Annotated in this window: 189 protein-coding genes and 2 tRNA genes (1 of these 191 running past the window's edge); 103 read left to right on the top strand and 88 right to left on the bottom strand. The window is 35.6% G+C overall.

Annotated features, from left to right (window positions below):
* The 3 genes in view from ACZZZI_RS20670 to ACZZZI_RS20660 are tightly spaced (at most 53 nt apart) and all read right to left on the bottom strand, a layout consistent with a single transcriptional unit that may run on beyond the window.
* Positions 1–1,654 carry the 5' portion of a xanthine dehydrogenase family protein molybdopterin-binding subunit gene (locus tag ACZZZI_RS20670; protein ID WP_463491156.1) on the bottom strand. It extends 554 nt beyond the left edge of the window, so only the first 1,654 of its 2,208 coding nucleotides appear in the window; the start codon lies at positions 1,652–1,654; its stop codon lies off the left edge, out of view.
* 53 nt (positions 1,655–1,707) lie between these two features.
* Entirely contained in the window at positions 1,708–2,727 is a 1,020-nt protein-coding gene (locus ACZZZI_RS20665) for an FAD binding domain-containing protein (RefSeq protein ID WP_463491154.1), read from the bottom strand.
* Positions 2,720–3,235, bottom strand: coding sequence for a (2Fe-2S)-binding protein (locus ACZZZI_RS20660; RefSeq protein ID WP_463491152.1), 516 nt, complete (start codon positions 3,233–3,235; stop codon positions 2,720–2,722). Before ACZZZI_RS20660 ends, ACZZZI_RS20665 begins: the two co-directional genes overlap by 8 nt.
* Before the next feature lie 230 nt (positions 3,236–3,465).
* Here ACZZZI_RS20660 and ACZZZI_RS20655 point away from each other — a divergent pair, with 230 nt between their 5' ends.
* The 5 genes from ACZZZI_RS20655 (at position 3,466) to ACZZZI_RS20635 (ending at position 8,161) form a co-directional block, all read left to right on the top strand.
* Positions 3,466–3,672, top strand: coding sequence for a hypothetical protein (locus ACZZZI_RS20655; RefSeq protein ID WP_463491150.1), 207 nt, complete (start codon positions 3,466–3,468; stop codon positions 3,670–3,672).
* Positions 3,669–4,466 (top strand): SDR family oxidoreductase, encoded by a 798-nt coding sequence (locus ACZZZI_RS20650; protein ID WP_463491148.1) that lies wholly within the window; start codon positions 3,669–3,671, stop codon positions 4,464–4,466. The genes ACZZZI_RS20655 and ACZZZI_RS20650 overlap by 4 nt, the downstream gene beginning before the upstream one ends.
* A 266-nt stretch (positions 4,467–4,732) precedes the next feature.
* Positions 4,733–5,287: a YciE/YciF ferroxidase family protein gene (locus tag ACZZZI_RS20645; protein WP_316757807.1), complete on the top strand. Its 555-nt coding sequence runs from the start codon at positions 4,733–4,735 to the stop codon at positions 5,285–5,287.
* Positions 5,288–5,300: 13 nt separating this feature from the next.
* Positions 5,301–7,493, top strand: a complete 2,193-nt coding sequence (locus ACZZZI_RS20640) for a catalase (protein ID WP_463491145.1) — start codon at positions 5,301–5,303, stop codon at positions 7,491–7,493.
* 59 nt (positions 7,494–7,552) lie between these two features.
* Entirely contained in the window at positions 7,553–8,161 is a 609-nt protein-coding gene (locus ACZZZI_RS20635) for a hypothetical protein (RefSeq protein WP_463491143.1), read from the top strand.
* On the opposite strand, the gene ACZZZI_RS20630 is transcribed toward ACZZZI_RS20635, so the two are convergent.
* Both ACZZZI_RS20630 and ACZZZI_RS20625 read right to left on the bottom strand, forming a co-directional pair.
* Positions 8,158–8,643 carry an ankyrin repeat domain-containing protein gene (locus ACZZZI_RS20630; RefSeq protein WP_463491141.1) on the bottom strand — a complete coding sequence of 162 codons (486 nt, stop codon included), beginning with the start codon at positions 8,641–8,643 and terminating at the stop codon, positions 8,158–8,160. The two genes, ACZZZI_RS20635 and ACZZZI_RS20630, sit on opposite strands and share 4 nt — an antisense overlap.
* A 120-nt stretch (positions 8,644–8,763) precedes the next feature.
* Positions 8,764–9,051 carry a hypothetical protein gene (locus ACZZZI_RS20625; RefSeq protein ID WP_344768674.1) on the bottom strand — a complete coding sequence of 96 codons (288 nt, stop codon included), beginning with the start codon at positions 9,049–9,051 and terminating at the stop codon, positions 8,764–8,766.
* Between the two features lie 239 nt (positions 9,052–9,290).
* Here ACZZZI_RS20625 and ACZZZI_RS20620 point away from each other — a divergent pair, with 239 nt between their 5' ends.
* Both ACZZZI_RS20620 and ACZZZI_RS20615 read left to right on the top strand, forming a co-directional pair.
* The gene (locus tag ACZZZI_RS20620; RefSeq protein WP_463491139.1) at positions 9,291–9,875 is read left to right on the top strand and encodes a hypothetical protein; all 585 of its coding nucleotides are present in this window, start codon (positions 9,291–9,293) and stop codon (positions 9,873–9,875) included.
* 319 nt (positions 9,876–10,194) lie between these two features.
* Complete coding sequence (locus tag ACZZZI_RS20615) at positions 10,195–12,564, top strand: PAS domain-containing sensor histidine kinase (protein ID WP_463491137.1); 2,370 nt, start codon at positions 10,195–10,197, stop codon at positions 12,562–12,564.
* Between the two features lie 144 nt (positions 12,565–12,708).
* On the opposite strand, the gene ACZZZI_RS20610 is transcribed toward ACZZZI_RS20615, so the two are convergent.
* A complete protein-coding gene (locus tag ACZZZI_RS20610; protein WP_463491135.1) occupies positions 12,709–13,197 on the bottom strand; it encodes a DUF4385 domain-containing protein in 489 nt (162 codons plus the stop codon).
* A gap of 97 nt (positions 13,198–13,294) precedes the next feature.
* Between ACZZZI_RS20610 and ACZZZI_RS20605 the strand changes: the two genes are divergently transcribed.
* Both ACZZZI_RS20605 and ACZZZI_RS20600 read left to right on the top strand, forming a co-directional pair.
* A complete protein-coding gene (locus ACZZZI_RS20605) occupies positions 13,295–13,753 on the top strand; it encodes a PA2169 family four-helix-bundle protein (RefSeq protein WP_316757821.1) in 459 nt (152 codons plus the stop codon).
* A gap of 273 nt (positions 13,754–14,026) precedes the next feature.
* Entirely contained in the window at positions 14,027–15,049 is a 1,023-nt protein-coding gene (locus ACZZZI_RS20600; protein WP_463491132.1) for an LLM class flavin-dependent oxidoreductase, read from the top strand.
* Positions 15,050–15,249: 200 nt separating this feature from the next.
* On the opposite strand, the gene ACZZZI_RS20595 is transcribed toward ACZZZI_RS20600, so the two are convergent.
* Complete coding sequence (locus ACZZZI_RS20595) at positions 15,250–15,804, bottom strand: hypothetical protein (RefSeq protein WP_463491130.1); 555 nt, start codon at positions 15,802–15,804, stop codon at positions 15,250–15,252.
* 311 nt (positions 15,805–16,115) lie between these two features.
* Here ACZZZI_RS20595 and ACZZZI_RS20590 point away from each other — a divergent pair, with 311 nt between their 5' ends.
* Together ACZZZI_RS20590 and ACZZZI_RS20585 are read left to right on the top strand one after the other, a co-directional pair.
* Positions 16,116–16,883 (top strand): SDR family NAD(P)-dependent oxidoreductase, encoded by a 768-nt coding sequence (locus ACZZZI_RS20590; RefSeq protein WP_463491128.1) that lies wholly within the window; start codon positions 16,116–16,118, stop codon positions 16,881–16,883.
* Positions 16,884–16,980: 97 nt separating this feature from the next.
* The gene (locus ACZZZI_RS20585; protein WP_463491126.1) at positions 16,981–17,370 is read left to right on the top strand and encodes a LytR/AlgR family response regulator transcription factor; all 390 of its coding nucleotides are present in this window, start codon (positions 16,981–16,983) and stop codon (positions 17,368–17,370) included.
* 36 nt (positions 17,371–17,406) lie between these two features.
* On the opposite strand, the gene ACZZZI_RS20580 is transcribed toward ACZZZI_RS20585, so the two are convergent.
* The 6 genes from ACZZZI_RS20580 to ACZZZI_RS20555 form a co-directional block, all read right to left on the bottom strand.
* Positions 17,407–18,714 carry an HlyD family secretion protein gene (locus tag ACZZZI_RS20580; protein ID WP_463491124.1) on the bottom strand — a complete coding sequence of 436 codons (1,308 nt, stop codon included), beginning with the start codon at positions 18,712–18,714 and terminating at the stop codon, positions 17,407–17,409.
* Positions 18,704–20,896 carry a peptidase domain-containing ABC transporter gene (locus tag ACZZZI_RS20575; protein ID WP_463491122.1) on the bottom strand — a complete coding sequence of 731 codons (2,193 nt, stop codon included), beginning with the start codon at positions 20,894–20,896 and terminating at the stop codon, positions 18,704–18,706. The genes ACZZZI_RS20580 and ACZZZI_RS20575 overlap by 11 nt, the downstream gene beginning before the upstream one ends.
* Position 20,897: 1 nt before the next feature.
* A complete protein-coding gene (locus ACZZZI_RS20570; RefSeq protein WP_463491120.1) occupies positions 20,898–21,986 on the bottom strand; it encodes a hypothetical protein in 1,089 nt (362 codons plus the stop codon).
* Positions 21,987–22,145: 159 nt separating this feature from the next.
* Positions 22,146–23,078, bottom strand: a complete 933-nt coding sequence (gwsG, locus tag ACZZZI_RS20565; RefSeq protein ID WP_463491118.1) for a grasp-with-spasm system ATP-grasp peptide maturase — start codon at positions 23,076–23,078, stop codon at positions 22,146–22,148.
* Between the two features lie 82 nt (positions 23,079–23,160).
* The gene (locus tag ACZZZI_RS20560; protein ID WP_463491116.1) at positions 23,161–23,364 is read right to left on the bottom strand and encodes a hypothetical protein; all 204 of its coding nucleotides are present in this window, start codon (positions 23,362–23,364) and stop codon (positions 23,161–23,163) included.
* Between the two features lie 44 nt (positions 23,365–23,408).
* Positions 23,409–23,612 (bottom strand): hypothetical protein, encoded by a 204-nt coding sequence (locus ACZZZI_RS20555; RefSeq protein WP_463491114.1) that lies wholly within the window; start codon positions 23,610–23,612, stop codon positions 23,409–23,411.
* 353 nt (positions 23,613–23,965) lie between these two features.
* On the opposite strand from ACZZZI_RS20555, the gene ACZZZI_RS20550 reads away from it, so the two are divergent.
* The 15 genes from ACZZZI_RS20550 to ACZZZI_RS20480 all read left to right on the top strand — a co-directional run bounded on the left by ACZZZI_RS20550 (position 23,966) and on the right by ACZZZI_RS20480 (position 39,550).
* Positions 23,966–25,888, top strand: a complete 1,923-nt coding sequence (locus ACZZZI_RS20550; RefSeq protein WP_463491112.1) for a histidine kinase — start codon at positions 23,966–23,968, stop codon at positions 25,886–25,888.
* Positions 25,889–25,898: 10 nt separating this feature from the next.
* Positions 25,899–26,645, top strand: a complete 747-nt coding sequence (locus ACZZZI_RS20545) for a LytR/AlgR family response regulator transcription factor (RefSeq protein WP_344768700.1) — start codon at positions 25,899–25,901, stop codon at positions 26,643–26,645.
* 339 nt (positions 26,646–26,984) lie between these two features.
* Positions 26,985–28,724: a circadian clock protein KaiC gene (kaiC, locus tag ACZZZI_RS20540; RefSeq protein WP_463491109.1), complete on the top strand. Its 1,740-nt coding sequence runs from the start codon at positions 26,985–26,987 to the stop codon at positions 28,722–28,724.
* A gap of 3 nt (positions 28,725–28,727) precedes the next feature.
* Entirely contained in the window at positions 28,728–29,015 is a 288-nt protein-coding gene (gene kaiB, locus ACZZZI_RS20535; protein ID WP_344768704.1) for a circadian clock protein KaiB, read from the top strand.
* Positions 29,015–29,329, top strand: coding sequence for a circadian clock KaiB family protein (locus ACZZZI_RS20530; protein WP_316757856.1), 315 nt, complete (start codon positions 29,015–29,017; stop codon positions 29,327–29,329). The genes kaiB and ACZZZI_RS20530 overlap by 1 nt, the downstream gene beginning before the upstream one ends.
* A gap of 3 nt (positions 29,330–29,332) precedes the next feature.
* On the top strand, positions 29,333–31,048 hold the full coding sequence (locus ACZZZI_RS20525; protein WP_463491106.1) for an ATP-binding protein: 1,716 nt from the start codon (positions 29,333–29,335) through the stop codon (positions 31,046–31,048).
* Positions 31,049–31,214: 166 nt separating this feature from the next.
* Positions 31,215–31,688 (top strand): Dps family protein, encoded by a 474-nt coding sequence (locus ACZZZI_RS20520; protein WP_463491104.1) that lies wholly within the window; start codon positions 31,215–31,217, stop codon positions 31,686–31,688.
* Positions 31,689–31,756: 68 nt separating this feature from the next.
* Positions 31,757–32,452, top strand: coding sequence for a LytR/AlgR family response regulator transcription factor (locus ACZZZI_RS20515; protein WP_344768711.1), 696 nt, complete (start codon positions 31,757–31,759; stop codon positions 32,450–32,452).
* Between the two features lie 63 nt (positions 32,453–32,515).
* The gene (locus ACZZZI_RS20510; protein ID WP_463491101.1) at positions 32,516–34,723 is read left to right on the top strand and encodes an ATP-binding protein; all 2,208 of its coding nucleotides are present in this window, start codon (positions 32,516–32,518) and stop codon (positions 34,721–34,723) included.
* Positions 34,724–35,042: 319 nt separating this feature from the next.
* Positions 35,043–35,594: a hypothetical protein gene (locus ACZZZI_RS20505; RefSeq protein ID WP_463491099.1), complete on the top strand. Its 552-nt coding sequence runs from the start codon at positions 35,043–35,045 to the stop codon at positions 35,592–35,594.
* A gap of 244 nt (positions 35,595–35,838) precedes the next feature.
* The gene (locus tag ACZZZI_RS20500) at positions 35,839–36,885 is read left to right on the top strand and encodes a cupin domain-containing protein (RefSeq protein WP_463491097.1); all 1,047 of its coding nucleotides are present in this window, start codon (positions 35,839–35,841) and stop codon (positions 36,883–36,885) included.
* A 17-nt stretch (positions 36,886–36,902) separates the two neighbouring features.
* Positions 36,903–37,589, top strand: coding sequence for a YoaK family protein (locus ACZZZI_RS20495; protein ID WP_463491095.1), 687 nt, complete (start codon positions 36,903–36,905; stop codon positions 37,587–37,589).
* Positions 37,590–37,599: 10 nt separating this feature from the next.
* Positions 37,600–38,061 carry a redoxin domain-containing protein gene (locus tag ACZZZI_RS20490; RefSeq protein WP_463491093.1) on the top strand — a complete coding sequence of 154 codons (462 nt, stop codon included), beginning with the start codon at positions 37,600–37,602 and terminating at the stop codon, positions 38,059–38,061.
* Between the two features lie 2 nt (positions 38,062–38,063).
* The gene (locus ACZZZI_RS20485) at positions 38,064–38,579 is read left to right on the top strand and encodes a DsbA family protein (RefSeq protein ID WP_463491091.1); all 516 of its coding nucleotides are present in this window, start codon (positions 38,064–38,066) and stop codon (positions 38,577–38,579) included.
* Positions 38,580–38,728: 149 nt separating this feature from the next.
* Positions 38,729–39,550 (top strand): alpha/beta fold hydrolase, encoded by an 822-nt coding sequence (locus ACZZZI_RS20480; RefSeq protein WP_463491089.1) that lies wholly within the window; start codon positions 38,729–38,731, stop codon positions 39,548–39,550.
* An 89-nt stretch (positions 39,551–39,639) separates the two neighbouring features.
* Here ACZZZI_RS20480 and ACZZZI_RS20475 read toward each other — a convergent pair whose 3' ends face one another.
* The 4 genes from ACZZZI_RS20475 to ACZZZI_RS20460 all read right to left on the bottom strand — a co-directional run bounded on the left by ACZZZI_RS20475 (position 39,640) and on the right by ACZZZI_RS20460 (position 42,603).
* Positions 39,640–40,131, bottom strand: a complete 492-nt coding sequence (locus ACZZZI_RS20475) for a DUF6691 family protein (protein ID WP_316757863.1) — start codon at positions 40,129–40,131, stop codon at positions 39,640–39,642.
* A gap of 5 nt (positions 40,132–40,136) precedes the next feature.
* Entirely contained in the window at positions 40,137–40,700 is a 564-nt protein-coding gene (locus ACZZZI_RS20470; protein ID WP_463491087.1) for a YeeE/YedE family protein, read from the bottom strand.
* A gap of 241 nt (positions 40,701–40,941) precedes the next feature.
* Positions 40,942–42,141 carry a pyridoxal phosphate-dependent aminotransferase gene (locus ACZZZI_RS20465; RefSeq protein ID WP_463491085.1) on the bottom strand — a complete coding sequence of 400 codons (1,200 nt, stop codon included), beginning with the start codon at positions 42,139–42,141 and terminating at the stop codon, positions 40,942–40,944.
* 63 nt (positions 42,142–42,204) lie between these two features.
* On the bottom strand, positions 42,205–42,603 hold the full coding sequence (locus ACZZZI_RS20460; RefSeq protein ID WP_316757868.1) for a DUF1573 domain-containing protein: 399 nt from the start codon (positions 42,601–42,603) through the stop codon (positions 42,205–42,207).
* A gap of 172 nt (positions 42,604–42,775) precedes the next feature.
* Here ACZZZI_RS20460 and ACZZZI_RS20455 point away from each other — a divergent pair, with 172 nt between their 5' ends.
* Positions 42,776–45,196: an alpha-ketoacid dehydrogenase subunit alpha/beta gene (locus tag ACZZZI_RS20455; RefSeq protein ID WP_463491082.1), complete on the top strand. Its 2,421-nt coding sequence runs from the start codon at positions 42,776–42,778 to the stop codon at positions 45,194–45,196.
* A gap of 324 nt (positions 45,197–45,520) precedes the next feature.
* Entirely contained in the window at positions 45,521–47,815 is a 2,295-nt protein-coding gene (locus ACZZZI_RS20450; protein WP_463491080.1) for a tetratricopeptide repeat protein, read from the top strand.
* Positions 47,816–47,819: 4 nt separating this feature from the next.
* Here the strand turns inward: ACZZZI_RS20450 and ACZZZI_RS20445 are convergent, their stop codons facing one another.
* The 6 genes from ACZZZI_RS20445 to ACZZZI_RS20420 form a co-directional block, all read right to left on the bottom strand.
* Complete coding sequence (locus ACZZZI_RS20445) at positions 47,820–48,569, bottom strand: LytR/AlgR family response regulator transcription factor (RefSeq protein WP_344768737.1); 750 nt, start codon at positions 48,567–48,569, stop codon at positions 47,820–47,822.
* Between the two features lie 90 nt (positions 48,570–48,659).
* Positions 48,660–49,271: a DUF1684 domain-containing protein gene (locus tag ACZZZI_RS20440; RefSeq protein WP_463491078.1), complete on the bottom strand. Its 612-nt coding sequence runs from the start codon at positions 49,269–49,271 to the stop codon at positions 48,660–48,662.
* Between the two features lie 145 nt (positions 49,272–49,416).
* Complete coding sequence (gene aroC / locus ACZZZI_RS20435; protein ID WP_463491076.1) at positions 49,417–50,514, bottom strand: chorismate synthase; 1,098 nt, start codon at positions 50,512–50,514, stop codon at positions 49,417–49,419.
* Between the two features lie 73 nt (positions 50,515–50,587).
* The gene (aroA, locus tag ACZZZI_RS20430) at positions 50,588–51,856 is read right to left on the bottom strand and encodes a 3-phosphoshikimate 1-carboxyvinyltransferase (RefSeq protein WP_463491074.1); all 1,269 of its coding nucleotides are present in this window, start codon (positions 51,854–51,856) and stop codon (positions 50,588–50,590) included.
* Between the two features lie 253 nt (positions 51,857–52,109).
* The gene (locus tag ACZZZI_RS20425) at positions 52,110–53,249 is read right to left on the bottom strand and encodes a chorismate mutase (protein WP_463491072.1); all 1,140 of its coding nucleotides are present in this window, start codon (positions 53,247–53,249) and stop codon (positions 52,110–52,112) included.
* A gap of 77 nt (positions 53,250–53,326) precedes the next feature.
* On the bottom strand, positions 53,327–54,160 hold the full coding sequence (locus ACZZZI_RS20420; RefSeq protein ID WP_316757882.1) for a prephenate dehydratase: 834 nt from the start codon (positions 54,158–54,160) through the stop codon (positions 53,327–53,329).
* 459 nt (positions 54,161–54,619) lie between these two features.
* Between ACZZZI_RS20420 and ACZZZI_RS20415 the strand changes: the two genes are divergently transcribed.
* The 3 genes from ACZZZI_RS20415 (at position 54,620) to ACZZZI_RS20405 (ending at position 56,953) form a co-directional block, all read left to right on the top strand.
* Complete coding sequence (locus ACZZZI_RS20415) at positions 54,620–55,030, top strand: Rrf2 family transcriptional regulator (protein ID WP_463491070.1); 411 nt, start codon at positions 54,620–54,622, stop codon at positions 55,028–55,030.
* Between the two features lie 83 nt (positions 55,031–55,113).
* Positions 55,114–55,764 carry an NAD(P)-dependent oxidoreductase gene (locus tag ACZZZI_RS20410; protein WP_463491068.1) on the top strand — a complete coding sequence of 217 codons (651 nt, stop codon included), beginning with the start codon at positions 55,114–55,116 and terminating at the stop codon, positions 55,762–55,764.
* Positions 55,765–55,921: 157 nt separating this feature from the next.
* Positions 55,922–56,953: a quinone-dependent dihydroorotate dehydrogenase gene (locus ACZZZI_RS20405; RefSeq protein WP_463491066.1), complete on the top strand. Its 1,032-nt coding sequence runs from the start codon at positions 55,922–55,924 to the stop codon at positions 56,951–56,953.
* Between the two features lie 97 nt (positions 56,954–57,050).
* Here ACZZZI_RS20405 and ACZZZI_RS20400 read toward each other — a convergent pair whose 3' ends face one another.
* The 6 genes from ACZZZI_RS20400 to ACZZZI_RS20375 all read right to left on the bottom strand — a co-directional run bounded on the left by ACZZZI_RS20400 (position 57,051) and on the right by ACZZZI_RS20375 (position 62,936).
* A complete protein-coding gene (locus ACZZZI_RS20400; RefSeq protein WP_344768746.1) occupies positions 57,051–57,716 on the bottom strand; it encodes a DNA alkylation repair protein in 666 nt (221 codons plus the stop codon).
* Between the two features lie 281 nt (positions 57,717–57,997).
* Complete coding sequence (nudK, locus tag ACZZZI_RS20395) at positions 57,998–58,576, bottom strand: GDP-mannose pyrophosphatase NudK (protein WP_463491064.1); 579 nt, start codon at positions 58,574–58,576, stop codon at positions 57,998–58,000.
* A gap of 137 nt (positions 58,577–58,713) precedes the next feature.
* Positions 58,714–59,565, bottom strand: a complete 852-nt coding sequence (locus tag ACZZZI_RS20390) for a GNAT family N-acetyltransferase (protein ID WP_463491062.1) — start codon at positions 59,563–59,565, stop codon at positions 58,714–58,716.
* Positions 59,566–59,726: 161 nt separating this feature from the next.
* On the bottom strand, positions 59,727–60,704 hold the full coding sequence (locus ACZZZI_RS20385; RefSeq protein WP_463491060.1) for an XAC2610-related protein: 978 nt from the start codon (positions 60,702–60,704) through the stop codon (positions 59,727–59,729).
* Between the two features lie 176 nt (positions 60,705–60,880).
* Entirely contained in the window at positions 60,881–61,819 is a 939-nt protein-coding gene (locus ACZZZI_RS20380) for a DUF6985 domain-containing protein (RefSeq protein WP_463491058.1), read from the bottom strand.
* Between the two features lie 184 nt (positions 61,820–62,003).
* Complete coding sequence (locus ACZZZI_RS20375; RefSeq protein ID WP_463491056.1) at positions 62,004–62,936, bottom strand: hypothetical protein; 933 nt, start codon at positions 62,934–62,936, stop codon at positions 62,004–62,006.
* Between the two features lie 229 nt (positions 62,937–63,165).
* On the opposite strand from ACZZZI_RS20375, the gene xerA reads away from it, so the two are divergent.
* Positions 63,166–63,990, top strand: a complete 825-nt coding sequence (gene xerA, locus ACZZZI_RS20370; protein WP_463491054.1) for a site-specific tyrosine recombinase/integron integrase — start codon at positions 63,166–63,168, stop codon at positions 63,988–63,990.
* A gap of 79 nt (positions 63,991–64,069) precedes the next feature.
* Here xerA and ACZZZI_RS20365 read toward each other — a convergent pair whose 3' ends face one another.
* The 3 genes from ACZZZI_RS20365 to ACZZZI_RS20355 form a co-directional block, all read right to left on the bottom strand.
* Positions 64,070–64,240, bottom strand: coding sequence for a spore protein (locus ACZZZI_RS20365; protein ID WP_123205146.1), 171 nt, complete (start codon positions 64,238–64,240; stop codon positions 64,070–64,072).
* 34 nt (positions 64,241–64,274) lie between these two features.
* Positions 64,275–64,348: transfer RNA gene (locus tag ACZZZI_RS20360), tRNA-Cys, on the bottom strand.
* Positions 64,349–64,417: 69 nt separating this feature from the next.
* The gene (locus tag ACZZZI_RS20355) at positions 64,418–65,164 is read right to left on the bottom strand and encodes a TrmH family RNA methyltransferase (RefSeq protein WP_463491052.1); all 747 of its coding nucleotides are present in this window, start codon (positions 65,162–65,164) and stop codon (positions 64,418–64,420) included.
* Between ACZZZI_RS20355 and tamL the strand changes: the two genes are divergently transcribed.
* Entirely contained in the window at positions 65,155–67,560 is a 2,406-nt protein-coding gene (gene tamL / locus ACZZZI_RS20350) for a translocation and assembly module lipoprotein TamL (protein ID WP_463491050.1), read from the top strand. The genes ACZZZI_RS20355 and tamL overlap by 10 nt on opposite strands.
* 1 nt (position 67,561) lies before the next feature.
* Here the strand turns inward: tamL and ACZZZI_RS20345 are convergent, their stop codons facing one another.
* From ACZZZI_RS20345 to ACZZZI_RS20325, 5 genes are read right to left on the bottom strand one after another with little or no spacing between them, the layout of a single operon-like run.
* The gene (locus ACZZZI_RS20345; RefSeq protein WP_463491048.1) at positions 67,562–68,137 is read right to left on the bottom strand and encodes a 2'-5' RNA ligase family protein; all 576 of its coding nucleotides are present in this window, start codon (positions 68,135–68,137) and stop codon (positions 67,562–67,564) included.
* Between the two features lie 48 nt (positions 68,138–68,185).
* Entirely contained in the window at positions 68,186–68,716 is a 531-nt protein-coding gene (locus ACZZZI_RS20340) for a hypothetical protein (RefSeq protein ID WP_344768765.1), read from the bottom strand.
* Positions 68,713–71,004, bottom strand: coding sequence for a patatin-like phospholipase family protein (locus ACZZZI_RS20335; RefSeq protein WP_463491046.1), 2,292 nt, complete (start codon positions 71,002–71,004; stop codon positions 68,713–68,715). The genes ACZZZI_RS20340 and ACZZZI_RS20335 overlap by 4 nt, the downstream gene beginning before the upstream one ends.
* Positions 71,005–71,060: 56 nt before the next feature.
* Entirely contained in the window at positions 71,061–71,534 is a 474-nt protein-coding gene (locus ACZZZI_RS20330) for a TspO/MBR family protein (RefSeq protein ID WP_463491044.1), read from the bottom strand.
* Positions 71,535–71,578: 44 nt separating this feature from the next.
* Positions 71,579–72,928, bottom strand: coding sequence for a M20/M25/M40 family metallo-hydrolase (locus ACZZZI_RS20325; protein ID WP_463491042.1), 1,350 nt, complete (start codon positions 72,926–72,928; stop codon positions 71,579–71,581).
* Between the two features lie 199 nt (positions 72,929–73,127).
* Between ACZZZI_RS20325 and ACZZZI_RS20320 the strand changes: the two genes are divergently transcribed.
* From ACZZZI_RS20320 to ACZZZI_RS20305, 4 genes are all read left to right on the top strand, one after another.
* A complete protein-coding gene (locus ACZZZI_RS20320; RefSeq protein ID WP_344768772.1) occupies positions 73,128–74,375 on the top strand; it encodes a Na+/H+ antiporter in 1,248 nt (415 codons plus the stop codon).
* A gap of 50 nt (positions 74,376–74,425) precedes the next feature.
* Complete coding sequence (locus ACZZZI_RS20315; protein WP_316757920.1) at positions 74,426–74,830, top strand: hypothetical protein; 405 nt, start codon at positions 74,426–74,428, stop codon at positions 74,828–74,830.
* A 198-nt stretch (positions 74,831–75,028) separates the two neighbouring features.
* Positions 75,029–75,490: a hypothetical protein gene (locus ACZZZI_RS20310; RefSeq protein ID WP_316757922.1), complete on the top strand. Its 462-nt coding sequence runs from the start codon at positions 75,029–75,031 to the stop codon at positions 75,488–75,490.
* A gap of 49 nt (positions 75,491–75,539) precedes the next feature.
* Positions 75,540–75,992, top strand: a complete 453-nt coding sequence (locus tag ACZZZI_RS20305) for a hypothetical protein (protein ID WP_463491039.1) — start codon at positions 75,540–75,542, stop codon at positions 75,990–75,992.
* A 58-nt stretch (positions 75,993–76,050) separates the two neighbouring features.
* Here the strand turns inward: ACZZZI_RS20305 and ACZZZI_RS20300 are convergent, their stop codons facing one another.
* Both ACZZZI_RS20300 and ACZZZI_RS20295 read right to left on the bottom strand, forming a co-directional pair.
* Positions 76,051–76,584 carry an OmpA family protein gene (locus ACZZZI_RS20300; RefSeq protein ID WP_463491037.1) on the bottom strand — a complete coding sequence of 178 codons (534 nt, stop codon included), beginning with the start codon at positions 76,582–76,584 and terminating at the stop codon, positions 76,051–76,053.
* Positions 76,585–76,764: 180 nt separating this feature from the next.
* Positions 76,765–77,727, bottom strand: a complete 963-nt coding sequence (locus ACZZZI_RS20295; RefSeq protein WP_463491035.1) for a helix-turn-helix domain-containing protein — start codon at positions 77,725–77,727, stop codon at positions 76,765–76,767.
* 101 nt (positions 77,728–77,828) lie between these two features.
* Between ACZZZI_RS20295 and ACZZZI_RS20290 the strand changes: the two genes are divergently transcribed.
* The 5 genes from ACZZZI_RS20290 (at position 77,829) to ACZZZI_RS20270 (ending at position 86,756) form a co-directional block, all read left to right on the top strand.
* Positions 77,829–80,855 carry a SusC/RagA family TonB-linked outer membrane protein gene (locus tag ACZZZI_RS20290; RefSeq protein WP_463491033.1) on the top strand — a complete coding sequence of 1,009 codons (3,027 nt, stop codon included), beginning with the start codon at positions 77,829–77,831 and terminating at the stop codon, positions 80,853–80,855.
* A 10-nt stretch (positions 80,856–80,865) separates the two neighbouring features.
* Positions 80,866–82,380 carry a SusD/RagB family nutrient-binding outer membrane lipoprotein gene (locus ACZZZI_RS20285; protein WP_463491031.1) on the top strand — a complete coding sequence of 505 codons (1,515 nt, stop codon included), beginning with the start codon at positions 80,866–80,868 and terminating at the stop codon, positions 82,378–82,380.
* A 211-nt stretch (positions 82,381–82,591) separates the two neighbouring features.
* On the top strand, positions 82,592–84,064 hold the full coding sequence (locus ACZZZI_RS20280; protein ID WP_463491029.1) for an ankyrin repeat domain-containing protein: 1,473 nt from the start codon (positions 82,592–82,594) through the stop codon (positions 84,062–84,064).
* A 4-nt stretch (positions 84,065–84,068) separates the two neighbouring features.
* On the top strand, positions 84,069–84,554 hold the full coding sequence (locus ACZZZI_RS20275; RefSeq protein ID WP_316757935.1) for a DUF2271 domain-containing protein: 486 nt from the start codon (positions 84,069–84,071) through the stop codon (positions 84,552–84,554).
* Between the two features lie 12 nt (positions 84,555–84,566).
* Positions 84,567–86,756 (top strand): PepSY domain-containing protein, encoded by a 2,190-nt coding sequence (locus ACZZZI_RS20270; RefSeq protein WP_463491027.1) that lies wholly within the window; start codon positions 84,567–84,569, stop codon positions 86,754–86,756.
* 128 nt (positions 86,757–86,884) lie between these two features.
* Here ACZZZI_RS20270 and ACZZZI_RS20265 read toward each other — a convergent pair whose 3' ends face one another.
* Positions 86,885–87,901, bottom strand: coding sequence for an FAD:protein FMN transferase (locus ACZZZI_RS20265; protein ID WP_463491025.1), 1,017 nt, complete (start codon positions 87,899–87,901; stop codon positions 86,885–86,887).
* Positions 87,902–88,044: 143 nt separating this feature from the next.
* Between ACZZZI_RS20265 and ACZZZI_RS20260 the strand changes: the two genes are divergently transcribed.
* Positions 88,045–90,543 (top strand): TonB-dependent siderophore receptor, encoded by a 2,499-nt coding sequence (locus ACZZZI_RS20260; RefSeq protein WP_463491023.1) that lies wholly within the window; start codon positions 88,045–88,047, stop codon positions 90,541–90,543.
* 260 nt (positions 90,544–90,803) lie between these two features.
* Here the strand turns inward: ACZZZI_RS20260 and ACZZZI_RS20255 are convergent, their stop codons facing one another.
* The 5 genes from ACZZZI_RS20255 to ACZZZI_RS20235 all read right to left on the bottom strand — a co-directional run bounded on the left by ACZZZI_RS20255 (position 90,804) and on the right by ACZZZI_RS20235 (position 97,298).
* Positions 90,804–92,171, bottom strand: a complete 1,368-nt coding sequence (locus ACZZZI_RS20255; protein ID WP_463491021.1) for a DUF3526 domain-containing protein — start codon at positions 92,169–92,171, stop codon at positions 90,804–90,806.
* 4 nt (positions 92,172–92,175) lie between these two features.
* Entirely contained in the window at positions 92,176–93,621 is a 1,446-nt protein-coding gene (locus tag ACZZZI_RS20250; protein WP_463491019.1) for an ABC transporter permease, read from the bottom strand.
* Complete coding sequence (locus tag ACZZZI_RS20245) at positions 93,621–96,131, bottom strand: TonB-dependent siderophore receptor (RefSeq protein ID WP_463491017.1); 2,511 nt, start codon at positions 96,129–96,131, stop codon at positions 93,621–93,623. Before ACZZZI_RS20245 ends, ACZZZI_RS20250 begins: the two co-directional genes overlap by 1 nt.
* Positions 96,132–96,140: 9 nt before the next feature.
* Positions 96,141–96,836, bottom strand: coding sequence for an ABC transporter ATP-binding protein (locus ACZZZI_RS20240; protein WP_463491015.1), 696 nt, complete (start codon positions 96,834–96,836; stop codon positions 96,141–96,143).
* 93 nt (positions 96,837–96,929) lie between these two features.
* A complete protein-coding gene (locus ACZZZI_RS20235; RefSeq protein ID WP_316757951.1) occupies positions 96,930–97,298 on the bottom strand; it encodes a hypothetical protein in 369 nt (122 codons plus the stop codon).
* A gap of 177 nt (positions 97,299–97,475) precedes the next feature.
* Between ACZZZI_RS20235 and ACZZZI_RS20230 the strand changes: the two genes are divergently transcribed.
* On the top strand, positions 97,476–98,342 hold the full coding sequence (locus ACZZZI_RS20230; RefSeq protein ID WP_463491013.1) for a DUF808 domain-containing protein: 867 nt from the start codon (positions 97,476–97,478) through the stop codon (positions 98,340–98,342).
* A 19-nt stretch (positions 98,343–98,361) separates the two neighbouring features.
* On the opposite strand, the gene ACZZZI_RS20225 is transcribed toward ACZZZI_RS20230, so the two are convergent.
* From ACZZZI_RS20225 to ACZZZI_RS20200, 6 genes are all read right to left on the bottom strand, one after another.
* Positions 98,362–100,377 carry an FUSC family membrane protein gene (locus ACZZZI_RS20225; RefSeq protein WP_463491011.1) on the bottom strand — a complete coding sequence of 672 codons (2,016 nt, stop codon included), beginning with the start codon at positions 100,375–100,377 and terminating at the stop codon, positions 98,362–98,364.
* Positions 100,378–100,747: 370 nt separating this feature from the next.
* Complete coding sequence (locus tag ACZZZI_RS20220; protein ID WP_463491009.1) at positions 100,748–102,208, bottom strand: TolC family protein; 1,461 nt, start codon at positions 102,206–102,208, stop codon at positions 100,748–100,750.
* Between the two features lie 15 nt (positions 102,209–102,223).
* Positions 102,224–103,588, bottom strand: coding sequence for an HlyD family secretion protein (locus tag ACZZZI_RS20215; protein WP_463491007.1), 1,365 nt, complete (start codon positions 103,586–103,588; stop codon positions 102,224–102,226).
* Positions 103,581–104,531 (bottom strand): ABC transporter transmembrane domain-containing protein, encoded by a 951-nt coding sequence (locus ACZZZI_RS20210; RefSeq protein WP_463491005.1) that lies wholly within the window; start codon positions 104,529–104,531, stop codon positions 103,581–103,583. Before ACZZZI_RS20210 ends, ACZZZI_RS20215 begins: the two co-directional genes overlap by 8 nt.
* A 124-nt stretch (positions 104,532–104,655) precedes the next feature.
* Positions 104,656–104,937: a hypothetical protein gene (locus tag ACZZZI_RS20205; RefSeq protein ID WP_344764526.1), complete on the bottom strand. Its 282-nt coding sequence runs from the start codon at positions 104,935–104,937 to the stop codon at positions 104,656–104,658.
* Between the two features lie 350 nt (positions 104,938–105,287).
* Positions 105,288–105,359: transfer RNA gene (locus ACZZZI_RS20200), tRNA-Arg, on the bottom strand.
* Positions 105,360–105,689: 330 nt separating this feature from the next.
* Here ACZZZI_RS20200 and mgtE point away from each other — a divergent pair.
* Both mgtE and ACZZZI_RS20190 read left to right on the top strand, forming a co-directional pair.
* Complete coding sequence (gene mgtE, locus ACZZZI_RS20195; protein ID WP_316757963.1) at positions 105,690–107,066, top strand: magnesium transporter; 1,377 nt, start codon at positions 105,690–105,692, stop codon at positions 107,064–107,066.
* A gap of 10 nt (positions 107,067–107,076) precedes the next feature.
* Complete coding sequence (locus ACZZZI_RS20190) at positions 107,077–107,688, top strand: HAD hydrolase-like protein (RefSeq protein ID WP_316757965.1); 612 nt, start codon at positions 107,077–107,079, stop codon at positions 107,686–107,688.
* Here ACZZZI_RS20190 and ACZZZI_RS20185 read toward each other — a convergent pair.
* From ACZZZI_RS20185 to ychF, 3 genes are all read right to left on the bottom strand, one after another.
* Positions 107,685–108,173, bottom strand: coding sequence for a MarR family winged helix-turn-helix transcriptional regulator (locus ACZZZI_RS20185; protein ID WP_316757968.1), 489 nt, complete (start codon positions 108,171–108,173; stop codon positions 107,685–107,687). The genes ACZZZI_RS20190 and ACZZZI_RS20185 overlap by 4 nt on opposite strands.
* Positions 108,170–108,661, bottom strand: a complete 492-nt coding sequence (locus tag ACZZZI_RS20180) for a GNAT family N-acetyltransferase (RefSeq protein WP_316757970.1) — start codon at positions 108,659–108,661, stop codon at positions 108,170–108,172. The genes ACZZZI_RS20185 and ACZZZI_RS20180 overlap by 4 nt, the downstream gene beginning before the upstream one ends.
* Positions 108,662–109,046: 385 nt before the next feature.
* Complete coding sequence (ychF, locus tag ACZZZI_RS20175; RefSeq protein ID WP_463491001.1) at positions 109,047–110,147, bottom strand: redox-regulated ATPase YchF; 1,101 nt, start codon at positions 110,145–110,147, stop codon at positions 109,047–109,049.
* A gap of 137 nt (positions 110,148–110,284) precedes the next feature.
* Between ychF and ACZZZI_RS20170 the strand changes: the two genes are divergently transcribed.
* On the top strand, positions 110,285–110,746 hold the full coding sequence (locus tag ACZZZI_RS20170) for a DUF5362 family protein (protein WP_344764518.1): 462 nt from the start codon (positions 110,285–110,287) through the stop codon (positions 110,744–110,746).
* On the opposite strand, the gene ACZZZI_RS20165 is transcribed toward ACZZZI_RS20170, so the two are convergent.
* The 3 genes from ACZZZI_RS20165 to glmM all read right to left on the bottom strand — a co-directional run bounded on the left by ACZZZI_RS20165 (position 110,747) and on the right by glmM (position 114,340).
* Positions 110,747–111,661, bottom strand: a complete 915-nt coding sequence (locus tag ACZZZI_RS20165) for a serine hydrolase (protein ID WP_344764516.1) — start codon at positions 111,659–111,661, stop codon at positions 110,747–110,749.
* An 84-nt stretch (positions 111,662–111,745) separates the two neighbouring features.
* Positions 111,746–112,894, bottom strand: a complete 1,149-nt coding sequence (locus tag ACZZZI_RS20160; RefSeq protein WP_344764514.1) for a cysteine desulfurase family protein — start codon at positions 112,892–112,894, stop codon at positions 111,746–111,748.
* A 60-nt stretch (positions 112,895–112,954) separates the two neighbouring features.
* Entirely contained in the window at positions 112,955–114,340 is a 1,386-nt protein-coding gene (gene glmM / locus ACZZZI_RS20155) for a phosphoglucosamine mutase (protein WP_463490998.1), read from the bottom strand.
* Positions 114,341–114,747: 407 nt separating this feature from the next.
* Here glmM and ACZZZI_RS20150 point away from each other — a divergent pair, with 407 nt between their 5' ends.
* Genes ACZZZI_RS20150 through ACZZZI_RS20140 form a run of 3 tightly spaced genes read left to right on the top strand, consistent with a single transcriptional unit; the run spans position 114,748 to position 116,759 of the window.
* Positions 114,748–115,479, top strand: a complete 732-nt coding sequence (locus ACZZZI_RS20150) for a class I SAM-dependent methyltransferase (protein ID WP_344764511.1) — start codon at positions 114,748–114,750, stop codon at positions 115,477–115,479.
* Positions 115,476–116,039, top strand: a complete 564-nt coding sequence (locus ACZZZI_RS20145) for a phosphatase PAP2 family protein (RefSeq protein WP_344764510.1) — start codon at positions 115,476–115,478, stop codon at positions 116,037–116,039. Before ACZZZI_RS20150 ends, ACZZZI_RS20145 begins: the two co-directional genes overlap by 4 nt.
* A gap of 3 nt (positions 116,040–116,042) precedes the next feature.
* Positions 116,043–116,759: a ZIP family metal transporter gene (locus ACZZZI_RS20140; protein WP_316757985.1), complete on the top strand. Its 717-nt coding sequence runs from the start codon at positions 116,043–116,045 to the stop codon at positions 116,757–116,759.
* A 33-nt stretch (positions 116,760–116,792) separates the two neighbouring features.
* Here ACZZZI_RS20140 and ACZZZI_RS20135 read toward each other — a convergent pair whose 3' ends face one another.
* From ACZZZI_RS20135 to ACZZZI_RS20100, 8 genes are all read right to left on the bottom strand, one after another.
* Entirely contained in the window at positions 116,793–116,936 is a 144-nt protein-coding gene (locus tag ACZZZI_RS20135; RefSeq protein WP_344764507.1) for a DUF5522 domain-containing protein, read from the bottom strand.
* Between the two features lie 73 nt (positions 116,937–117,009).
* Positions 117,010–117,951, bottom strand: coding sequence for an MBL fold metallo-hydrolase (locus ACZZZI_RS20130; protein ID WP_463490994.1), 942 nt, complete (start codon positions 117,949–117,951; stop codon positions 117,010–117,012).
* A 79-nt stretch (positions 117,952–118,030) separates the two neighbouring features.
* Positions 118,031–118,636: a dephospho-CoA kinase gene (gene coaE / locus ACZZZI_RS20125; RefSeq protein ID WP_316757989.1), complete on the bottom strand. Its 606-nt coding sequence runs from the start codon at positions 118,634–118,636 to the stop codon at positions 118,031–118,033.
* Positions 118,636–119,583 carry a YbbR-like domain-containing protein gene (locus ACZZZI_RS20120; protein ID WP_316757991.1) on the bottom strand — a complete coding sequence of 316 codons (948 nt, stop codon included), beginning with the start codon at positions 119,581–119,583 and terminating at the stop codon, positions 118,636–118,638. Before ACZZZI_RS20120 ends, coaE begins: the two co-directional genes overlap by 1 nt.
* 118 nt (positions 119,584–119,701) lie before the next feature.
* Positions 119,702–120,019, bottom strand: coding sequence for a preprotein translocase subunit YajC (gene yajC / locus ACZZZI_RS20115; protein ID WP_463490991.1), 318 nt, complete (start codon positions 120,017–120,019; stop codon positions 119,702–119,704).
* A gap of 30 nt (positions 120,020–120,049) precedes the next feature.
* Entirely contained in the window at positions 120,050–120,496 is a 447-nt protein-coding gene (locus tag ACZZZI_RS20110) for a DUF1573 domain-containing protein (RefSeq protein WP_344764502.1), read from the bottom strand.
* Position 120,497: 1 nt separating this feature from the next.
* Positions 120,498–121,448, bottom strand: coding sequence for a transcription antitermination factor NusB (gene nusB, locus ACZZZI_RS20105; RefSeq protein ID WP_316757994.1), 951 nt, complete (start codon positions 121,446–121,448; stop codon positions 120,498–120,500).
* 44 nt (positions 121,449–121,492) lie between these two features.
* Positions 121,493–122,581 carry a Glu/Leu/Phe/Val family dehydrogenase gene (locus tag ACZZZI_RS20100; RefSeq protein ID WP_344764500.1) on the bottom strand — a complete coding sequence of 363 codons (1,089 nt, stop codon included), beginning with the start codon at positions 122,579–122,581 and terminating at the stop codon, positions 121,493–121,495.
* Between the two features lie 108 nt (positions 122,582–122,689).
* Between ACZZZI_RS20100 and ACZZZI_RS20095 the strand changes: the two genes are divergently transcribed.
* From ACZZZI_RS20095 to ACZZZI_RS20085, 3 genes are all read left to right on the top strand, one after another.
* On the top strand, positions 122,690–124,480 hold the full coding sequence (locus ACZZZI_RS20095) for an ABC transporter ATP-binding protein (protein ID WP_463490988.1): 1,791 nt from the start codon (positions 122,690–122,692) through the stop codon (positions 124,478–124,480).
* A 78-nt stretch (positions 124,481–124,558) separates the two neighbouring features.
* Entirely contained in the window at positions 124,559–124,882 is a 324-nt protein-coding gene (locus ACZZZI_RS20090; RefSeq protein WP_316757997.1) for a DUF3276 family protein, read from the top strand.
* A 289-nt stretch (positions 124,883–125,171) separates the two neighbouring features.
* On the top strand, positions 125,172–126,716 hold the full coding sequence (locus tag ACZZZI_RS20085; protein ID WP_463490985.1) for a M20/M25/M40 family metallo-hydrolase: 1,545 nt from the start codon (positions 125,172–125,174) through the stop codon (positions 126,714–126,716).
* A gap of 322 nt (positions 126,717–127,038) precedes the next feature.
* Here the strand turns inward: ACZZZI_RS20085 and ACZZZI_RS20080 are convergent, their stop codons facing one another.
* The 8 genes from ACZZZI_RS20080 to ACZZZI_RS20045 all read right to left on the bottom strand — a co-directional run bounded on the left by ACZZZI_RS20080 (position 127,039) and on the right by ACZZZI_RS20045 (position 133,709).
* The gene (locus tag ACZZZI_RS20080; protein WP_316758001.1) at positions 127,039–128,043 is read right to left on the bottom strand and encodes a cytochrome d ubiquinol oxidase subunit II; all 1,005 of its coding nucleotides are present in this window, start codon (positions 128,041–128,043) and stop codon (positions 127,039–127,041) included.
* A gap of 81 nt (positions 128,044–128,124) precedes the next feature.
* A complete protein-coding gene (locus ACZZZI_RS20075; protein WP_463490982.1) occupies positions 128,125–129,447 on the bottom strand; it encodes a cytochrome ubiquinol oxidase subunit I in 1,323 nt (440 codons plus the stop codon).
* A gap of 216 nt (positions 129,448–129,663) precedes the next feature.
* On the bottom strand, positions 129,664–130,563 hold the full coding sequence (locus ACZZZI_RS20070; RefSeq protein ID WP_463490980.1) for an MBL fold metallo-hydrolase: 900 nt from the start codon (positions 130,561–130,563) through the stop codon (positions 129,664–129,666).
* Positions 130,564–130,642: 79 nt separating this feature from the next.
* Positions 130,643–130,846, bottom strand: a complete 204-nt coding sequence (locus tag ACZZZI_RS20065; protein ID WP_344764494.1) for a hypothetical protein — start codon at positions 130,844–130,846, stop codon at positions 130,643–130,645.
* Positions 130,847–130,999: 153 nt separating this feature from the next.
* Complete coding sequence (locus ACZZZI_RS20060) at positions 131,000–131,203, bottom strand: hypothetical protein (RefSeq protein WP_463490978.1); 204 nt, start codon at positions 131,201–131,203, stop codon at positions 131,000–131,002.
* 277 nt (positions 131,204–131,480) lie between these two features.
* Positions 131,481–132,443, bottom strand: a complete 963-nt coding sequence (locus ACZZZI_RS20055; protein ID WP_463490976.1) for a sterol desaturase family protein — start codon at positions 132,441–132,443, stop codon at positions 131,481–131,483.
* A gap of 1 nt (position 132,444) precedes the next feature.
* Positions 132,445–133,503, bottom strand: coding sequence for a 3-dehydroquinate synthase (gene aroB, locus ACZZZI_RS20050; protein ID WP_463490974.1), 1,059 nt, complete (start codon positions 133,501–133,503; stop codon positions 132,445–132,447).
* Positions 133,503–133,709, bottom strand: a complete 207-nt coding sequence (locus tag ACZZZI_RS20045) for an RNA-binding S4 domain-containing protein (protein ID WP_219075251.1) — start codon at positions 133,707–133,709, stop codon at positions 133,503–133,505. The genes aroB and ACZZZI_RS20045 overlap by 1 nt, the downstream gene beginning before the upstream one ends.
* 96 nt (positions 133,710–133,805) lie before the next feature.
* On the opposite strand from ACZZZI_RS20045, the gene ACZZZI_RS20040 reads away from it, so the two are divergent.
* From ACZZZI_RS20040 to ACZZZI_RS20005, 8 genes are all read left to right on the top strand, one after another.
* Positions 133,806–134,990: a proline dehydrogenase family protein gene (locus tag ACZZZI_RS20040; RefSeq protein ID WP_463490972.1), complete on the top strand. Its 1,185-nt coding sequence runs from the start codon at positions 133,806–133,808 to the stop codon at positions 134,988–134,990.
* Positions 134,991–135,592: 602 nt separating this feature from the next.
* Entirely contained in the window at positions 135,593–136,483 is an 891-nt protein-coding gene (locus tag ACZZZI_RS20035; protein WP_316758020.1) for an AraC family transcriptional regulator, read from the top strand.
* A gap of 213 nt (positions 136,484–136,696) precedes the next feature.
* On the top strand, positions 136,697–139,825 hold the full coding sequence (locus ACZZZI_RS20030) for a SusC/RagA family TonB-linked outer membrane protein (RefSeq protein WP_463490969.1): 3,129 nt from the start codon (positions 136,697–136,699) through the stop codon (positions 139,823–139,825).
* Positions 139,826–139,858: 33 nt separating this feature from the next.
* Positions 139,859–141,382 (top strand): SusD/RagB family nutrient-binding outer membrane lipoprotein, encoded by a 1,524-nt coding sequence (locus ACZZZI_RS20025; RefSeq protein WP_316758025.1) that lies wholly within the window; start codon positions 139,859–139,861, stop codon positions 141,380–141,382.
* Between the two features lie 29 nt (positions 141,383–141,411).
* On the top strand, positions 141,412–142,938 hold the full coding sequence (locus ACZZZI_RS20020; protein ID WP_316758027.1) for a S10 family peptidase: 1,527 nt from the start codon (positions 141,412–141,414) through the stop codon (positions 142,936–142,938).
* Positions 142,939–142,946: 8 nt separating this feature from the next.
* Positions 142,947–144,584 (top strand): S10 family peptidase, encoded by a 1,638-nt coding sequence (locus tag ACZZZI_RS20015; RefSeq protein WP_316758030.1) that lies wholly within the window; start codon positions 142,947–142,949, stop codon positions 144,582–144,584.
* 3 nt (positions 144,585–144,587) lie between these two features.
* Positions 144,588–147,479: a tetratricopeptide repeat protein gene (locus ACZZZI_RS20010; RefSeq protein ID WP_463490967.1), complete on the top strand. Its 2,892-nt coding sequence runs from the start codon at positions 144,588–144,590 to the stop codon at positions 147,477–147,479.
* 39 nt (positions 147,480–147,518) lie between these two features.
* Positions 147,519–149,111: an amidohydrolase family protein gene (locus ACZZZI_RS20005; RefSeq protein WP_463490965.1), complete on the top strand. Its 1,593-nt coding sequence runs from the start codon at positions 147,519–147,521 to the stop codon at positions 149,109–149,111.
* A 206-nt stretch (positions 149,112–149,317) separates the two neighbouring features.
* On the opposite strand, the gene ACZZZI_RS20000 is transcribed toward ACZZZI_RS20005, so the two are convergent.
* From ACZZZI_RS20000 to ACZZZI_RS19990, 3 genes are all read right to left on the bottom strand, one after another.
* Positions 149,318–149,641, bottom strand: coding sequence for an Mpo1-like protein (locus ACZZZI_RS20000; RefSeq protein WP_344764476.1), 324 nt, complete (start codon positions 149,639–149,641; stop codon positions 149,318–149,320).
* Between the two features lie 8 nt (positions 149,642–149,649).
* Complete coding sequence (locus ACZZZI_RS19995) at positions 149,650–150,285, bottom strand: HAD family hydrolase (protein WP_344764474.1); 636 nt, start codon at positions 150,283–150,285, stop codon at positions 149,650–149,652.
* A gap of 291 nt (positions 150,286–150,576) precedes the next feature.
* Positions 150,577–150,774 (bottom strand): hypothetical protein, encoded by a 198-nt coding sequence (locus tag ACZZZI_RS19990; protein ID WP_463490962.1) that lies wholly within the window; start codon positions 150,772–150,774, stop codon positions 150,577–150,579.
* Positions 150,775–150,904: 130 nt separating this feature from the next.
* Here ACZZZI_RS19990 and ACZZZI_RS19985 point away from each other — a divergent pair, with 130 nt between their 5' ends.
* Positions 150,905–151,672, top strand: a complete 768-nt coding sequence (locus ACZZZI_RS19985) for a response regulator transcription factor (RefSeq protein WP_463490960.1) — start codon at positions 150,905–150,907, stop codon at positions 151,670–151,672.
* 229 nt (positions 151,673–151,901) lie between these two features.
* Here the strand turns inward: ACZZZI_RS19985 and ACZZZI_RS19980 are convergent, their stop codons facing one another.
* Together ACZZZI_RS19980 and ACZZZI_RS19975 are read right to left on the bottom strand one after the other, a co-directional pair.
* Entirely contained in the window at positions 151,902–152,084 is a 183-nt protein-coding gene (locus ACZZZI_RS19980; RefSeq protein ID WP_316758044.1) for a hypothetical protein, read from the bottom strand.
* A 92-nt stretch (positions 152,085–152,176) separates the two neighbouring features.
* The gene (locus ACZZZI_RS19975) at positions 152,177–152,815 is read right to left on the bottom strand and encodes an NAD(P)-dependent oxidoreductase (protein WP_463490958.1); all 639 of its coding nucleotides are present in this window, start codon (positions 152,813–152,815) and stop codon (positions 152,177–152,179) included.
* A 313-nt stretch (positions 152,816–153,128) separates the two neighbouring features.
* On the opposite strand from ACZZZI_RS19975, the gene ACZZZI_RS19970 reads away from it, so the two are divergent.
* The 8 genes from ACZZZI_RS19970 (at position 153,129) to ACZZZI_RS19935 (ending at position 163,084) form a co-directional block, all read left to right on the top strand.
* A complete protein-coding gene (locus tag ACZZZI_RS19970) occupies positions 153,129–154,376 on the top strand; it encodes an efflux RND transporter periplasmic adaptor subunit (RefSeq protein WP_463490956.1) in 1,248 nt (415 codons plus the stop codon).
* A 1-nt stretch (position 154,377) separates the two neighbouring features.
* Positions 154,378–155,841 (top strand): TolC family protein, encoded by a 1,464-nt coding sequence (locus tag ACZZZI_RS19965; RefSeq protein WP_463490954.1) that lies wholly within the window; start codon positions 154,378–154,380, stop codon positions 155,839–155,841.
* A gap of 180 nt (positions 155,842–156,021) precedes the next feature.
* The gene (locus ACZZZI_RS19960; protein WP_463490952.1) at positions 156,022–156,687 is read left to right on the top strand and encodes an ABC transporter ATP-binding protein; all 666 of its coding nucleotides are present in this window, start codon (positions 156,022–156,024) and stop codon (positions 156,685–156,687) included.
* Positions 156,688–156,696: 9 nt separating this feature from the next.
* On the top strand, positions 156,697–157,929 hold the full coding sequence (locus tag ACZZZI_RS19955; RefSeq protein ID WP_463490950.1) for an ABC transporter permease: 1,233 nt from the start codon (positions 156,697–156,699) through the stop codon (positions 157,927–157,929).
* Between the two features lie 25 nt (positions 157,930–157,954).
* On the top strand, positions 157,955–159,136 hold the full coding sequence (locus tag ACZZZI_RS19950; protein WP_463490948.1) for an ABC transporter permease: 1,182 nt from the start codon (positions 157,955–157,957) through the stop codon (positions 159,134–159,136).
* Positions 159,137–159,156: 20 nt separating this feature from the next.
* Positions 159,157–160,530, top strand: a complete 1,374-nt coding sequence (locus ACZZZI_RS19945; protein ID WP_463490947.1) for a sigma-54-dependent transcriptional regulator — start codon at positions 159,157–159,159, stop codon at positions 160,528–160,530.
* Positions 160,514–161,776, top strand: a complete 1,263-nt coding sequence (locus tag ACZZZI_RS19940; RefSeq protein WP_463490946.1) for a sensor histidine kinase — start codon at positions 160,514–160,516, stop codon at positions 161,774–161,776. Before ACZZZI_RS19945 ends, ACZZZI_RS19940 begins: the two co-directional genes overlap by 17 nt.
* A 126-nt stretch (positions 161,777–161,902) precedes the next feature.
* Complete coding sequence (locus ACZZZI_RS19935; RefSeq protein WP_463490945.1) at positions 161,903–163,084, top strand: GAF domain-containing sensor histidine kinase; 1,182 nt, start codon at positions 161,903–161,905, stop codon at positions 163,082–163,084.
* A gap of 2 nt (positions 163,085–163,086) precedes the next feature.
* Here the strand turns inward: ACZZZI_RS19935 and ACZZZI_RS19930 are convergent, their stop codons facing one another.
* A complete protein-coding gene (locus ACZZZI_RS19930; protein WP_316758064.1) occupies positions 163,087–163,548 on the bottom strand; it encodes a lipocalin-like domain-containing protein in 462 nt (153 codons plus the stop codon).
* Positions 163,549–164,066: 518 nt separating this feature from the next.
* Between ACZZZI_RS19930 and ACZZZI_RS19925 the strand changes: the two genes are divergently transcribed.
* A complete protein-coding gene (locus tag ACZZZI_RS19925; protein ID WP_463490943.1) occupies positions 164,067–164,960 on the top strand; it encodes a helix-turn-helix domain-containing protein in 894 nt (297 codons plus the stop codon).
* A gap of 109 nt (positions 164,961–165,069) precedes the next feature.
* Positions 165,070–166,071, top strand: a complete 1,002-nt coding sequence (locus tag ACZZZI_RS19920; RefSeq protein ID WP_344764450.1) for an aldo/keto reductase — start codon at positions 165,070–165,072, stop codon at positions 166,069–166,071.
* 66 nt (positions 166,072–166,137) lie between these two features.
* Here ACZZZI_RS19920 and ACZZZI_RS19915 read toward each other — a convergent pair whose 3' ends face one another.
* A complete protein-coding gene (locus ACZZZI_RS19915) occupies positions 166,138–167,406 on the bottom strand; it encodes an Hsp70 family protein (RefSeq protein ID WP_463490942.1) in 1,269 nt (422 codons plus the stop codon).
* 75 nt (positions 167,407–167,481) lie between these two features.
* The gene (locus ACZZZI_RS19910; RefSeq protein WP_316758073.1) at positions 167,482–167,847 is read right to left on the bottom strand and encodes a hypothetical protein; all 366 of its coding nucleotides are present in this window, start codon (positions 167,845–167,847) and stop codon (positions 167,482–167,484) included.
* 327 nt (positions 167,848–168,174) lie between these two features.
* Between ACZZZI_RS19910 and ACZZZI_RS19905 the strand changes: the two genes are divergently transcribed.
* A complete protein-coding gene (locus tag ACZZZI_RS19905; protein ID WP_316758075.1) occupies positions 168,175–168,951 on the top strand; it encodes a helix-turn-helix domain-containing protein in 777 nt (258 codons plus the stop codon).
* Here ACZZZI_RS19905 and ACZZZI_RS19900 read toward each other — a convergent pair whose 3' ends face one another.
* Positions 168,952–169,650, bottom strand: coding sequence for an NUDIX hydrolase (locus tag ACZZZI_RS19900; protein WP_463490941.1), 699 nt, complete (start codon positions 169,648–169,650; stop codon positions 168,952–168,954).
* Between the two features lie 167 nt (positions 169,651–169,817).
* On the opposite strand from ACZZZI_RS19900, the gene ACZZZI_RS19895 reads away from it, so the two are divergent.
* Complete coding sequence (locus tag ACZZZI_RS19895; RefSeq protein ID WP_463490940.1) at positions 169,818–170,963, top strand: aldose epimerase family protein; 1,146 nt, start codon at positions 169,818–169,820, stop codon at positions 170,961–170,963.
* Here ACZZZI_RS19895 and ACZZZI_RS19890 read toward each other — a convergent pair.
* From ACZZZI_RS19890 to ACZZZI_RS19875, 4 genes are read right to left on the bottom strand one after another with little or no spacing between them, the layout of a single operon-like run.
* Positions 170,955–171,794 (bottom strand): amidohydrolase family protein, encoded by an 840-nt coding sequence (locus tag ACZZZI_RS19890; protein WP_463490939.1) that lies wholly within the window; start codon positions 171,792–171,794, stop codon positions 170,955–170,957. The genes ACZZZI_RS19895 and ACZZZI_RS19890 overlap by 9 nt on opposite strands.
* 11 nt (positions 171,795–171,805) lie before the next feature.
* Positions 171,806–172,135 (bottom strand): L-rhamnose mutarotase, encoded by a 330-nt coding sequence (locus tag ACZZZI_RS19885; RefSeq protein ID WP_344764444.1) that lies wholly within the window; start codon positions 172,133–172,135, stop codon positions 171,806–171,808.
* Positions 172,135–172,992 carry a fumarylacetoacetate hydrolase family protein gene (locus tag ACZZZI_RS19880; RefSeq protein ID WP_316758087.1) on the bottom strand — a complete coding sequence of 286 codons (858 nt, stop codon included), beginning with the start codon at positions 172,990–172,992 and terminating at the stop codon, positions 172,135–172,137. The genes ACZZZI_RS19885 and ACZZZI_RS19880 overlap by 1 nt, the downstream gene beginning before the upstream one ends.
* Positions 172,993–173,016: 24 nt before the next feature.
* Positions 173,017–173,781: an SDR family NAD(P)-dependent oxidoreductase gene (locus ACZZZI_RS19875; protein WP_463490937.1), complete on the bottom strand. Its 765-nt coding sequence runs from the start codon at positions 173,779–173,781 to the stop codon at positions 173,017–173,019.
* A gap of 342 nt (positions 173,782–174,123) precedes the next feature.
* Between ACZZZI_RS19875 and ACZZZI_RS19870 the strand changes: the two genes are divergently transcribed.
* From ACZZZI_RS19870 to ACZZZI_RS19835, 8 genes are all read left to right on the top strand, one after another.
* The gene (locus ACZZZI_RS19870; RefSeq protein WP_463490935.1) at positions 174,124–176,880 is read left to right on the top strand and encodes an alpha-d-galacturonidase; all 2,757 of its coding nucleotides are present in this window, start codon (positions 174,124–174,126) and stop codon (positions 176,878–176,880) included.
* Entirely contained in the window at positions 176,880–178,430 is a 1,551-nt protein-coding gene (locus ACZZZI_RS19865) for an MGH1-like glycoside hydrolase domain-containing protein (RefSeq protein ID WP_463490933.1), read from the top strand. The genes ACZZZI_RS19870 and ACZZZI_RS19865 overlap by 1 nt, the downstream gene beginning before the upstream one ends.
* A gap of 15 nt (positions 178,431–178,445) precedes the next feature.
* Positions 178,446–180,026, top strand: coding sequence for a glycoside hydrolase family 28 protein (locus ACZZZI_RS19860; RefSeq protein ID WP_316758095.1), 1,581 nt, complete (start codon positions 178,446–178,448; stop codon positions 180,024–180,026).
* 205 nt (positions 180,027–180,231) lie between these two features.
* The gene (locus ACZZZI_RS19855; protein WP_463490931.1) at positions 180,232–183,051 is read left to right on the top strand and encodes a glycoside hydrolase family 95 protein; all 2,820 of its coding nucleotides are present in this window, start codon (positions 180,232–180,234) and stop codon (positions 183,049–183,051) included.
* A gap of 8 nt (positions 183,052–183,059) precedes the next feature.
* A complete protein-coding gene (locus ACZZZI_RS19850; protein WP_463490930.1) occupies positions 183,060–184,769 on the top strand; it encodes a glycoside hydrolase family 2 protein in 1,710 nt (569 codons plus the stop codon).
* 29 nt (positions 184,770–184,798) lie between these two features.
* The gene (locus ACZZZI_RS19845) at positions 184,799–186,553 is read left to right on the top strand and encodes a malectin domain-containing carbohydrate-binding protein (protein ID WP_463490928.1); all 1,755 of its coding nucleotides are present in this window, start codon (positions 184,799–184,801) and stop codon (positions 186,551–186,553) included.
* A 152-nt stretch (positions 186,554–186,705) separates the two neighbouring features.
* A complete protein-coding gene (locus tag ACZZZI_RS19840) occupies positions 186,706–188,220 on the top strand; it encodes a sodium:solute symporter family protein (RefSeq protein WP_463490926.1) in 1,515 nt (504 codons plus the stop codon).
* Positions 188,221–188,278: 58 nt separating this feature from the next.
* Complete coding sequence (locus ACZZZI_RS19835) at positions 188,279–189,211, top strand: dihydrodipicolinate synthase family protein (RefSeq protein ID WP_316758103.1); 933 nt, start codon at positions 188,279–188,281, stop codon at positions 189,209–189,211.
* A 65-nt stretch (positions 189,212–189,276) separates the two neighbouring features.
* On the opposite strand, the gene ACZZZI_RS19830 is transcribed toward ACZZZI_RS19835, so the two are convergent.
* The gene (locus tag ACZZZI_RS19830; protein ID WP_463490923.1) at positions 189,277–190,017 is read right to left on the bottom strand and encodes a hypothetical protein; all 741 of its coding nucleotides are present in this window, start codon (positions 190,015–190,017) and stop codon (positions 189,277–189,279) included.
* A gap of 420 nt (positions 190,018–190,437) precedes the next feature.
* Positions 190,438–191,307: an AraC family transcriptional regulator gene (locus tag ACZZZI_RS19825; protein ID WP_316758108.1), complete on the bottom strand. Its 870-nt coding sequence runs from the start codon at positions 191,305–191,307 to the stop codon at positions 190,438–190,440.
* Between the two features lie 228 nt (positions 191,308–191,535).
* Here ACZZZI_RS19825 and ACZZZI_RS19820 point away from each other — a divergent pair, with 228 nt between their 5' ends.
* The 21 genes from ACZZZI_RS19820 to ACZZZI_RS19720 all read left to right on the top strand — a co-directional run bounded on the left by ACZZZI_RS19820 (position 191,536) and on the right by ACZZZI_RS19720 (position 230,651).
* Positions 191,536–193,167, top strand: coding sequence for a fucose isomerase (locus ACZZZI_RS19820; RefSeq protein WP_463490920.1), 1,632 nt, complete (start codon positions 191,536–191,538; stop codon positions 193,165–193,167).
* A gap of 15 nt (positions 193,168–193,182) precedes the next feature.
* The gene (locus ACZZZI_RS19815; RefSeq protein ID WP_316758112.1) at positions 193,183–193,851 is read left to right on the top strand and encodes a DUF3826 domain-containing protein; all 669 of its coding nucleotides are present in this window, start codon (positions 193,183–193,185) and stop codon (positions 193,849–193,851) included.
* Positions 193,852–193,882: 31 nt separating this feature from the next.
* A complete protein-coding gene (locus tag ACZZZI_RS19810; protein ID WP_316758114.1) occupies positions 193,883–197,080 on the top strand; it encodes a SusC/RagA family TonB-linked outer membrane protein in 3,198 nt (1,065 codons plus the stop codon).
* A gap of 40 nt (positions 197,081–197,120) precedes the next feature.
* A complete protein-coding gene (locus ACZZZI_RS19805; protein ID WP_344764425.1) occupies positions 197,121–199,130 on the top strand; it encodes a RagB/SusD family nutrient uptake outer membrane protein in 2,010 nt (669 codons plus the stop codon).
* Between the two features lie 373 nt (positions 199,131–199,503).
* Positions 199,504–201,159: a pectate lyase family protein gene (locus tag ACZZZI_RS19800; RefSeq protein WP_316758118.1), complete on the top strand. Its 1,656-nt coding sequence runs from the start codon at positions 199,504–199,506 to the stop codon at positions 201,157–201,159.
* A 1-nt stretch (position 201,160) separates the two neighbouring features.
* Entirely contained in the window at positions 201,161–202,792 is a 1,632-nt protein-coding gene (locus tag ACZZZI_RS19795) for a pectate lyase family protein (protein WP_463490916.1), read from the top strand.
* 255 nt (positions 202,793–203,047) lie between these two features.
* Positions 203,048–206,197 (top strand): DUF6298 domain-containing protein, encoded by a 3,150-nt coding sequence (locus tag ACZZZI_RS19790; protein WP_463490914.1) that lies wholly within the window; start codon positions 203,048–203,050, stop codon positions 206,195–206,197.
* A 3-nt stretch (positions 206,198–206,200) separates the two neighbouring features.
* Complete coding sequence (locus ACZZZI_RS19785) at positions 206,201–207,601, top strand: glycoside hydrolase family 140 protein (RefSeq protein ID WP_463490912.1); 1,401 nt, start codon at positions 206,201–206,203, stop codon at positions 207,599–207,601.
* A 144-nt stretch (positions 207,602–207,745) separates the two neighbouring features.
* Positions 207,746–208,678: a glycoside hydrolase family 43 protein gene (locus tag ACZZZI_RS19780; RefSeq protein ID WP_463490910.1), complete on the top strand. Its 933-nt coding sequence runs from the start codon at positions 207,746–207,748 to the stop codon at positions 208,676–208,678.
* Between the two features lie 152 nt (positions 208,679–208,830).
* Positions 208,831–210,663, top strand: a complete 1,833-nt coding sequence (locus ACZZZI_RS19775) for a sialidase family protein (protein ID WP_316758128.1) — start codon at positions 208,831–208,833, stop codon at positions 210,661–210,663.
* A 73-nt stretch (positions 210,664–210,736) separates the two neighbouring features.
* Positions 210,737–212,293, top strand: a complete 1,557-nt coding sequence (locus tag ACZZZI_RS19770) for a sialate O-acetylesterase (protein WP_463490907.1) — start codon at positions 210,737–210,739, stop codon at positions 212,291–212,293.
* A complete protein-coding gene (locus tag ACZZZI_RS19765; protein WP_463490905.1) occupies positions 212,293–215,058 on the top strand; it encodes a glycoside hydrolase family 2 protein in 2,766 nt (921 codons plus the stop codon). Before ACZZZI_RS19770 ends, ACZZZI_RS19765 begins: the two co-directional genes overlap by 1 nt.
* A 115-nt stretch (positions 215,059–215,173) precedes the next feature.
* Positions 215,174–217,912: an alpha-L-rhamnosidase gene (locus tag ACZZZI_RS19760; protein ID WP_463490903.1), complete on the top strand. Its 2,739-nt coding sequence runs from the start codon at positions 215,174–215,176 to the stop codon at positions 217,910–217,912.
* A gap of 324 nt (positions 217,913–218,236) precedes the next feature.
* Entirely contained in the window at positions 218,237–218,902 is a 666-nt protein-coding gene (locus ACZZZI_RS19755) for a DUF3826 domain-containing protein (RefSeq protein WP_316758136.1), read from the top strand.
* A gap of 131 nt (positions 218,903–219,033) precedes the next feature.
* The gene (locus ACZZZI_RS19750; RefSeq protein WP_463490901.1) at positions 219,034–220,170 is read left to right on the top strand and encodes a sialidase family protein; all 1,137 of its coding nucleotides are present in this window, start codon (positions 219,034–219,036) and stop codon (positions 220,168–220,170) included.
* A complete protein-coding gene (locus tag ACZZZI_RS19745; RefSeq protein ID WP_463490899.1) occupies positions 220,167–221,780 on the top strand; it encodes an acetylxylan esterase in 1,614 nt (537 codons plus the stop codon). Before ACZZZI_RS19750 ends, ACZZZI_RS19745 begins: the two co-directional genes overlap by 4 nt.
* Before the next feature lies 1 nt (position 221,781).
* Positions 221,782–222,684, top strand: coding sequence for a sugar phosphate isomerase/epimerase family protein (locus ACZZZI_RS19740; protein WP_463490897.1), 903 nt, complete (start codon positions 221,782–221,784; stop codon positions 222,682–222,684).
* 113 nt (positions 222,685–222,797) lie between these two features.
* A complete protein-coding gene (locus ACZZZI_RS19735) occupies positions 222,798–225,437 on the top strand; it encodes an L-rhamnose mutarotase (RefSeq protein ID WP_463490895.1) in 2,640 nt (879 codons plus the stop codon).
* 115 nt (positions 225,438–225,552) lie between these two features.
* Positions 225,553–226,638, top strand: coding sequence for a Gfo/Idh/MocA family protein (locus tag ACZZZI_RS19730; RefSeq protein ID WP_316758146.1), 1,086 nt, complete (start codon positions 225,553–225,555; stop codon positions 226,636–226,638).
* Between the two features lie 149 nt (positions 226,639–226,787).
* The gene (locus tag ACZZZI_RS19725) at positions 226,788–228,377 is read left to right on the top strand and encodes a sodium:solute symporter family transporter (RefSeq protein WP_463490892.1); all 1,590 of its coding nucleotides are present in this window, start codon (positions 226,788–226,790) and stop codon (positions 228,375–228,377) included.
* A gap of 108 nt (positions 228,378–228,485) precedes the next feature.
* Complete coding sequence (locus tag ACZZZI_RS19720) at positions 228,486–230,651, top strand: alpha-L-rhamnosidase-related protein (protein ID WP_463490890.1); 2,166 nt, start codon at positions 228,486–228,488, stop codon at positions 230,649–230,651.
* The last annotated feature ends 35 nt before the right edge of the window (positions 230,652–230,686 follow it).

The following is a 230,686-nucleotide window of genomic DNA, read 5'->3' as shown; positions in this document are numbered from 1 at the left end:
GCAAAGAGCCATTGCTGAAATATACCATCTCATCATCCGCTTTTCTGAATGGAGAGTCGGGCATTTGAGCGGCTTTTTTAAGTAGTTTTTTGCGCAACGATTTGGCTGCCATAAGGATCGCTACTCCTGTTGAAGAGGTAATGGCTGACCCACCCTGGAACATAGAAAATGGCTTTTTGCTGTCGCCATATTGAAAATCCACATCTTCCATGGCAAGGCCAAGTTCATCTGCAGCAATTTGAGTCATAACGGTTAAGGTTCCTGTACCAATATCCGTAGTAGCGTTGTGAAGGATTAGCTTTCCTTCTCTATTTATTATAGCCTGCACCCTTGCTGGAAACTGAAAAGCATCCCAGATTCCTGTAGCCATTCCATAACCGATGAGTTTGTTGCCACGGGTCATGCTTCGCGGTTCGGGGCTCCTGTTGCTCCACCCGAACTTTTCAGCAGCCTCCAGGTAACATGCCCGAAGTGCTTTACTGGTATATGGCTCTTTAGCAGAGGGATCCATTTCCGAATAATTAAGCAAACGCAGCTCCAGGGGATCGATGTTAAGCTTGTAGGATAGTTCATCCATGGTGCATTCTATTGCATGCAAGGCCGTGCTACCTCCAGGTGCCCGCATATCCATAGGGGTATATACATCAAGTGGCACAATCTGATGCTCAAACAGCGTATTTGGAGCAGCATAGAGCCTGTGGCTCCAGCCAGCAGTCGGCTCTGTATAATCCTCGAAATTTGATGTTTCTGCAAAGGCACTGTGGCCTAAAGCCGTTAGGCGACCGTTTATATCTGATGCAAACCTAAGTAATTGTATTGATGGCGGCCGATGTACAAATGAAAACATTTGCTTTCTGTCTAGCACCACGCGCACATTTCTTTTTAAATGGAGTGCAGCCATAACACAAAGAAAAAGCTGATACTGGGGTCTTAATCCAGAACCAAAAGCACCGCCAACGAATGGTGCCAAAACCTGCACGTCTTTATATTTCAGGCCAAAAATATTTGCCACATACAGCTGATTATTAATGGTGCCCTGGGTTTTATCATAGATCTTCAGCTTCCCGTTTCCTTCATATATTGTTGTGGTAGCGAACAGTTCTATGGGGTTGTGATGTTCAGTCCCATGCCGATATTCAGATGCTACCTTTACGGCTGCGTTTTCGAAAGCCTCTTCGAAATTTCCTGTTGGTGGAGGTGGGGGTGGTTTCAATGCGGTTGCCAAACCTTTCTTGGGTGCCCGCGCTTCGGTCAGATTTCGCTCAAGAATGGTTTGATGAACCTGTTCCTGGAACTCAAAATTAATTTGGCTGGATGCATATCTGGCGGTTTCAAAACTTTCGGCTACAACAAGGGCAATGGGCTGACCATTGTATAGTATGTTTTCGTCGAGCAGCGGTTTAAACACGGTGCCGGGCGGGGCATCCATGTCGGTATATTGAATATCAAGCCAGGCCAGTTTGGGGCGGTTGAGGTGTGAGATCACTTCAATTACACCAGGAATTGCCAGGGCCTTACTGATGTCGATATTAAGGATTTTTCCTTTAGTGATCGGACTGCTAACCACATAGCCAAATAGCAGGTTTTCCGCAGGATACTCTGCCGCATACTTAGCTGTTCCAGTAACTTTCGCCGTACCTTCGAGTCTGCTCACTGGTTTGCCAACCATCTTATTAAGTTCCATCTTTAAAATTTTTAGGTGAGTTTTTAAGCCGAGGGAGCCGCTCCTGGAAGTTGCGAGGAGGGATTCAATGCCATTAATCCATTTCTGATAATGGCATTTTTGGCCAGCTTGATTTTAAAGTCATTATGTCCGTAACCTTGAGCGCCCTGAAGAATAATATCTGCTGCAGCGGAAAAATTTTCTTCGGTGGCTTCCTTGTTGCAAAGGAATTGTTCAGCCTCTATTGAACGCCATGGTTTGTGTGCTACGCCTCCAAGTGCAATTCTAGCCTCTTTTATAGTGTTACCTTCAAGCTCGAGCGCTGTTGCGACAGATACCAGTGCGAAGGCATAGGAATGTCGGTCACGCAGTTTAAGATAAGCGTAGTTTTTCGAGAAACCTTTTTCTGGCAAATCAATTGAGGTAATTACCTCATCACTTTTTAAAACATTATCTATTTCAGGCGTATTTCCAGGAAGTCTGTGAAAATCACCAATGGGAACCACCCTGTTTGAGGCGGAACCCTGAATATTTACTGTTGCATTAAGTGCAGACAGTGCCACGCACATATCGGAAGGAAAGACCGCTATACAGTCTTCACTTGTACCTAAAATTGCGTGCATTCGGTTATAGCCATTTTTTGCAGGGCATCCAGAACCAGGAACACGTTTGTTGCATGGCACATCGCTATCGTAAAAATAATAACACCGTGTGCGTTGCAAAAGATTACCACCATTGCTGGCCATATTTCTGATTTGAGCAGACGCTCCTGCCAGAATCGCTTTTGATAAGAGCGGGTATTTATCTTCAATAATCGGATGATAGGCGGTATCTGCATTTTTAACTGTTGCACCTAATCTTATACCATTATTTTCGAGTAAGGTAATTTCTGAAAGCTCCCCAAGTAAACTGGTATCTATGAGCGAATTTGGATGAACAAGGTTGTATTTCCATAAGTCGATCAGGTTAGTGCCACCAGCAATAAACATGTTGCCTGCATGATCATTTTTTGATTTAATTGCTTCAGCAACATCGGCAGGTTGTTTGTAATTGAAATTATTCATTTCTACCTCCGTCTTTTACCTCCATGATGGCATCGATAATTCCAACGTTTGCGCCGCAACGGCAAAGATTTCCGCTCATCAGCTCTTTAACTTCTTCGCGGTTAGTTGCTTTCCCTTCCGAAATTAACCCGATTGCACTGCAGATCTGTCCAGGTGTACAATAACCGCATTGAAAAGCATCGTGATCTATGAAGGCTTGCTGCAGTGGATGAAGACCATTATCCTGTGCAATGCCCTCAATTGTTGTAACGGCACTACCATTTTTCATTACGGCAAGCGTAAGACAACTTAAAATGCGTTTTCCATCGACAATAACGGTACAGGCTCCACACTGGCCATGATCACATCCTTTTTTTGTGCCAGTTAGGTCAAGATGGTCCCTCAAACAGTCTAAAAGACTAACCCAGGGTTCAATTTCGATCCTTTTTAGTTCACCGTTTATCGTAATGGAGATTGTACTGCGATTACCACGGTCTTCACCGTGTATTGGGTAAGCATGTTGCACCATATCTTGTTAGTTTTATGTAATGCTTAACACGCTAAGTTATCGTTAAGTTTTTTTTGTTTGATTTTTATCCATCAGGAGATCAGTATAAGTCGATACATTGAAATCAGGCATTATGCTTCCACTCCTTTTTGGAATGCAAATCCGTGTTCGTGGGCAAAACATTTTCTGAATTTGCTGTGTAGTAAAAATAGATAAGTATTTAGGCAACAATGCCTGCAAAAACATCACCTATGGAAAACAAAGAAACAATTACCAGGCGCCAGGCGGTAGCTGGTCTTGGTCTGGGCATTGCTGGCTTAGCCATAACGCCCACTTTTGCTGCGGAAAATTTATCTGCTCAGGGCAAAGCCGCTGCACTGATTGATCCGACCACGAAATATCCAAGACCACCTTTCGACCCACAACAGCAACCCTTTCCAGGGCTGCCAGCAAAATGAATCCAAAGCCTGATCACGGCGAACTAAGCTATAAAGGTTCTGGAAGGCTGATGGGTAGAAAAGCACTGATTACTGGGGGAGATTCGGGAATGGGTAGGGCGGCTGCAATCGCTTTTGCAAGGGAGGGCGCAGATGTGGTAATCAATTATCTGCCAGCTGAAGAATCTGATGCGAGGGAAGTGATTGATCTGATCACCAAGGCTGGACGAAAGGGCTATGCAATTCCAGGCGACCTTCGGGAAGAATCCTTTTGCAAGCGTTTAGTGGAAGATAGCGTCAAGAAATTGGGAGGCCTTGATATTGTGGTTAGCAATGCAGCAAGGCAACAGACCAAACCATCGATCCTGGAGATCAGCACAGAGGATTTTGACGCAACGATTAAAACGAATATTTATGGTCCGTTTTGGCTGCTTAAAGCATCCATTCCGCATTTGAAGCCTGGATCGAGTATTATCGTGACCACTTCTGAGCAGGCACATGATCCTTCGCCAGAACTTTTTGATTATGCCCAAACCAAGGCTGCCAATACGAGTACAGTAAGATCGCTCGCCAAGTTTCTTACGCCAAAAGGGGTAAGGGTGAACGGGGTAGCACCTGGGCCGATCTGGACACCGCTCCAGGTGGGCGGCGGCGCCACTGATGAAAAGTTGAAGGAGTTTGGAAAGGCGACTCCAATGGGAAGACCTGGTCAGCCTGCTGAACTGGCATCGATTTATGTGCAGCTTGCCGATAACAGCGCCAGTTATTCTACAGGACAAATCTATGGGGCAATGGGCGGAGGCGGCCAACCTTAAGATTTTAAGTACGACATTTCTACCCGCGGCATTCCATCTTTTGCATGGAATGCCGCGGTTTTTTCGGCGGGTGAGGACACCAGCCGATAGAAGGTATGTAGGTGCGAACACAAGCCGATAGACGGCATGGAAGTGCAGATACTAGCCGATAGATGGGATCTAACTTAGTTTTTTTTCGGCGGGTGAGGACACCAGCCGATAGATTGCAATAAAAAGTTAAAACTTATTTTAATCCATAAGGTTGTAGATGAAAAGACCTATCAACCATGAAAACAAAAGATACTGGGAGCGACGCTAAATTTGCTTCTAAAACAACAACAGAAAAATCTCCAGCATTAAAGGAACTTTTTAAAGATGGGATTGCTGATTTATATTGGGCCGAAAATCATCTGGTTAAATCCTTACCGAAAATGATTTCTGCCGCGACTGCACCTGAACTGAAGGATGCTATAACTGCTCATCTGGAAGAAACCAAGGGCCATGTCAAACGCCTTGAAGATGTTTTTGGATTGCTTGGCGAGAAAGCAATAGCAAAGAAATGCGATGCAATGGAAGGCTTGACAAAAGAAGCAGAGGGTATTGTGGAAGAAACTGAACCTGGCACTGCCACGCGGGATGTAGGCATCATTCTGGCATCACAAAAGGTTGAGCATTACGAAATTGCCAGTTATGGCGGTCTGTATCAGCTGGCCATTACGCTGGGTTTAACGGATGTGGCGGAGATTCTGGAACAAACACTTAGCGAGGAAAAGATGGCCGATACGAAACTTACAGATATCGCAGGAAATGAAATAAATTATAAAGCAGCCGAAGAGGCTTAAAATAACAGAAGCTATGGCTAAAAAAACTTCCCAAAAAAATAGTGCATCAGCGCAACAGGAAAACGATAAAACCACTAAACTGCAGTCGTTCACAACAGATGCTTCTGATCAGTTTATGACCACAAACCACGGTCTGAAAATCAATGACGACCAAAACTCGCTCAAATCAGGCGATCGGGGGGCAACCTTACTGGAAGATTTCATCCTCCGAGAAAAAATAACACATTTCGATCATGAACGCATACCTGAACGAATTGTACATGCGAGGGGTTCGGCCGCTCACGGTGTATTTAAAGTGTATGAGGATATGTCTAAATGGACAAAGGCTGCTTTTTTATGTAATCCAGGTGAGGAAACGCCTGTTTTTGTGCGGTTTTCAACAGTTGCTGGCTCGAGGGGATCTACCGATTTGGCAAGAGATGTGCGGGGCTTTGCGGTAAAGTTTTACACCCAGGAAGGCAATTTCGACCTGGTGGGAAATAATATGCCAGTTTTTTTTATTCAGGATGCCATCAAATTTCCAGATTTAATACATGCTGTAAAACCTGAACCAGATAACGAAATGCCCCAGGCAGCATCGGCTCACGACACGTTCTGGGATTTTATTTCGCAAATGCCTGAGTCTGCTCATATGATTATGTGGGCCATGAGTGATCGTGCCTTACCCAGGAGCTATCGCATGATGGAAGGTTTTGGGGTACATACATTTCGTTTTGTTAATCAGCAGGGTGTTTCAAATTTCGTTAAATTCCACTGGAAACCGCTTCTTGGCGTTCACGCAGTTGCCTGGGATGAGGCTCAGAATATTTCTGGAAAGGATCCAGATTTTCATCGCAGAGATCTATGGGATGCGATTGAATCGGGTGCATTTCCTGAGTGGGAACTCGGCGTACAGATTGTACCTGAGGAAGATGAATTTAAATTTGATTTCGACATTTTAGACCCTACGAAATTGATTCCCGAAGAGCTTGTTCCTGTTCAACGCATCGGTAAGATGACTTTAAACCGCAACCCAGAAAATTTCTTTGCCGAAACAGAACAGGTTGCTTTCCACGTTGGTCATGTCGTTCCTGGTATTGATTTCACAAATGATCCGCTGCTACAGGGAAGATTGTTTTCGTATACCGATACCCAGTTAATCCGTTTGGGTGGACCTAATTTTCATGAAATTCCAATAAACAGGCCGATTATTCCAGTTCATAACAATCAACGGGATGGCTATATGCGGCAAACTATTAATCGGGGCAAAACCAGTTATGGTCCAAATGCATTGGGTAATAATGATCCTTTGCAGGCAAAAGGCTCGGAAGGGGGCTTTGTAAGCTATAATGAGCGGATAGATGCCAAAAAAATCAGGGCAAGAAGCCGAAGTTTTTTCGATCACTTTTCACAGGCACGTTTGTTTTTTAACTCACAAAGTGATGCAGAGCGAAATCATACTATAGATGCCCTGAGTTTTGAACTCGGAAAGGTAAAGGCAGTGCCTGTTCGCGAAAGAATGCTTGCGGTTTTAGTTCAGATCGATAAATCACTTGCTGCGGAAGTTGCATTTGCATTGGGGTTGCATATCCCTAAAATTGCACTCGATGAGCTAAATAATAGTATTCCTGCAGATGCTGACCCAAAAGATTACACTTCGCTAAATCCAAAGGGCAGCCTTTCCAAATCAGATGCGCTGAGCATGGCTGGTACTGTTAAAAATACCATCCAAACCAGAAAGGTTGCAATTCTTGCAGCAGATGGTGTCGATGAGAAATCACTAAGCAAGGTGAAAGATACACTAATCGCTCAGGGAGCGGTTGTGCATATTATAGCTCCCAAACTTGGTCATATTATTTCTAAGGGAGATCAGCAGATTACCCCTGACGAAAGTTTTCTTACTGCCGCATCGGTGCTCTATGATGCCGTATATATTCCTGGCGGCTCAAATTCTGTGGCAACTTTAGAAGCAGAAGCTAATGCTGTTCATTTCTTAAATGAGGCTTTTAAGCACTGCAAAGCAATAGCTGCCGACGATGAGGCAATTCAGGTATTGGAATCAACTTATTTTTTTAAAAAATTACCTGCAGAGTACTCAACTGATACTGTGTTACGCGAGGGGGTCATCGTATCCTCTGATATCAACAGCTTAAAAGATATTTTTATAAAAATGATAGCGATGCACCGTTTCTGGGATCGTGAAAATCCTAGAAAAATTCCAGCATAAATCATTGAATCTTGGATCAGGCGGGGGCTCTTCGATGCCTCCGCTGTTTTTTGAAAAACATGGAAAACGAAATTGATTTGCTTGATATTATTCCTGCTCAATATGTTGGCAGCTCAATGGATGCCGTGGAAAAAAGAATCTTTACATCACAGGAAGAAGCTGATGTTTTCTTTGCCAAAGCATGCGAGCGATTATTATTGATAAATGATTGGGAAAAGCACTCGGGTATCTCTTCGTTTCAGCTTATCGATGCCAATGGTATACGAGCCGAGCGAAAAGCGATAATCAGGGATTTTATCAGAATTGATATTCCTGGGCCAGGTACTTATGCTGGTATGGGGTATGACTGGGTGAGGATAGAGGATATTAGATTGCTGGAAAATAGCGAACAGCAGCTATTGTATATGACGGTTCGACCAAGCTGCCATCCGATGGATAAAGATGGTACTATTGCTCATTTTCTTAAAGCGGAAGCAACATCAACATTTATAGTAAGGAAAGTTAAACTCGAAATATTTGCCGAGGAACATGGACGTAACGAGTTGGCAAATACGTCTGATGGAAGTTTTCTGGATAAAAGCAGGAACTTAATTGTTGGAATCGCAGCAAAAATTGGTCTTTCGTATCCCCAATGGAAGAGTTTAGTGAAAGGGCTATTAAGAGATTAACCTTCGTAAACAAAATTCTGTAAAATTTCCAAGCCTTTTTCGTTACCCTGAAGAGCGGCAAAATCCAGAGCATCCTGGCCCTTGATATCTTTTATGTATTTATCAGCGCCGTGCTCTAAAAGCAATTGTAAAATGTCGTTCCTACCAAACATGGCTGCAAACATTAGCGCTGTGCCACCATTGCCATGTTGTAAATCAAGATTTGCACCGCATTCAATCAGTAATTGTGCTATTTCAATATATCCTTTAAAGCTAACGCCCATTAAGGCCGTATTGCCACCTTCATCTGCCGCATCTAAATTAGCACCGTTAGCAATGAGTAATTTTGCTGCTTCCAGCTGATTATTATAACAGGCAATTATCAGAGGCGTGTAGCCTTTTAAATCGCGGTGATTAACGTCGACATTCCTGGCAAAAAGTTCTTGCAAAACCACAATTTCTCCCTTTCTGGCAGCTGGAATTATAAGCTCATTTATGTTCATAATCTTTGAATGGTTTTGGGCGTAGCTAAGCAACATTCTCTTGCCAAAAAAGTTTTTTAGTTAGATCTTCTGTTTGAATATTGTTTTTATAATTAGGTGTTTGGCAGAGAAAATGATACGCTAATTATTTTCATACCATTTCGGTAGCGGGATGTAATCATCATTCCAATGGAGTTCATCTTCTTCATCTTTGAACCCTGCTGAAATAAATTTTATATCTGTATGAAGTTTCGAGATCTCTTTCTTAAATTGATAAGCATCAATGCGGAGTTGATGATATAACTCATCAATCTCGCTGTGAGAAGGTGCCAATAATACTAAAACCTTTTGTCCCTCAGCTATCGAAATAACCATTGTTCCTGTTACTACCATTTCAATTAAACTGATAATTCCAGTAAAAAGTTTCAAGAGTTTAAAAAAAACTCTATTCCTGAAGCACTGGCTTTTCAATCACGCTAAAAATTGTACACTTTTAAGCTGTTGTATGAATAATTATGGAGCATTTTAATGAAAGTAAGTTTATTGATTAGATCCGTTTTATTAGCCGTAACTAAACAAAAAGATCATGCAATTTTCTAATAATATTAAAACTTTTGGTCATTGCCGTTGTATTATTTGTATTGATTACATGATATTTATATTTTAATATGAAGAATTTTAGACAACTGGTTTGGTTAAAGCCGGCCATTGGATTTGCGGTTTTATGCCTGATGGCTTGTAATAGTGCAGATAAAAGATCGAGCATGGAAAAAGATAGCATTTCTGGAGATACGGTTATGCCAAACAAGGTCGGGGGATCAGAAACCTTTCAGACTAAGCTCGATGGAGAGGCTGCTGATCATTTGAGAAACATAACTTATTCTTTGCTTATGGAAGACCGTCTTTTAAAACTCCAGGCAGGAAATGCGAAAAATAAGCCTTCAGAAACCTTGACACAGCTTATGGATATTAATCGAGCAAGCTTAAAGCGGATGGAAGCCTATGCGACAGGAAAAAGCATAATTTTGCCATCAGATTTACTTTCCAATCAGCAAATTACCCTCGATTCGGTAAAATCATTAGCAACCGCCAATGGCGACAAAGCACGCTCTACACTGCTAAAGGCTAATGGGTCAGCTCTTTTAAAAGAGTTAGAACGGTCGGCCAATAACCGTGATCAGGATTTCAAAAAGTTTATGAACGAGGAATACGCTAATCAACAGAAAAAAAACAACTTACTTCAGTCGCTTTAAGGAAGGGCAATGCTCTTTATTGCAAATGGCTAATTGGCGAAAGAGTGAATTGCCGTTCACCATCTTAGTATGTAGTATTTTTTATTTGTTGTAAAACTTATTTTTTAAGTAATTGGGTTTAATGCCCTCGAATCCTGTTAATTTTGGGTTGGTTGAGGATAATGCTTTGATCAGTGGTTTTTGATCCCTAATACTATCTCCATGTTTTGAGGTTAGTTAATGAGTAAAATATCTCAAAGGCATTTTGCTCTATTTTTGGCCAGTTTCAAAAAAAATATAACATTTAAAGCAAAATTATATTTTTTGTGTTAGGATATATATGACAGATTTTTCTACCAGGGCAGTATCAAATAATCAGCACTTTGCTGAAACTGAAGCTCGTTTCAATGCACTACTCAAAGCAACATCAGATGTTATATATTCTTTCAGCCCTGATTGGAGGGAAATGAGGGAGCTGTATGGCCGAGGTTTTTTAAAGGATACCAAGGGCCCTACACTGAACTGGAAGGAAAATAATGTTCATCCTGAGGATCTGGATTTGGTTAATCAAACCATTGAGCTAGCGATTGCTGAAAAGAAAGTATTTTACCTGGAGCACCGCGTTTTGCGGGCAGACGGTTCTCCAGGGTGGACCATTTCCAGGGCGGTACCCATTTTAGATAATGACGGGGAAATTATCGAATGGTTTGGTACTGCCAGCGACATTACTGAACGTAAAAATGCTGAATTGCAACTTGTGGAAGCCCGAATAAAATCTGATCAGCAGAAACGGTTCTACGAAACCGTTACCTCTAATACGCCCGATTTAATGTATGTTTTTGATCTGGAATATCGCTTTACCTATGCAAACCAGGCCTTGCTAACCATGTGGGGCAAAACATGGGAAGATGCTATTGGTAAGAGTCTTCTTGAAAACGGATATGAACCCTGGCATGCAGAAATGCACGAACGCGAGATCGATAATATTAAAGAAAACAAACAACCGATAAGGGGAGAAGTATCTTTCCCACATGCTGTTTTGGGTAAGAGAATTTATGATTATATTCTAACGCCTGTGCTTGATGATCATGGTGAGGTGGAGGCAATTGCTGGCACTACACGTGATGTGACTGATCGAAAGCGAATTGAGGAATCTCTTGAAAATAGTGCCAAGGATTTACAGGCCATAAACGAGGAACTGGCAGCTTCAAATGAAGAACTGGCAACTTCCATTGAAGAGGTTGCAATGGTAAATCAAGAACTTATCCTTGCCCAGGATCAGGTAGCAGAATCACAGCTTGCTTTTCGTTTAGCCGTTAGCGCAGCAAATTTCGGTACCTGGTTTATTCATTCAACGACCAGAGAATTTATTACCGATGCCCGTTTAAAAGAGCTTTTCGGCTATTATGAGGATGAACCCCTGACTATAGAAGATGCACTTGCACAGATTACCGAAGAATACCGACCATTTGTGGCTTCTAAATTGGAAAATGCTATTTATAATAATGGTGATTACGATGTTACCTATCCCGTTGTCGGCCTGCATGATCATCGTTTTCGATGGCTTAGGGCAATCGGAAATTTGAAGGTAGATTCTTCAGGGACGTTCTCTGCTTTTACGGGTGTGGTGATGGATATAACGGAACAGTATCTGGCAGAAGCTGAAGTAAAACTTGCTGCGGAGAATCTGAGCATGGCAATTGAGGCAGCTGGACTGGGAACTTTTCAGATAAATGCAATTGACAGAACATTTGTTGCATCTGCGAAGCTTAAGGAATTTTTTGGCTTTGATCCAGACGATGTTGTGCCTTATGAGGCTGCCATCAACCAGATCCATCCAGATTACCGTCAGCAAGTTGCGGAGCTGGTCGAGCTTACGATTAATGAAGGTGGTCGTTTTGATACTGAATATCCGATAATAGGAAATATAGATGGCAAAACCCGTTGGGTGAGGGCTATCGGAGAGATGCAGCAACGCAACGGAAAAGAATATTTTACAGGTGTAATCAACGAGATTACAGAGAAGAAATTGGATGAAATCCGTAAAAATGATTTTATTGGGATGGTTAGCCATGAGCTTAAAACACCGCTAACTTCCATGAAAGCATACATTCAGGTGCTAAATTACCGGCTTAAAAATTATGAAGAAGAATTTGTAATCAAAACGCTGGAAAGAGCAGATTTGCAAGTCAACAAGATGACGACCATGATAAATGGTTTTTTAAATATCTCAAGACTGGAGTCTGGAAAAATTGATATCAGTCTGCAAAATTTCGACATAGCTGCTCTATTAAAAGAAATAGAAGAAGAAACTCAGGGGACTATTTCTACCCATGAACTGCTGTTTTCTCCTTCCTCAGAAATTTTTATTAATGCCGACAGGGAAAAAATTGCGCATGTAATCCATAACCTCATTAGCAACTCTGTGAAATATTCAGCATTTGGAACTAAAATATTAATTAACTGCGATACTTTAAAAGATGAAGTGATTGTTAGTGTTAAAGATCAGGGAATGGGCATACGGTCATCAGATGCAATTCATATTTTCGACCGCTATTACCGAGTTGAAGGAGAACATATGCATTCGATTTCTGGCTTTGGAATCGGTCTTTATTTGTGCGCTGAAATTGTTAAACGGCACGAAGGCAGGATCTGGTTAGAGAGTGAATATGGTGTAGGTTCGCAGTTTGTTTTTAGTCTGCCAATTTAAGGAGTTAATGGATAGTTGCTAAATTGAATTTGGTATCAATCAGTTGCTTCATTGCCTGAAGAACTTAGTAATCTTAAATAAAAGGACGCTGTTGTAGGCCATGTGTCTGAATAAGGTAGAGCTACTTATTATAATTTCACGTTGCTAGCCCTTTTCTTTTTTCCAGTCGGTTTTTAATTTTCTATAGACTGGGTTGGCTTCGGCCATTTTATAGAGGGCGTAGAAGATTGCTGCAGACTTTGCTTTTTCGTCTGAGCCTGTTCCGCGCTGCATTTGTTTATAATCATTTTCCTTGTCATACTTTTTGCCCCCTTTGTAGTTGGCATATCTTTTTGCACGGGTATATCCCATTTGCAGATATTTCCTTGCCATATCTGCGCCCACGAAATCATTTTCTTTGATGTAGTTATTAAACATTTCGAAAATCTTGCTGCTACTCTCCATGGCAATTTCTGGGGTTCGGAAGCGCCAATGCTGGCCGATTTCGGATTTGTAAGGCTCACAGATCAAAACGCCCTGTTCACCTTTTCCCACCCTATATTTTTCGGGGTATTTTCTGTAATCGATATCTGGTTTCCATGGATAACTGTCGATCTCAAAATCCAGATAGGAGGGTTTTCTTTGGCTGGTCATAAGTAAGCAACAGGTTTGTTTAATATTATGTTTTTGATGGTTGTACGAATTGTCAAAACCTTATCGGCTATTAATGGTTTTAAATAAAAGAATCATCATGGAAAATAATCAAGAAATTATATCAGACTTAAAGGGCTTAGTATCCATCGTAAATGATGGAAAGGAAGGCTACAAATCAGCATCAGAATCTACAGAAAATGTAGAATTGAAAGCGGTTTTTTTGAAATATGTAGCAGAACGTGCATTATATGAAACTGAACTGAAAGCCCATTTGGCAAAACATGGCGGTGATTCAGAGAATGATGAAGGCGGAATATTAGGTGCAATCCACCGTACCTGGATCGATATTAAGGAGGCATTAACTGATAAAAGCGAATCTGCATTGTTAAGTGCAATTGTAACTGGTGAGAAAGCTGCTTTGGAGAAATACGATATGGTGATTAAGGATAACCAGTTGCATGAGGATCATTTGAACTTGTTGACTACGCAAAGGAACGGAATTGCTGAATCCTTGAAAGAAATTGAGGTATTGGAGCAGAAGTATAAGGACTTATAGTTTTTATGCTAATTTATTTTTCGTTGCGGATAAGATTTCGGTTTATTTTTCCGTTATTTAATTCGAGAGCGTTAATTTAGATAAGCGGGAAGAGCCTTTGGTTTTTCCCGCTTTCTTTTTTAATACCTTTTGTAACGTATTTAAAGGTATTTTACTGCTATGGTTTCATAGAATGGTTTAGCTCTCAGATTTATTGAATTTGCAATTGATATGACTACCTGGTGACCTGGGTTCTTTTGTCATATTGGTAAATTTGGTTTCAATTTTTACAGTATGAAAAAAATAGGATTCTTATCATTTGGCCATTGGTCCGACCATCCATCATACCTCACCCGTACCGCAGGCGATACATTATTGCAATCCATCGATCTTGCTGTAGCCGCCGAAGAAATTGGTTTGGATGGTGCATATTTTAGGGTGCATCATTTTGCAAGGCAACTTGCCTCTCCATTTCCTTTACTTTCAGCGATTGGGGCTAAGACCAATAAAATAGAAATTGGAACTGGGGTAATCGATATGCGTTATGAAAATCCGCTTTATATGGTTGAGGATGCAGGTGCGGCCGATCTGATCTCTGGTGGCAGGTTACAACTTGGCATCAGCAGGGGTTCGCCCGAGCAGGTAATCGAAGGCTGGCGCCATTTCGGTTATGAACCAAAAGCGGGCAAGAATGATGCAGATATGGGCAGGGAAAAAGCAATTGAGTTTTTGAATGGCTTAAGTGGAGAAGGCTTTGCACAGCCCAATCCAAATCCAATGTTTCCAAATCCTCCTGGACTGCTTCGCCTTGAGCCTCATTCGGAAGGGCTTCGCGAACGCATCTGGTGGGGAGCTGCTTCCAATGCAACAGCGATATGGGCAGCGGAAAACGGAATGAACCTGCAAAGTTCTACGTTGAAGTTTGACGAAAACGGAAAGCCTTTCCATATCCAGCAGGCAGAGCAGATCAGGTTGTATAAAGAAGCCTGGAAGAAAGCAGGGCACCAGCGTGAGGGCCGAGTATCGGTAAGTCGTTCGATTTTTGCGCTGATGAACGATCAGGATAGGTATTATTTCGGACAGCAAGGTAAAGGAGCTGACAGCTTTGGTTATATCGAGCCTACCCAGAGGGCGGTCTTCGGTAAGGGTTATGCAGCGGAGCCCGATCAGCTGATTAAGGAATTAGCCCAGGATGAGGCAATTCAGGAAGCGGATACTGTACTTTTGACAATCCCGAATACCCTGGGTGTGGATTATAATGTGCATGTGCTGTCTTCCATATTAGAAAATGTAGCCCCAGGACTAGGCTGGCGATAACTAGCTCATAATTTTTGAGACTTTTAATTACCAGCAATGTTTAATATTTGCGAAGCTTTTTTTACAGGAGCAGGAGGAACTGAAGTTTTCAAAGTAATCTTCATTTAGTATATAAGAGTCTGGTGCATTCGCCAGGCTCTTATATTTACTTATTCTAAATTTCGACGATTGACAAATGAAGGAACATACAATCCTAACCCTTAGCAAAGGTTATCTTTGTTAAAGTCACGTTTAAAGAGCAACTTATTGTTTTGTTCTATATAATCGCCTGATACAATTAAATACGGATGATTAGGCGAATATCCTGCGCTATGGCTTCTAACTATTATTTTGTCGTTTACTTTTAGGCTGTTTAGCTGCTGAAACTCCTTTGCATTAAACTGCATCATGTATTCTTCGCCACCAATTCTCACGATCAGCCATTTTGAAGCAGTTGAATTCGCATTTGGGCGCTGGAAGGTAACGGATGTTATGACAGCCTCCATATTGGTGAAATCTTTGATGTGTTTCCTTATTTTATCATGACTGGCATGCACTTTTTTACCTTCAGGGGAAATCTCCCATTTTTTGTACTTTATGCCGTCGGCAGAAGCCTCCCATTTTTTCCTGTCTTCTACCTGTCGGGCTTTCTGCTCGGAGTTTGACGAAGGTTTTGGCGATTGTTTACTTTTAACGTCGCGGTTGGCAAAAACTAATCCGCTCAACACAACCAGTGGCAAGATCAGTACGTAAGTGATTCTTTTTAAATTTTTCATAACCTTTTCAAATTGATTAAGCAAAGCTATTATGATATTGATCGAACCGAGTGATTTGTATTGTAAATAAAAATGTAAATTTTGTAAATAATTCTTAAATAGAAGACAATAGCCTAAATAGTAGAATTTTGGGGTGGCAATAAATTTGATGTTGCTTTGTTATCAGGCGTTTTCCTGGACAGGAAATTCATTTTCGTTTTTTAAGAATGCGATAAAGTTCATTTTTGAATTGATGAATGTTTTATCAATCGATTTTATTTAAAACAAAAAAGCTTTGTAAACCTTAATCTTTAAAGCTTTATTAATCACTTATGAATCGATTTGAAAATAAAACTGTTTTAGTAACAGGAAGCAGTCAGGGAATTGGAGCAGCATGTGCAATAAGATTTGCACAAGAAGGTGCTAATGTAATTTTTAACGGACATAAGTTTGATGAGCGGGGTGAAAAACTTATAAGTGAGGTAGAGCAGATGGGGAGAAAGGCAGTTTTTATCGAAGCCGATATTAGTCGTAAAAAAGGTGTTGAGAAATTAATTACTCAAGCTGTTAAGGCATTTGGCGGCCTCGATGTTCTAGTTAATAATGCAGGTATGGAAATTAAGAATCCGTTTTGGAAAATTACTGAAGAAGAATATGATGATGTAATGAATACCAATTTTAAGGGTTTGTTTTTCGGAATACAGGCCTTTACTAACTATTGTATAAAACAAAAAATTGCTGGTGTAATTGTAAATGTAAGTTCTGTGCACGAAGAGATACCTTTCCCAGGTTATGCCGCTTACTGTGCAAGCAAGGGTGCGGTTAAAATGCTTTGCAGGAATCTGGCTATTGAACTTGCTGATTTTAATATTAGAATAAATAATGTTGCCCCAGGAGCTATCGAAACGCCGATAAATAAATCACTTTTAGCCAATAAGAAAAAACTAAATAAGGTGTTGGAAAATATTCCGCTAAAACGCTTAGGGAAACCTGAGGATGTTGCAGGAATTGTATCTTTTTTAGCCTCCAGCGATGCTGATTATGTAACTGGTTCGAGTTACTTTGTTGATGGTGGCTTAACCTGGCAATACGAGGAATAAAGGGCTATAATTACGTTTAGTACTTCTGGTTGTATTATTTATTATACTTTTATTATTATTTCTGAACAATTTGTGATTTAGCGTGTTTCAATCATTAATGAAAAACTCTAAATTATATCGCTGTGTAGTTGTAGATGATGATCGTACTTTCCTGGATTTGGTGACGACATATATCGGCCGAATACCGAAGCTTAACTTGCTTAAAAGTTATGATTCGGGAATTTCTGCTATTAAAGAAATTAATGATGGCGATAATATCGACTTTCTTTTTCTGGATATTAGAATGGATGTTTCGGGTATAGATGTTGCCAGGCTATTAAGAGACAAGGTAAAATTTATAGTTTTTATGACGGCTTACGATGAATTTGCGTTAAATGCATTTCAAGTTGGTGGAGATAAATATTTAACCAAACCTGTTTATTTTCCAAAATTTTTGGAAACCATTAATCAGGTTTTAAGGCGAAATAATGCTGCGATGATTGAGTAGTTATCAATCGCAAAATGTTTTAATAAATGCAATGCATTATTCTGTTTGGTAGCCTGTTAGTTTTCTAATCTGGTAAAAAAACCGCTCAATTAACCTTAAATCCTGCGTTACAATTTCGGCGTTGCCTTTAAGTTCCTTATCAAAAGGTAACACTTTTTTATATGAAGTTTTTAACCCTTTTGGAAGCGTTACATCAACATAGTAGTTTCCCTTTTCATCGGGTGTAAAAGAAATATTCTGAACCCTACCTTCAACAACACCATATTCCTGAAATCGATAGTTATCTAACTTAATCAGAACCTTTTCTCCTTTGGCTATCTTTCCAGAATTAACCGACGGAACCAACATTTTTCCTATTAGTGCTTTTTTATCTAAAGGTAAAATGGAAAGTATTGGTTCTCCTCGTTTTACAAACTGATTTTCGCCCCAAAACTGCTGAAAACTGGCAATGCCATCAATTGAAGAAACAACCAGGTAATTTTGTTCCCAGGCTCTTAACGAGCGCCTCAGTTGCTCAAATAATTGCAGGGTTTGCGAAGCGAAATTGATTTTGTCTTTTTCTGCATTAATGGTCGTGCCGCTTTTTGTTTTATCGAGGTTAGAAATAGCTTCCTTTGTTTGAGATAAAGAAATCTCTAGATCTTCCAAGCTCTGCTGTGCCTGTAAAAATTTAATTTTTTCACTTTCAAATTCGAATGTCGAAATTACCTTTTGATTCAGCAGTTGTTGGGCACGCTGGTAATTTTTCTTTACAAGATCGAATTTTGCGAGTTCGAAGGTTTTTTGCCTTCTAAGCGTAATTATCCTGCTTTTGTTTGTTATTATATTTTGATCAGTTGCTAAATTTTCTGGCGCATAGGGTTTTAAACGAGTGAATAGTTTTTCGTCCTGAAATGCCTTGGCAAAATTATTATAATCGCTCTGCACTTCGCCAAGTTTAAAGCCTGAAATTTTACCCAGGGGAAAAGAAGCCAGCTGATTATTTGTGGCGGCATCTGTTATTTTCTTGAGCTGTAAAACATCTCTATAATTTGCGGTCGATTGCAAAACCATTAAAATTTCATCTTTTTTTACCTCTTGATTATCCCTTATAAATATCTTTTCAATTTTAGAATCGGTTCTAAATTGTAGTTTTTCGGGTGGATTTTGAGAAGTGACAACGATAGTTGCGGGCACAAATTCTGGGTATTTAATGAAATAACTCATCAGTAGAATCATTAAAATTATCCCCAATATCACTACATTACCCCAGCGAAACATCCAATGTGGCGGTTCTGCTAAAATATCCTGCACACCATCTGAGCGAAGTTCAACCTCATCCAATTTATCTCTTTTAGTTTCCAAGTTCGAGCTGGTTTTTTATTAATTTATAGTATTCTCCTTTTTTGGCTACCAATTCTGTATGGTTGCCTTCTTCAACAACAGTTCCTTTATCAAGTACAATAATTTTATCTGCATGCTTAACTGTTGATAATCTATGTGCAATAACTACTGCGGTTTTACCCTTAAAAAATTGTTCAAGATTCTCGATAATTACCTTTTCGTTGTTTGCATCTAATGCACTGGTGGCTTCATCAAAAAAGATATATTCTGGCGATTTATAAACAGCTCTGGCAATAAACAATCTTTGCTTTTGTCCGCCGCTAACGCCCACGCCTTCATTGCCAATTTTGGTATTGTAATTTAACGGCAAGCTTTCGATAAACTCCTGTATATTAGCGATATCTATTGCTTTTCTTAGTTTTTGCTTATCAATGGTGTCTTCGCCAATGGCGATATTATTTGCTATCGTATCGTTAAATACATAGCTTTCCTGCATCACCACACCGCAATGATTTCTCCAATACCTTGGCGAAATATTCTTCATATCCGTATTTCCAATTTTGATTTCGCCTGTATCTGGGTCGTAGAATTTTGTGAGTAGTTTAAGTAAAGTTGTTTTACCACTACCGCTTGCGCCAACTATTGCCGTAGTTTTTTGATAAGGGATAACGAGATTCAAATCCTGAAAAACGGATGAACTTGCGCCAGTATATCTGAAAGAAACATTATTTAATTCTATATCTTTTTCTGCAATTTCTGTAGCATACTGTTTATCGTTGTTTTCTTCCTCTTCCTTATTGTGGATTTCGCCTAATCGTTCGAGTGAAATTTTGGCATCTTGTGTTTGTTTAATAAAATCTATTAATTGGAGCAGCGGACTATTGAGCTGGCCAATGATATATTGTACAGAAAGCATCATGCCCAGCGTTAAGTTTCCGCTTAATACCAATTTTGCCGCCAGAAAACTTACTAAAATATCCTTTATCTGATTAATAAAACCTCCACCAACTGATTGCCATTGCTCTAACGAAAGGGCTTTAATTTTAATTTTAAATAGCTTAACCTGTAAAAATTCCCAACCCCAACGTTTTTGTTTTTCGGCATTATGCATTTTAATTTCTTGCATGCCATTAATTAATTCGATTACAGTGCTTTGTTCCTGAGCTATCTGCGAGAACATTTTGTAGTCTAATTCTTTTCTTTTTTTCAGAAAAAAGCTAATCCAAGCCACATATAATACGGCACCTATTATATAAACGAAAAATAACCGATAATCGTAAACGAGTAGTACAACACTAAAAATTATCAGGTTCACCATCGAGAATAAGGTATTCAAAGAAGAATTGGTTAAGAGCTGCTCTATTCTATGATGATCGTTTATTCGCTGCATAATATCTCCAGTCATTCTGGTATCGAAGAAACTGATGGGAAGTTTCATCAACTTGATAAAGAAATCGGAGATTATGGAGATATTAATACGGGTAGAGAGATGTAATAAAATCCAGCTTCGTATTATTTCGATTCCCATTTTACCAATAAAAAGCATTACCTGAGCCAATAAAACAAGATAGATAAAGTTAATATCCTGGTTTTGTATGCCAACATCAACAATGCTTTGCGTAAGAAAGGGAAAAATAAGTGATAGTAAACTGCCCGCTAAAAGGCCAATAGCCAGTTGGATCACAAGCGATTTGTACTTCAATAAATATCTGGAGAGAAAAGAGAAACTTGTTTTGCTTTCTTCTTCGTCAAAGTCGTTTTTGTAAAAAGACGGGCTGGTTTCTAAAATGAGTGCAATACCTTCTTCGGTATTGTCGTGGGCATTTTCACCAATCCAATGTTTAATAAAATCTTCCTTTGTGTAAGATATTAACCCATAACTCGGGTCGGAAATGTAAACATTATTGGCCTTATCAATTTTATAAACTACTACATAATGGTTTTTATTCCAGTGTGCGATGCAAGGCAATGGCGCATCAGCAACCAGTGTATTAAAGTCTATTTTAACCCCTAAAGTTCTAAAGCCTAAAGTTTCTGCAGCATTACTAAGTCCAAGCAAGCCGCTCCCTGCTCTGGTGGTTTCAGAAAGTGTTCTTAAGTGTTGTAACGGAATGCTTTTATTATAGTGTTTAGCTATAATGCGTAAGCAAGTAGGGCCACAATCTTTAGCATCTGGTTGTTTGTAAAAGGGGAATTTTTTCATACTAAGTATTCCAGATTTTATCAAAGTTTTCGGATAACTTTTCCTGATCTATGGTGCAACCTGATGCAGAAATATACACTCCAGATTCTTCCAGATTTAAGTAACCCTCTTCATTACTCCATTTTGATAAATATGGATTATAAACACATTCAAATTGATGAAACCAGTGCTTTTTACCTTTTGAGGGAACTCGGCTATCTACACACATGTACCTATATTCGCAATCACAGCATACAAGCGTTTCCTTTTTTTTAATGGCACCTAATTCCTTGAAGTTTGATGATGAAATTATTTCCTTAAATTGTGATGAGGATACCGATTTTATACAACCAAAATTCTCCGAATTATTTAAACCATTTTTTATATTTCCATTTTCATCGATATAAACTTTAGCAAAGTAGTAAGAGTGAAAATTATATGCTTCTAAAAAATGTTCGGCATTAATAGCCAATTTATCGATACTGAGCGTTCTTTTATAGGTTGAAAATTCTTCTTCAAAAAAGTTGTAATATATGTTTTGAGATAGTTGCGTTTTATCTATAATTTTTTTCGAATTAAAGAAATTCACTGAAAAAATTAAACTGTAATTAGCAAATAGCTTTTTATACTCATCCAATTTTTCAATGTTAGAATTTTCGATATAGAGATAGATACTATCTATTTCAAGCTCACTTACTTTTTGCAAAATCGCAAGTAAATTGTCATCTATTTCTTGAGATATAATTGACAGATTTAAAAGGTATTGATCTTTAATTAAATCTAAGAAGCGAAAATCTATATTCGAATGAATAATAACATCAGTTAGTGGGTTAGGATTTTCAAAATTCCTATTTAAACTTTTGAAATGCTTTTTTTGTTCGCTAGTTGAAAGTTGAAATATGATTTCTTCATTAACCAAGAAATCGATAAGTTCTTCTCGCTCTTCAACATCTGCAATTTTATCAAATTGTATAAAATCATTTGTATCCAGAATAGCACAATGTTCTTTTGGAATAAGAAAATAATCTTTTCGAAGAATATCATAAATAATGGCTCGGTTGTATCCCTTTACGGGTACACATAATTGATTTCTTAAAAATAGATTGTTCATATTGGCGATTTATAAAGAAAGTCTAACTGCAAATTACTGGTTGTAAAAATTTTTGACTCCCTGGTTTTTACCAGATATTTAGGTCTGTCTTTTTTAATTAAAGATTTTAAATGAATAGGAGCATTCCCGCTAAGTATTTCGAGTTGGATGTTTTTCATATCATAGAGTTAAAGCGATTTCCTTTTCTAAATTGTAGTTGCATGGTGTAGAAACCATTCCGAATTGACCAATTGGATTTAGGTCTAAAAAATAATATTGCTGATCTTCTTTTGAATAAACAACATCGAACGAAGCGCAGTTTAATCCTATAGCATCAAGTAATTTTTTTATTTTTCGTTGGTAAGATTTTGGGAATTGATATGGTGTAATCCTATTGGGCTTTGAATTATCGTAATTTCTAAAATCTACTTTGGTTTTATTATTATTCTGCGAAAAAATAGCCATTGCATAAAAACTTCCATCTAAGTAGAAGCATCTTAATTCGTAAGCCTTGATAATATTTTTCTGAAAAAATGTAGGCACAAATTCATTTGGTAAACTGCGAATGTCTTCGAGTACAATTTCTGAGGTGTATGCCATATGAAGCGAACTATCCGAATCGTAAGTAGAAAACGGTGCATTCAAAGGTTTTGAGATGATATTTTTTTCTCTGTTGTAAAAATCTATTAGTACATTTTTGCAACTTGTAACTATAAAATTTGGAACAAGTACATTAAATCTTTTACATAAATCTAAAAGGTAGAGTTTATTTATGTCGCTGGTTTTAAAATTATTTAAGCAATTATTTTTATCAAAAGCATAATGCATATATTCCATTAAGCATGTATTTTCAGAAGATAAATAATTGTTAATATGCTCGCTTTTAAAATTATTCATCAAATATAAATCGCCTCTTCTGTACCATATTTTGGTTATCTCATTGCTTTTCAATATTTTACCATCTATATTCAATATGAAATCTTGTTCTGTAAGTGATATTAACTTTACATTGGTATTTTCGTTTATTCGAATAAATTCTTTTTTCAGATGTATTAGCCAATTAATAACTCGGCTTGTGGAATAATCATCATTAATGGAAAAAATTAAAATCATAAGCTTATAGTTGCAACTTTTATTAAGAATTTTAAAAACGGAGGGCAAAGCCTCCGCCTTTATGTAAATTATTTCTACCTAATTAGCAAGGGCTACAATCGTAAAAATCCATGTTCGATCCCGTCTGTTTACCACCATCATCGAAAGTTGTTGTGTAAGTATCAGAGCAATGAGGGCTTTTCGTTGCGCTTGAACATTCATGATAAGTTGTAGCTAGTCTTCCTCCGTTGATTTGGCAGCTTGATAAATCAATTCTTTTCTCGAATAAACTTTTGTTGTTTTTCATGTTTTTGTGTTTAAATTTTTAAAATCGGTTTGTTAAATACTTTGTTAATTAGGACAGTCAAAGTCTGTGCAGGTTTTTATTGTACCACCTTTGTCTGATTTTGTTGTGTACTTAGTGTCTGTACAACCATTAGTGTTGGTAGACGTAGAACTTTCCTTTTGGGTAACTTCTTCAGCCAATCTTCCTCCATTAATTTGACAACTTTTTAAATCGATTCTTTTTTCAAATAAGCTTTTGTTTGTTTTCATAATACATAAAATTTTAATTGAGTTTTCGCCAACGTACCCTGGCGTTTAGGTTTTTTATTAACCTAAATCTCAATACAGCAAAATTGGATTACAACATGTAGTTGATATACGACAGGGTTGAATAAATATTCGTTTATTATTAACTTCTATTCGTTTTAACCAACTATTTCTAGAATTATTAGGTTATAGACTCCGCTTTGCTGATTATTAACAATTGATGTGCTTTCAAATAATTATTTATCAGATACGAATATGGATTAAAGCGTAACGAATATTCGATAGCCATACTAATTGAGGTTTTCTGTATCTATATTTAGCCGATATTTAATCAAATTGATAATCTAAATTCTTTAATGAGTAACAAGGAAATAAAAACAGCTATAACTTTTTACATTAGTTTATTTACATTATTGGTAATCTCTTGTAATCACGAAAAAAGTACTTCGAAAGTAGAAAATGCTAAAGCGGTAGTTTCCACGCAGAAAGACTATTTAAACCTGATTATTTCGTTTGATACGCTTGCTTCAGCTACGGTAAAAAAAATGGTTTACGTAGAAGATAGCTTGCTATACCAACAAGCTAACCGAGAAGAAAATCCTTTTTATCATTATTTTAAAGGAAGGAGATATAGCATTGAGAAAAAACGCGACAGTGCTCTAATTGAATTTAGTAAAATGAAAGGTGAAAAAGTAGCGGATCCTATTGAGTTACTTAAGAAATATCATCAATTAGATTTGGCGCTTGGTAATGGTTCGATGGTAGAATCTGTTTTGGTAAAACGCATTTTCTCTTTAATTGAAAATGGCGAACGTCTGAAAAGTAAACTAACTTATCGTTTTTACGATTTACTGGCAAGGGCTTACTATCAAAACCATAACGAAGAAAAATCTTTATTGTACGCCGCCCTGTATTTCAAAAACCATCCATTTAATTCGCATCCAATTGTTAAGCAAAGGTATTTTGATATTTCTTTCCTTTTAGCATCTCGCTTAGGCGATTTTAAGAAAATGGCATATTATAATGTTCAGGCCCGCACTTTAGCTAAAAAATTAGGCGATAGTTTGGCAATTGCCCGTACGTATGATAATGAATCGCAAATTTACAGTGCGCAAATGCAATACAATAAGGCGCTGGCATCGAGCAGGATCTATTTTAACTATTTAAAGAAAACCAACGACTTAAACGATATAGCTTACAATAACCTGGCAACGTCTTTTATATTAAATAAGCAGGCAGATTCTGCTATTTTTTATTACAAGGCGGGTATGGCGTTGGAACACAAAGATTTATCTGGAAAGCAGAAAAAGATCTATTATTTAGGTTTGGTAGAAGCTTATAAAATGAAAGGCGATTTTGCTAAAGCATTCGCAGCCTTAGATTCTGCTCACAGCATTGAATTACGCAATAATAAGGCAATTGAAACCGTAAAAGTTGCAGAAATGCATGAGAAATATGAAACAGAGAAGAAAGACCAAAACATACTCCAATTAAAAAGCAGAAACAAGCTTAATGAAACCATAATTAAACAGCAACGTTGGTCGATGTTTTTGATTGTAATTATTTTCATAGTAATGGTGGCTTTATTTTATATTGTTTACAGGCAACAGCGTTTACGAGAAAAAAATACCTTATTAAAGTCTGAAAACCAAAGATTAACTATGGAGCAGAAGTTGCTTCAGGTTCAGTTAAATCCACACTTTATTTTTAATGCCATTTCTAATCTGCAAGGTTTAGTCGCTACTGGCGATACAACTGAATCCGTTCGTTACCTGCAATCTTTCTCTGGTTTATTACGTGGTATTTTAGAGCAAAACCGAAAAGATTTTATAGAAATTAAAGAGGAAATTACTTCCTTAAATAACTACATACAACTGCAACAAATGCGCTATGCAGATGTTTTTAATTATGAAATTACTGTCGGAGATGATTTAGACCTTGACGAAATTCTTATTCCGCCGATGTTGATTCAACCTTTTGTTGAAAACACGATAGAACACGGTTTTAGAAACATTACATACAAAGGTTTATTAAAAATTTCTTTTAAGATTGATGGTGAATATTTGGTGATTACTATTGATGATAATGGTTGCGGTTTGACCAAAAAGGCCGATGATAAGCAGAAAAAACAATCGCTTGCTCAAATTATTTTAAAAGAACGCTTCGATTTATTATTTACCTCACGCAAGCAAAAAGCCCATTTTAAGGTCGCTGATAAAGTAGGAGCTGATGCAAAAGGCGTACTTGTTGAGATTATTATGCCTATAATAAACAACTAATATGAAAGCTATGAAACTGTATATTTTAGAAGATGAAATTCGAATTTTACAACACATTCTTCAGATCGTAAATCGAATTGATTACCTGGAAGTAATTGGCTCTTCTGCCGAAATTGCTGTTGCAGCTAAAGAAATACCAGCCTTGAAACCTGATATTATTTTGGCTGATATTCGGCTAAAGGATGGGGACAGTTTTCATCTCTTTCATGAAATCGGTATTAACGATTTTCAGGTGGTATTTTTAACAGCCTACGATCAATATGCAATACAGGCACTTAATTTAGGCGCATTTGGTTATTTATTAAAACCGATCGATGAAGTATCGCTTACCGCTTTATTACACAAATGTTTTCATCATCGTGAACACGAAAAATTTGAGCAACAGCAACTGGCTGTTTCCAGAGATTATTATCTGGCTCAAGGCTTAGGTGCAAGCAAACGCATCGCCTTAAAAAGTGTCGAGTTTATTGAAGTGGTATCCATAGAAGATATTATGTATTGCAAAAGTGATAAAGGATACACGACATTTTATTTAAATAATGGTCATGATATTTTGGTTTCGAAAGGATTAAAAGAATATGAAAGTTTGCTTACTCCTTTTGGTTTTCTAAGGTGTCATCAATCGTATTTGGTAAATTTTAAATACGTTAAAAAATACTATCGAGAAGGTTATTTACAAATGGAAAACAAGGAAAGTATTATTGTATCTAGCAGGAAAAAAGAAGAGGTACTTAGGTATTTGGAAAATATTGCCTAACCTGCATTTGAGCGTATAAAGTAGAGCATTTTTTAACTCAGCCAGTTTAAAAGCATTAAATTCTAAAATTGGAATTACCCGTATCTGGTTATAGCTGTCAAGTTTTATTATAAACAAGCTTCCTAAAAAGCTATTCAATTTTTGAAAAACCTCCAGTTTTTACATTTTTTTTAATTTATAGTTATATGTTGTGCAATTAGGTAAATACTATTCCGCAATTGCTTAATTATTGGTTTTTAATTTTTAGGATTAAAACCTTTTATACTATTCCTTGTTTGAGTAGGGTGGAAGTTGCAATTTGGACTATTTTTAATAGCTTTAATAATTAAATTTTAATTAATGGCTAAATTGAACAAACAGCCCTCGCCTGTAGCGATCTCAAAAACACTTACTGGAATTGCTGGATTAGACGAAATTACCCTTGGAGGCCTTCCTTCGGGTCGCCCTACCTTGATCTGCGGAGAGGCAGGTTCTGGAAAAACACTTTTTTCGATTGAATTTATTGTCAGAGGTGCCCTTGATTATGGTGAACCTGGCGTATTTATGGCTTTTGAAGAAAAGGCAGATGAACTTAAAACGAACGTTGCTTCTTTAGGATTCGATCTTGAAAAGCTAGAGCATGAAAAAAAAATCCGTATAGATTATATCCATATTGATCGTGCCGAGATAGAAGAAACTGGCGAGTATGATCTTGAAGGCCTATTTATACGTTTGAATTATGCTATTGACAGTATAGGTGCCAAGCGTGTTGTGTTGGATACGATTGAAAATCTTTTCTCAGGACTTAAAAATGAAGGGATATTACGTGCTGAAATTCGCAGGTTATTTCAGTTTCTAAAATCGAAGGGCGTAACCGCGATTATTACTGGTGAGCGTGGAGAAAAAAGCCTAACTCGCCAAGGATTAGAAGAATATGTATCGGACTGCGTGATTCTTTTGGATCACCGAATTATTAATCAAATCTCTACCCGCAGACTTAGGATTGTGAAATACCGAGGTTCTGTTCATGGCACAAATGAGTATCCTTTTTTAATTGATGATGAGGGTATATCGGTACTGCCAATAACCTCGCTGGAATTAAATAAAGAGGTTTCATCTGAAAGCATTTCTTCGGGCGTTAAGGCACTCGATAAAATGTTGGGTAATGCAGGTTTCTATAGAGGGAGCAGTATATTAGCATCTGGCACCGCTGGTACAGGGAAAACCAGTATCGCAGCCAGTTTCGCCAATGCAACATGTCTAAGGAAAGAGAAATGTTTATTCTTTGCTTTTGAGGAATCTCCGAAACAAATTATCCGTAATATGAGGTCGATTGGTATGGATCTGCAAAAACATGTTGATGATAAGTATCTTCAGTTTTATGCATCCCGACCTACACTGTTTGGGCTCGAGATGCATTTAGTAGCCATACATAAAGCCATCCATAAATTTAAACCTGATGCAGTTATTCTCGATCCAATTACGAATCTGATAACGATTGGCTCGGTTAGTGAAGTGAAAACAATGCTGGTACGCCTGATCGATTTTCTGCAGATTCAGCAGATAACGGTTATGTTTACTGCATTAACCCTAAATAATGTGGTTAACGAACAAACCGATGAGGGGGTTTCTTCTTTAGTTGATGCCTGGTTGCAAATCCGAGATATCGAAAATAATGGAGAGCGGAACCGTGGATTGTATATCATGAAATCACGAGGTATGAAACATTCTAATCAAATCAGAGAATTTGTGATTACCGATAAAGGTTTGGATTTGGTTGATGTATTCTTAACGGAAGATGGCGTGCTCACAGGTTCGGCCAGAGAAGCAAGATTATTACTGCAGCAGACAGGAGAAATTATTCATGAACAGGCAGTAAGCAGAAAAGACCGAGAGCTTATTCGTAAGCGAAAAGTGCTCGAATCTAAAATTGACAGTCTAAGATCTGAATACGAATCGGCAGAAGAAGAATTAAATAAAGTATATGTAGAGGAAGCGTTGAAAAAGCAAATTATGGGCGATACAATATCAAAAATAACTGATCTTCGTCGGGCTGATATTTCGGCTCCTGTTAAATCCAAAACAAAAAAAAACGAATAAATAGTGGCTAAATTATATGAGTTGAGGCTGTATGTTGCCGGTAAAACATCAAAATCGGTTGTGGCTTTAGAAAACCTTAAGAAAATTTGCGAGGAACATTTGAAGGGTCAGTATAGCATTGAGGTAATCGATTTGCTTGAAAGACCCCAGCTTGCCGAAGGTGATCAAATACTTGCTATTCCGACTTTGGTTAAAAAAGTACCAGAACCCGTACGTAAAATTATTGGAGATTTATCCAACGTTGAAAAAGTATTAGTTGGGCTAGATATTCGTCCAAGAACAACCAGTTAATGATAGAAGAAAGCGATCATTTGAATCCCAGAGAAGATATAGTTGAGCATTATATTTTACGGCTTTTTATTGCCGGTTCCTCACCAATATCTGCAAGGGCCATTACGAATCTTCGCCACATCTGTGAAGAATTTCTTAAAGACAAATACATACTCGAAATTATTGATGCCCACCAGCAACCAGAACTGGTAAAGGAAGAGAATGTTACGGCTTTACCTATGCTAATTAAAAAAAATCCAGGTCCTAAAAAGCGTTTGATTGGCGATTTTTCTGATCGTGAAAAAGTTTTACTTGGATTGGGAATTAGGAGTTAGTTTATGGAGAAATCTATCGAACATATTAAACTTGAGGAGGCTTACCGTGAACTTCAGATTCAGTTGGAGGAGGCAAATGATATTGTAGATGCCATTCGAACTGGAGAAGTTGACGCCTTGGTTGTTAACGGAAAAGACGGGCACCAACTGTTTACCTTGAAAAGTGCCGATCATTCTTATCGGATATTTATTGAGCAGATGATCGAAAGTGCAATTACACTTGATCAAACCGGACTAATTTTATACAGCAACTCACAATTTGCAGCACTTTGCCAAGCTCCACTGGAAAGTGTAATTGGAAAAGATTTCCTAAATTTTGTTGATGACGATTATAAAGTTTTCGCTAAGGAAATAATTGATAGCGCCTGGGAAGTCGATACTAAAGCTGAACTCTTTTTAAGAAACGCAAATGGCGATAAAATTGCCGTTCAGCTTTCAATTAAGCAGTTGAGACTTGATGAAGGGGTTTCACTGAGTGTAATTATAACGGATCTTACAGACCTTAAAAAATCTCAGTTTCTTTTACAAACAAAAAACGAAGAGCTCGAGAAAGCGAGAAAAATCGCTGAAGAGCTTAATGAAAACCTGGAATTTCTTGTTCAAAATAGAACCTTGGAACTAGAAGCAAAAAATAATGAACTGATTACTGCGCTTAATGATTTAAAAGAGAGTGAAGATAATCTGCATTCTGCCTTTAATGCTGGTGAACTGGGAAGTTGCAGTTTGGATTTAAAAACAGGTAGAGCTGAAATGTCTGAAAAATTCCGTGAACTTTATGGACTTCCTATAGCTGGAGAGATTAACTGGGAAATGGTTCTTTCAGCGGTTGATCCAGGCTATATTAATGAGCTTAATGAAGTGCTACAAAAATGCATAAAAAGTGGTACTCCTGTTGATAGCACCTATCCAATAAAACACATTCTAACTGGTGAAAGAAGATGGATGAGGGTAGTTGGTAAATGTAAAAAAGATCATTCGGGAAACTTTGTTGGCGTTTATGCCGTGCTTATGGATGTAACCGACCAAAAGCAAGATGAGCAGCGGAAAAATGATTTCATTGCAATGGTGAGCCATGAGTTAAAAACACCGTTAACTTCGATGAAGGGTTATATTCAGGTATTGCAAATGAAGGCTAAAAAAGATAACCTTGATTTTGCAAACAAGGCTCTAGAGGGTGCAGACAGACAAATTGGCAAGATGACGAAGATGATTAATGGCTTCCTGAATGTTGCCAGACTTGAATCTGGAAAAATCAGGATGGATTTTGCAAAAGTTGAACTGACAAAATTAGTAAGTGAAGTTGTTGATGAATACGCAACAACGGCTAACAGTCATCACCTTGTTCAAAATTACTGTAATGAATTATTGATTATGGCAGACAGGGATAAACTGGGTCAGGTTGTTAACAATCTGATTAGTAATGCAATGAAGTATTCTCCAATTAATACTGAAATATTTATCGATTGTTTTATCGATGAGCAAAGTGCAGTATTTAAAATTACAGATCAGGGAATGGGCATCAGTCAAAGTGATCTTCCGAGGTTATTCGATAGATTTTATAGAGTCGAAAACCTGAAAACAGCCACTGTAGCAGGGTTTGGAATCGGTTTGTATCTTTCAGCAGAAATTATCGAAAGACATAATGGTAAGATATGGGCAGAAAGTGAGATCGGCAATGGAGCTAGTTTCTATTTTTCAATTCCTTTGATAACTGTATAAAGCCTGGTTTGCTGATACTATTAATCATTAAACGCTAAGTCGAACTATTACGGTAATACAACGACTCCTTTTGCCCATTTACCGAAAGCTATATCTATACAGATGTTTTATTTATAATCTTTAATCAGAAAAAGAGCAATAATGCTTAATGATTAAATATCAAATTATGAAAACTAACATCGGACTTACAGCGCAAAATGCAGATGCTGTCGCAGTAGAATTGGCAAAACTTTTAGCAAACGAATTTGTACTGTACACCAAAACCAGAAATGCACATTGGAATGTTACTGGAGATAACTTCCATGCAAATCATATTTTTTTCGAATCCCAATATCAAAAGTTAGATGGATTGATTGACAGTGTGGCCGAGCGTATGCGCAAAATTGGACATTATGCGCCTGCTACTATGAAAATCTATTTAGAATTAACGCATCTTACCGAATACAGTGAAAGAACGAACGATGGCCTAGGTTATATGAAAGACTTACTTGCTGACCATGAAAGTATCATCGAATTTATTAGAGGGAATATCACCCCTTTTGCAGAAAAATATAAAGATTATGGTTCCAGCGATTTCATTACTGGCTTAATGGAAAGCCACGAAGAAATGGCTTGGATGATTCGTTCGTACTTTAAGTAAATTCTTAAAGTATAAGCTTTAAACGCAATAGAGTAATTATATTTGTGTAAATCATTCCTAATATCTCTATGAAAGCTCTAATCGTTGATGACAATGAAATTGCCAGAACTACTTTGGCGCATTTGGCAAAACAGATTCCTAATTTAACAATTGAAAGTGAATATTCTAATGCCATTGAAGCTTACAATCATTTGCAAAATAAGCAGGTAGATTTGATCTTTTTGGATATAGAAATGCCTGAAATGAGCGGAATTGAGTTGACCAAAAATCTGTTAGGCAAGGGAATTATTGTAATTTTTACAACTTCGAATAAGCAGTATGCGCTTGAAGCTTTCGAATTAAATATTGCTGATTATTTGCTAAAACCGTTTACAATTGCCAGGTTTCTACAGGCCGTTGGTAAAGCACAGGCAATATTTGAAAGTAAAAAGGAAAATGTACAGTTTGGAAATGAGGAGTTTTTATTCGTTAGAGACTCCAACATTACAAGACGCCTAAAGCTGGATGATATTTTTTACGCAGAAGCCATGGGCGACTATGTAAAGTTTTACACCAAGGAAAAAATGTTTGCTGTACATGGAACAATGAAAGCTGCAGAAGAACGTTTGCTAAAGGTTAATTTTATAAGGGTTCATCGCTCTTATATTGTTGCAGTTAGTAAAATTGACACCCTACAAGATGGTGGAATAATAATAAACGGGCAGTTTATCCCTGTCGCCGATGCTTATAGAAAAACACTCAATACAAAAATGAATGTTTTTTAGGCGCTTCTATTAATATTAATGAATTATGGTTTTTAGGTAATCATAATTAATAAATCATTATTTATGATAAATATATCCTCGGTAATGGGCAACAAACGTTTCGCTTATTTGATTGTGCTGACCTTTATTGCCGATTCTATATTGTTGATTGCTATTCAAATCAACTCGGCCAGGAATACAAAGGAGCTGATAAGAAATAACAACACCCTTTTACATGAATTACGTTCTAGTAATCATTTGAGAGAAATTGATCGCGATATTTTAGGTGTAGAGAGTAGGATTAGAGCATCTATAGCCACAAATGATACTACACATTTGGAGGGTATAGACCAAAAAATTGATGAGGTTGAAGTTTTTTTAGATTCGCTATCGAAAGATAATTCTGATGAAGCAGAAGAAAAGTTGATACATCGGTTGAGTGTACTTGCGCTCGATAAAAAAATAGTGAAGGAAAAACTCTTAAATCGCTATTTTTCTTTGGGTAATATGGATGATAAAACATCTATTGCTAACCCAAGGGCAAGAATAATCTCTAATGAAATTACCAGTATCACAGGACAGATTTACAAAATTCGCCAAATTCAAATGGCGAGCTTAAGTAAAAAGAATGAAGAGATTGGAAATAAAGCAAAGATTTATGATATTTCTTTGCTTGCATTATTAGTTTTAAGCGGTTCTATTATTGGTTTTCACATTATCCGTCAATTTCGCAGACAACATTTATTAATCCAGGAATTAAATATTGCGGAGAAAAACGCAACAATAGCAGCACAAACTAAAGAAAATTTTTTGGCTAATATGAGCCACGAAATCAGAACGCCATTAAGTGGAATATTGGGTTTTACCAATTTATTACAAAAAAGAACTTTAGATTCTACTGCCACAGAATTTGTTTCTTCAATTCAGCGATCGGGGGAAAATTTAATGGCTATTGTTAACGATATTCTTGATTTATCGAAAATTGAAGCAGGAATGATGCGCATCACTCCTGGAACCTTCAGCATTAATGGGCTGGTGAATTCTGTAGAAACATTATTTTTAGAACGTGCAAAAGAGAAAGGTTTAACTATTTCCAGTAATATTGAGCAATCGATACCAGATACACTTATTGGTGATGCGACAAGGCTTACACAGGTTTTGGTGAACCTAATTGGAAATGCCATAAAATTTACACAGCAGGGAAAAGTTACCATAGAAGTCAATGCAAAATCGCAAACCAAAAATCAAATTATTTTGAATTTCAAGGTTTCTGATACTGGTATTGGTATCAACAAAGAAAAATTGGTTGAGGTTTTCGAGAGATTTAAGCAAGGAGAAGATTCTACTACAAGAAATTATGGCGGTACTGGTTTGGGTTTATCAATTGTTAAAAGCTTAATTCTGCTACAAAATGGCGATATCGAAGTAAGTAGTGAGCCAGAAAAGGGAACAACCTTTAGCTTTTATATTCCCTACAATATTTCTGAAGAACAACTTAATGCGGCTATAACGATAAATCCTGAATATTTTAAAGATAAAACCAATACACCATTACGTGTTTTGATAGTAGACGATAATGCTATTAATCAAAGTTTAATGGAGCATTTGTTGTTGCAATGGAACATTGATTTTAATATTGTTTTTAACGGACAGGAGGCGGTTGATCAACTGGCGATAAAAGTATATGATTTGGTTTTGATGGATATACAAATGCCTATCATGGATGGATATACCGCTACGCAACAAATTCGCGAAGTTTTAAAACTTGATATTCCCATCGTTGCAATGACAGCGCACGCTATGGCAGGTGAACGCGAAAAATGCCTAAGCAGGGGGATGAATGAATATATTTCTAAACCGATAAAAGAAGAAGAATTATTTAAATTGATATCGAGCTTTGGTTTAGAAAATGCTAAACAATCGTCCAAAGGAACTGAAACAAGCCAAATAAAATTTTTATATATCGACCTCATTTACATGAAATCGATAAGTGGAGGCAATAGCGTTTTCGAGCAAACCGTAACGAAGCAGTTTATTAATAACGTACCTGAGCATTTGCAATTGCTTTTAAGCGCTTACGAAAACAATAATGTTGTAATTGTAAAGCATGGAGCACATGATTTTAAATCCAGTATAGCCATAATGGGTTTGTTGCCGTTATTAGAAGAAAAATTAGACGTGCTGGAAATGATGACTGAACGGAATGAGGAATCGAAAAAGGCTTTAGAAGAGATAGAACGCGTACTTCACTTAGCGGTTGCAGAGGCAAAGGTTTTCGTAAACACATTTTAAATTTACTTTTTGAAATAGATTGCCATTTTATGCTCTTTTAAATTTGTGATTTGTCGTTAAAAACTAATTTTCAATTTATAGTTTAAATTAAATTTTGTTTGAGATTCAACGACATTTCTTGCCTATTAGTCGAACAGCAATTTTTGTTGGAAATGTTTGATTGTAGATTTAACACATTAAGTAATACAGACAGATAAATTCAAAATTATGGGAATTCTACAAACCTCAGAAAATGCATTATTCCACTCTACAGTAACCGCTGTAATTAATGCGCCAATAGAAAAAATAGGATTTTTAAATCATTAAAAATAGAATTACCATGGAAAATCAAGGTGCTTCGGTTGTTATTACCCATCATATTTTAGATGGAAAACAACAAGATTATGAGAATTGGCTAGCTGAAATTTTGCCAATATCCAAGCAGGCAACGGGATTTATCGATTTACAAATTGTAAGACCAATAGCTCATTTAACTTTTGTTTATACCGTAATTATTCGTTTTGATACTATCGATAATCTTAAAACTTGGATGCAGTCTGACAGCAGAAGAAAACTAATTGAAAAGGCAAATCCATTCTTTAGGAAAAATGATAGATATCAAATAAAATCGGGCCTGGATTTTCTTTTTAATGATAAAAGTAATGACAATAAAGTGCCCGTTCGTTGGAAACAATTTTTAACCACTTGGTCGGCTATTTATCCTTTATCTCTTTTAACACCTTTATGGCTCTTTCCCATACTAAGGTTTTTTCAAATCCCTGCAAATCATTATTTTGATACCTTAATAGGAACGGGTATAATTGTTGTTTTAATGGTGTATGTGATCATGCCAAATTACACTAAACTGATTAAGCGTTGGTTATATCAATAATTTAAATTACTATAAAATATTCCAGAATTAAATCATTGAAATCTCAATGATTTTTTTGTTTTAAGGGGAGATTAATGAGAGCACAGGAATTTATAAATCCAATCAAAACGTTAAGCAAAAAACTTCTCAAAGTCAACGATAGTTTTTGCCTATTCACCGAATTGCGATTGAAAAAACTTCAATTCTGCGATAGCTTTACAGTAGAAATAAACGCACATTCTTAACAACCATTAAAACTATTATTATGAATACGGAATCATTAAGTTTCAAATACGAACTAGAAAAAAAAGCGCCTCGCAAAAATGATGGCGGTACTACAAGGGGGGCTTCTGTTACAGATTTTCCAGCATCCATTGGTATTGCAGGTGTTTCAATGAGATTGCAGCCAGGAAGTATGAGGGAATTACATTGGCACGCCAACGCGGCAGAATGGGCTTATGTAATTTCTGGAACAGTACGTACCACAATTATTCATCCAGATGGTAACAGTTATGTCGATAATTTTGAGCCAGGTGATGTTTGGTATTTTCCAAAAGGTTACGGACACTCTATACAGGCAACAGGGAGCGAAGAATGCCACTTTATTTTGATTTTTGATAATGGTAATTTTTCTGAAGACCACACCTTTAGCGTAACGGATTTTGTTTCCTGCATGCCTGCAGAAATTATTGCACAAAATTTGGGTTTAACACTTGATGAAGTTGCAGCATTACCACAAAAGGAGGCTTATTTTGCTAAGGGGATTGTTCCAGATGAATTATCGTTAAATGCGCTTGCTCGTCCTGACGAAAGCGATATAGCATTAACCAGCTTTCACCGATACCCTCTCCATGCACAACAGCCAAGAATTGTTCCAGGGGGTGGTTTGCAAAGATTGGTTACCAGCAAAGAATTTCCAATAAGTAGTACAATGTCTGGCTCTATTATAGAGTTGCAGCCAGGTGCTTTAAGAGAAATGCACTGGCATCCAAATGCAGATGAATGGCAGTATTATATTTCAGGTCAGGCAGAAATGTCGGTTTTTCTTGCCGAAAGCACAGTTGTAACCGAGCAATTTAATACTGGAGATGTAGGTTATGTACCTATGGGAGCAGGGCATTATATCAAAAATACAGGAGATACAGTTTGTAAAATCCTAATTGGTTTCAACAGTGGAACCTACCAATCTATTGATTTAAGTGCATGGTTGGCTGGAAATCCAAAAGATGTTGTGGCTACCAATTTTGGTTTGGCAACTGGCGAAATTGAAAAATTTCCAACAAAGAAGATGTTCATTCAACCTGGAAATTAAGTTTCAATCCTCATAAAATGAAACAATCAATTCATAGATCTTCTTTAGCCAAGCAAGTTAGATTGCAAGAGAGATTGGCGATATTTTTGGCTTTGATTGCAGGATATGTAGATGCAACTGGATTTGTGAAATGGAAAACCTACGTTTCGTTTATGAGTGGAAATACCACGCAGTTGGGTGCTGGGCTATCCAGCCAAAGCTTGGTCACATTGATTACAACACTAACTGTAATTTCAAGTTTCTTAATTGGGATTTACTTAGGAACTTTCTTGTTTTTTTGCAAGATGCTGAAGGTTAAATCATTATCTTTTTATGTGGTTGCTGGAATACTAATGATCTATACGATAATTGCTTATTTTTATTCTATCAATAATATTTCATCAGTTGCAATTATCGGATTTTCGATGGGGATAATGAATACAATTATCACATCCGTTGGAAACCAAAAGGTAAATACCGATTTTGTTACTGGAACATTAACCAGTTTGGCGAGAAATACAGCTTTGCTAAGTATGACAAATGATGTGGCGGAAAGAGAAGAATATAAATCAAATGCCATACATCTTCTACTACTATGGATTAGCTTTTTATCAGGTGCGATTTTTGGGCCAATTATGCTCGGCTACTTTGGAAATTGGACATTAGCTTTTCCAGCAACGCTCATGCTAGCGTGTGGATTATGGATATCAAATAATAAACTCTAAAACTAATACAATGTTAGAAAAAAATAAAGTAGCACCCGATTTTTCATTATTTGCTACACCAGATCAGAAAATTAAATTGTCGGAATTTAAAGGGAAAAATGTGATTCTGGCATTTTATCCAGCCGACTGGAGCCCAGTTTGTAGTGACCAAATGGCCTTGTACAATGAAACATTGAAATTTTTTAAGCAGTACAATGCAGAGATTTTTGGGATATCCGTTGATAGCAAATGGTGTCACCTGGCATTTTCGCAATCCAGAAATTTACATTTCCCATTATTATCAGATTTTGAAGCAAAAGGAGAAATTGCCAAAAAATATGGTGTTTATAATGAACAGGAGGGAGAATGCAATAGAGCATTATTTGTTATTGATATACACGGCATCATAGCTTGGAGTTACTTATCTCAAACTGCAATTAATCCTGGTGCCGACGGAATTTTAGACGCTTTAGAAACTCTTAAAACAGCATAAATATGTCACTAAAACCAACAGTCAGCAATACTGACCATGTGCAAGGCAACTTAGAAGCCGATTTAGTAATTGTAGAATATGGCGATTATCAGTGTCCATATTGCGGAGCAGCTTATCCTATTTTGAAAGACTTAATGAGTCATTTTCAAAACCAGGTTAAATTCGTTTTCAGAAATTTTCCGCTTTCCGAAATTCATCAGTATGCCAAACCAGCAGCACTTGCGGCAGAGGCTGCTAATTTACAAGGTAAATTTTGGGAAATGCATGATGCGATTTATGAAAATCAGCAAAATCTAGATGAAAATTTCCTTTTAGAACTGGCGGAAAAACTAGAATTAAACGTTTCTAAGTTCAAAACTGATATCAATAGTAAAGCTTTAGAAGAAAAAGTAGAAGGTGATTTTGAAAGCGGAATTTTGAGCGGAGTAAACGGAACACCATCATTTTATGTAAATGGTAAAAAATTTAATGGAGGTGCCGAAGATTTATTTCAGATGTTAATAGAGAATGCTGGATAATTTCTAATAGTTAATTACCAATTATTTTTTCCTAATTAAACGAAATTATCTTAGGATAAGACGGATTGAATTTCACACCACTACATTTGATCAAGAATAAAGACAACGATTTCAAAATAAATTAATCCTAAAAACTAAACCCTAAAATCATGAGCTCACTAAAATTAAAAGACGGAACAGAAATTTTCTACAAAGATCAAGGACAAGGACCAACATTGATGTTTCATCACGGATGGCCTTTATCATCAGATGATTGGGATGCGCAGGTAATTTTCTTCCTGCAGAAAGGTTACAGAGTTGTAACTCACGATAGAAGAGGGCACGGCCGTTCTAGTCAAGATATTTATAATCATACAATTGAGCAATACGCTTCTGATGCAGCTGAATTGGTTGAATTTCTTGAACTTAAAGATGTGGTACACATCGGCCACTCTACTGGTGGTGGCGAAGTGATTCGTTATGTAAACAAATATGCTAAAGGAAGAGCAAAAAAAGCAATTTTAATAAGTGCAGTTCCTCCAATTATGGTTGCAAGCGAAAGCAATCCTGATGGTGTTCCAATTTCAGTTTTTGATGGTATCAGAGCGCAAACGTTGAACAACAGACAGCAGTTTTATCTCGATTTAACGATTCCTTTTTACGGATACAACAGGGAAGGTGCAGATGTGAAAGAAGGTGTACAGAGAAACTGGTGGAGACAAGGCATGATGGGTGGCATTGTTGCGCATTACGATGGAATTAAAGCTTTTTCAGAAACTGATTTTACCGAAGATTTAAAAGCGGTAGAGCTTCCTGTATTAGTGTTGCATGGTGAAGATGACCAGATTGTTCCTTACCAAAATGCGGCCTTAAAGTCTATCAAATTATTGAAAAACGGAAAGTTGATTACTTATCCTGGCTTCCCACATGGCATGCCAACTACACAAGCTGCAACAATTAATAAAGATATTTTAGAATTTATCTTAGCCTAAGCTTATTCTAAGTAAGATTACATTATTAACGTTGAGTTGATGGTGTAATCTTATTATAGATAACGAGATCGGTTTAGGCTTTAAAATTTTTAGTGCGGCAACTTATCTCTAATTAAGCCATAACACCAAGTTCCAGCAATTGCGCTTAATAGCGTAACCAAAATTACCGTTGCACCAGTGCCTATTTGAGCAAATAGTGGCCCTGGGCAGGCTCCAGTTATAGCCCAACCTAATCCAAATAGTAAACCGCCATAAATTTGGCCTTTGTTAAACTTTTTAGGATGAAATTCGATGGTCTCACCATGAATGGTTTTAATATTAAATTTTTTAATGATAAAAATAGATATCATGCCTACGATTATTGCGCTACCTATTATGCCATACATATGAAAAGATTGTAACCGAAACATTTCTTGAATCCGAAACCAGCTTACGACTTCTGATTTTACGAATATAATGCCGAAAAGTATGCCAACTGCAAGGTATTTAAGGTTATTATACCATTCTTGTGATGTATGGTTTTTATTTATAGCTGTATCTGTTGAGGATACTTTAAAATCTGAATTAGGATGTTTTTGCATTTTGATTAAAGCGCTAAGATGTAAGGCAAAATTACGTTAGCCATAATTAAACCACCAACCATGAAGCAAATGGTAGCTACTAAAGAAGGCCATTGTAAATTTGATAAACCCATAATAGAATGGCCACTCGTGCAGCCTCCAGCGTATCGGGTTCCAAAACCAACCAAAAAGCCGCCAACAACCATGAGTACAAAACCGCGAAGTGTTAGTAAAGAAGACCAACTCATTACATCAACTGGAATTAGATCTTGGTAATTGGTTATACCATAGCCCGCCAATTCTGCAGTCAGTTTTGGATTAACTACAACAGGGTTTGGGTTTGGAAGCAGGTTAATTGCGATTACACCACCTAAGAATATTCCAAAAACGAAAAATAAATTCCAAGCTTCTTTTTTCCAATCGTACTTAAAAAAAGTAATGTTTGCAGGAATACAAGCTGCACATATATGGCGTAATGAGGAGCTGATCCCAAAAGATTTGTTCCCTAAAATTAGTAACGTTGGAACAGTTAATCCAATCAATGGGCCTGCCACATACCAAGGCCAAGGTTGTTTCAAAAAATCGATCATGGTTTTCTATTCTTATTTTCAGTTTATGTATTTCATCTTATATCTGTAAACAGTCGCAGAAAATGTTTCGTTCTGAAAAGCCATTTTATAAACTATTTGTGCAAAATACAATTTACTGCCAATATTAATTTATTGTCGTTTTAATAAGCTGTAAAACTAATGGTAAGCAAGTAATCAAATTCAGAAACAAGAAAGCCACTAATTCAAAAATTAGTGGCTTTCTTGTCAAATCTTAGTATTATTAAATGGTTCGTCCAGGATATTGTTGTAATGCAATTTCTAAACAATCCATTGCCGAATTCAAATCATCTGTATTTAAAACATAGGCCATACGAACTTCCTGTTTTCCAGAACCTGGTGTAGAGTAGAACCCTGTTGCTGGAGCCATCATAACGGTTTGGTTGTTGTGTTCAAAATCTTCTAAAATCCACTGGCAAAATTTATCTGCATCATCAATTGGGAATTTAGCAACAACATAAAATGCACCTCCAGGATTTGGACAGAAAACACCTTCAATATTATTCAATCGACTTACTAATGTATCTCTACGTAAAGTATATTCCGTGTTAACTTTTTCAAAATAACTATCTGGCGTATCAACTGCTGCAGCTCCTGCTATTTGTTCTACCATTCCAGGGCTTAATCTTGCTTGTGCAAATTTTAATCCCGAAGCAATTACTTCTGCATTTTTTGTAATTAAACAACCTAAACGAGCACCGCAAGCACTGTAACGTTTAGAAACAGTATCCATAATTACAACATTTTCATCTAAGCCATCTAAATGCATAGGCGAGATAAATTCACGTCCATCATAACAGAATTCACGATAAGCTTCATCAGAGAATAAAAATAAATCGTATTTAATACAAAGTGTTTTTAAAGCCTCTAATTCTTCTCTTGAATATAAATAACCTGTTGGATTATTCGGATTACAGATAATGATTGCTTTGGTTTTTTCAGTTATCAATTTTTCGAATTCTGCAATAGGAGGAAGGGCAAAACCATTTTCTATATAAGATAAAATAGGCTTAACCACTACATTGCTCATGCATGCAAAGCCATTGTAGTTCGCATAAAAAGGTTCAGGGATGATGATTTCATCTCCTTCATTTACACAAGTTTGCATGGCAATGGTAATGGCTTCAGAACCACCAACAGTTACCAGGATATTTTCGGGCTTAATGTTGTAACCTAATTTATTGTAGTATTCTGTTAATTTTAAGCGATAAGCTAAAGTACCTTCAGATGGAGTATATGCCCAAACATCGAAATCGATATTCTTAATCGCATTTAACATTCCCTCAGGAGTTTCAATATCAGGTTGACCAATATTTAAGTGAAAGACCTTTTTACCGTCTTGCTTTGCTTTATCAGCAACTGGAGTTAATTTTCTGATTGGCGATGCAGGCATCTGCAGGCCTTTTTGTGAAATTTTTGGCATGGTGCAAAAATAAAAAAAGTCCCAATGAAAATCGGGACTTTTAAAATATTATCGATTAAAAAATTACTTAGAAGCTGCAGCTACAGTTTCGCCTTTAATGTAAAGTACTTTTACAGGCGTTTTAGCATTTGAAGTCACTGTTACTGTTTTAGTAAAAGGTTGAGCTGCTCCTGCTGCATTAAAAGTTACAGAAATTATACCTGTTTCGCCTTTTTTCAAAGGAACCGTAGTATATTTTGGAACAGTACAACCACAACTTGCTTCAGCTTTAGAAATTATTAACGGCTCTTCGCCAACATTGGTGTATTTGAAATCGTAAGTTACAGGCTTGTTTACCGTAATTTTACCGAAATCATGAGTTTCAGCTTCAAATTTAAACTCAGCAGGCTTCGCTGCAGTTTGTGCATTAGCCATTACACCGAAACCCATTACAAAAGCGAATAATACAAATAATTTTTTCATGTTTATGTGTTATAAATAGTTGTTTAAAAATTATAAATCAAATTTAATATTTATAAATTAAAACAAAAACTATTCCAAGTTTATTTTACAAGTCCATATATAATTTTACATTCAAGGATAAAGGCAAACTTTTAATTTTGTATATATTTGTCGCAACCAATATTTGATTACGATGCAGAATGAAAAATTGAATACTAACTCTATTGATACTTCTGAATTAAGTTTTAACGATTTTAAATTAATTGTTATAAACGATTATAAAATAGCCTACGAAAGCAGGCAGGCCAGTGTTTTAGGCCGTAGAGAGGTATTAACAGGGAAGGCTAAATTTGGCATTTTTGGTGATGGTAAAGAGGTTCCTCAAATTGCCATGGCTAAAGCATTTAAGAAAGGAGATTGGCGTTCGGGTTATTATCGCGACCAAACTTTTGCCTTTGCGGCGGGAATTTCAACAATTAAGGAGTTTTTTGCTCAATTATACGCAAACCCAACAGAGGGAGCTGATCCTTTTTCAGGCGGCCGACAAATGAATTGCCATTTTGCCACAAAATCTATTAATGAGGATGGAAGCTGGAATGATTTAACAGAAATTAAAAACAGTTCGTCAGATATTTCCCCAACGGGTGGTCAAATGGCTCGTTTGGTTGGTTTGGCGTATGCCTCAAAATTATTTAGAGAAAATAAAGAATTAGATTACTTAAAACACTTTTCTGTAAATGGAAACGAAGTTGCTTTTGGTACTATTGGCAATGCTTCTACTTCGGAAGGTGTGTTTTTCGAAGCCATAAATGCGGCGGGAGTTTTGCAAATTCCAATGGCAATTTCCATTTGGGATGATGCTTATGGGATTTCCGTTCCTGCTAAATTTCAAACAACCAAAGAAGATATTTCAGAGGTTTTAAAAGGCTTTCAGCGAGCGGATGATGCAGCTGGTTATGAGATTTACAAAGTTAAAGGTTGGGATTACCCAGCCTTGTGCGAGGTTTATGAAAAAGCTATAAATGTTTGTCGTGATGAACATGTGCCAGTTTTAATTCATGTTACCGAACTTACTCAGCCACAAGGTCATAGTACCTCTGGTTCTCACGAGAGATATAAATCGAAAGATAGGTTAACCTGGGAGGCTGAACACGATTGTATTTTAAAAATGCGTGAGTGGATGCTGGAATCGGCAATTGTAACTGAGGAAGAAATTGCTGAGCTTGAAAAAGCGGCAAAAATCTTAGTTCGTAATGCTCAAAAAGAAGCTTGGAATGAATTTTTAGATAGCATGAAGTCGGAGCAAAAACAAGTTGTCGATTTAATTTCGGCAATGGCTCAAAATCAACCAGAACTTTCTAAAATATCTGCTCAATTGGCTTCTACAGCTGATGCTCAACGTCGCGAAATATTCGTAGCAGCCCGCAAAGCAATACGTGTATCTGCAAAAAATCTTTCGCCCGAACGCGATGAATTGCTTAACTGGTATAAAAATCAAGAAGAATTAAATTACGATAGATACAATTCCAAACTTCATACCAACGGAAATGAATCACCTGAAAATATTCAGATAACTGATGCTGTTTATGATGAATCATCGAAAATGGTTGATGGGCGTGAAGTTTTAAACGCTTGTTTTAACGAAAATTTTTCACGTGATCCACGCTTAGTGGCTTTTGGCGAGGATTTAGGGAATATCGGGGATGTGAACCAAGGCTTTGCAGGCTTACAAGCTAAATACGGAGAATTACGGGTTACTGATACAGGTATTCGTGAAATGACGATTATGGGGCAAGGTATTGGCCTTGCGATGCGTGGTTTAAAACCCATTGCCGAAATACAGTACTTAGATTACTTAATATTTGCTTTAAATGTTTTAAGCGATGATTTGGCGTCATTATCATATCGTACAAAAGGTATTCAAAAGGCACCAGTTATTGTAAGAACCAGAGGTCATCGCTTGGAAGGTATCTGGCATTCTGGCTCACCAATAAGCATGCTTTTAGGCTCGTTAAGAGGCTTACATTTATGTGTGCCACGCAACATGACCCAGGCCGCAGGAATGTATAATACGCTTTTTAGAGCCGATGAGCCAGCTGTCGTAATCGAATGCCTAAATGGGTATCGATTGAAGGAAAAATTACCAAATAATGTAGGTGACTTTACTGTGCCTTTGGGCAAGGCAGAAGTTTTAGAAGAAGGAACTGATATTACTGTAGTTTCTTATGGTTCGAGTTTAAGAATTGTGCAAGAAGCGGCAGAAGAATTGGCAACATTTGGAATTTCTGTAGAAATTGTAGATCCTCAAACTTTGCTACCTTTTGATATTAATCATGTTTGCGCTACTTCTTTAAAGAAAACCAATAAACTTTTGGTTGTAGATGAGGATGTACCTGGAGGTGCTTCTGCATATATTTTACAACAAATTTTAGAAGATCAAAAAGGTTACTTTCACTTAGATGGCCAACCTAAAACATTATCTGCGAAAGCTCATCGTCCACCTTTTGGTTCTGACGGAGATTATTTCAGTAAACCTTCGGTAGATGATGTTGTGGAGATGATTTATAAAATGATGCATGATGCAAATTCTGCGAAATATCCTGCAATTTTCTAAACAATAAACGACTAATTTTATAGGCTAACACTGATTTTTACAACTAATGGTTGTAGGAATTGGTTTTAGCCTTTTTTATAAGACAATTATTGTGCAAAATGTATTGATGATTATCTTAATCAAATAAAAAAAATTATATTACGTCTTAATTAAGAGATCGATAAAACCTATTTATTAATTGCCATAACTTTTAGATTAATCTTGGATTATTCTTTGTTTTACCTTTTGATTTCTTAATAAAACCTAAATTATTTCCTGCCAAATGAGATGGATCTGATGAACTATTGGTGTTTTAAATCTGTTGTACATTCATTAAACTTAAAAGTGAATAAAAGCTTTGTAGCTTGTATTGCTTTTTTAATTTTCGGATTTGATGCTATTGCTCAAACTAAAACCTCGCAACAAAAATTAGATAGCTTATTACTTCTAAATCAAAAATATATTAGGCAAGATTCTATCAAGGGCGTCTTATTGACCGATATTTTAAGATTATATGGTCGTTTAAACAGTCCTGATAAGGTTGAAGAATATGCTCTAAAAAGCTTGCAGTTATCAAATAAATTAGGATCTAAAAATCTTGCAGCGTTTACTTATAATCGGGTAGGCTTATTTTATCATGGCGTTAGTAATTACCAAAAAGCAGAAGAAAACTACAAAAAATCTTTAAAGGAGTACCTTTTAATCGGAAATCAAAACAAGGTTGCAGGATTATATATGAGTTTGGGTGCTCTGTATATTTCTATTCCTGATTATGGAAAAGCTTTAGAAATGAATCAAAAAGCGGTTAACATTTATCAAAAAACAAATAGCGATGACGAATTATCGAACTGTTACATTAATATTTCAGAAATATACCAGGATTTAGGGCAACATAAGCAAGCATTAGAATATGTAAGAATGGCCTTAAAGTTTTTTATAAAAAACGATGATATTCGAGGACAAGCTTTGGCTTATGAAGGTATCGGTTTGGCGTATTTTAAAGCTACACCTGCAGAGCTTATTTCTATGGATATTCTGCCTAATCAAAAATTAAGTGTAGCGCTTGAAAACTTTAATAAATCCTTAAAAATAGCTGAACACATTGAGGATAATGATGATATAGTGAGCGGAAATAAAATCAATATTGGTTTGGTTTATGAGAAAATGGGTCAAAATGATTTAGCCTTTAAATCATATCAAAGCTCGATAGATATCACTAAAAAATCAAATGCTAAAAGAGATTATGCAGAAAGTCTTCAGGCGTTGGGTAATTTTTATAACAACCAACGAGATTACTCAAACGCCGTTAAATTGCTTACCCAAACCTTAAATATTGCTCAGCAAAATAAGTTTTTAGATATTGAGCGAGACGCGAACCTGGTGCTTAGCGAAGCTTATGATAAGCTTAAAAAATATGATGAATCTTTGGCTTTTTACAAGCAATACGTTTTAGTTAAAGATGAGATTTTTAATCAAGAAAAAGAACGTGAAATTACACGTAGACAAATGCAGCTTGATTTTGGTGTTAAAGAAAAAGATTATCAATTAAAGCAGCAGATTACGACTGGAGAACTTCAGCAGCAGGTTTTGCTCGCTAAACAACAGCAGCAAAAACTTATTTTAAGGCAACAGGAATTAGCGTTGAGTGATAAGGAAAAAATACTTCAACGTTTAAAATTTCTTCAAAAACAAAAAGATTTAGAAGCCGAGAAAAGAGTTCAAGGTAGCGATTTTGAAAGATCTAAATTAATCTCCAGAAACGAAGCCTTAGAAAAAAACAGACAAATTTCGGATCAAAAGCAACAAATAAAATATGATGGTAAAGTAAAAATATTCCTGTCTGTAGCAATTGCTTTGGTATTATTTACAGCAGGTTTAATTTATTTTAACCAGCGAAAAACAACAAAACTTAATAAGATTATAAATAAGCAAAAACGCGAACTCGAGCAGTTAAGTAGGGTTAAAGATAGAATTTTTAGTGTAGTTAGCCATGATATGCGCACGCCTGTAAATTCGCTTATCTCTTTTATTCAACTACTAGAAGAGGGTAATATCGAACAAATCAAGCTTAATCGCTACGCAGCATCGTTAAAGAATAATTTAACCTATACTTCTTCTATGATGGAGAATTTGCTGAATTGGGCGGCAAGTCAAATGCAGGGATTTAACCCATATTTGGAAACTATAGATGCTCATAGTTTAAGTATAGAAGTTATAAATTCGCTTCAAAGTGGAGCAGATTTAAAGCAGATTGAGATTCATAATAACATAAATCAGGGCGCCGAATGTAAGGCTGATTTTAACATGCTTTCTCTTGTTTTGCGCAACTTAATTGGTAACTCTATAAAATTTACGCCCGAGAAAGGAATAATTACCTTGTCAACAGAAGCAAACAGTGAACAGTTGCAAATTACAATCAGTGATACAGGTGTTGGTATGCCCGAAGAATTTGTTAGCCATTTTAATAAATCTGAATATCAGGGTGCAGGTGTAAGTACGCCAGGTACAAATAAAGAAAAAGGAACTGGTTTGGGTTTATTACTTTGCAGAACTTTTATGGGACTTATGGATAGCAAAATAACTGTTAGTTCAGCCAAAAATAAAGGAACCCAGTTTACACTTTGGCTGATAAAAGCCTGATTTGTTACTTTTTAAATCTTGATAATGTTTTCTTATCAATAACTCTATCTAACAGATCTTGTCTATTAATTGCGCTAATCGGAACAATAAAATTGTGGTTAAGATGAAGTTCGTGAGCGGTTATTGTTGAGATATGATTTACATTAATGATGTATTGTTTATGAACTCGTGAGAAAAAATCGGGAAGCTGTTTTTCGAGATTTTTTAAACCTACCAAAATTACATGTTTGTCTGAACCCGTATAAATTTTAGAAAAATCGCCCATACTTTCGATGTAGATCACATCGCTATACTTTAATTTTGTAATGCCTTTAGTTTCTTTGAAAAAGAAATAATCATCTTCTTTATCTAACTCTTTCGATGGTTCTTCGGGCGTTTGTTTAACTAATTTTTTAAGTTCTATGTACTCGATGGCTTTATTTGCCGCTTTTAATAAGCGTTCGAAAGTTGCTGGCTTAACAATGAAATCCAAGGCATCCAACTCGAAACTTTCGGCCGCGTATTGGCTGTGAGAAGTTATAAAAATAAATAATGGCTTGTTTTTTAAGGTTTTTAAAAGTGTAGTGCCAGAAATTTCTGGCATGTCAATATCAGAGAAAATAATATCTACAGCCGTGTTATTTAGTATAGAAAATGCTTCCATACCATCTTTACATACAGCAACGATTTTTAAAGATGGAATTTTTTTTACGTGCATTTCTATCGCATCACGTTCTATCTCATTATCGTCTACAATTAGGCAACTATATGTCATTAAAGATTAATTTAGTAAAGGTGTAAACAACATATTTGTAACAATGGTTTTACTTAAAGGTAGATTTTTTTTAACGCCACTGGGTAATTATTATTTTTTGTGCTTTTTTTCGCCCGTATAAAGCTTTTCTCCAGCTTTAATTTCTAGTTGCAAATCATTTTCTTCTGGCGGAACAGGGCAGCGGTAGCCATCACTGTATGCGCAATATGGGTTATATGCTTTATTGAAATCGATTTCAATCTTGTTATTTACAATTTCTTTTGAGCTTAGATCGATATATCTGCCACCTCCGTAAGTTTCATTTGAATTAGTTTCATCGGTAAAAGGCAAAAAAAGTAAATCTTTATAAACTGGATTATTGGCCAAAGCAATACTTTTATATAAAGTCATGGCAGTTTGATTACCATTTAAATCGAAGGTGATTTTTGCATAGCGATAAAACTCTTTACTTGTTCCATCGTAAGTTGGCATTTTAAAAACCTTTTCGTTTTTAAGGATTTCGACTGTTGCTACAACTTTGTAGGTACTGTCTGCGTCATAAAAATGAAGATTTTGAAGATCGTTTTCTTTCAACGGAGAATTAGATTCCTTTATAAAATCTTGTTTATAGCCTTCGCGATGCTTTACAATTTGATCTGAATAGCTTTGTGCAAGAGAATTTAAACCAAAGAAAAGAAATAGGATAGGGAGGAGTTTTATCATGATTTATCTTTAATATATGTTGTCAGTCTGAGCTTGTCGAAGAATTCTTAAGGGCTTTCGAGTAGAGTGTTACGAAAGGGAGAAATCCTGGAATCAAGTTATTATCCTAAGATTTCTCCACTGCGGTCGAAATGACGGATTACATCTATATCACACTCGCTTTATTTCTTAAAAACTGATCGGCTAAAACTAAAGCAGCCATCGCCTCAACAATTACTACTGCTCTTGGTACTACGCAAGGGTCATGGCGACCTTTTCCTTTAATTTCTGCAGCTTCGCCAGCAGTATTTATGGTTTGCTGATTGTGCATAATGGTTGCGACTGGTTTAAAAGCTACTTTAAAAGTAATATCCATTCCGTTAGAAATCCCACCTAAAATACCACCTGCAAAATTTGTAGTTGTTTTAAATACTTTAGAGTCAGGGGCTTTAGGTTGAGGAATATCATTATGTTGAGATCCTCTCAATTCGCTTCCAGCAAAGCCAGAGCCATATTCGAAACCATGAACAGCATTTATACTTAACATTGCTTTACCTAAATCGGCATGTAATTTATCAAACACGGGTTCGCCCAAACCAGCAGGACAACCTTTAATTACACAACCAATTTTACCACCAACGGTATCGCCATCTTTTCTAATTGAATCGATAAACTCAATCATTTCGTGAGCAGTTGCGGGGTCAGCACAACGTACAATATTTTCTTCTCTAATATTTAGCAAAGCTGATAAATCGTTGCTTTCTAAATTCGGGGCTTCGATCGTTCCAACGGCAGTTACGTGAGCAAAAATCTCAATACCTTGCTGTTTTAAAAACAATTTGGCAATTGCACCTGCAGCTACGCGAGCAGCGGTTTCACGAGCAGATGAACGTCCGCCTCCACGATGATCGCGAATGCCATATTTTGCATCATAAACATAATCGGCATGACTTGGGCGATAAACATCAACGTTATGGCCATAATCTTTCGATCGTTGGTCTTCGTTAGGAATTAACAATGCAATTGGCGTTCCTGTACTTTTACCTTCGAAAACGCCTGACAAAATTTGAACGGTATCGCTTTCTTTTCTTTGTGTTGTAATTTTCGATTGACCTGGTTTACGTTTATCCAATTCAGATTGAATAAAATCCATATCAATTTCCAATTGCGCCGGACAGCCATCAATAATTACCCCAATGGCTACGCCGTGAGATTCGCCAAAGGTGGTTATGCGAAATAATTGTCCGAATGAGTTGCCTGCCATGATTATTTTAGATTGATGATTTTGGAATTACGATTTTTTGGGTTTTGTTTTTAATCTTGAAACTTGATTCTCGCTACTTTATACTAATGTCAAAGCCTGCCTTTTTCAAATCCTCCCAAAAATAAGGGTAAGATTTTTCTACTACTTGCATTTCTTCAATTTCAACTTCGTTTATTAATAATGCAAGCGGTGCAAAAGCCATTGCCATACGGTGGTCCTCATAGGTAGCAATTGAAATTTTTTCTGGGAAATGAAGTTCATCAGTATTTAAAGTATAAACCAAATTATCTTCGGTTAAAGTAACACCAATTTTCGCGAGCTCATTCTGAAGCGCTGCAATTCTATCCGTTTCTTTGATTTTTAAAGTTTCTAAACCTGTAAATGACATGTTTTTACCCAATGCAGCCGCAATAACCACAATGGTTTGCGCTAAATCAGGACAGGTTTTTAAGTCTAAGATCTGGTTGGTTTCTAAAGATAAACCTAGATTACTTATTGAAATTCCTTTTTCAGTTTTAGTCGTTGCAATACCGAAAATTTTCATGATTTTTTGAATCTGACTGTCGCCTTGCAAACTCTTTTCCTTTAAGGCAGGTAAGCTGATTTCAGCTTCATCCGCTAATGCTGCAATGCTATACCAATAAGATGCAGCGCTCCAATCAGGCTCTACAACCAATGTTCCAGGTTTAAAGGCTTGTGGTTTTATCGAAATCGAATTACCACTCCAGGTGTGTTCAATGCCAACTTCAGCCAGCATATCCAAAGTCATATCTACATACGGCTTAGAAGTTAGTTCGCCCTCAATTTCTAGCGTTAAACCTTTAGGCAGGATAGGGGCAATCATCAGCAAAGCTGAAATATACTGACTGCTCACATCGCCTTTAATTTTAACTTCAGCAGTTTTTTGATTTAACGGGCCAACTATGCTTAACGGAGGAAAGCCTTCAGATTCTGCGTAAGAAATATCTGCACCAATAGTTTTTAAAGCCTCAGCTAAAATACCAATCGGGCGTTGTTTCATTCTTTCAGTTCCTGTTAATAAGAAATTCCCGTTTTTGGCAGAAAGATAAGCTGAAAGAAAACGCATCGCCGTTCCTGCAGGGCCAACATCAACTGTTTTAGATTCCTGGATTTCTACTTCTAACTCTTCTTCAAGATTATTAAGGATGCCATTAAGTGTTACTGTATCAGCTGCGTTTGACAAGTTTTCTACCTTAACCAATTTCTTGCTTAAAGCGCTTATAATTAAGGCTCTGTTACATTCGCTTTTCGAGCCAGTTAATTGGATTTCCGTATTAATATTCTTGGTTCCTTTAAAAGAAACTAAGGCGTTTTTTGACATTTTATTCTGGTTTTATTCTCAATGAGCCGATTTCAAACATTATTATGCTGAGCCTGTCGAAACAATATTAAATGTTCTTCGACAAGCTCAGAATGACAAGTTGTAAATACAGTACCATTACATTTATAAATCGTTATTGCGAGGAGAAATAAATCAAATGCTTTTGCATTAAAATTACTTCGTTCCTCGCAATGACGTGGAGCTTTGGACATTGCTTTCGCTTAAGTCTTTCTGCTCTAAGCTTTTCGCTCTACTAAGCTTTAACTTCAGTATGTTGTTCAGCAGCAATTCCTTCTGCAGCTTTACCAGCATTCATAATCTCCGTTTGTTTACGGATAGATTCGCCGTGCATCAATTCTAAGAATTTTTCAGTAAAATTTAAGTCTAACTTTAAAGCTTTTGCAAAAGCGTGACCTTTTTTAATGATTGCATCCCAACGGTTAACTTGTAAAATTGTAACTTGATTATCGCGTTTGAATTCGCCGATTTTTTCTACAATAGCCATACGTTCCGCTAATTTTTGTAATAAAATGTCATCAATTTTATCGATGTTTTTACGTAAATCAGCTAATTTATCAGCAAAAGCTTCATTTGGAGCTTCTGGTTCACGAACCGTTAAACGATCTACCAATTCTGCCAAAGCTGCAGGTGTAACTTGTTGTTTAGCATCTGTCCAAGCAACTGATGGATCTACGTGAGATTCAATCATTAAACCTTGCATATCTAAATCCAAAGCTTTTTGCGAGATGTAAGGAATTAATTCACGGTTACCACAAATATGACTTGGATCGTTAATAATTGGCAATTCAGGGCATAAAGTTTTCAATTGAATAGCCATTTCCCACATTGGTTCGTTACGGAAAGAGCTTTTTTCGAATGATGAGAAACCACGGTGAATCGCACCAATTTTAGTAATTCCAGCACCGTTAATACGCTCGATTGCACCAATCCATAATTGTAAATCAGGGTTAACCGGGTTTTTTATTAATACTGGAACATCGTGACCTCTTAAAGCATCAGCAATTTCCTGAACTGTGAATGGGTTTACTGTAGAGCGTGCGCCAATCCAAAGGATATCAACACCTGCAGCTAATGCTTCTTCAACATGTTTTGCATTTGCAACTTCAACAGCTGTTGGTAAACCAGTTTCTGCTTTAGCACGTTTTAACCATTCTAAACCAATACTTCCGATACCTTCGAATTCTCCCGGACGAGTACGTGGTTTCCAAATACCAGCTCTTAAAACTGATACTTTGCCTGTTGCAGCTAATAAGTGTGCTGTAGTTAATAATTGTTCCTCAGTTTCTGCACTGCATGGTCCAGAGATAATTAATGGCTCGTTGTTAACGTTTAACCAAGTGTTTAAAGGTTGGATGTTTAAATTAAGTTTCATGATTTATGGCTTGTAATATTTTATAATTCGATTGTTTAATTTTTGTATTGCTTTGTTTTTCCTAATTCGTAATTCACTTATACTTTATCGTTCTTTTGATATTCTCCGAGGATGTTAAAGTTCGAAGTGTACTTTAATGCTTTTCTAACAGCTTTGTCGTATTTTTCGGTACTTGGCCATTCTAGATCGACATAAAAATAATATTCGTTTCGCTTACCTAACACTGGCATAGATTGTATTTTTGTTAAGCTTACTTCTTGCTCTGCGAAGATGTTTAATACAGTTGCCAGCGAACCTGCTTTGTGCCCAACCTGAAAACAGATTGATGCCTTATTTATTTTATTACCCTCATCGGTTTTATCCTTTTTAAGGATAAGGAAACGAGTGTAGTTTTTTTTATTTGATTCTACGCGACGCTCTAAAATGTTTAATTCGTAAAGTTCTGCGGCTAAACTATTTGCAATAGCCATTGTATCCGTTAGTTTTTCTTCCTGAATGCGTTTTGCGCAAGCAGCAGTATCGTTGCTTTCTACAATTTTGATGTGTGGGTAATCGTAAAAGAAATCGATACACTGACGGATTGCAATAGGATGAGAGGTTACAACTTTAATATCCTCAAATTTTACGCCTGGCAACGCCATTAAGTGTAATTGAATTGGTAAATAAACTTCGCCAACTACCGAGAAGCCGTAATCTCTGATTAATGTGTAGTTTGGTAATAAGCTGCCAGCAATAGAATTTTCGATGGCCATTACTACGAAATCTGCATCGTTTTTCTCTAGCTTATCACATGTTTCTTTAAATGAATTACATTCTACAGTTTCGATGTTTTTACCAAAGAATTTGTAGGCTGCTTCTTCATGAAAAGATGCTTTAATACCTTGAATTGCTACTCGTTTTGTCGTTTCCATTTTTGCGTAAACAAAAAAAGTCCCGGCTGTTTGCCGGGACTTTTTTATACATTTTAATATTGTTATATATCTTTTTGCATATTAGCCCCGGCTCTTACTAAAATAGTAAAAGTAACCAAAGTAATATGTGTTGAATTGTTTCATTTTTTCTTTTGAATGAGCCAAATGTAATAACAAAATTTAATTTGTCAATAGGAAATCGAAATTATTTTTAATAAAATTTAATTTTGTTTGATTTAGGCTGTTTTAAAGATGGGTATGAAAGTGCTGTTTGTTGTGTTTAAATGTATCGGCAGCTTTATAACCAATTTACAAAAAATCTATACTTATTATTTCATAGCGTAAATTTATTTCCCAATTCTCTTTCCTGCTTTAGATTAATTTGAAATAAAAATTTAACATCTTTTTGATGTATTGATTTTTTACATACATTTGTACTGTAATTTAAATTATTACAGAATGAATAACAGCCGATTTTCTATTTCGCTACACATACTAACCTTGCTCGATGATGCAAAAGGTACGCTTGTGAGTTCGGAATACTTGGCTGGGAGCATTAATATTAATCCAGTTTTGGTTCGTAAAGAAATTATGAATTTAAGAAAATATGGATTTGTTGATAGTAAAGAGGGGAAAGGTGGCGGTTCCTTTTTAGCTAAAAATGCGTCAGATATTAATTTAGGAGAAGTTTATAAAGCCATTAATAACAGCAGTATTTTAGGCCAAAGTAAAAACGAACCCAACCCAAAATGCCCGATTGGTAAACAAATTAATCAACATTTAAATACACTTTATAGCGATGCTGAAAAAGCTTTGATAGAAAATTTATCAAAACAGACATTGGCGGATTTTGCAACGAAGTTTAAATAAGTTTTTTTTGCTTAAAACTGTAATAAAATATATTACAATAAGCATTTAATTATTCAAAATTCACTCATTAAAAATTAAATAACATGAAAGTAGCATTAATAGGCGCCTCAGGATTTGTAGGTAAAGCCCTTTTAAACGAATTAGTAAGCCGTGGTAATGATGTAATTGCAATTGCCCGTAATATTGATAAAATTGAAAACTCGGATGCAAAAGTAACCAAAGTTGCTGTTGATGTATTGGACACAGAAAAATTAGCAGAAGCTTTGAAAGGTGCAGATTCTGTTATCAGTGCCTTTAATGCAGGATGGACTAACCCGAACCTTTACGATGATACCGTTGCTGGTGCAGAAGCCATCCAGAAAGCGGTTAAAGCATCTGGTGTTAAACGTTATATTTTTATTGGTGGTGCAGGAACTTTGCAAATTGATGGAAATCAATTGGTCGATGGTCCGCAATTTCCAAAAGAAATTTATCCTGGTGCATCGGCTGTAAGAGATTATTTTAATACGCTGAAAGAAGAAAAAGAATTGGACTGGTTGTTTTTCAGTCCTGCAATCGAAATGCATCCAGGCATTACAATTGGTCGCACTGGTAAATACCGTTTAGGTAAAACTTCTCCAGTTTTTAATGAAGAAGGCCGTTCAATTTTATCGGTAGAAGATCTGTCAATTGTTTTGGCTGATGAATTGGAAAACAATGCACATCATCAAGAGCAATTTACTGCAGCGTACTAGTTTGATGAAAGATCGAAGATTTGTGATGTAGGATGGAAATGTAAGATATAAGAGATATAATTGGGCATAAACCAGGCGATAGGTTTTCCTATTTTCAATTATTTCTCCTCCATCTTACATTTTCCATTATTTTCCATATTTTATTTATCTTCGCATCATGTATCGCCTTATTAAACCAATTTTCTTCAAATTTGATCCCGAAAACGTACATTATTTCGTAGTTAAGCGGTTAAAATGGTTTAATGATAAATTTCCATTAGGAAAAACCATTATCCGCAGCAGTTTTGATATACATATTAAAGGTCTAGAAAAGGAGGTTTTTGGAATCAAATTCAGAAATCCTGTCGGATTAGCCGCTGGTTTTGATAAAAACGGCGAATATGTAGAGGCACTAAGTAATTTAGGATTCGGTTTTATTGAAGTAGGAACGGTAACACCAATGCCACAGCCTGGAAATGACAAGCCTCGAATGTTTCGCTTGCCAAGTGATGAAGCTTTGATTAACCGCATGGGCTTCAATAATAAAGGTGTTGATGTGATGGCAGAACGTTTACGTCTGCTTAAGGATAAACATCCTGATATAGTTGTTGGTGGAAATATTGGAAAAAATAAAGCCACGCCAAACGAAGATGCGGTAAGCGATTACATTAAATGCTTCGACAGGCTTTTTGATGTTGTAGATTATTTCGTAGTTAATGTAAGTTCTCCGAATACACCTGGCTTACGCGAATTACAAGAAAAAGAGCCACTTAAAAATATTTTGAATACGCTGCAACAGCGTAATCGTAAAAACGATATTTCTCGCCCGATTTTATTGAAAATTGCACCAGATTTAACCAATGCACAGCTAGATGATATTATTGAAATTGTAGCAGAGACTAAAATTGCTGGGATTATTGCAACCAATACCACTATTAGCCGAGACAACCTGGCTACAGAAAAAGTTTTAGCTGGAGAAATGGGTGGCTTAAGCGGTAAACCTGTTAAAGAGCGCTCTACAGAAGTAATTAAGTACCTTTCAGAGCAATCAAATAAAGCCTTTCCAATTATTGGGGTTGGTGGGATTCATTCGGCAAAAGATGCACAAGATAAATTAGATGCTGGCGCTTGCTTAGTTCAATTATATACTGGTTTTATTTACGAAGGACCAGGCTTAATTAAATCGATCTGTAAATCATTGGTTAAATAAAAAAGCGGAAGATTAATGCTCCAGCTTTCTTAGTTTGCATTCCTTTTTATCCTTGAATTTTCCCTGATAAAATTTCGGTACCTGCCTTATTGTTGAATTATTTTTGTCTGCTCACCATTTCGTTAATCCAAATAGGAGCGAAGGGTGAGGTGCAGCCTTTTGATACAGGGTAATCGCGAAAAACTCCGAGTTTCTCTCCAATAGCTAATGCTCTTTCCCTGTATTCTGGGTGGTTAATACCAATTTGGGCAAGTGTGGTATTCATTGTCCATTGCGTTTCTTTGGCTGCTTTAGGCATTTCTTTTTCAATTTTATCCAGAATAGCAGCGATATTCATTCCTTCATGATTTCTAGTAATTCTCCCTGCAGTTAAACTCCAGCCAGCGCGGGCCAGCATTATATCGTTCGAATTCATCCATTTTTCTCTAAATTCTTCCTTAGCAGGATATTCTTTCACGATATAATTGTAAAACCAATCTGCGGCCCATGCAAATTGCTCTGACGATACCATTTCCTCAATTTCTGCTGCAGTTAATTCCTTCGGGTTAAGAATCAAAATCGCCAACATTCTTGCGTCAATGTTGTCTGTTTTCCAGAGTTCAAGAGCTAAATTATGATCTGTTTTAATCTTCTTAGCCAGTAACCTGATATCACCCATTTTAACCCCATAAAGATTTTCACGCGCACCATTTTTTATATGTTGCTTGCGTACTTTTTCGTCGCCAAGCGATTGTAATGTTGAAAGTGTTTCGGTAAAATTCATAATTTACAAATTATAATATTCAAAATATTTATTTCGCAAACCTTTATTAATGGTATTTTTTGCTTTTCAGCTTACTGTTTTATTTTTTTTTAACATTAAAATAATACAAGTAATGAACGTAAGAAGATAAAGAATACCTAAAGCAGGTTTTTTAAATTCGAAATTCTGAAAGTCAAATTCTCGAAACAATGCTAGTCCTAATGGAAGCGCAAGTAATGCAAAAATGGGATTGAAACCTATTTTGTTTTTCATTTCGTCTTAATTTTAAATAATTCTTTGTGTTACAATATGTTGTTAAGCTTTATGTATTGAAGAAGCATTATTGTTTTTCCATCTTTAATTTCGCCGCTTTCTACCATTTTCATTGCTTCCGAAATATTAATTTCTAAAACCTCTATATTTTCTTCTTCGTGCTCAAGTCCGCCGCCCTCATTAACCTTCATTTCTTTTGCATATTCGGCAATAAAGAAGTATAAAATTTCTGTCACTGAACCTGGCGACATATAGGCTTCAAATATTTTACGAACATCGGTTATTTTGTAACCCGTTTCTTCTTCGGTTTCTCTTCTGATACAATCTTCAGCATTGTCTTTGTCTAGTAAACCTGCGCAGGCTTCAATTAACATCCCTGTTTCATTTCCGTTTACAAATGTTGGAAGACGAAATTGCCTGGTAAGGATTACTGATTTTTGTTCCAGGTTGTAGAGTAAAATTGTTGCACCATTGCCTCTATCGTAAGCTTCTCTACTTTGAATCAGTTTCTTTCCGTCTTTTTTGATGTATTCGTAAGTTATTTTTCGAAGTACATACCAATTGTCAGAAAGGACTTGAGTATCTAATATCTTAATGTTGTCTATCATTGTATGTTGGCTTAATTTTAATCTTTTATATAAATTAAATACTCTTCAATTTTGCAAAAAAAAAATCGAATGAAAGAACTAAAATTAAACTTTGCAGTTCTGCTCCACTATTGCAAAATCTTTGTTGATTGCAGTTTTTATATTTTACGTTTCATTTCATATTGATTTGTGTAATTTTTCATTCCTCTGCCTTCGAGAAAATTGCCAAACCCATCAAATCTTGAGTCAATATTGATAAAAGAAATTTCTTCCGATTCGATTTCAAAAACTGAATTCAGCAATAGACTTCCTAAGCCAATCTTTCTGAATTTTTTATCAATCGCTAATTGATGTATTCTTTTGATTTTTGTATTAAAAATGATATAGCCAAGTATTTTATCATTTTTGGTTATTCCGAAACAAATGTTTTGGTCTTGCAAGTTATTAATCGTTGTAATCGAATTTTGCCAAGTTGGTGTATAATCCCAAAATGTTTGGAGCAAATTCCAATTCAAATCTTTTAGCCTAATGATTTTGTAATCTTCGTCAATGTTTTTTGATGCTTTGAATTTCAATTTTCCTTTGAAACAATTAAGCTCTCTGATAATATTGAATCCTTGTTTTTGGTATGTTTTTATTGCAGGTATGTTCTCTGTCAATACTTCCAAAATCATTTCTTCTACTTTGTTTTCTTTTAATTTAGGTAATATGTAGTCATACATTTTCGAAGTCAGATTATTTCCTCTAAAACTTGGAATTACTCCTGTTCCGCCATTATAGTTTATTATTTTTCCGTCTGAACTATTGATAAAATGTAAGATAAATGCTATCAGATTGCTGTTGTCAAAAACACCGACAGATAAATCTAATCTTCCACCTTCACTCAAAAATTTAGTTTCAAGCTGTTTCCTGCTAAATGTAATTGGCAAAAGGTAATCAGAAAAAGCAGAATTAAATGTCTCCGCTATTTCTTCAAATGTTACTTTTTCAAGCGTGTCAATTTTTTTCATTGTTTTTTAAAATTACAGCTAAGGTTTCGAGGCTTTAGGTTTGGGCGGGCAATAAAAGCACAAAGCTTCAATATAATTACTATTGTTGAACCGTGCACAAATGTTCAATCGAGGCTGTTCAGCCCTCGATTTTGGCAAACCCCTGCTAGCGGTTAGCATTTTCAATTTATTACGTTTTCAATTTTTAAGTTTTTCAACTTTGTCAATGTTCCAAATTTTGTGCTGTTAACAGCTTTCAGTTCGTATTTGTTGGTAGGTGTTTTTGCTATTATTTTGTCTTCATAAATGATGTACTCTGTGTTACGATTTGTAAATGACAAAGTGTTTTCACCATTTGAATATTTGAATGTATCGTTGTAAAGTAATTCTATTCTGTCGTTGGCGTCAGTAAAAGCATAATACACAATAGATTCTGTTTTAAAAACGTGCATTTTTTTCTTATTTTCAAATCCAAAAGAAAGCAAAATTTTGTCTTTATTTTCCTGTACTGCAAAAATTTGATATTTAGATAATACCATTTTCCCTTTAATCAAATTCTGTTCTTCCATATCCCAGGTAATTCCTGTAGGACTAAATCCTTCTTTAACTATTTTTATTGGATATGGGCTGTTATTTTTTACTTTATAATTTGAATACTGGTGCCAACAGCAGCCGCTTTTTGTCATTGTGCGAATTGTTTTTGTTTTGTAGTCAATGTCAAACATCCCGCAATAATCTTGTGCAAGTTCAGTAAATTCAGGATTTTGTTCAAATCCATTTTTTGTAGCCAAATAAATTTGAAAAGATGGTCCGTGGTAACAACTATTTTGACCGTCCATAATTGCAAAGTCTTTTATCCCGTCAAAATTAAAATCTTCGTATAAAATTGAACTTTGTTCACCGTAAGGCATTTCTTTTACGTTGGCAAGAACTTTTCCTTTATGAAGGGTAAAGGTTAATTCGTCCGAAATGATTTTAATAAGTTGTTTCTTAGTTTTCTTGTCGAAGACTGCAATCCAACCTTTGCTAAAAACTTCTGTTGTGTCTGCAATATATAATTTACCGAAATAATCTTTTGAAAAATTGTCAACGACAAATGTTTTCTGACAAAATGCAGATTTTGAAAGTAGAAAAATTAGAATGAATGCTATTCGTGTCATTTGTCAGTGTAGTTTAGGTTTATGCTTGTCGCCAACGTTTCAGGGCTTTGCTTTCGGGCGGGAAATCAAAGTGCAAATGTTGATGTTATTACTAGGGTTCAATCCAAGAACTGCCGTTGAATTTTGCAGTTTCGCTCTCCATATTGACAAGCTGATGTGTGGATTTAGTTCTGCCTTTATTTTAAATCTTTCTCTGCTGTCCACGTGTCAAATGCTATGTCTGCACCTGCTATTTCTATAATTCTGTCTTTGTGTGTCATTACTCCCAAACCGTGTTCGCTGTCCCACGAACAAGAAAAGCCAAAACCTATGTACGGATAGCCTTCTTTAATTACAGATGTAACATAAAAATTAATCGGTGTTAACAAGTCTGCAAAATCCTGAACACCTTTTAAATCAGGCATAAAATCTTGTTTGTTTTCTTCCGAATAGTTGTAGATGTTCTGTAGGTCAGGATATTTTTTCAAGAGTTCATTGAGTAAGTTTCTTAAAATTATCTCTTGATTTTTTTGTAAATACTCTAAACCGTTTTGTTGCTCTGTGGTTGGCTTTCCGACAATTTCGCCATCTTCATCAAGCAAATTATAATACAATTTTTCATTTTCCTTGAAGAAATCCTGCCAATATTTTAATTCAAAAATGATGTCAAAACCTTCTTCATCACTATCTTTTTTATTAGTCAGCTCTTTTTGATTTTCAAGATGTTTATTGAAAAATTGATAACAAAATGGAGCTCTTGTAAAAATGTAATCTTTGTTTTCGGCATAACATAATTTAAAAAATTCGAGAGCTTTTTCCTCATTTCCACATTCTAAACAACATTCTCCGTTGTAATAATTATTTATATAGGCTGGATGTTTTTTTGAAAGTGAATGTGCATCCATCTCCACAATCCATCTCATCATATTTTCAAAATCATTTATGTTGATATATTCATTTATCATTCTTCCAATAAATATACTTCCTTGATGAATGTTGCACTTTTCTTTATCTGCTTCTTGCCATTTTTGTTCTATAAAGTTGATTAATTCCTGTTTTGTTATTTTAGATTTCTTCAACATTGACTTATCTAAAAAAGTGTCGATTTCAGCTATGATATTTTGTGCGTTGGACATTTCGTTGTTTCTTTATTGTTCAGATTTGTTTTGGTTGCGCGGTTCGGACACCTATCAGCCAACGTTTCGGGTCTTGGCGTTCGGGTGGGGCAGTTGAAGCGCAAATCTTCGATTTTGCACAATAGTTCAATCGAAGAACTACTGTTGAACTTTGCAGTTTCGCCCCACTATTGCAAAACCCTTGTTAGGCGTTCGGCAATTCTGTTTTTCCCTGTTTTCGATTAAAGATTTTTTGTTCCACTTCGTCCAATGCTTCTTTGAGAATTTTGGCATCTAATTTGTCAATTTTGGCTATGTCGTTTAAACCTTGCTTTATCAAGTCGAAAACAATTCTTTGCTTTTCAATTTCTTGTTTTGCTGGATAATCTGCAAAATTTTCTAAGACCGCAATTCCATAAACAAACCAGTTCTCGGCTCTAATTGCGTGATACAAAGAATTTTCAAAGGTGTCAGAAATCATAATATATAAGTGAGTATAATTGGGAAGTCGAAATTTCTTTTCTCGAAGTTTTTCTAATATTCTTTCACGAAAACGATTATCATAAGGAGAAAAATAAAATTTATCTACGTTAGGAAGATAGTACATAAATCGTAAGTCATAAACCAACTTCTTCTTTTCTTTATCTGATTGTTCTCGAATTGCCCTCTCTTGAAGACGCTTTTCTATAGCTTCCTGTCTTAAAAGATTTTCATATTTATCATTTAATTTCCATAAATCTGTCTCTTGCAGTTCCTTACCCAGTTGAGATAGAGTTGCTTTTAGTTTCTGCGGGTCATATTCGTCATCTTTCTTCTTTTTCGAAATGATAATTTCAAAAGCCTTATCAATAACTTCCAGCACATCTGTCAGGTTTTTTTCTTTTTCAGCCATTGGAAGAGTAACCCGAACCATTGTTTTGCCACGGTAGTAATGTGGTAGTTTTGCAAACCATTCTTTACGCACTTGATTTTTTTCTTTTGATGATGAGAAAGCCAAACAGATTTCAATTTCTCCGTATGGAAATTCTATATTTTCAGTTTGAAATTTATCCAAAATAATTCTTCCAAAATAACCGAAGGGTTCATTTAAACCACCGCCATATGAGTTACTGCTGTTTTTTCTAAAATGTATCCACATAATTTGTGTTTTTTTTATCGTCTTCTCACTTTATGAAAGTGCACGTTCTTTGCTGACGCCTAACATCTAAACTTACGCATTTCGCAAAGCCAAATTCAATTAACTTTCGCAAATAAAAATTTTTCTTGTCTCTCTTTTATTCCTATTTTGTTTATCTTCAAATGATTAAGCCCTGTTGTTTACGATTATGTTTTTTGGATTTACGAATGTTACACCTTTTCAGGCAAATATGAAATATTCAGAAATTTTTAAACAAAAAATGCAGATCGCCAGGTATGGTGAATCAACAATAAAATCTTACACAGCTGCTCTTGCTAGCTTTTTTAAAGAAAATAGCAGCACGGGTATAGAAAATGTAGATGAACAAATTATCGAAAAATATCTATATCAAATCATTAGAGAGAAGAATATTTCGGCTGCGTATCAAAAGCATTTAATAGGGAGTTTAAAGCTATTCTATAAAATGGTTTTCGATCAAACGCTAAAAATCGATTACCTTTTTCCTAAAAGAACGGAACAAAAGTTGCCTAAATACCTCAATAGGGAAGAGGTTAAGAAAATTCTTGCAGTAGTAGAAAATTTAAAGCACAAAGCAATTTTGAGTTTACTGTACGGTTGCGGTTTAAGATTAAGCGAAGTAATAAACCTGCAAATAAATAACATTGATTCCAATAATGGCGTAATCAATATTAATCAGGCAAAAGGAAAAAAAGATAGGCAGGTAATGCTTCCGCAAGCCGTTTTGCCGTTACTAGGGGCTTATTTTAAATTGTATCGCCCAAAAGTTTATTTGTTTGAGGGGCAATCTGGGTATCAATATTCTCCTCGAAGTGTGCAAGTTATATTAAAAGATGCTGCAGCGAAAGCAAAAGTTATTAAAGATGTTTCGCCACATATATTACGACATAGTTTCGCTACACATTTATTAGAAAACGGAACAGATATTAGGTATATACAACAACTACTTGGGCACAATAATTTAAATACTACACAAATTTATACACATATTACCGATGTAGCTAAAAGGAAAGTGCAAAGTCCGCTCGATTTCTAATAAGAAAAAATACGAGCACAAAAAAAAAGCATCCTTTGATCAGAAGGATGCTTTTAATTTTTTTAGAAGATTCTAAAAACTATTTTGCCAAACCAGCTAAAACAGCATTGTTTTTTGCTAATTGATCGTTTTTAGGTTGTGCAGAGCGGCTTCCTAACTCGATGTTAGTAGCTCTCTTTAAAAAATCTACATCTTGTTGTGCAAAGTTTTTATTTCTTCTGTCTTTTCTTTTTAATCTGGTAACTGCCATGGTAATAACCTTTTATTATTTTTATTTGTACAAATGGAGGTCGAGAGCGGATTCGAACCGCTGTAGAAGGTTTTGCAGACCTCTGCCTAGCCACTCGGCCACTCGACCTTGAAATTCAAGGTTGCAAAAATAGCAATTATTAGTTAGCTCGCAAATATAAATTCACAATTAATCATATTAATTTTTTGTCCGTGCTATTTCCGAACAAAAAATTGCGGCACTTACCGCTACATTTAGCGATTCTGCTTCGCCAAATCTTGGTATAGTAACAGGCTGATTAATTTTGGCTATAACTTCTTTAGTAATACCTTTTCCTTCGTTTCCTAAAATAATTAATCCTTCGTTGCCCCAATTGGTTTTGTAGATAGAATTTCCATCGAGTAATGCTCCAAATACAGGGATTTCGTTATCTGTTAACAGCGTAAATAAGTTCTCGTAATAAATATTTACCCTGGCCAGCGAACCCATTGTTGCCTGCACAGTTTTTGGATTATAAGCCTCTACACAATCTTCTGAGCAGATTATGTTTTTAAAACCAAACCAATCGGCAGTGCGTATAATTGTGCCCATATTACCAGGGTCTTGCACGCCATCCAAAATCAATGTAAATTGATTTTTTAAGTTTTTTAAATGAATTGTATTCGTTTCAGGAATGTGGATGACAGCTAAAAAACCTTGTGGTGTTTGTAAAGTACTAATCTTACTTAATTCAGCGTTGTTTACTTCAAATAAGTTTATATTTGCGGGTAATTTGGGTAACAAGTTATACTGTTCGCCAACGTAAAATATGGAATGAATCTGGTATGGAGCTTGTATAAATTCTTTAATAGATTTTATACCTTCAACAAGGAATAACCCAGTTTCTTTACGGTATTTTTTTTGATGTAACGATTTAATAAAACTAATCTGAGATTTTGAAAGCATACAAATCCTTTAAATATTCTAAACTGAAAAGCCCTGCAATATTACTATTAATTATTGTTTTAATGCAGGCTTGTTCATCAACTAAATACATTCCAGATTATCAATCGATAGTTAAAAAGGTTACTATTGATAGTGTTGATAAGAAATTTGAAGAGCAGGCTTATAACTACGTTCAGAAAGATATCAGGCCATCATCTGCCTTTGGCATAAACGTACCATTGTATAATTTATTTAATACTAAAGATGGACGTTACAAAACAACTGATATAAAACCTTTTGGTTCGCCACCAGCAATTTTGGATAGTGCTTTGGTTGAGATTTCCAGAAATCAAATAGAAAAATTTTTAAAAGGAAAAGGTTATTTTCAAGCCAAAGTTACTGCCGATATAAAAGTAAAAGATAAAAAAGCAGAGGTTAATTTTAAGGCTCAACCAGGTCCTCCATCGTTTATTGGAAAGTTAAGCGACTCTATTGCAACTAAAAGTGTTAAAAGCATATACAATTCTACCAAGCCAACCTTTACGCACTTACACGAAGGTATGCAGTACGACGCAGATTCGTTAGCTTACGAACGTGAGCAAGTAAACAGGGTAATGAAAGAAAATGGATATTTTTATTTTTTAAGACCTTATGTAAATTTCGATGTTATAGAAACCAGAGATGTAAAAAAGGTAGATTTGAAATTGAATATTACCAATCCGCCAGCAGGCGATCACAAACAATATAACATTGGTACAACTTACATGGTTATTGCCCCAAGTCCTGATGGATTTCCAGATTCGTTAAGAAACTATGTAAGCCGAGATACAACTCGCGGAATTTCGTTTACAGATTTATCAAAAAGATATAGAAGAAACCCTATAACCCGTTACGATTTTTTAAAGCAGGGCGAATTATACGATATTAGAAATGAAAGTTTAACGTTTGACAGGCTATACGAGTTAAATGTATTTAAAAATGTTAAAATTGAATATTTCAGAAGAGATAGTACTTCAAATAAAATAAGTCCGATAATTCTGTTAACACCACAAAAGGTGATGAGTAATCGGGTAGAAGGAGAAATTCCTTTTAACGGTGGTACGGTGGGCTTCAACTTAAGTAATACCTATACCAATAATAATTTATTTCGTGGTGCAGAAAGATTTGAGTTGCAGGTAAAAGGTGGTTTGCAATCAAGAATTGGAAACGGAACTTCGCCATTTCGCGATATTTATCAAAAAGATTTTTCGGTGAGCGCAAGCATATCGGTACCTCGTTTAATTATTCCATTTTACAAACCAGAGTTAGGCGGTAATGGCATGCCGCATACTACTTTCTCTTCGAGTTATATTTATGCTTTACAGAAAGATGTTTCGGTAAGGAATATATTTATTAATTCAGTTACCTACGATTGGGTAGAAACGAAATCAAAGTTGCACTCTTTTACGCCCTTAAATTTCGAATACAGATTTGGGAGTTTAGATCCAAGTGTAGATCAAAATACAGTTCTAAATAACCTTTACTACTCCACCTTATTAGCTCGAAAAGATTTAACATTAGGTATGAAGTATACTTATACCTTAAATGCCAACAAACTTAATCAATTAAGGAGTTTTGTTTATTTAAGGGCTGGAATTGATATTGCGGGCAATATGCTTCAAGCCATATCGAATTTAACTGGTGCTAAACATAATCCTAATAATTTTATCGATGGCGATTCGCTTGTTAGGGATTATGGTAAAATATTGGGCTTACCTTACAATCAATATGTTCGCCCAGAGGTCGATATACGCTGGTACAAACATTTGGGTGGCGACAGGCAATTTATTGCACGTATGAATGCTGGTTTAGGTTACGCATACGGAAATTCGGTTTTTATGAACTTTGAGAAAAGGTTCTTTGCTGGCGGATCGAGCGGAATAAGAGCCTGGCAAGCCAGAACTTTAGGCCCAGGAAATTACAACAGAGAAACTTTAGGCAATGATACTTTGAGAAGAGCTGTTTTTGGTTTAGATCAATTAGGAGATTTGCGTATCGAAACCAACTTCGAATATCGTTACATGGTTTTAAGAAAGTTTTTTGGTGGTGTTTTAAAGGGTGCAGCTTTTGTTGATGCAGGAAATATCTGGAATTTAAATGCTGATAATGGTGAGGAAGGCATGTTGAAATTAAACAAAGTTGTACAGCAACTTGCTATTGGGGCGGGTTTAGGCTTAAGATATGACGTACAGTATTTTGTATTCAGATTTGATGTTGGATTAAAACTTAAAGATCCACAGTTTTCAGGGTCAGACCAATGGGTAGTTAGTAAATTTTTATCGGGCGGACGAGATTTTAGAAACAACTTTAACGCAACGCATGCGCCAGATACTTACCGCTTTTTACAATATAATTTCGGTATTGGAATGCCGTTTTAATTTAATCGAAAAGGCTTAATGGTTTAGGTTCGTCTTTTGGGTTTTTAAATAAAAACTCTTTATAAGGCTGCCATCTTTTATCTATGTGTTTGTAAACCCAAAATCTGTCGACAAAAAACTCACGCTTAAAATTCTTGTCTTTATACTCATCCATAATTGAAGGGTAAGTTTCAGGTTTCACATCTTTAAAAGCAATGGTAAGATGAGGATTAAATTTAAAGCTGTCTTTTTGATTTATCAAAGCTAAAGGCTTAAGCGCCGATTTTATTTGAGCTTGCAATTGCATAATGTGTGCGTTTCGATCAACATCAATAAATATGGTGTGAGGAGCAAAGGAACCGAAACCTTTTAAAACCTGCGAAAAACTTTCAGAAAAAGACGCACTTTCCAAAGCTTTAAAAAAACTTTTTTCCATTTCTAAGGATGAAATCTTTACTGGATTATAAAGCGTAATATGAACAGGGCGCTTTAACGATTCGTAAACTTTGTATTTATCAGAAATTTCATTTCTAATAACATCTACATCTTCTATTATTGATAAAGATGGAATTAAACAAACTAAAAATAGATTTTCCATACTCAAATTTACTAAAAAAATTAGTAATATTAAAGCGGTTTTTCTAAATTAGAATAGATTTTTAAGTCCATCAAATATACTCTCGAAAAAAGTAGCCAGGTTTAGGCCGCTGCTGTGGTTAAAATATACGAACACCAGAAAAATAATAACTGCAAAAATGATTAGTTTTCTAAATGCAAAGGCAATAATTACCAGTAGTACAGGGATTATGAAAAGCCATAAACTATTAATAGCGTGCGGACTTAAGTCGTTTTCTTTTTTATAAACATATACCAGTTTGCTGTGTGTACCCGAATCGTTTTGGTGTTTTAAGTAAATAAAAGTAGAGCGCTCGATGGGTAATGGAAGTACCGCAATCCCATCATTAAATTTAAGGCTTTGGGTAAAACCACTAACACTAAAGGTGTAAATTCCGTTTATGTTTTCGTTTGGATTATCTAATGAATCGGCTGCAATAATGGCTAGTTTATTGTTTTTCAATAAGTTTTCTTTAACAAGAAAGTTATTAATTTCTGAAGTTTGTGCAAAACCGAAAAAGCTGATTAAGCAAAGGAAAAATAAGATAAAGCCTAGTTTCATTCTATAGAACGTTTATTGTAAATTAAATAACCGATATGCAATAATACACCATTTCTTTTAATCGCGTCGTTATATAAATTATAACTTAAACTAACAGGGCCAACTGGCGTTTGATAAACCAAGCCTGCAGTAGCTGCATAGCGGATTTTTGTAATGGCTTTTGCATAAGCTACATCCTGTAAATTGTTTAATTCGTATTCTTTGTGGGGTAAAAATAAGTAACCTTCTAATCTAAGATCTAAATTTTTTCTAACACTGAAAATATTTTTAATTCCGCCTGCAGCGTAGGTAGATGCTCTAAATTTATCCAAAAATAACGACCGACTATCTTGTAAAGGATAAAACGCTGGTGCTACCAATAGGGTAGAATAGTAGTTGTTAAATAATGGCTGATTAGAGATTACGCCTTCAACAATGTAGCCTAGAGTATATTTCTTTAAATGTAGAAAATAGTTTTCCTGTGATAGTTTTACACCAATCCATTGCCTTAAATGGTTCGATGGTAAAAATGTATTGGCTGGTACAACGTTTCGGAAAATATTGCCCGGATTATAGTTTTCACGACCTGTAGTAAAATTAAAACTCAACAAAAAGCTTTGTCCTCGGGTGGCGTATTGTTTTCTGTTTAAAGAATTTTTTTCCAGGTTTAATGAAGCTTTAAATCCATTAAAGATGGTTTGGTCTAATAAATCGCCCACTGCAAAAGTACTGTTCGGGCTATACTCATCTTGATTATTGATAAATGAAGAGTGCAATACAATTTTAGTATTATAGTTTAAGGGAACACCCATCATCAAATCTATTTTTCTATCAGATTGTTCGATATAAATTGGATGCGGGTTTTCTATAAAAATTTGGCTTGTATTATAAAAATTCCAGTGATTGTAAGTTAATTCTGCCCCAACAAATAATGGTAGTTTTGTTGGGTAATCTACTCGGCCACTAACCTGAACCGATTCGTAAAAACGACCTGAATAAAAACTTGTACCAAATGTATATGCCTTACGATTTAGATAATTGTATTGTGCGCCTAAAAAAACATTACTAATTGGCCTCGACGAGATATTTCCGCCTATATCAAGTTTAAAACTTTTTTTAGGTTGCGCAACTACTTCAAATGTATAACTATCGGTTGTAGGTTGATAAGCAATTTTAGGATATATGGTTTCGAAGGTTTGATCGGCCACGAGCTTATAATAGCCACGTTTTATGTCTTGCAGATTGAATGTTTTCTTATCACTTTTAAAAAGACGTTCGACGTATCTTTTTTGTTGTTCATTTACACCCGAAACAGTTATGTTATTAAACACGAAATCGCGTTTTTGGTCATTAAACCTGGCTCTTCTTTTTTCTAAATCTTCATCAGTAACTCTTCGGCTAATAGCGTTTTTTATTTTTTCCATTTCGGCCATTGTAGCATCATAGCCTTTTTTTATAAGTTCTTTTGCTGGCGAGAAATTTGTAACGCTGTAACCTGTTAAATCGGGTTGGATATAAATGCCGTTTTTACCAACCATTGTCGAATCGGATTTTGATAAGAACATAAAAACCAAAAAGCGATTCATTAACCTGTCATCGTTGTTTTTTGGGTATTCGTTATATGTTTTTGATGAAACATTCGCTCCAATAATAAAATCTGGGTTAAATTCTTTTTGCATAACATCGGCAGGGAAGTTATTGTATAAACCCCCGTCGAAAACATATTTGCCATCTAATTTTATCGGGCGATAAATTATTGGAACGGTCATGGTTGCTCTTACCGCTTCGGCTAAACTGCCTCTGTTTACTGTAATACTTTTTTGCGATAACACATCAGCAACCATACAACGATAAGGGACAAACAAATTATCGAAATTATCTTTTGAAACGGCTGATGCCTGAGAGAAAAGTTCGAGAAAGGCAAAATTTAAAGGAATGTCATTTATTAAATTAGAACGAAAACTCAAATGAAATCCTGTATCAATAGCGACTTTTGCCGCAAGCATGGATGCATTTGGCGCATTTTTTTCGAAGAAATAAGTGTAATCGCTGGTATATCTGCCATTAACCCAGTTTTGAAATTCATCGCTAAGGGCAATTTTTTCTATTTGAGAAGGAGAGTAACCAGCGGCGTACATTGCACCAACAATGCCACCCATTGAGGTGCCTGTAATGTAATCGATGGGAATGTGATTTTCTTCTAAGGCTTTTAAAGTGCCAATGTGAGCGAGACCTTTGGCACCACCGCCACTAAAAACAAGTCCAATTTTCTGCGCCTGTAACTGGGTACAGCACAAAACGAAAAGCATCAGCAAAAATCTTTTAAAAGTTACCACCCTCTAAAAATAAGATTTTCTTTTAGAAATTAGTTTAGTATGAAGATGTTATAAGTTAAAAATGATGCAAAACTTACCCATAAGAAGTATGGGATGAAAATTAAACCTGCCCATTTATTAATTTTATAGAACATGGAGGCATTAACAACTATAACTAGTAACAGTAGAATAATTTCTGCGAGAGCAAACCCAACTTCGTGGAGATAGAAAAATATAAAAGACCAGGCCAGATTTAATATTAATTGAATAAAGTAAATCGCAACGGTTCTTGGAAAGTGTACAATTTTATTTCTCCTAATCCACACCAAATAGGCTGCAATTCCGATTAAAACGTAAAGGCTTGTCCAAACTGGTGCAAATAGCCAATTTGGTGGATTAAATGATGGCTTATTTAGGGTTGGGTACCAGGTTTGAACTGATTTTGCTGTTGCCCAACCACCTAAAGCTCCAACTCCAAGCGTTATAGCAATATTAATAATTAAAGCTACTGGTTTAAATTTCATGTCACTAATTTCAGTTTAAACAAGCATAAAACCTAAATGTTTTTCTATCTGCCAACTGTTGGTACAACTGGTAAACTTTCATTGTCTTCGTTTCCAATACTTTGAACCGCGAATAAATAATTGTCTTTGCTGTAAGGTAAACGTAATTCAGTTGCTGTAGTAAAAAATTTTTTCTGCCAAACAGGGCTACTAGTTTCACGCATTAAAATGTAATACCCTTTTGTGGTGCCATCTACAGGTGCTTTCCAGTACAGAAAAGTAGAGTTGCTCAGGTTTTTAACGTCAACTTTAACTTCTGTCGGCATTGATGGTGCCTTAGCCAAATTAGCTAAAACTGCGATGTTTACAGCTGTGTTTTTTCGTAGATATTCAAAATCCATGAACTCAATCAAATCCCCGTACTTTACACCTTTTTCGGTTCTTAAATCTTGATGCTGATGTTCGAAGTTCTCGTTCATTTCGGTGATTCTAACTGCTGTAAAACCATTTTCCACGAAAGGTGTATGGTCGCCACCACGAAGAAATCTATCGTTGCGATAAATTAATTTAACCTCAAGCTGATCAACATAGCGTTCGCCGATCTCTTTTACATAACGAGCCAATTGTCTGCTTTTTCCATCATTTTCTAAGCCAAATTGTCGAATATTTTTTGCGTTTTTATCTAATTCGAAAGCAGGTAAACCCTCGCTAAAAACGCGAAGTTTTGTGTTATCTATAATTTGAGTTTCACTTGCATTGTTGCTTCCAATCATATCATTGTTTAGCATGGCTTCAATGTTCCATGCTTCTTTTTTTGCTTTAGCAGCCATAAACCCAGAACCTAATAAAGATTGTTCTTCGCCGCTAACGGCTACAAAAATTACGGTTGCAGAGAATTTATACTTGCTCATTATTCTTGCTGCTTCAATAACGCCAGCAACACCGCTACCATCGTCGTTTGCACCAGGTGCATCACTTACGCGATTCATTACATCGGTTACACGGCTATCCAAGTGCCCACTTACAACGAAAACGCGTTTATCGTTAACATCATTTCCTTTTAAAATGGCGACTGCATTGCCCAATAAAATTGTTTGATCAACACGTTTACCATCGGGCTTAATTGTTGTTGTATCTAAAAAAGCAGTTAGTCTGCCATCGCTTTGCTTTGCAAATTGATCAAATTTACTAACCACCCAATTTCTTGCTGCGCCAATACCTTTTGTTTTACTTTTTATATCACTTATAGTACTTCTTGTTCCAAAAGAAACCATTTTTGTTATATAAGATTTTAAGGAATCTGCATTAACAGATTTAACCATCTTATCTATATCGGTGTGGCGATTAACAATAGTTTGTGCCTTAGCTGAAAAGGCAAAACCAGTAAAAAGTGCGATCGTAAAAAGTTTTTTCATGCAAGAATAATTAAGATAGCTAATGTATCGAATATTGAGAATTGTTTTATACTCATCCATCGAAATGCTGTAACAATTTAAAGATAATAGATGATTGCAATTCATTCGGTGGCGTTTTTGCTAGAAACAGCTTGTAATGATGAGTTTGTATATTTACTTTTCAAAACGGATTGGTATAGGGCTTCGCAAAGTATAACTTATGGAAAATTATAGTGTAGTTATTTTAATTCTTACAATAATGATTGGTCTTTCGGCAATTGCCGATCAGATTAAACTTCCGTATCCTGTTTTGCTAATTATTGCGGGTATTTCAATAGGTTTTATTCCATCAATTCCACCAGTTTCATTAAATCCAGAAATTATATTTTTAATTTTCTTACCGCCACTACTTTACGATGCAGCTTTTAACATATCATTTAAAGAGTTTAAAACCAATATTAATACAATTGGCACACTTTCTATTTCGTTAGTTTTTTTAACGGCGGTGGGTATTGCTGTGGTAGCACATTATTTAATACCAAACATGACCTGGCCGCTTTCTTTTGTTTTAGGTGCCATACTTTCGGCAACCGATGCTGTTGCAGCTATGAGTATTACCAAGGGATTAGGGCTTTCGCATAAAACCAATACTATTTTAGAAGGAGAAAGTTTAATTAACGATGCTTCGGCTTTGGTTGCTTATCGATTTGCTGTTGCTGCGGTTACTGGTTCGGCATTTGTATTTTGGCGTGCTGGTTTAGAATTTTTGATTTTAATGGCAGGTGGTATTTTGGTTGGCATGTTGATGAGTAAAATATTGGGTTGGATTATTAGAAAAGTAGATCGAAACCAACTTGTAATTCTTAGTTTTTTGTTACTAACACCATTTTTAACTTACTTAATTGCCGAGCACGTTCATGTTTCGGGTGTGATTGCAGTTGTGGTTTTAGGTTTAGGAATTGCACGATTTAGTGTTAAAATGTTTCCCCAAAAATTAAAAGAACAATCTAAATCTATTTGGGATATCGTGATTTTTCTATTAAACGGATTAATTTTTATCTTAATTGGTTTGCAGTTTCCGTATGTAATTAAAAGTATTAGTAAGGTTATGGTATGGCAATATATAGGTTATGCTTTTATCATTACAATAATTACGTTGGCATTAAGAATGGTTAGGGTTTTTTGGCAAAAATCGAATTTACAAAGGGCTTTTGATAAAGGAAAAGGAAGGATTACAGAATTTGCTTTGCTCGATTTTAAAAATAGCTTAATTATTAGCTGGTCGGGGATGAGAGGCATTGTTTCTTTAGCAATTGCCATCGGTTTGCCCGAAAAACTTAGTGATGGAACACCATTTCCTGAACGTAATGTTATTATTTTTATATCCGTTGTTGTTGTACTTTTTACATTAATTGGGCAAGGATTAAGTTTACCCTGGTTAGTAAAAAAATTAAATGCTGAACCTTAATTTTTGTAGCGTTTTTATATTGATACACGTTTAATGAAGAAAAACTAACCATGAAAAACATTCTAAAATTAACACTGGTATTATCTATACTTTTTATTTTTTCAGCGTGTAAAAAGAAATCTTTAGAAAAAGGTATAAATGGAACCTGGGAGTTGCGCCATGTAGCTGGCGGCATGATTGCTGGTGCAGATCCTAATTACAAAAAAGGAAATGGCGATATTTATGTTTTTAATAATCAGAACTTTGAACGATATAGCCAAGGGAAACTTATCCAATCGGGTACATTTGTAATGTCGACAGAGCGTAAGGATATTAATAACAACCAAGCTAATTCTGCTATAACTTTTAGTACCTCTGCAGAAAAATATTATACCAATTTATCGGGCAATAAACTAACTATTTTTATAGGGGTTATAGCTGCTGATGGTGTTGAGGTTACTTACGAAAGGCAGTAACTATTTTATATTATAGTTTTATGAGGATTAAAGCCAAAAATTTTAAATTTTTGCTATTTGCGTGTTGATTTAAAATTAGAGTTTTTTGGAGTAAGGACTTAAAGTCAAAAACTTTATGCCATTAGTAAATATTTTATATATTTATTCATGTAAATCGGTTTACATCTCTGAGTTTTAATCATCCCAAAATAATCTGTAATGGATAGGTTTCCAATTAATTTAACTTCGGCTAAGTGCGAATTGCTTGATAGAATTCTTCAAGAATTTAAACACGAAGAATATATTAAAACAGAAAGAGTATTGAGTATTTTTCGTGGAAATGCCATTTTAGCTTCAGAATACCTCCAGTTATTAAATCAATTAAACTTAATTATACTAATCGGTGAAGTTCACGGACACCCACTTCCTGCACTCATAGGCAAACAATCGGGCTTAGAGATTTTTTTAAACGAAGGCGGATTTATGGCCAGACTTGAGCTTAAAAAAGCGCAAGAAGAAACTGGCAAAAGCATGATTGAACTTCAAAAAGAAATTTTTGAATTACGGAGCCAACTTGCTGCTTGCCGAGAACTTATTGCAAAGCAAGAAATGGCTATGCTAGATATGGATGCAGAACTTAAGCGCTTAGAAACTGGCTCAGAAAACGAAGACTTTGGTTAATTGTAGCGTTTTGTAAAATTCATACGTTTTACATAGAAACCTTTAAACGATGATAAACAAATTACTAAAAACCTATGGATTGCTGTTTTTGCTTTCTGTAGTTATGATTTCGTGCAAAAAAGATAGAACCGAACCTGACGGTAAAAATGATGTTCTTACTGGCGCTTGGCAAGAAAGTGGATTAACTGGTGGCTTCGCCCGACTTGTTGTTTTTGAACCAGGAGGAGGTTTTTCGCTTAAGGCTTCCGATAAAGAAGGTGTATTAACAACTTTAAGCGGGAAGTACACAATTGAAGGTGATAGTTTAAAAGTTTCGATTACAGAGCAGACCGAAAGGCAAGCGAATGGTTCAATGCTAAAAACAACAGTTAACACTAAGTTATACGAAAATGGTAAGTTTTTAATAACTTATCTATCTATTCTTACAATTAACCACATTACTTATCCCGCAGATGGACCAGTGTCTACTATATCAAAGTTTAATAAAATATTACCGCTATAAATAGATTAAAAAAAACGGGCTTGAATTCAAATTCAAGCCCGTTTTTTTTATCAAGGATTTAATTATCTATCTTAATTTCAGTTCTTCTGTTCAACATCCTACCTTCTTCACTATTATTAGAACTTACAGGCTCTTTTTCGCCATGGCCAACAATTTTAAAGTTCGATGCATTTAATCCAGCATTAACCAAATAAGACTTTACAGAATTTGCTCTATCTATAGATAAAGACATATTATGATCGGGTGTACCTTCGGCTGATGAGTGACCATTTAAAACAAATTTCGTATCAGGTGATTTTTTCATTTCTGCAACTGCTTTATCTAAAATAGAGAAAGATGAAGTTTTTAATACTGCAGAATTAAATTCAAACTGAATATTATCTAAATTAAAATTTGGTTTGTCTGCTGGTTTAGGCGTTTCAGCTTCTTTTACAGGTTCAGGAGTAGGCTTTTTTTCTTCAACAGGAGGGGTAGGTTTAGCAACAGGCGCTGGATCTGGCTTAGCAATCATTTTTTTTGCTTTGCAAGAATACATTGTTAAAGTTGCCATTCCGATAAGTGCAGTAAATAAAAGATTTTTAGTAATGTTCATGTTTTAAAATTTGTTTTAGGAATTAATTTTGTATTCAAGTAAAATACTTACTAATTGATTAAAGCTATAACGATACTTTTTTAAAGAACTTATATTTTCGAGAATTTGATTGGTTTTAAGCAAGTAATTTTTGGAATATTAATATTTTAAAAATGAATATTTATATTGTTTGAAAGCATATTAAACAGCAATTATATTTTGAAATACCACAATTAGTTCTTCGATAAATAAAAGCAGGTAAAGTTTTGCTGATTTTAACTTTTTAGGTAAAAAACCATAATATTTAAAAAAGTTAGCACTAAAATTTGATGAGTTTTTATAACCTAAGTCTGCAGCAACCTGGCTAATCTGCATTTTATCTTTAAGCAGCATTCTTTTAGCGGTTTTCATCTTGTACTCGTTTAAAAAACTGAAAACTGTTTGTCCGAAAACAATTTTAAAATACTTTTTCAGATAATTTTCATTGGTGCCAATTTTTCTAGCCAAACTTATAAGAGAAATCGGAGTTTTTAAATCCTCAATCATTATTTCACGAGCCAAATGTATAGCCTGATTCATCTGTTCTGGGACCTCAACTGTGTCAGAATTTGTTTCCAGATTTTTTATCTGATATTCCAATGAACACAATAATTCCATTGTTTTGGCTTCCAGATAATTTGCTTTTAATTCTTCTTTATAATTGCAATTAAACATATTAAACAGTATATCTGTAATGTTTAAATCTGCATAAAGCTCTGCATTGAAAGCAATTAAATCAGTAAATAGTTTGTATCTGGTTTTGTTTAGCCGCAAGAAATAAATAGCCTCATTATCATCAACATAGTTGATAAAGAAACGATAGCTGGTTTTATTCTTTTCGCAAATAATCAGGTATCTATCGGGAAGTAATAGCGTTTTATGATTATCGCCATCTACTTTTATAGTAGTGTTATTACTTAAAATTATATAAAATTCATCTGGTTCTACATCCATTTTATGAAGATAGAAACCACCAGACTTAATATTTATTTTTCTAATTAAAGCGCCATCAATCTTCAATTCAAATTGCTTCGATTCTTTATCCATTTTATGCACGGAAGCATCTTTATTACATCCGTTTTTATTATTTCCGTATTCGGTTATAAAATTTCCTTTATCGGGCATTTTGAGTTTTTTGTAAATGATACTTTTGCCACAAATCTAGTATTTATTTAGACTGCTTATAAATAATATTAGTAACAAAATCATTAATTGACAAAAAATATATGAAGAAAAGTTTACTTATGCTTTTCTGTGTATTCGCATTCTCTCTATATGCCAATGCTCAGAAAATCATGTTCAAGGGAAAAGTAACAGATGCAGAGCGGAAGCCTCTGGCTGGTGCAACAATATTTGTAGAAGGTAAAAACGAAAGTGTTTATGCCGATAATCAAGGAGAGTTCTCAATTTCAGCCGATTCTGGGGACAAATTATCTATAGCTTATATTGGCTATAAAAGACAGGTTATTGCTTTAAACAACGCAAACACACCACTTTTTATAACTTTAACTACCGAAGAAAACCAATTGGCTGAACTTGTAGTTACTGGTGCTTTAGGTATTAAACGCTCGGCAAGAGAGTTGGGTACAAGTACGCAGAGCTTAAAGAACGATTACCTGAATCAGGGGAAAGCTATTAATCCTTTAACTGGTTTAACCAGTAAGGTTTCGGGTTTACGTGTAAATATGTACGATAGTAAGGTCGATCCACAAATTCAGATTGTTATGCGTGGTTCGAGATCTTTAAACCGAACTAAAAACGAACCAATTTATGTTTTAGATGGTGTTCCTGTACCAACAATTGGCAGAATTAATCCTAACGATATTGAAGAAATTACCGTTTTAAAAGGTGCTAATGCGGCCGCACTTTATGGTTCGGAAGGTGTTAACGGTGCGATTATGATTACGACTAAGCAAGGGGCTAAAGGTAAAGGAAGAGTTACTTTTTCTAACACCACAACGTTTTCTAAAGTGATGATGTTACCACCAGCTCAGAATACTTTTGGGCAAGGGGTAAATGGAGCTTATGTGCCTACACAATACGAAAGCTGGGGCCCAGCATTTGATGGTACAATGAAAAACTTTGGTGCTGTTTTGCCAAATGGAACTCAACCACAATCGCTATATGCAGCACCAGATCAGGATGCCCGATTAAATCTTTTCGATACTGGTTTAAATATGCAAAACGACCTTTCCTTTTCTGGGGGGGATGATAAAACGACTTATTTTTTCTCTGTTCAAGATGTATCGATAAAAGGTATAATGCCTGAAGATGAAAGTAGAAGAACAGGTGCGAGATTTAATGGAACCAGAAAATTTGGTAAATTAAATACATCGTACGCTGTAAACTACGTGCTTTTTAATAAAAATACTACACCTGATGGACCTTGGATAACAGCATATCAATTGCCTGCAAATTTCGACTATACTAACATGAAAAACTGGCAGGATAGAAGTTCTACAGCTAATCCAGCTAATTTCTTTACGGATCAGCAAAAAAATCCTTATTTCCAGATTGATAATTATCGAGATGATACCAAACAACAAACTTTAACAGGAAAAATTGAGTTGGATTATCAATTTACCTCGTGGTTTAAAGCTTTATACCGCTTTGGATATTACTCAACTGCTGCCGAAACCAGAAGTACAGTTGGTAAATTCGAATCAACAGGACAAAGAAATGTGAATGGTTCTGTAAATGATGGTTCTGATAATTTTAGAAAGGTTAACAGCGACTTAATTTTAAACTTTAATAAGGATTTTGGAAAATTTACCACTCGTTTATTAGTAGGCCAGAATTTAAGAAGCGATTACACAAAAGCCCATAACTTAAGCTCGGCAAATCTTCTTTTTCCCGATTTGTTTAATCAAGGAAGTGCATTAGGGCAATTGGCAGGAAGAAGCACGATTACCGAATACAGATCTTTAGCAACTTATGGAGAGTTTACTGCGGGTTATAACAACTATTTATTCTTAACCTTAACAGGAAGAAACGATTGGGTTTCTACGTTGAGTAAAGAAAATCGCTCTTATTTCTACCCAGGAGTAAGTACCTCATTTGTATTTTCTGAAGCCATTAAAGGGTTAAAAAATAGCAAAACACTATCTTTTGGTAAGGTTTATGCATCGTATAACAAAACAGGAAATAATACCTTAAATCCATATTCATTAAACAATCCTTATTCGCAAGTAAATGGTTTTCCATTTGGAAATTTAGTTGGTTTCCTTCCAGGATCAACTTTTCCAAATCCAAATATCGAACCCGAATTTGTTACCTCTTACGAAGCTGGAATTCAATTGGGTTTATTTAATAATCGTTTAAACTTTGAAGGGGCTTATGTATTCTCTGATTCGAAAGGTCAGATTTTTAATGCAACCACTTCTCGTGCCACAGGTTATGCAAGTGCAAGGGTAAATGCAGGTAGATTAACTAACAGTGTTATCGAATTAAATCTGAACGGAGATATTGTTCGTAATGCCAACTTTAAGTGGAACTTAGGTTTTAACTATACCTATATTAATAATCAGGTTAAAGAATTATTCCAGGGATTAGAGTCGTTTAATATTTTCCGTCAATCTTACGCCAATATAGGGCAGGCTTACCCAAGCTTACAAGTTAGCGATTACAAAAGAGATGGGAATGGCAATGTCGTAATCAATCCTGCAAACGGTAACCCAATTGTAGCTACAGATCCAGTGCATTTGGGAACAATGGTACCACCCCATCAAATGGGTTTAAATACAACATTAACTTATAAAAATATCAGTTTAGGTGCACAATTCGATTGGAGAATGGGCGGATGGTTATACTCTGAGATTGTACCAAGAATGTACACTGCAGGTACACACCCAGCAACTGTAGAATTTAATCGCCAGCCTTTTATTTACCCAAATTCGGTAATAGAAACGGCTCCAGGTGTTTTTACACCAAATACAACTGTATTATCAAGAGGCGATAAAGCTTTTTGGCAAGCTCAAGGAGCTGTTCAAAGTAATACTGCTGCAAAATCTGACTATTTTAAAATGCGTGAGCTTAACGTTACCTATAATTTGCCAGCAAAATTATTGGCAAAACAAAACGTAATCAAAGAAGCAAGAATCAGTTTTATTGCAAACAATTTATTTTTAATCAGACATAAAGATAATACCTATGGCGATCCAGAGTATTTATACAATGATACAGATGGGTATATAAGTTTTAGACAAGTTCCTCCATACAGAACATTTGGGTTTAATGTTAACGTGGTATTTTAAAGAAATAAAAATGAAAAGAAATTTAAATATATATCTGTTCGCAGCATTAATCACTGTTGGATTAAGTTCTTGCGAAAAATTTTTAGATGTAAATGATGATCCAAACAATCCAGTAAACCAAAATTTGCCATTGAGTTCTAAATTACCTGCTGCTCTTTTAAGTACAGTAAATCAAGAAGCGATTCAACTTAATCAATTGGGCTCCTTTTGGGGCGGTTATTGGGGAACAAACAGTGAAGGCATTAACCAGTATTTTAAAGAAAAAAGTTATGATGGTCCTTCTATCAGGCACCAAAGAGATGGTATTCCAATTTGGGAAAACGGTTTTCAAAACTTACTTTATTATCAATTAATTAAAGAGCAAGGGCAAGCTGAAGGTGCAGGATATTATACAGGAATATCTAAAATTATGCAAGGATGGCACTTTTTAAGATTGGTTGATATCTACAATAACATTCCTTTCGATGATGCTTTGCAAGGAACAAAATTTCCAACCCCACGTTATGAAAGTGGGCAAGTTGTTTATCAAAAATCTGTAAATCTGATAACAGAAGGAATCAACGAAGTTAAAGCAGCCGCTGCTGATCCATCAATTGCCAGAGCAGATGTTATTTTTGGAGGCTCGAAACAATTGTGGGCTAAATTTGGAAATACAATAAAATTACGAGCACTTATCCGCCAAAGTGAAACCAATAACAACACTTATGTTGCGGCTGAAATTCAGAAAATAGTAGCAGAAGGAAGTGGTTACTTAGAATTAACTCAAAATGTTACGTTAAAACCAGGCTATGAAAACACAGCTGGCAAAATTAATCCATTCTGGGATACTTATTACCGCAACGTTCAAGGAGCAACAACTGCTGCTTTCGATAATTTACGGCCAACAGTTTTCTTAATTGATCAATACAAACAACGTAACGATCCGCGTATGGCTAAAGTTTATCAGCTTGCTGCTGGAGATTATAAAGGCGTATTATTCGGAAATCCAAATGCTGCGGGAGAGTATAACAGAGCGGCAACATCGGCACTTCGTGGACCACAAGAAAATGCAAGTGCAGCAGCTGGTTTATTGAAGAATGCTTTGCAACCCTTAGTTTTAATGGGTGCTTTCGAAAGTTTGTTTTTACAGGCAGAAGCAGCTCAGCGTGGCTGGATTACAGGAAGTGCAAAAACTTTTTACGAGCAAGGTATTCAAGCTTCATTTGCTTATACTGAAGTTCCAGCAGCAAGTTTTGCAGCTTACAATGCTCAGGCAACTGTAAATTTAGATCAAGCTACCGATAAAATAAGTGCAATTATAACTCAAAAATGGCTTTCTATGAACAGCATTAGTGGGATTGAAGCCTGGAGCGATTACAGAAGACTAAGTTTACCTGCGATTCCAAATTCTCTACTTGCGCCTTCTGCAACAGCAAGACCGTTGCGTTTAATGTATCCCGAATCGGAAAGACAAACTAACAACGCTGAAGCCAGTAAGCAGGGTAGCGATCAAGTTACTGTAGATAAAATTTGGTGGGACAAATAACTTTTTATAATGGATTTAAACCGTTGAACAAACATTCAACGGTTTATTTTTTTTGATACAAAACGAGTAATTTTTAATTAATTTAAATAAAAAGCTCATAACGTTTATTATTTAGAATGATTCTTGTTAACTTAGCCGAAATTCTTTTAGTCTGTTATTGAATAATTATATAGACTATCGAATTATAAATCACAAAATACTTAGCTCTAAAATGAAAAAAATCATCCTGGCTATTCTGACAATAGCTTCTTTGAGTGCACAGGCTCAAAAAAACACTTTTTTCGATCAGGCATTCTGGAAAGGAAATACAGATTTGGCTTCTATTAAGGCAGAAATTGCTAAAGGAAGCAATCCATCAGAACTTAATGCATCATCATTTGATGCAGTTGTTTATGCAATTAACAGTAACGCGCCACAAGAATCTATTTTATTTCTTCTGGCTCAGCCTGGAAATGATGTAAACAAAATAACACACGATAGCAGAACATACCTTATTTGGGCGGCTCAACGGGGAAATGTTCCAGTAATGGAGTACCTTTTAAAAAATGGATCTAAAGTAGATATTCAGGATAGTCACGGATATACTGCCTTAACTTTTGCTGCTGCAGCTGGTCAGCAAAACACAAAAGTGTACGATTTATTAATTCAAAAAGGAGCAGACATTAAAAAAGATCTTAATCATGACGGAGCAAATGCATTGTTAATTGCTATCGCAAATGATAAAGATTTTGCGCTTACAGATTATTTCGTTTCTAAAGGCCTAGATCTTAACAGCAAAGACGCTACTGGTAACACTGCTTTTAATTATGCTGCAAAAAGCGGTAACATCGAATTGATGAATAAATTAATTCAAAAAGGTGTTAAGTATAATGATAATGCAATGATTATGGCTGCACAAGGTGGTCGAGGTACTTCTAATTCGTTAGAAGTTTTTAAATATTTAGAAGGGTTAAAAATTAAACCCACAGCAATTGGCACAAATGGCGAAAATGCGCTTTACTATATTGCCCGCAAACCAAAACAAGAAGAAATTATCAATTATTTTATCTCTAAAGGCGTAGATATTAATCTTGCTGATAAAGAAGGTAATTCAGCCTTTATGGTTGCAGCTGGTTCTAACAGAGATTTACCTACGCTAGAATTATTATCTAAAAGCGTTAAAAACATTAACCAAGTAAATGTAAAAGGTGTTTCTGCGTTGGCATTAGCCGTTCGTGGTAATTCAGCTGATGTTGTTAAGTTTTTATTAGATAAAGGAGCAGATATTAATATTGTAGATAAAAGTGGCGATAACATTTCTGCATATCTTTTGCAAGCCTACAATCCACGTGGTATGGAAGATTTTGAAGCTAAATTTAAACTACTTACCGATAAAGGCTTTGATGTAAAAGCTGTTCAACCAAATGGGAATTCTTTATACCACTTAGCAGTTGCTAAAAATGATTTAGCGCTTTTAAAACGGATCGAACCTTTAAAGGTTGATGTAAACCTTAAAAATAAAGAAGGTTATACTGCATTGCATAAAGCAGCAATGACGGCGAAAGACACAGCATTAATGAAATATTTGATTTCTATCGGAGCTAAAAAAGATATTACTACAGAATTTAAAGAAACACCTTTTGATTTAGCTACAGAAAACGAATTTTTATCTAAGAACAAAATAGCAATAGACTTTTTAAAATAAAATAATGAACAATTTTTATAAAATATGCCTTGGGTTAGGTTTGATATTTTCTACTTCTTATGCATCAATGGCTCAAAAAGCTACAAAATACAAATGCATGTTGCAGATGACTAATTACATGGGTGAGGGTGCTTACATTGTAGTTTCTTTGGTTGATGCTAAAGGTGCATATGAAAAAACATTATATATAATGGGTTCTGATAAAAAGTGGTATCCAGATTTTAAAGAATGGCATAAGTTTTTTAAGAAAAAACCTACAAATATTAGTGCAATTACAGGCGCATCGGTAACTGGTGGTGATAGAAGCGTAACAACATTTGAAATCGAAGATTCGAAAATTAACAAAGGTTATACTTTACGTTTCGAATCGGCGGTAGAAGATAAAAAATACTACGTTAAAGATTTAGAAGTGCCTTTAACAACAGAAGGGCTTGCTGCTAAAACTGAAGGAACTGGTTACATCAGATATGTTCGTTTAAGTGCGAACTAATAAATTTTATAAATGACAATTTCAATTTGGAGATACAGCCACTTAGCACTGGCCGTATCTTCTTTTCTTTTTATAACCCTGGCATCGGTAACTGGAATTATCCTTTCATTTAAACCAATTACCGAAAAAACGCAATCCTACAAGGCTAAAAATTTTAATCAACTTACTATTTCGCAAGTTGTTCCGGCCTTAACAAAAAACTATACCGATATTATTGAGGTAAGTGTAGATTATAACCAATTTATGGTTGTTGATGCAACTGACCTGAACGATAATTCTGGTAAATTTTATATCGATCCGCTTACTGGAAAATCTTTAGGTAAAGTAGCGAAGGAGAATGAGTTTTTTCAATGGATTACTTCGCTTCATCGATCGCTTTTTTTGCATCAGTTAGGTCGATTTTTCGTTGGTTTAACCTCATTCCTGTTATTCCTTATTGCGACTTCAGGTACGGTTCTGATTATTCAGCGCCAGCGAAGTTTGAAAAGATTTTTTTCGAAAATTGTAAAAGATAATTTCGCTCAGTACTATCATGTTGTTTTAGGTCGACTTTTGTTAATTCCCATTATCGTTATTTCGGTTACTGGAACAATAATGTCCTTAAAAACTTTCGAAGTTATTAAAGAACAAAAGATTTCTCATAAGATTGATTTCGATGCGATAAAATCAAATCCTGAAAAAAAAGTTACTGATTTTGATGTTTTTAAAAATACAAAGCTTGCTGATGTTCAATCTATAGAATTTCCTTTTTCTGAAGATGTTGAAGACTATTTTACCCTTAAACTAAGCGACAAGGAAATTACTGTTAATCAACTTACGGGCGAGGTTTTAACTGAAAAACCTTATTCGAAAGCAAAACTGTTAACTACTTTAAGCATGGATTTGCACACAGGCAGAACCAATTCAATTTGGGCAATCATTTTAGCAATAGCTTCCGCAAATATTTTGTTTTTCATTTATTCGGGTTTTGTAATCTGGTGGAAAAGGCGATCTAGTCAGGTTAAAAATAAATACAAATTCGACCAGGCAGAATTCATTATTTTAGTTGGTTCAGAAAATGGCACTACTTTTCGTTTTGCCAAAGCCATTCATCAACAGTTGTTAAAAAGCGGAAAGACTTCTTTTATTGGGCAATTAAATAATTACAAGGTTTTTCCTAAAGCAAAACAGTTAATCGTTTTAACAGCAACTTATGGTTTGGGCGATGCACCAACAAATTCATCTAAATTTATTTCGCTACTGGAGAAATACAAACAATTAAATTCCGTACAGTTTTCTGTCGTTGCTTTTGGCTCTCATGCTTATCCCGATTTTTGCAAATTTGGCTACGAAGTTAATAATGCCTTATCTCATCAGGATTGGGCAAAACCTTTATTGGAAATTCATACCGTTAACGATCGTTCGCCAGAAGAATTTACTAAATGGGCAACTTTATGGGCACAAACATGTGATGTAGAATTAACATCGTTATCTAAACTATTAGAAACGAAACCTGTAAAAATGCAGCAATTCTCAGTTGTAGAAAAAACAGTTTCTACAAATGCTGAAACTTCATTTATTATTCGTTTAAGCCCGAAAAAGAGAATGCGATTTACATCTGGAGATTTGCTTGCAATTTATCCTGCAAACGACTACAGAGAACGCCAATATTCGATTGGCAGAATGGGGAAAGATGTTCAGTTAAGTGTTAAACTACACGCTGGAGGTTTAGGTTCTGGATTTCTACATAGATTAGAAATAGGACAGGTGCTTAACGCATCTATTATAAAGAACGAACATTTCCATTTCCCATCGAAGGCAAAAACTGTAATCATGATATCCAATGGAACAGGCATTGCACCATTTTTAGGGATGCTCGATCAACATAGTAAAGGAAGAAATATTCACCTTTATTGCGGTTTTAGAAATAAATTATCTTTCGAACTTTATGAAAATGCTTTAAAAACTGAACTGGATAAATTAACTAAGTTAAATGTAGCATATTCGAGAGAAGGTGAAAAACAATATGTAAAAGACTTATTAACTAAAGATGCAGCGTTAGTTTTAAAAGCCTTGAAAAGTGACGGAGTTATTATGCTTTGCGGTTCTTTGAGTATGCAAAATGATATCATAGAATGGTTGGAAATTTTATGCCAACGAGAAGAAAACAGGAGCATTAGTTATTACCAATCGCATGGACAGGTTTTAATGGATTGTTATTAAGAAAATGGTTATCGTCATTTCTATTGAAATGCAGCGGAAAAGATAAATCCTTTATTTTGACTCACCTAAGAATTTCTTTACTAAAATGTTTTCTTGTAATATTCGAAGCGGCATTTTAGGGAAAAATTTTATAACAATTTCTTCCAGCTGCCTACCGTTTTTTTGCTTAAGTTTTTCGATAAGATAACTTTACCATCATCGCCAAACATTATACAACTAAATTTAGGGAAGCTATTAATAAACTTTAATCCTGCTTCTTTTCCCAACACCATTATCGAAGTGCTAAAGCCATTGGCAACTTCTGCATCAGGACCAAAAACAGTTACGCTAGTTAAACCCGTTGCTGGGTAGCCCGTTACTGGATTAATGATGTGGGAATAGCGCTTGCCGTTAAAAACAACAAATTTTTCATAACTACCAGACGTTACCACGGCACTATTGTGTAATGGAACGGCAGCAAAAAGTTTATCTTTATGAAAAGGATTGGTTAAACCAACAGTCCAGTTTTGGCCGTTCGGATTTTTGCCCCAGGTACTCATATCGCCAGAACCATTAACAATGCCAGCTTTTATACCTCTTTTTAACATCATATCTCTACACTGATCAGCAGCATAACCTTCGCCTAAAGCACCAAAACCAATTTTCATGCCTTTAAATTTTAAAAATATGGTTGAGTTAATGCTATCCAGAATGATATTTTTATAGCCAACTTTTTCCACAGATTTTTTTATGGCATCGGGAGTTGGCATTGCCGTCATAGAGCCATCAAATTTCCAAATTTTATCCATTGCAGCAAAGCTGATATCAAATGCACCGCCTGTAATTTTAGAAAGATTTAAAGCTCTTTTAGTGAGTTCTAAAACTTCTTTATCAACCTTAACTGGCTTTTCGCCTGCATTTCTGTTAACCTCCGAAATCTGAGAACTCGGTTTCCAATCAGAAATTAAAAACTCGATTCGGCTAATTTCGGCAATAACCGTATCAATATTATTTTCTGCTGATAAAGAATCTTTATCAACAATTGTAATATCAAATCGGCTGCCCATCAAAAGAGTAGTTCTGTTTCTCAATACTTGCCCATGGCATATAGAAAATAAAAACAGAAATGAGGTAATTAAACTAATTTTCAAAAGAGAATACTTCATAATTATTAGCAAAGTTAACAAAGGAACATTAATACAACGCTCATTTGTACGTATTTAATTTTTATTTAGAATAATTAAAAATAATTTGTTGTTTCAAAAATTTAATCATTTCTTTGCGCCAACTAAGAATTAATATAAATAAGATGTATAAAAAATTTACCCAAATTTTTAATTGTCTATTACTGTGCCTGTTTTTTGCAGGAACTGTAAGTGCACAATCGCAGAACGGATCGGTATCTGGAACAATCAAAACGAGTGATGGAAATCCAGCTGCTTATGTAAGCGTTGGTTTAAAAAGCACGAATAAAACAACACAAACAGATGAGAAAGGAAACTTTTTAATCAAAAATGTTGCACCTGGATCATACATCATCAAAATATCTGCTATAGGAGTTTCTGTACAAGAAAAACAAGTTGCCGTTACAGCGAATCAAGTTTCTCAAATTACTTTCTCTACAACAGAATCTTCGTCTCAATTAGATGAAGTTGCGATAAACGGTTACAGAACGCCAAATAAAAAACCTGTTAATTTGGGTAAAATAGCTATTGCTCCAATGGACTTGCCTCAATCAGTTCAGATTATTGGTAATCAGGTTATAACTGATCAACAAGCAAATCGTTTGAGCGATGTATTGAAAAACGTTAATGGCGTTGCTTTTGGCGAAAACCGTGGTTCGGTAAGTGGTGAAACTTTTTTTGCACGTGGATACAGTTTAGGTGCAAATAACATATTTAAAAACGGTTCTCGTGCAACAAGTGGTGGCATGCCCGAAACAAGTACATTAGAATCTGTTGAGGTTTTAAAAGGTAGTGCAGCGCTATTATATGGTGGTGTTACTGGTGGTGCTGTTGTAAATTTGGTAACTAAAAAACCTAAATTCGAGTACGGTGGCGAGGTTTCGATGAGAGGCGGAAGCTATGACCTATACAAACCAACATTAGATCTTTATGGCCCGATTTCTAAGAAGCTGGCATTCCGTGCTATCGGGACTTATGAAAATGCAGGAAGTTTCAGAAATTCAGTTAAATCTAACAGAATTTATGTGAACCCATCTTTGTTATACAAAATTAGCGAGAAAACTGATATTTTACTACAAGGTGATTATTTGAAAAGTGATATGACACCAGATTTTGGTATAGGTACAGTTAATAATCAAATAATTGATATCGGTCGCGGCGCCTTCGTAAATGCGCCTTGGGCTTATAATCAAACAAATACCGTTACATCTCAATTAAGTATTAATCATAAATTTAATGATTCGTGGAAAATAAATGTATTAGCTAACATTCAATCCTACAATCGTAATTACTTTAGTGCTGAACGTCCTTTTGCTGATCAGCTTGCTGCAACGGCATTACCTTATGGTTTTGCGCAACGTAATGTTACACGTTCTAAATCAAAAGAATTTACTTATAACGAGCAAATTAATTTAAACGGATCATTTAAAACGGGTTCTATATCGCATACCTTACTGGTTGGTGCAGATGCAGATCAATCTAAAACAACAAGCGGTACTTTTACTTTTAATAATAATCTTACTGCCTTTAATTACGGGAACGTAAATTTACTCGATCCATCTAGTTATTTTGGAAGCGGTATTGAGCCAAGCGCAACTATGACCACTCAAACTTTTGCGCCACTTTATCGTATGGGAGCATTTGTACAAGATTTAATTTCGATAACGGATCAATTTAAAGTTCTTGCAGGTGTTCGTTATACTTTCCAAAAAACTCCAAGAACAGTTACCACCAATCTGGCAACTGGTGTGCAAAGCTTAAGTGTAAATAGCTTAGATAAATCAAAAGTTGAAAGTGCTTTCACCCCGAAATTCGGTTTAATTTATCAGCCATTAAAAACAACTTCAATTTATGCAAGTTACGCTAGTAATTTTATTCAAAATACTGGAACCGATATTAATTTAGCACCGCTTGATCCATCAACTGTTGATCAGTACGAAGCTGGAGTTAAAAACGATCTTTTTAAAGGCAGATTATCTGTTAACTTAACCTGGTACAGAATTTCTAATGATAAATTTGCTCAGCAAGCACTTATTAATGCTCAAGGAACTCCAAATGTTGATGCTACAATTAAAGAACTTAACGGAAAAACCTTAAGCGATGGTTTGGAACTAGATATTACTGGAACAATTGTTAAAGGACTAAATTTTATTGCTGGTTATAGCTACAATTTTATCCGCTACACCGAAACTCGTGATCGAACAATTCTTACCGTACCTGCACCTACAGCCACAAACCCTAACGCAACAAGATCTGTAACTGTTGGTGGTACTATTGAAGGACAAAGGTTAGTGGGATCTACAAAAAATACAGCCAATGGAACTTTATTTTATACCTTTCAAGAAGGTAGTATTAAAGGTTTAAAACTTGGCGCTTCAGCCTATTATACAGGCGATCGTAATGGTGGATACAATGATACTAAAATCCAAGCCTATAGCAGATTGATTCCTTTAAATTCGTTTACTACGTTTGATTTTTCTGCAGGATATACCTGGAAAAAAGTTTCATTACTTGCCAAAGTTGCAAATATCACAAACGAATTAAACTATTTCGTACATGAAAATTATAGTGTGAATCCAATTCCTCCACGCCAGTTTATGACAACCTTATCGTATAAATTCTAAAAATAATTTTTACGAAAAAAGCCCTCGACAAACATGAGGGCACTGAAAAACTAGCCATTTAAAAAGGGCTTATGGAATAAAACATTCATAAGCCCTTTTCTTTATGATATTCGCAATCTCTTAAATTCTATTTTCCATTTAGAGGATTCTAAGAGGCCTTATCTACCATTTTTTCTCAATATTTAATACGACATTTTTAACAAGGACTTTTTCAGTGCCCTCACAAACATTCGAGGGCTTTTTTTTGCATTTTTTAACGGTTAGTCAACAAATTTTCCTCTTTTAAAATTAAGATAAGCAATACTGAATAGCAAAATTATCGAAGTTAAAATCGAAAAAAGACCCGACCATACCGTTCTGATTTGCTTTGGATTATACTTTTGTAATTTATAATCTAAGAGGTTTGTCGATCTTACCAATTTTTCCTGAAAAATGCTCGGGTAGAAGTTTAATCTTATTAGCTCATGGTATTTTCTAACCGAATTTTGAAAGTTCAAATGCGCATTTAAATCAGAACTAGCCAATTCATTCATCGCAATTTGGGTTTGAATTGATGGAAAGAAAAGCGCAATAATTCTGGTAAAATCTTGTCTTGATTGAAGTTTACGCTCAACAGCTTTTCTACTTTCAAAAGCCTGATCGTCGCCCATTTGCTGCATGGCATAATACCAATACCAGCTAAATGTTTTTTCTTCTGGGAAAGGATATTTTTTCAACTGAGGATAATGTTCAAAAAATGGTTTCATTGTCACTTCTTTTGCCTTATCCCATTTCTCATGATACCCTTCACGTTGATTAATTACATTTTGTAAAGCTTCTGGCACAGGGAACTTTTGCGTTAAAAACAGATTTACAGATGCAGGAATTACGATGCAAAGCATAACCCAAACTGCAACCAATCCAGATGCATTAAAGTTTGAAGACTTATTAAACGAGATAAATAAAAATGAAACTCCAAACCAAAAGGTTAAATAAAGTATAATTAATATACAGGTGATTGCTAAGGTAAAATCAATTGGTAATCCAAGATAAATTATTGCTGAAATAATTAATAGAAAGGCAACTGAAAATATTACAGCAATTCTAACCAACATTTTCTTCCAAATAATACCTAGCGATTTATCAGACTGTGACCTTAGTAATGACCAAACGCCGCTTTCTTTTTGAGCTGAAAGCAGGTTATAATTAAATGCAATAATTACAAGAGGAAACAGAAAAATAAATACAAAACTTAAATCCATATTACCTAAGAGCAAGGTTACTGGATTGTTAATGTCAGTATCATAAATTTGACCTTCAAGTCCAAGCATTGTTACCGAAATTAGATAAGGATTTACATCTCTTTGTCCGTTTGCAAATGCAGCCCATGGATTAGGAACATTAGCTATTGAAAACTTATTGTGGAAGAGCAAGAGCCCGAGTTCATCTCCGAAATGTTCTACATTGGTTAAGGTGTTTTTCTTTTGCAAAGCAGATGCCTTCTCAATTACCAGTTCTTGCTTCTGAATAAATGTTTTGCCAAGATAAAGCCCAATAAAACCTGATAAAAGTAGTACTGCAATACCAATTAGCGACGAAGGATTTCTGAAAAATAATTTAAATTCTAGTTTATATATGCTATTTCTCATGTTTTTAAATTGTTTTAACCCAATTTGATGAGTATTGAAGGAATAGAATTGTAGCAAGTAACCAACAGAGCTGTGAAATTAAAGGCAACAGTTCATCAACTAAAACTGTACTTACCGTGTTAAAATGATAATTAAAATCTGGTTGTTGTGCCCAGTTGGACTTGCTTATTGCAAGCGGTTTACCATTTGATGCAGGAGAGATATTACTGATTTTATCAATCTGCAGGTTGTTCATTTTTTGAGCCAGCCCATATCTGTAAAGTTCAGCCTGATTCTGGAAATCTACATAAGTTCTAAAATCAGAACCCGTAAGTGCCATAGAAATGTTTTTAAGCGCTAGGTAAGGATTTAGAAAGCCTGCTATAGTATTAACGCCATTCTGTTTCTCAAAAGTTTGATTAAGTCTTTTTTGATGCAAACTATAAATTGCAGAAGTGATTTTCTCGCCTTCGGCCATTATATAGCCACTATAGTTAAACGGAAGTTTTATTACATCATCAACTTGATAAGCTTTTAACAAAGAATCTTTTATCGAAGCGTAGTGTGCATCATCAGGGTTGTGGCTATCACCTTGTTTCTCAATATCGTTGGTAACGGCATCTGCAAATTCTATTTTTGAAGGTGTTGAGTGCATTTTTACGCCAATAGCCTGAGTAATCCTAGGCATAATAATCATAAAAAATATCCAGCAAGATAATAATGTAATAAGTGCAGATTTCGAATTTCGCTGAAATGCTGAAACTAAAACTGTTATCGCTGAAGCCACGAAAAAATACACTGAATAGCTTAAAATCAGGATTAATAACCGCAATGTTGCATCTAAAGTAATTTGCCAATTGCTTAGTGATGCCCAAAGTAAAATGGTAAGCAATATTATTGGAATGAAGATAGACAGGCATACGGAAATAATTCCTAAAGTTTTGCCCCAAAGCAACTGCTTCCAGCTCACATTTTGACACAAAAGTATTTTCAGCGTTCCAGATTCCCGCTCTGCGGAAATACTATTGTAACCTAAAAAGAAAATAAGTAGCGGAACAAGCAGTTGAAGTACCATGGCAACACTAATTTCGCCGAAGCGAAGCATGCCATTAGAAAAACCAGCTTCACTAAAATTTACTGTATTTTGCTTGTGCGCCTCTAAAAAAATAGAAACACCAGCAAAACTCTCTATTCCGAAATCGAAAAAACTAAGTTCATGCTTCTCTCGAAAAGCAAGATAACCGTAATGCGCCATTCTGTGTGGGTGCTTATCAGGCTTGGCAAGCCATTGCGCTCTCACAACTTCCTTATAATGTAAACGTTGATTATTTTGTTGTCTGAAATTTTGCCAACCAACATAAGTTGCTAAGCAAAGCGATAAGCCCAGCAAAATTGTAAACGTTAGTGTGGCTTTGTTGGCAACAGCAGATTTAAAAGTTTGCCTGCCTATGATGATAATTGTATTTTGCATTATATTCTATAGGTTACGTTAAACATTACATTTCTTGGTGTACCTGGGAAAAGACGCAGGTAGTTTTGTGCACCAACCCAGTATGTTTTGTTTAAAATGTTGTTCATATTTACTGCAAGCTGAACTTTTCTGCCTGATGGAGCATAATACAAAGCTGCATCGACCAAAGTGTAAAAAGGAAGCACAAAATCTCTGATATAAAGTGGAAGTTTTGTACCACTATATCGTACGCCAGCTCCTAATCCAATATCTTTTAATGTTCCTGCTCCTTTAAAATCATACCTACTCCAAAAACTTGCGCTATTTTTTGGGGTATTTTGTACTCTTTGTCCAACTAAATCTGGATTGAAATCGTCTTTAATTATTGCATCAACATAGCTATAGCCTGCATTGAACTGCCAATTTGGTCGTAAAAATCCAGACGCTTCGATTTCCAATCCTCGGCTTCTTTGAGCACCACGCTCAATTAATCGGTTTACATCCAAAGGATCGTTGGCATTCATTAAAAGGTTTTTTTGGTTGATTTCAAACAGCGAAATATTTACCATCAACTTTTTGTTTAACCATTCAGATTTTGCGCCAATCTCTTTTAAATCACTTTCTAAAGGTTTAAAATTTGCGCCAGCAGGAGGAGGAACAATAACTAAGGATGAAGTATTTCCTTGTGGCTGATAACCTTGTAAATAAGTGCCGTAAAGGTTAATATTTGAAGTTACCGCATAGGTAATTCCAGCTCTTGGTAAAAGTTTATGTTGTTTAATTTTCTTTTCGTTGACTAACTGATAATTGCTATAATCCTGATACCATTCTTGCCTTAAACCAAGCGTTAATGTTAACCTTTCGTATTTAATTTGATCTTGAAGGTAAATCCCATTAACAAGATAATATGCTGGTGGAATTTCAGTTTTAGTAAAAACATAATCACTTAAATTTTTGATGGTGTAGGTTGGATTAGATAAGTTAAAATGCTCCACATTCGGAACAGGTGCATTAACACCATTAACCAATTTGAATAAATAAAGGTCTTTTTTAGTTACCTCATATCTAGCGGCAATTGTGCCATCCTTTAATCGGTATCCTTGTGCCGAATTTTCTCCGCCACCTCTAAATTTTTGTGTGTTTAATCTGTCGTAACCAACAATAATTTTATGTTTCAATCTCAAAGTGTTTCCATTAATACTCAAATAAGTACTCAAATTATCGGTACCCCATTTTTGCTGCCTTTGTACTGCTCTCATTGCGGCTAATGTTGGTATGGGCTGGTTATTTTCGTCTACTGCAAATGCATTGGTCGTTCTGTGTTCTAGCAAATCTTCCGTCCAGTTTTGCTTCATATAAGCCACATTGAAGGTAATATTTTTTGTTAAAGCATGAGAAAAACTTGCCATTAGCATTAAATCCTGACTGTTGAAACGATCGTTACTGGCACCCATATTAAAAGTAATCGGAGTGCTCTGCAAATCCGTTTTACCTGCAATTGCACCAAATATTGCCTGCCCTCTGTCTAATCGAGAATTGCTGTTATTCATAACAACTTCTACATTTAGGCTGGTTTTATCATTTGGGATATAAGAAATGGATGGCGAAATGAGATAACCTTTTCGATATTGTAAATCCCTAAAGCTTTTGCTATCCTCATAACCGATGTTTAATCTGTAAAGCAAGGTTTTATCATCGTTTAATGGTCCAGTAAAATCAAGAGCGCCACGAACGGTACTAAAGCTCCCCGCCGAAATACTGATTTCTTTACGATCTTCTGCAAGTGGCTTTTTGGTAACCAAATTAATGCTTCCGCCAGGATCTACACTAGAAAATGTTGCGCTTGCAGGACCTTTGATTACCTCTATTCTTTCCAGGTTATTCGTTAACGGCTGATTAAAATAATATTGCCTGGTGCGCATATCATTTATAATTGCACCTTCTTCATTCTGATTAATGCCGCGGATGGAGAATTGATTGTAATAACTACTTTGCGAAACACTTGTTACGTTTTTTACTGCATCGGATAAAACAGCTGCTTGTCTATCAGCTATTAATTCTTTCGAAACAGAAGAGATAGATTGCGGAATATCTTTATTTAAAGCCGCTGTTTTGGTGGCAGAAAATGAATAATTTCCATAATATTTCTTCCCATTTGTGCCTACAACTTCCACGGTTTGTAATTCTTCGTCAGCAACCAGGAGCACAATGGTTTGGATGTTTAAATCAGCGGATTTGTTTATTGGTAAAATCGAACTATAACTGGTAAAACCAATTGCGCTAACGCTGAGCGAATATGTTGCTGTATCTGGAGCTGTAATTGAAAAATTTCCAGCAGAATCTGAATGGGTATTTAGTTGGTTTTTGCCATTTTTTAATTTGATTGTCGCCTGCGCAATTGGCCGATTTTGTGCATCTGTTATTTTGCCACTTACTTTTACCTGTGCGAAAACATTATTAATAGTTATAGATAATAATAAGATTGCAAAGAATGATTTTAAAAATATAGGATAATTACTGGGTGATTTCATTTTGATTTCTTAAATAGTTTGGAGGTAAAGTTTTTGTAAATCGGCTGCGGTTATTTCGCTGGCTTTAATGGTGTGAACAAGCTTACCTTGCCTCATAATGCCGATGTTTGTAGCTACATTTACGGCATTAAAAATATCGTGGGTGGCCATTAAAATAGATTTTCCTTCGCCGGCCAGTTTTTTTACCAATTGAGTAAATTCTTCAGTTGCTTTAGGGTCGAGTCCACTTGTGGGTTCATCCATTAGAAAAATTTTTGCATCTTTTGCAAGAGCAATGGCAATACCAACCTTTTGGCGCATGCCTTTACTAAAACTTGATAAATGCTTGTTATGCGCTTCATTTTGCAGGCCACATTCATTAAGGAATTCTACCAAAGAATCTGATGAATAGTTAAATCCAGCAAGTTTAGAAAAGTAGTCAAGATTCTCTAAAGCAGTTAAGTTTCCATAAAGCATTACCACTTCTGGTATATAGGCAATGTGTTTTCTTCGCTGATCGCTCGTAGCGGTTATTTCTTCGTTATTGACGAGAATTTTGCCCGAACTTGGTAAAATAAAGCCTAAAAATAAATTAATTGTTGTTGTTTTTCCAGCTCCATTTTGGCCGAGTAAACAAAATACTTCACCTTGATTTACAGTTAAATCCAGTTGATTTAAAGCCTGATGCGATTGATAGTTTTTAGATAATGAGATAGCTTGAAGCATATAAATATAGTCTTGTTAGCGCATGCCAAATTGGGCTGCGACATTGAACAGAAAAAAATTAAAGATTATGAAAGGAAAAAATCCCTTTAGAAACTAGGCTTTAACGCTTGGTGGCCCTTTGTTAGAGCTAAGGAGCACAAAAGCGGAAGATTTTGCTAAAATAAAAATAGAAGATTTTTCTTCAGGCTTTGCCGAAATAAAACCAGATGGATTGGGTGTAGGTAGTGTATAAAAATGATTGTGATGTTTAACTAAATCACATAGTTTACATTTTAATACCGAATTTTTTAATTGTTCGTGATGTGTTATCACATTTACTTTTTGCTTTGAGGCAGAAACACGCTCAAATTCATGATGATGTAGACTTTCGATTAATGTGGCGTTTATAAAAATTGCCAATAGCAAAATCGCCCAAATACGGGCAAAAATTGTATAACGATATTTATGAGTCCAATTATTCAATGCAACAAAGTTACATTTAAAACGTAGGATTCAAAATTAAGAAGCTAAAAAATTGAATAAAGTTTTACTAAAATTTATAATTAAGCTTTTATAATATAAAGCAATCAGTTTATATCATCTTTTATGATAAAATTTAAAACTGAATTTATAATTTGCGGCCTCATAAATTAGATAAGTATGGCCTCAGGTATTTTTGCGATTTTAGATGATATAGCTGCTTTAATGGACGATGTTGCTGTAACAGCAAAAGTAGCCACAACAAAAACAGCGGGTATATTAGGCGATGATTTGGCTGTAAATGCAGAAAAGGCTACAGGCTTTTTATCATCAAGAGAACTTCCTGTACTGTGGTCGATTACTAAAGGCTCTTTAGTTAACAAAATAATAATAGTTCCTATAGCTTTATTATTAAATGTATTTTTTCCAATCGCAATTAAATTTGTTTTAATTCTTGGCGGATTTTACCTGGCTTACGAAGGTGTCGAAAAAATAGTCGAGTATCTTTTTCACCGCCAAAAAACAGGTAAAGAAGTTGTAGAAGAAAAGGAAGAAGATGGTGCAGATGCGGAAAAGACAAAAGTAAAATCTGCAATTACTACAGATTTTATATTATCAGTAGAAATCGTAATTATTGCACTAGGAACTGTTTTAGATAAAAGTTTAACCATCCAAATTTTAACAGTTTCAATTGTTGCATTATTGGCTACAATTGGTGTTTATGGTATTGTTGCCCTTATTGTTAGAATGGATGATGCTGGTTATAAACTGATTAAAAGCACTAACGACAAAGGTTTCTTTGCAAAACTTGGGCATTTATTGGTTAAGTCGCTTCCGCTTATTATAAGATTTTTGAGCGTTGTCGGAACGTTCGCTTTGATTTTAGTATCTGGCGGTATTTTTGTACACAACATAGATTATTTACATCATTTATTTCCACAAATAACACCTATAATTAAAGAGGCTGCGTTTGGATTAGTTGCTGGATTAATTGTTGTTGCGATTGTAACTTTAGTTAAAAAGATTATCTCGTTATTTAAGAAATAAATTAATCGCTTTGTATTTGCTAGCTGAAATGTTGTTTCAGCTGAAAAACAAGTTTAGATAAAAGCGGTGAAGATTCGTTGTTGTTATGAAAGCCTTTCTTTATCGCTGTAATATCCAAGTTTAGACTTTCTTTTTTGCAATAATCTAAAGTTGCTAAAACTTCCGAATTAGAGTTATTTGAATCAGCTAAATCGGTAGATGCAAATATACCCGCAATATGCCCGTTAATTTGATAACAAAGAACCTGGATATTTAATAGTCCTGACATATCTAATTTTTTAGATTGTGGTTCTTTTTTCAGCGATTCTATAGCCTCGGTAAAACTAGCAAACTTTAAATAACTAACTTTTCTGGCAAGCCTGGTTTGGTGCAAATTGCCATTACCATTCTTAAAATTCAAAACACTAAAAAGGTAATCGCGGTTAGCACCAATGGTTTCAGAAATTAACATCTTTATTCTTGGCGTTTCCCAAATTGGGAAAATATAAGCAGCAGCAAATGAAAGTCCGCATCCCATAAGCGTAAAAATAAGTCTGTCGCCAATTAATAACAGCGGACTCCCGTGATACAGATTTAGGCAAAGTATAACCATAACGGTAATACAAAAAACGCTAAAAAGATATTTGATTCTATTAAAAGCAAAGAAACCTAGTAATGATAAAACAGATAATGTAAGCTGAAGCCAGATTGGTAATGACAGTTGTATCAGCATAAAGCTTAATACAAGCCCAATTACAGTTCCTTTAAGACGTTCTGAATTTCTTTTTCTGGTAAGCCCGAAACTTGGGCGATTAACAATCATGATCGTTAATAAAAACCAATATGTATAATGCTGCTCGGGTATCCAGTAATTAATACTCATTGCAATCAAGCTTAAAATAGAAAGTCTAAGGGCAAAACGAAAAACTGGAGCATGTATCGAAAACTGATTCTTAATATCGTTAATACTTAGTGACTGCTTAGATAAGAAATCTATGTATTCAACCTTTTTAAATTCAGTTTTATTGTTCGTTTCTATATCTGAATCGATATTTCGAATTAATTTAGCAATTGATTGAATGTTAGTTGCCACTTTTTTTGGCAAAGATTGCGAACTTGAATGTGTTACTTGAATAAGGTGATTGAGGTCTGCCTCAAATTTATCGCCAAGTATTAGTGTTTTGGATAACCCAGCCTTTCCCAAAAATCGGCCACTGCATTTGTAAAGGGCAATCGAAAGCGTTTTTACTAGGTATTGAACGTGTTTTAAAGCATCAATTTCTTTTAATTCTTTTTGTAAAAGCTCATAATCCTGATGAATAGCTGTTACCTGTTCATAAAGGTCGATAACATCGGTACCAATGGCTAATAGTCGGTTTCCTTTTAAATTTCCTTTACGCATGGCTTGTTTATCGCCAATAAGCAAGTCACGCATTAATTCCTGTTTGGCATTTAGTTTAAGGTGTAAAACAATGTTTTGAGCATCAAAATCTTTTGGTTTTAATAATTCATCATATGCTTTAGCTCTAAGAGCAAGTAGGGATGCTGTACCTGATAAACACTCGTATATGGCATGATGAATGGAACGGTAAGGCCAAATCCAAACCTGTAATAGACTTATTATGTAATACCAAATTCCGCCAATTAAGATATTTGTAATTAAAATAATCGGATTTGCAGGGCGTAAACCAAGAATAAAGATGCCTAGTACCGTACTCATTAAGCCAATCAATGCCATTCTGAATCCAAAAATGGCAAACATTGAAAACAAAAAAGTAAGCACAACGATAACTATTCCGAGTGCTAAAGGATTGTTTAAACTTATCGTGATAAGAACAGAAGAAAGTATAAAAAATATTACGCTTAGCCATGCTGTTCTGAATTTATTTCCCCTGTTACCTGGTAAATCGGTTAGACTGATTAGTAAGGCGCCAACTCCAATGCCAATTGCTCTGCTTTTATCGCCAAGGAAAAAGAATAGAATAACAGGTAATACAATTGTTAGCGTATTTCGAAGCGCATCAGTAAAGTATTCGCTGTAAAACCAGCGAAACAAGAATATTTTGAGTTTTAGAAAAATATGATTGATAGGGATGATAATCAGTTAGAATTTAATGTTACAAAGCTAATTCAATTTTTTGTTAATATTTAAAATTCTTTCATTGGAGGATATTGAAAAGGTTTAATGCGGCTTTTGATATTCTTTTTTCGTGTTGGTCGAATATCTATTTTGAGCCTTAGTTGCCTTTTACAATTGATTATCATTCCTTATCCATTTTGAAAATGAATAAATGTATTGTTATACTTTTTAACTTGGTGATATGCGAATCACTAGTGAAATTTATTTTTTACAAATAAAATAACATCCTCATCGCCAGATTTGAGGATGTTATTTGCTCCTTTTGAAGGAAAGGTTTTTTATGAATTTAATTTATTTGCTGCTTTGTACCCGCTTTATAAAATAGCTCAGCCAATGTTTTCTGATAACCAGCTGCCATACTTTCTTGTTTAATTTTCATATCTATCAGCTTAGTTTCCCTGCTGTTGATTAAGAAAAGCGTGCTTTCACCAAGAGCAAACTTCTGGTTTTCGCCATTAACTAAAAACTGTTGGTTTTGAATGCTTTTTTGCTGCAGCGATAATTGAGAAGAATAGGCAGACAAATCGTTGTAAGAAGAAAGGATGTTATTCCTGATTTCCCGACCAGATTGCTGTAATTCATAATTCAATTCTTGCTGCTTAATTTTAACTTCGCGAAGTTTCCCTCGTTCCGATCTCAGAAAAAGTGGAAACGCGAATTCTACATCCAGCTTATAGTTGCCCCAATTAAAATCATAATAGCCTGGAATGTTATTGGTAAAATTTATTCGGTTTGAAATTAACGTTCCGCTTAAATTTAATTTTGGTTTGAGCATTTCCTGACGATAACTTTTTTCAATCTCCAGCTGAGCACTTTTACTTTTTAGTTTAATTAATTCAGGATGTTGGCTACTACTTTGAGTCAAAAGGCTGTCGAGCAATAGTTTGCCAGGCAACTTTACCGCATTTATATTTTGAGGTAAAGCCTCTTCAGGAAGTTCTAATGGGTTCCCAGTTTCGTTCCAAAGATGATTTGATAAAACAAGCCTGGCATTTTGCAACTCTATTGCCGTTTTTTCCCTTTGAATCATGCGTTCCTGAACGGTTATATAAGCCTCCACAGAATCGATTGCAGGTTTATCACCTAACAAAGTTTGAGTACTCAATGCTTTAAACCGTCGTTGGGCCAAATCTAATCCTTCTTTTATTAATTCAAATTGCTTATAAGCATAGTACCAATTCCAGTAATCTTTTACCATATTGTACCAGATGCTGTTAATCTGCTTTAACTGATCGGCTTGGGCATATTGTACCATAATCTTCGATTGGCGCAAAGTGCTCCGGCGGGCATCAATTATTAATCCCTGGCCTATCGGTATGCTTAAACCAATAGCTGATAAACCTTGTGAATTTGTTCGGCTTTCAGGATTTACGTAATTGCCAACATTTCTATCATAACCAACCTTTAAATCGGCACCTGCAAGCCATAAAGGGATTTTAAGTTCAGAACTCCATTTATTGTAGTAATCTGTATTGCCAAATAATTTTTGGCCAAAAGTCGATTTCAAAGCTGGATCAAAATAACCTAACGATTGCAACACATTTGCTTGTGCTGATTCGCTTAATAACGCAGCCTGTTTTATAATTGGATGAAACCTGAAGGCCATTAACTGTAAATCCTCAAGCGTAAAAACTTTAGCTGTGTCAATACCTGATATTTCTTTTCTGTTATCGTACGCAAAACCATTTTTTTTAAAGAGAAATATAAGCAGGAAAAATAAACAGAGGTGTTTTAACTTAATATTCATTGATAACCTCCCCATTTATTTTTTATCCTTTAATCCGATTGCTGGTTCTCGTTCCAAGCTTGGTGGAAAACCATTAAGCTGCCTCCATATTTCATACCATAGCGGTACCGATCTTAATATTATTCGCCCGTAAACACCCGATCCTTGTCTAAGTTGTGGCGGCCATGGCTCATCTTTTGATGGTAGTGGATTAGTTTGACTAATTAGTAAACGGTATTTTCCGCCTACACTGCTTATCCGATCGATAGAAAATACCTTGCCGGCAAAAGTACCGACAGCTACCGATGGCCAACCCGAAAATTGAACCGATGGCCAACCTTCAAACTGTAAACGTACATCGCTGGTGTCTAAAATTAATGGAACATCCATTGCTCTAACGTATATTTCTGCCGCAACCATTGGCGATTTGGGTTGTAAGGTCGCTACTGATTCGCCTTCTTTAATGTTTTCACCAATACCCGCCTTTAGGGTTTTAACAATAAATCCACTTTGTGGTGCCCTAACTACATAAAGGCCTCGTCTGATATTGACATTGGAAATGTCGTTGCGCAATTTCGCAATATCTCCCTGGGCACTTGCACGACTAGAAACTGCCGAACTCATATCGGATTGCGCCTTTGAAATTGATTCTTGATATTTGGCTCTGATATTATCCAGTTCGATCGATGCGTTTAATAAATTCTGATTTGAATTACTAAGCTTATTCTGTTGACTGATTACTTTTGCATTATCTTCCTGAAGTTTAAGTCGGCGGGTTTCAATATCCGTTAACGAAAAAAGACCATTTTTATAACCAGTTTCATATCTTTCTAAACGCACTTTAGTAGTTTCGTAAAATTTTTGAATAGATAAAAGCTCTGCACTATCTATACTAACATAATTTTTTGCCTGTCTAACTTTATTCTCCGCGGCTTTCATCTGAAAATTTAAACCACTATTCATAGCGCTCATCTGCGCTTTAGTGGCATCTATTTTCTGTATAGCCGCAATTTCATTTCCTCGTTTTGCATCGAGTTGTTCAGTTAATCGGGTAGGTAGTTCAGGATCGAAATACGACTGACTGGTTTCTGAAATCACTAAAATTGTATCACCCTTTTTCACTTCCTGTCCTTCACTTACCGCCCAATGTTCTATTCTGCCTCCAATCTGGTTTTGAATAGTTTGAGGTCTGTCTTCTGGTCGTAAAGCGGTCACTGTTCCACGTCCTGGTATAGTTTGGCGATAAGGAAGAAAAAGTAGGACTAAGAAAAAGCCAAAAATGAAAAGTAATATTCTGCCTAATCTTTTTGGTCCTTTAGCATTGATAATTCTACTGTTAGCATGTACAGAAAGCTCTTCCCAATTTTTTAGCTGCGCCAAATTGTTACTTATCTTACCCATGGTGTACATCTCCTTCCTCTAATTCAAGATCTGTTACTACAGCAAGTTTTTCGCTACCTGTAACCATATCAAATACAGTATTTAAATTAGTCATCAGTTTTTCGATAGCATAACTAATTTGTACGATAATTACCTCTGCGGCTACGAATTGCCCAAAAGTCATTTGTCTCTCAAAAACAAAATAAGAACCTAAAAGGAGCAAGGCGCCCATCAAAATAGTTCGCATAGCAACAGCGGTAACAAAGAACTTTTTTAATACACCGAAATGTTGGTTCCGAGCCTGAATGTAATTTGCCGTAATCTCATCGGTACGATTAATAATCTCTTTTCTTTTACTGCTGCTTTGGCGATAGGTATCTAAATCTGCGGCAATTTCTTCCAGATAACCAACAACTTCATATTTATAGCCCGATTCTTCGATACTGGTTTGTACACCTTGACGATAATACAAGGCTAAAATCACGATTATCACAATCAATACAAAAGTGCCAAATACCATAAAAACCGGATGGTAGAAAGATAATAAAATCACGCTGAAGAATATTTGAACAGCGGCTGCAACAATGTCTACAAGAAGCTTGGTCAATCCTTTTTGAATTGTTAGAATGTCGAAGAATCTATTAATAAGTTCTGATGGATTTTCGCCTTCTAATGCTTTTTTCTTAATACGTGGTAAACGAAAGGCGAACTCTAAAGCAGCCTTTGTAAATATTTTTTGCTCCAAAAACTCTACTAAAGTGAGTTGCCCGATAAGCAATATGCCGCCAATAACAATTCCTGCAAGAATTACTGCAATTAGAATATAAGTAGAACTATACATGGCGCCGTTAGATAGTAGATTAAAAACGGCACTGGTACCAAGAGGTAATGAAAGGCCTATTAATCCAATCAACATGGCGTAAATTAAGATGTAATTAATGGTTCGACGCTCCAAATGGAGCATACGTACCAATCTTTGCTAGGGCGTTGGAGCACCGACAATCTGATGATTTTTCATTTGTATTTTTAAAATTTAGAAATTATTGTAATGCTTCGTGCCTGAATTATTCATTCGGCTTTAGATATTTTTAAGCACAATAATCGGGAGGGGGAGTGGGAATGTTTTTGGATGGGAAATTATCTAATATTATCCGAAGGAAGTAGGAGTGAACTAAAGCACTATTTGTAAATACAACATAATTTTGATCTACGGAATAAGACTCATAAATCAGCAGTTTTTTCTTTCCTTTTTCAACTGATTCTTCTTCTTCCTTATCTTTATTATCGCCTATACTTTTTTCATAAGCAGAAGCTTCATTACCCAAACTAAAGGAAGAAATTGCAACAGAAAAAATTTTAACAACTAGCATACATAACAATATGCCACTGAAAATATTTTTTAAGTAATCGTTCCGTAATATCCGCATCATAAGGCTGCAAATATAGGTTCGAGTCTTGCTCTAATTCGGGTTACAACTCATCTAAAAGTCAAATTTGAGGCCGTTAATAAACAAATAACTAAAATGTTATAATTAAATTAAAACCGTATTAGAATAATAATTTTTTGCGATCAAGAAGTTCTATTTTAAGCCGAAGAAGATTTTTGACGGCAAACATTGTGGTAAGAAAAACGATTTTAAAAAACTAAGGAGAAATTAATTGTAAAGATGATAAATGAAAAAAAGTTGATCATGAATGCATAATCAACTTTTTTAATTTGTGCTCCCGACGAGATTCGAACTCATATCGATGGTACCGGAAACCATAATTCTATCCATTGAACTACGGGAGCAGGCGGCTGCAAATATAGAAAATCAAAATGTTAGTTTATTGTAATATGTAGGTTAAAATCGAGATAGTTTGCTTTAATTGGAAAAGGTGCCTTTTTGCCATGAAAAATTTAATTGGGTTAAATAAACCGTATTGAAGCGATATCCTTTTGAACTTTTTGTGAAAAAGATTTAGCGGAAAGATGGACTGCAGCAACCGAAGTATTATTGCATTTGCTTTACTAAAAATTAATGCCCTGTTAATACCAAAATTGGCTTTTTTAAAAATAAAAACGCACCTTTGCGAACCGTTAATAGAGGTTTAGGCATGTAACAAAATTATTTAGTCGTTTATGGAAGAATTGGTTGTAGAAGAGGTTCGGGAATTGCTTGAAAAAGAAGACGATAAAGCATTAAAGCGTTATCTTGATGAACTGAATATCTCTGATGTTGAAGAACTGATTGATGAACTTCCACAATGTGCAGCTAAATTTATCGAAACCATATCCTTAAACCGTGCGGTAAATGTTTTTCGTATTCTTGATTTTCCTACTCAAGAACGTATAATTAAAAAACTTTCGGGCAATAAGCTAAATCAAATTATAAAAGATTTGCCTCCTGATGATCGCACAGCATTATTTAGTGAGTTAAAGGGCGATGTGGTAAAGAAAATGATTACCCTTTTACCTCCCGAAGAACGTAAAGAATCGCTCGCACTTTTAGGTTATAAAGAAGATAGTATTGGTCGCTTAATGACGCCCGACTATATTGCGGTGAAGCCAGAATGGTCGGTTACAAGGGTTTTAGCGCACATTAGGCGTTACGGTAAAAACTCAGAAACCATTGATGTGGTTTATGTGATTGATAAAGATGGTACTTTGCTGGATGATATTCGAATTAGAGAAGTATTATTAGCTGACCCCGAAGCAATTATTGGTGAGTTAACAGATAAACGTATTATCTCTTTAAAAGCCAACGATCCGCAAGAAGATGCAATTAGTATTTTCAGGATGAATAATCGCGTAGCTTTACCCGTAGTTGATGAAAATAATATCCTTTTAGGAATTGTAACGGTTGATGATATTCTTTGGATTGCGAACGAAGAATATACCGAAGATATGCATAAAATAGGTGGTACCGAGGCATTAGATGAACCTTATCTCGACACATCTATTTTTAATTTGGTAAGAAAACGCGTTGGTTGGTTGGCTATTTTAATGCTTGGCGAAATGCTTACCGCTACAGCAATGGGTTTTTTTGAAGGCCAAATTCATAAAGCAACTGTACTAGCATTGTTTATTCCATTGATCATATCTTGCGGAGGTAACAGCGGTTCGCAGGCATCAACATTAATTATTCAGGCAATGGCTTTGGGCGAGGTAACGATTAAAGATTGGTGGCGGGTTATGAACAGAGAACTTACGTCGGGTTTTCTTTTAGGCTTTTGCCTGGGCTTAATTGGTTTTCTTCGTATTTTTCTTTGGCATGTTGCCTGGCCAAATACGTACGGCGAACATTGGTTATTAATTGCATTTACCATTAGTGTTTCGTTAGTTTTTGTGGTGCTTTGGGGCTCGTTAAGTGGCTCTATGTTACCTATTTTGCTTAAAAAGCTTGGTGCAGACCCTGCAACATCTTCGGCTCCTTTTGTTGCCACACTGGTTGATGTTACTGGTTTGATAATATATTTCAGTTTTGCTGTTTTGTTTTTAAAAGGCGTGTTACTTTAAGTTAAAAATTATGAAAAAAATTACAACTCTTTTTACGGATATTGGTGGTGTTTTATTAACTAATGGATGGGATAGAAAAGCTAGGGGTGAGGCTGCGGTTCTTTTTAATTTAGATTCTGTGGATTTGGAAGAAAGGCATCACTTAACTTTCGATACCTATGAAGTTGGCAAATTAACGCTTGATGAATACTTGGAAAGGATTGTGTTTTTCGAAGAACGCTCGTTTACTTACGATGATTTTAAAACGTTTATGTTTAAAAAATCATTGCCATATCCTGAAATGATTCAATTGATTTGCGATTTAAAAAAGAAATATAATCTTAAAGTTGCAGTAATTAGTAACGAAGGAAGAGAGTTAAATCAATACCGAATTAATACTTTTAAATTAAATGAATTTGTTGATTTCTTCGTGTCTTCGAGTTTTGTTCATTTTCGGAAACCCGATGCAGATATCTTTAAGGTTGCTATAGATATTTCGCAAAGTGATGTTGAAACGAGTTTATATATTGATGACAGAATGCTTTTTGTACAGGTTGCAGAAGGTTTAGGTTTAAAAGGGATTTACCATACTACTTACGAAGACACTAAGGCACAATTGGCTGCTTACGGACTGGAAGTTTAACTTTGGTATCCCATACTTTTAAGTTCTAACGCTCGCTGTAAAAATCCCTGAAGTTTTAATTTTTCCTCAGCTTCGTTAATCGCCATCAATAAATTATTTTCATTATTGGCTATTTCGCTAAGTATTTTAATCATTATAGCCCATACTGGTTTCATTTTAATAATGAGATCGGTCCCTTTATCGGTAAGTGAAATAAGCCTTTTACGTTCATCATTTTTATCTTTTTTTGATTTTATGAGCTTTTGTTTTTCTAGTTCTTTTAATAAGCTGATTGTAGATGGATGCGTGTAGCCTATTTCTGAAGAAATTTCGACTACACTCAATACTTCTTTATGGTGTAAAGTATAAATTATAGGAAACCATTTCGGCTCAAAATCAATGTCAAACGTTTTATAAAGCTGTGCACCATCTTTTCTAAGTTGTTCGCTAAGCCTTTGTAGTCTTGTTGATAGGGCAAGTATGCCCGACTCGTCAATTACATTCATTTTTTTAAAGTTAATTCGCAAAATACATTATCAGCATTCATTAAAGGAAATTTGGAAGGTAAATTTTCTTTTGCAATATGGATAAACCCATTTTTTTCGTAAAATCTAAGTGCAGCTTGTAAAACGGTTACCGTGCCTAAATAAAGATTTTTTATATTGCTTTTATTGCTGTAATCTATAAGCTTTTCGAGTAATTTCTGAGCAATTCCCAGTTCTTTTCCTCTGAATTCTTTTTTTACAAACATCTTTCTAATTGCGGCAGAATCGTTATCAAACTTAATTAAAGCAATTGTGCCAACAAGCTCGCCATTAATTTTAGCACCCCAAAAACCACCACCTTTTAAATGATAAAAATTTTCTATATCTAAAAGATCTGGCTGGTCTTCAAGAGTTATCTGAACATTAAACTCTTTTTGCTGTATTGGTAAAATAATATCAATAATTGCTTTAGAACTTTCATTAGATATAGAATCGATCTGTATTTCCATTTTGTTAAAAATTTTATTTAAAACAAAACTACGTAGTTAACTACATATAATCAAAATTATTTTAATTAATATGAATAATACACGGTTTTAAAGGCTTTAATTCTTTAATGAAAGGAGACATAATCTTCAGGTTTTATTAATTAAAACTGAAGAATTTGAGTTTATATTGGATTAACGAATTAAAAAAAATCAATGTATTCTGTATTTTCGTGGCGATATTTAATATCGTATATTTTTTCCACAAACTTTACAGCTGATATAATTGCAATCTCAAATGCCACCGTTGTTGCTTACCTCGTGATAATGAAGTGGTAAGAATGAATCAAAAAAAAAAGCAACCTTTTCGGGTTGCTTTTATATTTTGGATCACTAATTTTTTTAAATCTTAAACGTTAAATCTGAAGTGCATAATATCGCCATCTTCAACAACGTAGGTTTTGCCTTCAACACCCAGTTTTCCAGCATCTTTACAAGCATTTTCCGAACCTAAAGCTACGAAATCTGCATATTTAATTACCTCGGCACGGATAAAACCTTTTTCAAAATCGGTATGGATTACACCAGCAGCTTGTGGAGCTGTAAAACCTTTTGTAATCGTCCAGGCTCTAACTTCTTGAACACCAGCAGTAAAGTAGGTGTAAAGGTTTAATAATTTATAAGCTGCACGAATCAATTTGTTTACACCAGATTCGGTTAAGCCTAAATCAGCTAAAAACTCCTGACGTTCTTCATAACTTTCTAATTCAGCAATTTCCGATTCAATTTTAGCAGAAATAACCAATACTTCAGCATTTTCATCTGCAACATTTGCTTTAACTAAGTCAACGTATTTGTTTCCATTAATAACCGAAGCCTCATCAACATTACAAACGTACATTACTGGCTTTTGGGTAAGCAAACCTAAATCTTCGATAAAATCGAAATCTTCCTGAGCTAAAGAAGCTGTCCGGATAGATTTTCCACTTTCTAAATGAGCTTTAACAACAGTTAAAATTTCATAAGTACGTTTAGCATCTTTATCGCCACCAGTTTTAGCCATTTTTTCTACCTTTTGAATACGTTTATCAACTGTATCTAAATCTTTAAGCTGTAATTCTGTATCGATAATTTCTCTATCACGAATTGGATCAACAGATCCATCAACATGAATTACGTTTCCATCATCAAAACAGCGTAAAACATGTATAATTGCATTTGTAGCTCGAATATTTCCTAAGAATTGATTACCCAAGCCTTCTCCTTTCGACGCACCTTTAACCAAACCAGCAATATCTACAATCTCAATTGTATTTGGTTGTACTTTATTAGGTTTAACCAATTCGGCAAGTTTAGTCAATCTTTCATCAGGTACAGTAATTACGCCAACGTTTGGCTCAATAGTACAAAAAGGAAAGTTTGCAGCTTGTGCTTTTGCATTTGATAAACAGTTAAAAAGAGTCGATTTACCCACATTTGGTAATCCAACAATACCACATTGTAATGCCATTTATATTATCTTGATTTTACGATTTACGAATTCACCTTTTCAGGCCGCAAAGATAAGCTTTTAAACCTTTATTTAAAGGCTGTATTTGTTGCAGATAGATATTTTATCTAGTTTAGCGAAAATTACAGATTATCATCATGGAAGATTTAGAACAACAAGTGCCTGCCGAAGTAAAATTAATTGTTACCGAAGAAATGAGAAGCTATATTTATGAAATAGCAAAATGGGCAAGATTCTTATCTATTGTTGGATTTATCCTGTCTGCATTTTTAATCATTGGTTCTTTTGGGATCGGTGCTGCAATTAGCGCTAATCCTTCTATGTTGGCGCAATTAGGACCATTGGCTGGGGCTGGTGGTATTGCAATTACTATATTCTATTTAATTTTGGCTTTAATGTATTTCTACCCGAGCTTACTGCTTTTTAGATTTTCGAACAAAGGAAAACAAGGCGTATTATATGGCGATCAGGAAAGTATGAACGATGCAATGATGAATATGAAATCGTTATTCAAATTCTGGGGGATATTTACCATTGTAATTATGGTTTGCTATTTTCTGTTTGTAATGCTGTTTGCAGCAGGTATGGCTGTAAAATAATTACTTGAAATATTTTTGCATGCCTTCTGGTTGTTTCCATCCAAAATTTGGCTCATAATAATTCCACAAAAGATTACTTAGATTTCTAATCATAGTCCAGCCTTCGTTGGTGTAGTTCCAAGAAATATCTTTTTGATTTTTTGTGGTAATACAAAAAACGTAATCACCATGTGGCGCATTTACTAATAAAACTTCGGAGCGAGCCGCATCTACAGCACCCGATTTTGAAGCAACTTGTACTGTTGGCGGAATTTGAGAAAGTGCTTCAGTATCCCAATAAATACGAATTAAGTTTCTGTAAATTCTTTCTGAAGCTGCTGGACTAATCATTTTTCCATCTCGAATTAAGGTTAACAAAGTAGCCATTTCTTTTGGAGTGGTTTGTCCCCAGCCAAATTGCTTTTGATTTTCTCTTCTTCCAGGTGTACGGGAGTTTACTCGGGTATCTTTTAGGCCATTGTTAGCCATAACTTCGTTAATTGCTGTACCGGTTCCTGCTAAAAGTTGCGACCATAAGCTTGCCGTATTATCACTTGTTGTAATCATAAGCATTAACACTTTGCTCAGAGCGATTTTTTCACTGTCTTTAAAAGAACCTAAAATATCTTCGCCAGCATATAATAAACTATCGCAATACGTTAAAGATGCATGATAATCTAATTCTCCCTTCTCAATTTTATTAAATACACCACAAGTTATCGGTACTTTAATCATACTTGCGGTCGGAAAAATAGTATCGGCATTAACTGAAGCTATTTTACCAGTTTTTAAATTTTTTACATAAATGCCTACATCACCATTAAAACCTTTCACCAAATCGTTTAATTTTTGCTGTAGTTTTTGATCTACTTTTTCCTGAGCCGATAACCCAATTGTGAACAAGATTATAAATAACGAAAAAATAATTTTTTTCATAATGATGTGTTTTCTTTGTCGAATTTAAATAAAAAAAAGTCCCGATTTTCATCGAGACTCTTCCTATTTGGTTAATGATATTTTTTAGGCTAACGCATTTTGTTTAACCACCATTTTAACTTTATCGATAACGTAATCTAGTTCTTCTTTAGTTGTATATTTACTAAAAGAAAAACGAACTGAGGGGCGATTTGGATCAGCATTAATGCCATTTAACACATGCGAACCAATGTTAGAGCCTGATGAACAAGCACTGCCGCCAGAAGCACAAATTCCGTTAATATCTAAATTAAATAATAACATATCTGCCATATCCATTTCAGGAAAAGATACATTTAATACTGTATAAAGGCTCTTATCTGCATCCGTTTCTCCGTTAAAAGCAATACCTGGAATTTCAGCAATTAATTGTGCCTTTAAATAATCTTTTAAGCCTTGAATATACGTCTGGTGTTCTTCCATTTCGGCGTAAGCAATTTCCAAAGCTTTTGCTAAGCCAACAATGCCATAAACATTTTCTGTACCTCCACGCATATTACGTTCTTGTGCACCGCCGTAAATCATTGGTGGTATTTTAACGTTACTGTTAACATATAAAAAACCAACACCTTTAGGGCCATGCAGTTTGTGTGCCGCACAAACAATAAAATGCGCTTTCAATTCGCGAACATTATGTCGATAATGTCCCATTGTTTGAACAGTATCTGCATGATAAATTGCATTATATTTTTCGCAAATATCGCCAACCTTAATCATATCGGTAAGCGTTCCTAATTCGTTATTTGCATGCATTAAGGATACAAAAGTACGTTCGTTATTTTGCAAAAGTTCTTCTAAATGTGCGTAATCAACATTGCCTTTTTCATCAATATTAACAAAGCTAAGTTTATCAATTTCGCCGTTCTTAAGCATTGTATTTAAAGTATGCTCAACTGCGTGATGTTCGATTTTAGATGTAATAGCATGCTTAATACCATAAGCTGCAATACCGCAACGGATAGCTGTATTATCTGCCTCAGTACCGCCAGAAGTAAAAAATACTTCAGATGGAGATGCATTTAGCAAACCTGAAACCGTTTTACGAGCTTTCTCTACCAACGTTCGTACCTCACGACCAAGCGCATGAATAGCAGATGGGTTTCCGAAATAATTCTCCATCACGTTAGTCATTTCTGCAATTACTTCCTTATCCAATGGCGTGGTAGCCGCATTATCTAAATAAACCTTTTTCATATTATATTGATTACACCAATCAAGGTGATTTCGTTCATTAAATCTTTTTGCTTCCCTTAATTAAAGGTGCAGTATTTCTTTTATATCAGCGATGATTTTATTGGCCAGATTCTCTGCAATCGTTTCATTTTCAGCCTCACTGTAAATACGAATAATAGGCTCGGTGTTCGAACGGCGTAAATGCACCCAGGTTTTGTCAAATTCGATTTTCAAACCATCAATTGTACTGTAGGGTTGGTTTTTGTATTTTTCCTCAACCTGTTTCAATAATTTATCGATATCCATTTCTGGCGTTAACGTTATCTTATTTTTCGAGATATAATATTGAGGATAACTGCTTCTTAATACCGAAATAGATTTGCCAAACTTAGCTAAATGTGTTAAAAACAAAGCAATTCCAACTAAAGCATCTCTGCCATAATGCGATTCAGGATAAATAATACCGCCATTGCCCTCGCCACCAATAATTGCATTGGTTTCTTTCATTTTATTTACCACATTTACTTCGCCAACTGCCGAAGCATTATATTCCGAACCAGCTTTTTCAGTAACATCGCGTAAAGCACGGGTAGAGGAAAGATTTGAAACCGTATTACCTGGCGTATTTTTCAATACGTAATCAGCAACTGCAACCAAAGTATACTCTTCGCCAAACATGCTGCCATCTTCGTTTACGAAACATAAACGGTCAACATCTGGATCTACAACAATACCTAAATCGGCATTTTGTTTTTGAACTTCTTTAGAGATTTCAGTTAAATTCTCAGGAAGCGGTTCTGGATTATGAGGGAAATGACCATCAGGTGTGCAATATAATTCGGTAACTTTAGTTACCCCCAATGCTTTTAAAAGCGCTGGAATAAAAATGCCACCAGTCGAATTTACACAGTCAATTACAACTTTAAAATCAGCTTTTTTAATGGCTTCAACATCAACTAAAGGCAATGCTAAAACTTTATCAATATGCTTTTGCAGGTAGGTATCGTTTTTAATAACCTTACCCAATTTATCTACCTCGGCAAATTCGAAAGCAGCACTTTCTGCTAAATCTAAAACTTCTTTACCATCTAAATCGCTAATAAATTCGCCATCAGCATTTAGTAATTTTAAAGCATTCCATTGTTTTGGGTTATGGCTTGCAGTTAAAATAATGCCACCACCAGCATTTTCATCTGGTACGGCTACTTCTACAGTTGGGGTAGTCGATAATCCTAAATCAATAACCTCAATACCCAAACCTTGCAAGGTGCCAATAACTAAATTATTAACCATTTCGCCCGAAATACGAGCATCTCGGCCTAAAACAATTCTTTTATTACCCGTTTTTTGAACTACCCAGCTTCCAAAAGCAGCTGTAAATTTTACTATGTCTATCGGTGTTAGGCCGTTTCCTGCCTGTCCGCCAATAGTTCCTCTTATTCCTGAAATCGATTTTATTAAAGTCACTTATTTTATATTATATAGATTTCAAAAATAAGAAAAAAAACAAGATAGAAGGCAATTCTAAGCAATTTGCGAACTTAATTTACATTGTCCTAATATCTATTTATACCATGTATTTAGTAGAAATATTTAATCAATCGTTTGTTATAAAATAGCTTAGAAAAGCAATTTCAACGCCTTTCGGTTTCTGCAGTCCCGCCCACGTTTCAAGTCCGCTCCCGATGAAAAATCGGGATTGCGGGCTTTCTCACTTCGGTCGGGTTTAGCAAGCAATTTTAATGCATTTATTTACGGTGCCTTTCTAATTGCACTTTAATATTGCAATATTGTTGCATAAAAGTATATCGCTCTCTTCTCATGCTAAGCTAAAATCTTATATTTGCATCTTTTTATTATACAAACGGCTTTCTATGCAACGCAAATGGTTTCAGTATTGGTTTAATTCGCCATATTATCACATTCTTTATCAACAAAGAAACGATGCCGAAGCCGAGTTTTTTATCGATAAATTAACAGATTTTCTAAAACCACAGCCAGAAGCAAAAATGCTCGACATTGCTTGCGGAAAAGGCCGACATTCTATTTACCTCAACAAAAAAGGTTTTGATGTAACTGGAATCGATTTATCCGAGCAGAGCATAAAATATGCCAAGCAATTCGAAAATAACAAACTGCATTTTTTGGTACACGATATGCGTAGGTTGTTCTATATCAACTATTTCGATATTGCATTAAATCTGTTTACTAGTTTTGGCTATTTCGATACCGAGAAAGACCACGTTAACGCTTTAAAAACATTTAGAAAGTGTTTAAAAGCTAATGGGATCTTAGTGTTAGATTATTTCAACACCGAAAAAATAGTCAGAAATTTAAACTCCTGCGAAACAAAATCACTTGATGGTATTAACTTCAACATTACCAAAAATGTTGTAGAAGGAAAAATCATTAAGAAAATACATTTCGAAGATGAAGGCAAAATTTATAATTTCGAAGAACGGGTTCAGGCTTTCAGTTTTACGGATTTTGAACGGATGCTAACTAAAGCAGGTATGGTGATCGAAAAAACTTTTGGAAGTTATGCTTTAGATGATTTCGACGAATCTACATCCGACAGGTTAATTTTAATTTGTAAAAAAGCATGATAGAAAGCATTCAGCAATTTGATGTAGAATTGTTTCTGAAAATCCATCGCGGACTTTCGAACGGCTTTTTCGATTGGCTGATGCCGTTAATGCGTAACCGATTTTTCTGGTCGCCACTTTATCTTTTTATCATAATATTTTGCATAAAACAATATAAAAAGCAAGGTTATTACATAATTGCAATGGTGCTTTTTACTTTTGCTTTGGGCGATTTAATTGCCTCCAGAGTTGTGAAGCCATTAGTTTCGAGAGTTCGTCCGTGTAATGATTTTAGCCTTGCAAACAACATTATTCATCGTGTTCCGTGCGGAAGTGGTTTAAGTTTTCCATCAGCACACGCAACAAATCATTTCGCAATCGCAGTATTTTTAATTTGCCTGTTTTATAGTCGTTGGAAACCAATTTTGCCAATTGGAATATTTTGGGCTGCTATTATCAGCTTTGCGCAAGTTTACGTTGGTGTACATTACCCAGTCGATGTAATTACTGGTGCATTACTTGGAACGTTAATCGGTTTTTTCTGTTCCAGAATTTTTAAAAAACTACAACCTGATTTTTAAGCTATGGAAATCTGGAAAATTTGTGTGCTTTTTCTTTGTGCTTTTTTAGGTGGAGCATCTATTTTTTTGGTTAAAAGCGATAAATCTAAGCTGCTGAAACTTATTTTATCTTTTAGTGGTGCTTATCTTTTCGCTATAACTGTCTTACATTTAATACCCGATGCCTTTAGCGGACCAGATAAAAGTGAAATTGGTATTTTTATTCTGATTGGTTTCTTACTGCAGGTATTTTTAGAACAATTTTCTGAAGGCGTGGAACACGGTCACATCCACAAACATCACGATGGTCATGTTTTTCCATTTGGCATAATGATAAGTTTATGTTTACATGCCTTTTTAGAAGGGATGCCTTTGGCTAAAGATCAACACAATGAGTTAATTTTCGGCATTGCGTTACATCACATTCCAGCAGCTTTTGCCTTGGCTAGCATTTTAATGCAAAATCATTTTAAAAAGCAGAGTATTTTGATGTATCTGGTTTTATTTGCTGTTATGGCGCCACTTGGGTTTTATGTAAGCTTTGGCTTAAGTAATGGAACAATTGGTGGGGTGGAAGCCTATTTCAATAAAATAATGGGCATCGTAATAGGTATTTTCTTACATATTTCCACTACAATTTTATTCGAATCGAGCGCCGACCATAAAATTAATACGCGTAAAATGGTTGCCGTTTTATTGGGGATTGGGGTTGCTTTAATTGGTTTCTTTGCAGGACACTAGTTTTTTTGCTTAAAAGCCGTAATCTAAATCGAATTACTTTTTATCCTTCTTTTTTCCATAGCCCCAAGGACAATGCTTGCACTTATTTTTGCAGCAGTAACCACGCTTTAAATGATACGCTTCGGTAAAAACCATGAAACCATCTTCATTAAAATAGAAATCTTCGCCCTCTTTCATCTTAAATGAGTGAATTTTTGATTGCTGAATTGATATATTGTTATTTACAACGATTTATGGTGAAAGTACGACCTTAATTCAGGATTTTAACTTCTAGTTTATCTTTAAAATAATCTTTAAGTTGTCTTCCGTCGCCGTGTAATGTCCAAACTTGTTTAGGTTTTACCTTTTCTATGGTTTCTAAAATTGCTGCCCAATCAGCATGATCGGAAATGTAAAGGGAAATACCGTTTTGCTGCTGCAAGTTTTTCCAGCCAGAAGCAAAAGCCCTGACAACATTTATCGCTTTGTGATAGCTGTGAAAAACCATTGGTGGCACTATGTAAACTTGATGCTCCAGGTTATTTTTCATCACCTTTCTATCGTACATTTTATAGGCTCCCAATTTCATACCATAATCTTCGTAAATTTTCACAAAGGGCATAATACTATGGTGAACCATAATGTTTTTAGTAGGGCAATGCTTATTTAGCAACTGAATAATCCGCTGACTTTTACCCAACGCATAAGCACCAAGCATAATATTTGCATTGGTTTCATTTAGTTTTTCTATTTCTTCAATCGGCGATGGGTGCTTGGTATCGGGATTAGCAAAGGTACTTTCTGTAATTAAAACATCAGCCTCAACAAATTCAAAAGGTTCGCAGGTCGAGTCTGGCTCAATTTTATAATCACCAGTGTAAAGGTATTTTATACCATTGTATTCCATTAAAACTTGTGCAGAACCCAGAATATGTCCAGCAGAATAGAAAGTAATCGTTACATCTTTTATCTTAAATGACTGGTGGTAAGCTTTTATATGAAAATCAACAGCTGCAAATTTACGATAGCGATGCTTCATGAAAGTTTCAGTAGCTGCCGTGCAATATACATTCTGACTTCCACCAATTGCGTGGTCGCCGTGAGCATGAGAAACCACTGCTTCTTTAACAGGCTGCTGTGGATCGAGGTAAAAATCGCCATAAACACAGTATAATCCCGTTGGAGTTATGGTAATAAAGTTTTCTAAAATCATAGGCAAGATTTGTAGGATTTAAAGATAAGGCAGGATTTTAGGAGAATAAGCAAAATTAGTTAAAGGATCATTTCGAGAATTACTTCTTATTTGAAGCAACTTCTAAAAACTTTTTGTGTAAAACTAACACTTGCTCGATAATTGAATACTCTTCATCGTTGGTGATAAAATAATTTGCCATCTTAGCTTTCTCTTCATCGCTCAGTTGCTTATCCATTCGGGCTTTTACCTGTTCAGCTGTAACACCATCACGTTGCATTACTCTTTTCAATTTTAGGTCGATAGGGGCGGTTACTAAAATGGTCGTATCACACATTTTATAAGATCCACTTTCAAAAAGTAAGGCAGCTTCTTTTAAGGTGTAGGGAACCTCGTTTGAAATGCTTTCTTCCCAGGTATCAAAAGCTCTAAATACCGCAGGATGAACCAAAGCATTCAGTTTTGTTAATTCAGTTTCGTTATTAAATACAATTGATGCGATATGTTTATTGTTCAATTTTCCATCTGCAAAGTAGCTTTTCTCACCAAAGGTTGATTTTATTCCCCTGATAAGTATGTTATCCTTAACCATGATTTCTTTAGCAACAGTATCTGCATAAAATACTGGGATGCCTAAAACTTCGAAAACTTTACAAACTGTAGTTTTACCACTGCCAATACCACCTGTTATACCAACTTTATACATTATTTTTCTACTACGAAATCTACTTTAGAAGGAACAATTTTTACTAGTTTGCAGTAATCTGGAAATTCGGTAAGTGTTACTGTTAATTGACTGTGGTGTAAATTCAGCCAATCTTCTGCATCAACGGTTGCAGTAATAAAATTTTCATCAACCTGATTGTAATAATTTAAAGCAACTAAAAAAGTAACATTTACTTTTTTAGGGTACAATTTTATACTATTGTAATTTTTATTGTTCTTAATTTTGAGGGGCACTGAAACAGTTTTTTCAGTAAATTCATCAACAGGTAACTTAACTTCTACGCTTGAGGGGAAAATGCTCACATTTTTGTGTGTACTATGCTGCATCGTTACTCGAGCTGTAGCACTATTCTGTACTTTGCTCAATTTTAAGGTGTCTGTTAACCACTCTTTAATTCGATCAAGTTCTTCAAGTGGCCCAGTAACAGTAACATATTTTGGATTCAGTTTTATTTCACTGGAAACTCCATACTGTTTTACAAATTCTATCTTTTTAACCAATCTTATCTGCACTTTTTTTACTGTTCTTTTGGTAAAATCGAAATACAATGTATCTGGCTTAACTGAAATTACCTTTTGAGCACTTTCGAGTTGTTTATTAACATTATACAGCTGGTCTGAAAAAACAATAAAATCTCTATTGCTTAATTGGTTCAAATTTACAGAAATAGATTGAGGGCTAATCCTTAACCTGGCAAAAAGTAATTGCCAGCCTGTTCCTTCAACTTGTAAGTCGACAGTATCAGATTGCAAAGGATGAAAAGCACGATTTTGAGGAAAATTCTTATAAATAAGAACTGTTTTTGCCGTATAAACATATTTATTATTTAGCGCCATAAAAAGCCATGCTGCTATTGCCAACAATAGGCAGGCTAACAAGCTCAGTACACGTCTTCTCTCTATTTTTGTTAATCTAATAAAGGGCATAATAAATATAAAAATGGTTTTGAAAAGGAAAACCAATGCAAAACGCTACATCCCAAATGTAATAAAACAAAAACAGTCCCGAAAGTTTTCGGGACTGCTCTTTATATTATTTGTTTTTTTAAGCTTTTGCTGGAGCAATTACTGCCTTTGTAGCATCTAAAGAAACAGCTGATTTGTCGAAACGAAATTTAGCTCCAAATTCAGATTCAATTACAAATGTAGTATCGTTCATATCGATAATTTTACCGTGCATACCTGCAGTTGTAATTACCTTGTCGCCTTTACCTAATTCAGCTACTAATTTTTTATGATCTTTTGCCTTTTTAACTTGCGGGCGAATCATGAAAAAGTAGAAAACTACCATGATTAATACCATTGGTACAATTGTACCTAACATACCACCACCTGCTGCTTGTAAAATTACTGTTGATGTCATTTCTTAATTTATTTGTGTTGTTTAATTTTTTTATTTTTTAGCTAACACTTCGCCAACCAAGTGCACTGTATTTATATTTGGGTTTGCATTTGATGTTATAGTCACCACCTTATCTTGCATACCAGCTTTACCTAAGCTGTTAAAAATTACTTTAATTACGCCTTCTTTTCCTGGTAATATAGGCTCTTTAGGTGTTTCTGGGATTGTACAGCCACAAGTCGCCGTTGCATTCGAAATAATTAAAGGACTTTTACCCGTATTTTTAAACTTAAATTCGTGTTCTACACTTGCGCCTTCTTCAATTTTTTCGAAATCGAAAATATCACGTTCAAAGGTAATAACAGCCGCATCTGCAGGTGCTATTGCCGAAGTTGAATTTTCTACTGCAGCAGTTGAAATTTCTGCAGTGCTGTTGTTTGCATTACGGCAAGCTGCAAAAGATAGAGTAGTAATAGCAAGGATGAATATTTTTTTCATTTTATTCTTCAATTAATCCGCGACCAAGCTTTTTAATGGTATTTGTTTTCTTAAGATCGCCTAAAATTTTGTCTAAAATACCGTTTATAAATGAATTACTTTTCGGTGTACTGTAATCTTTTGATAACTCCAGGTACTCATTAATAGTAACTTTTACAGGGATTGAAGGGAAATTAAGCAATTCGCAGATCGCCATTTTCATTAAAATAGTATCCATTAAGGCAATACGTTCCGATTCCCAGTTTTTTGTCCGTTCGGCAATCATTTCCTGGTATTTTACATCATTTTGTAAAGTATGAAGGAATAAATCTTGAACAAACTTGCTGTCTTCAATCCAATCTGCGCTAATTTCAGTTAGCTTATTTTTAAATGGATCATCAGAGGTAAAGTTTTTAAGCGTTTTTGCAACCATGCCTTTCATCACTTCATGATCAACCTGCCAGTTTATAAACTTCTCTTCGAAAACCTGAATAATAGCCTGGTTTTTAAGGATAATTTTTCTGAAAATGTATTTGATAATATCTTTCGATGATTCTAAACTTTCGTTTGTATCTGCAAGATATTCAGCATATTCTTTAGATGCTTTTAAAGAGTTGTAAACTGTTTTGCGGATTTCTGGATCGAAGCCCCAATCTACCTTGTATTTTTTAACCGCCGAAATGTATTCGGGGTTTTGCTGCATTAAAACACTAAACTTGTTATGCAACAATTTCATGTTTGGATTCATATCCTCTGCAGTTTTTAGGTGCTTATTTGCACGCTCTGCAGCATCGTTGGCTGTAAACTCGGTAACTTCTACCATTAACGAAAGCATCCAGATGTACATTTCGTACACACTATCGATACTCTGCATTAAAGTTTTTAAATCACCTTTAATGTCTTTTTTGTCTGCCATTTGCCAAGCAAAAATATTTTGCAAAGCTTTAATTCTTAAGTGCCTTCTATTTAACATGAATGTAAGAACGAGTGTGGTTTGTTAAACCGATTAATAAATATTTAATATGTTGATTTAATTTTTTTAATATCTGCAATGCGTTTTTCAGCAATACGATTTGCTGCAATGTTGGTCGGTATTTTTTCAGCTTTACTTAGTTTAATTACATTTCTGGTAGCATCGTAAATATTTTCAGTAAGCTGAACGGTACGTTTTTTTCCAAAGCCCGTTAACTCAGAATAACAAGAAATCAATCCGCCTGCGTTTATAAGATAATCTGGCGCAAATAATATGCCTTTTTTCAGTAGTAACTCGCTATCTAAAACTTCATCTTTTAATTGATTATTAGCTGATCCTGCAATAATTGCAAAATTCATACGCTCGATAGTTTTATTGTTAACCGTTGCACCCATTGCGCAAGGGGCATAAACATCAGCATCTATACCAAAAATTCGATCTGCTTCTATTGGTTTTGCCTTGTATTTACGAGCTACATAGGTTAATTGCTCCTGGTTAATATCGCTGATTAAAACTTCGGCATTTTCCTTTCTAAGTAAAGCAACCAAATGTTCGCCAACGTTGCCAATTCCTTGTACTACGACTGTTCTGCCTGCAAGCATATCCGTGCCAAAAACTTCTTTAACACTTGCTTTAATCCCTAAATAAACACCTTGAGCGGTAAAAGGAGCAGGGTTTCCAGCGCCACCAATTGATTCTGGTACGCCTGTAACGTGATTGGTTTCCATACGGATATATTCCATATCACGTGTGTTGGTGCCCATTTCTTCAGCAGTTATAAACTCACCATTTAGGTTTTTAATAAACCTGCCATAGCTACGCATTAAACTTTCTGTTTTGTCTTTTCTAGAGTCGCCGATGATAACACCTTTTCCGCCACCCAAATTTAAGCCTGTAATTGCCGATTTATAAGTCATGCCGCGTGATAATCGTAGAGCATCTTCCAAAGCTTCAGCTTCAGTAACATAACTCCACATGCGTGTTCCGCCCAAAGCGGGACCCAAAGTGGTATCATGAATGGCTATAATTGCTTTTAAACCAGAGTCGGGATCATTACAGAAAACCAACTTTTTGTGCCCGTAAGCACTTAATTGCTCTAAAATGGATGAATCTGATGAAAAATTTGCTGGCATAATGAACGTTAGGTAAACCTGCTGCAAAATTAAAATAAAAAACCATTATTACACGATTTTAACTAAACTATAACAAAATTTGTTGCGCTTTGGCTAAGTTTGTACAGTATGAAACACCTGAGTCGATTAAATAAATACTTTCTAAAATATAAATGGTGGATTATTCCTGGAAGTATTTTCGTTGTAATATCTAACATTTTTGGAGTTGTACCTGCTCAGGTTATTGGTTATGCAGTAGATTTAATTACAGAAAATATACAGGTTTATAGTTTGTTTAATGGTTTTAACCGTCAGCAAATTATCTACGATATTTTTAGCCAAACCTTGCTGTTTTTTGGTTTGCTAATTATCGGTTTATACCTACTAAGAGGACTATTTCTATTTTTCATGCGGCAAACCATAATTTTAATGTCGAGGCATATTGAATTCGATATGAAGAACGATATTTATCAGCATTATCAAAAACTGAGTTTAGGGTTTTACCGCAGAAATAATACTGGCGATTTAATGAATCGGGCTACTGAGGATGTAAATCGTGTTCGAATGTACGTTGGGCCTGCTATAATGTACACAATAAACACTTTTGTTTTATCTGTATTAATTATATGGTCGATGTTTGATGTAAATTCTAAACTCGCTATTTATTGCCTTTTACCGCTTCCGTTTTTGGTTATTATTATTTATTACGTAAATACTTTAATTTTCAAAAAGAGCGGAAAAATTCAGGAACGTTTATCTCAGCTTTCAAGTTTTGTACAAGAACGTTTTTCAGGAATCAGAATAATAAAATCTTACGTAAGGGAAGATTATACACGTAATATGTTCGAAATTCAGAGCAACGAGTATAAAAAAGATTCGATGAGTTTAGTAAAGGTTTCTGCTTTGTTTTACCCAACAATGCTTTTACTTATCGGTTTAAGTACTATTTTAACCATATACATTGGTGGTGTACAGGTAATGAATGGGAGCATAACGCCAGGGAATATTGCAGAATTTATAATTTATATTAATCAACTTACTTTTCCGGTAACCATGTTAGGCTGGGTAACTTCTCTCATTCAAAGAGCGGCTGCATCACAAAAAAGAATTAACGAATTTTTAGATATTCCATCGGATATTCAATCGACCAATAAAGAAGAACATGTATTAAAAGGGAATTTAAGCTTTAACGATGTAAGTTTTACTTATGCAGATACAGGAATACAAGCATTAAAAAATGTAAGTTTCGAAATTAATAGCGGCGAATTTGTTGCCATAATTGGTAAAACAGGATCAGGAAAATCGACACTTGCGAATCTTATTATGCGAATGTATGACGTAGAAAATGGTTCAATTGCTATTGATGGACAAGATTTGAAGTCGTTAAACTTAAAAAACTATAGAGGTCAGATTGGTTTTGTGCCACAAGAGGTTTTTCTTTTTTCTGACTCCATTAAGAACAATATTGCTTTCGGTTTAGATACCGTAACGGATGACGAAGTTTACGATGCTGCAAAAAATGCGTCGGTGTATAATAACATTATCGATTTCGAAGAAAAGTTTGAAACTATGCTCGGAGAACGTGGAATTACACTTTCTGGCGGACAAAAACAACGCGTATCCATTGCAAGAGCTTTAATTAAATCTCCGAAAATTTTGATCTTCGATGATTGCCTTTCGGCCGTTGATACCAAAACAGAAGAAGAGATACTTCAAAATCTTGGAAAGATTATGAAAGGAAAGACCAGTATTTTGATTGCTCACCGAATATCGACCATAAAAAACGCAGATAAAATATTGGTATTGGATGATGGAAGAATTATTGAACAAGGTACACATAATGAATTGCTTAGCTTAAATGGTAGTTATACGGAGCTTTATAATAATCAGCTTTTAGAAGAAGAAAGCCGAACAAGTTAATTTGTGTTAAATTCTATTTTGAACTTTAAATATTTGCTTTATATTTACCGAAACCAAAAACCAACATCAATACCAACCATGGGAGAATTCGACAATAAAGAGAGAGAAGAAGTTTTTTCAAAGAAAGTAAGAGCAGGTAAGAGAACTTATTTTTTCGACGTGAAGGCTACTCGTTCAGGTGATTATTACTTAACAGTTACCGAGAGCAAGAAAAGATTAGAAGACGGTGTGTTCGTAAAACATAAAATCTTTTTATACAAAGAAGATTTCGAAAAATTTGCAGAAGGCCTTACAGAAACTGTTGAATATATTAAAACTCACCAGGATGTTGTTGAAAAACGCTACGAATATTCTGAAAATGGTGAGCACAGCACAAAAGCAAACGACGATTTTTCTTTTTAAGTAAATACAATTTCAAAAAAAAGTCTTGATGAAAATCAAGACTTTTTTTTGTGAATTATTTTTAACGCTCCTCGGTTTATTCCATTTAACCTTTCGTTTTATCGAGATGAAAATCGAGAGATTGTAGTCATCCATACATATTGTTTGCTTAAAGTTTTTTTAAAAATCTTAAAGTTTTCGTCTTTATAGAAATGTAAGGTTGAACTGGTACTGCAACATTTCTATTAATATCCTTTTTAAAACTACTTAATCTTTAAATTAGCTCCATCAATTAAAACTAACCCTTATTATGAATAAAAAACTACTCTTCCCAACTTTGCTTTTATTTACTTCCTCTTTTGTTTTTGCACAAGATAAAGTGGTAAATAATATTGTAAAAGAAGTAAATGAAAACTCTCAGCTAGAAAAACTGGCTCACGAGCTATTAGATGTTGTTGGACCACGCTTAGTTGGCTCGCCACAAATGAAACAAGCAAATGATTGGGCAGTTAAAAAATACAGTGACTGGGGAATCTCTGCGAAAAACGAAAAATGGGGCGAATGGGCAGGCTGGGAGCGAGGTGTTACTCATATTGATTTAGTAAGCCCGAGAGTAAGAACATTAGAAGGTACACAATTGGCATGGAGTCCATCTACAAATGGAAAAACGATTAACGCTGAAGCCATTATTCTTCCAACAATTACCGATTCTGTTGCTTTTCAGAAATGGTTACCAAGTGTAAAAGGTAAGGTTGTATTAATTTCTTTGAATCAGCTTTCTGGCCGACCAGAAAAAAACTGGGAAGAATTTGCAACAAAAGATTTATTCGAAAAATTTAAAAAAGAAAAGGCTGAAGCTTTAAAAGCATATACTGCAGGTATAGCTAAAACGGGTTATAATGCAAAAACACTTCCTGTAGCTTTAGAAAATGCTGGTGCAGTTGCAGTGGTAATCAATAACTGGTCGCAAGGTTTTGGTGTTGATAAAATATTTGGTGCAAACACAACCAAAGTTCCAACACTGGATTTATCGGTTGAGGATTATGGTTTAGTTTACCGTTTGGCTTTAAATGGAAATAAACCGATGTTAAAGATCGAATCTGAATCTAAAAAATTAGGTACTGTACCAACTTTTAATACCATTGCCGAAATAAAAGGTAAAGAAAAACCAAACGAATATGTAATGTTATCGGCTCACTTCGATTCGTGGGATGGTGCAAGTGGTGCAACAGATAATGGCTCTGGTACAATTATGATGATGGAAGCCATGCGCATTTTAAAGAAATTCTATCCAAACCCTAAAAGAACAATTTTGGTTGGCCATTGGGGAAGTGAAGAACAAGGTTTAAATGGCTCAAGAGCTTTTGTAGAAGATCATCCTGAAGTTGTAAGCAACTTACAAGCTTTATTTAACCAGGATAATGGTACAGGTCGTGTGGTTAATATAGGCGGACAAGGTTTTGCTAAATCGAAAGATTATATCACACGTTGGTTGGCTAAAGTGCCCGATACGATTAAAAATCAAATTAAAACCAATTTCCCTGGTACACCAGGCGCTGGTGGTTCTGATTTTGCTTCATTTGTAGCTGCTGGTGCTTTGGGTTATTCTTTAAGTTCTACCAGTTGGGATTATGGAACCTATACTTGGCACACCAACCGCGATAGCTACGATAAATTGGTTTTTGACGAGATTAGAAGCAATGTAATTTTAGCCGCAATTATGGTTTATATGGCTAGTGAAGATCCTGAAAAAACTTCTACAGAAAAATCGACTGATTTACCTGTAAATGAACGTACTGGAAAACAAGCAACCTGGCCAGTTCAAACAAAATCGAATAGAAAAGGTGGTATGTAAATAAAGCGTTTTATAGATTTTAAAAGGAGCACTTGGAAACAGGTGCTCTTTTTTTATGCATTTGCTTTTAGTTTCTAGATCTGTCTTACCCAAAATAAACCCGATAAAGTGGAAATACTTTTTTGATTGTAGCAACTTTAAACGAAGTTTCTGCAAGCGATGAAACAGATTGTTTGTTCCTCATAATGACTGAGGTTTAAAAAAGATTGGAACGAGAGCGGGACTTTCGTAAGCAAAGAACTACTGCCATTGCTTTTCAAATAACTTTTTTAATTTCTATTTCCATATAGATTGCGTCGTACGTGGCAATGATGAAAAGCCCTTACTCTTCTTTTTTCTGAAACTTGTAAAACAAATATCCAAGAAAGGGAAGAATTAAGACACTACCTAATAGCAAAGCTAAACCTAAGCTGTAAATGGTTTTCTCAGGTCCAACGGTTTCGAAAAGGGAAATGGTATTTCCGTTTTTTAATCGGATAAAGTTTGGAAAGTGCGCATAACTAATGGCTAATAAAATCATAGTAACCTGGAAACCAGCCAGTACGCGTAAAATTTTTGTTTTACCTTTTATTAATAAATACCAAAGTAAAACCAGCGATAAAGTTGCTAGAATAATAGCCGAAAGGCCAATCGTGTTTTTAAATACCCAATCGATAAGTGGAATTTTATCTCGTTGTGCGGCGATAAAAACCATTGCTCCAAATACAACAGCTGCAATATTCATAAACTCGGCCTTTTTGATAAACCGACGTTTATCATGTTCTTCATTGGTTTCGCCAATAAGATAAATAGCCGCTAAAAAGCCACATAGTGAAACTGTAAAAAAGCCCACAGCTACGGAAAACCAGTTTAACCAGCCCCAAACGTAAGCCGACAAAAAATCGTTGGCTTGTGTATCGATATGGCCTGAAATTAAACTGCCTGCAATAATGCCTAAGAAAAGCGCTGTAACGAAACTTGAATACCTGAATATTCGATTGTACAGCCATTGCATATCATCTTTTACGGCATCATAATGACGAAATACGAAAGCCGTACCACGGGCAATAATACCAATAAGCATAATTAACAAAGGAATATGAAGGTAAACCGACATGGTGGTATAAATTCGAGGAAAGCCTACAAATAAAATTACAATTGCAATAATTAACCACATGTGATTGGCTTCCCAAACTGGACCAATAGCCTGATACATGGTTTTTCGGGTTTTGCTTCTGTTTTTGGCAGACGTAAAAAGCTCGATTATCCCTGCACCAAAATCTGCTCCACCTAAAAGGAAGTAAAGCAATATTCCTAAACATAAGAAGGTGATTACAACGTATTCCATATTTATTTTTTTACCAAGGATGAGAAAAAACGCTCAGAGATTTTTTGCTGATAAGGCTGTTTTACATTCTCCTGTGGATATTTAACTATTTGATTTAGGTTTACTGTATAACACGGGTACCATTTTTATTTGCCTGTAAAGTAAAAACGTAACAACAATACTTAGCGAAACATAAATTGCCGAAAATATATAAAAGGAATATGCAATTCCAGGCATTGGTGTTACAGCGTCTTTGGTTCGCATAATTCCGTAAATTATCCATGGTTGTCGGCCAACTTCGGTAACTACCCAGCCTGCCTCTAAAGCCACATAACCCAACGGAATAGCAAAAACAAATAGTTTAAGTAGCCAGGGTTTCTCTAAAAGTGATTTTTTCTTAATTAAATTGAAGAAATAAATTAGCGAAATCAGCAGTAACAAAGTTCCAATGCCAACCATAATTTGAAATGCATAATGGGTTATTGCAACTGGCGGATGCTCGTTTTCGGGGATTTGATCTAATCCCTTTACTTCGGCTCTAAAATCGCCATGCGCAAGAAAACTTAACGCCCCAGGAATTTTAATAGCTCCTTTAACTGTTTTATTTTTTTCGTTTACAATTCCGCCAATTAACAGTGGTGCAGGTTTTTCGGTTTTGTAAAGCGCTTCCATTGCTGCAAGCTTTGCTGGTTGCCTTTTAGCAACGTCTTTTGCCGAAATATCGCCACTTAATGGTTGAAGTAAAGCGCCAATACAAGCAAATATTGCCGCAATTTTAAATGCTTTTAGGTGGAATTCTTTGTTTTGATTTCTCAAAATCATTAAAGCATGAACACCCGCGACAGCGAACCCCGTAGCTGTAAATGCAGCTAAACACATATGTAATGCTTGCGAAAACCATGCTTTGTTAAACATAGCTTGTATTGGATCGATGTTAAGATATTTACCGTTTACAAAATCGAATCCTGCTGGACTGTTCATCCAGGCGTTTGCAGCCACAACCAATATCCCTGAGGCCAAACCGCTTACGCCTACAACCATTCCTGTAAACCAGTGAAACCATTTATTTAGTTTGTTCCACCCATAAAGAAAGAAACCTAAAGCAATTGCTTCGATAAAAAATGCCGTTCCTTCTAAAGAAAATGGCATTCCAAATATAGGTCCAGCATGTTCCATAAATTTAGGCCACAGTAAACCAAGTTCAAACGATAACATTGTGCCAGAAACGGCACCTGTAGCGAAAAAGATAGCTACACCCTTGCTCCAGGCTTTGGTTAGATTTTTATAAACTTCATCATTTGTTTTGAGCCATTTGTAATGCGATACAGCCATAAAAAAAGGCATAACCATACCAATACAGGAAAAAATAATGTGGAAGCCTAATGATAAGGCCATTTGCGAACGGGCTGCAATAAAATCATCCATATCTGATTGTGGATTTTGTGTAACACAAATATAGCAGATAAGGGTTTAGTTATATTGATTTTGCTATTGTTGCCTAGAATTATTTCAAATATAGAACGTTTATAAATTGAAAAAATATTTGGAAAATATCTACACCTAAGCATAGATATTTAGCTGGTTAACTGAAATTTAAGTAGAAATATGTAAGATACTTTTGTTATTAGCCTTCCATTGTACTTAAACCCCTTTAAGCTCATCGTAAGCTGCACCTAAACTTCTTTGAATTCCATCGCCTTGCCATTCTGGCGCATTTGGGATTGTTGTAATTTTTAAAATATCTTCTTTTGATTTACCTGCAGTAATCTCACCTGAAACCAATTTCAGTAAATTCTGTAAATAATTTTGAAAAGCTTTTACATCTGCTTTATTTCCTGTTACTTTTTCAGGATCTAAGCTATGTCCCCAGATAAACAGCGTGTCCTTATCAAACTGATTTTGAATTTTATCAAGAGCCGTAATCCAATTACCAATATGTGCGCCATTTTCTTTATCAATATATGGGAATCTACGATTGAAAACTAAATCACCTACATGAACAATGTTTGCATTTTCAAAATGATAAACTGCATCGCCATTAGTATGGCCAGAACCATAATAATAGGCGCTGATTTTTTCATCACCAACTGGAGCTTTCCAGCCTGTACCAAAAGTTGTATCTGGTAGTAATTGCTTATCTAAATTATTAGCTTTTTCAGCAGTTTTTTTCTGATTAACCAATGAATTTTGATGTGCAACTACTTTTTCAGCCAGCCCTTTAAAAGCAATGTTGCCTGCGGTGTGGTCACCGTGATGGTGTGTATTAATTAAATATTTGAAAGGTTTTTCGCCAAGTTTTTTCAACTCTTCAATAACGTGAGGTGCAGATGTAGGAAATTGTGCATCTACAACAGCAAAACCATTCGACGAATTTAGCCAGCCGATTGTGCCGCCTTGCTCGGTGAATATGCCTACGTTATTGCGTAAGGGTTTGAAATTATAAGCTCTTAATAATTCATTTTGAGCAAAAACATCTGTTTTATATAAAGAAAGCATGGCAATTGCCAAAGCCGAATTTTTGATGAAATTTCTTCTTTCCATTTTGGGGTTAATTTAAAAAGCCACAGCAAATGCTATGGCTTAAATTTAATAATTTTTGCTCGAATATTACGCTCGAAAATTATATTCCTGAACCTGGTGTTGTACCTGGTTCATGGCCTGGTCCTAAGGGATTATTTTTGCGGTCTTTATCTTTATTAAATAAATTAGTTGTAATCTTCGATGATTTATTTTCATCCAATTTTCGATCATCTTTGATATCTTCTGCAGTTTTATTTAGCAAATCGTTCTCTACAACTTTACCTTTTTCTTTATTTGTTTCCATGATATTTGTAAATTGATGTATGATAGAAACAAGCAAAAAATAATATTGTTTTCGATAGATGTTTTGGGAATAGCTTTAAAAATTAATCGAAGTAAACCCAACTCTTCTAATCTAATAGAAGAACTTAAGCATTTAACATAAAACGTATTTTAATTAAAACATTGCTCCAGGAAGTTTTCCCAACTCATGAATGCATCCAAAAGAATGAAATCTTCTTTTATGGATTTTGTTAAAATGATTGGAAGATTCGAATGAAAAAGGAGAAAGAATAAACTTGTAAATGTGTTTTCTTTCATCGTTTCGTTTCATTTCTGGTTCAGTGTTTTCTAGATTTTGGTTAATTTCATTAGTTTCCATAGCCCAATAATTTATTGAATGTTATAAACAAATTCTTAAATGGATGCTTAACCTTATTCTAAAGATATTTATAAGGCTTTATGGAGGAATTACAACGACAGCTCAAATTTTCACGTACCTTTTACTCTAGCTGTTCTATTCTACTTGTATATTAAATTTAAGCTTTATTTCTGAAAATTGCAACATCATAATGCTTTGATTTTAATCGGAATAAAACATGCATTTTTTTAAAATATACTTAAACAAAAAACGGTCTGTAAAATACAGACCGTTAATATTATCCTGTTGAACTTAACGCTTGTTGGTCATTTATGTCCTTAATTTTATTAAGAGCATTGCCTTGTTTTTTTAGGGCCTCCGCTTCATGTAGCTCTTGCTGCATAATTTTAGCAATTTTTGTGCTGCCATCATGACTCCAGCCTGGAGGATTAATAATGTATTTAATCTTATCCATAAAAGTTGGTGCCTTTTTAACATCGGCAGTTAAAGCAATAAATTCATGGAAAATAATGTTAACAGCTCCCGTATCAGTTGGTTGAGTAGTTAATCCATACTTAATTTTATCTTCTTCTAATTCTGCCTGAAAAGTGCCAAACATTCTATCCCAAAGAATTAAAACCATGCCCATGTTTTTATCTAGATAACGAACATTGCTGGCGTGGTGAACACGATGGTGAGATGGCGTAACAAATATATATTCGTACCATTTTGGGAAATTAATTTTATACTGCGTATGAACCAAATTACCGTAAATCTGTGTCACCAGATAAGCAAAAAGGATATCCATTGCTGTAAAACCCATAAATGCTAATGGTAAATAGAAGAATACGCGGTACAGTGGTTCGAAAACGGTTGAACGGAAACCTGTAGTTAGGTTAAAATGCTCAGATGAGTGATGCGTTACATGCATGGCCCAAAATAAGCGCACGTAATGACCAACCGTATGCAAAAACCAATAAAGGAAATCTTGGGCAAGAATTAAAACCGTCCAATAAATCCAAATATTAGAAATTTGGAATAATCTAAATTGGTAGCAATATTCTAAGAGAAAGAATGTTGCTGTTTTCATGCCAAGGTTAATTACGATTGCCGAAACCATTAAGTAAATATTGGTCCAGGTATCGCGTTTGGTGTATAATTTTCTGTCGTGGGCATAGCTGAAATACATTTCAACCAAAGTTAAAACGATTACAAAGCCAAATAATGCGCCTACAGAAATATCACTTCCAGTGTATTTCATTTTATAAACTATTATAATAATCTAAACTGCTTAAAATATCAGCTGTGCTAACACGGGAGTTAAACGTGCATTTGCCAGTTGTTTCTAATAACGAGAACAAAATGTTGCCATCTTCATTCTTTTTGTCGCTTTTCATTAACTCCAAAATTGTATCAAAACTTTCTTTTTTAATCTCGTATTTTGGATACAACGAAAAAATATAATCGCTAATATCTTTAAGTTCCTCTTTCGTTAAACCACTATTTTTAATCGATAAAGCTGCTTCACAAACAAAACCAATGGCTATTGCTTCGCCATGCGTTAATGGATTTTCATCGTTTGCTAAAGAATAACTTTCTACAGCATGACCAATGGTATGACCGAAATTTAAAATTTTACGCAGATTCTTTTCATGCGGGTCGATGGTTACCACTTCGTTTTTAATTTCTACCGAACGGTAAATATCTTCTGCCGATGGTGTTAAATAATCAGTCGTTTTTAACTTTTCATAGTAAGCTTTATCGTAAATTAAACCATGCTTAATCATTTCGGCAAAGCCCGATAAAAGCTCACGTTGTGGCAAAGTTTTTAAAAATTCAGTTTCGATAAAAACCATTTGCGGTAAAGTAAAAGTACCAACCATGTTTTTTACGTTATCAATATCGATACCTGTTTTACCACCAACCGATGCATCAACCTGCGAAAGTAGGGTTGTGGGAACATTAATAAAATCGATACCACGTTTATACGTTGAAGCAATAAAACCACCCATATCGGTAATTACGCCACCACCTAAATTTATCATCAAGCTTTTGCGGTCGGCCTCAAAATCCAAAAGGGTTTTCCAAATGCCGATACAGAAATCGATGTTTTTATTTTCTTCACCCGCTGAAGTTTCAATTAAATCGAAATCTGAAAAATCATCCATTAGGGCTTGAAAAACAGGCAAGCATATTTCGCTTGTATGTTCATCAGCAAGAATAAAAACTTTGCTGTATTTATTGCTTTCTATAAGTGTTTTTAAGGCATCTAAATTGCTTTCGAAATAAAGCGAATGGCCTGCGCTAGTTAAGGTTTCCATTAAATTACTTCGATTTTATCTTGTTCAAAAGTAATGATATCACCAATTCTAACTTTGTATCGCTTGCGAAACTCGACTTCGCCATTACATTTTACTAAACCGTCCATAACGGCAGCCTGGGCATCTCCGCCTGTTCCAACCAACCCAGTCGCTTTTAGCAATTGGATTAATGGAATAAATTCGCCTTCTAATTTGAATTGTATCATTTTGCTGCAAAAATACGATTATTTACAGCTTTTTAGTTTTAACAATGGATGGAATTTATAATTTTGCACCATTCTGACTTATTACTTAGCTAACAAATGGATTTATCCCCCAACAAACAACCTAATTTCGACAACACGGAAGTAGCTTTCCGCCAGAAAACAAATACCGAACTGAAAAAAGCTTATTGGCTTTTTAAAATGATTGGTAGCAATTTCTTAACGAAGGTTGGCCCGCCAATTACCAATTTCTTTTTAAATATTGGCTTGCCGATTCAAGGAGCTATTAAAGCAACAATCTTCCAACAATTTTGTGGTGGCGAAACCATTGCCGAATGCGATACGGCCATTGCACAACTTGCAAAAGGTGGTGTAGGAACCATTTTAGATTATTCGGTGGAGGGTGAAGAAGAGGAAGTCGTGTTCGATGAAACTTGTCAGGAAATTATTCGTACCATTCTTCGTGCCGATGGCGATAAAAATATTCCGATTACGGTTTTCAAAATTACAGGTATTGGTCGCTTTGCGTTGTTAGAGAAAATAGATGCCAAACAAACTTTAACGGCGGATGAACAAGCGGAGTTTAATAAAGTAAAATTACGTTGCGAAATGATTTGCAGAACTGCTTTTGAGAAAGCAGTGCCAATTATGATTGATGCTGAAGAAACCTGGATTCAGGATACAATTGATGAATTGGCTTTAGATATGATGCGTAAATTTAATCAGGAACGCATTATTGTTTATAATACTTATCAGATGTATCGCCACGATAAACTGGCCGATATGAAAGCCGACCATTTAATTGCCAAAGCTGCAGGCTTTATTTTAGGTGTAAAAATGGTTCGTGGTGCATATATGGAAAAAGAACGTAAACGTGCCGATGAAATGGGTTATCCATCGCCAATTCAAAAAGATAAAGAATCAACAGATAAAGATTATAACGAATCGTTGCGTTACTGCGTAGATCATATTGAAGAAATTGCCATTGTTTGTGGTACCCATAACGAAGAAAGCAGTCGCTTGTTAACTTATCTTTTAGATGAGAAAAAAGTAGCACATAACCATCAGCATGTATATTTTGCGCAATTGCTGGGTATGAGCGATAATTTAAGCTTTAACCTTGCCGATGCCAATTACAATGTTGCAAAATACGTGCCGTATGGGCCTATTAAAGCTGTAATGCCGTATTTATTTAGAAGAGCACAAGAAAATACTTCAGTTGCTGGCCAAACAGGTAGGGAACTTGGTTTGATTGAAAGAGAATTGAAAAGAAGAAAGCTTTAATTAAAAAGCTAGTTTTTTGTAGAGAAACTCTGTTATAAATTACTAACGGTTTCTTATCTCAACGTTTTGAAAGGAATTGCCATTTGGCAATTCCTTTTTTCGTTTTGGTGAGTTTGCTAGGTGATGATAACTAGTTTATAAAATTCTTGTTATAAATGATATATAGCTGAATTAAATTTAATAAATTGGAAACAACATTAGTACCGGAATAACTAATAATTGCCAGGCAGATAAGTCGAAATTTAATTGCATAAAAATAGTTTCGAATTAGAATTAATTAACCAATAATTTTAATCCATTAAATAAATTATTTTTATTGTAATTGATGTTTAAAATAAAAATCAATAACCTCTGATTTAATTTTGTATGCTTCTTATTTGCTTAAGTAAACCAAAAAACTAAGCATTATGATTGTAACTATCCTAACAAATCCAAGATTTTCCCCAGTAAAGTCTATTCCCAAAGTTTTACGAAAAAAATTTAAAGATAAAAAAGTCAAGCTTTTTTTATGAAAAACCACCTTTAGTAATAACTGAAGTCTTTAGGCATCAGTGAAAAAATTTCGAGCGTAATTGTGTTTTTATTTAACAAAATCTATTGCCATGAAAGCCATAAACTTTGTGCTACAATCAACTTCAAACAATTCTGTAATTGTTCAGGAAGATTTATTACCTAAATTTTACAACTATTTACATTACCATAAAGAATATCAGATAACACTTATCCTAAAAGGAGAAGGCAATGTTATTGTAGGGAATTACAATCAATTGTTTAAGGCTGGAGATATTTATTTTATTGGGCCGAATCAACCACATATTTTCAATTCAACCTATAGCGAAAAAGAGGAAGAAGCTCATGCCGTGCATTTGTTTTTCGACCTTAAAAAATTAACGCACTTGTTAAACCTACCAGAGCTGGATGGTGTTAAAAAGATAATAGAAAGCAGCTACAAAGGCTTGCAGGTTCCTACAAAGCAGAGTTTTTTAATTTCAGAATATATCCTCAATATTAAAAATATTGATGGATTGGATCGGTTAATTAATCTTATAAAGATATTTCAATATTGCGAAAAAAATATAAGCGAGTTTAAATCACTATCGACTGGTTTTGTTAAACACAGCATTCCTGAAACAGAAAACTTTAGATTAAATGAGGTTCATCAATACACTTTAGAGCATTATGCAGAAGATATTAGTCTTGAAAAAGTAGCCTCGATTGCTTGTATAACTTTGCATTCGTTTTGCAAGTTTTATAAAAAACACACTCAAAAAACTTATTACACTTTTTTAAATGAGGTTCGGATTAACGAGGCCTGTAAAAAAATAATAAATTCTGATTTTGAACATTTGTACGATATAGCTTATTCAACCGGCTTTAATAGTGTAATCACTTTTAATCGAGTTTTTAAGAAAATCACCTCTATGTCTCCGAAAGATTATTTGAGGTTATACAGATTTAAACATGCCTCTTACAGCCTGCCAAATGTTGGATAATTAGGCTCTGATATTAAGTTTTTGTTTATCCGTATAATACTGAATTGTAGCAGTATTGTTAATGTTTTAAATGATAATGGATAATTTTTGATAACGAAGGGACAATAACGGTCAAGTTATCTTTTTTCTCGAATATAAATTTGTTTACTCGATGAGTTGAGGTCTTAAAAGCTTCATTATTTATCAATTCAACTAAATCAAACTAAACAAATTATGAAAAAAGTCTTACTTCTCTTTTTCTTGCTAATTTCTGTTTATGCTGTTTCTTACGCACAGGATAAAAAAATTAGCGGAACGGTAACCGGAAAGAATGATAAGTTACCAATACCTGGTATTTCCATCAAGGTAGAAGGTACTTCGATTGGAATAACTTCTGATCCTAAAGGTCAATTTTCGCTTACAGTTCCAAAAAATGCAATATTAGTTTTCAGCTCGGTTGGCTACGTTACACAGAAAATTAATGTTGGAGATAAAATAAGCTTTCAAATTGTTATGGAGGATGAAGCGAAATCGTTAGATGATGTTGTTATTACTTCATTTGGTATTCAGAGAGATAAAAAAACTATTGGATATGGAGTAAGCACGGTAACAGCCGAAAAGTTAACCCAAGCACCAACACCCGATGTTTCTAATGCTCTGGCTGGAAAAGTAGCTGGTGTTCAGGTATCGGGTTCGGGTGGTGCTTTTAATAGTTCTAATATTACCATTCGAGGTTTTTCATCTATCACGAGAAGTAATCAGCCATTGTATGTAATAGATGGTGTGCCTATCGATAATGGTGGCGGCGGAAACTCCGTTAATGCTGGGTCATCAACATCAAATCGTGGCTCTGATATTAACCCTGAAGATGTTGAATCGATGAGCGTTCTAAAAGGTGCAGCTGCAACAGTGTTGTATGGTTCTAGAGCAGCTTCGGGTGTAATATTAATTACCACCAAAAAAGGTAAATTGGGTACCAAAACACAAGTTTCTTTTACTTCAAGTGCTAATATTGGTTCAATTAATATTTTTCCTGAATTCCAAAACGATTATGCACAAGGTACAAATGGAATCTACGGAACAGCAGCGAATCCTTTCGCATGGACAGCTCGTTCAACTTCGTGGGGACCACGAATTGCTGGACAGCAGGTTACCAATATAATTGGGCAACAAGTAGCTTTACAGGCTTATCCAGATAATGTTAGAGATATTCTGCAAAATTCATTAGGTGTTGATAATAGTCTTAATTTTTCAGGTGCTTCTGATAAATTTAATTATCGTGTTTCGTATGGTAACAGTACAACAAATGCATTAGTGCCAGGAAATAAATTATACCGAAATAACTTAACTGTAAATGCAGGGACAAATATTACTGATAAGTTTAAAATCAGCACATCGTTTTCTTATGTAAGTAATATCTCAGATCGTACTCAGGCAGGTAATCAAGGTGCTAATCCACTATGGAGAGCTATCTATACACCACGTTCTTACGATATTCAAGGATTGCCAGTTACAGATGCTGCAGGAAATCAAATTTGGCATTCAACTTCCGAAGAACATCCTTATTGGTCAATCGATCATATTAAACGTACGGAAGAGTTAAATCGCTTTTACGGTAACCTAAACTTGAAATATGATTTTACAACCTGGCTACAAGCCGATTTAAAAGTTGGGGCAGACGTATTTAGCATTATTAATACAGGTTTTGATGATAAAGGTGTAAGAAGTAACGCTAATACAAGCTCGGGTGGTGCTGGTGGTTTAATTCAATCTCGCAACATGCGACGTAACTTAAATAGTTATTTTACTTTAACTGGTAATAAAACTTATGGCGATTTTAATTTATCGATGACTCTTGGTAACGAGATTATCTCAAACTATACCAATAACTTATCAACAACTGGCCGATCTATAACGATTCCTGGTTTTATGAACCTGAGTAACTTTACCACATTTAATTCTACCGATTCGTATAGTAAAAATCGTTTAATGGGTTACTTTGGCGATTTATCGGTTCAATATAAGTCATGGTTAAATGTAAACGTTAAAGCACGTAACGATTATTCTTCTACCTTAACTCCCGAAAACAGATCAATTTTCTATCCTGCTGTTGCAGTAAGTTTTGTGCCAACAGAGGCTTGGCCAAGCTTAAAAAGCAAAACATTAAACTCGTTAAAAATTAGAGTAAATGGGGGAGAAGTTGGAAAAGGTGGTTCGCCGTATGAAACAGGAACCTATTATGGAATAGCTGGTTCTGCCGATGGATTTAGCTCAACCGCTGTAAACTTTCCATTTAATGGATTGGCTGGTTTTACCTATTCGAACGGTGCTGGTAATCCATTATTATTACCAGAGTTTACCAGAGAGTTTGAGTTGGGCACAGACCTGGCTATGTTTAACAATCGCTTAACTTTAGATTTTTCTGTTTATCAACGCGATTCGAGAAATTTAATTTTTGATGTTCCCGTTGCACGTTCATCTGGTTTTACCAGTAAGGTGGCTAATGCAGGGAAATTATCGACCAAAGGTTTAGAGTTTTTACTAAGCGGTGTACCAGTTAAAACTGAGAATTTTACTTGGGAAGCATCATTAAACTTCACTAAGTTTAAATCTATAGTTAAAGAACTGGCACCTGGCGTAGAATTAATTTCTTTAGGTGGTTTTACCTCGCCGAATATTCAGGCGGTTGCGGGTCAGGAATATGGCTTAATTTACTCTAATCGTTACCTGCGTAATGCACAAGGCGATATGATTATTAAAGCAAATGGTTTACCGCAAGCAACAAGTGATGTTGGTGTAGTTGGTAATCCGAACCCTAAATTTACAGCAGGCTTAACAAATTCATTTAAATACAAAGCATTTAGTTTCTCTTTCTTACTCGACTTTAAATACAAAGGCGATTTGTTATCACGCACAATTGGTGATTTGAGAATAAATGGTGTAGCTGCCGAAACAGCAGAATTTGACAGATTTAATGCCGATGGAACTGTGTCTAAGCCGTATTTGTTTCCAGGTGTACTAGCGGATGGTACTCCGAATAATACCTATGTTACCGCACAAGATTACTGGGGATTGGCTGGTAAATATGTTGCGTGGGAAGGATATGTATTAGATGCAACTTTCTTGAAATTAAGGGAAGCAACCTTTACCTACGATTTTCCAAAAGCATTATTGGCTAAAAGTAAATTCATAAGCAAACTACAGTTTTCTATCTATGGAAGAAACTTATGGACTTACGCTCCGAATTTTCCTGATTTAGATCCAGAGCAGAATTTATTAGGGATTTCAAATGCCAGAGGTTTAGAGTTTGGTATAACACCAGTATCTAAAATATACGGCGCAACTTTAAGAGCCACTTTTTAATTAACAAGATTAAGAAATTCAAGACATATAATTATGAAAATCAATAAAATTATAGCTTGCGCAGGGATTGTAATGTTGGTCTCTACGTTTCAATCATGTAAGAAGTTTTATGATGTAAACGAAAGTCCGAATAATATTACCGTTGCGCCAATCGATCAGTTATTGCCATCTGTTACGGTCGGAATCGGATACATCGGTTCCAGCGATTTATACCGCTACAGCGGATTAATTATGCAACAATTTACAGGGAACACAACAAATTTATCAGAAACCTTTAAACTGTACGAAAGGTATAATATCAACAACTCTGATGTTAATAACCAATGGACAAATATTTATTCAGGCATTTTGGCTGATATTGAAAAATTAATACCATTAGCAAAAGAAGGCGGTAGCCCACATTATGCAGGCGTTGCCAAGTTGTTAAAGGCTTATACCTTTCAAATTACGGTTGATGCCTGGGGTGATATTCCGTATTCAGAATCTGGTAAGTTTTTAGATAATTTAACCCCGAAATTTGATAAAGCAGAAGATATTTACACCGATTTAATTCGCTTAATTGATGAGGGTATTGCTGATGTTAATAGTACAACATCGGTATTAAGCCCAACAAAAAATACAACAATTTATCCAGGAGATAACTGGAATACTGTAAAGCAACAATGGATTAGATTCGGCAATACGCTTAAATTAAGAATTTACCTACATTATACAGCTAAAGATGCTGCTTTTGCAAGTTCGAAAATTAATGCTTTAATAAGTAGCGGTGCACAGTTTATGACCTCAAATACGGATAACTTTATCATGAAGTTTTCTACAGAAGCTGGTCGTAGAACTCCGAATGTAAGTATCGAAGGTGGGCAATTTAGAAATGCATTTTTTCCTAATAAAACCATTGTAGATATGATGAATGGTAAGGCAGATCCTAGAAGGCCTTCTTATTTTATCCCCTTTCCTTACAACTCATCGCCAGCAACATATAAAGGCGGTAATGCTACTGAGGCTGCAACTGTGGCCTACTCAAGGCTAAATACGTTCTTAAAAGGTGCTGCAACGCTTAATACAGTTGTAGTAAATAGTGATGGTACTGTTACAGATAATTCTATTACTTGGAGCGGTGATGGACCTTCACGATTATTAACTTTTGCCGAATATAATTTTATTCGTGCTGAAGCGGCTTTAAATTTAAGTAGTCCTGGAGATGCGCAAGCATTTTATCAGGCTGGCATAAGAGCTTCTATGGAAGATGCTGGAGTAGCTGCAGCAAATATTACCACCTATCTTACGGCTAACGGAACTTTAGCAGGCACAAATGCTCAGAAATTAGAGCAAATTATCACCGAAAAATACATCGCTAATTTTGGAGTAGTAATGGAGCCTTGGAGCGATTGGAGAAGAACGGGTTATCCTAATATTACTGCATTACCAATATCTGTTGCTGTTTACGATAAAATTCCAAGAACGTTGGTTTACCCTCAACTGGAGCGTAATAGCAATCCTAATGTTCCAGCCAGAGCTGATATGCTTGGAAGAGTATTTTGGGACACACGTCCTTAATAGTTTTAGTATTAATAAACATATATAAAATGAAATTAATAATCGTTTTTCTCCTGTCTCTGAGTATGCAATTTACATTTGCTCAGAAAAAAGATCCTGATGCAGCACTTCCAGCTGCTCAGGAAATTATAAAGACAGCCGATGGTGTAGTAAAAACCAAAGGCTCTGTTACCATTAATGGCAAATCTGTAAGTTATACCGCAACTACAGGTTACATGCCTATGAAATCGGAAGATGGTAAGTTAAGGGCAAACATCTTTTTTGTGGCGTACACAAAAGATAATGTAAGCGACTTAGATAAAAGACCAATTACTTATACTTTCAATGGAGGTCCTGGTTCGGCTTCAATTTGGTTACACATGGGGGTAATTGGGCCAAAGCGTATTGTAATGTCAGAAAAGGGTGATGCCTTAACCGCTCCATATTCTTACACCGAAAATGAATTTTCGTGGTTAGATCAAACCGATTTGGTTTTTATTGATCCTGTTGGAACTGGTTTTTCGAGAGCAGCACCTGGGGTAGATAAAGCAGAATTCCAAGGTTATACAGAAGACATTCAATCGGTAGGCGAGTTTATAAAGGTTTACACTTCAAAAAACAAAAGGTGGGGTTCTCCTAAGTTTTTAGCTGGAGAAAGTTATGGCACAACAAGAGCATCAGGCTTATCAGAATATCTGCAAAGTGCCTATAAGATGTATGTAAATGGTATTGTATTGATTTCTGCAGTTTTAAACTTTCAAACCATTCAATTTGTGGTAGGTAATGATTTGCCTTACCCTTTGTATTTACCAAGTTATGCATCAACATCGTGGTATTATAAAAAGTTAAGTCCTGAGTATCAATCAAAAGATCTTAAAACGCTTACACAAGAGGTAGAGCAATTTGCGATTACAGAATATGCAACGGCTTTAATGAAAGGCGATAAACTACCCAAAGCACAATATGATGCGGTAGTTAGTAAACTAGCAAAATATACTGGCTTATCAGAAACGTTTATCAGACAAACTAATTTGAGAATAAATCTGGCTCAATATAATAAAGAACTCCTGCGTAGTGATGGAAAAACCGTTGGTCGTTTAGATTCGAGATTTACAGGCACTGATTACAATGATACAGGTTCTTCTACGGAATACGATCCAAGTAATACAGGAACAATTTCGGGTCCTTACACACATGGATTATTAAACTATTTAGGTAAGGAATTAAATTATACAAACGATTTAACCTATTATACGTTAGGCGGCGGAATTGGAAGGTGGAATTATAGTAATGTTCAGAATAAGTATTTAAACGTAGCTGAATCTTTAAGAAAAGCCATGTCAGTTAGTCCAACACTTAAAGTTTGGGTTTTAGGCGGCTATTATGATTTTGCCACCCCTTATTTTGCTTCGAAATATGTAATTAACCACATGGGGTTAAGACCAGAGCAACAAAAAAACATCGATTTTACCTACTATGAAGCTGGTCATATGATATACATTCACATGCCATCTTTAAAACAAATGAAAATAGATGCCGATTCATTTTATGCTAAAACCCTAAAAGAAATTAAATAGTTATTGATATGACATATATAAGAAATAAAAAATGTGTTGCTATCGCTGTAGTACTAACATTTCTGGCACTAAACGTTGTTGCCCAGCCTGGTGGTAATCGCCAGCAACAAGGTCAGGCGGCGGTAATACCACCAACGGATTCTAAAACACCTGCTGTAGCTTTACCAGTAGATCCAACAGGTTATATTGTATCCAATTCTCCAAATATTCCACCGCCTGTAATTACGAAACATAGTGTAACCATTAAAGGGCAAGTAATAAATTATACCGCTACTACAGGTTATCTTCAATTAAAAAACGAAGATGGAAAACCTAAAGCCAATATATTTTTTACTGCATACACTAAAGATGGAGTGAGCGATAAAAGCAAAAGACCGATTACCTATACTTTTAATGGTGGCCCAGGTTCTTCATCGGTATGGTTGCACATGGGGCTTTTAGGTCCAAAACGTGTAGTTATGACTGATAAAGGCGATGTTTTGCCTCCGCCATATAGTTACGTTAATAACGAATATTCGTGGCTAGATAAAACTGATTTGGTTTTTCTTGATCCAGTAACTACAGGCTATAGCAGAGCGGTTACCGGGGAAAGCGATAAACAATTTCACGGTTATGTAGAAGATCTTCAAAGCATGGGCGATGCTATTCAGCTTTTTAGCTCGAAATATGAAAGATGGAGCTCTCCTAAATTTTTGGCTGGCGAAAGTTATGGTACCACACGAGCAGCTGGATTGTCAGACTATCTGCAAAGCAGACATAAGTTTTACCTTAACGGTGTAATTTTAATCAGCTCTATTTTAAATATGCAAACCGCCAGATTTGATGTGGGTAACGATTATCCATTCCCACTTTTTCTGCCAACTTATGCTGCAACAGCTTGGTATCATAAAAAATTACCTGCCGATTTACAGCAAAAAGATTTGAAGTCATTTTTAAAAGAAGTAGAAGATTTTGCTATAGAGGAATACAATATTGCCTTAATGAAAGGCTCTGAATTGACGGGCCAAGATTATGAAAATATAGTAAATAAACTAAGTCGATATACTGGCTTAACTAAAGAATATATTCGTCAAACCAATCTTCGTATCGATATTCATAAATTTGATAAAGAATTGCGCAGAACGGAAGGTTTAACCGTTGGTAGATTGGACAGTCGCTTTACTGGAAGAGATTATAATGATGTGGGTGTAACGCCCGAATTCGACCCAAGTAATACAGGAACAATTTCAGGCCCATACAGCGCAGCCATAAATCACTATGTAAGGGCAGAACTGAAATATAAAAACGATTTGCCCTACGAGATTTTGGGAGGGAGAGTAAATCCATGGAATTACAATAATGTTCAAAACCGATATTTAAACGTTGCTGAAGATTTAAGAACAGCGATGTCTAACAATCCTCATTTAAAAGTTTGGGTACTTTGCGGTTATTACGATTTGGCAACACCTTATTTTGCGTCAGAATATACTTTCAATACAATGGGCTTGAGGCCAGAGCAACGTAAAAATGTAAACTTTACCTACTACGAAGCTGGTCATATGATTTACATTCATAAGCCATCATTAATTCAAACAAAAGTTGATGCAGATAAACTTTACGATGAGGTTGTTAAAGAAATAAATTCTGTAGCCATAAAAAGTAAATAACAAATGAGAAAAAAAATATTTTCTTTCGGATTTTTAGCATTGATTGGCGCTATTCAAGTTTCGGCTCAAACCACTGATCCCGACAATACTGCCCTAGCTTTTACAAAATTAGAACAGGCCAGAAAACAATTGTTAATTGATGTGGCCAAGCCAAATAAAGTACCTGTTATAGAAAAAATGTTTGATTTAGGTATGTGGGATAAGGCTTTGCTAGAAATGAATAAGTTAAAGCAGGGCTCTTTCGAACGTAAAATGCTGGAAGTAGATTACCTCCTATTGAATAATAATTTTAAATCAGCAGAAAAAATTGTTAGCGAACTAAATAAGTTACAACCTAAAAATCCGAAAGTAATATTGTATAACGCTTATCTCCAAATGCAAGCGTGGAGATTGCCACAAGCAGCCCAAATATGCGAGCAGGCGCTGAAAACCAATCCATCAAATGAATTAAAATTGATGCTTGGTAAAATTAAACTGCTTCAAAAAGATTACGTTAAAACTTTAGAATTGGCTAAAGAAGTTCAAAAAAATGATCCGAAAGATGCACAGGCTTTTCAGTTAGAAGCAGATGTATATTTCTGGGATCAAAAACCCCAATTGGCCGAAGCGCCTTTAAAAAAATCTTTAGAAATTAATCCTTTCAATGCCGATGCCAGATTTAGTTATGGATATGCCATTTGGAGAAGGGTAGATGCTACACAGTTAAATGCAATGGCGGCCCAATGGGAAATTGCTTTGGCGGTTAATCCATTGCATTTCCCAACGCATTGGCATTGGGGTAATGGGCATACCAATTTAACATATGCAGATTATGCCGAAAAAAACGATGATGAAGTTAGAAAAGCTTTAGAAAAAGCTGATGAATTATTTAAGGCAAATAAGATTCAAGAGGCGATAGATTATACACGCACAATCGAAAAAAAATATCCAAATTCTGTAATTCCTAAACTGCATCGCGGCTCACTATATTATGCTGCTTTCGATATGAACAGAAAACTTAGATTAGATTCTGCTGAAAAGATTTTTAAACAAATTCTAACTCAAAAAAAACATTATGGTCCTGCTCACAACGGATTATCAGCAGTTATAAAATCTAAGCGAATTCCCTATCTATCCATGTACGATTCTATAACCAACAAATTAAACACTACCAAAATTACCGATATGGTTAATTTTACAAAAGTGTTTCCCGATGTGTCTTACTATCCTGGTGAAATTGCCAAAGCAATGGTTTGGAATCAATTGTTTACATCAGTGGTTTATTTCCCTTTTTTATCAAAAGGAGACAATGTTTTTAGAATCCCACCTTTACACCAGGATTTGGCGACTGTTATGAATGCGCCAAGTTTTAGAACAAACACCACCTTCGATAACAGACAATGGATGGATATAAGAGGTGTAGGTAGTGGTGCTGCGGCCATTGAATACGTAGAACGTGGCGCTTATTTAGAACGAAATGTAATCCTGCACGAATATGTTCATCTTTTTCATGGAAGAGTGCTAACAGATGAAGAAAGTCGCAAAATTAGAAAGCTTTATTATAACGCAATGAAAGAAGGGAGAACGCTCGATTATTATTCTCAAAATAATGAAAGCGAATATTTTGCACAAACTTACCCTGCTTTTTTTGAGCCTGTAAAAGTGCATCCACTTGATTTTAAATCGATGAATACAACAGCCGATTTGAAATCTAAAGATCCAGAAATGTATAAATTTTTAGAACAACTGGTTAAAAAAGAAAAGGCTTACCTGGCTGGCGATAAGAGCGCCATGGCCAGTAACTGGGCTAACATATACCTAAATTTAAGCAACAGATCTAGAACAAATGCAGATTTGGCTGCCAAATATTTAGATACTGCTTTAACTTATGATAGCAAGTATTTGCCTGCCATTTTAGCCTATTCAAAAATTAATACTGGTAAAAAGAACTTTGAAGCTGCAGAAATTTGGCTAAAAAAAGCAGAAGAAATTAGCCCTGATTATGCACCAACTTATGCTGCTTATGCCGATTTAATTGGCGCAAAGCAATTAAATAATATCATAGAAAATGAAACAGCAGTAAAGCAACAGGCGGAACAATTAAAAAAGTCTTACAAGCTGGAAGATGATTATCAGGAACTGGCTCGGGTAAATATTTTGTTAAGAGAAATGTATAAGAAAAATGCATTAATTCCTGAAGCTATTGAAGCCGCTGATGATTATGGAAAGAACGGAGCTACAGTTTCTACCTATCTGAGAGATCGAAAAGATGATGCAAAAGCATTTTCAGCCTCTTTAAAAGCTGGCATAGGTAATGCCGAATCTATTAATGTTTTAAAAAACTTAGTTGCGCAAAAACCGCAAAATTACGAATACCGAAATTTGTATGCTGATGCTTTAGCCATTCACGGCGATTATAAAACTGCAATTGAAACCATAAAACAAGCGCAAAGAATTTTAGCAGCTTCGGGTAATGATCGAGCCGATTATAATCTCCGTTTGGCCGAGTTTTACAGTAATACAAAGCAAAATGATAGTGTAACCCATTATTCTAACTTAGCGAAATCAAAAACCAATCAATTGCGAGATGCTGATAAATTAAGACTTATTCGTTTACTATCTGCTCAAAAAAATAACGAAGAAGCCTCAAAATTGCTTAATTCTTTAGTGGTTAAATCCGATCCGTTTTTACAAGCAGATTTAGATTATACTAAAGCTAAGGTTTTCGAAAATGGAGGTAATCAAGAACAAGCGTTATTAGCATACGAACAGGTTTTAAAAAATAATCCTTATCAATTTAGTGTTTACAAATATCTGATAAGTCAATATCAAGCTTTAAATAAAACAGATAAAGTTACAGAGTTGCTTAATAAAAGAGCGGCCTTAAAAATTCAACCTGGTAAATTATTTAATTAGCAGTTTTAAATCATTAAATGCTTCAAAACTAAATAATCGATGAAGAAAAATATAAACCTGTTAATCGCCTGCTTATGTTTAGTTATTCAGGTTTTTGCGCAGCAAAACGGTGTAAAAAAAGCCGAACCTCGAAAAGAAGGTGATGGCCCATATACCCAGTTAATTATTAGAGGCGTAACTTTAATAAATAGTACAGGTTCGCCACCCTTAGGCCCAGTTGATATCGTTGTCGAAAATAATCGGATCGCTCAAATATCGGTTGTAGGAACTCCAAATCAGCCGATAAATGCAGCTAGAAGACCAAAACTGATAAGTGGCGGTAAGGAATTAAACGCAGAAGGTATGTTTTTAATGCCTGGTTTTATTGATATGCATGCGCATATTGGTGGCGCAAATAAAGGTACCGATGCCGATTATGTTTTTAAATTATGGATGGCACATGGAATTACTACAATTCGCGAACCGGGCAGCATGAATGGTATTGATTGGACACTCGATCAAAAGGCCAAAAGTGCTAAAAACGAAATTACTGCACCAAGAATTTATGCCTATACCGTGTTTGGTCAGGGAAGTAAAACCCCAATATCTACTCCAGAGCAAGCCAGAAATTGGGTTAGAGAAAACGCCAAAAAAGGTTCAGATGGTATCAAGTTTTTCGGTGTTGCACCAAATATTATTGCTGCCGCGATTGATGAAAATAAGAAACTTGGTTTAAGAGCCATGGCGCACCATGCACAAACCGATGTTGGTAGATGGAATGCCATGAACAGCGCAAAAGCTGGATTAACTTCCTTAGAGCATTGGTATGGTTTACCCGAAGCCATGTTTACCGATCGAACCATTCAGCATTATTCTAATGATTATAATTATCAAAATGAGCAAGATCGCTTTGGCGAAGCTGGAACATTATGGAAACAAGCAGCGGCACCTTATTCAGAAAGGTGGAATAAGGTGATGAATGAATTAATCGCTTTAAATTTTACCCTAACACCAACAATGGATATTTATGAGGCAAACCGCGATTTAATGCGGGCTAGAACGGCAGAGTGGCATGCCGATTATACCATGCCTAAATTGTGGGATTTTTATAGCCCAAGTTGGAATTCTCATGGTTCTTACTGGCATTCGTGGGGTACTGAGCAAGAGGTAGATTGGAAAGAAAATTATCAGCTTTGGATGAAATTTATAAACGAATATAAGAACCGTGGAGGCAGAGTAACGGTTGGTACCGATGCAGGTTTTATTTATCAATTATTTGGATTTTCGTACGTGAGAGAGATGGAACTTTTACGAGAATCTGGCTTTCATCCTTTAGAAGTAATTAAGGCCGCAACACTAAATGGGGCCGAAGCATTAGGTGTAGATAAAGATTTAGGCAGTGTCGAAATTGGTAAACTTGCCGATTTCGTAATTGTAGCAGAGAATCCACTCGCTAATTTACAGGTTTTATACGGTACTGGTGCCATAAAGTTGAATGCCAATAACGAAGTAATTCGTGCTGGAGGCGTAAAATATACCATAAAAGATGGCATTGTTTACGATGCCAAAAAACTTTTAGAGGAGGTTAAAGAAATGGTTAAAGCAGAGAAAGCCAAAACTGGTTACTCACTTAAACAACCTGGGGTTAAATAAAAAAAGCGGTATTGTAATTATTTGAAAACGAACATTCAGTAATTTTTCGGATTATTCAGCCCCGCTTTTTGGTACAAGGCCCGATGAAGAATAGGGCGCTTTCCCCGTCAATCGGGTTTACAAACAAAGTTAGTTGCTAGTTTGAGCCATTCGAAAGCCTTGTCTGCAATTTGCTTACCAATTCAACCAATGGGTTTAAAAAAAACTTAATCTTTCTTCGCTACAAAACCTTGTTTGCCCGTAAGTAAATCGTAAAATAAAATAAAATCGCTAACTAAACTATAACCAGGGTATTTAAAAGTAGCAGGTTTATTTTTTTCGAAAAAATAATGGCCAACCCAGGCAAAGCCATAACCTACAATCGGCATAGCCAGAAAAAATCGCCAATCGTGAAATAAAAAACCTGTAATAAAAGCCAGGGCAACTAAGCCTGTACCAATAAAGTGCAATATTCGCGAAGTGGTATTAACGTGTTCAGTTAAATAATAAGGATAAAATTCTTTAAGCGATTTAAATTTTTTTTCAGCCATAAAACAATTTATAAAATTCCGTTTGATTTTAAAAATGATTCCAGATTTGCAGGTTTTTCCGTCATCAACAATGTATGTAAACCTACTTTTTTAGCGCCTTCAATATGCTGCGGACTATCATCTATAAACAAGGTTTCAGCTGGATTTAAATTGTTTTCTTTTAAAACCTGCTCAAAAATATTAATGTTTGGTTTACGCAATTTCATGTGTTGCGAAAAGTATGCCTTTTCGAAATAATCATCGTAATTATTGATTTTAAAAGTCGTTTTCAAATAGTTAATAATCCAATCGTAATGAATTTCGTTGTTATTACTGAGCAAGAAAGTGCGGTATTTTTCTTTAACCTTTAGTAGTAAATCATGATTTTCCTGGATGGTTCCAATTAATAAGCTATTCCAGGCATTATCAATTTCTTCATCAGTAAGTTCAGGTTTATTTGCAGCTTTTCTAATACCTGCTCTAAACTCTGCTGGCGAAATTGCAGCAGTTTCTAAATCATCAAACAGCTGATTATGACTTTTATGTGCAAAGAAATTTTCGATATCGTTTACACCTAACTTTTCGAATGAGGCTTGAGCAATTCTAAAATCTATATCGAAAATAACGTTTCCGTAATCAAAAATGATGTTTTTAAAGTTCTGCATAGTTTTTCAATTTGCTGCAAATATCCTTAATAAAAAGGTTTTTATAATAGTATTTAGGTAAATATTTCAGAACCTTTTTTAAGTGATTAAGCCAAATCATACAAAGATTTGGCTTAACTGAAGGTAAGATGGAGGGTCAAAAAAAGAATGATGAATAATAGTTCACCACTATATTTTAAAGATACGTTTTGGTTTTTTTATTCTGCTGTTAAAGTAGATAATCAATTGGATCGGGTATATGTGTGTAGCAATTTGATAGATAACACTTTTCAGCTTTTTCTAAATTTCTTTTTAACAAATGTTTTTAATTTTTTTAATCTCAATTTGATTTCCTTCTTCCAAGTAGAAAATAAATAACCAAAACTCATCCGTATCAGTTATCTGAATATCTTTCACTGTTCCACGTAAAATGTTATCAGTAATAATTGAACCAACTTTAACGTTTAACAAATTTGATGTAGGTATATTTTTATCAATCGAAATTATCATTCTATAAATATAAGTTTATAAACGTTGGTTGACCTTATTTTTAGGGGATTTATCCCTCAAAAGAGTGATTTTAAGGCTGTTAAATGTTGAGTTATTTTGTTAATTTTAATCGCCCTATAATTCAATTACTATGAATCTCCTGGATATACTCTCAACTGGCGAGTTATACCGAATTGCTGGTTATTCAAAAAAAACCAGCAAGGAAAATATTCATATACCTTATTTTAACCTCGAGGTAGAAAATTTCGAGAAACAAACCCATACTGGCTACCAGGGAGTTTTCAATTGGTCGAACATGCAATATATTAGCATGAGCACATCCATTAAGAAAATTTTGGGATACGATAAAGATGTATTTCTTCTAAGAGGGATCAATTTTGCTTTAAGTATTGTTCACCCTACAGATTTGTTGTTGTTAAGAAATATCCATATAGAAATTTTTAATTATTACTACAACACGCCAAACGAACAACGGGGGAAGCTTCGATTTAGCTATAATTTAAGGATCAAAGCCGCAGATAATAGCTATGTTACCATTTTACGGCAAAGTAATTTTTTAAGTTTTACTGATGATGGAAAACCAGCATTAGAGTATATAAATTGTACTGATATTACCCAATACCGATTTACGAGTAGCATAAATTTAGCAATTCATAAGCTTTCTCCGTCTGGAATATATATGCTTTGTCATGAAACAGAGTTTTCCGATTCTCACCACACATTATCGAAACGAGAAATGGAAGTTTTAGAACTGGCCAGAAAAGGATATACAAGTAAGGAAATTGCCGAAAAATTATATCTCTGTATAGAAACTGTTAAAAGTCATAGGAAACATATTATTGCGAAAACAGGCTCAGGAAATATGACTGCTGCGATAAATAAAATCGATAAATTATAAAATTATTCTAATTTACGAATAATAGGGCCTTAAACTAAAACTGGAATAATAATTGTTTTTGTTTAAAAACGATGTAATACATAAGGTGCCTGCAATTGTGGTATTAACTGAAAACCAGGTGCAAACTAAACTATGGTAATTACATTATTTTGATTGCTAGAGGTTTATCATTACCACTAATGGTACACTTCAATGCAATTTTGAGAGGGGCCTTTAAGCCCCTCTTTTTTTATTTCTTAACCGTAATTACTCGCCCTGTTACGAGGTGGAATTGGTAAGTTCTATACAAAGCATCATCCGTAACCTCAATACTTTCTACCAAACCAGTTTTGCTAAAGGTATCAGTTACTAAATCTCCTTTTTTAACATCTTGCAATTCTTCATTTGATGTATCGCTGTTCAGTCTTTTCATTGTGTAAAGGTAAACTTAGTTCTAATAAAATAATAAGTTAAGTAGTTAAATGCATAAAATATAGCCATTCAATCGACACATACTTTATTCTATTAAGCGTTGTAAATAAATGGAGCTTTATTGTAATAAGTACAATCTTCGAGTTGTAATGTAAGAAAAGTTGCGATACTGCCAGCATCTATTTTATTCCCCAAACAATCGTACAAACTTATACCCATTTTACATTTAGCCTGATTAAAATCAATAAATGGTACACGCAATAAAGTCCAGTTAATTGAGCTATTAACTAAAAGTGAATATGATTTTTGTCTATCCTCTTGAATGATTGGGAAGTTTGATTTCATCCAATTGGTGGCGTTAATTGTTTCTGGCCCTTTTTTATCGAAAGGAGTATCGACATTAATGCCGGCTAATAAAATATATCGGTTAATGCCATTTCGTGACATCGCTTCCAGAACATTTTTAGTTGCCTGTTCAGCAACTAATGGTTCGCCAGGACGCTGACCAATCGTACTTATTACAGCCTGACAGTTTTTTAAAAGACTGTTTACTGCTACAAAGTCAATTGCATCTCCATGAATTATTTCAATTAAAGGGCTTTTTATTTGGAAGTTTTCAGGATTTCGGAGTAAGAGTTTAACACTATATCCTTTTGCTATTAATTCGTTAACAAGGTATTTTCCAGTTCTGCCGCCGCCACCTAAAACGGCTATTTTTATATTTTGAATCATTGTTTCTTGTAAAAAATTATCAATACACATTTACAGGCAAAACAATTCTGTTAAGCCTTTTTACACAATCTAATTTGATCATGTAGTGAGTATAATATTTTACAATACAATTCTAATGAAATAAATATAGGTAAAAATCTAGATTTAAAACAGATTAAAATCTCTCTCAACTTGGATAATATTAAATTCTGCCCGATAACAAACAAAACGTTCGATATCGGGCATTTTTTATTTTTTGAATTAAGTTAAATTACTGATTTACAAGTATTTAATATTGGCATTTTGCTTGTAAAGGCTGATGTAAAATATTTTAATGGACAAACCCATCGAAGAAGAAGTTTCTGCAAAAAGAAAGAAGAAAAATTACCTCATCATTTTTATAATTATCGTAATAGTTTTTGCTAGTATTTGGTTTATCAGGTTTTATTTCAAACCAACTTTAACAAATTCAGATATTACAACGGCTAAGGTAGATACAGGTATTATCGAAAATACAATAAATGCAACTGGCGAAGTTTTGCCCGAATTTGAAGAAGTATTAACCAGTCCGATTAATGCTTCGATAAAAAAAGTTTTAATGGATGCTGGAAACAAAGTAAATAAAGGCCAATCTATTTTAGAACTCGATAAATCGGTAAGCCAAACCGATTATGGAAAACTTCAGTTTCAAATGGAATCAAAAGAAAATGAAATCCGTAAACTGAAACTCGATTTAGAGAAAAGCTTCTTTGATATAAAATCTAATAATAGCATTAAGCAACTTCGTATCAGTAATTTAAAAGATGCCGTTTCATCGGCTAAACGATTACTAAAAGCAGGCGGAGGAACTAAGGAAGATGTAGAACATGCAGAGTTGGAATTAAAAGTTGCAGAGCTGGAAAAACTTCAGCTCGAAAATGAAATTAAAAGCAAGCAGCAAACCATGAAAATTGAAATTAGGGAAGCTGAAATTGCTTTAGCCATTCAACGAAATGATTTAGATGCTTTAAAGCGTAAACTCGATTTGGCTGATTTAATTGCAACAAGACCTGGTGTAATTACTTGGGTAAATAAAAATATTGGTTCTGCGGTACACGAAGGCGATGCTTTAGTAAAAATTGCTGATTTAAGCGGTTTTAAGGTAGCAGGTAGCATGTCTGATAATCTACTCGATAAAATTCATAATAATATGATCGCCATTATTCGTATTGGCAACACGCAGCTTAGAGGCTCAATTGTAAACATATCTCCAGCGGTAAGTAATGCAATTGTATCGTTTGATATTCAGCTTAATCAAAAGGATAGCAAAGAGTTAAGGCCTAACCAAAAGGTTGATGTTTTACTCGTTACCGCAACCCGAAACAATGTTTTAAGAATTGCAAACGGACCTGCATTTAATGGTTCTAACCTGCAAGAAATCTTCGTTTTAAAAAATGGCATAGCCGAACGTAGAACGGTAAAAACTGGTTTAAGCAATTTCGATTATGTAGAAATTTTAAGCGGTTTAAAAGCAGGCGATGAAGTGATTACCTCTGATATGGGTGATTACAAAAAATCTAAAACTGTAACCATTAGTAATTAAGATGATGATAAAGAAATTTTTAATTATCGTTTTATTATGTAGGATCAGTTTTGGTGCATTGGCAATCGCAAAAACAGATACACTCAAACTTAATCTGCCTCAAGTTGTAGAAATGGCTAAAGCAAACTCCATTGCAGCGAAACAAGCTGTAACAGTAAAAGAAACCGAATATTGGAAATGGCGAACTTTTAAATCTAATTATCAACCGCAATTAGCGTTAGAAGGAATTTTGCCTGGCTATACTAAAACTTATACTCAAGTTCAGCAACCCAATGGAAGTATAATTTTTCAGCCAGTTCATTACGATAATTCGTCGTTAACGCTAAATTTTAGTCAGAGTATAGCGGCAACTGGCGGAACAATTTATGGTACAACGCAGTTACAACGTTTTGATGATTTCGACCGAAATAACGTACTGTACAATGGTATTCCGTATGGGCTCGGCTATACACAGCCATTGCTCCAGTTTAATAGTTTAAAGTGGGATAAGGAAATAGAACCATTAAAGTTTAACGAAAGCAAGCAGGCTTTCATCGAAACTCAGGAAAAAATATCGATAACGGTTACCGAGTATTTTTTCGATTTGTTACTGGCTCAGGTAAACCTAAATATTGCAGAACTAAACTATGCAAATACTAAAAGGATTTTAACCATTGCCGATACCAAATTCGAATTAGGCAAAATATCTAAAAATGAAATTCTTCAGCTTCAATTAGAGGTTTTAAACTCGCAAAAAGCTGTTGGTACATCAAAACGCGATGTAGAAATTGCCACGCTAAATTTAAGAAGTTACACAGGTATTGAAGGCAACGACCGTATTAAGTTAGATATGCCAGCTGTGGTTGCCCAAATGAGTGTGGCAACCGAAAAAGTGCTGACCGAGGCTTTCGAAAATCGATCTGATGCAATTGCTTTTGTAAGACGACTGGCAGAAGCAAGGAGAGATGTTGCAAAGGCTAAAGGCGAAAATGGCTTAAAAGCAACGTTAAGTGCAAATCTTGGTTTTTCTAATGCTGCAAATACAGCTTTCGATGTTTACAGAAATCCAAAAAACCAACAATCGGTTCAACTTCAACTTTCTATTCCAGTTATGGATTGGGGCAGATCGAAATCGAGAACAAAAACGGCCCAGGCAAATGAGCAATTTATTACTTATGCAGTAGAACAGGATAAGCAAACTTTTAAACAGCAAATTGTAACGCAGGTAACACTTTTTAATATGATGAAAGAACAAATCCAGTTAACCGATGAAGCAGAAAAAATCGCAGCTGAAAAGTATAAAATAGCAAGCGAACGCTACGTTTTGGGCAATTTAAGTATTACTGATTTAAGTATTGCTTTTCAAGAAAATGATAGAGCCAAACGCGATTATGTTTCATCGCTTCGCGATTTTTGGGGCGCTTATTACCAGCTTCGCTATTTATCGTTATACGATTTTGAAAAAAATGTAAAAATTACCTATTGAAAATATAAAACCTGATTAAGAGAACTGAGCCTGTGGCTGCTCCACCAAGGCTAAATTAGTTTAATTGTTAAGATTCTTTTCAGCTGCTCTGGTTCTCTTAATTTGGATAACGAACAAAAAATAAACACAAATTAACCATATTACATCACTCATAATCCACTTTATATTAAATTACAAATTATGATACGCTTACAAAACATTGAAAAAGTTTACCGAACCGATACAGTAGAAACACTGGCTGTTAACGGCATTAGTTTAGATATTGCTAAAGGCGAGTTTCTATCCATTATGGGGCCATCTGGTTGCGGAAAAAGCACATTGCTAAATATTATGGGCTTGTTAGATGAACCATCTAAAGGGAATATCAATATCGATAGTCAGGATATCAGTCGTTTTTCAGATAAAAAACTTGCCCAGTTTCGTAACGAAAAATTAGGATTTATCTTCCAAAGTTATCACCTGATAAACGATTTACAAGTTCTGGACAATGTAGAGTTGCCTTTGCTATATCGTAACTTATCAGCAAGAGAACGTAAGGCGCTTGCAACAGCAGCCTTAGAAAAAGTGGGTTTAAGTAATCGTTTAAAACATTTTCCAACTCAACTTTCTGGTGGTCAGCGTCAACGTGTAGCTATAGCAAGAGCCATTGTAGGTAATCCACAAATTATTTTGGCCGATGAGCCAACAGGGAATCTGGATAGCGCAATGGGAAATGAGATTATGGATATACTGATCAGCCTCAACCAAAACGAAGGAACTACAATTGTAATGGTAACTCACGATGAAAGTATGGCGCATAAAACGCACAGATTAGTTCGTCTTTTCGATGGTTCTCAAGTTCAATAATATACAACTATGCTAAAAAATTACTTCAAAATCGCCATAGCTGTATTAAGAAGGAGAAAATTTTTCACCTTCATCAGCTTATTCGGAATCAGTTTTACACTCACCATTTTAATGGTTGCAACTGCTTTTATGGATAAAGTTTTAAGCCCCGATTATCCTGATTTAAAGAGAGATCGTTCTTTATATGTAGATAGAATTGAGATCAGAAACTCTAAAGAGGGTTGGGTAAATATGGGTAATGTTTCCCTTCATTTTTTAAAGCAATACGTATCAACCTTAAAAAATGTAGAAAAAATGGCGATTTCATCTTCGCCAAAGGCTTCAAACGCCTATGTGAACAATAAAAAACTGGTTATAGAATATAAATATACCAATGCCGATTATTGGAATGTACTCGACTATAAATTTATCGAAGGGAAAGCATTTTCTCAAAAGGAAATTGATAACGCGGAGTTGGTTGCTGTAATTTCAAAAGAAACAAAAGAAGATTATTTTGGAGATGAGAAATCGGTTGTTGGTAAATACATTTCTGCCGATAATATTAATTACAGAGTTATTGGAGTTGTAGAAAATGTATCGAAAACGCTCCGAAATTTTAGTGGCGATATGTTTTTGCCTTACACAATCTCAAAACAGCAAGATAATGATAATGGCTTAATGGGGATATATAACGCCGTTCTATTGGCGAAAACTAAGCAAGATGTTCCTAAAATGAAAAATGAGTTTGATAAAATGATGAAAAAGGTACCAATACCAGCAGACTTTGATAAAGTTTACTGCAATGCCGACCCACATTTTACCAGTTTAACCAGAAGAATTGGTGGCAATTCGACCAATACAGGTGTCACAAAAGTTGTATCTATGTTGGGCGTTTTAATTCTCTTATTCCTGTTGCTGCCAACTATCAATCTTGTTAATATAAACATTACCAGAATTATGGAGCGTTCATCAGAAATTGGAGTTCGTAAAGCATTTGGGGCATCCTCAAAAACTTTAGTTTATCAATTCGTTGTAGAAAATATGATTCTTACTTTTCTTGGTGGAATTATTGGCTTAGTACTTTCGATGATTGTTATTTACTTGATAAACGGAGCAAATTTGGTTTCAAATATGCGCTTAACAATGAATTTCAGCGTGTTGTTTTACAGTTTAATTGCCTGCTTACTTTTTGGTTTAATTTCAGGCGTATATCCAGCATGGCGAATGTCGAAACTAAATGTAGTTAAAGCACTTAAAGCATAATTAATTATTATTAAACGATATTATCATGTTTAAACACTTATTCAAATTAATATGGAATAAAAGGAAACAGAATTTCCTTTTCCTATCCGAAATCTTAGTTTCTTTCCTTGTAATATTTGCAGTTTTTTCATACTTAACTTACTACTATAAAAATTATACTAAGCCTTTAGGGTTCAGTTATCAAAAAGTTTGGGCAATTACATATAGTAATGGGCAACTCACTAAAAATCGAGATTCTTTAAGTATCATATACGAAAATCTTATCAAATCGCTTAGAGCAATGCCTGAGATTGAGGAAGCTTCCTTTACCAGTCCAAATTATCCATATTCTGATAGTTTTATGAGCAGAGGTTTAGTAAATAAGGGAAAAGAATATAACAATATAAGCGATTATAAGGTAGGGGCCGATTATCAAAAGGTATGGAACATTTCGTTAATAGATGGGAGATGGTTTTTGCCAGAAGATAACATCGGTAAAAACAAAAGTATTATTATCAACGAAACATTTAGTAAAGAAATGTTTGGCAACGAAAAAGCAACAGGGAAAATTATAGGCGATTTTGATGATAAAGAGAAACTTAAAATTATTGGCGTTGTAAAAGATATTAAAGCAAATGGAGATTTCATTCCTGGTAATAATGGTGTATTTGCCCAGCTAGATACAGGTTATTTAAAATATACTAGTACGGTTTTAATAAAAGTAAGAGAAACTGCGAATGCAACTTTTGAAAGCAAATTATATAAGTTTATGGCCGTTAGTATGCGTAGTGCAATAGAAATTCAACACGTTGATGAAATGAGGGATTCGAGGAATGAAGAAACTATTATTCCGATGGTTATTTTTGTCATTATTGCAAGTTTCCTGATTATTAACGTGGCACTGGGTTTATTTGGCGTTTTGTGGTACAACATAAATAAACGAAAAGGCGAAATTGGTTTAAGAAGGGCAATTGGGGCAAGTGGTAATGCAGTTTCTGCTCAACTTGTTACAGAATCTATGATTTTGGCTACCATGGCCATCGTTGTTGGATGTTTTTTTGCCATCCAGTTTCCATTATTAAATGTATATAACATAGAAGCAGGCATTTACATTATTGCAATGCTTTTATCGGCAATGTTTATCTATATTTTGGTTTTTGCGTGTTCTTTGTACCCCGGTAAACAAGCTGCGGGCATACATCCTGCAATTGCATTGCACGAAGAATAATACTTATCTTAACTTTGAATATGATATTAATTGTTGACGATGATATTGCGGTAAGAACTTCACTTTCCCTGCTGTTAAAAAGTGTTGGGAATGAAATTATTACCGCAGATAATGCTGTTCAGGCTTTTGAGGTTGTTAAAACCCAAAAGCCTGAACTTGTTATTTTAGACTTAAACTTTTCGATTGATACCTCGGGCAAAGAGGGTATGACTTTGCTGAAAAAAATTAAAGCTTTTGACGCCGCTATTCCTGTTGTTTTAATAACAGGCTGGGCAAGTATAGAACTTGCTGTTCAGGGTATGAAATTAGGTGCAAACGATTTTATCAATAAACCCTGGGATAACAATTATTTAATTCAATCGGTAGAAACTTTGCTGCAACTTAATGCAAAAAAAGTTTCTTCCAGAGGGAGGAAAGAACTCGATAAAAAATACAGTTTCAAACAAATTATTGGTGAAGATTCTGGTTTATTAACCATTCTGGAAACCATTGGCCGTGTTGCTTCTACAAATGCTTCGGTTTTAATAACTGGCGAAAGCGGTACAGGTAAAGAATTAATTGCAGAAGCCATACACGAAAATAGTTCCCGTATCTCAAAACCTTTTGTTAAGGTAAATCTCGGTGGAATTTCATCGTCGTTATTTGAAAGCGAAATGTTTGGGCATGTTCGTGGTGCATTTACCGATGCTCGATTTGATAGAACTGGTCGTTTTGAAATGGCAAATAAAGGCACTATCTTTTTAGATGAAATTGGGGATCTGGAGGCATCTAGCCAGGTAAAATTGTTGCGTGTTTTACAAGATCGAACTTATGAAGTTTTAGGTAGCAGCCGAACCAAAACGGTAGATACGAGGGTTGTTTGTGCAACCAATAAAAATCTTAACGAAATGGTTGCATCTGGTTTATTCAGAGAAGATTTACTTTATAGGATAAACCTGATTACCATTCACTTGCCATCGCTAAGAGAACGCCCATCTGATATTCCTTTGCTGGTTAATTTCTTTATCAATAATATGAAAGAAATTTACAGCAGACCAGATTTATCGGTTTCCGCATCAGCCATGCGTTGGTTGCAAAAGTTACCTTTGCCAGGAAATATCCGCCAGTTAAAAAATTTAGTAGAACGAACCGTTTTAATTAGCCACAATGATGAATTAGAGATAGACGATTTTCAATCTCAGTTAAACTTGCCAGCATTAAAAAATAATAAAGTTAAACTACCTGGAGTTGGCACGATGACATTAGATCAAATGGAATCGGAAATGGTTAAGCAGGCAATGAATTTCCACAAAAATAGAATTACCAAAGCTGCGGCCTCTTTAGGGATTACCCGAAATGCGCTTTACCGTCGTTTAGAAAAATATCAAATTCCTTTTAATGAAGCTGAAGACTAAATATATTCTGTTTCTGGTATTACTTCATCTGATTTGCCTGGTGATGAGTTATTTTATTTTTGAGAAGAATAAGATCATTTTCATGGTTGCCGAAGTATTTATTATTATTTCAATACTAATTTCAATAAATCTTTATAATCAACTAATCAGTCCGCTTAACTATTTAAGGCAAGGTATTTCGGCCATAAAGGATAAAGATTTTAACGTTAAATTTTTAGCGACAGGTAAAAAAGAGGTAGATGAATTGGTTGATGTTTATAATCGGATGATTGATGAATTAAGAACCGAGCGAACCAAACAACAAGAACAGCATTTTTTTCTCGAAAAATTAGTTCAAACTTCCCCAACAGGAATAATTATTCTGGATTACGATAAGCAAATAAAACAAATTAATCCTAAGGCTACTGAAATTTTAAGCTCTAATCCTGAGCACTTGATGAACCAGCTGTTGGATATGAAAACTGGAAGTTCCAAAACACTTCGGATTGATGGTTTACAAACATATAAGATCCAAAAATCTAGATTTATAGATAGAGGTTTCGAGCGTGTTTTTATAATGATGGAAGAGGTAACCGCCGAGATTTTTCAGGCAGAAAAAAACGTGTATAGCAAAGTGATTAGAATGATGGCCCACGAAGTAAACAATACGATTGGGCCTGTAAATTCGATTATTAATACAGCGCTTTCTAACCAAAATATTTGGCTACCCGATAAGGATGTTGCGTTAAAGAGTGCCATGAAAGTTGCAGTCGATCGAAATCAAAACCTTAACGTTTTTATGCGCAATTTCGCTGATCTAGTTAAGTTACCAGAAGCAAATCGTAAACAGATGGATTTAGTTTTTCTGGTAGTTTCGGTTTCTGAATTGATGCAGTTTCCAGCAAAGGAAAAAAATATAAATTTCGAATTAAACTTGCCCGATGAGTCATATTTTATATTGGCAGATGCTGGACAAATTGAACAGGCACTAATTAATATTGTTAAAAACGCAATCGAAGCCATCGATATTAATGGTATTATTCATTTGGAGTTGGACATTGTTAAACATAAATTAACCATAACTGATAGCGGAAAAGGCATTTCAGAAGAAAATGCTGAACAATTATTTAGCCCTTTTTACAGTACCAAAAAAGATGGACAAGGTATTGGTTTAACCTTGGTTCGTGAAATTCTGTTAAACCATGGTTTTGAATTCTCCCTGAAAACAATTCATCCAAATTGTACAATATTCACAATAAGCTTGTAATTTATTTATTATTAACTCAATATTTAAATAATAAATAGTTAAGATTATAACAATATCTTTACGGCATATAAATAAAAATATTGCGATTTTTTATTTATTTCGAATTAAACACTAAAAACTAAATCATTGCCTTTAGAATCTAACATCCTGGCCGATATTGAAGCAATTAATCGAATTCCTTCTGTGGCAAATATTCTTAATGTTGTTTGCAATACTACAGGTATGGGCTTTGCTGCCGTTGCTCGGGTAACCGATGATAAATGGGTGGCATGTAGCCTTGTTGATAAAATAAATTTCGGTCTTAAGCCTGGTGGAGAGCTTAAATTGCAGACTACAATTTGCAATGAAATTCGTCAAAATCATAAGCCAGTAATTATCAATCACGTAGCAGAAGATAAGAATTTTGCAAATCATCATACGCCTTTAATGTATGGGTTTCAAAGCTATATTTCAATTCCAATAATATTAAAATCGGGAGAGTTTTTCGGAACACTTTGTGCAATTGATCCTAGGCCAGCTAAGATTGATACACCCGAAATAATCGGCATGTTTAATTTATTTGCAGAGTTAATTGCCTTTCATCTTGATGCAATCGATAGGGTAGAGCTTTCAGAAAAAAAATTAATTGAAGAACGTCATATTGCCGAATTTAGGGAATATTTCATCGCTGTTTTGGGTCACGATTTACGTAATCCGCTTAATGCGATATTAAATAGTGCACAACTTTTAAAAAGATTAACAGAAGACCAACGAATTTATAAGTTGAGTGATATTATTCAAAAATCATCTTTAAGAATAAATGGTTTGATAGAAAATATGCTCGATTTTGCAAGTGGTAGATTGGGCGAAGGTATTAAACTCTATAAAAATAAGGAAGAATCGTTGGATGGTTCACTCCAACAAATTGTTTCCGAATTGGAATCGAATTGGCCAGATCGGAAAATAGATGTTCGGTTTGAGATAACCGAATCCATAGATTGCGATGCAAAAAGAATAGCTCAGTTATTTTCGAATATTTTAGGAAACGCATTGAGTTATGGCGATAAAGGAGAGCCAGTTGTAGTAAACGCCTTAACCCAAAACGGAGAATTTCATTTATCAATAACCAATAAAGGAAAGCAAATTTCTGATGCAGCAATGGAAAGATTATTTCAACCTTTTTCGCGTGGCGATGTAGAACCTAATCAAAAAGGCTTAGGGTTAGGGTTATTTATTGCTTCAGAAATTGCTCGAGCGCATAACGGTAAAATAGAGGTTTCATCATCAGATCAACAAACTAATTTTACCTTAAAAATACCTGTACAGTAAAGTTATTTTCGCTTGCGAACGTAAGTTTCAATAATTTCTCTATTGATTTTTAAGCTATCTATTTTTTCAATTCCTTTTTGCTGTAAGGTATCATTATCTAGCGATAGCTTAAATTTAAAATTGTGGTTTTCCCAGGCACGAGCTGTACAAAATGCTAAGTGTTCTTCATAGTTGTCGCCAATAAGCGTGTAAGTTCCGCTGCCCGAACTATAAACAGCAGAAGAGTCTTTACCTTGATTTAAATCGTGACTAAAAAAGGCAAAATGGGTATCGTTAAAAATCTTAATGGTTTCGATACCTTTAGCAGGGCTAGTGTTTACAGTGTCGCCATTTGTAATTGCAGCGCTCGATTTTAGTTGCCAGGTTCCGTTTAGCTTTGAAGGAGTAACATCAACTTTGCTTTCTGTGCCATTACAAGCAACAAAACATACCGATGCAAGAAGGATAAGTGCCTTAATTTTCATTGAAGTGTTATTTGGTTACACCGCAATTTAATAATTTCGTATAAATTTCTGTTATTTAAATTTAAACTATCTGAGGATTAAAATGCTCTCGTAATTGTCTAGCGTAAAAATAAATTGAATGTTAGTTCTTAATGTAATTTTTTCAATTTTAATTACTTTTCCCATCATCTGATATATATCAGATATTAAGTCTCCAATCTTAATGTTTTCTAAAATATTAAGAGGCGTTGTGTACGTTAATCTTAACGGCATATACATAAAATGATTAATTAAAAAATAAATTGTTGCAAATGCGGTACCACTAGAGTGCTTTACTCTAAAACGGAATGCTAAATATTGTTAAAGTCTTTTTAATGTCATTTATTACATATACCTTACAGAATGGGCGATACACTTAATTTTATACTTGGCGTTGTATTCATCGCAGGTGGTTTCAGCGTTTTCTGCGTAATATTTGGCGGCGGAAAAAAGGGCTAATACGTTTTAGATATTTCTCTTTGAAATGTTTAATTTTGTAAATGCAACAACAGGAATTAACAGATAAAAAAACTAAACAGTTTAAAGGTGTTCAGCCCGTTTCTGCTCAGTTTAGAGTTTCTAAATTGAACGAGAATAAATGTCAGCTGTCGTCTTACAATCGTAGAGATTTTTATAAGATTTCTTTAATAACGAAAGGTACGAGCCGTTTGCTTTATGCCAATCGGGATATAGAAATTAATAAACCTGCTTTGGTTTTTACAAATCCTTTAGTGCCTTATTCCTGGGATGGCTATGTTCCTGATGATGAGTACGAGGGTTATTTCTGTGCTTTTACAGATGAATTTCTACACAGTGGCGGCCGCATGGAGAGCCTTCAGGAATCATCGTTGTACAAAGCTGATGGTCATCCTGTTTATCTTTTAGAGGAGGAACAGGTAAAGTATCTAATCGACATTTTTAGTCGCATAAGATCCGAAAGCGATAGCGAATACATCTATAAGTACGAGTTAATTCGAAATCATGTTAATTTAATTATTCACGAGGCTATAAAGATGCAGCCTGCTGTTGCCTATTTCGATCCACCAAATGCCGCTTCTCGGATTGCCAAATTATTTCTTAGTTTATTAGAACGGCAGTTTCCTGTAGATTCTGCCCAAAGTCCTTTAAAATTGAAAAAGGCAGGCGATTATGCTGAAAAATTAGCCGTTCATGTAAATCATTTAAATGCAGCAGTTCAGGAGATTACAGGTAAAACGACAACAACGCACATTAACGAAGGCATTATTGCAGAGGCAAAATCTTTATTGATTCACACCGATTGGAATGCTGCTGAAATCGCATTTAGTTTAGGTTTTGAGTATGCATCCTATTTTAATAACTTCTTTAAAAAACATACTGGCATAACACCAATGAAGTTTAGAACTGGTAATTAATTTGGATTAGTTGATTTGTTTAACGAATACTTTGATTTGTATAATTTTTGAAACTGTAGTACGCATAACTTTGTCTTAATTCAGAACAGTTAAACTAAAAGAATCAAAAATGAAAACGATAAAATTAGGAAGTCAAGGATTGGAAGTCCCTGTGGAAGGTTTAGGTTGTATGGGTATGACAACCATTGCTGGGGGCAATATTTATGGCAAAGCCGATGAAAAAGAATCGATCGCCACAATTCATAGGGCTTTAGAATTAGGTGTTAATTTTCTAGATACTGCCGATTTATATGGACCACTTTTAAACGAACGCTTAATTTCAAAAGCTATAAAAGGAAATCGCGACAAATATACCATTGCAACTAAATTTGGCTTCGAAGTTGATGATAATGAACAACTAACCTGGGCATTTAACGGTAAACCTGAGTATGTACATAAGGCAATCGACCGTTCATTGAAAAACCTCGGAACCGATTACATCGATCTTTATTATTTACATCGTTTAGATCCGAATACACCGATTGAAGATACAGTTGGCGCAATGGCAGAACTGGTGCAATCGGGTAAGGTGAAATATATTGGCTTATCAGAAGTTTCTGCAAATACAATTAAAAAAGCACATCAAATACATCCAATTACAGCAATTCAAACTGAATACTCGCTTTTCGAGCGCGAGCCTGAAGAGAATGGAATTTTAGATGTGTTAAATGAACTGGGGATTGGATTTGTTGCCTATTCTCCACTTGGAAGGGGTTTTATTACCGGAGAAATTAAAAGTCCTGATGATTTCGAAGAAAATGATTTCCGAAGAAGTATTCCACGCTATCAAGGCGAAAACTTTTATAAGAATCTGGAATTGTTAAAACAGATTCAAACTATCGCAGAAAGTAAAGGAATTACACCTTCGCAATTGGCTTTAGCCTGGGTAATCTCGAATGGAATCGTCGCTATTCCAGGTACCAAAAGAATAAAATACATTGAAGAAAATGCCGCCGCGGCTGATGTGATTTTAACTGCAGAAGAAAAAATCAAGTTGGAATCGATTATTCCGATTGGCAAAACTGCGGGAACTCGATATGATGCATCTGGTATGCAGGCTGTAAATGTTTAGTTAAGATATGATCATAACTGAAAAGTCGGGGAGGTTTTTACTCCTCGACTTTTTTAGTTTTATCATTTATTCTTCAAATAAATAACCGCTATAAGCCAATCCTTTGGCTACACTTTTAAAGTTATCTCCCGAATTCATCGGAATATGTGGGAATTTGGTTTTAAATAAATGTTGAATAGCAGACACCATAGAAGTTCCTCCAGTAAGGAAAAGACAATCTATATCCGTCGGATTTATATTATAGGTTGTTAAGAATTTATCCAGGTATTCGCTAATTCTTTGAACATCTTTTTCAATTACTTCGTTATATTGAGTTAATGATACCGCTTCATTAATTTCAATTCCCATGTTATTATAAACAAAATCAGAAGATTGTTTGTCCGATAACTCAATTTTGGTTTTCTCGATAGATTGAAATACTGAATAGCCAAGGTTATGATCGATAAGGGTAATCAGGTTTTTGAATTTCCTGTCGTTACCAGAGAAATAGTAGTAATCTTCTATATCTTTTTGAATTCTTTGACCATTGAAAAAATTCATTTTATCCCATGAGCAGATATTAGCGAAAAGCGATTTTGGAACATTTAAAATTTGGCCTCTGGTTGCTTCATATTGAGTGTTTTTCCCAAAATATGGTGTTCCTTTTTCCCACATAAAGGCCGAGTCTAAACTATCGCCGCCAATATAAATACCGCCCGAAGCAATCATATCATTTTTTCGGTCTTTGCTTCCAACTTTTTCAGGGTCTAATACCAGATAAGTAAAATCTGTTGTTCCCCCACCTAAATCGGCAACAAGCACTTTTTCCTTTTTTGTAATGGTTTTCTCATAAGCAAAAGCGGCCCCAATTGGCTCAAATTGAAAGCGAACATCTGTAAAACCAGCATTTTCTGCAGCTTTTTTTAATCTGGTTTGAGCCAGCGTATCTTTTTGGGTGTTGTCATCATCAAAGAAAACTGGCCGACCAATAATTGCCTTCGTGCAATTAAAGCCCGTAATTTTATCGGCGGTTTCTTTAAGATCTTTTAAAATTAAAGTAACCAAATCCGATGCATTGTATCTGCGGTTTTGAATACGGGTTTCAGTAAATGTAGTTCGCGATAAAATTTGTTTGATGGATTTTATAAAACGACCTTTCATGCCATCATTCAAATATTCTTCAATAGCTTTTTCGCCGACTACGTAATTTTCATCGTCTGCCGATGTTTGTGCATGTTTAAAATAGATTAAGGATGGAATAGAAATCGTAGCAATGATTTCACTTTTTTCTTCATCAAATATAGATAGGGCAGAATTGGTTGTTCCAAAGTCAATTCCATACAAAAACTTACTCATCGCGGTTGAAATAAAATTATCGGGTGTTTTTAAATCGGGTTGCGAAAGTATAAAAAAAATAATTAACCGAAGCTATTATTCTTGTATGTTATCAGTCGGATTTTTTCCAGTAATATCCGAAAACATATCGCCGTTTAATTGGTTTATCCAAACAACAATGGTCTTGATTACTGATTTATTTCTTAAATCATTTGGAAGTTGGGTAGAATAAGTGAACTTGTAAGGCGTGAAATCTTTAATATCTCTGGTAGAGGTTATGTAGAAATATCCACCTTTAGTTGCCGATCTTAGATACCAGTAAAGTATATCAGGCTCGTTATGGTTAGTGTATTTAATTTTTGTACTGTAAACCTCCAGCTTAATAACATCTGGTGCAGGAATGTCTTTTTTACAAGCTAAAAAAAACAAACAAAAGAATGCAATATAGATATTATTTTTCATGTTGATGTAACAACAGTATAACAGGCTTAAAGTTTTGAAATTTTATACAAATAGTTTTAATTCTGTAGTATTAATAATTATTTATTTATGGTTTTTTGTTGATTAATTTGATTGTCAAAATAGAATACATTACTTTAATTTCAACTGTTTGACGAGTTTTTCTTTTACTACAATTAATTAAAAAAACACGTTTATTTAATGTATGATGATGGTTCTCGCTCTTAAATTATTATATATTGCGATTGTTAAACAAAAATGCTTAATTTGTGATGTAACAGCAAATAGATGTTATGTTGTCTTATTAAGAACAAGATACTTTGATGTAAAATGATACAACTTGAAGATATCAAGGGAAGATTTAAAAGAGATAAAGCAATTCACGCTGAATACCCAATTCGGGTATTGATCATTAAAGAAGCATCGGGTTTACTGTGTATGAATTCGGGCGATTATGTTTTGGCTCCAGGACGTGTCTTTTTTATTCCAGAGGAAGGAATAATTCGTTTAGAGGGAGAAATAACCTCTGCATACTGGTTAAGCTTTAGCACCCTTTTGTATTCTGAGTTTTTACTGCAACATACGGATGCCCAATCCCGAAACCTATTCATGACTTTATCTTTTAAAGATTTGAATAGTATGCAGGCTAAAAAGGCTTTTAGCTTGTTGGAGCAACTTAAAAGAGAAATTTTAGCTAAGAGAGATGTTTCCTATCTCGCTCAATATCTATCATTACTTTTGGGTTTCTCTGCGGTTTTAAATGCCGAGTTGATGGATTTATCCGTAGATGAATTGCAACAGGTTTTACGTTTTAGAGCAATTTTAGAACAGTATTTTAAAACCGAGCGTTCTACAGAATTTTACGCTGCAGGAATGGGCATGAGCTCGAGAAGACTTAATGCTTTTTTGAAAAAAGCCTTTACTAAAAACTTACCCGATTTATTGTTTGCAAGGCTTATAAGAGAGGCAGAAGAATTACTTATTCACACAGATTATTCTGTATCTATGATTGCAGAAATACTCGGCTTCGAGCAATCAAATTCTTTTGCAAGTAGCTTTAAACGTTCTAAGGGCGTTTCGGCAATAGAGTTTCGAAAAACATATTAACTATTTAGGTTTTGAAATAAAGCTTAAGAAAGATTGAAACTGCGCCTTATGTTTCTGCTTATCTAATTTAAAGTAGAAAGCGCCTCTTCTCGAACTCGATTTATCTTTCTCTGTTTGCTTAATTAATAAACCACTTGCCGAAATTTTTCTAATAAAGTTACGGTTGTCTATTGGCGAATCGTAAACCTGTTCGTATAAATTTTGAAGCTGTGGAATGGTAAACTTTTTTGGGAGCAATTCAAATAAAATCGGATGTAAAGCTGCCTGATACCTTATTTTATCCATTGCTGCTTTTACCATAATATTGTGGTCGAAAATTAACTCAGGCACTTCGTTAACTTTAAACCATTCAGGGTGATATTGATCGTTTATTTGCTTGTTGTACTTATTAATATCAATTAAAGCAAAGTAAACAACAGATATAGTTCTTTCTATCGGATCTCGATCTGGTTGTCCGTAAGCATGTAATTGTTCCAGGTAAACATCATGTAAACCAGTTAATTGTAACAAAATTCGTTTCGCTGCACCATCCAAATCTTCTTGGGTACCAATAAAACCACCCATTAAACTCCATTGATCTTTAACGGGTTCAATTGCTCTTTTAATAACCAAAAGTTTAAGGTGCTCGCCATCGTAACCAAAAATTATGCAATCTATAGCAACTAAAACAGGTTGTTGGTTTATGTATTTTGACATCATTAGAAAAGCATTTTTAAAATTGGATTACTGTTTTTTCAATAAATCCGAAATTAGGTGTTTTTTAAACTTTTTGAAAGTTGAGCCCAAGTATAAAGCAAATAAAAATAATTATCGTTACAATAACGCTAATTATTTTTCTACTTTAGCATTAACCAAATTAAATCTTCATGAAAAAAAATATTCTCCAAGGCGTATCAATTGCCACACTATGTTTAAGTGCATTACTTTTTTCTTGTAATTCGCCTACCGAACAGAAATCTTCGGTGGTAAGCGATTCTACAAGATATACTTCAATAATTGATGGAAAATCGGTTACACTTTTTACTTTAAAAAATAAAGCAGGGGCTTCAGTTTCTATTACAAATTATGGTGGAAGAATTGTTTCGCTTATCGTTCCTGATAAGGACAATAAACCAACCGATGTTGTTTTAGGGTACGATAGTATTGGTTCTTATCGCAAAAAAGGTGAGCCATTTTTTGGTGCATTAATTGGTCGTTATGGAAACCGAATTGCCAAAGGAAAGTTTACTTTAAATGGCGAGCAGTATAGTTTGCAATTAAACGACGGACAAAATACCTTACATGGCGGAACTGACGGATTTTTCTCGAAAGTTTGGGATGCAAAACAAATTGACGAACAAAAACTAGAATTAACTTACAGTTCTAAGGATGGTGAAGCTGGGTATCCTGGCAAACTTGATGTTAAAGTTATTTATACTTTAACGGAGGATAATGCTTTAAAAATCGATTATGAGGCAACTACCGATAAGGCTACTGTAGTTAATTTAACCAATCATGCATACTTTAATTTAAATGGCGAAGGCAATAAAACCATTCTTGATTTAGAATTATATATTGATGCGAAAGCTTACACGCCAGTTGATTCGACTCTTATCCCGACAGGAAAATTAACTGATGTTGCTGGAACGGCATTCGATTTTAATAAGGCTAAGGCAATTGGCAAAAACATCGAAGATGCTGATGAACAGTTAAAATTTGGTAAAGGTTACGACCATAATTTTGCTTTAAATGCCCATGATGATAAAAAAGCAATTGCAATTGTAAAAAGCCTCGCTACAGGTATTTCTATGGAAGTTTACACTACTGAACCAGGCTTACAATTTTACAGTGGGAACTTTTTAACAGGCGCAGATAAAGATGGAAAAGGTGGCAAATCATACCCGCACCGTTCTGCAATTTGTTTAGAAACTCAACACTTTCCTGATGCGCCAAATCATCCAAACTTTGCATCTACAGAACTTAAACCTGGTCAGGTTTACAAAACTTCAACCACTTATAAATTCTTAAAGTAAATTGAAATTTTCTAAACTATAGAATTTAGAACCAGTATTCAGGAAGAGGTTGTCCTTTTCCTGAATGCTGAATTTTGAAGCATATTTATTTACAAGGTTAAACCAATCAGCGTAAGGCCTGCTCAATAAAACAACAGGCCAATCGCTACCATACATTACCCGATCTGTTCCGAAATGCTCGAAAATTACATCGAAGCAATTAAAAATCTCAATTTCTTTCCAGTTATGCCAGTCGGCCTCAACCAATAAAGCCGAAAGTTTACAATAAACATTAGGGTTTTGTGCTAGTGTTTTAATATTTGCCGACCAGGTTTTTAAATCTTGTTTTTTAACATCGGGTTTACCACAATGATCTAAAACAAAAGGCTGATTCGAAACACTATCAACTAGTTTAATAATGTGGGGCAATTGATCGTGGTAACATAAAAGATCGTAAGTATAACCGTATTTCTTTAATAATTTAATGCCATTGATGAAGTTCTTATCTAAAATAAAACCTGCATTTTCTGCCTGAAGCACATGGCGCCAACCTTTAATCTTTTTGAAAGAGCTCCAGTATGTAAGTCTTTCGTCTAAATTTTTATGCCGCAAATCTACCCAGCCAACAATACCCTTAATAATTTCGCTTTGCTCGGCAAGTGATAACAAGAAATTATTTTCTTCTTCTGATTGATTTGCCTGAACCGCAACGCACCCAGTTATATGTAACTCGTTATAAGTTCTGATTAAATTTTTGGGCGTAAAATCTTTACGAATGGCATTCATATCTTCCGTTATCCATTCATCTCTGATCGGGTCGAAGTTCCAAAAATGTACATGCGTATCAATCATAATAATTAAGTTTAAAGTTTAAAAAGGTTTTCCATTAACATCCATTTTTCTCCTGGTTTTGCTCCGGGCATGGCTTTTTGATAATTCCACATTAAGGTTTCCCACTCCTGAACTTTCTCATTTTCCAAATCAGCTTTTGCTTTTGCTTCGAAAGAAAACGAATCGTTTACATCCATAATCATAAACAGGCGGTTTCCGAATAAGTAAATTTCCAACTCGTCAACACCTGCTTGTTTTATACTTTCTTTAATTTCTGGCCAAACCGATTTATGGTATTGCTTGTAAGCTGCTATAAGCTTTTCATCATCAATTAAATCGAGTGTAAGGCAATGTCTTTCCATTATACATTTTCGGTGTAAGCTTTAGCAGTTTGTTTGCTACTTCCTAAGCCATCAATACCAAGTTCTACTACATCACCAGGTTTTAAATACCAGGGTTCAGGCTTTTGTCCTAATCCAACGCCTGCAGGGGTACCTGTTGTAATAACATCGCCAGGCAAAAGTGTCATAAATTGACTGATGTATGAGACCATAAAAGGTACATTGAAAATCAGGTTTGAGGTATTGCCATCTTGTAACGTTTTGCCATTTACAGTTAGCCACAAACGTAAATTATGAACATCGCTGATTTCATCTGGAGTTGCAATAAATGGACCGATAGGGGCAAACGTATCACAGCTTTTTCCCTTAACCCATTGTCCGTTTCTTTCTATTTGAAACTCGCGTTCGCTGTAATCATTATGTAAAACATAACCAGCGATATGCTCTAATGCTTTTTCCTCAGAAACATAACTTGCTTTTTTACCAATTACGATTGCCAATTCAACTTCCCAGTCCGTTTTTTTGCTATTTTTTGGGATAATTAAATCATCATTCGGACCTACAATTGCTGATGTAGCTTTGAAAAATAAGATTGGTTCAGTTGGAATCGCAGCATTGGTTTCAGCTGCATGGTCTTTGTAATTTAACCCAACACAAATAATTTTCGACGGACGGGCAAGTGCAGCGCCAAGACGAACATTTTTATCGATTTCTGGTAGATTTGCTGTTTTTACGGCTTCACTAAGTTTTTCTAAACCATCGTTACCAAAAAAAGCTTCATTATAATCGCTAACAAGCGATGAAACATCATAATATTTATCCTCTATAATTAATCCTGGTTTTTCTGAACCTGGCTCTCCAAATCGTATTAATTTCATTGTAAATTTATTTCGTTTTAAATTTTAATTGTTTAAGGTTGTAAATCCGCCGTCAATAGGATAATCGCATCCAGTTATAAAAGATGCTTCATCGCTACATAAATATAATGCTAAAGCACCCACTTCTTCGGGCTTTGCCATTCTGCCAATTGGTTGGGTTTTTGAAAGCTTTTCGAACATTTCATCGATGTTGTCGGGATAGTTTTTCTGCAAGAAACCATCAACAAAAGGGGTATGCACACGGGCGGGAGAAATCGAATTACAACGGATGTTTTCGTTAATGTAATCTTTGGCAACACTCATAGTCATTGCTTTTACTGCCCCCTTTGCAGTGCTGTATGCAAATCGATCGGGTAAACCAATTAATGCAGCAATAGATGCCATATTAATAATAACGCCACCGCCCGATAATTTTATTTGCGGAATAGCAGCATTTAGGCAATTATAAACACCCTTTACGTTTACACGCATTACACGGTCAAAGTCCGGCTCATCAGTGGTATCGGCTTTGCCAATATGTGCAATTCCCGCATTATTTACCAAAATGTTGATTTTTCCAATCTGATTAAATACCGAAGCAACCGCGGCGTGGTCTGCAACATCGCAGGCATAACTAAATGCGCTATTTCCATCTGCTTTTATTTCTTGTAAAGTAGATTCTGCTTGCTCTAAACCAAGTTCGATAATGTGAACTTCTGCACCTTGTTTTGCCAAAATTGTTGCAATGGCTTTGCCAATTCCGCTTCCGCCACCTGTAACTACCGCTCGTTTATTTTGTAATGAAAACATATATTTTTGTATGGGTTTAAATTATAGATAATTTGGTTAAATTGGTGGTTAATGATGTAACAAGAAGATATCAAAACTATATTTTTATATTCTTATCTCTATCAACATACAAATTAAACAGATTTTGTTGATTAAATATTTTAGCTTATTACCTAAATATTATCTAATGTTATCATAACCAATTTCACAGTCTTAAATCGAACTTTACCTTGCATAAATTTTACATAACCGATTGGCTATATTACTTATATTTGAATAATATTTTTATATTTAAATAATATTTTAACCAAATGTGCGTCAAATTCCTTTTAAAAGGAGTTTGTGCGTTAGAGCAATTTTTGAATGAGAACTTTCCTGATTTTTATTTCCTGTATATTTTTATTTCCTTTATTTTCAGAAGCTGATGTAATTAATGCTGAAAAAAATACAACCGTAATTGTTTCGTCGGAGCACAATGTTCGTGTTAGTTTTGGAGTAGAAAAACTTTTGAAAGCTATAAATCAGGTTGGGGCACAAACAACTTTAAAAACAATATCCGTTCAGCAAAAAATTCCATCAACAAAGAGTTTAATAATTGTTACAGAACTTGGCGATAAAATTATTCGAAATCAGTTGCCAGAAGTTTTAAAGAAACAAACTAAAGATATTGGTAAAGAGGGTTTTTCTTTATCTTATGGCAAAGATGGTAACCTATACATTATCGGTTTCGATGCATCTGGTGCATTATATGGTTGTTTAGAATTGGCTGAACAGATCAAGAAAAGCGGTAAAATCCCTACGCAAATCGCTTTAACCGATCGGCCTGAAATGGTAATGCGTGGTACTTGTATTGGTTTGCAAAAAACAGATTATTTACCTGGGCACGATGTTTACGAATATCCATATACACCCGAAACTTTTCCGTGGTTGTACGATAAAGCGCTTTGGATTAAGTACTTGGATATGATGGTTGATAATCGTTACAACTCTTTGTATCTATGGAATGGACATCCTTTTTCATCTCTGGTAAAATTAAAGGATTACCCTTATGCGCTAGAAGTTGATGAAGCAACTTTTAAAAAGAACGAAGAAATGTATCGTTTTTTAGCGAAAGAGGCCGATAAACGCGGAATTTGGGTAATTCAAATGTTTTATAACATTATTATTCCGAAACCATTTGCTGATAAACATGGATTAAAAACCCAGGATAGAAATCGCCCGATAATTCCTATAATTTCTGATTATACAAGAAAATCTATAGCAGCTTTTGTAGAAAAATATCCAAATGTTGGGTTAATGGTTGCTTTAGGCGAGGCTATGGAAGGTGTTGGGCAGGATGATATTGATTGGTTTACTAAAACAATCATTCCAGGTGTAAAAGATGGTTTAAAGGCTGCTGGAATTACAGAAGAACCACCAATTGTATTACGGGCGCATGATACTGATGCACCCGCCGTAATGAAAGCTGCATTACCACTTTATAAAAATTTATATACTGAAAATAAGTTTAATGGTGAAGCATTAACTACTTACGAACCTCGTGGCGCATGGGCAGAATTAAATAAGAAACTGGCTACAATCGGAAGCATGAATATTTCGAATGTTCATATTTTGGCAAATCTAGAACCTTTTAGGTATGGTTCTGCAGATTTTATTCAAAAATCTGTTCAGGCTATGAATAAAATTTATGGCGCAAAAGGCTTGCATTTATACCCGCAGGCAAGCTATTGGGATTGGCCTTATACTGCCGATAAAACAAAAACCAGGGAATTGCAGATTGATCGGGATTGGATTTGGTATAAGGAATGGGCTCGCTATGCTTGGAATAGTGGTCGCGATCGAAACGGTGAAATTAATTACTGGGGTAATGAACTGGCAAATAAATATGGTACCGATTTAAATGCTGGTAAGGCCATACTTAATGCCTACGAAGAATCTGGAGAGATTTCGCCAAAGCTTTTGCGTAGATATGGAATTACCGATGGGAATAGACAAACATTAACTTTAGGAATGTTGATGACACAATTAATAAATCCCTATCGTTATGGTTTATTTACTTTATTGTACGAATCTGAAGCACCAGAGGGCGAAATGATCATCGATTATGCAGAAAAGGATTGGAAAAAGCAGTCGCATATTGGCGAAACACCATTACAAATTGCCCAGGAAGTTGTTGCGCATGGGAAAAAAGCAATTGCATCTATAAATTTGGCTACGCCTTTAGTTACAAAGGATACTGCAGAATTCAGGCGGTTAAGAAATGATATGTATTGCTATGATGCAATGGCGAATTCGTATGCCGAAAAAGTTAAAGCTGCTTTATGGATTTTAAGGTATAAATATTCGAACGATGTTGCCGATTTAGAAAAGGCTTTGCCGTTACTTCAAAAAAGTCTAGAATATTACACTAATTTAGTAAAACTGACAGAAAATGAATACTTGTATGCAAACAGCATGCAAACTAAACAACGCAAAATTCCAATGCGTGGTGTAGATAAAACTTTCATCACCTGGAAAGAAATGCTGCCAGTTTACACTAAAGAATTTAATCATTTTAAAAAGAGTATCGATTCGCTGAAAGCGATTGAGCCTGGAAAGGTTGCCAAAGTAATTCCTTACCTAAATGCCGAGGTAAAAATAATCTCGCCTGACGTAGAAAGTTATGTTTTAGATAAAAATGCGAAGGTTTTTGCAGATACAACAACTAAAATTAAAGAGATTACAGAACAATTGATTGGCTTGAACGGCTTAAGGTTTTCTAAAAACGAGCAGATTAAAAAAGGCACTGAAATTAAGTTTTCTACAAAGAAAGCTGTTAAATTATTGGTTGGCTATTTTAATATTAAAGATGGTAATACTTTGCCTCCACCTCAATTAGAAACTGATGCAAGCGCAAATAATTACGGACAATCTGAAATAAAGATTTCGAATGCAATAGTTGTCGATGGCTTTTCGCCTTTAAATGTACATGCTTATTCTTTTGCAGCAGGTACACATACTTTAAATTTAGGAAAAGGCGCTTGTTTAATATTGGGTTTTATTGATGATAAACAAGAATTAAGGATTTTTAATGCAGGTTTAGATGGTAGGGGTAAGGATATAGATTGGTTATTTGAATAATGATAAATAAAAAGATTTCCATTACAGCGATAGGTTTGTTCATCGCATTTTCAGGTTTTTCACAAGAAAAAGTTATTCCGCTAAAAGCGAAGTTGAAGAATTATGTAGAATATTTTAATTCTATTGATACAGAGGCGGTCAAAAATTTTGTTCCGAATGCAAATTCTTATAATTGGTTGGAGGAAAATATTCCCTTACTTGAATGCCCTGATAATATAATCGAACAAAATTACTACTACCGTTGGTGGTCGTTTCGTAAGCACCTGGTTAAAACACCCGATGGTTTTATTTTTACCGAATTTATCGAACCTGTTAAACATGCAGGTAAATACAATTCAATCAGTTGCGCTTTGGGGCACCATATTTACGAAGGCAGGTGGCTAAAAAACAACGATTATCTTAAGGAATATATTAATTTTTGGCTCTACAAAGCAGATGTTGGACAAACTAAACCCCGATTTCATCAATTTAGTAGTTGGGTAGATGATGCTGTTTTAGAAAATTATAAGGTAAAACCTGATGCAACCTTTTTGAAAAGTATTCTTCCAGCACTCGATGCAGACTACCAAAAATGGGAGCGTGAACGCCAGCTTGCAAGTGGTTTGTTTTGGCAACACGATGTAAAGGATGGAATGGAAGAATCAGTTAGCGGTTCGAGAAAAGATGAAAACAGGCGACCAACAATTAATAGCTATATGTACGGAAATGCGAAAGCATTAGGTGTTATAGCCTCATTGCTGAATGATAAAGACCTTCAAACAAAATATCAAGGTAAAGCTGCTCAACTTAAAAAATTGGTTCAGGATAGCTTGTGGAATTCGTCTTCTGCATTTTTCGAAACCAAATTTCCCAAAAAAGGCTTGGCAAATGTTCGCGAAGCGATTGGTTTTACACCTTGGGATTTCAATTTGCCAGATGATAAATCTGTTTATGCAAAAGCCTGGGATCAATTGTTAGATACCGCTGGATTTAATGCACCCTGGGGTTTAACTACCGCCGAACGTAGAACACCAACTTTTAGAACCCGCGGCACAGGACATAGCTGCGAATGGGATGGTGCGCTTTGGCCGTTTGCCAGCTCCCAGACCCTAAAGGGGTTATCTAATCTGTTAACCAACTATAAAAATCAGGGTAAAATGACTGCAGAAGTATTTTACGATGAGCTTTATACTTATGCAAAATCGCATACCAAAAATGGTAAACCTTATTTAGGCGAATACCAGGATGAAAAAAATGGTGAATGGCTAAAAGGCGATAATCCTAGAAGCAGCTTTTACAATCATTCTACTTTTTGCGATTTAGTGATCAGCGATTTAATTGGTATTAAACCTCGAATTGATGATGTTTTAGAAGTTTTTCCGCTTATCCCGAAAGGAAAATGGGATTGGTTTACACTTGATAATTTATCCTATCATAATAAAACGGTTAAACTTGTTTGGGATAAAACTGGAAATAAATACAATAAAGGAAAAGGTTTTTATATCTATGTTAATGGTAAAGAAATTTACAAGGGCAAAGATTTAAAACCTGTTAAAGTTCAAATGAACTAATTTTAAAACAATAAAATGAAATTAAATAATCGCTTGAAAGTATCTTTTTTGTTTGCCTGTATGTTAATCTTTGGGTTAAACGTAAAAGCACAAAATTATTATAATGTTTTAAAGTATGGCGCAAAAAACGATAGTAGCAAGCTGGCTTCATTGGCCATTAAAAATGCTATAGATGCTGCGTCAAAAGCAGGTGGCGGTACGGTTTACTTTCCCGCTGGAAAATACTTAACGGGTTCAATTCATCTTAAAAGTAACATCACAATTCTAATCGATGCAGGTGCTGAACTTCATTTTAGTGATAATTTCGATGATTATTTGCCAATGGTTAAAAGCAGATATGAAGGTGTAGATGTGACTTCGTTTTCGCCTCTTTTCTATGCTTATAAAGCCGAGAATATTTCGATAATTGGCAGGGGTTTAATTGATGGACACGGAAAAAAATGGTGGGATTTTGTAGAAGGCTATAAAGAGGGGCAAGCTCGTTCTAAATGGCAAACTATGTTTGATGGGTTGAATAAGGATATTATTTTGCCAGATGATCCAAAACAAATGAAACGCGGATTTCTTCGCCCACCGTTTATACAAACTATGTTTTGTAAAAATGTTCTAATAGATGGGATAACAATTAAAAACTCTCCTTTCTGGACGGTAAACCCCGAGTTTTGTGAGAATGTTAAAATTCATGCAGTAACTATAAACAATCCGCATTCGCCAAATACCGATGGGATTAATCCAGAATCTTGTAAAAATGTTCACATTTCTGATTGCCACATCAGCGTTGGAGACGATTGTATTACTATAAAATCGGGTAAAGATGCGCCAGGCAGAAAAATGGCTGTGCCTGCAGAGAATTACACCATTACAAATTGTACTATGTTATCTGGCCACGGTGGTGTTGTAATCGGCAGTGAAATGTCGGGCGATGTACGTAAGATTGTTATTTCGAATTGCGTTTTTGATGGAACAGATCGAGGCATTCGTATTAAAACAGCTAGAGGGCGGGGCGGAATAGTAGAAGAGATTAGAGTAAGTAATATCATTATGAAGAATATTGGCCAACAGGCAATTGTTTTGGATATGCAGTACGCTAAAACGAATGTAGAGCCTGTTTCAGAGCGTACGCCAAAATTCAGAAATATTCATTTTAGTAACATCACTGGTCAGGTGAATCAGGCTGCCTATTTAAATGGCTTGGAAGAAATGCCGATCGAAAATATTACGTTTAGCGATATTAACATGGATGCAAAAACAGGTTTTAGTATCGGTTTTTCCAATAAAATAGAATTTCATAATGTTCAGGTCAATACAGAAATTGGTCCATCAGTTTCCGCTTCAAATGTAAATTACCTGACGATTGATAATTTAAAAAGCTATACTCCATTAGTTAAATCTCCTGTTATCGATTTAAAAAATACAAGTGATGTGTTTTTATATAACGCATTTCCTGTTAAAGGAACCACAACTTACTTAAAGCTTAGTGGCGAGAAAACTAAAAACGTAATTTTAGGGAACAATAGCTTTAAAAATGCTAAGAATGGCGTTATTAAGGAAAATGATGTAACTGAAAATATTGACGTGATCTCAGGCGATAAATAATCGATAGTTCAGGTAATCTGATAAGTATAACTGTCATCCTGAGCCTGTCGAGAGACTAATAAAAACTATATTAAGTGTGTTTCGATAAGCTCACTGTGACAAGGGTTGAAGATATAAATAACTGTCATCCTGAGCCTGTCGAAGGACATATAAAGACTGCTTTCAAAGGCGTTTGAGAGACTATAAACTACATACTAACCAATAGATGAGAAATTTAAATAAGTGTACCGTTCTTTTATTGTTTATTATCATTTTTATAAATAGTAATCTCATTTTTGCGCAAAACAATCAGTTGTGGTATAACAAACCTGCTGAAAAATGGACAGATGCTTTACCAATTGGAAACGGACGAATAGGCGCCATGATTTATGGCGGTGTAGAAATAGATCATATTCAGTTTAACGAGGAAACCCTTTGGACAGGCAAACCAAGAAATTACAACCGCAAAGGCGCATCAGCATATTTAGCTCAAATCAGAACTCTACTTTTCGAGGGAAAACAAAAAGAAGCTGAAGATTTAGCTCAAAAGCAATTTATGGGGCTTCAAAGTGAAAATGGAGACCGAACTAAATGGGTTAAGGAAATGCAATCAGGCAAGGGCCTTGTTGGAAAGCCAGCATTAGAAAATTTTGATGATAAACTTTGGAAAACAATTCAGGTTCCATCTTATGAAGGTTGGGAAGCTGTTGGTTTAGCAAATTTAGATGGTGCAGTTTGGTTTAGAACCACTTTTGATGTCCCTGAAAATTGGCTGGGTAAAAATCTGGTTTTAGATTTAAACCGAATTCGCGATCAGGATTTTACTTTCATCAATGGGAAATTGGTTGGCAATACAGATAACCTCGAGCCTCGAAAATATACAATTCCAGCAAAGCTGATAAAAAAAGGTAAAAATGTAATTGCCATTCAGGTTTTAAATTACTTTGATAAAGGTGGCCTGGCAGGTTATAAGGATACAAAGAAGAAAATTGGAATTTATCCTGAAGGATCGAATGTTGAACAAGGCGTTTCGCTTGTAAAATTGTGGAAGTATAAAATTCAGGATGAAAACCCACCAGAGGTTGCTCAATATCAGGCCAGCTATCAACCGTTTGGCGATTTGAATTTGTATTTCAAAAAGGGAAAATCAACAGTTACTAATTATAAGCGCTCCCTCGATTTAAATACCGCAATTTCAAAAACAACTTATACGTTGGATGGTGTTAAATATCAGAGAACATATTTTGCAAGTCAGCCAAATCAAGCTGTAGTTATTCATTTATCGGCAGATAAAACTGGCTCTATAGCTTTTGAAGCAGTTTTGTCGAGTGTTCATCAGAAAACTGAGATTAAAAGTTTAGATAAAAATTCGATTGTGCTAAATGTGCAAGTAAAAGATGGTGCTTTAAAAGGTGAGGCCACACTGACTGCTGCAGTAAAAAAAGGTACAATAAAAATAATCAACAATAAAATTGTTATTACTGGTGCAGATGAGGCAACACTCTTTTTGACAGCCGCAACTAATTTTGTAAATGCAAACGATGTTTCTGGAAATCCAAAACTAAAAAATTCTAGCGCTGTTCATGGTCTATTAGGCACGCCTTACGAAGATCTTAAAGCCAGCCACATTAAAGAATATCAAACTTATTACAACACATTTAGTGTAAACTTTGGTCAATCTGAAAATGAGAATTTACCTACCGATCAGCGATTAGAAAAGTTCGGCACATCAAAAGATGCTGCCTTTACGGCACTTTATATGCAATATGGAAGGTATTTATTGATTTCGAGTTCAAGACCAGGAACACAGCCAGCAAATTTGCAAGGAATTTGGAATGATCTGCTCAGTCCTCCCTGGGGAAGTAAGTATACCACAAATATTAATTTTGAGATGAACTACTGGCCAACTGAAATCTTGAATTTATCGGCTCTTAATGAACCGCTATTTAAAAAGATAAAAGGCTTATCTGTTTCAGGAAAAGAAACCGCAAAGGAATATTATAACGCAAAAGGTTGGGTTTTACACCATAATACAGATTTATGGAATGGTACAGCTCCAATTAATGCTTCCAATCATGGTATTTGGGTTTCGGGCGGTGGATGGTTAAGTCAGCATTTGTGGGAACATTATTTATTTAACAATGATAAAAAGTTTCTACAAACTGAAGGCTACCCATTGATGAAAGAAGCGGCTCTGTTCTTTGAAGATTTCTTGATTAAAGACCCAAAAACGGGCTGGCTAATCAGTACGCCATCAAATTCTCCAGAAAACGGAGGTTTAGTTGCAGGGCCAACAATGGATCATCAGATTATCAGAACGTTATTTAGAAATTGCATTGAGGCATCAAAAATTCTGGGAATAGATGTAGCCTTTAGAAAATCGCTGGAGGAAAAAGTAGTGCAGATTGCGCCAAATCAAATCGGGAAATACGGACAGTTACAAGAATGGCTAGAAGACAAAGATGATACAACGAATAAACATCGCCATGTTTCTCATTTATGGGGTGTTTATCCAGGGAATGATATTAACTGGGATGCCGATAAAAAAATGATGAATGCCGCTAAACAATCTTTATTGTATCGTGGCGACGATGCTACTGGTTGGAGCCTGGCTTGGAAAATTAACTTTTGGGCAAGGTTTAAGGATGGCGACCATGCAATGAAATTGATTAAAATGTTATTGAAACCAGCAAATGGTGGCGCAGGTTCTTATGTAAATTTATTTGATGCCCACCCACCATTTCAAATTGATGGAAACTTTGGTGGTGCCGCAGGAATAGCCGAAATGATTGTTCAAAGTCAGCAAGGCTATTTAGATATTTTGCCTGCTTTACCTGCCGAAATCCCTTTTGGTGAAATTAAAGGGTTAAAAGCAAGAGGCGGTTTTGAGTTAAATATAAATTGGGATCAATCCAAATTAACAATGCTCGAAATAAAATCGAAAGTCGGTGGTGTTTGCAAAATCAAATATCAGGGTAAAGAAAAAGAAATTGTAACTAAAGCTGGAGAAAGCTATAAACTTAATGGAGATTTGAAGGTATTATGAGTAGGTTTTTGAAGTTAATTTTCATCATTTTATTGCTCGTAAACTTTAAAGTAGTTTCAGCACAAAACACAATCAGAAAAGATATTTCGTTAAATGCCGATTGGGTAAGCATTGTTGATGAGAAAAATATAAATGCTTTTAATGGTTTCGAGTTGGTTAGTTATAAGCCTGCCAGTTGGAAAAAAGTAAACGTTCCGCACAATTGGGATCAATACGAAGGTTATCAAAGGAAACTTCATGGAAATAAACATGGTTATGCCTGGTATCGTAAAACATTTAAAAGCAATGAAGTTAAAGTGGGAAAAAGGTTTTTTCTATATTTTGAAGGTGTTGGTTCTTATGCAACTGTTTGGCTCAATGGTAAAAAAATTGGCTATCACGCTGGTGGAAGAACCACTTTTACCTTTGATGTTACGTCAGTAATTAAGCTAAATAACGAACAGAATATTTTAGCAGTCAGAGCAGACCATCCAGCTAATATTCAGGATTTGCCCTGGGTAGATGGAGGGTGTTCAACCGAACGAGGTTTTTCTGAAGGTTCTCAGCCAATGGGTATTTTCAGGCCAGTACATTTAATTGTTACCAACGATGCAAGAATTCAACCTTTTGGCATTCACATTTGGAACGATGATAAAATCTCAGAACAGTCGGCAGTATTAAACTTAACTACTACCGTTAAAAATTATTCGGCCAAAGCAAAATCGATTACAATTTATACTCAATTGTTCGATGCTGAAGGGAATATTGAAAAGGCGCTTAAAAAGACAATAAATATTCAGTCGGGAAAACAGATCGATGTAAGCCAAAAAACAGATGAGCTGATCAATCCTAAACTTTGGTCGTTAGAAAATCCTTACCTCTATACGGTAAAAACCGCCATTATAGAAAATGGAAAGCTTGTCGATGAAGTTAAAACACCCTATGGTATTCGTTGGATTAGTTGGCCAATTGGCGATAAAGCCAACCAAAAACAATTCTTTCTAAATGGAAAACCTGTCTTTATCAATGGAATTGCAGAATACGAACATTTAATCGGGCAAAGCCATGCTTTTAGTAAGGAGCAAATTCATTCTCGCGTAATGCAAATCAAAGCAGCTGGTTTTAATGCTTTTAGAGATGCGCATCAGCCTCACAATCTTTTATATTCTGATTATTGGGATAAACTTGGAATACTTTGCTGGACACAAATGGCGGCTCATATTTGGTATGATACCCCTGCGTTCAGAAAGAACTTTAAAACGCTGTTAACTGATTGGGTAAAAGAGCGTAGAAATAGTCCGGCGGTTGTGCTTTGGGGTTTAGAAAACGAAAGTACTTTGCCAGAGGATTTCGCAAAGGAATGTACTGAGCTAATTAGAAAATTAGATCCTACTGCCTCATCACAACGCAAAGTAACCACATGTAATGGTGGAAAAGGTACCGATTGGGATGTGCCTCAAAACTGGACTGGTACTTATGGCGGCAATCCGTTAACCTACGGCGAAGATTTACAAAGACAGGTTTTAGTTGGTGAATATGGCGCCTGGAGAACCATCGACTTACATAATTTAGATTCTGCAGGTAAAGGTTATACCGAAAACAATATGACCAATTTGATGGAAACTAAAGTTCGTTTGGCAGAATCTGTTAAAGACAAGACTGCAGGTCATTTCTTTTGGTTATATAGCTCCCATGATAATCCTGGAAGGGTTCAGGGGGGGAGGGATTACGCGATTTAGATAGAATCGGGCCAGTAAATTATAAAGGTATGTTTACTCCCTGGGAAGAACCAACCGATGTTTTTTATATGTTTAGAAGTAACTATGCTCCAAAAGAAACGGAACCAATGGTTTACGTTGTATCCCATACCTGGCCTAATCGATGGTCAACTTCTGGCGTAAAGGATAGCATTGTGGTTTATTCAAATTGTGATGAAGTAGAGTTATTTAATGATGTGGACGGACAATCTTTTGGAAAAAAAACCAAGGGCAAAATCGGAACTCATTTTCAGTGGAATAAACCCAATGTTAAATATAATGTGCTTTATGCAGTTGGCTATGTAGATGGAAAAGCTGTTGCTAAAGATTACATCGTATTAAATAACTTACCAGAATCTCCGAATTTTGATAAATTAACTAATGATGGGGCCGTAAATAAACCCGCAAAAGATTATAATTACCTGTACAGATTAAATTGTGGCGGACCTGATTATACCGATAAGTATGGAGCGGTCTGGTTAAAAGATCAACAATTAAACAGTAATAATAAAAACTACGGTTCATCTTCATGGACTTCGGCTTTCTCTGGTATTCCCGCTTTTTTTGCTAGTCAAAGAAGAACATTTTCGCCGATTAGTGGCGCATCCGATTGGAAACTGTTTCAATCATTTCGCTACGGAAGAGAGCAGTTAAACTTTAATTTTCAGGTTCCAAAAGATGGTGAATATTTAGTTGAACTATATTTTATAGAACCCTGGTTGGGTATTGGAGGTGGCATGAATGCAGAAAAAATGCGTTTATTCGATGTTGCCATTAACAATAAAACCGTAATCAAAGATTTGGATATCTGGAAAGAGGTTGGTACAAATACCATCCTTAAAAAAACTGTAAAGATTTATAGCAAAGCTGGTCGATTATCTATTTCGTTTCCGCAGGTAAAAGTTGGTCAGGCCATTATTTCTGCAATTGCCATCGCAAGTTTGGATAAAACAATAAAAGTTGGTGTGCAATCTAATTCGATTGCCGATGCTGCCTCAAGTACCGAATTTAAATCAAATTCGTGGATGGATATTGGCGACAAACAATTTTTGGATGGTAATTTTGAGTTCACTTCCTTGCCGCCAAATTTATACGGTGCAGAATGGATTCAAACTGCTGAAAAGCACCAGAATATAAACTTTAATTTAAACGATGAAGCTGATGTTTTTGCTGCGGTAAATGCCAGTATAAAAAGTTTGCCAGAACAGCTTAAGTCTTTTGAAGATACCAAAACCAGTATTGAAAATAATGCTGGCCAAAGTTTTAAGGTTTACAGAAAGAGATTTTCAAAAGGAGCACAGATCACTTTGGGTAATAAAGTATCAACTGTTGCTCTTGTTCCGCCAAGTAATTTAGAGCCAGCCTACGATTTAAAAAAGTTAACCAGCTACAAAGCGACAGATGCCGTTTTAAAAGGACAAAGTATTGTTAGAGAAGATTTGATGGGGAAACAAAGAGTTAGTTTTAAAGCTCAAACTGGCGGCATTTTAGAGTTTTCGATTGCCGTTGGTGTTGCTGATACTTATTCGCTTACTATTAAATACCACAATCCATTGCAAAAAAACTTAAAAGCTAAATTGGAATTTTTAGCTGCCGATGGAACATTAATGAGAACCGAAAATGCCGATTTTGTTCCAGCTAAAGAAGGTAAGTGGAATTACTATAACACAACTACTGGTAGCATGATCAATGCAGGTGCTTACAAATTAAGAATTATAGCAACCGATGCTAAAGATTTAACCTTTGACGCACTTGATGTTCAATAGGATAATATGGTACAATATATAGCCAAAATCTTATATTAATACTGATATTTAGAAATGCATATTTGTTTTAACCAAATTAATAAACGAGCCAACCGATAATGAAGGGTCTACCTGTATTCGATCTTGCTATAATCTTCATATATCTTGTTGGAATGATATTAGTTGGGATTTATTTTTCGCGAAAAAATAAAAATTCCGAGCAATTTACAAAAGCTTCGGGCCTCATTCCTGGATGGGCAATAGGTTTATCAATTTATGCAACTTTTCTAAGCAGTAATACATTTCTAGGTGTGCCTGGTAAAGCTTTTGGAGGAAACTGGAATGCATTTGTTTTTAGTATATCGATGCCTTTAGCAGCATGGATTGCCTCAAAATACTTTGTTCCATTTTATCGTAATACTGGAGAAATATCGGCCTACACTCATTTAGAAAAACGTTTCGGCGCCTGGGCAAGAGTGTACGCTGTAGTTTGCTTTTTACTTACTCAACTGGCCCGAATGGGATCTATCTTTTTCGGAATAGCCTTGAGCTTACAAGCTCTAACTGGTTACTCTATGCAAATGATTATGATCGTAATGGGCATTTGCATCATATTTTATACTGTTTTAGGTGGCATTGAGGCGGTAATATGGACAGAAGTTGTACAGGCTGTGATTAAGACATTTGGAGCATTGTTAATCCTCTATTTAATCATAACAAATATGCCAGGAGGTGTTTCAAAAGTAATAGAAATTGGAAAAGCAGATCACAAATTTAGTTTAGGTACCTTTTCACCCGATTTCGTTAGTTCATCCTTTTGGGTTGTGCTTTTATATGGGTTTTTTATTAACCTGAATAATTTTGGAATGGATCAAAATTACATTCAGCGTTACCATACTGCATCATCAACTAAAGCAGCTTCCAAATCAATTTGGCTCTGTGTATGGCTTTATATTCCAGCATCGCTGTTGTTTTTTGTTATAGGATCTTGCTTGTATGCCTACTATGAGGTTAACCCCGATTTGGTTCAGTCTATTAAACACCAGGTTGCGATTGAGCGATTACCCATTCATTCTACCGCTGCAGAAATTTTAAAGTTAGAAAGTACCTTAAAGTCTGCAGACTATGGCGATAAGATTATGCCTCATTTTATGGTAACAAAAATTCCTGTTGGTTTAGTTGGGCTAATTGTGTCGGCTATTTTATCTGCGGCAATGAGCACCATAAGTTCAGGAATGAATGCTTCTGCAACAGTATTTTCGGTTGATATTTATAAGCGGTACATTAAGCCAGATATTTCTGAAAAACAAAATTTATCACTCCTGCACATTGCAACTGTAGGGTTTGGTTTACTGGGTATGATTGCAGGAATTGCAATGATTGGTGTTAAAAGTATTTTGGATGTATGGTGGGAGCTATCAGGAATATTTGCAGCGGGGATGCTTGGGTTGTTTTTACTCGGAATTGTAAGTAAGCAAACTAAAAACCACGAAGCCATTATCGCAACTATGATTGGGATAGCAGTTATAATTTGGATGACTTTTTCCGCTATGCTTCCTCCCGCATACGAAGCTTTCAGAAATCCTTTGCATAAAAATATGATTATCGTGGTAGGCACATTAACCATTTTTTTAACAGGCATTTTTATTACGAAAATTAAAAATAGAAAATTAAAATCAGCCAATTAAGTTCGATAAGAACTATTCAGGCAATTATTAAATAACCTTATTACATATCTTTTTAAATATGGAAAACTCACAAAAAGGGTTCATCCCGGTCATGCTTACGCCTTTTTTGGACAATGGAAACATCGATTATCCAGCGCTTACCCAGCTCACAGAGATTTATTTGCAAGCAGGATCGTCAGGCTTATTTGCTAATTGTTTATCGAGTGAAATGTTCGAATTAACAGATAGTGAAAGAATCCAGGCCATTAATCATGTTATAAAAGTTGTAGATGGTGCAGTACCAGTTGTAGCTACAGGAACTTTTGGCGGGCCAATTTCTAAACAGGCCGATTTTGTTAAAAAAGTTAATGATACAGGCGTGGAGGCCGTAATTGCGATTACAAGTTTGCTTGCTGATGAAGCAGAATCTGATGATATATTTAATGAGCGGGTGTTTGATTTATTAAAGCAAACAGAAAATATTCCAATTGGGTTTTACGAGTGCCCGGTGCCCTATAAAAGAATTTTAAAGCCTCAGCAATTAAGCGATTTCGTTTCGACCGGAAGAGTAATTTATCATAAGGATACTTGTTTGGATTTAACGCAGATTAAGGAAAAACTAAAGCTTACCGAAGGACATAAATTTGGTTTATATGATGCTTACATCGTTCATGCAGTAGAATCTTTAAAGGCTGGCGCTTCGGGTTTATCTTGCATTCAAGGTAATTACTTTCCCGAATTAATCGTCTGGTTATGTGATCATTACAACGATCCCTCGCTTGTAAATGAAGTGAATGTTGTGCAACAATTTTTAATCGATAATATGGATGTAATGCATAATGTTTACCCAATTGTATCAAAATACTTTTTGCAAAAGCGAGGATTGGATATATCTACTTTTACAAGAAGAAAGGTGGGCACTTTTACACCAAATGTGATCAAAGAAGTTGAAAAATTATTTGATGATTACACGGCTTTAAGAAGCGATTTAAATATTCAGGTTTATATTTAGATATATAATGACAATGATACCTTGCATTCTAATCTGCGAGGTATCATCAATAATGCGAAGGAGTTTTAATATATCTTAATCACTCCAAGAGTATTTAAATCCCCATTCTGTAAGGGAACAATGCAATTTAGAGAGGTAGTAAAAAAAGTAATTCCAAAAAGAATAATTATAGGCTCTTGTGGTTTTACGACGAGGTTTATCTTAAAAGTCTGTGATTCCGTCGCATCATTTATATTCAGAATTTCTGAATCGAGCAGGGAAGCGCATTCGTTTTCAGTGCCGATTGAAGCAGCCGAAGTAATAAGCCTGAAATGTGTAACCTCACCAGGCGCAACAATAGAAATTTCCGGATGGATAGCGGGAGTTTTAATCTCAACATACTGATCGACTAAGTTTATGGAACTAGCTATATCTTCCAGAAAAGTATTGTATAGATGATTGTTTGAATTAAATTGAAAGTTTTGGAGTAACCTGTAATTTTCTGTCAGAACATTCCTGCTGCCACGATTATTAATCTGATCTGCTTTAACAATTCTTAAGAAGCGACTTGTTAAATTAAAATTCATCTTTGGATCTGGTACTTGCAAAAGTATTATTCGAAATAACTGTCGTAACTTTTTCGCAGCTTGCGAAGCTTTGGCAAATTCCGAATTGTTTTCCCTGGTGCGTTCAAAGGCGATGTCGTTTTTTATACGCTTTGCATCTACTCCACCTTTAGCCCTTGCCTGATAAGTGTTATTGCGTTCATAAAAGGATAAATCCCCGACTTTCCCCTTAAGTTTAATTGTGCCAACTTGCTGTGCCATAGTTTTTTTATTAAAATTAAAACATAAGCTGGAAACCGATATCGTAAAAAGACGTTTTTGTCGTTTTTGTACACATTTGCACGTTTTTGACGCATCATATTAGCCATTTTCCCGTCAATTTTTATTTTAGTTAATGTTGATTTCTAAAACACAGGTTTTATAAAACAACAACCATTCTTCTGAATTTAGCCATTCAAATTTCTTCCCTATAGCTGTTCTGTACGGTACTTACTCGGTTACTCCTCGGATGTATTTCGGATGTAGGATCCAAATGGTTACCAACATTAAGCCAAGTATATACTAGTTGTGAGCCAAGAATTTAACAGGTAATGGGCTACTTGCTTTTGGCTAAAGCGTAAAGTGAATTCTAAAAGAATTTATATATAATATAGATTAAAAGATAATGATCTATGCTGCTTATTAATTCAAATACTTCCTTTTGTAATCCAGTGGTGTCATTCCTGTAACTTTTTTAAAGTGCCTGTAAAAATTCGATACATTATTAAAGCCACAATCAAAACAAATCATTTCAGTAGGTAACTTGTTTTCAATCAAAAACCTGCATGCATGGCTAACCCTTATTTCAATTAAAAAATCGTAATAGGTTTTCTTTGTCATGAGTTTAAAATATCGGCAAAATGAGGTTACACTCAGGTTACTTAACGATGCAACTTCCTCAAGGGTAATATCTTTCTTGTAATTGGTTAAAGTGTAAGTGCATATTTTATTTATCCGAAGGGTTTCCGATTCGTTAGATTGATAAAAGGTGTTTTTACTGGTTACAACGGTCTCGAATTCGTCGGTTTCGGCAAGTGTTTTTAAAATAGAAAGTAAAATAATTATTCTTTCGAGGTTTGTTGCGTCAACCGCAAGCCTCATTAAATCAATTAATTTTTCTTTTGCCTTTCCATGAATAATCATACCACTTTTAGCTTTTTCGAATAGTTTAGGAATTAGATAAGCTTCTGGTAAATTGATTAAATATTTCCCAAGGCAATCGGGCAAAAAATGAACAACCATGGCTTCCGTATGCAGATCAGAATTATTCTGGAAATACTCATCTTTACATCGCCAGGTATGGGGTAGGTTTTCGCCCAAAAGAATCATTTCATCAGGAGCAAAGTTGCTGATGTTATCGCCTATAAAACGAACGCCTTCTCCCTTGATCACGTAGTGCAATTCTAATTCTGGATGATAGTGCCAAATGTTACCGAAATCGGGCTTAATATCATGTCGAATACTGAAAGAGCTTTGCAGCGTTACCGGGACTTTATGAAAATGAGGTTTCATGGTTAATCTATAAATATTTGGTTATGTTTCCGCATTATGTTTGGTAAATCATAAGCGTTGCAGGGCTAAAGCTAAGTTTATTTATGATAATATCCTATATTAATTTGCTAAAAACTATTAGTAATTAACTATATTGTTTGTTGAGTTTTGTATATGGCTCTATGGGCTATAACCAAAATATAAACCGACAAATTATTTTTATATAAATAATTTGTTCAGTAATGAATTATGATACAGGGTAAAACAAGCGAAATTCTATTGGTTTCGAGTGGAGATTTAAGGCTTTCTGCAAATCAAAATTGCTGGGCTGCTCAACTCGAAATGGAAACGAAATTAACAGCAGCAATTGAGAAATTTGGCTGGAAAGTTAAACGTGCTCATCCCTATAATTCGACGAAAAAACACGGCTTCATAGATTCTCAAAGAATGGGTATGGATATCTTTCGTAATATCGACCCAAAGCAACCATTAATTGTTGCCGAAAGTGTTTGGCAATACTCTCATCATGTACTTGCAGGTTTAACTACACATCAAGGTCCGATTTTAACTGTGGCCAACTGGAGCGGACAATGGCCAGGTTTAGTTGGTATGTTAAATTTAAATGGTTGCCTAACTAAGGCAGGTATTTCGTACAGCAGTTTATGGAGTGAAAACTTTACCGATGACTTCTTCACAGAAGGACTTCAGGAATGGTTATCAACAGAAAAAATAAGTTACGATCAAAGCCATGTTAAAGATTTTGCCTTGAGTAAGATTCCTTTAACGGATGAAAAAAAGGGTAGGGCATTTGCACGGGCGTTAAAAGAGCGTAAAGTAATCATGGGCGTTTTTGATGAAGGTTGCATGGGTATGTACAATGCTATCATTCCTGATGAATTACTACACAAAACTGGATTTTTTAAAGAACGCTTAAGTCAATCGGCACTTTACGCCGAAATGTTGCAGGTTACTAATAAAGAAGCAGAAGCTATTTTAAACTGGTTGCTGAACAAAGGAATGCAGTTTAATTGGGGAACCAATGAAGAAACCGAGTTAACCAAAGCACAAACTTTAGAGCAATGCAAAATGTACATCGCTGCATTGCGTATTGCAGATGATTTTAGTTGCGATACCATTGGCATACAATATCAACAAGGACTTAAAGATTTAACCGTTGCCAGCGATTTGGTAGAAGGGTTATTAAATAACGAGGATAGACCACCTGCATTTTCAAAAACGGGTAAAGAATTATATGCCAACCATGCACTTCCTCATTTTAATGAAGTAGATGAATGTGCTGGATTAGATGCTTTATTAACCTATTGCCTTTGGAAAGAACTAGGAATGACCGGCGAAAATACTTTACACGATATTCGCTGGGGTGCACATTATAAAGGAGAAGGAATTGACGATTTTGTTTGGCTCTTCTTAATTTCTGGTGCAGCGCCACCCGCTCATTTTATTGGAGGTTATGAAGGAGCAAGTAGCGATAGGCAGCCACCAATGTATTTTCGTTTAGGTGGTGGCTCACTTAAAGGAATTAGCAAACCAGGTTTTATTGTTTGGAGTCGGGTTTACGTAATGGATAATGAATTACATTGCGATTTAGGCATTGGCGAAGTGGTAAGTTTGCCAAAGAAGGAAACAGAAAAACGCTGGAATAGTACAACTCCAGAATGGCCAATTATGCATGCGGTTTTAAAAGGAATCAGCAGAGATCAGATGATGGCCAGACATAAAGCCAACCACATTCATGTAGTGTACACAAATTATGAAGCCAACGCACACGAAGCTTGCAGAATTAAAGCTGCTGCCATGGATGAATTGGGCTTAAAGGTTCATTTTTGCGGAGATGTTAAACTGATAAAAAAAAGAAATTAATTAAACTATAATATAATGAAATTATCAATTACAATTCTGTTTCTAATACTCTCGAATATTGCAGGAACTTTTGCGCAGAATAATGCCGTATCTGACGAGGATAAGGCAAAATATTTAAAAGTAATAACCGAACGTGCAGATAAAATTGTAACTCCACTTAACATTGCCGATGCAAGTAAAGCAGAAAAAGTTAGAAATATAATAAGAGATCAATATAGCAGTCTGAATGATTTTTACACGGTTCGCGATTCAAAAATAAAAGAGATAAAAGAAAAAAATGCTGATAATAAAGTAGAACGAGACTCGGCAATCGCTAAACAAAATCGTAGTACAGATGCTGCATTGGCCAAACTCCATAAAAAATATGTTTCGAAGTTATCATCAAGTTTAAATAACGAACAGATTGAGGGCGTTAAAAACGGAATGACATACAATATCCTTCCAATTACTTATAAGGCTTATCAGGAAGAAATTTTAACCTTAACAGCAGATCAAAAAAAACAAATTTTGATTTGGCTTACCGAGGCAAGAGAAAGAGCTATTGATGCGGAATCATCGGATAAGAAACATGCCTGGTTCGGTAAATATAAAGGCAGAATAAACAATTACTTATCAGCCGCAGGCTACGATTTAAAAAAAGAGGGGATAGAATGGGAGAAACGAAGAAAAGCAAAAACTAACTAACCAAGATTAAAAACTAACCAAATAAATAAATATGAACTTAAAATTTTTACGCAAATTTTCATTGTCTTTGCTACTAATGTTATTAGCAAGTACAATTCTCTTTGCTCAGGATCGAAAGGTTACGGGTAAAGTAGTCGATCAGTCTGACGGATCTTCAATACCAGGTGTGAATGTGAGTATCAAAGGATTGCCTAGTAATGTTAGCACCAACGCAGACGGTGTATTTACGATTCAGGTAAAGTCTAATACCGATGTACTGGTGTTTTCTTACATTGGGTTTGTTAGACAGCAAATTACTGTTGGCACACAAACTAATATTAATGTAAAGTTGGTTTCAGATAACAAAAACCTTGACGACGTAGTTGTTGTTGGTTATGGAACTCAGAAAAGGACAAGTTTAACTGGTGCTGTTGTTGATATTAAAGCTTCGGAAGTTGAAGATTTACCAGGAACCAACGTAGCTGCAGCATTAGCTGGCAGATTGTTAGGTGTGGGTGTTAGTGGTGGTATTTCTCGCCCTGGTTCGCCTGCTAAAATCACAATTAGAAATCCGAATACGATTTTCTCTAAAGATGGTGGCTCAACAGACCCTCTATATGTTATAGACGGTGTGATACAGGTTGACGGACAAGGAAAACCTGATGCAACACAGTTTGGAAATCTTGATGCTTCCGAAATTGAAAGTTTATCATTTCTAAAAGATGCATCTGCAGCCATTTATGGTACAAGAGGTGGTAACGGAGTTGTTTTAGTAACAACCAAGCGTGGTAAAATTGGTAAGCCAAGAATTAGTGTAAGTACTAACTATGCTTTAAATGATGAGGCTTATCGTACTAAAATGATGAGTGCTTATGAGTTCGGACAATATTTTAATATAATGAACGGACCAAACGGCGGTAATAAAGCTGCAGGCGTAGATAACTTCTTTACAAATGATGAGTTAGAGCATTTTAAAAATATTGATTACGATCGTCTGGAAGAAGCGTGGAAATCATCTTACGATTTCAGACAAACGCTAAGTGTAAGTGGTGGTGCAGAACGTGCAACTTATTTTGCCAATGTATCATACAATAAACAAGATGGTAATTTAGCCACCCTTAATTATAACAGGTGGAATTTTAGAGCAGGAACTGATGTAACCGTTGCTACAAATTTCAAAGTAGGTTTACAGGTGTCGGGTAACAATGGTAATTTGGTTAAAACTTTTAATAAGGTATCGGGTGAAGGCGTAGAAGACGATTATAAAAATTTATTGTTAGCACCAAGATACGTACCTGATTATATTAACGGTTTACCTGTAAAATTACCAGGAACAACTAGTGATTTATCTAAATATCACTTTGGTGAAATAGACAGATTAAATAACCTTGCAACTACAGAAAGTAATCAATATACAGTTAATGGTTACGCCGAATATGAGCTTCCATTTATAAAAGGATTAAAAGCAAGATTAGCTTACGCAAGAAACACAAGTAACTCTGTTGGTAGCCAGGTAGGTACTTTTTATACACTTTACGAGTTTAATCGTTTAGGAGAGAATAAACATATTTATGAAGGCGCAACCGTATTAAGTTCTTTAAGGGTAACCAATGGAGATAGATTGTATTATTCTAATACAAATGCGAAAAGCGAGCAAACTAACTTTGTGGTAAATTATGCCAGAGATTTTGGTAAACATTCTGTTAGCGGTTTATTTACAGTAGAGCGTTCTGAATCGAGCAATCAAAATCAGGTTGTTTTTAAAGCCAGTCCGATAGCGGCAACAAATGGTCAGTTCAGTTCTGCTTTCGGTGCAATTGATGGTTCTACATCAGCAAACGAAGCAGGTACATTATCTTATGTAGGTAGAGCTAACTATGCTTATGCTAATAAATATTTAGCTGAATTTTTATTCAGAACGGATGCATCAACAAAATTTGCTCCTGAAAACTACTGGGGTCAATTTTATTCAGGTTCAATTGGTTGGGTTGTATCAGAAGAAAGTTTTTTCAAAGTTCCTGCTATTAACTATTTAAAAATCAGATATGCCGCAGGTGTGCTCGGTAATGACCAGACTAAACCTTGGTTATGGAGACAAAGATATACTACACAAGATGGTAAAGGTGCTGTATTTGGTGGTAACACAGCAAGTTCAACTGGTTTAAAAATGGAAGCATCGCCAAACAGAGATGCAAGCTGGAGTACCGAATATAAGAACAACTTAGGTATCGATGGCAGAGTTTTAAATAATCGTTTATCATTTAATGTTGAAGCTTACTTCAACGCAGCCAGAAATATTTTATTAGAGAGAACAGCAAATATTCCTTTTAGCGTTGGCGGTACCAGTGCATCAGAAAATTTTGGCTCGGCAAACTATTACGGTTATGAACTAGGTTTAAACTGGGATGATAAAATCGGCGAAGAATTCAGATACGGTGTTGGCGTTCGTTTTGGTTGGAGCGATGACAAGGTATTGGTAGGTAACTTTAACGATAATGATATCTTAAAACCATGGAACCCTAAACCAGGAGCATCTTCTGATAACGGAAAATGGGGATATGACAATTTAGGTATGTTTAAAACTGCCGATGAGGTTACAAACTATGTAAATCAGTATAAAATTACTCAGGTTTTCGGTACGCCTGCAGCGCAATTAAAACCAGGTACATTGTATTACAGAGATGTTAGAGGTCCATTACAAAGTAACGGAACTTTTGCTGGCCCTGATGGAATTATTGACGAAAATGACCAGGTTCAATTAACTAAAAAAGCAAGTAATCACTACGGTTTCGGAATAACATTAAAAGCAGGTTATAAAGGTTTTAGTGTTGATGCAGTACTTGCAGGTTCATTCGGCGGATGGTCGGAAATTGATGAGCGAAAAGCATTAAATGTATCTATTGCCAGAAACTTTACCAGTTTACCAAATATCTGGGGTAATATTTATGATCCTATTATTAATCCTAGCGGCACAATGCCAAACCCTAACTTTGCAGATATCAACCTTACGCCAACATCTAATTTCTATAAGGTAAGTTCGTTTAGGTTAAGAATCCCAAGTTTTAATATAAACTATACCTTATCGAAAAGTTTAGTAGAAAAATTAAGAATTAATAATGCAAGAGTTTTCGTTTCAGCTTTAAACCCTGCAAACCTATATAACCCATATACTTATAAAGGTCCTGATGGTGCATGGGATGCTTATCCAAATTTAAGAACAATTTCATTCGGATTAAATGTAACCTTGTAAGCAAGGATAAAAAAATGTAAATTCAATAATCTATAAAAAGATGAAAAGAAATAAAATATTATACTTAATTACAGCATTAGTTATCATAATGGCTAGCTGTAAAGATGCTTTTCTTGAGGAGAAAAGAGATTTGGCGGGATACAATGAGGAAGTGTTTAAAGATGCTGCTCTTGCTCAGGGATATGTTGATTATGTTTATGGCTTATTCTTGCCTGCAAATAATGCGCAATCGCTATCCTGGAATATTGCCACAAATAACGATACTTTCGCAAAAACTACTGATGAATTTGCAGGAGAAACGGATTTTAATAAAATCTGGACATCTATAAGTTATACCAACACGCATGCTTTAAACTATTTAGGTGCAAGGTTAACAACGAGTATTGTGAATAACCCTTACACCAGGTTAAAACAAATAAATATTTTCATTGCAGAAATAGATAAGTATGGTTTGCCTGAAGATGTTCGTAATAAATTAAAAGGCCAAATGCTTTTCTGGAGGGCGTGGCAATATTTTGATCTTGTTCGTTTGTATGGAGGTGTTCCTTTGGCTTTAACTCCTCAGGATCCGATTCTTGCTGATGGCAATGATTTGCAAATTCCTCGGTCATCTTCATCTGCTTGCATAAAACAAATCACCGCAGATTTAGATTTAGCAATGACATTACTTCCAGGTAAATGGGCTTCTGCAGATTGGGGTAGAATTACAAGCGGCGGTGCTGCTGCATTAAAAGGGCGTGTTTTATTAACTTGGGCGAGCCCTTTATTTAATCGTACCGACGATTTAACTCGTTGGGAAGATGCATATAAAGCGAATTTAGCCGCTAAAACTTTGTTAGAAGCAAATGGTTTTGGCTTATTCAAAACAGGCGGAACTGCAAATGCAACTGCTTGGGGTAATATGTGGTTTACAGAAGTAAATAACCCTGAGGCAGTTATTGTTTACGGCTTTAACAACCTGGCAATTGGTGGTAATACAACTAAAAATAGCGGATGGGAACAAGCTGCACGCTCGAAAGAAATCAACGGTGGCGGTTCTTTATCTCCCACAAAGGAAATTGTAGACGCTTTCCCTATGAAAGATGGTAAAATGGCAGGTGCTTCAACTTATATTTATGATGCTAAAAAATTCTATAAAAACAGAGACCCACGTTTTTACAAAACTTTCGTTTACAATGGTGCAATCTGGCCTTACAAAGAATCTACAACCTTTAAACAATGGACTTATAAATGGTATAGAACAGCAGCAGAAACAACGCCAAGCTTAACAACTGAGCTTAAAGGTGCTAATGCGAGTGCTATTTATATTTCGAAAGCTACAGATCCGAATGCAAGTAATGCTAACGGAAACTTTAGTCAAAGCGGTATGGATTTTATGGAACTTCGTTTTGCTGAAGTTGTTTTAAACCTAGCAGAATCTGCAATTGGTTCTAACAAATTAGCTGAAGGTTTGGAAGGCATTAAATCAATACGCGAGCGTGCAGGTGTAGAAAATCTTGATGGTTCTTACGGATTGGCTGGTGCTGCAAGCAGAGATCAATTATTTGCAGCTGTGTTAAATGAAAGAAATATAGAATTTGCTTATGAAGGGAAACGCTTTTTCGATTTAAGACGTTGGATGTTATTTGAAGAAAATTCTCCAACGGCTGCTCGTTTAGGCATAAAACCTTTAAATGGCACTCGCAGAACAGGCTATTTTATTACGGTAAAATCTGTTGCGGGCGTTAAATATGTTGGTACTGCCGATCCTTTATTGAAACCAGCAACAGGTAATGCGCCAATTTTAGATCGCGATCCGGCAACTTATCCTACAGCAAACGGAAGCGCCAATTATGCTGCTTATCTAGATTATCTATATGATAATGTTTTTGTAATAACTGTTAAAGATGATTTGGATAAAACCAATCCTGCAGACTGGAAATTTAAGTGGTATCCTGAATATTATTTCTTCGGATTAAATGAAAATATTTTGAGTTCATCTCCATATTTGGAACAAACAACTGGTTGGAATAGTTTAAAAGGAGCAGGAACATTCGATCCATTGAAATAGAAGATTTAACCGCTCTCAAACAGGTGAATCTCAACACCTGAATTATTAAGTATATTTGGTTTAAAGGAAGCAATTTATTGCTTCCTTTTTTTATTTAAGAATGTTACATTTATATATGAATTTTATATATATCTTGTAACGTCGTTGATATAATGAATTTACATTGTTACGCTTAATTTTTTCAATTGATAATATTGTACAAAAGATAGCGAAAATTATACAGTAAATAGCCTTATTTTGATTGCAAATTTGAAAGATAATATACTTTCTAACCAAACTTTAACCAAAAGATACCAATAGAATTGAGCCAAAATTTTTTACTATCCGAAATATTTGCTTAATTTCTTTTGCTTCTTTAACGAGCAAAACACAAATGAAAAAGAACTTTTTAAATCTGCTATTTTCATCAGCATTAATTCTCTCAGCTGGATCAGCTTTTGCACAATATCCAAAAATCCCATTAGATGTTCAAAAAACATCAGATTCTATGATGAAGGCAGCAACTCGGCATTCAGATATTGCCTGGGAAAAGGCTAAACCCATCATGGAGCAAGAAGCTAAACAAGGAAAACCTTATATACCATGGGCAGGCAGGCCAAATGATTTGCCTCAATCAGAATTGTTAGCTTTTCCAGGAGCCGAGGGTGGAGGTGCTTACAGCTTCGGTGGTCGTGGTGGCAGGGTTATCGTTGTAAAAAACTTAAACGATAGTGGTCCAGGTTCGTTACGGGATGCTTGCGAGCAGGGTGGAGCAAGAATTGTAGTTTTCAATGTTGCAGGTATCATCAGATTAAAAACGCCATTAATTGTTCGTGCACCTTATATTACTATTGCGGGTCAAACTGCTCCTGGTGATGGTGTTTGCGTTGCTGGCGAATCCGTTTGGTTAAATACACATGATGTGATTGTTCGTTTCATGCGTTTTAGAAGAGGAGAAACTTTTGTTGGTCGTCGCGATGATGCAATTGGTGGTAATCCAGTAGGAAATATCATGATTGATCACGTTTCGGCAAGCTGGGGTTTAGACGAAAATATGTCGATGTATCGTCACATGTACAACGATAGTACAGGTAAAATCGAAGACAAATTAGGAACGGTTAACATTACGATTCAAAATTCGATTTTTTCTGAAGCTTTAGATTATTGGAATCATGCTTTCGGAAGTACTTTAGGGGGCGAAAATTGTGCTTTTGTTCGTAATCTTTGGGCAGATAACGGTGCCCGTAATCCTTCAATTGGCTGGAACGGAATCTTTAATTTCGCCAATAATGTGGTTTTTAACTGGAATAACCGTTCTACAGATGGTGGTGATTATACTGCTCAATACAATATTATAAATAACTACTATAAACCAGGTCCGGTTACCGATTTAAAAGACCCAATTAGTTACCGAATTTTAAAGCCAGAATCTGGACGTAGTAAATTGCCTTACGTGGTTTTTGGCAGAGCCTATGTAGATGGAAATATTATTGATGGCAATCAAAAAGTTACAGCAAATAACTGGGATGGCGGCGTTCAGGTAGAAGATAAAAAAGGCAGACTAATGTCATTCGAACAGGCAAGTCCATATTTTGCAGCTATGAAAGCTAAAAAACCTTTCCCAATGCCTAAGATTTCAATTATCCCAACTCTGCAGGCAAAAGATTTTGTTTTGGCAAATGTGGGTGCAACCTTACCAAAAAGAGATCCTGTTGATACTCGTGTAATTAAACAAGTAACTACAGGAAAAATTGAGGTTCATCCTGATGCTAAACCATCTGCATTTCAATTTGAGCACCGTAGATTACCTGGCGATTCTTACAAACTTGGCATTATTACAGAGGTTTCACAGGTTGGTGGTTATCCAGAATATAAAGGCACACCTTACAAAGATTCAGACGATGACGGTATGCCAGATGCTTACGAACTTAAAAATGGATTGAATCCGAAGGATGCATCTGATGCTACGAAAATTACTAAAAGTGGTTACTCAAACATCGAGGTGTATTTAAATAGTGTGGTTCCTGTTTCTATAGTAAAACCTAACTAATATGCGGAACTGGAATTCTTTTTTGAGCATAATTGCGCTTTGTGGAATTGGAAATATTGCCTATGCGCAATATCCTGTTATTCCAGAAGCGATGGAGAAAAAGGCCGATTCTTTATTAAAAAGTATTGAAGAGAAATCTGAATTACAATTTTTAAAGGTAAAGCCTATTGTTGATGCGGAAGCCAAACAAGGTAAACCATATATTCCATGGGCAGCAAAGCCAAGCGATTTACCTCAATCCAAATTAGTTGCCTTTCCTGGTGCTGAGGGCGGTGGAGCGTATGCTTTTGGCGGCCGAGGCGGAAAGGTTTATGTGGTAAATAGTCTTGATGATTCAGGCAAAGGAACTTTGCGTGAAGCATGTGAACAGGGTGGCGCAAGAACAATTGTTTTCAATGTATCAGGAATCATTAGGTTAAAATCGCCATTAATTATTCGTGCTCCATATATTACAATTGCAGGTCAAAGTGCACCTGGCGATGGTATCTGTGTAGCAGGAGAATCGGTTTGGATTAATACCCACGATGTTGTGATTCGTTATATGCGTTTCCGTCGTGGAGAAACTGATGTAACCCGTAGAGATGATGCCATTGGCGGCAATCCTGTAGGAAATATCATTATAGACCACGTTTCTGCAAGTTGGGGATTAGACGAAAATATGTCGATTTATCGCCATGTTTATGATAAAAAAGATGGTTCTAAACCAGAGAAATTACCTACAGTAAATGTAACCATTCAAAACTCCATTTTCTCTGAGGCGCTGGATACTTACAACCATGCCTTCGGAAGTACAATCGGTGGATTGAACTCTACTTTCATGCGTAATCTTTGGGCATCCAATATTAGTCGTAATCCTTCAGTAGGCATGTATGGCGATTTTGGTTTCGCCAATAACGTTATTTTTAACTGGTGGAATAGAAGTGCCGATGGTGGCGATAATGCATCATTTTATAGTTTTATAAATAACTATTACAAACCTGGACCAATAACTCCTGCTGGCGAGCCCATTTCTTATCGTATTTTAAAGCCAGAATCTGGCAGAGACATTAAATTTAGAAATGAATTTGGCAGAGCTTATGTAACTGGAAACATTATTGAAGGCAATGAAAAAGTAACCAGTAATAATTGGGATGGGGGTGTGCAACCAGAAAGCAAGCGTGATAAACAAAAGTTACTAGATTCCATTCGTACTGATAAACCTTTACCAATGGCGAAGATTTCAATTATCGACACTAAAAAAGCTTACGATTATGTTTTAGCAAATGCAGGTGCAAGTTTACCCGTTCGCGATGCTGTGGATCAACGCATTATTAAACAAGTTACTACAGGAAAAATAGAACATGTAGCAGATGGAAAGTTGCCTGCGAAGCAAAGTTATGTAAAACGTCGTTTACCAGCTGATTCTTATAAACAAGGTATTATTTCAGACATTGCACAAGTCGGTGGTTATCCAGAATATAAAGGAAAGCCTTACCTAGATTCAGATAATGATGGTATTCCAGATACTTATGAAACTAAACATGGGTTAAATCCTAAAGATTCTACAGATGCGGGTAAAATTACTAAATCTGGCTATTCGAATATTGAAGTTTATTTAAATAGTTTAGTGGATGTAAGTAAAGTAAGACCTTAAGAGTTGAAAGTGAAAAGTTGAAAGTGAAAAGTTGAAAGACCAAAGCGGAAAGATTAAAGCGGAAAGATTAAAGCGGAAGGTACTAATCATTATACTTGCGCTATCGTCATTGCGAGGCGCGAAGCAATCCTAATGCGAAAGCTATCTCCTCTCATCTTGCTAATTTATTTCAGCATCTTTCATGCAATAAAAACCCTGAAATGAATTCGGTAAGACGACCCTTCGTATATTGCTTACAAAATGAAATAAACACCAATGCCAAAAACTAACCACATATATAAAATTAAAGTACTGCCGATTTTGGCATTCCTTTTTTTGGTTACAAACTTTTCTTTCGCTCAGAAAACAAAGCCAGTCGAACCACCCAAACCTATATTTAAAGGTAAGGATGGTAAATTGGCTTACACAGCGGATGAACAAGGAAATCGCATTCCTGATTTTTCTTATGCAGGTTATATGGCTGGAGAAAAAGCTATTCCAAACGCTTTAATTAAAGTTATTGTTCCAGTTTCAAAAGGCGATGCTACTTTAAGAATTCAATCTGCCATCAACTACGTTTCAAAATTACCTATTGGAAAAGATGGCTTACGTGGTACGGTTTTACTAGAAAAAGGCACTTATGAAGTGGCAGGAACTTTAAAAATTTCTGCATCTGGTGTTGTGCTTCGTGGCAGTGGAATGGGAGACAATGGAACCAAAATCTTTGCTACGGGTTTGGATCGAATTGGAGTAATCAGAATTTTAGGCAAGAATAATAAAGTTGAATTTCCAACAGTTGCTATCAGCGATACTTATGTTCCTGTTAATTCGAATAAAATTACTGTTTCTAATGCAAATGGTTTCAAAGTTGGAGATAACATCGTCATCCACCGTCCTTCTACAAAAGAATGGATTGAAACACTAAAAACAGTTGAGTTTGGTGGAGGCGAAAGTGCTTTGGGTTGGAAACCTGGAACCAGGGACATTCATTTTGATAGAAAAATTGTAGCAGTCAACGGCAATACCGTAACGTTCGATGCGCCACTCACAACTGCTTTAGACGCTAAATTTGGGGGCGCAACAGTATCAAAATATCAATGGGATGGAAGAATCTCCCAATCTGGTGTTGAAAATTTAAAACTTGAGTCAGATTATCACAAAGAAAATATTAAAGATGAATACCACCGCTGGACCGCCATTTCTTTAGAAAATGTGGAAGATGCATGGGTTCGTCAGGTTGTTTTTGAACATTTTGCAGGTTCTGCGGTTAATGTTTTAGAAACAGCAAAAAGAATTACTGTTGAAGATTGTAAGTCGCTTGCTCCAATTTCTGAAATCGGTGGCGAACGTCGGAATACTTTCTATACTACAGGACAACAAACACTTTTTCAAAGGTTATATTCAGAATACGGTTACCACGATTTCGCGGTAGGTTTTTGTGCACCTGGACCAAACGTTTTTGTGCAATGCCAATCATATTTGCCATTCAGTTTCAGCGGTACAATTGATAGCTGGGCATCTGGCGTTTTGTTTGATATTGTAAATGTGGATGGACAAGCTTTAAGTTATTTAAACCGTGGTCAGGATGGGCAAGGTGCGGGTTGGAGTGCGGCAAATAGTGTTTTTTGGCAGTGCAGTGCGGCAAGGGTCGATAATCCACAGCCACCAACAGCGCAAAACTGGGCTTTTGGTACCTGGGCGCAATTTTCAGGAAATGGCTATTGGGATATGTCGAATGAGCAAATCCAACCGCGGAGTTTGTATTATGCTCAGCTAAAAGATAGATTGGGAAATGAAATTGATTCCAGAGCTTTTGTTTTACCTGTGGAAACGGAAGCGTCAAGCAGTCCGCCTGTTGATGTTGCACAAAAGTTAACCAAACTTGCTTACAAACCTGCTCTAACGGTTTCCGAATATATTGATGTGGCTTCAGATCGAAACAAAATATCAACAGAATCGAAAGAAGCAAAAAGTATCGATAAAATTGGATTAGATAAAGTTACTCAACCAGCAACAGCCGATGCAATGACCATTAAAAATGGTTGGTTGGTTCGCGGAAACGAAATCGTGGTCGGCAATCGTCAGGATGTGCCATGGTGGAATGGAAGTGCTCGCCCGTATGGTTTAAAGAAAACTAAATTTCATGTAACTAGATTTGTTCCAGGTCGCGAAGGCAATGGCTTAACCGATGGTTTGGAAGAAATTACCGATTCGATGAAAAATAGTTCGGTAAAGATTCTTGATCACAACTATGGCCTTTGGTACGACAGAAGGAGAGATGACCACGAACGCATTCGCAGAATGGATGGCGAGGTTTGGGCACCGTTTTATGAGCTGCCTTTTGCCCGTAGCGGAAAAGATAAAGCATGGGATGGATTGAGCAAATACGACATTACAAAGTATAATCTTTGGTATTGGGATAGGTTAAAACAATTCGCAAACCTCGCAGACCAAAAAGGCTTGGTTTTAATCCACGAGAATTATTTTCAGCACAATATTATTGAAGCAGGAGCACATTATGCCGATTTTCCCTGGCGAACGGCAAACAACATCAACAACACAGGTTTTCCAGAACCTGTACCTTATGCTGGCGATAAACGTATTTTTATGGCTGAGCAATTTTACGATATCAGCAATGAAAACCGCAAGGCGATACACAAAGCCTACATTAGAAAATGTTTGGAGAATTTCGATGGAAACTCTGGAGTAATTCAACTGATTGGTGCCGAATTTACTGGTCCGTTGCATTTCGTTCAGTTTTGGATTGATACCATTAAAGATTGGGAGAAGGAAACTGGCAAACATCCAATTATTGGTTTAAGTGTTACTAAAGATGTTCAGGATGCAATTTTAGCTGACAAACAAAGGGCTGATGTTGTTGATTTAATCGATATCAGATATTGGCATTATCAGGCAGATGGAACTGCTTATGCGCCACAAGGCGGGCAGAGCCTGGCACCTCGCCAACATGCCCGTTTGTTAAAGCCAAAGAAAACATCTTTTGAAGAAGTTTATCACGCCGTTTCTGAATATAAAACCAAATTTCCAGAAAAAGCAGTGATTTACTCTGGAGATAATTTTGATGCTTTTGGTTGGGCAGTTTTAATGGCTGGAGGTTCCTTATCAAATGTTCAAAATCTTGATAAATCAATATCAAATGCAATTTCAACTTTAAAACCTATTATCTCAAACGATAAAAAACAGCAATATGGTTTAGAAAACGCAGGAAAAACATACCTTTTTTACAATGCATCGGCAGAAGCCATTAGTTTAGATTTGACCAAAACGGCAGGGAAATTCGTTGTGAAAATATTAAATAGTAAAACTGGAGCCATCATCAAAGAAGAAAAAATTAACGGTAATACTATTGCAAAAATAAATAAAGTTGGAACTGGAGATGAGGTAATCATTATCAATAAAATTTAATACATGAATTTAAAATCTAAAATATTTCTACTTGCTGTAGTTTCTATTCTTGCCTTTGGATGCAAGGACAAACCTCATTTTGGCGATAAAAGTCTTTTGGTTTCTGAAAACGGCAGATATTTTACTACTGGAGACGAAAAACCATTTTTCTGGTTAGGTGATACGGCTTGGTTATTATTTAGTCGCTTAAATCGCGAGGAAACCAATACATATCTGGAGGATAGAAAGCAAAAAGGCTTTAACGTGATTCAGGTAATGGTTTTACATGATGTGCCATCTAGAAATGTGTATTTAGATTCATCGCTTGTAAACGCCGATGTTTCAAAACCAATGATTACGCCAGGCAACAATCCGAAAGATTCTACTGCTTACGATTATTGGGATCATATCGATTACGTGGTTGATAAGGCAGCAGAAAAAGGACTTTACATGGCTTTGGTACCTGTTTGGGGAACTAATGTGAAGAATGGTAAAGTTAAAGAAGCCCAAGCTAAAGTTTACGCAAAGTTTTTAGCTGATCGATATAAAGATAAATGGAACATCATCTGGTTAAATGGTGGCGATATTAAAGGCAGCGACGGTTTAAAAGTTTGGAATGCTATTGGTGAAACGCTAAGAGCAAATGATCCCAACCATTTAATCACTTTCCATCCACGCGGAAGAACGGCTGGTTCACAATGGTTTCATAATTCGAAATGGAGTGATTTTGATATGATTCAATCTGGGCATCGCCGTTACGATCAAGATACTTCGGCAAAGGAGAAATTACATTACGGAGAAGATAATTGGAAATATATTGAATCTGATTATAAATTAAAGCCTACAAAACCTACTATTGATGGAGAACCATCGTACGAAGATATTCCCCAAGGTTTGCATGATACAACACAGCCACGATGGAATGATGCAGATGTGAGAAGATACGGTTATTGGTCGGTTTTTGCAGGTGCTTTCGGGTACACTTACGGGCATAACTCTGTGATGCAGATGTACAAAAAGACCGATTTAAAACCTGCCTATGGTCCAAAAGACCAGTGGATTACGGCAATAAATGCTCCTGGTGCAGTTCAAATGCATTACCTGAAAGATTTAATGCTTTCTCGCTCATATTTTGACCGCGTTCCAGATCAAACTTTGGTTGCTGGTTCAAACGGAGAAAAATACGATAGAATTTTAGCCACCCGCGGCGAAGATTATGCAATGTTTTATACTTATACAGGGCGGAATTTTAGCGTACAATTAGGTAAAACCGATGGCGATGAAGTTAAAGCGTCGTGGTTTGATCCGAGAACAGGAAAATATAATATCATAGGGAAGTTTGAAAACAAAGGGGTTAAAGAATTTAATCCGCCAGGCGAACCTACAAATGGTAACGATTGGGTATTGGTGTTGGATAAAGTTTAAGGGAATCAACACCTCGCCTTTTAGGCACCCTCTGAAAGAGGGGAATGTTGGGTGGATAAAAACATGAGTGATAAAAAGCTGTGAGGGGCGATTTTCTTTTTCAGAGGTTAACCGCAGGTTGGGGAGTTTATTAAGAAAGTACAAATGTTAAAAGCAAAATTCATATCATCATTTCGTTTAGCCATTATTGGCTTGGCTTTCTGCGGATTAACATCTTGCTCGAAACAAGCTTATTTATTTACCTCATTTCACGAACCTGCAACAGAAGGATTGAGATTTTTATACAGTTACGATGCCTATCATTGGACTGATTTAAACAAAACTTTCTTAAAGCCAGCAGTTGGAACACAGAAAGTAATGCGTGACCCATCTATCGTTCAAGGACCTGATGGAACATTTCATTTGGTTTGGACGTGCAGCTGGAAAGGCGATAAAGGCTTTGGTTATGCAAGTTCCAAAGATTTAATTACCTGGAGCGAGCAAAAATTTCTTCCAGTGATGGAAAACGAATCCAAAACTGTAAACGTTTGGGCACCAGAAATTTTTTACGATGATGAGAAAAAAGAATTCGTAATTATTTGGGCATCAACCATCCCATTTCGTTTTGCGAAAGGAATAGAAGAGGAAGAAAACAACCATCGAATGTATTCGATAACGACGAAAGATTTTGCAACTTTTTCTGAACCAAAATTATTCTTAGATCCTGGTTTCAGCGTAATAGATGCAGTGGTTGTGAAACGGGCAACGAAAGATTATGTGTTGGTTTTAAAAGATAATACCCGGCCGAACAGAAATTTGAAAGTAGCTTTTGGGGAGGATGCTTTGGGACCGTATAAAAACGTTTCAGACACTTTTAGTCCGAAGTTGACCGAAGGACCAACTGTTGTAAAAGTGAAAAATGACTGGTTGATTTATTTCGATGCTTATGGGCAGAAGATTTATTCGGCTTATAAAACTTCCGATTTTAAAAGTTTTAAAGATGTGACTGCTGAAGTTTCGATACCTGAAGGGCACAAGCATGGAACAATTATAAAAGTTAAAAGAAAAGTGATTGAAGGGTTGAAGAGGACAGATTAATACTGCTGTCATCCTGAGGCACGAAGGATCTCTAAGCCATGAAAAACTGGTTCTGAAATATCACTGAATTATTTTAGTGGTTAAAAAAACAGGCAGTGATTATAGGTTGCGGATTCTTCCTTCGTCAGAATGACAGAATTTAAAATTAAAGAATGAAAATTTTTAAAATACTTTTTTTAACACTACCATTTACACTTGCGATATCAACGTCGCAGGCACAGGATACGGTTCGTTACACAGGCAAAACTTTGGTTAATGCCGATTATCATCACGGGCAGCTTTCGCCAGTAATGGGGGTGCATAATATCCAAACTTTTAGGGCAAACAGGGAACATCCAGAATTGGCAGAAAACTTTGGCTGGACTTATAACCATGCTCCAATGTTAGCCTATTGGAATAATAAGTTTTATGTAGAATATTTGAGTGATAAGGTGGGAGAAAGCATCCCGCCAGGACAAACCTTATTGCAGTCATCGCCTGATGGCTATAATTGGACTAAACCTGATGTGATTTTTCCTATTTATAGAATTGCAGATGGTACAACTAAAGAAGGTAGAACCGATGTAGCTAAAGATTTAGATGCCGTAATGCACCAACGTATGGGATTTTACGTTTCCACAAAAAATGTATTTCTCGTTTTAGGTTTCTACGCCATCAGCTTCGATGCAAAGGACGATCCGAATGATGGTCATGGAATTGGTAGAGCGGTTCGTGAAATTCAGGCAGATGGAAAATACGGTCCAATTTATTTTATTCACTATAATCCAGGTTATTCAGAAAGAAACACCAGATATCCATACTTCACAAAAAGCAAAAATAAAGCGTTTGTTGCTGCTTGTAATGAGTTGTTAGCGAATAAGTTAATGACGCAGCAATGGAATGAAGAGGCAGACAGAAAAGACCCATTAATCACTTTGCAGAAACAATATAAAGCTTTCAGTTATTACCATTTACCTGATGGAAGAGTTGTGGGATTATGGAAAAATGCTTTAACGGCAATTAGCACCGATAACGGAAAAAGCTGGCCAGAGAGTGCTTTTCGTGCTCCAGGTTTTGTAAATAGCAATGCAAAAATTTGGGGACAAAAAACTGCTGATGGAAATTACGCAACGGTTTATAATCCTTCAGAATACAGATGGCCATTAGCCATTTCAACCAGTAAAAACGGTTTAGATTACACTAATTTATTATTGATCAATGGGGAAATCACGCCGATGCGTTATGGTGGCAATTATAAATCTTACGGTCCGCAATATGTTCGTGGTATTATCGAAGGAAATGGGAAACCTGCCGATGGCAAATTATGGGTAACCTACAGTATGAATAAGGAAGATATCTGGGTTTCTTCGGTTCCTTTGCCTGTTAATGATTTGGCTACAAAACATGTTAACGATGATTTCGATAAACTTCCTAAAGAAAAAGCACTAGAAAATTGGAACATTTACAGTCCGCTGTGGGCACCTGTAAAAGTTGAAAATGGTGCTTTGGTTTTAAGAGACAAAGATCCGTTTGATTATGCAAAAGCAGAGCGCTTATTTCCTGTATCTAAAAAAATAATTACTTCATTTTCGGTTACGCCAAAGCAAAACGATTTCGGTTTACTGGAAATTGAATTGCAGGATGCAAAAGGAATGGCAAGTGTTCGTTTGACATTTGATTCCGCTGGCAATTTAAGTGGAAAAGCTGGTGCCCGTTATAAGAACTTCATGAAATATGAGGCTGGAAAAAGCTATGATATTAAATTGAAATTAGATGCGCACACCAGATTCTATTCGCTTACAGTTAACGGAAAAGAAACTTCATTAAGTTTAGCTTTTCAGCCAGTTGCTGATGTTTCCCGCATTGTTTTTCGTACTGGATCGGTTCGTCGTTTTCCTAATGTGGATACGCCAGCAGACCAAACTTACGATTTGAAAAACGCAGGGGAATCTGAGAAAAAGGAAGCCGTTTATTCGATTAAATATTTAAAAACGGAGGGGTTTTAGGATGGGAAAGAAGTTTAGCGTTTGGAGTTTAGGGTTTGGAGCTTGGTTGAGATCCCATTCTAAACATTTTTTAATGGTGTTTATCAAAACCGTCATTTCGAGCGAAGCCGAGAAATCTTTGAACATAGCCGAAAGATTTTCTTCACTTAATTACAATTCATTCAAAACGGGGGAAAAGCAATCGTCGTTGCGGGGAGGTACGACGTGGCAATTTTTCATGTTCTTTGCAATTTTTGCCTTAATCTCTTTCTCTGCCAATGCCAAAATTCTTTTGCCTCAAATTTTATCAAGCAATATGGTTTTACAGCGTGAGAAACCGATCAATATCTGGGGTTACGCTTCAGCTGGTGAAAAAGTCGAAGTTTCTTTTGCTGGTCAAAAAAAGCAAACAGTGGCCGATAAGAACGGAAATTGGTCAGTGGTTTTGGTTCCTTTGAAAACATCAGCGAAGCCACAAACAATGATTATTGCTGGTTCTAATAAAATAGAATTAACCAATATTTTGGTTGGCGAAGTTTGGGTGTGCTCAGGTCAATCGAACATGGAGTATCAAATGCGGAAGCTGGCGAAAATCCCTAAACCAAAAAATGAAAAATTAGGTTTTCCTGCGGATGAAGTACAGAAAGCAAAAAATACTCAAATCAGGATTTTCCTGGTTAATCGTAAACAGTTGGCAAAACCAGATTCTACTCATAAAAGTTGGGCGGTAGCGCAAGATTCAGCATTGAAGGCTTTTTCTGCTGTTGGTTATTTTTTCGCGAAAGAACTTCAGCAAAAACTGGGCATTCCGGTCGGCATGATTTCTTCTTCGGTTTCTGGAAGTGCGATTGAGCCATGGGTTGCTCCAGATGCATTTGCACAAGAGCCTTATTTTAAAAACGTAAAAGTAAGCAACGACCCAGGCAAGTTTTATACGCCAATGATTGAGCCACTTTCGAAATTTAAGATAAAAGGCTTTTTATGGTATCAAGGCGAAACAAACTGCTTTTTAAATGAGACTATTAGTTATTCTTACAAACTAAAAACATTGGTAAACCTGTGGCGCAAAGCTTGGGGAGAACAATTGCCATTTTATTATGTGCAGATTGCTCCTTTCGATTACAGCAAACAGAAGAGTGACAAAGTTGTGCTTACAACCGACACGCAACCTAACTTTTGGGAAGCGCAGCAACAAGTTTTACGCTTGCCAAATACGGGTATGATATCGACCAATGATTTGAACGATAACGGTGGAGATTTGCACCCAACCTATAAATGGGAAGTGGGGAGAAGATTGGCACTTTTGGCTTTAGGTAAAACTTACCATCAAAAAATAGCATTCTCTGGACCGATTTACAAAGCTGTTTCCTTTAAAGATGGTAAAGCTTTCCTTGATTTTGATTATACCGATTCAGGTAATTCATCTTCATTAACAGGCTTCACAATTGCCTCAAAAGACGGCAAGTTCGTTAATGCAGATGCGATTTTGAAGGATGGAAAGGTTATCGTTTCCTCAAAAGAAATTGCAGAACCCAAAGCCGTACGTTACAACTGGACAGAAAATCCAATGGGAAATTTATATAGCAATGGCTTGCCTGCTTTACCTTTCCGTACTGATAACCCATTAACCAACCAATTTAAAACCAATTAATGAAACGCAGATTTATACTTTTCTTGTGTTTAATAACGATGTTCTGCTTTGTAAAAGCACAGCAAACGCAAAAATTATATCTATCGGGAACGGGAAATGACAACACTGTTAACTGGGATTTCTTTTCTACCGAAGGAATGAATTCTGGCAGATGGACAACTATTCCTGTGCCGTCAAACTGGGAATTACAAGGTTTTGGAAAGTACAATTACGGTTTCAATAAAGAAGCAAATAAAGGCAAGGAACAAGGACTTTATAAATACAAATTCTCCGTTCCATCTGATTGGAAAAACCAAAAAATCAATATTGTTTTTGAGGGTTCGATGACGGATACTGACGTTAAAATTAACGGAGAATTAGCGGGGGAAATTCATCAAGGTTCATTTTATGTGTTTAAATATGATATTTCTAAACTATTAAAGTCGGGAGAAAATTTGCTTGAAGTAAAAGTCTCTAAACATTCAGCTAATCAATCGGTTAATGAAGCAGAACGGAAAGCCGATTTCTGGATTTTTGGAGGTATTTTCAGACCTGTTTATCTGGAAGCTTTGCCCCAAACTTACATCGATCGGGTGCAACTTGATGCTAAAGCAAATGGTGTTTTAACGGCTAATGTTTTCATTAAAGGTCAGGCTGATAAAATTTCGATTGAATTAACAGATAAAAATGGTAAGAAATTTGGCAATGACTTTACCGCGAAAATTACATCGGGTTTAACCAAAATCGAACAACAGTTTAAGAGTCCATCACTTTGGTCGTCGGAGTTTCCAAACCTTTATACTGCAACTTTTACCTTAAGTAAAAACGAAAAACCAATTCATCAGATTGCTAAAAAAATAGGGTTTAGAACGGTTGAAGTTAAAGAACGTGACGGTGTTTACGTGAATGGCATAAAAATGAAATTCAAAGGTGTAAACCGACATTCTTTTTATCCAACATCTGGCAGAACAACAAGCAAAAAGATCAGCATAGCTGATGTTGAGCTGATGAAAGAGATGAATATGAACGCTGTGCGTATGTCGCACTATCCGCCAGATGGACACTTTTTGGATGTTTGCGATTCATTAGGCTTATTCGTGATGGATGAATTAGCAGGGTGGCACGGAAATTACGATACGCCAACAGGAACGAAATTGTTTAAAGAAATGATGCTGAATGATGAAAATCACCCATCAATCATATTCTGGGCGAATGGAAATGAAGGTGGCCATAATCGCGAGCTTGACCATCTTTTTACAGATAATGATATTCAAAAACGTCCTTTAGTTCACCCTTGGGAAGTTTTTAACGGATTTGAAACTACGCATTACCGTGAGTTTAACTATGGAATTGGAAACTACGACCATGGACATAACATTTTAATGCCAACAGAATTTTTGCATGGCATGTGGGATGGCGGCCATGGTGCAGGAATCGAAGACTACTGGAATGCCATGTGGAATAATCCGCTTTCTGCAGGTGGTTTTCTTTGGGATTTTGCCGACCAGGCCGTGGTGCGTACCGATAAAAATGGCGAGCTGGACACCGACGGAAATCACGGTCCAGATGGAATTGTTGGCCCTTATCATGAAAAAGAAGGAAGTTTTTATACCATTAAAGAGGTTTGGAGTCCTGTTTTTATAGAGAAGCGAGAAATTACCGCTGGTTTTGATGGCTCATTTTTATTGGAAAATCGTTATGCTTTTACAAACCTTAACCAATGCACTTTCGAGTGGAGATTGAAGAAACTTAAAGCAGGCGCTGATGCAGAATTTAAAGCAGGTAAAGCCGATGCACCAAATATTAAACCTTTCGAAAAAGGAAAATTACAAGTTGATCTTCCCGCAGATTGGAAAAGTTTTGATGCATTATATTTAACTGTAAAGGATGTTTATGGGAAAGAATTATTTACCTGGAGCTTTCCAATTACATTGCCGGCTGCTGATGCAGATAAAATTGTTGTGAAAACAGCCTCATCAAAAGTGATTTTAAAAGAAGATGCAAAGGTTTATCAGGTTTTGGCAAATGGCATCGATTTAACATTCGATAAAATTACTGGATTATTACAACAAGCTAAAAATGCGAAGGGTGTGGTTCCTTTTTCTAATGGTCCTGTTTTACAAGAAGGCGTAAATAATTTCAAAAATTTTACGGCCAAAATGGATGGCGAAAATCTGGTTATTTCATCCAAATTTGATAAAAAGGAAAGCTGGAATACTTTGCAGTGGACGATTTATCCATCGGGATGGTTAAAAATGGAGGTAAAATATTTCCCTTCTGAATACTTTACCACATTCGTGGGGTTGAATTTTTCATATCCCGAAACGGAAATTAAAAGTGTTGAATACAAAGGAAACGGGCCTTACCGTGTTTGGAAAAATCGTATGAAAGGTACTGAATTCGGAATTTGGAAAAAGGATTATAACGATTCTGCAACTGGTGAACCAGCTTGGCAATATCCAGAATTTAAAGGTTACCACTCAAATATGTATTGGTGCGAATTTATAGGCAAATCGCAGACTTTTAAAGTAGTAACGGATAGAGAAGATGTTTTTTTAAGGCTATTTACGCCAAAGAAATCGAAAGATACAGAGTATGATAATATGAGTCCGACATTTCCAACTGGCGATATATCGTTTATGAATGGAATTTCGGCAATAGGAACTAAAACACAAAAGCCAGAAACAACTGGTCCGATGGGAATGAAAAATATTTATTATGATTTTGATAAAGAACCGGCTAGGGCGTTGGATATGACTTTGTATTTTGATTTTTCGGTAAGATAGAGAATAGGGAATTGAAAATAGAGAATTGTGAATAGAAAATAGGAAATGGTTAATAGGCTTTAATTTGAATGTCAATTTCCTATTTCTTACTTTCTATTCCCTCAATTAAAAGTAAATGAACATTAAAATCTACATAGCTGTAATCAGCATCTGGCTACTACCACTTAACAAAGTGGTGGCGCAAGTCTCGTTGCAAAATACCACCTGCGAGATGCTAACAAATCCTTTAGGGATTGATGTTCAAAAGCCACGTTTTGCCTGGCATATCATTTCAAAAGAACGAAATGTGATGCAAACTGCTTATCAGGTTTTGGTGTCTTCATCGATAGAGAAATTAAATGCCAATGAAGGCGATTTGTGGGATTCTGAAAAGGTAAATTCTGCCGAATCGATTCATGTAAATTATACTGGAAAAGAACTTAAAAGCAGATTAAAGGCTTATTGGAAAGTTAAAGTTTGGACCACCGCTGGGCCAAGCGAATGGTCGGCTAATAACTACTTTTCGATGGGTTTGTTGTACTATAAAGATTGGCCGAAAGGTTGGATTGGTTTCGAAAGGGCTTTCCCATGGGATAATATTAAAACGGATTCACGCTTATCTGCAAGATATTTTAGAAAGGAATTTCAAAGTACGAAAACTGTAAAATCTGCCACGGCATCCATCATAGGGTTGGGTTTGTACGAACTTTATATCAATGGGAAAAAAGTTGGGGAGGATGTTTTATCTCCATCGCCAACAGATTACACTAAAAATGTAAAATACAATACTTATGATGTAACATCTTATATCAAAAGCGGTAAAAATGCAGTTGGAACGATATTAGGCAATGGTCGGTTTTTCGCCATGCGCCAAAATGAAAAACCTTATAAAATTAAAACCTTTGGTTTTCCGAAGATGCTGATGAACATCAATATTGTTTATACCGATGGAACAACTGCCAACGTTGATACGGATGACAGTTGGAAGGGCACAGCAGACGGTCCAATCAGAACCAACAATGAATATGATGGCGAAGAATATGATGCAACGAAAGAGGTATCAGGTTGGAATAATATTGGTTTTGATGATAGCAAATGGGCAAAGGCAGAATTTGTTCAGGAGCCTACAGGAGTGATTGAAGCGCAAATGAATGAAAATATGCGTGTGATGAATACGCTGAAACCTGTTTCAATTAAAAAACTTTCTGGCGATAAATACATTCTTGATATGGGTCAGAACATGGTTGGTTGGTTGCAAATCAAAGTAAAAGGCTCAAAAGGAAAGCAAATTAAACTGCGTTTTGCAGAATCGTTACAAGATAATGGCGAACTTTTTACAGCCAATCTTCGCAACGCAAAATGTACGGATTTATACACTCTAAAAGGTGGCGAACAAGAAACCTGGGAACCGACTTTTGCCTATCGTGGTTTCAGATATGTAGAACTTTCGGGTTACACTTATCAACCTTCTGTAAATGATTTTGTAGGAAAAATGATTTACGATAACATTAAAACTGTTGGAACTTTCGAAACTTCTGATGCCTTAACTAACCAGATTTTCAAAAACGCCTGGTGGGGCATTGCAGGGAACTACAAAGGAATTCCAATCGATTGTCCGCAAAGAAATGAGCGTATGCCTTGGTTGGGAGATCGAGGTGCGGTGGCTTATGGCGAAAGTTTTGTTTTTGATAACGGACGGTTTTATACCAAATGGTTACAGGATATCAGAAATTCGCAAAAGGAAGATGGCGCTATTCCAGATGTTGCACCAGCTTTCTGGCGTTACTACAGCGATAATATGACGTGGCCTGGTGCAATGCTTTTGGTTACCGAAATGGTTTACAAGCAAACGGGAGATATTTCTGCGGTGCGTGATAATTATCCAGCGATGAAAAAATGGCTTGCTTACATGCAGAGCCGCTACATGCAAGATTATATTTTAACTAAGGATAGTTACGGCGATTGGTGCATGCCTCCAATTACCATTGAATTCGGTCGTGGGAAAAGTGCCGATAAAAAATATCCATCCGCATTAATTTCAACAGCATATTATTATCATTTTACACAGTTGATGATTCAGTTTGGACAAGCGATTGGAAATGAAGAGGATGTAAAGAATTACCAGGCTTTGGGAAACAAAATTAAGGAGGCTTTCAATCAGAAATATTATAACGATAAAGGTTATTATGCTTCCAATGCTTTAACGGATAACATTATTCCGCTTTATTTTGGCATGGTTCCGAAAGATAAAGTTGAGGAAGTTTTTAAAAATATTACATACACAGTTGAGGTTACCAATAAAGGACATTTGAGCAATGGTTTGGTTGGTATTCAGTGGCTAATGCGCTGTTTGAATGACTATGGTAGACCAGATTTGGCTTACACGGTTGCGACTCAAAAAACTTATCCAAGTTGGGGATATATGGTTGATAATGGTGCAACAACGATTTGGGAATTATGGAATGGCAATACTGCCGACCCGAAAATGAATTCGCAAAACCATGTAATGATGCTTGGCGATTTGTTAATCTGGTATTACGAAAACCTTGCGGGAATTAAATCAGAAAGCGCAGCTTTTAAAAAAATTATCATGAAGCCTGAAATGATAAACAGTTTGAGTTCGGTGAATGCAAGCTTTAATTCAGTTTATGGAACAATAAAAAGCAGTTATAGTAAAACAGCAAAAGCATTTAACTGGAATGTTACCATTCCACCAAATACTACAGCTTTGCTTTACATTCCTGCGGCTAATAAAAATGAAGTTACAGAGAAATTGAAATCAGTTAAGGATCTAAAATTTATAAAAATGGAAGATAACAGCGCAATTTATGAGGTTGGCTCGGGAGATTATTCTTTTGTTGTGGAAGGGAAGTAATTTGCTTTGTAATTCTGAACATAGTGAAGAATCTCCAAGCGATGGAAGAGTGCTCTAAGTGCTAATCGGTTGCAGATTCTTCGTTGCACTCAGAATGACAGCATGTGGAGCGAAGCCGAGAAATCTTTGAAATCAGGTCTAAAGATCTCTCCACCAAGATTGAAATGATGGGGAAGAAATAAGGATTTTGTTTCGCCTTATCGTCATTGCGAGGTACGCAGCAATCTTACAACGACAGCATTAGGATTGCTTCGTACCTCGCAATGACGACCGTTTATATAAAACGTTTAAAAATATTTGATAAACCTAAATGGAAATACAATTATGAGAAAGTTTTTAAAGCCACTAATGTTACTGACTTTGCTGCTAACCACAGTGAATGTCTTTAGTCAAACAAAAGATGTGGTAGTGCCCGAGGAAATACTAACTAAAGCAAAAGAATGGGTTGGTGCGTTAAATTTAACAGATGCTAAGAAAAAGACTGCAGCAGAAAATGCTATTGCAGTTCATTTAACAACAATAAGAGATTGGCATAACGAACATCCATCATCAACCGTTCCTGACGGGATAAACCCTGTTACTGGAAATAAATTAAGTGATTTGGATAAGCAAATTATTGCCGATTCTGCCATGCCTTCAAGTGTTCATCAGGCTTTAATGGATGGTTTGAACCAGAATCTATCTCCAGAACAAGTTGAAACTATCCTAGATAAATACACCATTGGGAAAGTAGAATTTACAATGAAAGGTTACAAAGCCATTGTTCCAGATTTAACGGCTGATGAAGAGGCTAAGATTTTAGGTTTCTTGAAGCAAGCTAGAGAACAGGCTGTTGATTATAAAAATATGAAACAAATTTCTGCAATTTTTGAAATCTATAAAACGAAATCAGAGCAAATGCTGAACAATAACGGACGCAGCTGGAGAGCGCTTTACAGTGCTTACACCAAAAAGATAAAAGAGGAGAAAGCAAATAAGGCAAAGCAGTAAACATTTTGCTTAACCTTATCGTCATTGCGAGGCACGAAGCAATCCTAAAGCGGTCGCTACAACTATAGTAGTAAGATTGCTTCGTTCCTCGCAATGACGACCGTTGATAGATAGTTGATTTAAATAAAATTATGTTAAAAAGAAAAATATACATCACATTAGGACTTGCTTTTGCACTTGCAGCAAGCGCTAAGGCTCAGCTAGAAAAATGGCAAACTGGAGTTGTAAAACAAGAATATCTATATGATAAAGCCCCATTTCCGTCGTGCCATTCTGCAACCATTGCCGAAACTTCGACAGGTTTAGTAGCTTCTTTCTTTGGCGGAACAAAAGAAAGAAACCCTGATGTGGAAATTTACATCAGTCGTTTTGTTGATGGGAAGTGGTTAGCACCAGTTTCTGTAGCAAATGGTGTTCAACCAGATGGCAAAAGATTACCAACCTGGAATCCTGTATTGTATCAGGTTCCTGGCGGAGATTTAGTATTGTTTTATAAAATCGGACCCAAACCATCAGAATGGTGGGGCTTAATGAAAACATCAAAAGATGGCGGAATAACTTGGTCGAAAGCTATAAAATTACCAGATGGAAATATTGGTCCTGTTAAAAATAAACCTGTTTTATTAAGCAATGGAAATCTTTTTGCGCCATCAAGTAAAGAGGGCGATGGCTGGAAAATTCATTTTGAGGTGACAAAAGACAACGGTAAAACCTGGAGAACAGTTGGTCCGTTGGTTGAAAACGGAATCAAAGCTATTCAACCAAGTATTCTGCAGCATGGTAATGGGAAGTTACAGATTTTAGCCAGAACTGCTAATCGGGCAATTGCAGAATCATGGTCGGAGGATAACGGAGAAACCTGGACGCCAATGACCAAAACCTCCTTACCTAATAATAACTCTGGGACTGATGCCGTAACTATGAAAGATGGTCGACATGTATTGGTTTATAACCATGTTTTGCCTCCAGGCGATTTAGCCAAAGGCGCAAGAACTCCTCTGAATGTTTCGATTTCTAAAGATGGAAAAGAATGGTACGCAGCCTTAATTTTAGAAGATTCGCCGATTAGCCAATATTCTTACCCTGCTGTAATTCAAACTGCTGATGGTATGTTACACTTTATTTATACCTGGAGAAGGGAAAAAATCAAGCATGTGATTGTCGATCCATCAAAGTTGAAATTGAAGAAAATTAAAAATGGTGTTTGGCCAAAATTGAATGGTTACACTGCACCAGTAATTACAGAAACTAAAAGCGAAGAACCATGAGATTAGAAAAGTCTTCATTTTTTCAAACCGTCATTTCGACCGCAGTGAAAAAATGTTTTTGCAATGGTTTTTGCATTCGTCTTGCTGAATTTATCTCAGCATCTTTAAAGCAATATGTCTATTCATTTAAGAACCTAAAACAAGTTCAAAATGGCGTACGTTCGTTATCTGCATCATGCTATTCCCCTTTGTCGGGGGCAGGGGGAGGTATTTTTATGAAATCTACTTTAATAATTTTTTCATTCTTCCTTTTTACAAACCTTTCCGCCCAAACCCAAAACACAGATAAATTTTATAAAAAACCACTTGTTGATGTTCTAAAAGAAATTCAAACGCGTTTTAAAGTTCAGATTAAATATTCTGAGCCACAGGTAAAAGATAAGTGGGTAAACTATGCCGATTGGCGTTTTCGTGCTGATGTAGATGAAACACTCGCCAATGTGCTTACACCTTTGGATATGAAAGTAAACAAAGAAAAGCCAGGCGTTTATAAACTGAAAGAATACGAATATTATCGTTGGGAAGTTCAGGATGGATGGGCCTATTTGGATCAGTTGGGTACAAAATATACTGACCGAGCCAGCTGGGAAAAACGCAAAGCGGAAATCAAGCCAGAGCTTTACAAAGCTTTGATGTTATCGCCATTACCAGCAAAAATAAATTCGAAACCAATTGTTACGGCAAAACGGATTTTCGATGGATATTCAGTAGAAAATATCGCCTTGGAAATACTTCCAGGTGTTTGGATAAATGGTTCGTTGTACAAGCCATTAAATGCAAAGGGTAAAATTCCAGTGGTTTTAAGTCCCGATGGGCATTGGGAAAAGCAGCGTTACCGAGCCGATTGTCAGCTTCGCTGTGCTACAATTGCCAGAATGGGGGCAATGGCATTTAGTTATGATTTATTTGCGTGGGGCGAATCGATGCTTCAGTTTAAATACGAAGACCATCGCCGAAGTTTAGCTCAAACCGTTCAAACTTTAGGTGGGATAAGAATTTTGGATTATTTCACATCCTTAAAAGAAACAGATACAAGTAGAATAGGTATAAGCGGCGGTTCTGGAGCTGGAAGTCATTCAATTTTAATGACGGCCATGGATGACAGGATTAAGTTGAGTGCACCCGTTGTAGCGATGTCGTCATATTTTTATGGCGGTTGCCCTTGCGAAAGCGGTATGCCAATCCATCAATGTGGAGGTGGAACAGATAACGTAGAACTGGCTGCAATGGCAGCTCCTCGTCCACAGTTATTGGTATCAGATGGTGGCGACTGGACAGCTCATACTCCACAACATGATTTTCCCTACTTACAAAAAATGTACGGTTATTATGATGTGAAAGATAAGGTCGAGAATGTGCATCTTCCTAATGAAAAACACGATTTCGGCATTAACAAGCGCATTGCACTTTACGATTTTTTAATCAAAAACTTCAAGCTTAATGGCACTGCTGTAAAAGATAAAACAGGGAAATACGACGAAAGTAAAGTAACCATCGAGAAGGAAAATGCAATGTATGTTTTCGGAGATAAGGGCGAAAAATTGCCTAAAAATGCTGTGATGGGATTTGAGAACTTAGAAAAGTTATTTCCAATAAATGGGATGAAGTAAAATGATGAACAAACATCAGAATAGAAGGGCTTTTATTGGTCATGTTGCTTTATTAACTGGCGCATTAATGATTCCTGATCAATTCCTATTTGCAGCAGATAAAAAGAACACATACAAAATTGCGGTAATTGATTTGATGATTCTAAAACGTCAGAAAATTAGTGCGTTGCCGCTGGCGAAAGAAATTGGTGCCGACGGATTGGAAATTGATATGGGAGGTTTGGGAAACAGAGAAACTTTTGATAATAAACTGGCCGACCCAAAAGTTAGACAAGAATATTTAGATAAAGCAAAAGAATTGAATTTGGAGATTTGCTCATTGGCAATGACTGGCTTTTATGCGCAATCATTCGCTACTCGACCAACTTATCAAAAAATGATTCAGGATTGTTTGGATACAGCGAAGGCAATGAACGTTAAAGTGGTGTTTCTTCCGCTAGGTGTTCAGGGCGATTTGATTAAAAACCCAGAGTTACGCGGATCTATTATTGACAGGTTGAAAATAGCTGGAAAGATGGCTTCAAAAACGGGTATTATCATTGGAATTGAAACATCTTTAGATGCGGCAGGCGAACTTAAGTTATTGAAAGAAATTGGTTCCAAATATGTAAAAAGCTATTTCAATTTCTCCAATGCCATTAAAAATGGAAGAGATTTACATCAGGAGCTTAGGATTTTGGGCAAGAAGAATATTATTCAAATTCATGCAACTAATGAAGACGGTGTTTGGTTACAAAATGACAAGAAAATTGACTTAAACAAAGTGAAGGAAACCTTAGACGATATGGGTTGGAAAGGTTGGCTAGTGGTGGAAAGAAGTAGAGATGAAAGTCAGCCAACAAATGTAAAATATAATTTCAGTGCCAATACAAGCTATCTGAAATCGATTTTTCAAATGAAATAATTTATGAATAGGCTAAAAATCTGTTTCAACATAATTTATGGCTTTTGTAACTTAATGGTACGTGAAGACACGTACCATGGCTTTGTAAATAGGTTTTTCAAATGAAATAATTTATGAATAGGTTAAAAATCTGTTTCAACATAATGTGTGGCTTTTGCAACTTAATGTTACGTGAGGACAACTACCATGGCTTTGGGTATGCTTACCAAGACTTTGTGCGCTTACCTCGGTTCGTGTCTTCACGAACCAATAGGTACAAACCATTTTTCATTGCAATTCTTTTATTTTTATTATCCTTCAAAGCAAGTGCTGTAGATATTTACGTATCCTTAAAAGGCATAGATACAAATTTAGGTACAAAAGAAAAACCTTTAGCAACACTTCATGCTGCGATTAGAAAAGCCCGCGAATTAAGGCGTTTGAATGATTCTTCCATAAAAGATGGAGTCAAGATTATTATGGGTAAAGGCATTTACCAACTTCATGAACCCCTAGTTCTTCGCCCTGAAGATTCAGGTACAAAAGATAGTCCTACAGAGATAATTGCGAATGAAAAAGTTGTTTTAAGTGGTGGTGTGAAAATCAAAGGCTGGAAAAAATTAAGCGGAAATGTTGTTGGTTTGCCTAAAGAATCCATAGGAAAAGTTTGGGTAACGGATGTTCCAAACTTTGATGGAAGTGATTTGCAATTCAGACAGCTTTGGGTAAATGGAAATAAAGCCATTCGTGCAAAAAATTACAATGGCGATGCAATGGGAAGGATTTTATCCTGGAATACAGAAACTGAAACCTGTAAAATTCCAATGCAAAAAGGTATTAATTTAGCCAATGTTAAGGGCATGGAAATGCTTATTCATCAGTGGTGGGCAATTGCTAATTTGAGGGTTAAATCTGTAAAAGTAGTTGGAAATGAAGCAGAACTTTCTTTCATGCAACCAGAAAGCCGCATTCAATCCGAACATCCCTGGCCTGCACCATGGATTTCTGATCAAACGGGAAATTCTGCGTTTTACCTTTCCAATGCCATTCAATTTTTAAATGAACCTGGAGAATGGTTCGAAGATTTGAAAAATCACAAACTCTATTATTGGCCAAAATCATCAGAAAATATGCTGAATGCAGAAGTTATAGCGCCGGCAATTGAAAATCTTTTGAAAATTGAGGGAACGGTTGACAATCCTGTTTCTTTTGTAAACTTTAAAGGAATTTCTTTTGAGCACTCTACTTGGTTAAGGCCATCAAAACATGGTCATGTGCCGCATCAGGCAGGTATGTATATGCTCGATGCTTATAAACTTAAAACCCCAGGAACGCCTGACAAGGCTGCTTTGGAAAATCAGGCCTGGGTTGGCCGACCAACATCAGCAGTTGAAGTTACTTACGCAAATCATACTTCGTTTGAAAATTGTCGATTTGAACACTTGGCTTCGACAGGGTTAGACTACAAAAAAGGAACATCTGATAATTTGATTCAGGGTAATTTATTTAAAGATGTTGGAGGATCGGCAATTTTGATTGGAACATTTTCCGATGAAGCAACTGAAGTGCATTTACCTTACAATCCATCAGATAAGCGAGAGATTTCTACAAACGATAGGATAGAAAATAATTTAATTACCGATATAACCAATGAAGATTGGGGCGCAGTTGGCATTGGCGCAGGTTATGTAAGAGGCATTAAAATTTTGCATAACGAAATTAGTGATGTTTCTTATTCGGGCATTAGCATGGGTTGGGGCTGGACCAAAACCCAAAATGCGATGAAAAATAATACCATAAGCGCTAACAAAATCCATCACTACGGAAAACACATGTACGATGTTGCAGGGATTTATACTTTATCGGCGCAGCCAGAATCTTTTATCACAGAAAACGCAATTGATAGTATTTACAAAGCGCCTTATGCGCATCTTCCTGAGCACTGGTTTTATCTATATACGGATGAAGGTTCATCGTATTTCACCATAAAAAATAATTGGACACCAACCGAAAAGTATCTTCAAAATGCCAACGGACCAGATAATTTATGGGAAAACAATGGACCAAAAGTTTCTGAAAGGATTAAGCAACAGGCAGGTTTGGAAAAACCTTTTCAAATTTTGTTAAAAGAGAAATCTGTTTATTCAAATCGTGGAATCAATCAAGCGGAAGATAAATCGGTAGTTTTTGAATTGATTTTCAAAAATGATAATATACCAGGAAATAAAGATTTGGAAAACTTTGCAAAAGAGAACAATCTGAAAGCAAGTTCTATTTACAAATGGAATAATCGATTGGTTATTTATACTTCTAGCTTAAAAGTAGAGAGTTTACAGCAAACTTTGAAACGCTTGAATACGCAAGAAATAAAGCTTTATGATAACCTGTTTTATGATTTCAACAGAGAAAAAAACTGTGGAAACAAACCTGTAGCGGAATGGGATAACATTATTTTATCTGCTAATTTGGTCGAGGATGAGAAGATGCAAAAAGAGTATCTGGATTATCACAAAACCCAGTTTGAAAAGTGGCCTGAAATATCTAAGGGCTTCTGTAATGCTGAATTTCAGCGATTAGCAATTTTCAAAAAGAATAGGCAATTGATGTTGATTATCAGTATTCCGAAAGGAAAGAAATTAGACGATTTAAATCCAAAAACCACCTTAAATAATCCGAAAGTGGATGAATGGAATTCAATAATGAAAAAATACCAGGAAGGTATTGAAGGTACAAAACCTGATGAGGTTTGGGTGTATTTTAAACCAATAGAATAAAATAAAACACTCGTGATTACGAGGCACGAAGCAATCCTACAATTATCGTATTCTTTGCGAATTAAGATTGCTTCATACCTCGCAATGACGACTTAAGAAATAAAAAATTAATATCATGTTAAGATTAGGGATTTTAGGTTTAGGAGAGGGCAGAAGTACAATTTCTGCATCATTGGCGAGCAAAAAATTTAAGCTCATTCAAATTTGCGATGCCAATAAAAAGCTTTGTGAAGAACGTGCTTTGGAATTCGATTTCCAAAATTGGACAACCAGTTATGAAGACATGTTAACCAGTGATAAAATCGACATGATTGCGATTTATACACCAGATCACTTGCATTTCGAGCATATCAAATTGGCTTTGCAACATGGAAAACATGTGGTTTGTACTAAACCTTTTATTGATGATTTGGCTCAGGCAAATGAGTTATTGGAACTGGCAAAGAAATCAAGGAAGAAAATTTTCGTAGGTCAAAGTTCACGCTTTTTTGAGCCAGCGATGCGACAAAAAAAGGATTTTGATAAAGGTTTAATTGGCGAATTGATTACAATAGAAAGTCACTATCATGCAGACCATCGCTGGTTTTTAGAAAAAGGTTGGTCGCTAAAACAATCCTTCAAATGGCTTTACGGCGGTTTAAGCCATCCTGTAGATTTTATCCGCTGGTATATGCCCGATATTGAAGAAGTAATGGGTTACGGCATGCTAAGTAGTAACGGTTTAAAAGCTGGGATAAAAAATGTTGATACCATGCACTTTATTTTCAAAGCGAAAGACGGCAGAATTGCGAGAGTAAGTGGAGCATACACAGGACCAACGCAGCCTGCAAGTCGCGATAGTGGAATGAGTTGCATTCTACGTGGAACAGAAGGCGCTAGTCAGGCCGATTACCACGAATTACGTTATTCGGTTACCACCAAAACGGGCGAAGAAAAAATTATTACCTGGGGCGATTCAACCTTGAAACATTATTTCCGTTTCGAAGGCCAAAGCCATCATGCTGGCGAATACCAAAACTACCTTGATTACTTTGCCGATAGCATTAACAATAAATTTACAGCTTATCCAGATTTGAAAGAAGGAATTGGAACGGTTGCATTGTTGCAAGCTATGGATAAATCAATGGAGATAGGTTTGCCAGTAAAAATTGATGAGATTTTGAAAGCCAATAACATTACAAGGGAATCGATCGGGCTATAATTTTTTGCCACGGAAACCCGGAGGAACACGGAATTGATGTAATAATAAAACAGTAGTTATTGCAAAGCAATGAAGGGGCGCATAAAAAATAGCTCCGTGAATACTGTGTTTCCGTGGCGAAACTTAAACCAAACTAACCAAATTAATAAATGAATAATATTGTAGAACGTTTAACTAATTTAGATTACTTTATAGTCGTCGCTTACCTTGTTATATTGATTATAATTGGGTATCGAGCCAGTTTCTCTAAGAAGAAAGGAGAAGATGAAACCTTATTCTTAGCGAATAAATCCCTGAACTGGTCGAGCATTGGCTTTAATATGTGGGGTACCAATGTTGGTCCATCTATGCTCCTTGCATTTGCTAGTATTGGTTACAGTACAGGCATTGTTGCTGTAAATTTCGATTGGTATGCTTTTATATTTTTGTTTTTGTTGGCGATAGTTTTCGCACCGAAGTATCTAGCTGCAAAAGTAAGTACCATGCCAGAGTTTATGGGGAATCGTTATGGCGATTCGACCCAGAATATATTAGCCTGGTATGCATTGGTAAAGATTTTAATATCCTGGCTATCTCTTGGCTTATTTGCTGGAGGCTTTTTGGTCCGGCAGATTTTAGGAATCCCAATGTGGCAATCGGTTACAGTTTTAGTCGCTTTCGCTGGTCTATTTACTTTTTTCGGTGGCTTAAAAGCCATTGCCAAAGTGAATGTTTTTCAGATGATTTTACTGATTGCGGTTTCGCTTTCGCTGATGCTCTTGGGGTTAAATAAGGTTGGAGGAATTTCGGCTCTGTATGCAAAAACGCCACATCATTTTTGGAATTTAATTCAGCCAGCAAGCGACCCGAAATATCCGTGGTACGCAATTCTACTAGGTTATCCAGTTGCTGCAGTTGCTTTTTTCTGTACAGACCAATCTATGGTTCAGTCGGTTTTGGGCGCTAAAAATTTAAAGCAAGGTCAGCTAGGCGTGAGCTTTATTGGTTGGCTAAAAATTCTCTCCTTACCACTTTTTATCGGGACGGGAATACTTTGTTACGTGCTCTTTCCAAACCTGAAAGACCCAAATGAGGCTTATATGACAATGGTTACCAATTTATTTCCCCCTGGAATGAACGGCTTGGTTATCGTGGTGCTCATTGCTGTCTTGGTAGGTACAATTGGTTCATCTTTAAACTCATTGAGTACCGTTTTTACGATGGATATTTATGTAAAGAAAATTAATCCGCAAGCCAGTAATAAACAGATTATTAATATTGGAAGATGGGCAGTTGTAGCAGGTTGCATCTTTGCAGTAATTGTCGTTTTGGCTATCGATAATATCAAAGGTTTGAATTTGTTTGATGTTTTTCAATCGGTTTTAGGCTTTATTGCTCCGCCACTTTCTGTTGTGTTTTTACTTACTGTTTTCTGGAAAAGAACAACAAGGAAGGCTGTAAACTTTACACTTTCAATCGGTTCAATCTTAAGTTTGGGTGTTGGCGTAACTTATTTATGGATTCTACCTCCAGATAAGTATCCATTTTGGCCACATTATTTGATGCTTTCTTTTTTCATTTTTGCAGGATTATTGGTCATCGCTATGCTGATTTCTTTATTAGATAGAACCCCAAGTATTTACACTATAAATGATGAACATCAATCTAACATTGAAAAACCCGATAAAGCAGTCTGGATTTCGTGGATCGCACTTGCTGTGGTTATGGTTGCGCTTTACATTTTCTTTAACGGACATTAAATAAACTAAGTAACAAGATAAGTCGTCATTTCGATTGAAGCGCAGCGGAATAGAGAAATCCTTGAATCTAGCTCACTTCAAGTTCAAAGATTTAGATTAAATAACATTATGAAAAACTTAAAAAAAATACTTTTACTCTCAATTTTTACTTGTTTAACATATCCGATTTTTGCTCAAAAAGCATCATGGATTTGGTACCCCGGCGATTTTGATATTTACATGAGCAACGTGATGCAAAATCGCAGAACGGAACGTGGCTCGTTTTTTCCAGTGTTTTGGAAAATGGATAGTCATTATGTTTTGGTCGATTTCCATAAGGAATTTACACTTAGCCAACCCGAAGAAGTTAAGCTTTTTGTAGAGGGAACTTACAATGTAAAAATTGATGGTCAGGCGATTTCGGGATTTCCAAAAACCATTCAAATTCCTGCAGGAAAACATAAATTGAGCTTAAAAGTATATAGTCAGGGAGCTGTACCCGCCATTTTTGTACAGGGTAAAACCGTAGTTTCTGATGAAACCTGGTTAACTACCTTTGAAGATAAGGAGTGGATAGATCAAAGTGGCAAGGTTTCGGATAAATCGGGTACAACTTTCGTAACTGCTGGTTCTTGGAATTTAACCGACCCTAATGTTTTGCCATCAAAATTTAAATTACCAGTGGTAGCACATTTTGCTACTAAAAAAGAAATTGCAGGCAAGGGTTATGTTGCCGATTTTGGTAAAGAAACTTTTGGTTTCATTAAAGTACATGGCTTAAAAGGTAAGGGAAAACTAAGCCTGTACTATGGAGAATCAAAAGAAGAGGCTTTATCAATTGACAAATGTGAAACACTAGATTTCTTGGATATAGATTTAGCGCAGAAAAAGGATTCCATCATGCCACTCTCTAAAGCTTTCAGGTATGTGAATTTTCAACCAGAAAACGGCGTTACAGCAGATTCTATTTCAATGCTTTATGAGTATGCGCCTGTTACCGAACGTGGAAGTTTCAAATCATCTGATACAGAGTTAAATAAAATTTATGATGTAGCTAAATATACTTTCCAATTAAACACGCGTGAGTTTTTTATCGATGGCATAAAACGCGACCGTTGGGTTTGGAGCGGAGATGCTTATCAAAGTTATTTAATGAATTATTATTCATTTTTCGATGCACCAACAGTTAAAAGAACATTGCTTGCCCAACGCGGTAAAGACCCCGTAACAGCGCATATTAATACCATTATGGATTATTCTTTCTATTGGTTTTTAGGGATTTACGATTACTATAAATATACTGGCGATAAAAAATTTGTACAGGATGTTTATCCCCGCATGCAATCACTTATGACTTACATTGATGGTAGAAAAAATAAAAATGGTTTATTAGAATGGATGCCAGGCGATTGGATTTTTATTGATTGGGCCGATAAATTAAGTAAAGATGGAGAGGTAAGTTTTGAGCAATTATTATACGCCAGAAGTTTAGAAACAATGGCTTTGTGCGCTAAATTAGCAAATGATTCAGAAAATGCAGCTAAATACGATGTTGAAGCAAAGGCATTAAAAGCAAAGATTTTCGAATTATACTGGAATCAAAATAAGCAGGCGTTAGTACATAGCCGTGTTCAAGATAAGCCTACAGATAATGTAACGCGTTATGCCAATATGTTTGGTATTTTCTTCGATTACTTTACGCCAGAGCAAAAGATTGCTGTAAAAGAAAATGTGCTTTTAAATGATAAAATCGCAAAAATTACTACACCATACATGCGCTTTTATGAACTCGAAGCCTTATGTGCAATGGGCGAGCAATCCTATGTTTTAAAAGAAATGAAAAGCTATTGGGGTGGGATGTTAAAACTCGGTGCCACTTCCTTTTGGGAAGAATATAATCCTGATAAAAAAGGCGTAGAGCATTTAGAAATGTATGGTCGCCCATATGGAAAAAGCCTTTGCCATGCCTGGGGCGCAAGTCCGATTTACTTATTAGGGAAATATTATTTAGGGGTGAGTCCTGCTACCGCAGGCTATGAAACTTACAATATTGAACCAAGTTTAGGTGGTTTAGAATGGATGGAAGGTAAAGTGCCCACTGCAAACGGGGATATTTCTGTTTCCATGAACAAAAAGGAAATTAAAGTTAGCTCGGCCGTGGGGACGGGTAAATTGAAAATCAAAAGTAAATCGAAACCAGTTGTTAAAGGTGCAACGGTTAAAGAAGTTTCGAAAGGAGTTTATGAAATTTCGATTGAAAAAGGTAAGGATTATTTGGTGAAGTACAGCGGTTAGAAGCTTATTACCGTCATTGCGAGGTACGAAGCAAT

Source organism: Pedobacter sp. AC190 (assembly GCF_979258025.1).
Note: the sequence above shows the minus strand (reverse complement) of the source record. Positions and strands in the feature narration are given on the sequence as shown.

What these genes read in the sequence shown, in the direction of transcription:
- ACZZZI_RS20665 (WP_463491154.1), bottom strand. Translation starts at nt 2,727, where the DNA reads ATGAATAATTTCAATTACAAACAACCTGCCGATGTTGCTGAAGCAATT.
- ACZZZI_RS20660 (WP_463491152.1), bottom strand. Translation starts at nt 3,235, where the DNA reads ATGGTGCAACATGCTTACCCAATACACGGTGAAGACCGTGGTAATCGC.
- ACZZZI_RS20655 (WP_463491150.1), top strand. Translation starts at nt 3,466, where the DNA reads ATGGAAAACAAAGAAACAATTACCAGGCGCCAGGCGGTAGCTGGTCTT.
- ACZZZI_RS20650 (WP_463491148.1), top strand. Translation starts at nt 3,669, where the DNA reads ATGAATCCAAAGCCTGATCACGGCGAACTAAGCTATAAAGGTTCTGGA.
- ACZZZI_RS20645 (WP_316757807.1), top strand. Translation starts at nt 4,733, where the DNA reads ATGAAAACAAAAGATACTGGGAGCGACGCTAAATTTGCTTCTAAAACA.
- ACZZZI_RS20640 (WP_463491145.1), top strand. Translation starts at nt 5,301, where the DNA reads ATGGCTAAAAAAACTTCCCAAAAAAATAGTGCATCAGCGCAACAGGAA.
- ACZZZI_RS20635 (WP_463491143.1), top strand. Translation starts at nt 7,553, where the DNA reads ATGGAAAACGAAATTGATTTGCTTGATATTATTCCTGCTCAATATGTT.
- ACZZZI_RS20630 (WP_463491141.1), bottom strand. Translation starts at nt 8,643, where the DNA reads ATGAACATAAATGAGCTTATAATTCCAGCTGCCAGAAAGGGAGAAATT.
- ACZZZI_RS20620 (WP_463491139.1), top strand. Translation starts at nt 9,291, where the DNA reads ATGAAGAATTTTAGACAACTGGTTTGGTTAAAGCCGGCCATTGGATTT.
- ACZZZI_RS20615 (WP_463491137.1), top strand. Translation starts at nt 10,195, where the DNA reads ATGACAGATTTTTCTACCAGGGCAGTATCAAATAATCAGCACTTTGCT.
- ACZZZI_RS20610 (WP_463491135.1), bottom strand. Translation starts at nt 13,197, where the DNA reads ATGACCAGCCAAAGAAAACCCTCCTATCTGGATTTTGAGATCGACAGT.
- ACZZZI_RS20605 (WP_316757821.1), top strand. Translation starts at nt 13,295, where the DNA reads ATGGAAAATAATCAAGAAATTATATCAGACTTAAAGGGCTTAGTATCC.
- ACZZZI_RS20600 (WP_463491132.1), top strand. Translation starts at nt 14,027, where the DNA reads ATGAAAAAAATAGGATTCTTATCATTTGGCCATTGGTCCGACCATCCA.
- ACZZZI_RS20595 (WP_463491130.1), bottom strand. Translation starts at nt 15,804, where the DNA reads ATGAAAAATTTAAAAAGAATCACTTACGTACTGATCTTGCCACTGGTT.
- ACZZZI_RS20590 (WP_463491128.1), top strand. Translation starts at nt 16,116, where the DNA reads ATGAATCGATTTGAAAATAAAACTGTTTTAGTAACAGGAAGCAGTCAG.
- ACZZZI_RS20585 (WP_463491126.1), top strand. Translation starts at nt 16,981, where the DNA reads ATGAAAAACTCTAAATTATATCGCTGTGTAGTTGTAGATGATGATCGT.
- ACZZZI_RS20575 (WP_463491122.1), bottom strand. Translation starts at nt 20,896, where the DNA reads ATGAAAAAATTCCCCTTTTACAAACAACCAGATGCTAAAGATTGTGGC.
- ACZZZI_RS20570 (WP_463491120.1), bottom strand. Translation starts at nt 21,986, where the DNA reads ATGAACAATCTATTTTTAAGAAATCAATTATGTGTACCCGTAAAGGGA.
- gwsG (WP_463491118.1), bottom strand. Translation starts at nt 23,078, where the DNA reads ATGATTTTAATTTTTTCCATTAATGATGATTATTCCACAAGCCGAGTT.
- ACZZZI_RS20560 (WP_463491116.1), bottom strand. Translation starts at nt 23,364, where the DNA reads ATGAAAAACAACAAAAGTTTATTCGAGAAAAGAATTGATTTATCAAGC.
- ACZZZI_RS20555 (WP_463491114.1), bottom strand. Translation starts at nt 23,612, where the DNA reads ATGAAAACAAACAAAAGCTTATTTGAAAAAAGAATCGATTTAAAAAGT.
- ACZZZI_RS20550 (WP_463491112.1), top strand. Translation starts at nt 23,966, where the DNA reads ATGAGTAACAAGGAAATAAAAACAGCTATAACTTTTTACATTAGTTTA.
- ACZZZI_RS20545 (WP_344768700.1), top strand. Translation starts at nt 25,899, where the DNA reads ATGAAACTGTATATTTTAGAAGATGAAATTCGAATTTTACAACACATT.
- kaiC (WP_463491109.1), top strand. Translation starts at nt 26,985, where the DNA reads ATGGCTAAATTGAACAAACAGCCCTCGCCTGTAGCGATCTCAAAAACA.
- ACZZZI_RS20530 (WP_316757856.1), top strand. Translation starts at nt 29,015, where the DNA reads ATGATAGAAGAAAGCGATCATTTGAATCCCAGAGAAGATATAGTTGAG.
- ACZZZI_RS20525 (WP_463491106.1), top strand. Translation starts at nt 29,333, where the DNA reads ATGGAGAAATCTATCGAACATATTAAACTTGAGGAGGCTTACCGTGAA.
- ACZZZI_RS20520 (WP_463491104.1), top strand. Translation starts at nt 31,215, where the DNA reads ATGAAAACTAACATCGGACTTACAGCGCAAAATGCAGATGCTGTCGCA.
- ACZZZI_RS20515 (WP_344768711.1), top strand. Translation starts at nt 31,757, where the DNA reads ATGAAAGCTCTAATCGTTGATGACAATGAAATTGCCAGAACTACTTTG.
- ACZZZI_RS20510 (WP_463491101.1), top strand. Translation starts at nt 32,516, where the DNA reads ATGATAAATATATCCTCGGTAATGGGCAACAAACGTTTCGCTTATTTG.
- ACZZZI_RS20505 (WP_463491099.1), top strand. Translation starts at nt 35,043, where the DNA reads ATGGAAAATCAAGGTGCTTCGGTTGTTATTACCCATCATATTTTAGAT.
- ACZZZI_RS20500 (WP_463491097.1), top strand. Translation starts at nt 35,839, where the DNA reads ATGAATACGGAATCATTAAGTTTCAAATACGAACTAGAAAAAAAAGCG.
- ACZZZI_RS20495 (WP_463491095.1), top strand. Translation starts at nt 36,903, where the DNA reads ATGAAACAATCAATTCATAGATCTTCTTTAGCCAAGCAAGTTAGATTG.
- ACZZZI_RS20490 (WP_463491093.1), top strand. Translation starts at nt 37,600, where the DNA reads ATGTTAGAAAAAAATAAAGTAGCACCCGATTTTTCATTATTTGCTACA.
- ACZZZI_RS20485 (WP_463491091.1), top strand. Translation starts at nt 38,064, where the DNA reads ATGTCACTAAAACCAACAGTCAGCAATACTGACCATGTGCAAGGCAAC.
- ACZZZI_RS20480 (WP_463491089.1), top strand. Translation starts at nt 38,729, where the DNA reads ATGAGCTCACTAAAATTAAAAGACGGAACAGAAATTTTCTACAAAGAT.
- ACZZZI_RS20475 (WP_316757863.1), bottom strand. Translation starts at nt 40,131, where the DNA reads ATGCAAAAACATCCTAATTCAGATTTTAAAGTATCCTCAACAGATACA.
- ACZZZI_RS20470 (WP_463491087.1), bottom strand. Translation starts at nt 40,700, where the DNA reads ATGATCGATTTTTTGAAACAACCTTGGCCTTGGTATGTGGCAGGCCCA.
- ACZZZI_RS20465 (WP_463491085.1), bottom strand. Translation starts at nt 42,141, where the DNA reads ATGCCAAAAATTTCACAAAAAGGCCTGCAGATGCCTGCATCGCCAATC.
- ACZZZI_RS20460 (WP_316757868.1), bottom strand. Translation starts at nt 42,603, where the DNA reads ATGAAAAAATTATTTGTATTATTCGCTTTTGTAATGGGTTTCGGTGTA.
- ACZZZI_RS20455 (WP_463491082.1), top strand. Translation starts at nt 42,776, where the DNA reads ATGCAGAATGAAAAATTGAATACTAACTCTATTGATACTTCTGAATTA.
- ACZZZI_RS20445 (WP_344768737.1), bottom strand. Translation starts at nt 48,569, where the DNA reads ATGACATATAGTTGCCTAATTGTAGACGATAATGAGATAGAACGTGAT.
- ACZZZI_RS20440 (WP_463491078.1), bottom strand. Translation starts at nt 49,271, where the DNA reads ATGATAAAACTCCTCCCTATCCTATTTCTTTTCTTTGGTTTAAATTCT.
- aroC (WP_463491076.1), bottom strand. Translation starts at nt 50,514, where the DNA reads ATGGCAGGCAACTCATTCGGACAATTATTTCGCATAACCACCTTTGGC.
- aroA (WP_463491074.1), bottom strand. Translation starts at nt 51,856, where the DNA reads ATGTCAAAAAACGCCTTAGTTTCTTTTAAAGGAACCAAGAATATTAAT.
- ACZZZI_RS20425 (WP_463491072.1), bottom strand. Translation starts at nt 53,249, where the DNA reads ATGAAACTTAATTTAAACATCCAACCTTTAAACACTTGGTTAAACGTT.
- ACZZZI_RS20420 (WP_316757882.1), bottom strand. Translation starts at nt 54,160, where the DNA reads ATGGAAACGACAAAACGAGTAGCAATTCAAGGTATTAAAGCATCTTTT.
- ACZZZI_RS20415 (WP_463491070.1), top strand. Translation starts at nt 54,620, where the DNA reads ATGAATAACAGCCGATTTTCTATTTCGCTACACATACTAACCTTGCTC.
- ACZZZI_RS20410 (WP_463491068.1), top strand. Translation starts at nt 55,114, where the DNA reads ATGAAAGTAGCATTAATAGGCGCCTCAGGATTTGTAGGTAAAGCCCTT.
- ACZZZI_RS20405 (WP_463491066.1), top strand. Translation starts at nt 55,922, where the DNA reads ATGTATCGCCTTATTAAACCAATTTTCTTCAAATTTGATCCCGAAAAC.
- ACZZZI_RS20400 (WP_344768746.1), bottom strand. Translation starts at nt 57,716, where the DNA reads ATGAATTTTACCGAAACACTTTCAACATTACAATCGCTTGGCGACGAA.
- nudK (WP_463491064.1), bottom strand. Translation starts at nt 58,576, where the DNA reads ATGATAGACAACATTAAGATATTAGATACTCAAGTCCTTTCTGACAAT.
- ACZZZI_RS20390 (WP_463491062.1), bottom strand. Translation starts at nt 59,565, where the DNA reads ATGAAAAAAATTGACACGCTTGAAAAAGTAACATTTGAAGAAATAGCG.
- ACZZZI_RS20385 (WP_463491060.1), bottom strand. Translation starts at nt 60,704, where the DNA reads ATGACACGAATAGCATTCATTCTAATTTTTCTACTTTCAAAATCTGCA.
- ACZZZI_RS20380 (WP_463491058.1), bottom strand. Translation starts at nt 61,819, where the DNA reads ATGTCCAACGCACAAAATATCATAGCTGAAATCGACACTTTTTTAGAT.
- ACZZZI_RS20375 (WP_463491056.1), bottom strand. Translation starts at nt 62,936, where the DNA reads ATGTGGATACATTTTAGAAAAAACAGCAGTAACTCATATGGCGGTGGT.
- xerA (WP_463491054.1), top strand. Translation starts at nt 63,166, where the DNA reads ATGAAATATTCAGAAATTTTTAAACAAAAAATGCAGATCGCCAGGTAT.
- ACZZZI_RS20365 (WP_123205146.1), bottom strand. Translation starts at nt 64,240, where the DNA reads ATGGCAGTTACCAGATTAAAAAGAAAAGACAGAAGAAATAAAAACTTT.
- ACZZZI_RS20355 (WP_463491052.1), bottom strand. Translation starts at nt 65,164, where the DNA reads ATGCTTTCAAAATCTCAGATTAGTTTTATTAAATCGTTACATCAAAAA.
- ACZZZI_RS20345 (WP_463491048.1), bottom strand. Translation starts at nt 68,137, where the DNA reads ATGGAAAATCTATTTTTAGTTTGTTTAATTCCATCTTTATCAATAATA.
- ACZZZI_RS20340 (WP_344768765.1), bottom strand. Translation starts at nt 68,716, where the DNA reads ATGAAACTAGGCTTTATCTTATTTTTCCTTTGCTTAATCAGCTTTTTC.
- ACZZZI_RS20335 (WP_463491046.1), bottom strand. Translation starts at nt 71,004, where the DNA reads ATGCTTTTCGTTTTGTGCTGTACCCAGTTACAGGCGCAGAAAATTGGA.
- ACZZZI_RS20330 (WP_463491044.1), bottom strand. Translation starts at nt 71,534, where the DNA reads ATGAAATTTAAACCAGTAGCTTTAATTATTAATATTGCTATAACGCTT.
- ACZZZI_RS20325 (WP_463491042.1), bottom strand. Translation starts at nt 72,928, where the DNA reads ATGAAAAAACTTTTTACGATCGCACTTTTTACTGGTTTTGCCTTTTCA.
- ACZZZI_RS20320 (WP_344768772.1), top strand. Translation starts at nt 73,128, where the DNA reads ATGGAAAATTATAGTGTAGTTATTTTAATTCTTACAATAATGATTGGT.
- ACZZZI_RS20315 (WP_316757920.1), top strand. Translation starts at nt 74,426, where the DNA reads ATGAAAAACATTCTAAAATTAACACTGGTATTATCTATACTTTTTATT.
- ACZZZI_RS20310 (WP_316757922.1), top strand. Translation starts at nt 75,029, where the DNA reads ATGGATAGGTTTCCAATTAATTTAACTTCGGCTAAGTGCGAATTGCTT.
- ACZZZI_RS20305 (WP_463491039.1), top strand. Translation starts at nt 75,540, where the DNA reads ATGATAAACAAATTACTAAAAACCTATGGATTGCTGTTTTTGCTTTCT.
- ACZZZI_RS20300 (WP_463491037.1), bottom strand. Translation starts at nt 76,584, where the DNA reads ATGAACATTACTAAAAATCTTTTATTTACTGCACTTATCGGAATGGCA.
- ACZZZI_RS20295 (WP_463491035.1), bottom strand. Translation starts at nt 77,727, where the DNA reads ATGCCCGATAAAGGAAATTTTATAACCGAATACGGAAATAATAAAAAC.
- ACZZZI_RS20290 (WP_463491033.1), top strand. Translation starts at nt 77,829, where the DNA reads ATGAAGAAAAGTTTACTTATGCTTTTCTGTGTATTCGCATTCTCTCTA.
- ACZZZI_RS20285 (WP_463491031.1), top strand. Translation starts at nt 80,866, where the DNA reads ATGAAAAGAAATTTAAATATATATCTGTTCGCAGCATTAATCACTGTT.
- ACZZZI_RS20280 (WP_463491029.1), top strand. Translation starts at nt 82,592, where the DNA reads ATGAAAAAAATCATCCTGGCTATTCTGACAATAGCTTCTTTGAGTGCA.
- ACZZZI_RS20275 (WP_316757935.1), top strand. Translation starts at nt 84,069, where the DNA reads ATGAACAATTTTTATAAAATATGCCTTGGGTTAGGTTTGATATTTTCT.
- ACZZZI_RS20270 (WP_463491027.1), top strand. Translation starts at nt 84,567, where the DNA reads ATGACAATTTCAATTTGGAGATACAGCCACTTAGCACTGGCCGTATCT.
- ACZZZI_RS20265 (WP_463491025.1), bottom strand. Translation starts at nt 87,901, where the DNA reads ATGAAGTATTCTCTTTTGAAAATTAGTTTAATTACCTCATTTCTGTTT.
- ACZZZI_RS20260 (WP_463491023.1), top strand. Translation starts at nt 88,045, where the DNA reads ATGTATAAAAAATTTACCCAAATTTTTAATTGTCTATTACTGTGCCTG.
- ACZZZI_RS20255 (WP_463491021.1), bottom strand. Translation starts at nt 92,171, where the DNA reads ATGAGAAATAGCATATATAAACTAGAATTTAAATTATTTTTCAGAAAT.
- ACZZZI_RS20250 (WP_463491019.1), bottom strand. Translation starts at nt 93,621, where the DNA reads ATGCAAAATACAATTATCATCATAGGCAGGCAAACTTTTAAATCTGCT.
- ACZZZI_RS20245 (WP_463491017.1), bottom strand. Translation starts at nt 96,131, where the DNA reads ATGAAATCACCCAGTAATTATCCTATATTTTTAAAATCATTCTTTGCA.
- ACZZZI_RS20240 (WP_463491015.1), bottom strand. Translation starts at nt 96,836, where the DNA reads ATGCTTCAAGCTATCTCATTATCTAAAAACTATCAATCGCATCAGGCT.
- ACZZZI_RS20230 (WP_463491013.1), top strand. Translation starts at nt 97,476, where the DNA reads ATGGCCTCAGGTATTTTTGCGATTTTAGATGATATAGCTGCTTTAATG.
- ACZZZI_RS20220 (WP_463491009.1), bottom strand. Translation starts at nt 102,208, where the DNA reads ATGAATATTAAGTTAAAACACCTCTGTTTATTTTTCCTGCTTATATTT.
- ACZZZI_RS20215 (WP_463491007.1), bottom strand. Translation starts at nt 103,588, where the DNA reads ATGGGTAAGATAAGTAACAATTTGGCGCAGCTAAAAAATTGGGAAGAG.
- ACZZZI_RS20210 (WP_463491005.1), bottom strand. Translation starts at nt 104,531, where the DNA reads ATGCTCCATTTGGAGCGTCGAACCATTAATTACATCTTAATTTACGCC.
- ACZZZI_RS20205 (WP_344764526.1), bottom strand. Translation starts at nt 104,937, where the DNA reads ATGCTAGTTGTTAAAATTTTTTCTGTTGCAATTTCTTCCTTTAGTTTG.
- mgtE (WP_316757963.1), top strand. Translation starts at nt 105,690, where the DNA reads ATGGAAGAATTGGTTGTAGAAGAGGTTCGGGAATTGCTTGAAAAAGAA.
- ACZZZI_RS20190 (WP_316757965.1), top strand. Translation starts at nt 107,077, where the DNA reads ATGAAAAAAATTACAACTCTTTTTACGGATATTGGTGGTGTTTTATTA.
- ACZZZI_RS20185 (WP_316757968.1), bottom strand. Translation starts at nt 108,173, where the DNA reads ATGAATGTAATTGACGAGTCGGGCATACTTGCCCTATCAACAAGACTA.
- ACZZZI_RS20180 (WP_316757970.1), bottom strand. Translation starts at nt 108,661, where the DNA reads ATGGAAATACAGATCGATTCTATATCTAATGAAAGTTCTAAAGCAATT.
- ychF (WP_463491001.1), bottom strand. Translation starts at nt 110,147, where the DNA reads ATGGCATTACAATGTGGTATTGTTGGATTACCAAATGTGGGTAAATCG.
- ACZZZI_RS20170 (WP_344764518.1), top strand. Translation starts at nt 110,285, where the DNA reads ATGGAAGATTTAGAACAACAAGTGCCTGCCGAAGTAAAATTAATTGTT.
- ACZZZI_RS20165 (WP_344764516.1), bottom strand. Translation starts at nt 111,661, where the DNA reads ATGAAAAAAATTATTTTTTCGTTATTTATAATCTTGTTCACAATTGGG.
- ACZZZI_RS20160 (WP_344764514.1), bottom strand. Translation starts at nt 112,894, where the DNA reads ATGAAAAAGGTTTATTTAGATAATGCGGCTACCACGCCATTGGATAAG.
- ACZZZI_RS20150 (WP_344764511.1), top strand. Translation starts at nt 114,748, where the DNA reads ATGCAACGCAAATGGTTTCAGTATTGGTTTAATTCGCCATATTATCAC.
- ACZZZI_RS20145 (WP_344764510.1), top strand. Translation starts at nt 115,476, where the DNA reads ATGATAGAAAGCATTCAGCAATTTGATGTAGAATTGTTTCTGAAAATC.
- ACZZZI_RS20140 (WP_316757985.1), top strand. Translation starts at nt 116,043, where the DNA reads ATGGAAATCTGGAAAATTTGTGTGCTTTTTCTTTGTGCTTTTTTAGGT.
- ACZZZI_RS20135 (WP_344764507.1), bottom strand. Translation starts at nt 116,936, where the DNA reads ATGAAAGAGGGCGAAGATTTCTATTTTAATGAAGATGGTTTCATGGTT.
- ACZZZI_RS20130 (WP_463490994.1), bottom strand. Translation starts at nt 117,951, where the DNA reads ATGATTTTAGAAAACTTTATTACCATAACTCCAACGGGATTATACTGT.
- coaE (WP_316757989.1), bottom strand. Translation starts at nt 118,636, where the DNA reads ATGTATAAAGTTGGTATAACAGGTGGTATTGGCAGTGGTAAAACTACA.
- ACZZZI_RS20120 (WP_316757991.1), bottom strand. Translation starts at nt 119,583, where the DNA reads ATGCCCTTTATTAGATTAACAAAAATAGAGAGAAGACGTGTACTGAGC.
- yajC (WP_463490991.1), bottom strand. Translation starts at nt 120,019, where the DNA reads ATGACATCAACAGTAATTTTACAAGCAGCAGGTGGTGGTATGTTAGGT.
- ACZZZI_RS20110 (WP_344764502.1), bottom strand. Translation starts at nt 120,496, where the DNA reads ATGAAAAAAATATTCATCCTTGCTATTACTACTCTATCTTTTGCAGCT.
- nusB (WP_316757994.1), bottom strand. Translation starts at nt 121,448, where the DNA reads ATGTTAAATAGAAGGCACTTAAGAATTAAAGCTTTGCAAAATATTTTT.
- ACZZZI_RS20100 (WP_344764500.1), bottom strand. Translation starts at nt 122,581, where the DNA reads ATGCCAGCAAATTTTTCATCAGATTCATCCATTTTAGAGCAATTAAGT.
- ACZZZI_RS20095 (WP_463490988.1), top strand. Translation starts at nt 122,690, where the DNA reads ATGAAACACCTGAGTCGATTAAATAAATACTTTCTAAAATATAAATGG.
- ACZZZI_RS20090 (WP_316757997.1), top strand. Translation starts at nt 124,559, where the DNA reads ATGGGAGAATTCGACAATAAAGAGAGAGAAGAAGTTTTTTCAAAGAAA.
- ACZZZI_RS20085 (WP_463490985.1), top strand. Translation starts at nt 125,172, where the DNA reads ATGAATAAAAAACTACTCTTCCCAACTTTGCTTTTATTTACTTCCTCT.
- ACZZZI_RS20080 (WP_316758001.1), bottom strand. Translation starts at nt 128,043, where the DNA reads ATGGAATACGTTGTAATCACCTTCTTATGTTTAGGAATATTGCTTTAC.
- ACZZZI_RS20075 (WP_463490982.1), bottom strand. Translation starts at nt 129,447, where the DNA reads ATGGATGATTTTATTGCAGCCCGTTCGCAAATGGCCTTATCATTAGGC.
- ACZZZI_RS20070 (WP_463490980.1), bottom strand. Translation starts at nt 130,563, where the DNA reads ATGGAAAGAAGAAATTTCATCAAAAATTCGGCTTTGGCAATTGCCATG.
- ACZZZI_RS20065 (WP_344764494.1), bottom strand. Translation starts at nt 130,846, where the DNA reads ATGGAAACAAATAAAGAAAAAGGTAAAGTTGTAGAGAACGATTTGCTA.
- ACZZZI_RS20060 (WP_463490978.1), bottom strand. Translation starts at nt 131,203, where the DNA reads ATGGAAACTAATGAAATTAACCAAAATCTAGAAAACACTGAACCAGAA.
- ACZZZI_RS20055 (WP_463490976.1), bottom strand. Translation starts at nt 132,443, where the DNA reads ATGAAATACACTGGAAGTGATATTTCTGTAGGCGCATTATTTGGCTTT.
- aroB (WP_463490974.1), bottom strand. Translation starts at nt 133,503, where the DNA reads ATGGAAACCTTAACTAGCGCAGGCCATTCGCTTTATTTCGAAAGCAAT.
- ACZZZI_RS20045 (WP_219075251.1), bottom strand. Translation starts at nt 133,709, where the DNA reads ATGATACAATTCAAATTAGAAGGCGAATTTATTCCATTAATCCAATTG.
- ACZZZI_RS20040 (WP_463490972.1), top strand. Translation starts at nt 133,806, where the DNA reads ATGGATTTATCCCCCAACAAACAACCTAATTTCGACAACACGGAAGTA.
- ACZZZI_RS20035 (WP_316758020.1), top strand. Translation starts at nt 135,593, where the DNA reads ATGAAAGCCATAAACTTTGTGCTACAATCAACTTCAAACAATTCTGTA.
- ACZZZI_RS20030 (WP_463490969.1), top strand. Translation starts at nt 136,697, where the DNA reads ATGAAAAAAGTCTTACTTCTCTTTTTCTTGCTAATTTCTGTTTATGCT.
- ACZZZI_RS20025 (WP_316758025.1), top strand. Translation starts at nt 139,859, where the DNA reads ATGAAAATCAATAAAATTATAGCTTGCGCAGGGATTGTAATGTTGGTC.
- ACZZZI_RS20020 (WP_316758027.1), top strand. Translation starts at nt 141,412, where the DNA reads ATGAAATTAATAATCGTTTTTCTCCTGTCTCTGAGTATGCAATTTACA.
- ACZZZI_RS20015 (WP_316758030.1), top strand. Translation starts at nt 142,947, where the DNA reads ATGACATATATAAGAAATAAAAAATGTGTTGCTATCGCTGTAGTACTA.
- ACZZZI_RS20010 (WP_463490967.1), top strand. Translation starts at nt 144,588, where the DNA reads ATGAGAAAAAAAATATTTTCTTTCGGATTTTTAGCATTGATTGGCGCT.
- ACZZZI_RS20005 (WP_463490965.1), top strand. Translation starts at nt 147,519, where the DNA reads ATGAAGAAAAATATAAACCTGTTAATCGCCTGCTTATGTTTAGTTATT.
- ACZZZI_RS20000 (WP_344764476.1), bottom strand. Translation starts at nt 149,641, where the DNA reads ATGGCTGAAAAAAAATTTAAATCGCTTAAAGAATTTTATCCTTATTAT.
- ACZZZI_RS19995 (WP_344764474.1), bottom strand. Translation starts at nt 150,285, where the DNA reads ATGCAGAACTTTAAAAACATCATTTTTGATTACGGAAACGTTATTTTC.
- ACZZZI_RS19990 (WP_463490962.1), bottom strand. Translation starts at nt 150,774, where the DNA reads ATGATAATTTCGATTGATAAAAATATACCTACATCAAATTTGTTAAAC.
- ACZZZI_RS19985 (WP_463490960.1), top strand. Translation starts at nt 150,905, where the DNA reads ATGAATCTCCTGGATATACTCTCAACTGGCGAGTTATACCGAATTGCT.
- ACZZZI_RS19980 (WP_316758044.1), bottom strand. Translation starts at nt 152,084, where the DNA reads ATGAAAAGACTGAACAGCGATACATCAAATGAAGAATTGCAAGATGTT.
- ACZZZI_RS19975 (WP_463490958.1), bottom strand. Translation starts at nt 152,815, where the DNA reads ATGATTCAAAATATAAAAATAGCCGTTTTAGGTGGCGGCGGCAGAACT.
- ACZZZI_RS19970 (WP_463490956.1), top strand. Translation starts at nt 153,129, where the DNA reads ATGGACAAACCCATCGAAGAAGAAGTTTCTGCAAAAAGAAAGAAGAAA.
- ACZZZI_RS19965 (WP_463490954.1), top strand. Translation starts at nt 154,378, where the DNA reads ATGATGATAAAGAAATTTTTAATTATCGTTTTATTATGTAGGATCAGT.
- ACZZZI_RS19960 (WP_463490952.1), top strand. Translation starts at nt 156,022, where the DNA reads ATGATACGCTTACAAAACATTGAAAAAGTTTACCGAACCGATACAGTA.
- ACZZZI_RS19955 (WP_463490950.1), top strand. Translation starts at nt 156,697, where the DNA reads ATGCTAAAAAATTACTTCAAAATCGCCATAGCTGTATTAAGAAGGAGA.
- ACZZZI_RS19950 (WP_463490948.1), top strand. Translation starts at nt 157,955, where the DNA reads ATGTTTAAACACTTATTCAAATTAATATGGAATAAAAGGAAACAGAAT.
- ACZZZI_RS19945 (WP_463490947.1), top strand. Translation starts at nt 159,157, where the DNA reads ATGATATTAATTGTTGACGATGATATTGCGGTAAGAACTTCACTTTCC.
- ACZZZI_RS19940 (WP_463490946.1), top strand. Translation starts at nt 160,514, where the DNA reads ATGAAGCTGAAGACTAAATATATTCTGTTTCTGGTATTACTTCATCTG.
- ACZZZI_RS19930 (WP_316758064.1), bottom strand. Translation starts at nt 163,548, where the DNA reads ATGAAAATTAAGGCACTTATCCTTCTTGCATCGGTATGTTTTGTTGCT.
- ACZZZI_RS19925 (WP_463490943.1), top strand. Translation starts at nt 164,067, where the DNA reads ATGCAACAACAGGAATTAACAGATAAAAAAACTAAACAGTTTAAAGGT.
- ACZZZI_RS19920 (WP_344764450.1), top strand. Translation starts at nt 165,070, where the DNA reads ATGAAAACGATAAAATTAGGAAGTCAAGGATTGGAAGTCCCTGTGGAA.
- ACZZZI_RS19915 (WP_463490942.1), bottom strand. Translation starts at nt 167,406, where the DNA reads ATGAGTAAGTTTTTGTATGGAATTGACTTTGGAACAACCAATTCTGCC.
- ACZZZI_RS19910 (WP_316758073.1), bottom strand. Translation starts at nt 167,847, where the DNA reads ATGAAAAATAATATCTATATTGCATTCTTTTGTTTGTTTTTTTTAGCT.
- ACZZZI_RS19905 (WP_316758075.1), top strand. Translation starts at nt 168,175, where the DNA reads ATGATACAACTTGAAGATATCAAGGGAAGATTTAAAAGAGATAAAGCA.
- ACZZZI_RS19900 (WP_463490941.1), bottom strand. Translation starts at nt 169,650, where the DNA reads ATGATGTCAAAATACATAAACCAACAACCTGTTTTAGTTGCTATAGAT.
- ACZZZI_RS19895 (WP_463490940.1), top strand. Translation starts at nt 169,818, where the DNA reads ATGAAAAAAAATATTCTCCAAGGCGTATCAATTGCCACACTATGTTTA.
- ACZZZI_RS19890 (WP_463490939.1), bottom strand. Translation starts at nt 171,794, where the DNA reads ATGATTGATACGCATGTACATTTTTGGAACTTCGACCCGATCAGAGAT.
- ACZZZI_RS19885 (WP_344764444.1), bottom strand. Translation starts at nt 172,135, where the DNA reads ATGGAAAGACATTGCCTTACACTCGATTTAATTGATGATGAAAAGCTT.
- ACZZZI_RS19880 (WP_316758087.1), bottom strand. Translation starts at nt 172,992, where the DNA reads ATGAAATTAATACGATTTGGAGAGCCAGGTTCAGAAAAACCAGGATTA.
- ACZZZI_RS19875 (WP_463490937.1), bottom strand. Translation starts at nt 173,781, where the DNA reads ATGTTTTCATTACAAAATAAACGAGCGGTAGTTACAGGTGGCGGAAGC.
- ACZZZI_RS19870 (WP_463490935.1), top strand. Translation starts at nt 174,124, where the DNA reads ATGAGAACTTTCCTGATTTTTATTTCCTGTATATTTTTATTTCCTTTA.
- ACZZZI_RS19865 (WP_463490933.1), top strand. Translation starts at nt 176,880, where the DNA reads ATGATAAATAAAAAGATTTCCATTACAGCGATAGGTTTGTTCATCGCA.
- ACZZZI_RS19860 (WP_316758095.1), top strand. Translation starts at nt 178,446, where the DNA reads ATGAAATTAAATAATCGCTTGAAAGTATCTTTTTTGTTTGCCTGTATG.
- ACZZZI_RS19855 (WP_463490931.1), top strand. Translation starts at nt 180,232, where the DNA reads ATGAGAAATTTAAATAAGTGTACCGTTCTTTTATTGTTTATTATCATT.
- ACZZZI_RS19845 (WP_463490928.1), top strand. Translation starts at nt 184,799, where the DNA reads ATGTTTACTCCCTGGGAAGAACCAACCGATGTTTTTTATATGTTTAGA.
- ACZZZI_RS19840 (WP_463490926.1), top strand. Translation starts at nt 186,706, where the DNA reads ATGATATTAGTTGGGATTTATTTTTCGCGAAAAAATAAAAATTCCGAG.
- ACZZZI_RS19835 (WP_316758103.1), top strand. Translation starts at nt 188,279, where the DNA reads ATGGAAAACTCACAAAAAGGGTTCATCCCGGTCATGCTTACGCCTTTT.
- ACZZZI_RS19830 (WP_463490923.1), bottom strand. Translation starts at nt 190,017, where the DNA reads ATGGCACAGCAAGTTGGCACAATTAAACTTAAGGGGAAAGTCGGGGAT.
- ACZZZI_RS19825 (WP_316758108.1), bottom strand. Translation starts at nt 191,307, where the DNA reads ATGAAACCTCATTTTCATAAAGTCCCGGTAACGCTGCAAAGCTCTTTC.
- ACZZZI_RS19820 (WP_463490920.1), top strand. Translation starts at nt 191,536, where the DNA reads ATGATACAGGGTAAAACAAGCGAAATTCTATTGGTTTCGAGTGGAGAT.
- ACZZZI_RS19815 (WP_316758112.1), top strand. Translation starts at nt 193,183, where the DNA reads ATGAAATTATCAATTACAATTCTGTTTCTAATACTCTCGAATATTGCA.
- ACZZZI_RS19810 (WP_316758114.1), top strand. Translation starts at nt 193,883, where the DNA reads ATGAACTTAAAATTTTTACGCAAATTTTCATTGTCTTTGCTACTAATG.
- ACZZZI_RS19805 (WP_344764425.1), top strand. Translation starts at nt 197,121, where the DNA reads ATGAAAAGAAATAAAATATTATACTTAATTACAGCATTAGTTATCATA.
- ACZZZI_RS19800 (WP_316758118.1), top strand. Translation starts at nt 199,504, where the DNA reads ATGAAAAAGAACTTTTTAAATCTGCTATTTTCATCAGCATTAATTCTC.
- ACZZZI_RS19795 (WP_463490916.1), top strand. Translation starts at nt 201,161, where the DNA reads ATGCGGAACTGGAATTCTTTTTTGAGCATAATTGCGCTTTGTGGAATT.
- ACZZZI_RS19790 (WP_463490914.1), top strand. Translation starts at nt 203,048, where the DNA reads ATGCCAAAAACTAACCACATATATAAAATTAAAGTACTGCCGATTTTG.
- ACZZZI_RS19785 (WP_463490912.1), top strand. Translation starts at nt 206,201, where the DNA reads ATGAATTTAAAATCTAAAATATTTCTACTTGCTGTAGTTTCTATTCTT.
- ACZZZI_RS19780 (WP_463490910.1), top strand. Translation starts at nt 207,746, where the DNA reads ATGTTAAAAGCAAAATTCATATCATCATTTCGTTTAGCCATTATTGGC.
- ACZZZI_RS19775 (WP_316758128.1), top strand. Translation starts at nt 208,831, where the DNA reads ATGAAAATTTTTAAAATACTTTTTTTAACACTACCATTTACACTTGCG.
- ACZZZI_RS19770 (WP_463490907.1), top strand. Translation starts at nt 210,737, where the DNA reads ATGGTGTTTATCAAAACCGTCATTTCGAGCGAAGCCGAGAAATCTTTG.
- ACZZZI_RS19765 (WP_463490905.1), top strand. Translation starts at nt 212,293, where the DNA reads ATGAAACGCAGATTTATACTTTTCTTGTGTTTAATAACGATGTTCTGC.
- ACZZZI_RS19760 (WP_463490903.1), top strand. Translation starts at nt 215,174, where the DNA reads ATGAACATTAAAATCTACATAGCTGTAATCAGCATCTGGCTACTACCA.
- ACZZZI_RS19755 (WP_316758136.1), top strand. Translation starts at nt 218,237, where the DNA reads ATGAGAAAGTTTTTAAAGCCACTAATGTTACTGACTTTGCTGCTAACC.
- ACZZZI_RS19750 (WP_463490901.1), top strand. Translation starts at nt 219,034, where the DNA reads ATGTTAAAAAGAAAAATATACATCACATTAGGACTTGCTTTTGCACTT.
- ACZZZI_RS19745 (WP_463490899.1), top strand. Translation starts at nt 220,167, where the DNA reads ATGAGATTAGAAAAGTCTTCATTTTTTCAAACCGTCATTTCGACCGCA.
- ACZZZI_RS19740 (WP_463490897.1), top strand. Translation starts at nt 221,782, where the DNA reads ATGATGAACAAACATCAGAATAGAAGGGCTTTTATTGGTCATGTTGCT.
- ACZZZI_RS19735 (WP_463490895.1), top strand. Translation starts at nt 222,798, where the DNA reads ATGAATAGGTTAAAAATCTGTTTCAACATAATGTGTGGCTTTTGCAAC.
- ACZZZI_RS19730 (WP_316758146.1), top strand. Translation starts at nt 225,553, where the DNA reads ATGTTAAGATTAGGGATTTTAGGTTTAGGAGAGGGCAGAAGTACAATT.
- ACZZZI_RS19725 (WP_463490892.1), top strand. Translation starts at nt 226,788, where the DNA reads ATGAATAATATTGTAGAACGTTTAACTAATTTAGATTACTTTATAGTC.
- ACZZZI_RS19720 (WP_463490890.1), top strand. Translation starts at nt 228,486, where the DNA reads ATGAAAAACTTAAAAAAAATACTTTTACTCTCAATTTTTACTTGTTTA.